Here is a 226,444-nt window from a genome sequence, read left to right as displayed (position 1 = left end):
CAGTGCGGTGTGGACGGTGATCTCCTGCGTGCCGTGCAGAACGCGGGCCAGGTCGATGTCGACGCCGGGGAACGACACGGCGGGCGGCGCGGTCTCGTGGAACCGGGGCGCGACGACACCGAACGTCGGCAGCACCTCAAGGCCCTGTTCGTAGACGTATCGGAGTTCGGTGGCCCCCAGCGCCAGGTGGTAGAGCAGCACGTCCGAGTGCGTCCACGAGAACTTGATCTCGGGCAGCTCCGCCCCCACCGCCACAGCCGGATCGATCGGCATGAAAGCCCCTCACTCGTAGGTGATCTTCACCGTGTCGGTGACCGGAACCGACTGGCACGCCAGCACGATGCCGTCGGCGATGTCCTCGGAGTCGAGCACGTCGTTGTTGAGCATCTTGACCTCGCCCTCGACCAGCCGGCACGCGCACGCGCTGCACGCACCCTCGCGGCACGAGTAGGGCGCGTCGAGTCCCTTCTCCAGCAACAGGTCGAGCAGCTTCTGCCGCGCGGGCCACGGAAACCTGTGGTCGACACCGTCCAAAGAGACCTCGACCACGGCGTCGGGACGGTCGTCGGCGATGGGCTCAACGGAGGAAAACGGATCGCTGGACAAGGACACGAACTTCTCGATGTGCACGACGGAAGTATCGCTGAGCGCCTTCCGGGCGGCTTCCATGAAGGGCCCCGGCCCGCACACGAAGGCCTCGTCGCACTCCCGCACGAACGCCCGCAAGGCCCCCAAGTGCGGCAACCCCTGCACCGACTCCAACCAGTGGACGACAGTCAGCCGATCGGGATGTGCCCGCGACAACGCGTCCAGCTCGCGGGCGAAGATCACCGAGCCCTCGTCCCGGTTGGCGTAGAAGAGGAACACCCGGCCGGACCCTTGGGTCAACACGGACCTGATGATCGACATGACCGGCGTGATCCCGCTGCCCGCCGCGAACGCCAGCAGCGAGCCGTCCAGCGACTTGGGCGTGAACACTCCAGCCGGTGCCAGCACGTCGAGCTCGCACCCGACGCTGAGCTGCGAGCACATCCAGACCGAGCCGTACCCGTCCGGCGTGCGCTTGACCGTGATCTTCAACGGCTCACCCGGCGCGCTGGACAGGGAGTAGCAGCGCGCCACGTCACCCGCTCGCACGGTCAGGAACTGGCCTGGCTTCACCGAGAACGAGACCCCGGACAGCACGAACGAACGCGAGTCCGCTGTTTCCTCGATCACCGCGTCGACTCGCAGCCGGTGCACCTCAGCCATCCGCGACCTCCAGCGTCCCGTCCCGCACGGCCTTCTCGATGCTGTCCCGCAACCGCAGGCACGTCCTCATGAACGCCGACCGCGGCCCGCACAGCTCGGGACAGGTGCTGGTGTCCGACAACCACTGCACGGACGTGTGCTGTGGGCTGTTCTTCTTCACCAGCACCCGGTTCCCGCAGTCGCAACCCACGGGAACCATGCCACCGACGAGGAACTCATCGCGCTCGCTCATGACTGCTGACGAGCCAGGTTCTCGGCGACTTCCTTCTCCCACACCTCGACCGCGCGGCTGGTGTCGACCTCGAACTCGAAGCGCCGCACCATGTCGTCGGTGACGTCCTCCACGTCGACGTAGAACTGCTCGTACCACCGCCGCAGCTGGTAGACCGGCCCGTCCTCCTCGCACAGCAACGGGTTGTCGATCCGCGTCTTGTTCTGCCAGATCTCCACGTCCTGCAGGAACCCGACGCCGATGCCGCGCGCGAACTTGTGCGCGATCTTGTCGGCGTGCTCGTCGGACACACCCGGCAGCTTCTTCACGATCGCGCCCCACTGCAACCGGAACGACGTCGGCGAGATCGGGTAGTGGCAGTTGATCAGCACGGTCTCGATCTCGATGCCCTTGTAGTCGTTCCACAGGTAGTCGATCATGTACGACGGCCCGTAGTACGAGGCTTCGGAACGAACTTCCACGTCACCGGTGTAGTTCGAGCCCATCGCGACGTCCGGCCGTCCGCGCGTGGTCAGGTACTGCGAGGCGACGTGGCCCTCCATCACGTTCTTGAAGTAGGTCGGGAACGCGAAGTGGATGTAGAAGAAGTGGGCCATGTCGACGACGTTGTCGATGATCTCGCGGCAGTTCGCGTTGTCGATCACGACCGAGTCCCACGTCCAGTTGCTCCACTCGTCGGAGAACGCGGCGTCGATGCGCGGGATCGTGACGTGCTCGGGCGGCGGGTTGCCCTGCGGGTCGTTCCACACGAAGAGCTGCTTGTTCTCCTCCAGCGTGATCCACGACCGGGTGCGTGCTCGCAACGGAACCCGCTTGGCGTAAGGGATCTCGACGCACTTGCCGTTCCCGCCCCAGCGCCAGTCGTGGAACGGGCAGGCGATGGCGTTGCCCTTGACCGTGCCCTGGGTGAGGTCGCCGCCCATGTGCCGGCAGTACCCGTCGAGCACGTTGAGCTTGCCGTCCTCCGTCGCGAACACCACGAGCTTGGTGCCGAACGCCTCCACGGCGTGGGGTTTGCCGTCCCGGAAGTCGGAGGCGAGGCCGAGGCAGTGCCAGCCGCGCGCGAACCGAGCGGGAGGCGCGCCGGTGTCGATCGTCCGCACAGCGTCCTGCGTCATCGCATTCCTCCAGTGATGTCGAGAGCGGCGAGATAACCGAACGTCATCGCCGGTCCGAGAGTGGCGCCCGCGCCCGCGTAGGTGTGTCCCATCACGGATGCCATGGTGTTGCCCGCCGCGTACAGGCCGTCGATCACGGAACCGTCCTCGCGCAGCACGCGAGCGCGGGTGTCGGTTTTGAGGCCGCCCTTGGTGCCGAGGTCGCCGGGCACGATCTTGACCGCGTAGAACGGGCCGGTGGTCAGCGGTGCGAGGTTGGGGTTGGGGTGGTTGCGCGGATCGCCGTAGTAGCGGTCGTACGCGCTGTCACCGCGGTGGAAGTCGGTGTCTTTGCCCTCGACGGCCAGGGTGTTGAACCGGCGGACCGTGTCGACGAGGGCGGGCAGGTCTGCTTGCTGGGCGAGTTCCTCCAGAGAACCGGCCGTGAGCACAGAGTCTTTCCAGCGCCGGGGCAACGGCCTGCGCGGCGGGATTCCGCAGAACGGGTACCGGCTGCGGTAGGCGTGGTCGAACACCAGCCACGTCTTGCCGTTCATCGCCTTGACCACGTCGATGTAGGGCGCTGCCTCGTTGACGAACCGCTGCCCGGTGCTGTTGACCAGCACACATCCGGGCAGCGAGCGTTCGGCGAGCAGGAAGAACGGGCCGCGCGGCAACGGAACCGAAGGGCCCCACCAGGCTTCGTCCATCAGGCCGACGGCCGCGCCGGCACGGACTCCGGCTTCGATGCCGTCGCCGGTGTTGGCCTTCGCGCCGACCGTCCACTCCGTACCGATGTCCTGGTGCTGTTTGCGCAGCTGTTCGTTGTGCTCGAACCCGCCGGCCGCGAGCACGACGTGCTTCGCCAGGATCAGCTTCTCGCCGACGAGGATTCCGGCGATCCGGCCGTTCTCGTAGTGCAGGTCGGTCATCGCGGTGTCGAGCCGGACCTCGACGTTCAGCGACTTCAAACCCGCCCGCAGGCCTGCTGCCAGCGCCTGGCCCATCGTGAGTCGCCGGCCCGGCAGGAAGCGGCGGGCGAAGACCTTCACTGCGGTGAGCAGCCCGCGCGGATGCCTGCCGATCAGCGTCAGCCACTTGTAGTCGGACTGGGTGATCACAATGCCGGCCGGAGTCGGCACGTACGGCGGTTCGAGGTCCTTGATCTCCTCGCCGAGCAGCTTCGTGTTGAACGGCAGCGGCTCGACCGAACGCCCGCGCGGCTGTCCGCCGGGCGCTTCGGGGTAGTAGTCGGCGTAGTCGCGGACCCAGCGGAACTTCAGCGGGGTGTGCGCGACGACGAACGCGATCATGGCGGGTCCGGCGTCCAGGAACGCCTCCCGCAGGTCGGCGGGCACGTCCCCGGCGATGTGCTCCAGGTAGGTGGCGGCCTGCTCGGGCGAGTCGGGTCGTCCGGCCGCGGCGACGACGTGGTTGTTCGGCACCCAGATGCCGCCGCCCGACCGCGCGGTCGAGCCGCCGAAGTGGGCGGCCTTCTCGACGACGAGGGTGCGCAGGCCGTGCTGAGCGGTGCAGAGGGCGGCTGTCATGCCTGCCGCGCCGCTGCCGACGACGATCACGTCGTACATCGCACCTCCCCGGTGACTCAGACTAGAACAGGTTATAGTTCTGGGGCGGTTTGGCGCTATGGTGTAGGAGTTCCAGGCAGGTCGACTCGCTGAGAACACGTTCTGGGAACTTGTTTCTGGAGGGTTGCGTGGAAGTCACCGCTGACGTGGTCGTCATCGGCTTCGGTGCGGCCGGCGCGTGCGCCGCCATCGAGGCCGCGGCGGCCGGTGCGTCCGTGGTGGTCCTGGACCGGTTCGCGGGCGGTGGCGCGACGGCGTTGTCCGGCGGTGTCGTCTACGCGGGTGGCGGGACGCGGCAGCAGGTCGAGGCTCAGGTCGCCGACTCACCCGAGGCGATGTACGAGTACCTGAAGCACGAGGTCCGGGACGCGGTGTCCGAGGCGACGCTGCGGCGGTTCTGCGAGGACAGCGCCAAGATGCTGGCCTGGCTCGAAGACCAGGGTGTGCCGTTCTCCTCCGCCCTCTGCCCGTTCAAGACCTCGTACCCGACGGACGACTACTACCTCTACCAGTCCGGTAGCGAGGACGCGTGGCCCGATCCGGCCCCGCGCGGCCACCGGACCAGGGCGAAAGGGACGTCCGGCAAGGCTTTCTTCGCCCGGTTGGCCGAGGCGACCCGACGGGCGGGCGCGCGGATCCTGCCGCAGACCCGTGCAGTCGATCTGATCACCGACGACGGCCGGGTGAAGGGCGTGCGGTGCCGGACTCTCACCGGGTTGCCGCGATCGATGCACAGCGCGTTGACCAGGGCGGGTGCGAAGCCGTGGCTCTACTACCCGCCGCTCGGCAGGAGGCTGTTCGGGCTGGCGGGGTGGCTGGAGCGCCGCTTCGGCCGTCCGCTGGTGGTCACCGCTCGCCAGGGCGTCGTGATCTCGGCGGGCGGGTTCATCGCCGACCGGTCGATGGTGCACGAGAACGCTCCGGCTCATCGCGGAGGTCTTGCGCTGGGCACGCCCGGCGACGACGGCACGGGTATCCGGCTCGGCATCGCCGCTGGTGGGAAGGCCGCGCGACTCGACAAGGTCTCGGTGTGGCGGTTCGTGACGCCGCCCAGCGCCTTGCAACGCGGGGTGCTGGTGGACGCCAACGGGCAGCGGTTCGGTGACCCGACCCGGTACGGCGCGGCGATCGGCAGCGAGATCGTCGAGCGCGGCGGCAAGGCGTGGCTGCTGATCGACGACGACATCCTGCGCGTGGCACGGGCCCAGGTGAAGACACAGACCGCGCCGTTCCAGAAGTGGCAGGTCCGGTACTTCCTCAACCGCGGCCTGGTCACCGCGCCCACGATCGACGAAGTGGCGGCGAAGGCGGGGATCGGCACGCCCGAACCGTTCGGCACCGCGCCCTATTCGTTGATCAACGTGAGTGTGCGGGCCGGGTTCGGTTACCCGTGCCCGATGTTGACGCTGGGCGGACTCGTGGTGGACGAGGAAACCGGTCAGGTGCAAGGCGTTCCCGGCCTGTACGCCGCGGGCCGATCAGCGGTCGGGGTGTGCTCGGAGTCGTACGTCAGCGGGCTCGCGCTCGCCGACTGCGTCTTCTCGGGCCGCCGCGCTGGACAACACGTGGTGAAGGAGGCCCAGTGCTGACGATCCAGAAACGGGAGGCGGCCGCCGAGCTGTTGCGCGTGGCGGAACGGGATCGCGTGCCGATCAAGCCGCTGGTCGAGCTGTACCCGGAGATCGACGTGGTCGACGCGTACGAGATCCAGCTGCTCAACGTCCGGCACCGCAACCGCGACGTCATCGGCCACAAGGTCGGGCTGTCGTCGTTGGCGATGCAGCAGATGATGGGTGTCGACGAACCGGACTACGGCCACCTGCTCGACGACATGCAGCTGGCCGGAACCGCGGACGCCTCGGCGTACCTGTATCCGCGGGTCGAAGTCGAGATCGCGTTCGTGCTCGCGGCGGATCTACCGGGTGAGGGCTGCACGGTGGAGGACGTCCTCGCTGCCACGGAGTTCGTGGCGCCGGCCATCGAGCTGATCGACAGCCGGATCATCGACTGGAAGATCGGCCTGCAGGACACGATCGCGGACAACGCGTCGTCAGCGGGTTTCATGCTGGGCTCCGAGCGTGTCCATCCGTCCTCACTGGACATCGGCGCTGTGGCGGCGACGTTGCGGCGCAACGGAGAAGTCGTCGCTGAAGGACGTGGTGACGCGGTGCTGGGTGATCCGGCGATCGCGGTGGCGTGGCTCGCGGAGAAGGTGGCTTCGTTCGGTGTGCGGTTGCTGGCCGGTGACATCGTGCTGCCCGGATCGTGCACGCGGGCGATCGACGCGCGGCCGGGCGACGAGTTCCACGCCGAGTTCGCCGGACTTGGTTCTGTAGACCTGAAGTTCGAATGAGGTGACTGGTTGACTTCTCACCGACCTGAAGGACGGCGACTCCCACCCGCCTTGCGGCAGGTAGCTCTCACGAACTGCGTCTCACGGCGCGGGGTTCCTGTTTCACAGCCGATCGCGGAAGGGTGGTCCCTTGCCGACTGACATCAGCTCCGCAGGCATCGCCCGAGTCGCCTCGGGCTACGGCTCGACCAGCCGCAAGGATGTTCTTCGCCGCGTTGAGGTCCCGGTCGTGCCGGGTGCGGCAGCCCGGACACGTCCAGTGCCGGGTGGAAAGCTTCAGCTCGGCGAGCAGGTGCCCGCAGACCGAACAGGTCTTGCTGGACGGGAACCAGCGGTTGATCACGACCAGCACCCGACTCGCGCGGGCGCACTTGTACTCCAGCTGTCGCCGGAACTCGCCCCAGCCCGCATCGGAGATGGCGCGGGCAAGGTGACGGTTGCGGACCATGGCCGCAACGTTGAGGTCCTCGATGGCGATCACGTCGGCCGAACGCACCAGCCGGGTTGTGGTGCGGTGGAGGAAGTCCTGCCGAGCGTTGCGGATCTTGCGATGCGTGCGAGCGACCTTCGTCTTCGCTTTGCGGTGGTTGCTGCTCCCCCGCTTGCAGCGAGCCAGCCTGCGCTGGTAGCGGGCGAGGTTGCGAGCCTTCCGGACGTGGCACCGCGGGTTGGCGACCCGATCACCATCGCTTGTCACCAAGAAATCGGTCAGGCCGAGGTCGACTCCGATCGCGTGCCCGGTGGGCTCAGCCGAGACGGAGGGTTCTGCGTCGACGGCGAACGTCACGTGCCAGCGGCCGTCCGGCTCGCGAGAGAGCACGACCATGGTCGGTTCGAGTGCCGCCAAGTCCACGTCACCGAAGGACCAGGTGAACTGCAGCGGCGCGCCGGTCTTGGCCAGCGTCAGCACACCGTCGCGCATCCGGAACGCCGAGCGGGTGAAATGCGCGCTCTGGCGCCCTGTGCGGGACTTGAACCTGGGGTGGCGGGCGCGCAAGGCGAAGAAGTTCGCAAACGCGGCGTGCTGGTGGCGCAGCGTCTGCTGCAACGGCACAGAGGACACCTCCGACAGGAACGCAAGTTCGTCGGTGCGTTTCCACGCGGTCAACGCGGCATCGGTCTCCCGGTACGAGGTCCGCGCACCCTCGACGCGATAGCGACTCATCCGTTCGCTCAATGTCTTGTTCCACACCAGACGCACACACCCGAACGTGCGGTTCAGCACCGCAGCCTGATCCGGGGTCGGGTATGCCCGACACTTGTACGCCGTTCGCACGACACGCAACCTATCGGGAACACCATGACGCGCGAGACGCGGGACTGTTCTCCCGCACAACACATGGCTGGACTGCCTCGACTTCACCGGGAAAATCCTGACGAGGTCCGGCCTTCACCCCAGTCTGAAGTCACGTGCATCCATTGGAGGTCTTGGTGAAGGCGGCCATCGTCGGGTCCGGCAACATCGGCACCGACCTGCTCTACAAGCTCCTGCGTTCCGACGTGCTGGAACCGCGCTGGATGGTGGGCATCGACCCGGCCAGCGAGGGGCTGAAGCGCGCGGCGTCGCTGGGCCTGGAGGTGTCGGTCGACGGCGCGGAGTGGTTGCTGCGTCAGGACGAGCTGCCGGACGTCGTGTTCGAGGCGACGTCCGCGGCGGTGCACCGGGCGAACGCGCCGAAGTACGCGGAGGCGGGAATCCGGGCGATCGACCTGACACCGGCCGCGGTCGGGCCGTACGTGGTGCCGCCGGTGAACCTCGGTGAGCACCAGGACGCGCCGAACATCAACCTGATCACGTGCGGCGGCCAGGCCACGATTCCCATGGTGCACGCGGTGTCCCGGGTGGTGCCGGTGGAGTACGCGGAGATCGTCGCGAGCGTGGCGTCGGTGTCGGCCGGACCTGGCACACGGGCCAACATCGACGAGTTCACCCGCACGACCAAGCACGGCATCGAGGCGATCGGGGGAGCCGCGCGGGGCAAGGCGATCATCGTGCTGAACCCCGCGGATCCGCCGATGATCATGCGGGACACGATCTTCTGCGCGGTTCCAGAGGACGCCGATCCGGATCCGATCACCGACTCGATCGCGCGGATGGAGACCGACATCCGTTCGTACGTGCCGGGATTCCGGTTGCTGCGCGAGCCGCAGTACGACCCCGGCCGGGTGGCGATCTTCGTCGAGGTCGCCGGAGCCGGCGACTTCCTCCCCGAGTACGCGGGGAACCTCGACATCATGACGGCCGCCGCGACCAAGGTGGGGGAGGAGATCGCCCGTGCAGCTCAGGCTCACCGACACGTCACTGCGTGACGGCTCGCATCACAAGCGACACCAGTTCACGGCCGAGGACGTGCGCTCGATCGTCGCCGCGCTCGACGGCGCCGGAGTTCCGGTGATCGAGGTGACGCATGGAGACGGGCTGGGCGGGTCGTCGTTCAACTACGGCTTCAGCCACACGCCCGAGCAGGAGCTGATCAAGGTCGCGGTCGAGACGGCTCAGCAGGCCAAGATCGCGGTCCTGATGCTGCCGGGCGTGGGCGTGAAGGACGACATTCTCGTTTCCCAGGACAACGGCGCGTCGATCGTCCGGATCGCCACGCACTGCACCGAAGCCGACGTGTCCGTGCAGCACTTCCAGCTCGCCCGTGAGCGAGGCCTGGAGACGGTCGGGTTCCTGATGATGGCGCATTCCCAGCCACCGGAGGCACTCGCCAAGCAGGCGCGGATCATGGCCGACGCGGGCTGCCAGTGCGTGTACGTGGTCGACTCTGCTGGAGCCCTGGTGCTGGAACAGGTTTCGGACCGGGTCTCGGCGTTGGTCGCGGAACTCGGTGACGACGCGCAGGTCGGGTTCCACGGGCACGAGAACCTCGGACTCAGCGTCGCGAACTCCGTTGCCGCGGCACGAGCCGGTGCGAAGCAGATCGACGGCAGCGTGCGCGGGTTCGGTGCTGGAGCGGGAAATACGCCACTCGAAGCCTTTGTCGGCGTGTGCGACAAGCTCGGGTTCGAGACCGGCGTCGACTTCTTCAAGATCGTGGACGCGGCCGAGGACGTCGTCCGGCCCGTGATGCCCGAGGAGTGCCTGCTCGACCGGATGGCGCTGATGATGGGGTACGCGGGTGTCTACTCCAGCTTCCTCAAACACGCGTACACGCAGGCACAACGCTATGGCGTGTCCGGCGCGCAGATCCTCGTCCGCGCGGGCGAACGCAAGCTCGTGGGCGGGCAAGAGGACCAGCTGATCGACATCGCACTGGAGCTGAGCAGGGAGAAAGTCCGATGAGCGAGGAAATCCTCGGCAAGGTGCGGGAGCTGCTGCCGGCCCTACGCGAACGCGCGGCAGAAGCGGAGGAGCTGCGGAAGGTCCCGCCGGAGTCGATCAAAGCGTTGCAGGAGACCGGTTTCTTCCGGATGCTGCAGCCCGTGCGGTACGGCGGCTTCGAGTCGCATCCGCTCGACTTCTACACCGCGGTCAAGCTGATCGCGAGCGCCTGTGGTTCGACCGGCTGGGTCGCGTCCGTGCTGGGCGTGCACCCGTGGCACGTCGGGCTGTTCGACGACCAGGCGCAGCAGGAGGTGTTCGGCGAGGACCAGGACACCCGGATCTCGTCGTCCTACGCGCCGACGGGCCGTGCGACGCCGGTCGAGGGCGGGTTCCGGTTCAGCGGCAAGTGGAGCTTCTCGTCCGGCTGCGACCACGCGACGTGGGTGCTGCTCGGCGGTCTCGTCATGAACGACGAGGGCAAGCCGATCGACTTCCGCACGTTCCTGCTGCCGATCGCCGACTACACGATCAACGACGTCTGGGACACGGTCGGGCTGCGCGGCACGGGCAGCAACGACATCGTGGTCGAGGACGTGTTCGTGCCGGAGCACCGTGCGTTGAGCATGATGCACACCGCGCGCTGCATCTGCCCTGGCCAGGACGTGAACCCCGGGCCGTTGTTCCGCATGCCGTACGGGACGATCCACCCGTACGCGATCACCGCGCCGATGATCGGCATGGCGGCCGGCGCCTACGACATTCACGTCGGCGCGACCCGCGAACGCGTCCGAGCCGCCTACCTGGGCGAGAAGTCGGTCGAGGACCCGTTCGCGCAGGTCCGGATCGCGACGGCGGCCAACGACATCGACACCGCGTGGTGGCAGCTGGAGAAGGACATCAACGACGAGTGGGAACACGCCGTCGCGTCGACCAAGATCCCGATCGACCTGCGGCTGCGGGCGCGCCGGGACCAGGTGCTGGGCAGTGCGCGGGCGATCTCCGCGATCGACCGGCTCTTCGAGAGCGCGGGCGGCAAGGCGATCAACCAGGGCTTGCCGTTGCCTCGGTTCTGGCGGGACGCGCACGCCGCACGGGTGCACGCGGCCAACGACCCGGAGCGCGTCCTTGTGCTGTACGGCAAGAACGAGCTCGGCATCCAGGTCCGCGACGGGCTGTTCTGAGGGGGCTGTGATGACGCGGTTGCACTACCACGAAGCGGGAACGGACAACGCTGAAACGCTGGTCATGCTGCACGGCGGTGGACCAGGAGCGTCTTCGTTGAGCAACTTCCGCGCGAACATCCCGGTGTTCGCGAAGTCGTTCCGCGTGCTGGCCGTCGACATGCCCGGTTACGGCCAGTCGGAGAAGCCTGCTGAGCACGACCAGTACTTCTCCTTCGCTTCCAGGGCTTTGAAGGATCTGCTCGACGACCTGGGCGTGGAGCAGGCGCACATCCTGGGCAACTCGCTCGGAGGCGGCACCGCGGTCCGGTTCGCGCTGGACCACGGCAAACGAGCGGGCAGGCTCGTGCTGATGGGGCCGGGCGGGTTGTCCCTCAACGTGTTCTCGCCGGATCCGACGGAGGGCGTGCGCAAGCTCAGTGCGTTCGCCAGGACGCCCACGCGCGAGAAGATCGAGGAGTTCCTGCGGATCATGGTGTTCGACCAGTCGTTGATCACCGAGGAGCTGATCGACGAACGGTTCGAGGCGGCTCGGCAACCGGAGTCGTTGCGGGCGATGGCGGCGCTGGGCAAGTCGTTCTCCGGGCCGGACTTCGAGCAGGGCATGCTCTGGCGTGAGGCTTACAAGCTGCGCCAACGGGTTCTGCTCGTGTGGGGCCGCGAGGACCGGGTCAACCCGTTGGACGGCGCGTTGCTCGCGACGAAGCTGATCCCGCGCGCGCAGCTGCACGTGTTCGGCGGGTGCGGGCACTGGGCGCAGCTGGAGAAGTTCGACGAGTTCAACCGGCTCGCTCTCGACTTTCTTTCGGAGGCGTGATGGGTATCCGTTCTCTTGGGTATCTCCGGATCGAGGCCACCGACATGGACCGGTGGCGCGAGTTCGGGTTGAAGGTCCTCGGCATGGTCGAGGGCAAGGGCTCGACGCCGGGCGCGTTGTACCTGCGGATGGACGACTTCCCGGCCCGTCTGGTGATCGTGCCGGGGGAGAAGGACCAGCTGCAGACCTCGGGTTGGGAGGCCGCGACCGAGGCGGAGCTGGAGGAAGTGGCGAAACGGCTGGCTTCAGCGGGCGTGTCCTACGTCGAGGGCACCGCTGAGGACCTGGCCGAGCGGCGGGTGAACGGGCTGATCAGGTTCTCCGACCCGTCCGGCAACACGCTCGAGGTGTTCCACGGGGCAGCGTTGGAACACCGGCGGGTGGTCTCTCCATATGGCCACCGCTTCGTGACCGAGGAGCAGGGCCTCGGTCACGTGGTGCTGTCCACTTCGGACGATGAAGCCGCACTGCACTTCTACCGGGACGTGCTGGGCTTCCGGCTGCGCGACTCGATGCGGCTGCCCCCGCAGTTCGTCGGCCGCCCGGCGGACGGGCCACCGGCGTGGCTGTGGTTCTTCGGCTGCAACCCGCGCCACCACAGCCTCGCGTTCCTGCCGATGCCGACGCCGAGCGGGATCGTGCACCTGATGGTCGAGGTCGAGAACACCGACGACGTGGGTCTGACGCTGGACCGGGCGATGCGCAAGAAGGTGCCGATGTCCGCGACTTTGGGCCGGCACGTCAACGACCTGATGCTGTCGTTCTACATGAAGACACCCGGCGGGTTCGACGTCGAGTTCGGCTGCGAGGGACGGCAGGTGTCCGATGAGGACTGGATCGCACGCGAGAGCACGGCGGTGAGCCTGTGGGGACACGACTTCAGCGTGGGCTACCAGAAGTAACGGCCCGCTACCGTTCCGTTCTCGGTCACTTCTGCACCGGGGTGACCGTGGTGACCGGCATGTCCGCGGAAGGCCCGGTGGGGTTCGCCTGCCAGGCTTTTGCGGCGTTGTCGCTCGACCCGCCGCTGGTGCTCTTCTGTCCACAACGGACTTCGCGCAGCTGGGCCGCGATGTCCTCCGCCGGTTCGTTCTGCGTGAACGTCCTGGCGGAGGACCAAAGAGACGTGTCGACGGTGTTCGGCAAGGCGGGCGCGGACAAGTTCGCCGGCATCTCGTGGACGCCGTCCGCCACCGGTGCTCCGGTGCTCGACGGCGCTCTGACGTGGGTCGACTGCCAGGTGTCCGTGGTGCACGACGCCGGTGACCACCACATGGTCATCGGCTCGGTGGTCGAGCTCGGTCCTGTGCGCGACGCCCAGCCGCTGCTGTTCTACCGCGGCCGCTATGCCGCGCATGCCGAGCTCGACACGCGCGGCTGGTCCGGCGAGGTGCTGGACAACCTTCTCACCTGGCAGCGCCAGTCAGAGTGGAGCTGAGGCGGTGATCTGCCAGCAGGCCGCGGGAACCCGCACCTCGTCGCCGTGCACGAACTCGTCGAACGCGCCCCGGACGTCGTCGATGATCCGCGGCCGTTCGTCGACGTCCGCCGCCTTGATCGCGCGGGCGATCGGTCCGAGGTTGCTGAGGTACGGCACCAGGAGCTTCTCGGGCATCGTGCAGACGCGGTCCACCGGCTGGATGACGACTCCGTCCCAGCCGCCTTGTTCGAAGAGCTTCTTGGTGTTGTCGGCGTCGGCGAGCGAGAACGGCCCCGGTCCGTTGGGGTCGAGCGGTGGCGCATCGGGCAGCAGCGGCGCGGCGGCCTTCTGCGCGGTGGTCATGAAGGAGTTCTCTTCGGGCGTCCGCCACGTGATGAAGCACAGCTCACCGCCGGGCGTGGTGGCTCGCAGCAGATTCCGGAAAGCCGCCGTGGGGTCCTCGAAGAACATCACCCCGAACCGCGACACGACCAGGTCGAACGTCTCGTCGAAGGTGTGTGTCTGCGCGTCGGCGACCACGAACCGCACGTTGCCCTCGCGTGCCGCCCCGGCGATCATCGTCTGCGAGATGTCGAGCCCGACGCATTCCGGGGCGTCCCCGAGGGCCTTCGCGATCGCCCTGGTCACCGCGCCCGTGCCGCATCCGACGTCGAGGACGCGGTGGCGTGGCCGTTCCAACGCTTTCTGTGCGAGCAGCTCCTCCAACGGCCGGAGCACCAGATCCACGATGTCCTGCGCGTTCGCCCAGCCCTCGCCCGCGGCGTTCCACCACTTGGCCTGTTCGCTGTTGACCTCAGATGTCATGCTCCTACCGTCCTACTTCAAGTCGGCTTGAGGTCAAGTGTCGTGGACGCCGTCGAAATCGGCATCGGAGAGGTGGTGCGCCGCTCGGGCGTGCCGGCCTCGACCCTGCGCTACTACGAGGAACGCGGCCTGATCAGCTGCGTTCGCCGCCGCGGGCTCGCGCGTGTCTTCGAGATCTCCGTGCTGGAGCAGCTGGCGTTGATCGCCGTGTGTCGCTCGGCGGGGTTCTCGCTGGACGAGATTCTGCTGATGTTCGCCCCGGACGGTCGTCCCAGTCCGAACCGCGCGATGCTGGCGGCGAAGGCGGACGAGCTGGACGCGACGATCCGCCGGCTCGCGTCCATGCGGGACGACCTGAGGCACGCGGCGGCCTGCCCGGCACCGTCCCACCTGGAGTGTCCGTCGTTCCGGCGAGTTCTAAACGCTCCAGATCTGCGGCGCGATGGTGACGAGCGCGGCCTGGTAGGGCGGTAGCGGCTTGCCCTCGACCACGACCTCGATCGGTGACTTGTCCTGGATGGTCACCCACAACCGGCCGGAGAGGGCCGCGAACGCGCTGAGCAGGTCGGTGCCCTCGGACACCTGCAGCACGTACACCCACTTCGCCCCGTCAGGAGCACCGGGCAACGGCTCCCGCCAGGCGCGGCGCAGTCTCCGCCCGCCGACCACCGCGGCATGCGCTGCCAGCACCGCGTCCACCTCGTGCGGCTCGGGCGCGTTCGCGGGACCTCGGCCGCTGAAGCGGTAGCGCAACGGCACGTCGTCGACGATCGGCACCGCTGCGAGGTCCGCGTGGTTGCGCTCGTCCACAGTGGACTCCACGAGGTCGTGTTCCTCCCTGGTCATGCCGATCTTCTCGTATCCCGTGGTGAGCAACAGGGTCGCTTCGGCCTGGTAGGACTCGCCCGCCGAGTAGTCCTCGCGGATCGCCCGGAGCGTGTCGTCGGTCAGGCGGCCCGCGAGCCGCGCGCACAGGTCGGTGATCGCCGCGTAGGTCTTGACGTCCATGAGAGTCACTGTTTCGGAGTGGGGATGAACTTGTTGCCCTGCCAGGTGCCCAGAATCTCGTCCTGATGCACGCGCACGCCGTTCGGGTCGGTCGTGACCCGGACGAGCTGGTCGCCCCGCCTTCCTTCCCAGACCCAGGTGTTGTCGCCACCGACGTCAGCGCGGCCGAAACGGGGGCTGGTGCTCGGTGGCAGGTTGGACACCGTCGGGGAAGCGTCGTTCTTGACCACGCCGGTGCCGCCCTGGGGATACGCGGAGTAGATCTCGCCGTCCGCGTAGACGTGCACCTTGATCTGGACGCCATCGACCGTGCCCACGTAGTCGTAGGCATACCTTTCGGTGTTGGTGGCCGGGTCCTTGACGAGTTTCGGTCCGTTGACGGGCTGGGTGTTCTGCGTGACCTGATGTGTCGCGTCGAGGATCTTGATCCGGCCCCAGCCGTACGGGAACTCCATCTTCTTGGGGACGCCGAAACCGGCTTGGTGGCCGCCCTTGCTGTTGCCTTCGCCGTCGAGGATGTGCTTCACCGACCTGGGGGTGTGATGCATGTCGTCGACGCGCGGCGGCGCTGTCGGTTTCGGTGGTAGGTGTGGTGTGGCTACCTGCTGCGGGGTGGTGGTCTGGGCGTTCGCCTGGGGTGCCGGCTGTGTGCCGGTGGGCCGTCCCTTCGTCAGGACCGTCTGCACGCTGGCCTGGAACGACTGCAGGCTCGTGGCCGCCGGAATCTTGGCGTGTGGTGTGTTCGGCGTCGTCGGGTGCGGGTGCGGCGTGGTGGGGCCGCTGCCGTGTGGATGCGTCTTGACCTTGGGCTTCGGTGTCATCGCCTCAGCCGTTCAGGAGCTTCGAGAGGTTCGTGAGGCTGGTGATCAGCGCCGTCACGTACGTGTAGATGCGGGCGGCCCATTTGACGACCGCGGCGGCGATCTGCGCGGCGACCACGGGAATCGTGACGGCGAGCAGTGCCTCCAGCGCCCACACGACGACCCGGCCCACACAGTCGGCGATGAAGTCGCGGACGAACTCCCTGGTCATCTCGACCAGTCCGCCCGCACCCTCGGTCGCCAGCGCCATCGCCGTGCAGATGGCGGACAACCCGGCGAGGCCGTCGACGTTGTTGACCATCAGGCCGCGGTAGGAGTTCTTGGCGTCGCCGAGCCAGCCCGGCGTGTCACCGTCCAGGTTGGACTGGAGCTGCGAGCACATGCGGGACAGCTCCTGCGCCATGTTCTGCCAGGTCGCGGCCTGGGCCTTGACGACGTCGGGCATGCCGGTGAGCTCGTCGAGAATCCCGCGCAGCGGCTCGAAGTACTCCATCGCCCAGCCGAGGCCGTTGGACAGCAGCGCGCCGAACGGGTCGAGGTAGGTCGCGCCGGCCTCGATGGCCAGCCCGAAGCCGGCCAGCGCCCCGTCGACCCAGCTGCGCGAGTCGATCGCCTTGATGAGCCCTTCGAGGCCGTCGGCCATGCTCGACCCGGTCCAGGCGTGCTGCGACGAGACGACCGGGGCCACCAGATCCGTCATCGCGACGACCCTCCTGACCTGTCGACGCAGACCGCCTGCTCGGAGTCGACGCCCTCGTAGTGGTCGGCGGTGGCACGCAGTTCGTAGGCGGAGACGTCGAGGTTCTCCTGCGCGTAGGCGATGAGGTTGTCCGTGGTGGTGTGACGGGCGTCGAGGACGAAGGTCATCCACGCGCACATCAGTCCGAACGCCTGGTCGTTGCGCTGGATGTGGGCGCTCGCCGACTTCACGGCGGCGAAGCGGTTCTTGACGGCTTCGACGTTGGCGGCGTGCTTGCGCAGCTCTTCCGGGGTGACGTGGAACGCCTGGGACACGCGTCAGCCCTCCTCGGTGACGGAGACCGAGTAGTCGTCGTCATCGTCCGGTGGCCTTGGGCGCCTCGGTTGGACGGCGGGTGGTCGCCCCGGCGCGGAGGGGTGGCTCTGGTCGGTCGCGGAACCATGGCTCGTCGGCCCACCCTGGCCTGCGGCGGCGCTGTAGGTCGCTTCGATCGCCTGACCGGTCGCCGAGTTCGGGCCAACCGTGCCGTTGATGATCTCGCTGGTCCGGGACGCCAGCTGGCCCTGCGCGGTGCGGAGGGTGGCCATGATCGTGCGCGCCACGACGTCGGGCGCGGCGCGGTGGATCTCCTCGGTGAGGCGCAGCTCGACGAGCTTGCCCGCGGAGTCGACCGTCACCTCGGCCATGCGGTCGCGGGCGGTGATCCGCAGCTCCTGCAGGCGTGCGCTCATGGCCGCGGTGGTGGCGGCGACCTGGTCTATCCGGTCCTTCCACGCGGCGAGGTGTTCGTGCGCGGCTGCCGGGTCGAGGATGTCCACAGCAGACGACTTTAGGAAGATCACCTGCCGTGGACGGGTGCATCACCGCGAACTGTTCCACTTTCGGAGGCGCTCGAGGTGGTGGGCGGGGCTGCCGAACAGCTGGGCGCTGCCGTGCGCGCGTTTGAAGTACAGGTGGGCGTCGTGCTCCCAGGTGATCGCGATGCCGCCGTGCAGCTGGACCATCTCGGCCGCGACCTTGGTGAGGGCTTCCGAGCAGTAGACCTTGGCGACCGCCGCGGACACCTCGTCCGTTGCGGCTCGTGCGGCTGACCTGGCGGTCTCGACCAGCACGTGCATGTCGGACATGCGGTGCTTCAACGCCTGGAACGACGCGAGCGGCCGTCCGAACTGGACGCGCGTCTTGGTGTACTCGACGGTGAGCTCCAGTGCCCTCTGCGCGGCGCCGACCTGCTCGGCCGCGAGCGCCGCCAGTGCCGCGTCCTCGATCTCGGGCTTCCAGCGTCCCAGGCGGGTGGCGGGGGCGTCGGCGAAGTGGATCGTGGCGAGGCGGCGGGTCTGGTCGACGGTCGGGGTGTGTTCCACGGTCACTGTGCGCGGGTCGACCTCGTAGAGGTGGGTGCCGTCGCTGACCAGGAGAATCTCGGCTAGGTCGCCGTCGAGGACGTAGCGGGCGGTGCCGTCGAGGTAGTCGCTGGCGCCGTTGACCTCCGGGTAGTCGAACGCCTCGGTTGTGCTGATCTCGGTGTGGTCCCACGCGATCGTGGCGATCGCTCCGTCGGCGATCCGGCGCAGCAACGGGCCGTTGCCGGCGAGCGCCTGGACGGCGATGGTGCAGGCGAGCAGTGGCGACGGCGTGAGCGTGCGCCCGAGCTCTTCCAGCGCGATGTGGGTTTCGGCTCGGGTCGCGCCGGATCCGCCGTGCTCCTCCGGGATCGGGAGCACGCCGATGTCGCAGAGCCTGGCCCACAACGCCTTGTCGTAGCCGTGCGGGGTCTCGATGGCGGCGCGGACGTCCGAGTGCTTGTCGAGCAGGCTGCGGACGGCGTCGCGGAGTGCCTCTTGTTCCGGTGTCACAACGCCTCCAGCACGCGCGCTCGGTGCATCGACGGGCTGCCCCACGCGGTGCGCAGGGCTCGGGTCTGCAACAGGAACCGGCTCAGCTCGTGCTCGGCGGTGTAGCCGATCGCGCCGTGGACCTGCAGGGCGGTGCGGGCGGCTTGCCAGGCGGCCTCGGAGGTGGCGACCTTGGCCGCCGAGACGTCGCGTTCTGTCATGGTGACGGCCGCGCCGAACACCAGGGGCCGGGCGAGCTCCAGTCCGATGAGGACGTTCGCGAGGTGGTGCTTCACCGCCTGGAACTGGCCGATGGGCTTGCCGAACTGGGTCCGAGTCAGCACATGTGCCGTGGTCATTTCCAGCATGGCGCGGCCGAGGCCGAGGAGCTGGGCTGAGCAGGTGAGGACGCCGAGGTTGAAGGCTCGGGCTGCGGGGACGTCGGTGGCGATGACCGGGCCGGCGGTGAGCTCGACGAGAGTGCGGGCCGGGTCCACGGAGGACAGCTCGGTGCCAGGGGTGGCGTGGTGGAGGGCGTCGGCCTGGACCAGGAGGTAGTGGTCGGCTATGACGGCATGGGGGAGAAGTGGTGGAAAGGCAACGGACCAGGTCCCAGCGCCAAGTCCGCCTCCGCCTCTGCTCCCAGCCCCGGCCCCGCCCCGAGCCGAGTGTCCAGCCAGCGCCGGGACCACCGCCAGCGATTCCACCAGCGGCCCTTCCACCGCGTGATGCCCCAACTCCTCGAACACCACGACCAAATCCACCGGGTCGGTGACCTCGTCCACCCCGAGCGACGCCAGGTCCCGCTTCCCCGCGCCGAGAAACCCGTGCAGCACCGCGGCGAAGTCCGTCTGCTCCGGAGACAACGTGAACATCATCGCGGCAGCCCCAGGATCCGTTCGGCGATCACGTTGCGCTGGATCTCGTTCGTACCCGCGTAGATCGGCCCGGCCAGCGAGAACAGCCACCCGTCCCGCCACCCCGGCGCGACCTCGCCCAGCAGATCGAGTGCGGTCTCGTGCACCGACACGTCCAGCTCGGACCAGAACACCTTCGTCACGCTGGCCGCCGGACCGGTGGGCGGGTTCCCCAACGCTCCGAACGTGTGCAGCCGGTACGCCTGCGCCCCGATCCACGCGTCCACGACCCGATCGCGCAAGGCCGGGTCGGGGTTCTTGCGGTACAGCTCCACCAGCCGTCCGGCGGCGGCGACGAACCGGCCTGGGCTGCGCAGGGAGAGGCCGCGTTCGTTGCCCGCGGTGCTCATCGCCACCCGCCAGCCGTCGCCGACGGCACCGATCACGTCGCGGTCCGGCACGAACACGTCGTCCAGGAAGATCTCCGCGAAGCCGGGCTCGCCGTCGAGCTGGGCGATCGGCCGGACCGTGACACCGGGAGCCCGCAGGTCGAACATCAGGTAGGTCAGGCCGCGGTGACGTCCTTCAGCGGACGTCCGGAACAGCCCGAACGCACGGTCCGCGAAAGCCGCCCGCGAGCTCCACGTCTTCTGCCCGCGCAACAGCCAGCCGCCGTCGGCCCGAACCGCCGTGCTGCGCAACGAAGCCAGGTCGGACCCGGCCTCGGGCTCGGACCACGCCTGCGCCCACACCTCGTCGCCGCGGGCCATCGGCGGCAGGATCCGAGACTGCTGCTCAGGAGTGCCGTGGGAGAACAAAGTCGGCGCCAGCAGGAAGATGCCGTTCTGCGACACCCGGCCGGGAGCGCCGGCAGCGTGGTACTCCTCCTCGAAGATCAGCCACTGCAGGAGCCCGAGTGACCGCCCGCCGAACTCCTCAGGCCACGACACGACCGACAGCCGCGAAGAAGCCAGCAGCCGTTCCCACGAACGGTGCTCCTCGAAGCCCGCAGCGGTGTCCATCGAGGACAGTGGCCGGACGTGCGCGGCCAGCCACGACCGCACCTCGGCCCGGAACTCCAGCGAAGCGGCGTCGAGAGACAGGTCCATCAGCTGGAGGCCTTCTTCATCGAACGGGCGTCCATGCCCGCCAACGCGTCGGGGCTCACCTCGGCGTTGTGCGCGTGCGCGAGGTGGTGCAGCCCGAACACCGAGTCCATGCCGGACCGCATGCCCATCAGGTCCTCGGACTGGTTGACTGCCTTCTTCGCCAGCGCCAGCCCGAACTGCGGCATCGCGGAGATCCGCCCGGCCAGCTCGAAAGCCGCAGTCTCCAACGAGGAGCGAGGCACGACGCGCGAGACCATGCCCCACTCGTAGGCGCGCTGGGCGGAGAAGCGGTCGCCGGTGAAGAGCACCTCCTTCGCGGCGCGCGGACCGAGCACCCACGGGTGGGCGAAGTACTCGACGCCCGGGATTCCCATGCGCACCACGGGATCCGCGAAGAACGCGTCCTCGGCCGCCACGATCAGGTCGCACACCCAGGCGAGCATCAGGCCGCCCGCCACGCACGCGCCCTGCACCATCGCGATCATCGGCTTCGGGATCTCGCGCCACCGCCGGCACATCCCGAGGTAGACCTCCATCTCGCGGGCGAACCGGAGATCACCGCCCTCACGCCCGACGTGGTCCCACCACAGCACGGCTTTGCGCTCGAACGACTGGTCGACGTCACGGCCTGGCGAGCCGATGTCGTGGCCTGCCGAGAAATGGTCGCCGGCACCGGCCAGCACGATCACCTTGACCTCGGCGTCGTTGACCGCGCGGGTGAAAGCCTCGTCCAACGCGTAGGTCATCGCCGAGTTCTGCGCGTTGCGGTACTCGGGGCGGTTCATGGTCACGACGGCGACCGCGTCCCGCCGCTCATACGAGACTGTCACGCGTTCTCCTTGCGCAGTTGGGTCTTGAGGACCTTGCCCATGGCGTTGCGGGGGAGTGCCGGCACGAACTCGACCACCCGCGGCACCTTGTAGTTCGCGAGGCGTTCCCGGCAGAACGCGATCACCTCGTCCGCGGTCAGCGACGAACCGGCGGACACCACGACGTGCGCGACGCCCACCTCGCCGAGCCGCGCGTCGGCCATCCCGACCACGGCGGACTCGGCCACGCCGGGCAGCCGGGCCAGGGCCTGTTCGATCTCGGCCGGGTACACGTTGAACCCACCGCAGATGTACATGTCCTTGAGCCGGTCCGTGATCGACAGGTAGCCCCGCGAGTCGACGCGACCGACATCCCCGGTGTGCAGCCACCCGTCAGCATCCACAGCCAAAGCCGTCGCTTCGGGATCGTCGAGATAGCCGAGCATCACGTTGGGGCCGCGCAGCAACACCTCGTCCTGCTCGCCCAGCCGCAACTCGAACCCCGCCATCGGCCGCCCGCACGTGTGCGCGACGGTCTCAGGTGAGTCGCCGGGACGGCACATGGTGGCGACGACGGCCTCAGTCAGCCCGTACGCGGTGAGCACGGTCAGCGACAGCTCGGCCCGCAGCCGTTCGATCAGCACCACGGGCACGACAGCGGCACCGGTGACCGCCAGCCGCAGACTCGAGAGGTCGAACGAGTCGCGCTCAGGGTGGTCCAGCAGCGACTGGAAGATCGTCGGCGGCCCAGGCAGCACGGTGATCCGTTCCCGTTCGATCAGCCGCATCGTCTCGACCACGTCGAACACCGGCTGCGGCACCATCGTCGCGCCGGTGAGCAGACAGGCCAGAATCCCGGCCTTGTAACCGAAGGTGTGGAAGAACGGGTTGACGATCAAATACCGGTCCGAAGAAGACAACTCGCCACAGTCCGCCCACGCCTGCGCCACCCCGAGCGACTGCCGGTGCGCGCTCATCGCGCCCTTGCTGCGCCCGGTCGTCCCAGAGGTGTACATGACGTCGCAGAGCTGATCTTCGGACACCAGCGGAAGATCCACATCTGGACCGGACCACGCGATCGGCAACCGCACCAGCACCTCGGGCAGATCCGAGGACAACGCCCGCAACTCCGCCAGCCGATCCCGCCCCAGGAACTCACCTTCCACGATCAAGGCCCGCGCGGCACTGCGCCGCAGGATGTCCACCGTCTCCGTGGCCGTGTAGCGGGTGTTGATCGGCACGAGCGCGGCCCCGGCGCACAACGCCCCGAGCGCCGCGATCACCCATTGCGCGGAGTTGGGCGCGCACAAAGCCACCCGATCACCCGGCCGCACGCCCATCCCGATGAGAGCACGCGCCGACGAGTGCACGGACGCGCGCAGCGCGGGGTAGGTGAGCCTGACTTCCCCGTCCACCAACGCTTCCGCGTCGATGTACGAAGCAGCGGCCCGGTCGAGCACAGCTGAAACCGTTTGCCTGCTTGGATCGCTCACAGTGACGTCCTCCAAAGCAAGTGCTTGGTAGGTTAGAGTATGGCCCATGGAGTCCTTCCGGCGCGAGGTGCGGGAATGGTTGTCCGCCAACCTCGTCGGTGAGTTCGCTGAGCTGCGCGGCCTGGGTGGACCCGGCCGCGAGCACGAGGCGTTCGAGGGACGGCTGCGCTGGCACCGGCACCTGGCGGCGAACGGGTGGACGTGCCTCGGCTGGCCCGGCGAGCGCAGCGTGGAGGAACAGGTCGTCTTCCACGAGGAGTACGCGGAGGCCGACGCGCCCGCGAAGGTCGACATCGTCGGCGAAGGGTTGCTCGGCCCGACGCTCATCGCGTTCGGCACTCAGGCCCAGAAAGAACGCTTCCTGCCGAAGATCAAGAACCTCGACGAGCTGTGGTGCCAGGGCTACTCCGAACCGAACGCGGGCTCGGACCTGGCGAACGTGCAGACCAAAGCGCGCCTCGACGGCGACCGGTGGGTGATCGACGGCCAGAAGATCTGGACGTCGAACGCGCACTACTCGGACTGGATCTTCGTCCTGTGCCGCACCGAACCGGGCTCGCAACGCCACCACGGCTTGTCCTACCTGCTCGTGCCCATGGATCAGCCGGGCATCGAGGTCCGGCCGATCCGCCAGCTCACCGGCACGTCCGAGTTCAACGAGGTCTTCTTCGACGGCGCTGTCACCGCGAAGGACAACATCGTGGGCCAGCCGGGCGAGGGTTGGAAGATCGCCATGGCCACGCTCGGCTTCGAACGCGGCACCGCGATGCTCGGCCACCAGGTCAGCTTCCGCCGCCAGCTCGACGCGATCAGGGCGCAGGCACCGGACCACATGCAGGACAAGCTAACCAGAGCGTGGATGGAACTGCACGTCATGCGCTCGCACACGCTCAGGACGATGAACGACGACCCCGGCCCGGAGGCGTCCGTGCTGAAGCTGTTCTGGGGTAGCTGGCACCGCCGGCTCGGTGAGCTCGCGATGGAGTCGCTCGGGCCCGAGTCGATGCTCGACGGCAACGAGTGGCAGAGCATGTTCCTGTTCAGCCGCGCGGAGACGATCTACGGCGGCTCGGACGAGATCCAGCGCGAGATCATCGCGCACCGAATCCTGGGGTTGCCGCGATGATGAACAACCTGCTCAAGGACAAAGTCGTGGTGGTGACGGCCGCGGCGGGCACCGGCATCGGCTCGGCGACCGCGAAGCGCTGCCTCGAAGAAGGCGCGACCGTGATCATCTCCGACTGGCACGAGCGCCGCCTCAAGGAAACCCACGAGGCACTCGGCACAGCGCACGCCATCCCGTGCGACGTGACCAACGAGGAGCAGGTCCAAGCGCTGATCGACGGCACCGTAGAACGGTTCGGGCGCATCGACGTCATGGTCAACAACGCGGGCCTCGGCGGTGAGAAGTCGGTGCTGGACATGGCCGACGACGAGTGGTCACGAGTGCTGGACGTGACGCTCAACGGCACCTTCCGCTGCACCAGGGCCGCACTACGCCAAATGGTCGCCCAACGAAGCGGTGTCGTCGTTAACAACTCCAGTGTGATCGGCTGGCGCGCCCAGAAGGGTCAAGCCCATTACGCGGCAGCGAAAGCGGGAGTCATGGCGTTGACGCGGTGCGCCGCGATGGACGTCGCCGAGCACGGCATCCGGGTGAACGCGGTCGCGCCGAGCTTGGCGGCGCACCCGTTCCTCGCCAAGGTCACCAGTGAGGAGCTGCTGACCGAACTGGCGTCCCGGGAGGCTTTCGGGCGCGCCGCCGAGCCCTGGGAGGTCGCGAATGTGATCGTGTTCCTCGCCAGCGACTACTCGTCCTACCTCACTGGCGAGGTCGTCTCGGTGAGCAGTCAGCACCCATGAGGAAGGACCGACCGGTGAGCGGGAGAAGGGCCGAGCTGCTGGAGCTCGCGGCCAGGATGTTCGCGGAACGTGGCTACGGGCAGACCACGGTCAGGGACATCGCGGACGCGGCGGGCATCCTGTCCGGCAGCCTCTACCACCACTTCGACTCGAAGGAGTCGATGGTGGACGAGATCCTGCGGACGTTCCTGGACGAGCTGTTCGCGTCGTACCGGGAGATCGTCGACGCCGGCCTCGAGCCGAAGCAGACGTTGAAGGCCATGGTCGTGGCGTCGTTCGAGGCGATCGACACCCGGCACGCCGAGGTCGCGATCTACCAGAACGAGTCCAAGCACCTCATGCCGCTGGAACGGTTCTCCTACCTCGAGGACCGCAACGTGGAGTTCCGCAAGCTGTGGACGGTGCTGCTGGAGGACGGCATGCGCGCGGGCGTGTTCCGCGCCGATCTCGACGTCGATCTGGCCTACCGGTTCATCCGCGACACGGTGTGGGTCGCGGTCAGGTGGTACCGGCCTTCGGGCGGACTGTCAGCGGAGACGGTCGCCGACCAGTACCTCGCGATTTTGCTCGACGGCATCGCCACTGGCCGTCGGAGGAACAAGAACTAAGGGAGGGCCCTCGTGGCCGAGGCGTACATCATCGAGGCTGTGCGGACCCCGGCTGGACGGCGTGGCGGCGAGCTGAGCCACGTGCATCCGGCCGATCTCGGTGCGCACGTGATCACCGCGCTGCTCAACCGGGTGGACGTCGACCCGACCGACGTGGACGACGTGATCTTCGGGTGCGTGGACACGGTCGGGCCGCAGGCGGGCGACATCGCACGGACGTCCTGGCTGGCGGCGGGGTTCCCGGAGCAGGTGCCGGGGGTGACGGTCGACCGGCAGTGCGGGTCGAGCCAGCAGGCGCTGCACTTCGCGGCGCAGGCGGTGATGAGCGGCACGGCGGACGTGATCGTCGCCGGTGGCGTGCAGAACATGTCGCAGGTGCCGATCTCCTCCGCGATGACGGTGAGCCCGTTCGAGGGCTGCGAGGGCTGGCAGCACCGGTACGGCGACGAGGAGGTCAACCAGTTCCGTGCCGCTGACCTGATCGCGGTGCGGTGGGACCTGTCTCGGCGCGAGATGGAGGAGTACGCGCTGCAGAGCCATCTCCGGGCGATCACCGCGATCAAGGAGGGCCGGTTCGACCGGGAGATCGCGCCGGTCGACGGGGTCGTGCACGACGAGTGCCCGCGGCCGGACACCAGCGCCGAGAAGATGGCGGCGCTGCACCCGTTGCGTCCGGGTGGGCGGACGACGGCCGCGTTGTCGTCGCAGATCTCGGATGGTGCTTCGGCGGTGCTGGTGGTGTCGGAACAGGCTGTGCGCGAACACAAGTTGACGCCCAGGGCTCGGGTGCACCACATCTCGGCGCGTGGATCCGACCCGATCTACATGCTGACGGCGCCGATCCGGGCGACCCGGTACGCGTTGGACCGGGCCGGGATGTCCATTTCGGACATCGACCTGTTCGAGATCAACGAGGCGTTCGCGTCTGTGCCGATGGCGTGGGCGAAGGAGCTCAAGGTCGATCTCGCGCGCGTCAACGTCAACGGGGGAGCGCTGGCTCTCGGGCACCCGATCGGCGCCACCGGGACGAAGTTGTTCACGACGTTGCTGCACGAGCTGGAGCGGTCCGGCGGCCGGTACGGGTTGCAGACGATGTGCGAGGGCGGCGGCCAGGCGAACGTGACGATCATCGAACGTCTCTGAGCTTGTCGATGATCCGCTCGGCGTCCTCGACGATGGTGTTGATCAGTTCGGCGCACGTGGGCAGGTCGCTGAGCATCCCGGCGACCTGACCCGACGCGAGCACGCCCGCGTCGGTCCTGCCTTCCACCAGGCCGGCGCGCAGCAGCATCGGCGTGTTCGCGGCCATGATCACCTGGGACCAGGTGAGGTCCTTGCCGTGTTTCATGGCCAGGCCTTCTTTGATCATGTTCCGCCACGACAGACCGGTGTGCTTGCGGAACTTGGCCGCGTTTGTCACTGCTCTGGTGAGGCTGCTGAGTTTGCCAGACTGTTCGAGGTGGTTGACGAGGTCGGTGCGTAGAACTCGGTGCGGCAGGCCGTCGACGCGGGTGGTGACGACCGTGCCGTTGAGATCCCGTTGCAGGTAGGCCTCTTTGACCGCTGATGGCACAGTGCTTTCCTGGGTGAGCAGGAACCTCGTGCCCATCGCGATGCCGGCCGCACCGTACGCGAGTGCCGCGGCGAGACCTCGGCCGTCGAAGAAGCCGCCGGCCGCGATCACCGGGATGTCGACGGCATCCAGCACGCTCGGGAGCAGCAGGGTCGTGGCGACCCCGCCGGTGTGGCCGCCGCCTTCGCCGCCCTGCACGATCACCGCGTGGGCGCCCCACTTGGCGACCTTCTCGGCGTGCCTCGCTGCCCCGATCGACGGGATGACCACGACTCCGGCGTCGTTGAGCTTGGCGATCATGTCCGGTTTCGGGGCGAGCGCGAACGATGCGACCTTGACCTGCTCGCGGATGATCAGGTCGACGCGGTCCGGTGCGTCCGCGGCATCGGCTCGGAGGTTCACGCCGAACGGGTTGGACGTGCGGGAGCGGGTTTCCTTGATGGCGGCTTCGAGCTCGGCGTAGGTCATGGTGGCCGAGGCGAGAATGCCCAGCCCGCCAGCCTCGGCGGTCGCGGAGACCAGTCGTGGCCCCGCGACCCAGCCCATGCCGGTCTGCACGATCGGGTGCCGGACGCCGACGAGCTCGGTCAGTGCGGTTCTCATGACGGAACTTCCTTGTCCCGCTTGGCATCCGGATCGAGCACCGTGCGGATGAGCTTGATCTCCTCGTCGGTCGGGAGCCGCGTTTCGGTGACGTCGTCGGCAACCAGTTCGAACGCTGTCTGCTTCTGGACTTCGTCCACGGACACACCGGGATGCGTGGAGACCAGCCGCATCGAGTGGTCCGGAGTGGTGAAATCAAGCACCGCGAGGTTCGTGACGACCCGGTGGATGTCGTGGAACGGGCCGACAGCACGGTCGTAGCCGACACCGGAGACCACGTCGACCGCGTCGACCAGCACGCGAGGGCTGTGCCGCGGGACCCAGTAGCTGGTGCGGTGGTTGATCGTGTTGCCGGGAGCGCCGCGGAACCCGAGCAGTTGGCGGGTCGGCCGCGCGTGGTCGCCGATCGCGGAGATGTTCTGGTTGCCGAACCTGTCCACCTGGTTCGCGCCCATGACAACGTGCCGGCGGCCGTGCGCGACGACGTCGAACACCTTCCGGTACGGCAGCCAACCCTCCACAGTGGACTCCGGTGTGAGCAGGAACGCCTCGCCGTCGCTGAGCAGCAGATCGGGCTCGGTGGTGAGGCGGGCCAGCTTGGCGCCCAGCGACGGGATGAGGCCCATCGGGCTGGCGAGCGTCTCGCCGGCGCCCGCGAACAGGTCCGCGCACGCCGCCACGCAGATCTCGGCCCTGGTGATGTCGCTCATGCGAGGAGCCTTCCTTCCGCGGCGGCCGCGGCGTACTCGCGCTGCCGGGCCTCGTCGCGCGGGTAGTCGGGGACGCAGCTCGTGAACCCGGCCCCACCTGGTGCTTCCACGACGCCGTCGACCATCATCCGGTTGAGCAGCAACGTTTGTGGCGGCCCGTCGAACTGCTCCACGATCTGCTCGCACGAGACGTAACGCCGGTCCGCGGCCAGACAGAACAGGTCGTCGAAGTACGGGTCCGGGCCGAGGTACTGGGCGTTGCCGTGCTTGTCCGCGCGGTTGAGGTGCACCAGCGCGACGTCGAGCTTCAGCGCGGGCATCGCGACCAGCTCTTCGCCGTCGTCGTAAGGGGAGCGGATGGTCTTGAGCTCCGGGGCGTACTTGAGCACGTCCGAACCCAGTCCGGCCCTGATCGGCAGGAACGGAAGCCGATGTCCCGCTGCCCGCAGCCCGGTCTGGAACATGCCCTCGTCGAGCTCCAGCACCTCGATCGCACCGGTTTCCCTGGCCCGTTTGAAGTGCGGGTCGTACGGGATGGTGTCGAGCGAGACGAAGCCGTAGACCAGCTTGCGAACCTTCCCCGCCGCGCACAGCATCCCGACGTCCGGGCCGCCGTAGCTGACCACGGTGAGGTCCTTGAGATCGGTCCTGAGGATGGCTTCGACCAGTGCCATCGGCTTGCGCCGCGAGCCCCAGCCGCCGATGCCGACGGTCATGCCGTCCTTGATCGTGCCGACGACCTCGTCAGCTGTCATTCGCTTGTCGCGCATGGTTTCCGTCCACGAAGGCCTGCCGGGCCTGGTCCGACACGCCGGTGAGGTTGAGCTCGAAGGTGAAGCCCTGCTCGAAGCGGTAGCTCTGGTGCACGCGCTGCGGGTCGATGCCGTTGATCGCCTCCTTGGCCGCGCGGATCACCGTCGGGTCCTTCTTGGCGATCTCCCTGGCGATCTCGCGCGCCGCGTCGTCGAGCTCGTCGCGCGTGGTGATCTCGATGACGCTGCCGTGGTGGTGCAGGGTTTGCGCGCTGACGTTGCGGGCCGTGTAGTACAGGGTCCGCATCAGGTGCTGCGGGACGAGCCTGGCCAGGTGCGTCGCCGCGCCGAGCGCACCCCGGTCGACCTCGGGGAGGCCGAACGTGGCGTCGTCGGACGCGACGATGATGTCCGCGTTGCCGACGAGCCCGACGCCGCCGCCGAGGCAGAACCCGTTGACCGCGGCGATGACCGGCACCTCGCAGTCGTACACGGCCGCGAAAGCCTTGGCACAACCGCGGTTCGCCGCGATCAGTGCCGCGTGACCGGGCGTGCGCTGCATCTCCTTGAGGTCGACGCCCGCGCAGAAGCCGCGGTTCTCGGCTCTGAGGATCACGACCCGTGCTTCCGGGTCCTCGCCGGCCTGCGTGATCGCCTTGGCCAGCTCGAACCAGCCCTGGGACGGGATGGCGTTGACCGGGGGATAGTCGACCGTGACCTCGATGATGCCGTTTTCGGTGTGGCTGCTGGAGATTCCCATCGCGCCGCCTTCCGAACCAAGCGATTGCTTGGTAATTTAGCAGCGCCGGAGCGACCGGGGTAGGTGCATCGTGGAACTGTCCCTCGACGGAAGCGTTGTCCTGGTGACGGGCGGCGTGCGGGGTGTCGGTCTCGGGATCACCCGCGCGTTCCTCTCGGCCGGTTCGACTGTTGTTGTTTGCGCCCGTCGTCCCGCTGACGTGCCTGGCGCCACCTTCTTCCCGTGTGATGTCCGGGACGCCGAGCAGGTCTCGTCGCTGATGTCTTCGGTGGTTTCCCGGTTCGGGCGGCTCGACGTCGTGGTCAACAACGCCGGTGGCGCGCCGTTCGCGTTGGCGGACAAGGCTTCGCCGCGGTTCCACCAGAAGATCGTGGAGCTGAACCTGCTGGCACCTCTGCTCGTGTCGCAGGCCGCTTACTCCGTGATGCGCGAGTCCGGCGGGTCGATCGTGATGGTGAGCAGCGTGTCCGGCCGCCGTCCGTCGCCGGGGACCGCTGCTTACGGCGCCGCGAAGGCCGGGCTGGACAACCTGACTGCCTCTTTGGCTGTCGAGTGGGCGCCTCGGGTGCGGGTGAACTCCCTGGCCGTCGGGATGGTGCGGACCGAGCAGTCGCACCTGCACTACGGGTCTGAAGCCGGGATCGAGGCGGTGTCTCGCACTGTGCCGTTGGGGCGGCTGGCCACGCCGGACGAGGTTGGCGCGTGCGCGGTGTTCCTGGCCTCGCCGCTGGCTTCTTACGTGACCGGTGCGACTTTGGTTGTGCATGGCGGGGGAGAGGTACCCGCGTTCCTGGGTGCCGCCGACACTGATGGGGGTTCGTCATGAGCTTGTGCGAGGACCGGGTCGTCATCGTCACGGGAGCGGGCCGAGGCATCGGACGTGCGCACGCCCTGGCGTTCGCCGCTGCGGGCGCACGAGTCGTGGTGAACGACCTGTCGGTGGGACCTGCTGCCGAGGTGGCATCGCTGATCGGGCCTCGTGCGGTGGTGAACACCGACGACATCGGCACCTGGGCCGGCGCCGCACGGGTGGTCGACGCGGCGGTGTCGACGTTCGGCGGACTCGACGTGCTCGTGAACAACGCCGGAATCGTGCGCGACCGCATGATCGTGAGCTGTGGCGAGGACGAGTTCGACGAGGTCGTGCGGGTGCATTTGAAGGGCCACTTCGCGTTGCTGCGGCACGCCGGCGCCCACTGGCGAGCGGTGCACAAGGCGGGCGGCTCGGTGTCGGGGCGCGTGATCAACACGTCGTCCGGCGCGGGCCTGTTCGGGAGCGTCGGGCAGGCGAACTACTCGGCGGCCAAGGCGGGGATCTCGGCTCTGACGCTGGTGGCGGCCGCTGAACTGGCTCGCTACGGGGTGACGGTGAACGCGATCGCGCCCGCTGCCCGGACCCGGATGACCGAGGCGACGTTCGCGGAGACGATGGCGGCGCCGGAGGACGGGTTCGACGCGATGGCGCCCGAGAACGTCTCGCCGCTGGTGGTCTGGCTCGGGTCCGAGGAGGCCGGGGACGTCACCGGGCGGATGTTCGAGGTCGACGGCGGGCGGATCTGCGTGGCGCACGGGTGGCAGCGCGGTCCCGAGGTGGACAAGGGCGATCGGTGGGAGCCGGAGGAGCTGGGCGGGGTGGTCCGCAAACTGGTCGCGGACGATCACCCCGTTCCCGTTTACGGAGCTTGAGCGCGGCGTCTACCTCGACCGCAACTCGACGTCGGGTGGTCATGGTCGGTCGTTCACGACGTTGACCGTCTTGTAGTTGGAAGCATCGGAACTGGCGGGGCAACTGGCAGGCAGCGGCTTGAACTTCACGGTGCCCCCGTCGTCGGGCTTCATGTTGGCCAATGCCTCACCGCACTGTTGCGATGCACGAAGGACGACAACAGGGTAGACGGTGCCCTGTTCGTCCCCATCGTTACCGATAGGGGCGTTGTGGAACGACCACTTCCCGCTTGTTGATATCGCCAGCTGGTTCTCGTTGGTCTGGTAGAAGAACCCGTCGGTGGGATCGAAATCCAGTATCCAGATCCGGTCCTCACGACATGCCGATCCGGCGAACAGCGCCCCTTCGGTCGCTGAGATCCTGGTCATCTCGGCTGGTTGCGACACGGCAAAAATCGTGTCGCAGCCGGTGGTGACCATCGTCGGAGCTTTTTGCTGTGGCGTGAGCGTGGACGCTGTCGGCGATGGCACGGGCCGTGAGGCAGTGTGCGCTGGTGTGACTGTCACAGTTGTTGACGAAGCCGACTTGGCCGCCGCCGTAGTTGTCGCGTTTGTTGTGGGTGTCGTGGTGGAAGGCGTAGTGGTTGATACACCCTGTGTTGGTAGAACTTGCTCAACCGGACCCTTGGACAGAGGGAGCGTCAAGAGCAGAGCCAGTGCCATCGCTGCGCAGACCGCGACTGCGGTGAGTGCGACCTGACGACGTTTCCAGAAGTCACGCAACATTGCCTCACGCCGACATTCAAGGTCCGTCGTTGACCAGCCGCACTTCTGTGCGGTGAGCCTTGTCGCCAGGTGCAGGACAGGTGGTCGGCAGTGGTGTGAACTTCACGGTGCCTTCGCCGTCAGCCTTCATGTTCTTCAACGCTTCGCTACAGGATGTGGTGGCCCGGAGAACGACCACCGGGTAAACCGTCCCCCTGCGGTCGCCTGGGTTGCCAATGGGTGCGTTCACGAAACGCCAGGCGCCTGCCGCGATGACAAGTGGTTCTGCGTTGACCTGGTAGTAGTACCCATCAGTCGGATCATGGTCCAGCAGCCAGATCTGCTCACCGTCGCAGGCTGTTCCGGCGAACTCGGCTCCGCCGCTGGCGGAGATCTTCGTCATGTCCGCGGGCCTGGTGATGCCGAACTTGCCATCGCACTCGGCGGGGATCGCGAATGTTGAGGCCGGCGTGGCTGACACTGATGGAGACGTGGGTGACGAAACCGGTGTGGACGCAGACGTAGCCGGCTTGTTGATGTAGGCGACCACGATCGCGCTGACCGCTGCGAGCACGGCGGCAACGACCGCTCCCACCGCTGCAATGATCGCCGCCCTGTGGGCGTCATTCTTGCCGCGGTCCTCGGTCATCAGACGCTCACTGCTCTCGAGTGACTACCTGCTCTCTTGATGTCTCACTTCGTGCCGGCATGCGAGCCCATTACCAGTGGACAACGAATTCACTCGTTCGGCTCACGTCAAGACGGTCCTGAAGGATTGCTGGAGCGGCCAGCGAATGGACAACGTCCAGTTCAGCGCGGTATTCCGGATGCCGTGTTATAGAGGGGCAGGCACGGCTATCCCGAACAAACCAACATGAGCACCACTTAGATCCGTTCGATGATCGTGCCGGTGGCCATCGCCCCACCCGCGCACATCGTGATCAACGCCGTCGAAGCGTCCCGCCGCTCCAACTCGTGCAACGCCGTCGTGATGAGCCGCGTGCCCGTGCTGCCCACCGGGTGACCGATCGCGATCGCGCCACCGTTCACGTTGACCCGGTCCAGGTTCGGCCGGTGCACCGAAGCCCACGAGAGCACGACGGACGCGAACGCCTCGTTGACCTCGAACAGGTCGATGTCCGCCATCTTCATCCCACTGCGTTCGAGCAGCCGCGTGGTCGCGTCGACCGGGCCGTCGAGCAGGTAGTACGGGTCGGAACCGACCAGGCACTGCGTGACGATCCGCGCGCGCGGCGTCAGTCCGTGGGCCCGTGCGAAGTCCTCGTCGACGACCATGACGGCCGACGCGCCGTCCGAGATCTGCGACGACGTGCCCGCGGTGTGGACGCCGTCGGGCAGCACCGGCTTCAACGCGGCCAGGGCTTCCAGACTGGTCTCCCGCAGGCCCTGATCGGTTTCCACGAGCTCCTCGCCCACCTTCACCGGGATGACCTCGGCGGTGAACCGTCCCTCGGCCCAGGCGCGCTGAGCCCGCGTCTGCGACTGGACGCCGAACCGGTCAACCTCCTCGCGCCCGATGCCGCGCCGTTCCGCGATTCGTTCCGCCCCGACGAACTGGTTCGGCGCGTCGATGGACCACGAGTCGGGACGGGGTGAGCCTGCGTCGCCGATGTTGCTGCGCAAGGGGACGCGGCTCATCGCCTCGACGCCACACGCGATGCCGCACGAGATGGCGCCCGCGTGGATCAGGCCTGCGATGAGGTGCGTGGACTGCTGGGCTGAGCCGCACTGGGCGTCGACCGTGGTGGCGCCGGTGGTGTGGGGCAGGCCCGTGTGCAGCCAGGCGGTGCGGGCGATGTTGTTGGACTGCTCGCCTGCCTGGGTGACGGTGCCGCCGATGACTTGTTCGACAGTGGACGGATCGACACCGGTCCTGTCAAGAAGACCTCGTTGTGCCGCACCGAGGAGCTCGGCCGCGTGCAGACCGGACAACCAGCCGTTGCGCCTGCCGATGGGCGTGCGCACCGCTCCCACGATCACCGGACTGCCCACGCGAGCCTCCTAGGAATTAGAACACGTTCTTATCATGCTCCAGATTGGCCGCCTGAGGGCTTCAACACAAGGCGCAAGCGTGTTTGAATCGGATAGAACGCGTTCCACCTAGGAGGTTCCTGTGGGCAAGCCGCGCATCCCGGAAGGCTTCGACTTCACCGACCCCGACATGTACGCGAGTCGCCTGCCCGTCGACGAGCTCGCCGAACTGCGCCGCACCGCGCCGATCTGGTGGAACTCCAAACCCGAGGGGCAGGGCGGGTTTCCCGACGACGGCTACTGGGTGGTGACGCGGCACCACGACGTCAAGGAGGTCTCGCGCAACAGCGAGGTCTTCTCCAGTCGGGAGAACACCGCGATCATCCGGTTCAAGGACGACATGCCGCGCGACAACATCGAGATGCAGCGGCTGCTCCTGCTGAACATGGACCCGCCGACGCACACCAAGCAACGCGGCATCGTCTCGCGCGGCTTCACACCGAAGGCCGTCAACGCTCTGCGTGACGCGCTCACCGAACGCGCCGAGCGGATCGTGGCGGAGGCCGTGGCGAAGGGCAGCGGCGACTTCGTGACGGACGTGGCGTGCGAGTTGCCCCTGCAGGCGATCGCCGAGCTGATCGGCATCCCGCAGGAGGACCGCCGCAAGATCTTCGACTGGTCGAACCAGATGATCTCCTACGACGACCCCGAGTTCGAGATCGAACCGCTCGCCGCCGCCGCCGAGCTCCTCGGCTACTCGTGGACGATGGCGGAAGATCGCCGCAAGTGCCCGCGTTCGGACATCGTGACGAAGCTCGTGCAGGCTGATGCGGACGGTGCGTTCCTCGCGTCGGAGGAGTTCGGGTTCTTCGTGCTGTTGCTCGCGGTGGCGGGCAACGAGACCACGCGCAACGCGATCACGCACGGCATGAAGGCGTTCTTCGACCACCCCGAGCAGTGGGAGCTGTTCAAGGCGGAGCGGCCGAAGACGTCCGGCGACGAGATCGTCCGGTGGGCGACGCCGGTGGTGTCGTTCCAGCGCACCGCGATGTCCGACACCGTGCTCGGCGGCGTGGAGATCAAGCAGGGGCAACGGGTCGGGATGTTCTACTCGTCGGCGAACTTCGACGAGGAGGTGTTCGAGGAGCCGACGAAGTTCGACATCCTGCGCGACCCGAACCCGCACCTCGGGTTCGGCGGCAGTGGTGCGCACTTCTGCATCGGTGCGAACCTGGCCCGGCTGGAGATCGACCTGATCTTCAACGCGATCGCCGACGCCATGCCGAACATCAAGCAGACAGCCGAACCGCGGCGGTTGCGGTCCGGCTGGCTCAACGGCATCAAGGAGTTCCGAGTCCAGTATTCCTAGCGGCCAAGCACGCGACGCGCCCCCATCTCACCGATCATGATGGCGGGCGCGTTCGTGTTGCCACCGGTGATCGACGGCATGATCGAGGCGTCGCACACGCGCAACCCCTCGACACCGCGGACCTTGAGATCGGGATCGACGACCGCGAGCTCGTCGACACCCATCCGGCACGTGCCGACGCCGTGGTAGACCGACGTCGCGCGGTTGGGAATCGCGTCCCGCAGGTCCTGGCCCCGCACCTGAGCGCCGGGGTGGATCTCGGATTTGACCGAGCCGTTGAAGGCCTTCGACGCGAAGATCTCGCGGACCATCTCCGAACCCTCGGCGAGCACCTCGAGGTCGGCCGGGTCGGAGAGGTACTGGGGGTCGATGAGCGGTGCCGCCGCCGGGTCCGCCGAAGCGAGCCGGAGCGTGCCGCGGCTCTTCGGGTAGATCAACGTCGTCAGCACGGTGAGCGCCGGCCGCTGGTCGACGTCGTGCCGGATCGGCGCGTCCTGGTTGGGAGACACGTAGGCCCACGGCAGCAGGTGCAGCTGGAGGTCCGGGATCTGCCCGGCCTGGGAGGTCTTCAGGAACGCGACGGCCTCGAACACCGAGTTCGCGAGGAACGAGGTGCCCGGCCGGAGCAGCTCCGCGGTCAGCCCGCGGGCGAAGTACAACGGCGAACCCTTGTGCCGGCTCGACGACACGTGGAACGTCAGCGCGTGGAACATGTGGTCGTGCAGGTTGTCGCCGACGGGTAGGTCCGCGACGACGTCGATGCCGTGCTCGCGAAGGTGCTCGGCGTGCCCGACCCCGGACAGCATGAGCAGCTGCGCGGATCCGACGAACCCGGCCGACAGGATGACTTCTTTGCCTGCGCGGACAGTGCGCTGCGTGCCGTCGGGGTCGGTCACCGAGACGCCCACGGCACGGCCGTTCTCGATCAGCACCTTCCGGACGAGCACGCCGGACTGCAGCTCCAGTGTCCGGGGCGCGAGGTGGTGGAGGTAGCCGCGTGAGGCGCTGTAGCGGAGGCCGTGCGCGGCGTTCTGCTGCATCCGGCTGACGCCCTCCTGCGACTCGGCGTTGTAGTCGTCGAGGATCTTGCAGCCCACCGCGTCGGCGGTCGCCTGGAGGAACTGGAGGGAGCCCTCCTCGGGGTTCCTGATCCGGGTGACCTTGATCGGACCACCCTTGCCTCGGAACGTGTTCTCGCCGTCCTCGAAGTCCTCCATCCGCTTGTACGCGGCGTTGACGCTGTCGGCGTCCCAGCCCTCGTTGCCCTCCGCGGCCCAGGAGTCGAAGTTGGCGCGGTTGCCGCGGACGTAGACCATGCCGTTGATCGAACTGGACCCGCCGACCACCTTGCCGCGCGGCACCGGCATCTCGCGGTCGAGGGCGTGCTTCTGCGGCACTGTGTAGTAGCCCCAGTCGAAAGGCTTCTTGAGCTGGGGAACCGCGTGCATCGGGCCGACGAGACCCGGCTTGCGGACCATCAGCTTCTCGTCGGTCTTCCCGGCCTCGAGAACGATCACGCTCGCGCCCGACTCCGCCAGCCTGCCCGCGATCGCCGCCCCCGAACTGCCCGACCCGACGACCACGTAGTCGGCTTCGTCGCCCCGCGACGCCCTCTTCGCCATGTCCACTCCTCGGTCGGCCCGGCACCGAAAACTGAAACCTGTTCTAGTGAAACGTAGAGTGCGTCGGCCTGCTTTCGCAACGGCCCGCCGCCGATGCTGTGGATTCCGTTGTGAGTGATCGCGTGGCAAGACGTCCTCTCGGATTCCCGGCGATCTGGGGGTAGGTTCTGGTCCGCAAGAAGTGGACGTGACATTGCAAAAACCGAACTACGTCCCGGTAATTCGGGACAGATTCCCACGTGAGGTGGTCCCCATGGCCCGGAACCGGCCCCGTTCGAGACTCGTGGCAGTGTCGCTGGCGGCGGCCCTGCTCGGGACGCCACTGCTGACGGCAGGTGGGCCCGGCACCGCCCTCGCCGCGCCTGGCGAGGAGAACCTGGCCACCGGCAAGCAGATCACCGCGTCCTCGACGATCGGGAACTTCACCGCGGGCAAGGCGATCGACGACGACCCCGCCTCCTACTGGGAGGCCGCGGGTGACACGTTCCCGAACCTCCTCACCGTCGCTCTCGGTGCCAACGCCGACATCAGCTCGATCGTGCTGCGGGTGAACCCCGCGCCGGAGTGGGGGCCGCGCACGCAGACCGTGGAGGTGCTCGGACGGGAGCAGTCCTCGACCGAGTTCACCAGCCTCGTCGCCGCGACGCCGTACGGGTTCGACCCGGCCACCGGCAACAAGGTGACGATCCCGCTCACCGCCAAGGTCGCGGACGTGCGACTGCGGATCACCGCGAACACCGGATCCGGCGGCGGCCAGATCTCCGACTTCCAGATCATCGGCGTGCCCGCCCCCAACCCGGACCTCGTCGTGAGCACGATCTCGACCTCGAACCCGGTGGCGGGCAACGAGATCACCGCGAACGCGACGATCGTGAACAAGGGCACGCTGGCGACGGCGGCCACCACGAACGTCAGCTTCTACGCCGACGGCCGGAAGGTCGCCACCGCCCAGGTCGGCCCGCTCGGCGCGGCCGCGTCCCGGCAGGTGTCGGCGAAGATCGGCAAGCTCGCCGCGGGGACGCACCGGGTAGTCGCGAAGGTCGACGAAGCAGGGGCGATCTTCGAGACGAACGAGCAGAACAACGCGCTGACGAGCCAGATCACCGTCGGCCCCGCAGCTGGTGCGGATCTCGTCGCGGCACCGGTGTCCTGGACGCCGAGCAGCCCGGCCGCGGGGGACCGGGTGCGGTTCTCCGTCGCCGTCAGGAACGAGGGCTCGCGGGCGACGACGGGGTACGTGCACCTCATCGAGTCGACCGTGTCGGACGCGCACACCGGAGCGGTGCTCGCCAGGTTCTACGGCGTGCAGACCGGCCGGATCCCCGCCGGTGGCACGGCCAAGCCGGTCGACCTCGGCTCCTGGCCCGCTCGAGACGGCAAGTACGTCGTCCGCACGGTGATCACACCGGATCCGGCCGAGGCGAAGTCCAACCGGGACAACAACACGAGCTCGTCCGACCTGTACGTCGGCCGCGGCGCGCGCCTGCCGTACCAGACGATCGAGGCCGAGGACGGCAAGCTCGCCGGCGGTGCCGCGGTCGTCGGCCCGAACCGCACGATCGGTGACCTCGCGGGTGAGGCGTCCGGTCGCAAGGCGGTCACGCTGAACACCACCGGCAGCTCCGTCGAGTTCACGACCGACCGGCCGGCGAACTCGCTCGTCACCCGGTTCTCGATGCCCGACGGCGTCGAGTCCACTTTGGACATCTTCGTCAACGGCCGCTACCTCAAGGCGATCGACCTCACGTCGAAGTACGCGTGGCTCTACGGCCCGGAGTGGGGTCCGATCAACGACCCCGCAGCAGGTCCGGCAAGGCACATCTACGACGAGGCCAACGTCCTGCTCGGCACGACCGTGCCCGCCGGCAGCAAGATCAAGCTGCAGAAGACCGCCAGGAACACGTCGACGTACGCCATCGACTTCGTCAGTTTCGAGCAGGTGAGCCCGCGAGCGAACCCCGACCCGGCCCGCTACGTGATCCCCGACGGCCGTAGCCACGCCGCCGTGCAGGCCGCGCTGGACAAGGTGCGCAAGGACGTCACCGGCAAGCTGATCGGCGTCTACCTGCCACCTGGTGACTACGAGAACACGGGCAAGTTCACGGTCGCCGGCACCGCGATCAACGTCGTCGGCGCAGGGCCGTGGTTCACCAGGTTCCACGCGGTCGGGGCGGGTAACACCGACGCGGGCTTCACGGTCGACAGCTCCGCGAGCGGCTCGACGTTCCGCGGCTTCGGCTACTTCGGCGACTACACGACGCGGATCGACGGCCCCGGCAAGGTGTTCAACGTCGAGAACGTGTCGGATCTGACGTTCGACGACCTCTGGGTCGAGCACACCGTGGTTGCCATCTGGGGCACGAACGTGCACAACCTCGTTGTGCGCGACTCCCGGTTCCGCAACCTGTTCGCCGACGCGGTGAACTTCACCAACGGCAGCACGAACAACCACGTCGTCAACAACGAGGCACGCTCCACGGGTGACGACAGCTTCGCGCTGTGGGCGGCCACCGACATCCACAACGGAGACCAGCGGGACAACGTCTTCGAGCACCTCTCGGCGCTGACGCCGTGGCGTGCGGCGGGCATCGCGGTGTACGGCGGCCAGAACAACACGTTCCGCGACATCCACATCGCCGACGTGCTGGCAGGCTCCGGCGCGACCATCAGCTCGCTGAGCTTCGGCGTGCCGATGAAGGACTTCGGGCCTGCGCCGACCACCCTGAAGGGCATCACGATCGACCGGTCCGGCGGCCACTTCTGGGGCGCGCAGACGTTCCCGGCGCTGTGGCTGTTCTCGGCGACGAACAGGTTCCAGGCGATCCGGGTCAGCGATCTGGACATCGTCGACCCGACCTACAGCGGGATCATGTTCCAGACCAACTACGTGAACGGCCAGCCGGCCAACACCATCACCGACACGAAGTTCACCAACGTGTCCATCACCGGCGCCCGGCGCAGCGGTGACCAGTTCGAAGCCAAGTCCGGCTTCGGTCTGTGGGCCAACGAGCTGCCCGAACCCGGTCAGGGGCCCGCGATCGGCGCGGTGACGTTCGAAGGACTGCGCCTGAAGAACAACGAGGTGGACGTCAGGAACTCGACGTCCACCTTCACGATCGGCTGCTAGATCAAGGAGTTTTGAGGGTCGCGAGCGCGCGTTCTGTCTCCCAGAACGCGCGCAGCGACTTGATCAGCCCGTCCTCGCCGACGTTGTAGACGAACACGCCCTCGGTGTCGATCCGCGCCCCACCAGGCAGATGCGCCGTGATCGTGCCGACGTTGGCGCACTCGGACCCGGCCGCGAACGAGTCGTGCATCGCGAACTCGAAGCGTTCGACGTTGGCGATCGTCATGTCCCAGAACGCGGAGATAGCCTCCTTGCCGTGGTGGCCCTTGCCTTCGGCGTCGAACATCGAAGGGCCGACCGGGTCCTCGACCACCGCGTCCTCGGCGAACAACGCCAGCCAGGCGTCCTTGGCACCGGTCGTCACGGCCTCCATCGAACGCCAGGAGGCGACGCGGGCCGGGGTCTCGGTCTTCGAGGCCGTCCAGTTGATGGCGGTCACGCGAACTCTCCGATCACTTCGTCGGCGAAGCGCCGAAGTCCGTCCTTCTTGGCCTGCAGCGTGCCGTCGAAACCGACGCCGTAGAACAGCCACGGCACCACGATGATGTCGGTGACCCCGATCTCGCCGAGCTGCCGGTACCCGTCGAGGCCGTACCTGTCGATGCATACGGCCTGGATCTCGAACGGCCGCTCGAACGCCCCGAGATCGGTCAGCTGGGCGATCACCGACCTGAGGTCCTCGAACTTGATCATCGCCGACGTCCAGCCGTCACCGACGCGAGCGGCGCGCTTGAGAGCAGCCTCGGTGTGGCCGCCCACGTAGAACGGCACGGGCGAGGTCGGCGCGGGCGACATCTGCAGGCGGTCGAAGTCGAAGTAGTCGCCGTGGTACTCGACCATGCCACCGCCGAGCACGAGCTTCAGGATGTCGATCATCTCGTCGACCCGCGGCCCGCGGTTCTTGAACGGGGCGCCGCACCACTCGAACTCCTCGGGCGACCAGCCGAGCCCGACGCCGAGCCCGAAGCGGTTGCCGGTCAGGTGCGCGACCGAGCCGACCTGACGCGCGAGCAGCAACGGGTTGCGAGAACCCAGTTTCAGCACCTGCGTGTAGAAGTGGATGCGCGAGGTCACCGCGCCCATCGCGGCGGCGGCGACGAACGGGTCCACCCACGGGGTGTCGGCGTTCCACATGCGGGAGCCGTCGGGCGTGTACGGGTAGTCGGCGGAGACCTTCTCCGAGAAGAAGAGCGAGTCTGGCAGGGCGATGGAGGAGTAGCCGCATTCCTCGGCGCACTGGGCGAGCTCGGTGAGCTGGTCGAGTGGGCTCATGGCGATGCCGACGGTGAACTTCATGGCTTCTCCGATCCGACGACCCACATGGCGAAGAACTGCGAGCCGCCGCCGTACGCGTGGCCCAGTGCGATTCGGGCGCCGTCCACCTGGTGGTCGCCGGCGGTGCCCATGACCTGCATGGCCGCCTCGGCGAACCGCAGCAACCCGGACGCGCCGATCGGGTTGGACGACAGGACGCCCCCGCTCGGGTTGACCGGGAGCCGGCCGCCGATCTCGGTCTCGCCCGCCTCGGTGAGCTTCCAGCCCTGGCCGAGGTCGGTGAAGCCGAGGTTCTCGAGCCACATCGGTTCGAACCAGGAGAACGGGACGTAGATCTCGGCGGCGTCCACTTCGGACAGCGGATCGGTGATCCCGGCCTGTTTCCACAACGCACGTGCGGCGTCGCGGCCTGCCTGCGGGTTGACCTGGTCGCGTCCGGCGAACGTGGTGGGCTCGGTGCGCAGGGCGGTCGCCCGGATCCACGCGGCCCTTCCTGAGGTCGGCTCGGCGGAGATCACGACCGCGCACGCGCCGTCCGAGGACGGGCAGGTTTCGTCGTAGCGAATCGGGTCCCAGAGCATCGTGGACGCCTGTACCGACTCGACGGTGATGTCCGGCTGTTTGAGGTGCGCGTACGGGTTCTTGGCGCCGTTGCGCCGGTCCTTGGCGGCCACCATCGCGCCGACGTGTTCGGGTGCGCCCGCGCGGCGGATGTAGGCGCGGACGTGCGGGGCGAAGTAGCCGCCGGCGCCCGCGTGGACCGGCATGGTGAAGGGGGTCGGCACTGACAGCGCCCACATCGCGTTCGACTCGGACTGCTTTTCGAACGCCACGGCCAGCACTCGGTTGTGCACGCCGGACTGGACGAGTGAGGCGGCGACGTTGCCGGTGCTGCCGCCGACCGAACCCGCGGTGTGGACGCGTAGGAGTGGTTTGCCGACCGCGCCCAAGGCGTCCGCGAGGAAGAGTTCGGGCATCATGACGCCCTCGAACAGGTCCGGGGCCTTGCCGAGGACGACGGCGTCGATGTCGGACCAGTCGACGCCCGCGTCGGCCATCGCGCGGTCGATCGCTTCGCGGCAGAGACCGGCCATGGAGACGTCGAGGCGCTTTGCCGCGTGGTGGGTTTGGCCGGTGCCGACTACGGCTGCGGGGCGCATCAGGCTCGCCTTTCCACGATGGGGACGAGGTTCGGTTGGAGGGCGGGCCGCATCTCCGCTCCCCGCCCTTCCTCCACGCGGCTGAGGCTCCGCATCTACTCCCGCCCTTCCATGACGCAGACCAGGTTCTGCTGGAGCAGGGGCCCGCTCGTCGCGTGGCCCAACACCTTCGCGGCGGAGCCGTCGTGCACCCGCCTGGCCGCCTCACCGATCCGCGCCAGCCCGGCCGCGAACATCGGGTTGCCCGCCAGCACTCCACCCGACGGATTGACCACCACGTCATCCCCGAGCCCAAGTGCCTGGCGCAGCAGGATCTCCTGGTGGGTGAACGGCGCGTGCAGCTCAGCCACCTCGACACCCTCAGCCCCGGCCGCCTTGCCCGCGGCCACCGTCGAAGGCGAAGTCAACAGGTCACGTGCGCCGAAGGACGGCGAGTCCACCCGATGCTCGAAGCCCGTGATCCACGCCGGACGTTCGCACAACTCCCGCGCGCGATCACCCGCCGCCAGCACGATCGTCGCCGCGCCATCGGTGATCGGCGCACAGTCGTGCCGTCGCAACGGATCCGCAAGGTACTCGGACGCCAGCAGCTCGTCGACGTCGACGTTCCCGGACAGTTGCGCGAGTGGGTTGGAAAGCGCGTTGGCACGGCTTTGCGCGGCGACGGAAGCCATCGCGCGCTCGTCCCACAGTCCGGCCTCGATGCCCATCCGAGCCTGAATCCCGGCCAGGCCAACAGAGTCAGGCCACAACGGAGTCACCACGTAGGGATCCAGCTGCATCGCCATGACTCGTCGGAGCTGACCAGCGGACGACTTGCCGAAGCCGTAGACGAGAGCCGTGTCGATCTCGCCGCACAGCAGCTTCACCCAGGCCTCGTAGAGCGCCCAGGCCGCGTCCATCTCGACGTGCGACTCCATGATCGGCGGGAAGGCGCCGATCGCGTCCACCGCGGACACGAACGAGAACGCTCGCCCGGCCAGGTAGTCGGAGGAGCCCGAGCACCAGAAGCCGATGTCGGACTTGGTCAGGCCGAGCGAGCCCAGCACCTCGTGGAAGATCGGCACCAGCATCTCGACGCCGTTGGTGGTGCCGTCGGTCTCGCGCACGCACGGCGTCTGTGCGAACCCGACCACTGCGATATCGCGCATCAGGGCCTCACAGGTGCTGGGAGTAGGAGTCGAACGGCGCGTCGGGCTCGCCGGAAGGCTTGAAGTGGTCGATGTTCTGCATCGTCGGGCCCCACTCGTCGCGCGGCTTCCACACCGCCTCCACACGCATGCCCATCCGCACGTCCTCGGGCGCGATGCCGAGCAGCAGGTGCAGGAACGGGATGTCCGCGCCGTCGAGCAGCACGTAGGCCGAGACGTACGGGGGTGGGATGCGCTGGCCCAGGAACGGCACGTTGACCACGCAGAACGTCGTGATCGTGCCGCGGTCGGACAGCTCGACCTGGTCCGTCGTCGGTACGCCGTCGGTCGGGCACGCGGGGCGCGGCGGGAAGTAGACCTTCGAGCACGCAGGGCAGCGCTGGGCGATCAGCCGGCCTTCCATGAGGCCGCGCAGGAACGGGTCCTCGGTCGGCGACGCGGAATGCGTGTAATGGAGGTTCACGGGCGTGATCACCATCGAGACTTCCTCGGCCTCGACCGGGTCATCCCCAGGAGCATCCGAGAGTTCGAAACACTCGATGTCGGTGATCGCGCCAACGCGTTCGTCGCGCCATCGCACCCGTACGCGCGCACCGGTCGACATCGCGTCAGCAGTTCCGGCGTCGACTGCGTGCAACATCGTTGTGTCCGCGCCGTCGAGCTGGATCAGCGCCCACGCGAAGGGTCGGTCGAGAGGCTGGCCTTCGAGCGGCTCGGGAATCCACGACCACCCGCGCACGACACCGGTCGACGCCACGTCGACGAAGTCCGTCAGCCGGGTCGCGGTCACCGGGTCGTACTCGAGCGGCGGCACGTGGACGCGGCCGTCGGAACCGCGGATCCCCGTCACCTTCCGGCGGCGCAGATCCGAGAGGAACCGGCCCAGCGTGGGGCCGGTGGAGCGCGTGTAGTCGAAGCCCACGTCGAGCGGAGCACTCAGTGGCCGAGTCACAGATCAAAGTGAAACAGGTTCTCGAAATGGTGGCAAGATGGGTGCCATGAAGCTCGGTCTGCAGCTCGGCTACTGGGGTGCGGCGCCACCCTCGAACGCCCCCGAACTGGTGGCGGCGGCGGAAGAGTTCGGCTTCGACGCGGTGTTCGCGGCCGAGGCGTGGGGCTCGGACGCCTTCACCCCGTTGGCGTGGTGGGGATCCGACACGCAACGGGTCCGGCTCGGCACGTCGGTCGTGCAGATGTCCGCACGAACGCCGGCCGCTTGTGCCATGCACGCACTGACCCTCGACCATCTGTCAGGTGGCAGGTTCGTGCTCGGGCTGGGCGTGTCCGGACCTCAGGTCGTGGAGGGCTGGTACGGCCGCCCGTTCGCCAAACCCCTTGCCAGGACCAGGGAATACGTCGACATCCTGCGCCAGGTCATGGCCCGCGAGGCGCCGGTCACCAACGCCGGTCCGCACTACCCGTTGCCGTATCAGGGGCCGGGTGCGATCGGGCTGGGCAAGCCGCTCAAGCCCATCACCCACCCGCTGCGCGCTGACCTGCCCATCTGGCTCGGCGCGGAGGGTCCGAAGAACGTCGCGCTGACGTCCGAGATCGCCGACGGCTGGCTCGCGATCTACTACGCGCCCCGGCTCTCCGGGATGTACAACGAATGGCTGGACGAGGGGTTCGCGAAATCGGGTCGTAGCAGGGAGAACTTCGAGGTCGCGGCCACCTGTCAGGTCGTCGTGACGGACGATCCGGTGTCGGTCAGGGCCATGCTCAAGCCGTTCGTCGCTTTGTACATCGGCGGAATGGGCGCGCCCGGCATGAACTTCCACGCCGAGGTCTTCACCCGCATGGGATACGGCGAGGCGGTGCAGGACATCGGCAAGCTGTTCCTCTCCGGGCGCAAAGACGAGGCGGCACAGGTGGTTCCGGACGAACTGGTCGCCGAGATCAGCATCGTCGGCACGGCCGAGCACGTCCGCGACGAGATCGGGCGGTGGGAGAAGGCCGGCGTCACGATGCTCATCGTCGGGTGTCGTGACGTTGCCTCGATCAAGGCCGTCGCTGAGGCTTGTCAGTAGGTGAAACGCGTTCTACTTTGAGGGTGTGGTCACTGGACTCTGGAACATCGCTGCCGACCAGCCGGACCTGACCGCGCTGGTCGATCCGAGCGGTCGCGAGATCACCTACCGGGAGCTGGCGGCGGAGGCCGACCGCTACGGGCGCGGGTTCCAGGCCCTGGGGCTGGAACCCGGCGACAGCATCGTGCTGATGCTGCCGAACAGCGCCGAGCTGGTGGCGGTGTACTTCGCCGCCTACCAGACCGGCCTCTACGTCGTGATGGCCAACTGGCACCTGACCGGGGCCGAGGTCGCGTACCTCGTGCAGGACAGCGGCGCCAAGGCGTTCGTGGTCCACGAACGGTTCGCCGCGGCGGCAACGGAAGCGTCGGAGAGTCTCCCTGCCGACGCGAAGTACTCCGTCGGCGACATCGACGGCTTCACACCGCTCGCCAAGCTCGGCGAACAGGAGTCGGGCCGTCCGGACGTCCGCACGGCCGGCTCGCCGATGCTCTACACCTCGGGCACGACCGGTAGGCCCAAGGGCGTGCGCAGGCCGTTGACCGGCGCGGATCCTGACGTGATTCCGCCGAGCGCGCCGTGGTTCTTCGGCATCTTCGGCATCAAGCCGCACGACGGGCACGTGCACCTGTGCGGATCACCGCTGTACCACACGGCGGTGCTCAACTTCGTCGTCATCTCGATCCAGCTCGGCCACACCGCGGTGCTGATGGACCACTGGGCGCCCGAGGACATGCTGCGCCTGATCGAGCGGCACAAGGTCACCCACAGCCACATGGTGCCGACCCAGTTCCACCGCCTGCTGGCGCTGCCGGACGACATCAAGGCCAAGTACGACCTCGGCTCACTGCGCTCGATGATCCACGGCGCCGCGCCGTGCCCGCTCGAGGTCAAGCGTCGCATGCTCGACTGGTGGGGACCGGTCGTGATCGAGTACTACGCCGCGACCGAGGGCGGCGGCACCGCGATCTCCGCTCAGGAATGGCTGCGCAAACCGGGATCCGTCGGTCTGCCGTGGCCCACGTCGGAGATCAAGATCCTCGACGAGAGCGGCAACGACCTGCCGGTGGGGGAACGCGGCCTGGTCTACATGCGGATGGGCGACGCGACGTTCGAGTACCACAAGGACGCGGAGAAGACGAGGGCTGCTCGGGTCGGCAAGCTGTTCACGTTGCAGGACATCGGCTATTTGGATGAAGACGGCTACCTGTTCTTGTGCGACCGCAAGAACGACATGATCATCTCTGGTGGTGTGAACATCTACCCGGCGGAGATCGAGGGCGAGCTCGTGTGCCATCCCAAGGTCGCCGACGTGGCGGTGTTCGGCGTGCCGCACCCGGACTGGGGCGAGGAGATCAAGGCGGTCGTCCAGCCCGCGGACGGTGTCGTCGCGAACGATGAGCTGACCGAGGAGATCCTGGAGTTCGCGCGCACGAGGCTCGCGAAGTTCAAGCTGCCGCGCACGATCTCGTACCTGGCGGAACTGCCCCGCGACCCGAACGGCAAGCTGTACAAGCGAAAGCTCCGCGACCGTGCGTGACCTCATCAAGATGACGGACGCCGAGATCTCGGCGTTCCTGGACGGCCAGAAGACGTTGATCGTTGCCACCATCGGCCGCAACGGGCTGCCGCACCTCGCGCCGATGTGGTTCGCGGTGCTGGACGGCGAGATCGTGTTCTGCACGGACCGCAAGTCGCAGAAGATCGTGAACCTGCAACGAGATCCGCGCTGCAGCGTGCTCGCCGAGGCGGGGGAGACCTACGACCAGCTGCGCGGCGTGCACATGGAAGGTGTCACCGAGTTCCTCCCGGACCTCGGCCGAGTCGTGGACGCCGTGGTGGCGCGCAACTTCGGCGAGGTCGGCGACGGCGAGCAGGAGCGGGAAGCCCTGCGCAAGGCCATGTCGAGGCGCGTCGCCGTCGTCTTCCGTCCCACCAGGACGGCCAGCTGGGACCACCGGAAGCTGATGTCTGGAGTGACCCCATGACCCTGAACCGCCGTCAGGTGCTCGCCGGAGCCGGTCTCGCGCTGGCCTCCGGACTGGTCAGAACCTCGCCGGCCTCGGCCGACCTGGGTGAGTTCGACGTGGTGGTGGTCGGCGCCGGTGCGGCCGGCATGACCGCCGCGCTCACCGCGGCCAAACGAGGCCTGAGTTGTGTGGTGGTGGAGAAGGCGCCGACCTTCGGTGGTTCCGCCGCCAGGTCGGGTGCCGGTATCTGGATCCCCAACAACGAGATCATCCTCGCGGCCGGCATCCCGGACACGCCGGAGAAAGCGCGCCAGTACATGGCGGCCGTCGTCGGCGACATCCCTGCGGTCCGGCAACAGGCCTATCTGGCTCATGGGCCGCAGATGATCTCGTTCGTCATGCGCAACAGCCCGCTGCGGTTCCGGCACATGGACGGCTACAGCGACTACTACCCCGAGTACCCCGGCGGCATCGCGAAGGGCCGGTCGATCGAGCCGGAGATGATCGACGGCCGCATCCTCGGCGCCGAGCTTGCGAACCTCAACGCGCCCTACCTCGCCACTCCGGCCGGCATGGTGATCTACGGTGCCGACTACAAGTGGCTCGCTCTGGCTTTGGTCAACGCCAAGGGAGCCGCAACCGCCGCCGCTGCTCTGGCACGCGGAACGGCAGCCGCGTTGGCCGGTCAGAAGCCGTTGACGATGGGGCAGGCGTTGGCGGGCGGTCTGCGTGCCGGCCTGATGCAGGCGAACGTCCCGGTCTGGCTGAACACGGGCCTCGAAGATCTCGTCGTGGAGAACGGCGCGGTCCGTGGCGTGCTGACCTCGCGCGGGCTGGTTCGCGCACGTCGTGGCGTGATCATGGGATCCGGCGGCTTCGAGCACAACGCGTCGATGCGCGCGCAGTACCAACGGCAACCGATCGGTACTCAGTGGACGGTCGGCGCCAAGGAGAACACCGGCGACGGTCACCGCGCGGGCCTGCGCGCCGGTGCCGCGCTCGACCTGATGGACGACTCCTGGTGGGGCCCGGTGATCCCGACGCCCGGCTCGCCCTACTTCTGCCTCGCCGAACGCACCCTGCCCGGCGGCCTGATCATCAACGCGGCCGGCCGGCGGTTCGTCAACGAGGCAGCGCCGTACAGCGACGTCGTGCACACCATGTACGACAAGAACCCCACCGATCCGTGCATCCCGGCGTGGCTCGTCGTGGACCAGAACTATCGCAACAGGTACCTGTTCGCCGACGTCGCGCCCACCCTGCCGCTGCCGGATGCCTGGTACCAGGGCGGTGCGGTCGTGAAGAACTGGTCTCTGGACGGGCTGGCTTCGGCGATCGGTGTGCCCGGCAGTGCGTTGAAGGCGACCGTCAGCCGGTTCAACAACCAGGCTTTCACCGGCCGCGACACCGACTTCAAGCGCGGCGACAGCGCCTACGACCACTACTACACCGATCCGGCCGTGTTCCCGAACTCGTGCCTCGCGCCGCTGTGGGCGCCGCCGTACTACGCGTTCAAGATCGTGCCCGGCGATCTCGGCACCAAGGGTGGCATGGTCACGGATGCCCGTGCGCGCGTGCTGCGCCCAGATGGCTCGGTAATCCCCGGGCTGTATGCGGCGGGCAACGTGAGCTCGGCCGTGATGGGGCGGAGCTATGCCGGTGCGGGCTCGACTATCGGACCGGCGATGACGTTCGGATACATCGCGGCCAACGACATCTAGCCGCCAGTAGGGTCTTAGGGGAGCGCTCCCATAGACCCGAAACTGGAGGCACTGTGCGGTTGACGAGACGAGCACCGGCCACGCTCGCCGCTGTGGTGATGTTGGTGGGGTGGGCGGGGTCGGCGCAGGCAGCACCCTCGATGCTGATGGGCAGGGAAGGCGCTGCTGCTGGCCTCGCGAGCTCGGCGGAACTGGTCGGCCCCGAATCCACCCCGCCTGTCACCTGGGTACCGTGCCCGGACAACCCCGCCGGCGAGTGCGGCACCCTGAGCGTGCCCCTCGACTGGGCCAAGCCACGCGGCCCGCGCATCGACCTCGCGATCGCGCGCCACAAGGCAACAGACCCGGCCCGGCGCATCGGCGTGCTCATGGTCGACCCCGGCGGTCCGGGTGGCTCAGCGGCGGCGTTCGCGCTCTCCGGCCTGTTCAGCCCAGAGCTCCGCGCGCGGTTCGACATCGTCGGCATCGACTCGCGCGGCACCGGCGACAGCCTGGCCATCCGCTGCGCCGACCTGATGACCGACCGCCCGTCGATCTACCCGGCCGACGAGGCGGCGTTCACGACGTTGTTGCGCTTCAACCAGGGCGTGCTCGAGAAGTGCCGCGAGCGCAGCCCGATCTTCGACCACGCCGACAGCGCCCTGGTCGCCCAGGACATGGACGCGGCCCGGCGAGCCCTGGGCGAACAGAAGATCAGCTACTTCGGCCTGTCCTACGGCACGGTGTTCGGCCAGCTGTACGCGGAGAAGTTCGGCAACAGGGTCCGCGCGATGGTCTTGGACAGCGTCGTCGACCACAGTGCGGACGCGAAGCGGTTCGTGGGCGACCGGGCCGCGGCTGCCGACGACTCGTTCGCCGAGTTCGCGAAGTGGTGTGACCGCACGGAGTCCTGCGCCCTGCACGGACAGGACGTCTACCAAGCGTGGGAAGCCGCCCTCGTCCGCGCGGGCGATGACCGGCAGCGGCTGCTCGACTCGATGTACTTCGCGCTCAGGGATCCGGACTGGCAGTGGGCCGCGGAGCTGATCACCGGCGGGCAGAGGCTGGCGTTCGAGCCCAACTACGAGTCCGTGCGGCTGGCCACGGTCTGCCAGGACTTCACCCTGCGCATCAGGAACTTCGGCGAGTACCAGCGGCTGCGCGCAGAAGAGCTGCGCCGTTCGCCGGTCATGCGCGGCAGTTTCCTCGGCCACGACGAAGCCACCGCGTGCATCGGCGTATCTGGTCGGCCCACCAACTCGCCTCACCGCCTGGACATCCGCAACGCGCCCAAGATCCTCGTGCTCAGCGCGCGGCACGACCCCACGACCCCGTACGACTGGGCGGTCAACGTCCACCGCCAGGCGCGCAACACCGCGTTGCTGACCTACGAGGGTTGGGGCCACGTCGCCTACCCGCGCACCGCCTGCACCCGCGGTGGCGTCGACGCCTATCTCCTCGACCTCACGGTTCCGGCGAACAGCTGTCCGGCACCGAGGTAGGGTCCCCCGCGAGCACATTTCCTGGGGGAAGAGAGTTCATGCGTCGAATCGTGCTGTCCTTCTTCACATCACTCGTCCTGGTCGCCGCCACGCTGACCGCCGCGCAGGCGGCGACCACGACGACCGTCTCGTTCGTCGCGCATCAGGACGACGATCTGCTGTTCATGAACCCGGACATCGCATCGGACATCGAGGCCGGCTTCAACGTCTGGGTCGTCTACCTGACAGCGGGCGAGGTGCACACCAGGCCCGCCATGCCGTACGCGAACCAGCGCGTCGAAGGCGAGCGCGCCGCGTACGCCAAGGCCGCGCGCGTGGCGAACAACTGGACGTTCGAGGAGATGTGGTTCAACGGCCATCCGGTCGCGACCAACCGTCTCAACGGGACGAACGTGCGGCTGGTCTTCACCTACATCCACGCGGCGTCCGGTGGGTGCGACGGCGGTGGTGACCCGCAGGGCGACCTGTACAAGATGCTGCACTTCAGCCCGTACGTCGCCCGCCCGATCGACGGCAGGCCCGCGTACTCGGGGCCTACGTTCATCGGCATGCTGCACGCGATCCTGGAGCACGCGAAGCCGAACTACATCCGGTCCGGCAGCACGATCGGCCACCGCGACCGGCCCAACGGCGACCACGTCGACCACATCTCCGGGGCGCTCCTGACCGCCGAGGCGGACGTGGACGGTGCGCGCCGGACGTGGATCCGCCGCGACGAGTACACCGGCTACAACAGCAGGAACTTCCCGGAGAACGTGTTCGGCTACTGGCGGGACCGCAAGATCGAGATCTGGGACCAGTACTGGCCGCACGACCCCGAGGTGCAGCGGCTCTCGCACGAGTACGCGTTCAGCCGCCAGATCCGGCCGGAAGGACGGATCTTCCACCCCGGCACGGCGTGGGTGCCGCCGGGCGATTTCACCGTCCCGGGCTGCTAACGACCGTTGAACTCCGGCTTGCGTTTCGCGGCGAAGGCGCGAGGGCCCTCCTTCGCGTCCTCGCTGCGGAACACCTCCATGCCGAGCCGGGCGTCCACTTTGAACGCCTCGTTCTCGTGCATGGCCTCGGTTTCCCGCATGGTCTTCAGGATCGCCCGCACCGCCAGCGGTCCGTTCGCGGTGATCAGCTCGGCGAGTTCCATGGCCTTGTTCAAAGCCTCACCGTCCGGCACGACGTGACCGATCAGGCCGATCTCCTTGGCTTCGGGGGCTTTGATGTGCCGCCCGGTCAGCAGCAGGTCCGCCGCCACGGTGTACGGGATCTGGCGCGGTAGCCGCACCGCCGATCCGCCGAGCGGGAACAGGCCCCAGCGCGCCTCCGAGACGCCGAACCGCGCGCTCTCGCCGGCCACGCGGATGTCGGTCGCCTGAAGGATTTCCGTGCCGCCCGCGACCGCCGGGCCCTCCACCGCGGCGATGAGCGGTTTCGTCAATCGACGACCTTTGAGCAGCGGTTCGATGACCGAGAAGTCGAACTTCCCGTCGGACTCGCTGGGGTGGTTGGTGGTCATCGCTTTCAGATCCGCGCCCGCGCAGAACGAGCCGCCGGCGCCCGTGAGGATGCAGACGCGCACGTCGGGGTCGTTGTCCACGCGGTCCCAGGCCTCGCGCATGATCGCCATCATCGGACCCGACAGGGCGTTGCGGACCTCGGGCCGGTTCATCGTGACGACCAGAACGTTGCCGACCAAGTCCACCAACGCGTGGGGTTGGGTCGTAGTCGTCATTCGGGCGCCTCCTGGATCGAGTCTGACCGCACGGGGGATTGTCCAGAACAGTAACACGTTCTACTTTGCACAGCATGGCCCTCAACGTCGCAGACCTCGTTGAACACGCCGCTGACACCGTGCCCGACCGGACCGCGCTCGTGTGCGGGTCCAAGCGGGTCACCTATGCCGAACTCGAGACACGAGCCAACAAGCTGGCTCACCACCTGGCAAAGAACGGCGTGGAACAGGGATCGCACGTAGGGCTCTACGCACGCAACTCGATCGAGCTCGTCGAGGCGATGCTCGCCGTCTACAAGTTGCGCGCCGTAGCCATCAACGTGAACTACCGCTACACCAAGAACGAGTTGCAGTACTTGTTCGGGGAAGCGGACCTGGTCGCGCTCGTGCACGAACGGCGGTACGCGCCGTTGGTCGCGGAGGTCGGCGCTCCCGGCCACACCGTGGTGATCGACGACGAGACCGACGAGGACTTCGCCGGCGCCGACTACGAGACCGCGCTGGCAGACGAGACGGGCGATCGCGACTTCGCGCCGCGCAGCCCCGACGACCTCTACATCCTGTTCACCGGCGGCACGACCGGCATGCCCAAGGGCGTGATGTGGCGGCACGAGGACGTGTGGCGCACGCTCGGCGGCGGCATCGACTTCGTGACCGGCGAACGGCTCACCGACGAGTGGCACCAGGCCAAGTCGGGCAAGGACTACGGCCTCGTCCGGCTGTGTCTCCCGCCGCTGATCCACGGTGCCGCGCAGTGGGCCGTGCTGGGCGCCCTGTTCTGCGGCAGCACCGTGGTGCTGGTGCCGAAGTTCGACCCCGCGGAGATCTGGCGGGTGATCGAGCGGGAGAAGGTCCAGGTCGCGGCGATGACCGGCGACGCGATGGGCCGTCCGCTGATCGAGGAGTTCCAGCGCGGCTCGTACGACGGTTCGTCGTTGTTCATCCTCAACAGCAGCGCGGCGCTGTTCTCCTACCCGGTGAAGAAGCTGTACCAGGAGCTCCTGCCGCACACGACGTTGCTGGAGTCGATCGGGTCGAGCGAGACCGGGTCGACCGGCATCGGCGCGGTGCCCAAGGAGATCGTGAAGACCGACGGCACCAAGGTGAAGCTCAACGAGGACACCATCGTCATCGACGACGACGGCAAGAAGCTGGAACCGGTGCCGGGCGTCATCGGCAAGCTCGCGCGCGGCGGGCACATCCCGCTGGGCTACTACAAGGATCCCGAGAAGACCGCGCGGATGTTCGTGGAGGTCGACGGCAAGCGGTTCACGGTGCCCGGCGACTACGCGCGGTTCGAGGAGGACGGCGACATCACGCTGCTCGGCCGCGGGAACACCTGCGTGAACACCGGTGGCGAGAAGGTGTTCCCCGAAGAGGTCGAGGGTGTCCTGAAGTCGCACCCGGACGTGTTCGACGCGCTAGTGATCGGCATTCCCGACGAGCTGCTCGGCGAACGCATCGGCGCGATCGTGCACCCGCGTGAGGGTGCGTCGCCGACACTGTCCGAACTGGACGCTCACGTGCGGGAGACGCTCGCGGGCTACAAGGTGCCGCGGTCACTCTGGCTGGTCGACGAGATCGGCAGGACGCCCAGCGGGAAGCCGGACTACACCTGGGCGAAGCAGCACGTGGAAGAGCACGCACAGGAGGGCCAAGCCCGCGAGCGTGTGTGACCGGCTCGGCGTCGAACACTGCGGAGCAGCAATCAAACACAGCGGAGGACCATGCGCACCAGCCTGTGTGACCGGCTCGGCATCGAGCACCCGATCTTCGGCTTCACGCCGTCCGAGCATGTGGCGGCGGCGATCAGCCGGGCGGGCGGCCTCGGGGTGCTCGGGTGCGTGCGGTTCAACGACGCGGAAGACCTCGACCGCGCGTTGACGTGGATGGACGCCAACACCGACGGAAAACCGTACGGCGTCGACATCGTGATGCCCGCCAAGGTGCCGACCGAGGGCACCCAGGTCGACCTGTCGCAGCTCATCCCGCAGGGGCACCGCGACTTCGTGCAGCAGACGTTGCTGAAGCTCGGCGTGCCACCACTGCCCGAGGGCGAGGACAGCGAGGGCGTCCTCGGCTGGCTGCACTCGGTCGCGCGCTCCCACGTCGACGTGGCGTTGGAGCACCCGATCCGGCTGATCGCCAACGCGCTGGGCTCACCACCGGTCGACGTCATCGAGCGCGTGCACGCGGCCGGGGTGCCGGTGGCTGCCCTCGCGGGCAAAGCCGAGCACGCCCGCCGGCACGTCGAGAACGGCGTCGACATCGTGGTGGCACAGGGCTACGAGGCCGGTGGCCACACGGGTGAGATCGCGACGATGGTGCTCGTGCCGGAGATCGTCGACGCCGTGGACGTCCCGGTGCTCGCGGCGGGCGGGATCGGGTCGGGACGCCAGGCCGCGGCCGCGATGGCGTTGGGCGCGTCCGGTGTGTGGATGGGCTCGTACTGGCTGACGACCGCGGAGTACCAGCTGGGCAACTCCAGCACGCAGGAGGCGTTGCTCGCTGCCAGTTCCAGCGACACCGTGCGCACCCGCATCTACACCGGCAAACCCGCGCGGTTGCTGAAGACGCGGTGGACGGAGGCGTGGGGCAGCACCGACGCTCCGGAGCCGTTGCCCATGCCGTTGCAGAACCTGCTGGTCAGCGAGGCGCACCTGCGCATCGCCCGGTCCGACGACCCGTCCGTGGTGTCGATGCCGGTCGGACAGGTCGTCGGGCGGATGAACGAGGTCCGGCCGGTCGCCGAGGTGATGGCCGGACTGCTTCAGGAGTTCGACGAAACCCTCGAGCGACTCACCAAGCTGCGCTGAGCTTCAGGAGCTGGGCGGTCGCACCGCCCAGCTCGAACTCGGCCCGCTTCGCCGCGGTGAAGTACTTGTGCACCTCGTGGCTCATGTCGATGCCCGTGCCGCCGTGGACGTGGACGGCCGTGTGCGCCACCCGATGTCCGGCGTCGGCGGCCCAGAACTTCGCCGTCGCCACCTCGGCTTCCGCGTCCAGGCCCTCGGAGAGCCGCCAAGCCGCCTGCCAGAGCGTCAAACGGATCGCTGCGACGTCGATGTACGCATCAGCGAGGCGTTGCGCCACTGCCTGGAAGCTGCCGATCGGGCGGTCGAACTGCACACGGGTGCGCGCGTACTCGGCGGTGAGCTCCAACGCGCGTTCGGTGACGCCGAGCTGGAACGCGCACAGCCCCACCGTGTACCGCGTGATCAGCCACTCCGGGGTGAGCCCCTCGATCAACCGGCCGCCGGTGAACTCGAACGTGCCCGCCTCGGTTCCGTCGACCAGCTCTTGGACGCTGATGTCGAGGTCATCGGCTTCGACGAGAAAGACCTGGCCGTCATGGGCGACGAGGAAGGCCGAGGCGGTGGTGGCGAACGGGACCGTCGTCTTCGCGCCGTTCTCGTCCTCAGCGAGCGCCATCGACAGCACGGCGCCAGGATGTGGGGTGTCGTACTGCGCGAGCGCCTGTTGTGCCAGGACAGTCGGCAGGTAGGGGACATCAGCGACGGCACGGCCGAGCTCGACCAGGACCGCGCACTGCTCCAGGACGCCGAACTCGGTCGGGTCTTCCGGCACCACGCCCGACTTGACCAGGTCGAGCCAGGGGGTGTCCGACGTGTCGAGGATCTTGCGGGTCAGCGCGGCCAGTTCCCGTTGCGCCTCGGTCAGCGTGAAGTCCATGGCAGTCTCCCGTTATCGAGGCACGGCGGGCAGACCGAGACCGGCCCGCGCGATGATGTCCCGCTGGATCTCGTTGGTGCCGCCGCCGAACGTCAGGATCAGCGACGACCGGTGCATGCGCTCGACCCGGCCCTGCAGCAGAGCGCCGGGGGAGCCGCCGCGCACGATTCCGTTGGCGCCCAGCACTTCCATCAGCAGCCGGTAGCCCTCGGTCGCGAACTCGGTGCCGAACACCTTGGTCGCCGACGCTTCCGCGGGCGACGGCGCTTCGTCACCACCGGAGGCGATCCGCCAGTTGATGAGCTTCAGGAACTCGGTCTTGGCGTGCACGCGAGCGAGGTGCAGCCGGACCCATTCCTGTTTCACCGCACCGGTTTCGTCCGCCCATTGACGAACTTCCCGCAGCGCGGTCTGCAGGGGAGCGGCCGAGCAGAGGGCGACGCGTTCGTGGTTGAGCTGGTTGGTGATGAGCTTCCAGCCCTTGTGCTCCTCGCCGATCAGGTTCGACGCGGGCACGCGCACGTTGTCGTAGAAGGTGGCGCTGGTGGTGGGCCCGGACATGGTCGGCACGGGCGTCCACGAGAAGCCGGGATCGGTGGTCGGCACGATGATGATGCTCAAACCCCTGTGCCGCTGCGACTCCTGGTCGGTGCGGCAGGCGAGCCACACGTAGTCCGCGTACTGGATGAGGCTCGTCCACATCTTCTGGCCGTTGATGACGTAGTCGTCGCCGTCCCGGACCGCGCGCGTCTTCAGCCCGGCCAGGTCGGTGCCGGCTTCGGGCTCCGAGTAGCCGATCGCGAAGTGGATCTCCCCGGACGCGATCCGAGGCAGGTAGAACGCCTTCTGCTCCGGTGTTCCGTACGCCATGATCGTCGGCCCGATCGAGTTCAGCGTCAGGAACGGCACGGGCGCGCCGGCGGCGGAGGCCTCGTCCAGGAAGATCAGCTGCTCGATCATCGGCCGGTCCCGGCCGCCGTACTCGAGGGGCCAGCCGATGGTGAGCCAGCCGTCGAGCCCCATCTGGCGGACGGTGTCCTTGTAGACCTCGGCATCGCCGTAGTCGCTGCTGCCGGCGAGTCCTGCCCGGCGTTCCGGCGTCATGAGCGCGGCGAAGTACGCCCGCAACTCCTGGCGCAACTGCTCCTGTTCGGGCGTGAAACCGATGCGCATGACCGCTACTCTAGAACAAGTTCTACTTGCTGTCAGGAGGCTGCGATGAAGGTCGAAGTCGACCCGGCGCTGTGCGAGGCGCACGGCGAGTGCATGGCGATCCTGCCCGAGGTGTTCGACCTCGACGATGACGAGATTTTGCAGATCCGGGACGGTGAGCTCGCCAACGGCGAAGTGGGGCAGGCCGAACGCGCGGTCGCGTCGTGCCCGATGGGCGCGCTGCGGCTCTCACGCTGATGGACCTTGTCATGAACAGGAACAGATTCTAGTGTGCGACGGGTACTCAGTGCCGATGAGGAGTCTCTTGTGGACCTTGCGGGGAAGGTCGCGGTAGTCACGGGCGCGGGCGCCGGACTCGGTCGAGCCGAAGCACTGGAGCTGGCGAGAGCCGGTGCGTCGCTCGTCCTCAACGACCTGCCGGGCTCGGCCGACGCCGCTGCGGCCGAGATCGAGGAGCTGGGCGCCAAGTGCGTGGTGGTCGAGGGTGACGTGGGCGAACGCAGCACCGCGGACGCGCTCGTCTCCGCCGCGATCGAACACTTCGGTGGCCTGCACGTGCTCGTGAACAACGCCGGTGTGCTGCGCGACCGCATGCTCTTCAACATGACCGACGAGGAGTGGGACCTGGTGGTCAAGGTCCACCTGCGCGGCCACTTCCTGTTGTCGCGCAACGCGGTCTCGTTGTGGAAGCAGCAGTCCAAGGCGGCGGGCGAACCTGTCTACGCGCGGATCGTCAACACGTCGTCGGAAGCGTTCCTGCTGGGCAGCGAAGGCCAGGCCAACTACGCCGCGGCCAAAGCGGGCATCGCCGCGCTGACGGTCGCGACCGCACGAGGCAGCTCTCGCTACGGCGTCAAAGCCAACGCGATCTGCCCCAGGGCACGTACCCAGATGACCGCGCATGTGTTCGGGGACGCGCCAGAGGGCGACGACTCGTTGGCACCCGAGCACGTCGCGAAGTTCGTCAAGCACTTGGCAGGCCCGTCCGGCGACAAGATCACTGGTCAGGTGTTCGTCGTGCACGGTGGCATGGTCGCGCTGATGGCGCCGCCCACGGTGGAGCGGAAGTTCGACGCCTTCACCGATCTCGACGGCTACTTCGCCGACCGCGATCCGCAGAAGTCTTTCGCCTGTACTGAAACGATGTCCTTGTAGGAGGAGCTGTGACGCTCACCGTCCAACCGCATCGCGAGACGCTGGGTCTGAAGGACGGGCGGCTCCTGATCGGCGGCGAGTTCAGGGAAGCCGACGAGACCTGGACCCACCACCACCCGGCGACCGGCGAGGAGATCGGCAGCTTCGCCGTCGCGTCGGCCAAGGACGTCGACGCCGCGGTGATGGCCGCGCGCAAGGCGTTCGACGAGGGCTCGTGGGGGAGGTCGAAGGCCGGCGAGCGCATCAAGATCCTCCGCAGGTACGGCGACCTGCTGCGGGAACACGCGGACGAGCTGCGCGGCCTGCAGGCGTTGGACAACGGCGTCCCGCTGTCGTTCGGCCAGATCTACGCGACCTCGGTCGGCATCGCGGCGGACATCTTCGACCACCACGCCGGCTGGATCGACAAGGTCGGTGGCCAGACGCTGCCGCCGTACCAGGGCGGCGACCACCTGGCGATGACGTTCCGCGAACCGGTCGGCGTCGTCGCGGCGGTCCTGCCGTGGAACGCGCCGTTCGTGCTGTTCGCCCAGAAACTCGCGCCCGCGCTGGCAGCCGGCTGCACGGTCGTGGTGAAGCCGTCGGAGTACGCGAGTTTCTGCGTGATCCGCATGGTGGAGCTGCTGATCGAGGCAGGACTGCCGGAAGGCGTGGTGAACCTCGTCACCGGCCCCGGCAACCCGACCGGTGAAGCGCTGATCACCCACCCCGGCGTCGACAAGATCAGCTTCACGGGCAGCCGCGCGGTCGGCCGCAGGATCGTCGAAGCGTCGGCAGGCACGATGAAGCGCGTTTCCCTGGAGCTGGGCGGGAAGTCGCCCGCACTCGTGTTCGCGGACGCGCCGAACGTAGGCCTCGCCGCGATGACCTGCATGGGCATGGTCACGATGGGCCTGTCCGGTCAGGCGTGCGTCGCGCACACCCGCGCACTCGTGGCGCGCGAGGTCCAGGACGAGTTCGTGAACATGGCCCAGATGCTCGCGACCGCGGTGACGTTCGGCGACCCGTTCGACCCCGCTGTGCTCGCGGCGCCGCTGATCAACGCCAAGCAACTGGACCGCGTTCTCGGCTACATCGAGAAGGGCCAGGAGGACGGCGCTCGACTGGTCACCGGCGGCACAAGGCTCGACGGCGACTACGCGTCCGGAAACTTCGTCGCCCCAACGATTTTCGCCGACGCGAGCAACGACATGACGATCGCCCGCGACGAGATCTTCGGTCCGGTGCTCACCGTCGTGCCGTTCGACGACGAAGAGGAAGCCATCCGTATCGCCAACGACACCGAGTACGGCCTGGGCGCCGGTATCTACACGAACGACGTGCGCAGGGCGTTCCGCGTCTCGAAGCGGCTGCGGGTCGGCATGGTCGGCATCAACGGGTTCCAGCTCGAACCGCACGTGCCGTTCGGCGGCTACAAGCAGTCCGGGCTGGGCCGCGAGGGCGGGCAGAGCGCCTACGAGGCCTACACCGAGCTCAAGACCGTGATGATGCCGCTGACCGACGAGCTGATGTAGATGAGGCTCGCAGGCAAAACCGCGCTGATCACCGGCGCGGCCCGAGGTCAGGGCGCAGCCGCGGCCAGGAGGTTCGCGGCAGAAGGCGCGCGGGTGATGATCACCGACGTCCTCGACGACCAAGGCAAGGAGCTCGCGGCAGAACTGGGCTCAGAGTCTGACACTGCGTATTGCCACCTCGACGTGTCGAACGAGGACGAGTGGGCCGAGGCCATCGCGTTCACGATCAGCACGTTCGGCGACATCTCGGTTCTCGTGAACAACGCGGGCATTCTGCACTTCTCGGCGCTCGCGGACACGACGCTCGCGGACTACCAACGCGTGATCGGCATCAACCAGGTCGGCACGTTCCTCGGCATGCGCGCGGTCGTCGAGTCGATGACGCGCGCCGGTGGTGGATCCATTGTGAACGTATCGAGTGTCGAGGGTCTCGGCGGCATGCCGTACCTGGTTGCTTACACCGCAAGCAAGTTCGCGATCCGCGGGATGACCAAAGTGGCCGCGATGGAGCTCGGCCAGCACGGCATCCGGGTCAACTCGGTGCATCCGGGCGCGATCAACACCCCGATGGTCGGGGAGGCGCTCGGACGGCCGGTCGACATCTCGCCGATCGGCAAGAAGGTCGCGCTGCGCAGGGTCGGCCAGCCGGACGACGTCGCGAACGTGGTGCTGTTCCTGGCGAGCGATGACAGCGCCTACTGCACCGGCGCCGAGTTCGCTGTGGACGGAGGGGCGACCGCCACTCACGCTCTCAGCTGAAACCGGTATCACGGGGGGCGGCTGCGCGATCCTCTGGATAGGGAACTATCTGGGGGATTTATGGCAAGGCGTGAACGTCCGTTGGTGTCGGGCGACGAGATCCTGCTGCGGTTCGCGGCGGACCTGCGCAAACTGCGCGAGAAGGCGGGCAACCCGACCTACCGGGAGCTGTCCGGGCTCGCGCACTACTCGGCGGCGAGCCTGTCGCAGGCCGCCGCGGGCCACAAGCTGCCGAGCCTCGCGGTGCTGGTCGCGTATGTCCGGGTGTGCGACGGCGACGAGGCCGAGTGGACGGAGCGCTGGCACGAGGTGTCGGCCGCGCTGGCCCGGCCGCCGGAGCCCGACGAGGACGCGCCGTACGTGGGGCTGGCGGCGTTCCAGGCGGAGGACGCCGACCGGTTCTTCGGCCGCGAACGCCTGGTCGACGAACTGGTCGCGCGGGTCGCCGAACATCGCCTGGTGACGGTCATCGGCGCGTCCGGAGCGGGCAAGTCGTCGTTGCTGCGGGCCGGGCTGATCCCGAGGTTCGACGGTCCGGCGGTCGTGATCACCCCTGGCACAGCTGTTCCGGACGGCGACGGTCTGGTCGTGGTCGATCAGTTCGAGGAGATCTTCACGCTGTGCCCCGACGAGGCCGAGCGTGCCGAGTACATCTCCGCGCTGCTCACCACCCGTCGTCGCGTGGTGCTCGGGCTGCGGGCGGACTTCTACCAGCACTGCCTCGCGCATCCGGAGCTGCTCGCGGTGCAGGTGCCCGTCGGCCCGATGACGGCGGAGGAGCTGCGGCAGGCGGTCACGCGTCCCGCCACGTCCGCCGGACTGGCCATCGAGACCGCGCTGATGGCCCAGGTGGCTGTTGATGCGGCAGGTCAAGCCAGCGCGTTGCCGTTGGTGTCGCACGCGTTGCTGGAGACCTGGCGCCGACGTCGTGGCAACACCCTGACGTTGCTCGGCTACGAGGCCGCGGGCGGGATCCGGGGCGCGGTGGCCAAGACCGCCGAGGACGCGTACCAGGCGCTCGACGACCGGCAGCGGGTGCTCGCGCGCCAAGTCTTCCTGCGGTTGACCGCACCAGGTGAGGGCACCGAGGACACCAAGCGACGGGTTTCCCGCGACGAGTTGGATTCCGACACGAACGACGTGCTCGACGGACTCGCTGCCGCCCGTCTGGTCACAGTCGACGAGGCGGGTGTCGAGATCTCGCACGAGGCGTTGATCCGCACCTGGCCGCGGCTGCGGGAGTGGATCTCCGAGGATCGCGAGGGTCTGCGCGTGCACCGGCAGCTCACCACGGCCGCGCAGGCCTGGGAAGCGGTGGGCGAGGACGACGGCTCGGTGTACCGGGGGACCAGGCTGGCGTTGGCCAAGGACTGGGCCGAGCGCAACCCGCAGGCGCTGAACGCCACCGAACGCCGCTTCCTCGCCGCCGGTGTTGTTGCCGCGGAACGAGAACGCACCGCCGAACGGCTTCGTGCCCGCACGTTGCGCCGGCTTGTCGCTCTGCTGTCGGTGCTGTTGTTGGTGGCGGTAGGCGCTTCCGTGTACGCCGTGCGGTCGGAGAGCAACGCGACCGAGCAACGGAACTCCGCTCTGTCCCGTGACGTCGCGACCCAGGCGGCCGCGTTGAGGTCGGTCAACCCGTCGCTCGCCGCCCAGCTGAGCCTGGCCGCGTACCGGTTGAGCCCGACGGTGGAAGCGCGCGGCAGTCTGCTCAGCGCCTTCTCGTCGCCGTATCGCGTGCCGCTCACCGGCCACAGCGGCTGGGTTTTGACCACGACGTTCAGCCCGGACGGCCAGTTGCTCGCCACCGCGGGCATGGACCGGTCGATCCGGTTGTGGGACACCAAGACGCTGACCGAGCTCACGACGTTGAACGACGTCGGCGGTGCGGTGAGCGGTCTCGCGTTCAGCAGTGACGGACAACGGATGGCGGCCGGGCTGTCGTCCGGTGAGGTTCGCTTGTGGGACATGACAGATCGCCGTTCGCCGCAGCCGCTCGCCACCGTGAAGGCGCACGCGGACGGCGTCTACAAGGTCGTGTTCAGCCCGGACGTGCGCACGCTCGTCTCCGTCGGCGCGGACGGCCTGGCTCGGTTGTGGGACTTGGCCGAACCAACGTCTCCGTCGCAACTGTCCGAGGCGCGTGGTCACTCCGGGCCGATCGGGGCGTTGGCGATGAGTCCGGACGGCCGCATGATCGCGACGGGCGGAGACGACGACACGGCACGCGTGTGGGACATCTCCGACCGGCACAACCCGCGCCAGGTCGGCATGATCACCGCACACACCGACTCGGTCGAGTCCGTGGCGTTCAGCCCTGACGGCAAGATGCTGGCCACCGCCGGTTTCGACCACAGCGCGAGGTTGTGGGACCTCAACGGTTTGACGCCGCTGTCGACGTTGCAGGGGCACGGCGAACCCGTGCAGGGCATCGCGTTCAGCCCGGACGGCCGGATGCTCGCGTCGGTCGGCTGGGACCACCTCGGCGTGGTCTGGGACATCACGGATCCGCGCAAGGTCGTCAAGGTCAGCCAGGTCACCGGGCACACGAACGTGGTGTGGGGCGTGGCTTTCAGCCCGGACAGCCGCAGCCTGGCCACCGCGAGCGCCGACCGCACGGTGCTCGTCTCGGACCTGCCGGGACCGGTGCTGGCCGGGCACGCCGGCGGGGTGTGGACGGCCCCGTTCAGCCCGGACGGCAAGACGGTCGCGACCGGCAGCGAGGATCGCACCGCACGTCGCTGGGACGTCAGCGATCCGTTCCACCCGGTGTTGCGCGAAACCCTGTCGGGACACCAGCACGAGGTGAAGATGGCGGCGTTCAACGGTTCGACGCTCGCCACTGCCAGCATCGACGGGACCATCCGGCTGTCGAACGGCGCTGTGTTCACCCACCCGGATCCGTTGCGCGCGGTGGCGCTGACTCCCGATGGGAAGATCGTGGCGGGCGCGGGTACCGAACACGCGGTGCGGTTGTGGGACGTGTCGTCGGGCGAACCGGTCTCGGTGATCGACGACTTCACCGACGCGATCCCGATGATCAGGTTCAGCCCCGGCGGCCGGGTGCTCGCGGTGGCGATGACCGATCTGGTGCGGCTCTACGACGTCACGGATCCGGCGCATCCGCGCAGGCTCGGCGAGGCACGCGGCCACACCGACCGCGTCTACTCGATGTCGTTCGCTCCGGACGGCCGGACGCTCGCCACCGCGGGAATCGACCGCACCGCGCAGTTGTGGGACATCAGCGATCCCGGCTCACCACGCCACCTCTCCACCGCCTCCGGTCACCTCGACGCGATCTGGTCGGTGACGTTCAGCCCAGACGGCCGCACCCTGGCGACCGCAAGTTTCGACCGCACAGCACGGTTGTGGGACGTCTCCTCAGTTGGTTCACCGACGCTTTCGGCTGTGCTGAGCGGACACGAGGACCGCGTGTACTCCGTCGCGTTCAGTCCGGACGGCCGGGTGCTCAGCACCGGCAGCGAGGACGACACCGCACGGCTGTGGGAGGTGGACCCTGAGCGGGTGGCCGAACGGATCTGTGCGAAGCCTCATCCGACGATCACACCTCAGGAGTGGCAGAAGTACTTCCCCGGTCTCGATTTCAGCCCGCCCTGTCGGTGAGCTGAGTGCAACCTCGGAGATCCTCTCGGCGTCTGAGTGATCGAGAGGTTCGAACTGGGGAGCAACATTTGAAATCGATACTGGTCACGGCTGCGCTGCTGATCGGTTTGGCACCGGCTGCCGTCGCGGCGGAGGAAGCGGCGACACCGGTGCTGTCCTGGCAGGACTGTCAGGACGGGTTCCAGTGCGCGACCGCGAAGGTGCCGCTGGACTACGACCAGCCGTTCGGCACCAAGATCGACCTCGCGGTCATCCGCCTGCCCGCGACGGATCCTTCGAAGCGCATCGGCTCGTTGTTCGTGAACTTCGGCGGTCCGGGCGCGTCCGGCGTGGACCGGCTGCGGGGGCGCGGCAAGTGGGAGTGGCTGTTCTCGCCGGAGCTGCGGGCGCGGTTCGACGTGGTGTCGTGGGATCCGCGCGGCATCGGGCGTTCCGCGACGGTGCGGTGCTTCGACAGCGTCGAGGAGCAGCAGAGCTTCCTCAACTCCATTCCGGTCTACCCGGACACCGCGGCTCAGGAGCCGGCGTTCTACGAGGGCTATCGGGAGTTCGTGCGGCGCTGCGAGGCGAAGTCCGGTGATCTGCTGGACCACGTCTCGTCCGCCAACACGGCGCGCGACCTGGATCTGCTGCGCAAGGCGGTCGGCGACAAGAAGCTGACGTACCACGGCATTTCCTACGGTACGCATCTCGGCGCGATCTACGCGAACATGTTCCCGGACAAGGTTCGCGCGTTCGCGTTCGACGGCTCGCTCGACTTCATCGGCAACGCGACCGGGCACGGCAACCAGGGCACCACGGTGCCGCTGGACACGCGTCAGGACGTGCCGCGCGGGGTCGCCGAGACGTTCGACCAGTTCTTGTCGTTGTGTGCGGCGCCTGGTGCGAAGTGCGCGTTCGCGGGTGGCGACCTGAAGCAGAAGTGGGCTTCTCTGGTGGCCAAGGTGACGGCTTCCCCGGTCTCCACTCCGGACGGCCGGTTCGACCGCGTCACGTTGATCAGCACCGTCTGGGACGCGTTGGCGCAGCCCGAGACCTGGCAGGACACTGCCAGGATCCTGCAGGGCATCTGGGACGCTCCGGCAACGCTCCGAGCGGCCGGCGAGCCGTACATCACCAACCGGTTCGAGGGGTTCAACGCGGTTCAGTGCTCCGACAGCGACTTCCCGCGTGACACCGCCGCGTACACGGCGTACGGCAGCAGCGAGGACCAGCGCGTGCCGTACTGGGGCCGTGCGGTCGTCTACGACATGATGGCCTGCGCGTTCTGGCAGGGTCGCGACGACGACCGCTTCACCGGTCCGTGGAACCGCTGGACTTCGGCGCCGATCCTGTTCATCAACAGCAGGTTCGACCCGTCGACGCCGCTGCACGGTGCTCGTGACGGTGCTGCCGAGATGTCTCGCACCGGGTTCCTGACGGTCGAGGGCTACGGGCACACGTCGATGTACGTGCGCAGTGCGTGTGCGGAGAAGGTCAAGCGGGAATACCTGTTCACCGGGGTTTTGCCCGCGCAGAAGACCTGTGGCATCGACAAGGGCCCGTTCGCGTAGCTGTTCGGTCTGCTCGAGAGGGACTCCGCCTGGTTCAGGTCGGGGTCCCTCTTGCTTTGGTCGCCCGCCCGTGACTACGGTAAGGAAATTGAACCGGTAAGAAATCTGAACCAGGAGGCGCCCGTGCTGGCTGCCGCGCAGACCGTGGCCGATCTGGCCCGTTCGGTCGCACCGAAGACGGAGGCCGGCCGGGCGCTGGCTCCTGAGCTGCTGGATCTGCTGCACTCGGAGCGGATCTTCGGACTCGGTGTGCCGCGGTCACTCGGTGGGATCGAGCGTCCGCCGGGCGAGACGCTGGCCGTTGCCGAGACGATCGCCCGAGGTGACGCTTCTGCCGGGTGGTGCGTGTCGATCGCGGCGACGAGCGGTTTGCTCGGCGCCTATCTGCCTGCCGACGGTGCTGCTGAGGTGTTCGGGGATCCCCGAACGGTTGCTGCCGGCGTGTGGGCGCCGCGCGGCCGTGGTGTCGACGCCGATGGTGGCGTGGTCGTCTCCGGCCAGTGGTCGTTCTGCTCGGGAATCGGGCACGCGTCCTGGTTGTTCGCCGGTTTCATCGACTCTTCCGGTGCGATGAAGGTGGCGGCGCTGCCGAAGTCGTCCTTGGAGGTCCTGGACACCTGGCACACGACCGGCTTGCGCGGAACCGGCAGTCACGACGCGGTGGCACGCGAGGTGTTCGTGCCTTCTTCCCGCGTTCTGTCCGTTTTGGACGGTCCGGGCGCCGACGCTCCCGCGCTCTACCGGTTCCCGATCTTCGGGTTCTTCGCGCTGTCGGTCGCGGCGGCGGCTTTGGGCAACGCTTTCGGTGCGCTGGACGACTTCGTGGCGCTCGCGGTCGATCGGTCGCCGATGGGATCCAGTCGCACTCTGGCCGAACGCCCGTCGACTCAGGCCGCGGTGGCCGAGGCGTCGGCTTCTTTGCGGGCTGCTCGGGCGTTCTTCTACTCGGCGGTGGACGAGGCCTGGGAGGCGGCGCAGGCAGGTTCGGTCTCCGTGCCGGCTCGAACAGCATTGCGTTTGGCCGCAACGCATGCGACCCGAACCGCGCGATCCGTCGTGTCGAGCCTTTACGACCTCTCGGGGGGTGGCGCGATCTACGACGGTGCGGCGGTGCAGCGGCGGTTCCGTGACGCGCACACCGCGACCGCGCATTTCCAGGTGAACCTCGCGTCCTACGAGTTGCCGGGCAAGGTGCTGCTGGGCTTGCCCGCGCAGACGGGGCAGTTGTGAACTCTGTCGGTGTAGTCACCCCGTTCTGGCTCGACCGGCCGCCGCTCGAAGCCCTGTCGGTCGCCTCGGCGGCTGACGAGGCCGGGTTCGGCATGCTCTGGATCGGTGAGATGGCGACGTTCGACGCGTTCGCGCTGGCCACCGCGGTCGGGCTGCGGACGTCGAGCATCTCGCTGGCGATCGGTCCGCTGGCCGCCGGTGTGCGGAGTCCTGTCGCTCTGGCGCTGGGACTGTCCACAGTGGTCGCGACCACCGGCCGCCGGGCTCGCTTGGCGTTGGGTGCTTCGAGTCCGCGGATCGTGTCGTCGTGGCACGGACGGCCCTTCACTCCGGTGGCTTCGGTGCGTGCTGCTGTGCGTGACACGCGGGCGTTGCTCAACGGGAACCGGATCGATGGTTTCCGGCTGCAGCAACCGGTTCCGGGTACTTCGATCTCGGTGGCGGCGTTCGGTCCGGCACTGATGCGCGTGGCTGCTTCCGAAGGCGATGAGGTGGTGCTCAACCTGGTCAGCGCCGCACACGTCGCTTCCGTTGCCCAGACGCTCCCCTCGTTGACACCCATGGCGCCACCGATCGCGGTGTGGGTTCCCGCTGCTCTCGATCCGGGGCCTGCGACTCTGACTCAGCTGCGCTCGCAGCTCGCGGTCTACCTCGGGGCGCCGGGGTATGGCGAGATGTTCATCGAACTTGGACACGATGCGCTCGTGTCGCGGGCTCGCGCCGGTGAGCCTCGTGCGTCGCTGGCGCCGGACATCCCGCTGTCGTTGCTGGAGTCTGTCGGCGCGATCGGGTCGGCTTCTTCGATCACGGCTCGTGTCGACGCCTACTTCGCGGCCGGTGCCGCACACGTCGGCTTGGTGCCCGCGACGGCCGAGGACCCAGGCGGCGAGCGGCTGCTGACTACGCTCTCCCCACTGCTGACGAAGGGGCACCGATGACCGACTCTCTGGACCGCCGGTTTCGTGGCGAGTCCGTTGGGCGAGCGCTCGACGTGGTGGGGGAGCGGTGGACGCTGCTGATCTTGCGCGAGGCCTTCTTCGGGGTGAAGCGGTACGGGCAGTTCGTGCGGAACCTGTCGATTCCGCGGCCCACGTTGTCCGCTCGGTTGAAGTCGCTGGTCGAGTTCGGACTGTTGCAGCGGGTGCCCTATGCGGAGGATCGGGAGGAGTATCGGCTCACTCCTGCCGGACTGGAGTTGTTCCCGGCGATCGTGGTCCTGATGAAGTGGGGCGATCGGTACGTTCCTGATCCCGATGGCCCGCCGGTCGTGTTGGAGCACAGCGTTTGTGGGCAGGTCGGCGATGCGTACGTGGCGTGCCGGTGTTGCGGTGAGGAGATCACCGCGCACAACGTGTCCGCTCGTTCCGGGGATTCCTCGACTCAGAAGGGCGGCAGGTCGCCCAAGACCGGTTCCGGTTCGCGGGTGTAGGTCTTCCCTGCCGGGCTGCGGAAGGTGAACCTTCCGGGCTTGCGTTGGGCTACTTCCCAGGTGGAGCGGTGTTTCACGCGGTGGTGGTAGCGGCAGAACGCACCGAGATTCGCTTCCGAGGTCGGGCCCTTGGGGAACGGGACAGTGTGGTCCAGATCCGACTCGTGCGACGGCCGCATGCAGCCTGGGAAGCGGCAGGTCCGGTCGCGCGTCCAGATGAACCTGCGCAACGCCGCCGGTGGCCGGTAGGTGCTGGTGCCGAACTCCAAGGGCTCACCTGACGTCGGCTCGGTCAGGAGCCGCCGCCAGGTCGCGTCGGCAGCAAGCTCTCGGGCCATCTCGGCGGAAATCGGCCCGTAGCCAGCCAGTTCGCCGGGCTGTTCGGACAGACCCATCAGCGTGGCGGCGGAGATGGTCACGTAGACCTCGGTCTTGACCGCGCTGGCACCGTCACGGGTCGCCAGGATCAGGTCGACCACCACGTCCGCGCGGATCTGGTCGAGCGTGCGCGGGTCCTTGGGGTTGCGGACGGCGCGGGCGATCGTGTCGACACGCTCGAAGCACTTGTGCGCCACATCCGCCGGAAGGTAGGCGAACAGCCGGGCCATGTCGTCTTCCTGCTTGTCGATCCCCGTACAACGCTCAGCCTTGCGCCGCTCCGCCCGGTCCCTGTGGCCTTCCGGATCCACACGCATCACGACACGGTTGGTGAGCTGCCGCATCTGCGCGCCGGTCTGGTTCGGCGCCTTCACCAACACCCGAGCCTCCACCTCAGCCGCGTGATCCGCCGACAGGGGCATGGTCTTGTCGTGCAGCACCCGCGCCTTGTAGAAGTCGATCTCACCCTTCTCCAGCGCGTCCACCGTCTGCGGCAACTTGGTGACCATCTCCAACGCCATGATGATCTGATCGCTGGCCCACCGCGAAGTCCACTGCATCGCGGCCGCGATCTCAGCCTCGAAGAACTCATCACCCTCACACGCAATCGCGTGGTCGGCGAGAACGTGCAGAAACTGCGCCTGATGATAGGCAATCTGCTTCTGGTGGTAAGTGAGAGCATCGATGGTCTCGACTGCTTCCATGTCCACAATTCTATTCGAGATCATTTCCGCAAATGACCAAAAGGTGTCACCCGATCAAGTGAACCAGCAGGTCAAACCCAAAACCATATGCACCGTGCGCGTCTTTCTCTCTAGACGCAACGCAACCACTAGCAACCACCTACGCAACCGGCAGAAATCGCCCGCAAATAGACCACGCCCCGCAACCACCTACGCAACCGGACCACAGAAATCCGGTCCAGCACACGCCCGACGAAGGAGGGCATGTGCTGGCTCGCCGAAGGCGCGCCTTAAAACAGGAACCCGCCCGCCAAAACGCAACCACAGACCCCAAAAGAGCGCTGCCAGCCGCTGACAGCGGTCTGTGCGCACCCTGACAGCGCCCCAGAGCACAGTCAGCCGACAGAAACACAGGGAGGAAAGAACGATGTCGCTGGCGATCAGGGCAGAGGGCCTGGTCAAGCACTACGGGACGACCAAAGCGCTGGACGGGGTCGACCTGGAGGTGCCGGAGGGGAAGGTAGTGGGCGTGCTGGGCCCGAACGGGGCAGGCAAGACCACTGCGGTGCGGGTGCTGGCGACGTTGCTGCGCCCGGACGCGGGACATGCCACGGTCGGGGGACATGACGTGGTGAAGGACCCGCGAGCAGTCCGGAAGCTGATCGGCCTGACCGGCCAGTACGCGAGCGTGGACGAGGACCTCTCCGGCACGGAGAACCTCGTCCTACTCGCCCGGTTGCTCGACTTCAGCCGTGCGGGGGCGCGGGCCAGGGCGGCCGAACTCCTGGAGCAGTTCGAGCTGACCGACGCAGCGGGGCGAGCCGCGAAGACTTACTCGGGAGGTATGCGGCGACGGCTCGACCTCGCGGCGAGCCTGGTGGGCAACCCGTCCGTGCTCTACCTGGACGAGCCCACCACCGGCTTGGACCCGCACGCGCGCAACGAAGTCTGGGCCGTGGTCCGCAAGCTCGTCGCGAACGGCGTCACCGTGCTGCTCACCACGCAGTACCTGGAGGAGGCCGACCAACTCGCGGACACGATCACGGTGTTCGACCACGGCCGGGTCGTGGCCGAGGGCAGGGCCGACGAGCTGAAGCGGCGCGTCGGCGGGCAGACGTTGCAGGTGCGACCCACATCTGCACGTGATCTCGACGTGGTGCAACGGATTCTCGGTGACCTCACCGGAACGAGGCCGACGAGGGACGACGACACCAACCTGCTCACGGCGCCGGTCAACGACCCGGTGCTGCTCTCGACGCTCGTCCGCAAGCTCGACGAAGCCGGGATCACCGCGGACGAACTGGCGCTGCGACTGCCCTCGCTCGACGAGGTGTTCTTGGCGCTGACCGGAAAGCGCGAGCCTGAAAGGAGCCTGGCATGAGCGCGATCTCGTTGGACAGGGGCGTGAGCCACGGCCTTTCGCTGGCGTGGCGCGGCATCCTGAAGATCCGCAAGAACCCCGAACAACTGGCCGACGTGACGATCGCACCGATCGTCTTCCTGGTGATGTTCACCTACCTGTTCGGCGGCGCACTGGCCGGCAACACGGACGCGTACCTGCAGATGCTGGTACCGGGCGTGCTGGTGATGAACATCCTGCAGGCCAGCATGACCGCGGGCGTGCAGCTGAACACGGACGTCTCCAAGGGCGTGTTCGACAGGTTCCGCGCCATGCCGATCGCGAGGTCGGCACCACTGATCGGCGCTGTGCTGGCGGACATCGTGCGGTACGTGGTGTGCATCGCGGTGCTGCTGGTCGTCGCGACGGTCATGGGCTTCCGAGTCCAAACCGGACCGGTCGAGCTGCTGATCGCGGTCGGCCTGGCGTTGCTGTTCGGGTTGTGCTTCTGCTGGGCGTCGGTCTTCGTGGGCATGCTGCTCAAGACGCCGGGTGCGGTGCAGGGCATGATGTTCGTGCTGATCATGCCGTTGACGTTCGGCAGCAACGTGTTCGTCGGCACCTCGACGATGCCGGGCTGGCTGAAGGCGTGGGCGGACATCAGCCCGGTCAGCCTGATGGCGGACGCGTTGCGCGGACTGCTCAACGGCGGCCCGATCGCGGGACCGCTGGCCGGTTCGCTGGTGTGGATGGTCGGCGCGGTCGTGGTGTTCTTCCCGCTGGCCACCTGGGCCTACCGCAAGCGGGTCTGACACGAGGCGGGCGTCAGGAGAGACTGACGCCCGCTTCCGCGTGGATCGCCTGCAACGCCTCGGCTTTCGTGAGCTCGAGGCGTTCCGGCGTACCGATGGCAGCTACCAGCCGTCGTACATCCGGGTCACCCAGGTCGAGCCGTCCGCGAATCAACTGGGCGAGCCCCAGCAATCGGAAAGCCGCGTCGTCCCGGCCCTGTGCGTGCCGGACGAGCGCGAGCAACTCCGTCACCGCCGCCACATCCGGCATGTCACCGCGCTCAGCGGTCGTCTTGATCGCCACCGCGATGTGCGGCTCGGCGTCCGACGGCCTGCCCTCGACGATCGCGATGCGCCCGTCGAGCATCGCGCCCCATTCGGTGACGAAGGCGCTCAGCATGGTCGACTCCGTGGCCAGCTCCTTGAAGCGAGCGCTGAACGCACGTGCCTCGGCGGCCTGCCCGGACCGCAGCACGACCTCCGCCCGCGCGTAACCGACCATGATGGCCATCTGGTCGTTCCCGATGCTCTGCACGAACTTCTCGGCCTCGGCGACCTCGCGCGCGGCCGACTCGTGGTCGCCCATCCGCGCGTACTCGACCGCGAGCCGCCACCGCTGCTGCACCGCGTCGTCCTGCGACCGCAGCTCCAGCGCGACCTCAAGACCCCTTTGATACAGCGCGATCGCGGCCTCGTTGTCGCCGGTGTGCGAGACGAACGCGGCCTTCATGCCGAGCGTCATCGCCGAACCCCACCGGTCGCCCACCGCCATGAACTGCTCGTACGCGCGATCACGAGCCACCTCGGCGGCATCGAGATCACCCTCGTCGACCAGCAGGAAGCTCAACGCCCAGTCCGCCGCCGCCCGCGACCACGCGTCCTCGCTCGCCGCCGCCCGCGCGACCTCCTGGCGTGCGAGATCCGGGTTCTGGCTGAGGAACGCGAGCATCGGCAACGCGATGGCGAGCGACGGGTACTTCTGCGTGGCACCGGTGCGCACGCAGTCCTGGATCACCCGCGCGGCCTCGGCGCTGTCCGGCAGACCGGGGATCGCGGCCATGATCAGCTGCATCGCCCTGAACGTCGCGAACAGGTCCTCCGGCAACGCGTCCCCGAGCGCCAGCACGTCGCGCACCGACAGCTCCGCGCGTTCGTTGTCGCCCTTGACCAGCCAGTACCAGAAGGTGCCGCCGAGCAGGTCCGCCGCCAGCCCGATCTCGCGGTCGTCGATCGCGCCGCGCAACGCCGCCACGATGTTGTCCTGCTCCACCTCGTACATGGAGATCGCCTCGATCTGGCGCGCCGTGCGCGTCAGCGGTTCCCACGTCTCCGTCAGATCCCGGTAGTACCGGCGGAACCGGTCGAGGATCTCGCGCTTCTCCCCGGACGCGTCGAGCTGTTCGTCCGCGTACACCCGGATCGTCTCCAGCATCCGGTACCGCGGCTCACCCTCCAGTTCGAACACGTCCACAATGGACTTCTCGACCAACGACGTGAGCACGTACAGCGCGTCCTCGTGGCACACCCTCTCGATCGCCGCGAGATCCGCACCCGACGGGAACACCGACAGCCGCCGTGCCAACTGAAGCTCTTCCGGGGTCAGCAGGTCCCAGCTCCACTCCACGACCGCGCGCAGAGTGCGCTGGCGAGGGAGTGCCGTGCGACTGCCGGAGGTCAGCAACCGGAACCTGTCGTCGAGCCGTTGCGTGATCTGCCGGACCGTCATCGACCGCAACCGCGCCGCTGCCAGCTCCAGCGCGAGCGGCATGCCGTCGAGCCTGCGGCAGATCTGGTGCACGTCGTCCGCGGTGGACTCGTCGAGCCGGAACCCGGGCTTCACGGCGTTGGCCCGGTCGAGGAACAGCCTCACCGCGCCGGATCCGGCGAGCGGGCCGACCGGGCACAACGACTCGCCGTCGATCGCGAGCGGCTCCCGGCTGGTCGCGAGCACGCGCAGGTTCGGCACGCGTCGCAGCAGATCGCCGGCGAACTCGGCGGCCGCGCTGATCAGGTGCTCGCAGTTGTCCAGCACCAGCAACGACTCGCCCGCGCCGAGCACCTCGACGATCCGCTCCATGCCCTCCGACCGCCGCCGCAACGGATCCCCGCCGAACGTCAGGTCGAACGCGCCGAGCACCGCACCCGCCAGGTCCTCAGCCGCCCGCACGCCTGCCAGCGCCGCGAACCACACGCGTCCCTTGGCGTGCAACGGATGCCGTGCCGCCGTCTCGGTCGCGAGCCGAGTCTTGCCCGCGCCACCCGGCCCGACCAGCGTCACCAGCCGAGCGCCGTCGAGCTGGTCGGTGATCTGCGCGAGCTCCTCGTCCCTGCCGACGAAACTGGTGAGCCGCACCGGCAACCGGTCGACGGCCATCTTTGGCTTGAGCTCCCCGCGCAACGCCGCGAGGTGCACGTCCTGCAGCTCCTGCGACGGATCGACGCCCAAGTCGTCGGCCAGCCTGGCCCGCACGTCCTCGTAGACCCGCAGCGCGTCGGACTGCCTTCCCTGCGCGCACAACGCCCGCATCAGCAGGCCCGCGAGCCGTTCCCGCAACGGGTGCTTCTCGTGCATCGCGGTCAGCGCGGCGACGTCGAGATCGCCGGTCTGGAAGCGCTCTTCCTCGGCCGCCAGCCGTGCTTCGTCCAGACGCGCCGCCGCCGGTGAGGCGAACGGCGCTTCCCGCACGTCGACCAGCGCGTCGCCACGCCACAGAGCGAGCGCTTCGTCGAACCGTCCGGCCGCACGCAGTCGTTCGAACCGGAAGACGTCGACGTCGTCCTGAGCGATCGCCAGCCGATACCCGCCCGGCTCCAGCGTCACGTCCGGACAGACCTTGCGCAGCCGCGACACCAGCGACTGCAGGGCGTTCGACGCGTCGGCGGGCGGCTGCTCGCCCCACAGGTCGTCGATCAGCGTCGTGGTCGCGACGGGACGGCCGGGGTCGAGCGCGAGGCGCGCCAGGAGCATGCGGACACGGGCACCACCGATGTCGACCGGTGTGCCGTCGTCGGTCTCGACCGTTGTCGGACCCAGCAATGCCACGCGCACACGTCCAGCTTTCCAGATCACGAGCGGCGATCAGGGGAGAACGTCGAGTGCACGCCTCAACGCGTCGGTGACGAGGCGCTCCATCGCGGGATCGGAGCTGCCGCGGGGAACCCGTTCGACCAGCATGATCGAGTACAGGTAGGCCTGGTAGGAGGCGAGCCTGATGCGCGCGGAATCCGTGAACTCGAAGCCGTAGCTCCCCAGGAAATCGCCGTCGTCCTCGATGGAGCCGAACAGCGCCAGCGACACGAACTCGGCCACCGGGTCGCCCCAGAACGCGCGCTCCCCGTCCACGAGACCGGTCAGGCCCGTGTCGGTGAGGACGTTGCCGTCCCAGAGGTCGAAGTGCACCAGCGAAGGACGCTTCACCTCGTCGAACACCCGCGGATCCAGCGAAATGTCCGGTAGGTCCACCCCGAACCGCACGGCGTCCGCCCTCACCGCGTCGACCATCGCGAAGAACGCCGAGGTCCACGACGTGTGCAGGCCGAGCTGCGGGTAGCCGAACCCCGGCCCGGTGACCTCGTGCAACCCCGCCACCGCCTTGCCCAGCTGCCTGCGGACCGACGCCCTGTCGACGTCGGTGCGTCCGAAGAGCGGTTGACCGGGCAGGCACGTGGTCAGGAGGGCGTCACCGGGGACCAGCGTGCGGGAGAAGTCCGTGTGCACGACCTCCGGCACCGGCGCGACCTCGTGGCCCAGGCGGCAGAACAGCGCCTCGGTGCGCATCAGATTGCGTTCGTAGGTGAGACCCGGCTGGTCGGACGGCGAGACCTTGAGCACGAAGTCGCCCTCGGGTGATGTCACCCGGTACACCGCGTTGTACGTGCCGCCGCCCAGCGGGCGCACGGTGAACTCGGTCAGGTCGGCCTCGGCCAGAATCAGCTCCACCGTCACACCGGCAATGTAATGATCGTCCGATGGAAACGTACTGGGGGACCGCCGAGAAGGCCTGGCGGTGGGTGCTCGACCAGGTCTGTTACGACGACGCGCTGTGGATACCGTCGGCCGTCGGCAGCGAACTGGAGCCCGAGTACCGCGACAGCATGTACGACGGCATCGGCGGGCTGGCGCACGTGCTGGCCGAGATCCGGTGCGTCCGGGACTGGACGCCCGAGGAGCAGAATCTCGCGGAGATCATCGCCGCGCAGGTTCGCGCGGGCATCGAGACGACCGTCGACTACTCGTTCTTCAGCGGCCTCGCCTGCACGATCGGTGTGCTGAGCGCGCTGGACGCCCCCGGTGCCGAGGCCGCGGTCGCCCGGCTGCTCGAACTGTCCACACCGGACGGATGGCCGGACGACTACTACAGCCCACCGCGCTTTCTCGACGGTGCTCGCAGCCACGACCTCACGTCGGGAACGGCGGGAGTGCTGCTGGCGGCGGTGTGGGCGCACCGTCGAGGGGTCGCTGGTGCGGACGAGCTCGCCGAGGTGGCGGCCGGGATCCTGCTGGCCGAGCGCGAAGAGACGCCGGCCGGGCTCAACTGGATCCAGGTGCCGGAGCGTTGGTGCGTGACGCAACGGCAGATGCCCAACTTCTCGCACGGCCTCTCGGGCATCGCCGCCCCGCTGGCCCTCGCCGGCGCCGAGTTCGGACGTCCTGACCTCGTCAAAGCGGCGGCCTCGGGTGCTGAACACCTCGTGGCGCTCGGTGACGTGAGCGACGGCGGCTTCCGGGCGCCGCTGCGCATCCCGTTGCTGGAGGACATGGAACCGTTCAGCTACGGCTGGTGTCACGGGCCGACCGGAACCTCGTTGCTGTGGCGGGCGCTGGAGCACGCCGGCGTCGCCGAGGTGGCCGGATCGCCGGTGGCCGAGTGGCACCGCCGGAGCCTGCACAGCATCCGCGTCTCCGGTCTGCCCGAACGCCGGTATCCGGGCTTCTGGGACAACGACGGCCGTTGCTGCGGCACGGCGGGCGTCGGTGACCGGTTGCTCGACGCCGGTGAGCACACCGACTTCGCGCTGCACCTCGCCGATGTCGTCGTCGACCGCGCGATTCCGGACGGAGCGGGGGTGTGCTGGCGGTTCGTCGAGCACAGGAACGCCGAGCCGCTGCTGCCCGCCGGCCTCGGCTGGATGCAGGGCGCGGCGGGCATCGCGGGGTTCCTGTTCCACGCAGGCCGCGTCGCTCAGGGCGACACGACCGCCGTGCCGCGCATGGACACCTGGTGGGCGCTCTAAGAAGCTTGCCAACCCAGTTCTGGGCCGAGCTTCGTCGCGATGTCGGTGAGAATCTGCACGTAGTCCTCGTGCTCGAAGCTGAACGGCAGCGCGAACGCCACCTCGTCGACCTCCTGAAACGCGAGGTGCGCGTACAGCTGCTCGGCGATCTGGGCGGACGTGCCGATCAGGTCGGGCGCGAACATGAACCGGCGCGGCCCGAACGGGGTGCGGGTGCGTTCCGTGCGCTGGTCCACGTAGTCCTGGTACTTGGCGCGCTGCTCGGGCGTCGCCGAGTCGGTCGGGATCACCACGAGACCCTGCGAGACGCGGCCGCCGCCGTTCTCGCGGAAGGTCTTGATGTGCGACAGCTGGATCTCGGCGAAGTCCTCAGACTCCTCGGCCTGCACCACGTTGCTGCACAACAGGTTCAGGCCGTTCGTGCCTGCCCACTTCGCCGACCGCAGACTGCCGCCGCCGTACCACATCCGTGAGCGCAACCCGGCCGCATGCGGTTGCACGCGGTCCGAGAACTGCTCGATGCCCCTGGTGCCGCTGAACTCCGTGACCTTCTCACCGGCGATGAAGTCGAGCAGCCGCTGCACCCGGTCGTAGCTGAAGTTCTCGACGTCGGCGGTCTCCGGGTACAGCGCGTGCTTGACGTCCTCGTAGTACATCGGCGGCCCGACGCTCACCCCGGGATTGAGCCGGCCGCCCGACAGCACGTCGACGGTCGCGAGGTCCTCGGCGAGTCGCAGCGGGTTCTCCCAGCCCAGCGGGATCACGGCGGTGCCGAGGCTGATCCTGCTGGTGCGCTGGGAGGCCGCGGCGAGGATCGCGACCGGCGACGAGATGCCGAACTGCAGGTGCCGGTGCCGCACCCACGCGCTGTCGAACCCGAGCTGTTCGCCCAGCTCGATGATCTCCAGCGTGCTGTTGTGACCGGCGCCGGGGTTGTGCTCGTCGAACAGCCCGATGGTGAGAAAACCCAGCTTCCGCAACGGCTCTGACTTCCGCGGCACGGGACGCCCTCCTCGATCAAGTCTCCTTCCGAGTTTAGGTGACGTCTCAACTAGGTCCACATGCTGGAATCAGAGCGTCTGGAACGTGACCGCGAAGCTCGCCTTCTGGGCGTGCAGGCGGTACTGCGGCAGCACGCCCGGCCCGCACGACGCCGTGCCCAGGCCGTTCTGGGCCAGGTCGAGGTTCAGGTAGACCTGGTCGCGAGGCTGGAGATCGGTGGTGTGCCGAGCGGCGTCCAGGTCCTCCGTGGTCCAGCGGCGCGCGGTGAAGTCGAACACCGGCTCGCCGCTGATCTGGACGTCGCCCAGCCGCAGCCAGCGCGCGTCGGCCCTGTTGCCGTTCTCCTGCGGGAAGACGTACGGCGTCTGGAGTGCGTCCACAGTGGACTTGAACCTGCCGATGCGCGCCGCCTGGCGGCTGTCCGCGTACACCTCACCAGGGCCCGCGCCGAACCATTCGACGGTGTCCAGGCTTCCCGGCAGTGCCAGGCGCAGGCCCAGGCGGGGGAGCGTGCACGGCCAGTCGCCGTCCGGGGTGAGGTCGACCTGGAGCCTGAGCAGGGTGTCGTCGGAGGTCCACGTGTAGTCGGCGAACATGCCGAAGCTCCAGCTCGGAGGCGCCACACGGGTGCGGACGACCAACGCCGTCTCCTGGACGTCGACCTCGATGACGCGGTGTTGCAGGCGATGCAGGCCCGCGGAGCGCCACGCTCGTTCCTCGGGGTTGTCCGAGCCGCGGTCGTTGTCGGTGGGAGCGCGCCAGAGGTCCAGGCGAGGACCTTCGACCGGGTGGTCGCCGAGCCGGATCAGACGGCCGGTGGCCGGGTCGAACTCGCCGGGACCGAGCCACAGGACGTCGCCCACGCCGACGAGCTCGACGCCGCTGATGGGGGAGACGGGCGCGGGTGAGGTGACAGCGAGCTGGCCCCAGCCGATCACGTGGCCGGCGGCGGCCCAGGAGGTCTCGTCGGCGAGAGAAGCGCGGACGGTCAGCCAGCCTTCACCGGACTGTCGAGCCGGCTCGGCAACGGGCAGAAGGGGATCGGGGTTGGTCGCGGGCAGGGTGGGGATCGGGAGGTCGGCGTGCCCTCCGGCGGACACCGCGGGCACCTCCAGCGAACCCGTCGCCACCTCGATCCCGTCGATCTCGTAGACCCAGTCGAACCGCAGGTGCTCCAGCGACACGTGGTCGTAGAAGTTCGAGATCCGGATTCCGTCGGCGGTTCCCGTGATCCGCACCGGTTCGAAGACCTTGGCGAACTCCAGCAGGCCGGGCGACGGCGTGCGGTCCGGGAACACCAGGCCGTCGATCACGAAGTTGCCGTCGTGGATCGTCTCGCCGAAGTCACCGCCGTAGGCGTAGTGATCGCCGACCTCCAGCCCGTGGTCGATCCACTCCCAGATGAACCCGCCCTGCACGGTCCGGTACCGCTCGAACAGCTCGCGGTACTCCAGCATCCCACCCGGCCCGTTGCCCATCGCGTGCGCGAACTCGCACAGCACGAACGGGATCCCGTGCCTGCGTTCGCGGCCGATGTCCTCGACCTCGGCGTGCGAGGCGTACATGCGGCTGTAGACGTCGACGTACTCGCAGTCGAAGTCGCCCTCGTAGTGCACCGGGCGCGACGGGTCGCGGTCGCGGGTCCACGCGGCCATCGCGGCGAGGTTGCGGCCGGTGTGGGACTCGTTGCCGAGCGACCACATCACGATCGACGGGTGGTTCTTGTCCCGTTCGACCATCCTTCGCATCCGGTCCAAATAGGACGATTCCCAGCGCGGGTCGTCACTCGGGTTGTTCACCCAGTCCAGCTCGCCGAAGCCGTGGGTCTCCAGGTCGCACTCGTCGATCACCCACAGGCCGTACTCGTCGCACAACTTGAGGAAGTGCGGATCGGGCGGGTAGTGGCTGGTGCGGACGGCGTTCACGTTGTGCTGCTTCATCAGGAGCACGTCGGCGAGAGCGAACTCGCGTGGCACCGCGCGACCGAACTCCGGGTGGTGCTCGTGCCGGTTCACACCGCGGAACACCACGCGCGAGCCGTTGATCGTGAGCACCCCGTCGGTGATCGCGACCGTCCGGAACCCGATCCGCACGGGCACCCACTCGACGGCGGTGTGCACGAAACCGTCGTAGAGCCTTGGACTTTCCGCACTCCACGGTTCGACCGGAACGGAGATCTCCTGACCGGGTGGGAGATCCGTGATGCCCAGGTCCGGCACCGTGACCATCGCGCCGTCGACCGACAGCGTGCCGAGGCCGGTCACGTGGTCGTAGGAGGCGTGCACCTGGTAGTCCGCGACACCGCCGCGCGGCCGAGACAACAGCCTCACCGAGCGGAAGATCCCGGACATCCACCACATGTCCTGGTCTTCGAGGTAGCTGCCGGCCGACCATTGGTGCACGCGCACCGAAAGCACGTTCCCCGTCGGTCGCACCAGGTGGCCGACCTCGAACTCCGACGGCAACCTGCTGCCGCGAGTCACGCCGAGCTCGGCGCCGTTGAGCCAGACCCGTCCGCACGAGTCGATGCCGTCGAACCGCAGCACGGCCGGTTCGTCCGAGGGCCACTCGGCGGGCAGGTCGAACGACAGCCGGTAGTCACCGGTCGGGTTCTCCGACGGCACGAACGGCGGCTCGACCGGGAACGGGTAGACCACGTTGGTGTAGGCGGGTTTGCCGTGACCCTGCAGCTGCCAGTGCCCCGGCACGGTGATCGTGCCCCAGTCGCCCTCCAGGTTGTCGGCGGCCGCGGCGGACGGCGACAGCCGGAACTCCCAGGTCCCGTCCAGCGACAGCGACGCCGCGTCCGAGGTGAAGAAGGCACGTGGCGGCAACGTCCCGGTACCGGGACCCATGTCTTCGATGTACAACTGTCAGCCCTTCAAAGCGCCGGCGGCGATGTTGCGGATGAAATGGCGTGCACCGAACAGGAACACGATGACGAGAGGCACGATCGCGACGAGCGTTCCCGCCATCACGACCGCGTAGTTCTTCAGGTACAACCCGTTGAGCTGGGACAACGCCACCTGCAGCGTCACGTTGTTCGAGTCGATCAGCACGACGAGCGGCCACAGGTAGTCGTTCCACGCGTTGATGAACGTGAAGATGCCGAGGAACGCCAAGGCCGGCCGCAACACCGGCAGGCCGATGGACCAGTAGGTGCGGAAGAAGCCCGCGCCATCAGCCCGTGCGGCCTCCAAGAGCTCGTCTGGGATCGCGCCACGGGCGTACTGGCGCATCCAGAAGATGCCGAACGCGTTGGCCGCCGCCGGGATGATCAGCGCCTTCAGGTCGCCGACCCAGCCGAGCGCGGCCATCAGGTTGAACTGCGGGATCGCCGCGAGCTGCGTCGGCACCACGAACGTCGCCAGCAGCAGTCCGAAGAGGACGTTGCTGCCGGGGAAGTCGTACTTGGCGAACGTGAAAGCGGCGAGCGAGTCGAAGAACAGCACCAGCAGCGTCGTCGCGACGGCCACGATCAACGTGTTCAGCACGGAGCCGAAGAAGTCGACCTTCGCGAACACCTCGCCGATGTTCTCGAACAGGTGCCCGCCGAACCAGAACGTCGGCGGCGACGAGTAGATGTCCGCGGTGGTGTTCGAGGCCATCACGGCGAGCTGGTAGTAGGGGAAGATCGTGATCAGCGCGCCGATCGCCAGCGCCAGCGAGGTGAGGACGCGGTTCACTCACTCGCTCCCTTCAAGCGGGGCGGGCGCTGCACGAGCCGCCAGTTGAGGATCGAGAAGAGGACGACGACCACGAAGATGCCCCACGCGATGGCGGCGCCGTAGCCGAAGTCGTTGTCCGCGAACGCGGTGTTGTAGAAGTAGAGGACCATCGTCATGCCCGCGCCCTCGGGGCCGCCGCGGTTGCCGAGCAGGATCTGCGACTCGGTGAAGATCTGCAGGCCCCCGATCGCCGACATCACGACCGAGAACAGCAACACCGGGCGCAGCAACGGAAGCGTGACGCGGAAGAACGTCTGCACGGGCCCGGCGCCGTCGAGCTTGGCGGCCTCGAACACGTCGTTCGGCAAGGACTGCAGGCCGGCCAGCAGGATGATCGCGTTGTAGCCCGTCCAGCGCCAGATGATCATCAACGAGATCGCGGTGCGGATCGCCCACGGATCGCTCAGCCACTGCACCGGATCCACGCCGACGAGACCCAGGAACCAGTTCAGGACACCGAACTCGTTGGAGAAGAACGATCCGAACACCAGCGACATCGCCACGATCGACGTGACGTTCGGCAGGAAGTACGCGATCCGCAGCGCGCCCTTGTAGCGCACCGCGGAGTTCAGGCCGAGTGCGACGAGCATCGACAGGATCAGCATCGGCACCGTCGACATCACCCAGATGAGGAACGTGTTGCCGATCGCGTCCCAGAACGCCGTGTCGGTGAGCAGGAACCGGAAGTTCTCCAGTCCCACGAACTTCATCTCGCTGACGCCGTTCCACCGCTGCAACGACAACCACAGCGAGTACAGCACCGGGTAGACGCCGAAGATCGCGAACAGCACGAAGAACGGCGCGATCGCCAGGTATTGGGGCCAGTGGCGCCTCACGCGAGCACCCCCTGCCGGCGCAGCAGCCGCTCGACAGCCGTCTCAGCGTCTTCCCAGGCCTGATCGGGATCCTTGCCCGCGCTCTCGACGTTGGTCAGCTCGTCGGTGTAGATGTCGCTGATCGAGATGTCGTAGGGCGAGAAGTAGACGGGCTGCACCTTCTCGGCGATCTTGCCGAACACCTCCATCGTCACCTGCCCGCCGAAGAACTCCTCCGGCGCGAGCGCCTGCGGGTCGTCGAACGCGGCCGGGCTCGACGGGAACAGTCCGAGCTCCTGATAGGCGGCCGCCTGATTCTCCGGCGACAGCAACCACTTCACGATCTCGTACGCGCCGTGCGGATCCGGGCAGTACTTGGTGATGGCGAGGAACGACCCGCCCTGGTTGCCGGGGCCGCCCGGCGGGCTGCACACCCGCCACTTCCCGGACGTGCCCGGCGCGGAGAGCTTGAGGTTGCCGGTGATCCAGGAGGCGTTGACGAAGCTGACCTCCTTGCCGTTGTTCCAGGCAGCGAGCCGGTCGACGCCCTCACCGGTGGCCGAGCCCGCGTAGCCGGCGGTGAGGCCCATCCGGAACGCCTGGACCGCCCGGTCCCACGCGCGTCTGACCTGTGACTGGTCGGCGAGGTAGCGGTTCTGCCGGTCGAGGTACTTCTGCTTCTCCTGCGCCAGCGAGTACGTGAACACCATCTTGGTGTCGGTGACGAGATAGCGGCCGGGGAGCTTGTCCTTGACCCGCTTGGCGAACTCGAAGTAGTCGTCCCAACTGGACAGTGCGGCGGCCACCGCCTCGGGTTCGGTCGGCAGCCCGGCCTCGCCGAAGAGGTCGTGCCGGTAGTAGAGCGCGGCCGGGCCGATGTCGATCGGGAAACCGATCTGCACCCCGTCCGGGCTGCGGCCCGCCTGCCACTTCCACGGCAGGTAGCGCGGCTCGTCCTCGCGCGCACCGAGGGCGTTGAGGTCGGCGAACCGGTCGGCGGCCGAGAAGTAGGTAGAGATGCCGTCGCCGAGCAGGGTGATGTCCGGGAGGTAGGCCTCGCCGGACAGCGCGGCGAGCAACCGCTGGTTCAGCTCGCCGCTGACCTTGGACGGCGTGAGCTTCTGCGCCGGGAAGCGCCGCACGGCGTCCGCCAGCAGCTTCTCCGACACCGAGTTCGTGCTGTACCAGAGCGTGAGGCGGCCGGGGTTGGCCGTGGTGGGGCTGCTACATGCTCCTGCACCGAGCGCGGTCGCGGCGAGTGCCGCGGTCCCGGTCAGGAACCTGCGTCGAGTCAACGTCATCGGGGACCCTCCGAGGAGCCCGTGAACGCTCCCGTGAACGTTCACGGCGTGGCGCGAAGCATGAGCCGAACGAGTGAGAGGTGTCAACCCCCGGTTACTGAATTAGCAGGTCAGGCGGATTCGCGCACGAGCAGAACCGCCTGCACGACCATCTCGTCACCCGACAGTGGCTCATCGCCGGCCATCAGCCTCGCCGCCTGCTCGACGGCGAGTGCGCCGATCCTGCGGGTGTCGAGCGCGACGGTCGTGAGAGCGGGATCGACCACCGTGCCGAGCTGGAGCCCGTCGAACCCGATCACGGCCAGGTCCCGGCCCTGTCTGCGCGTCGCACGCAGGGCACCGATCGCGATGATGTCGTTGAACGTGAAGATCGCGGTCAGGTCCGGATGGTTCGTGAGCAGCTCGGTGAGTGCCCCGGCACCTCCGTCGACCGACTGGACGGCGCCCGCGACCGCGTTGGTCGGGAGTCCGTGGGCGGCCATCGCGTCGCGGAACCACCGGTGCTTGTCGCTGGGCTCGGCGTGCGCGTGGTCGATCATGCCGATGCGCCGGTGACCCGCGGCGACGAGGTGGTCGACGGCCGCGCGGATGCCCTGCGCGCCCTCGATGCGGATCGAGCTGAACCTCGGGGCGTGGTGCTCGCGGCCGATCAGCACCACCGGAATGCCCTGGGTGTGCTGGTCGAGCTGCGTCTCCGAGAGGTTGAAGTAGCCGACCACCGCGTCGACCTGCGAGCCGATGACCCGCAGCGTGCTGAGCTCCTCGTCGACGCTGTCGGCCGTGTCGTAGATGACGACGTGCCAGCCCTTCGCGCGCGCGGCCTCCAGCGCGGCGGCGGCGACCTCGGTGAAGAACGGGTTCAGCAGATCGGGGACGACCAGGCCGATCGAGGTGGTGTCCGGACGCACCAGGCCTCTCGCGAACCGGCTCGGCCGATAGCCCAGCTCGCGCGCGGCGTCGAGCACGCGCTGCTTGGTGTCGCCGTCGATCTCGCCCTTGTCGTTGAGCGCGCGCGACACCGTCTGCCGCGATACACCGGCCGCGCTCGCGACGTCGTTGATCGTGATCCTGTGTGCCATCACGACGAAGTATGCAGCGCTTCGAGCACCGTGGTGATCGCGGCGCGCGAGTCCCGCCGCACCGCCGCCGTGATCTTCCTGGTCACCGGCAGCTCCTTGGTGACCACGTCGAACCTCGGGTCGACGGCCAGCGCGGGCAGCACCGCGACTCCCAGACCTGCCTCGACGTGCTTGAGCGTGAGCATGTAGTTGCTGAACCGGCCGGCGACCTTCGGCTCGAACCCGGCCTGGCGGCACAGGCGGGTCGCCAGGGCGGCCATGTACGAGCCGGGGACGTCGAACGCCCATGGTTCGTCCTTGCAGGCCTTGATGTCGGACTTCGGCTGGCCGGGCGGGGAGAGCAGCATGACCGGTTCCTCCGCGAGGGGCACGACGTCGATGTCCGCGGGCACCGGCAGCTCCACGAAGTCGGTCGTCGTGATGATCACGTCGACCTCGCCGGAGAGCAGCGCGGGCATGCTGGCGTGGGGTTCGAGCTCGACCAGCTCGACCTCGAGGTTCGGATGGTTCAAGCGTTGGATCGCGGGCACGGCCAGGGTGTGGATCGAGCTCTGGAATCCGCCGAGCCGGACTCGTCCGGACGGCTCTTCGTTGAGGCCGCGGAGTTCCGCCTCGACGGCGTCCATCTGGTCGAGGATCGAGCGGGCTCTCCTGGCCAGGATCAGCCCGGCCGACGTCAGCCTGACCCGTCGCCCGGTGCGTTCGAGGAGTTGGGTGTGCGTCTCGTGTTCGAGCACCGCGAGCTGCTGCGACACGCTCGACGCGCTCAGGTTCGCGGCCTGCGCGACCGCGCGAACCGTGCCCAGTGCGTCCAGCTGGCTGAGCAGTTTGAGCCGCCACGGGTTGAGCGTCATGCTGTTAAGTATTACCGAACAGCGGGCGTGGAATCGTGAGATGGACCTGATGCTCGGCGGCACTTAGTTTCGGGTGCATGGACACCTTCTGGGACGACGTCGACCGCCACCTCGTCCGCTACGGCGGCACGTTCACGCGCGAGATCATCGACAGCGCGGCGGGGAGCTTCCTGTTCACCGAGGACGGCCGCCGCGTCCTGGACTTCACGTCCGGCCAGATGAGCGCGATCCTCGGCCACTCGCACCCGCGCATCGTCGAGACCGTGCAGCGGCAGATCGCGAACCTCGACCACCTGTTCAGCGGCATGCTCTCGCGGCCCGTCGTCGACCTGGCGCGTCGTCTGGCCGAGACGTTGCCTCCGTCGCTGTCGAAGGTGCAGCTGCTGACGACCGGTGCCGAGTCGAACGAAGCGGCGTTGCGGATGGCGAAGCTCGTGACCGGCAAGCACGAGGTGGTCGCCTTCGCTCGCTCGTGGCACGGCATGACCGCCGCGGCGGCATCCGCGACCTACTCCGCCGGCCGCAAGGGGTACGGGCCCGCGACGCCGGGCAACTTCGCGATTCCCGCGCCGTCCGGTGACTGGCAGGCGCAGCTCGACCTGGCATTCGAGATGGTCGACGCGCAGTCGGTGGGCTCGCTGGCCGCGTGCATCGTCGAGCCGATCCTCAGCTCCGGCGGGATTCTCGAGCCGCCACTGGGCTACTTCGCCGCGCTGCAGCAGAAGTGTCGTGAGCGCGGGATGCTGCTGATCTTCGACGAGGCGCAGACCGGCTTGTGCCGCACCGGGACCTGGTACGCGTTCGAGCGCGACGGTGTGGTGCCGGACATCCTGACGTTGTCCAAGACCCTGGGGGCCGGGTTGCCGTTGGCCGCGGTGATCACCTCGGCCGAGATCGAGGAAGAGGCGTTTGCGCGGAACTACCTGTTCTTCACTACGCACGTGTCGGATCCGCTCGTGGCCGCGGTCGGCAACACGGTGCTGGACGTGCTCGTCGAGGAACGGCTGGACGAGCGGGCGGCGAAGCTCGGGGCGTTCCTGCGCAGCGGGCTCGACGACATCGCCGCGCGGCACTCGCTGGTGTCAGACGTGCGCGGGCGTGGGTTGCTGGTCGGGCTGGAGATCGCGGACGAGTCGCTGAGCGCGCCGATCACGCAGAAGTGCCTGGAGCTGGGGCTGCACATGAACATCGTGCAGATCCCCGGGATGGGTGGGGTGTTTCGGATCGCGCCGCCGCTCACCGCTTCGGAGGAGGAGTTGGCGCTGGGGCTGGGCATTCTCGATGAAGCGATTGGGGCTGCTGGCTGACGGCTTCGGCGGCGGAGTCGGTGTTGGGCTGGGCATTCTCGGTGAGGCGATCGGGGCTGCCGGCTGACGGCCTCGGCGCGGCCTGACCAGTCGGCCACCCGGCTCGGTCGGAAGGTGGAGGCCGGTCAGCCACCCCACCTCCTACGATCACCGCCGTGGGGCAACGTCGCGCGTGGACACAGGTCGATCTGCTGCTCGTCGCCTCGGCGGTGGCGTGCGTGGAGGTCTTCGTCTTCACCGGCCTGGTCAACGGGTTCGACCGGGCCTTCCGGCTGGGCGGCGGCATCGGCGTGACCCCACCCGCGCTGCTCCAGACCCACCTGGTGCGGGTCATCGAGGGCTTGGCGCTGATGCTGCTGGCCGTCCTGGTCACGAGGAAGATTCCACGGCTGCGTGCGGCGGCGGCTGTCACGGCGTTGACGCTGGTCAGCGTGCACGCGGCGATCCTGCGGCCGGGCTTCTACCTCGAACGCCGGGACGCGGTTCTGTTCGTGTCGCTGCTCGCCGTCATCGCGGTCGGCATCGGGGTGGTGCTGCGGATGCGGGACGCCTCGAAGGCGGCGTTGGCGGCCGCGGCTGAGGACCGGGCTCGGCGGGATGAGCGGCTCGACATGGCCCGCGAGCTGCACGACGTCGTCGCCCACCACGTCACGGGCATGCTCGTGCAGGCTCAGGCCGCGCTCGTGGTGGGGGAGCAGGACCGGGCGCGGGCGTACGAGATGTTGCCGGGCATCGTCGACGGCGGCACCGACGCGTTGGGTGCCATGCGGGCGATGGTCAGGACGTTGCGCGACAACGGGACTTCGACCGCGACCAGTGACCTGACCGCTGATCTGCAACAGCTGGTGGAGAGGTCGGGGTTGCCGGTGCGGTCGAGCATCGAGCTGACGACCGACGTGCGGCCGGAGCTGGGGCGGTCGGTGCTGCGGCTGGTGCAGGAAGCGCTGACGAACACGCGCAAGCACGCCGCGAACGCCACGAGCGTCGAGGTCGAGGTGCGGCTGACGGCTTCGGCGGTGCTGCTGTCCGTTGTGGACAACGGGACTGCGCGGCCTGCGCATTCCGGTGGGTTCGGGCTGGTCGGCATGCAGGAACGGGTGCACGAGCTGGGCGGCCGGTTCTTCGCGGGTGCCACCGGGGACGGCTGGCTGGTGACGGCCGAGCTGCCGCTGGAGGTGCGGGCGTGATGGCCGGCTGACCCCAGCCGAACGGCCGACCTCGGCAGCGCCCGGTAGCTGCCTGGCCATGATCTTCCGGCCCTCGGGCCGATTCGCCGGCACCCTCCCCGGCAGCAGGCTCGTCCACATCGGACTTCCGTGTGGACGAAGGGTTTTCCCGTGCTGGAAAAGGTTTTGCGGACACCGCTGAGCGCCGTGCTCACGCGCGTCGATCTGCGCAAGGTCTGGGCCGTGGTCGCGGTCGGCGTCCTGGTCTGGGTCTGCCTGCGCGGCTTCCAGAACGGCCTCATCGACCTGGGCGTCTACCTGGCCGGCGGCGACGCGTGGCGATCCGGGATCGACCTCTACGGCGCGGACTTCCACGCGCCGTCCGGCCTCCCGTTCACCTACCCGCCGTTCGCGGCGATGCTGTTCAGCGGCATCAGCCCGTTGCCGCTGCCGGTGGTCGCGGTGTTCTTCACCGCGGCCGGGATCGGACTCTTCACGGCCGCCTGCCATCTCGCCGCGCGGCAGAGGAAGACCGTGCCGTGGGCGGGTTTCGGGCTGGCCGCGGGCGCGTTGCTGCTCGAACCGTTCCGCAGCGGCCTCGACCTCGGCCAGATCAACATGATCCTGATCGGCCTGGTCGCCGCCGACTGCCTGCTGCCGCGCACGCCGTGGCCCAGGGGGATGCTCGTCGGGCTGGCTGCCGCGATCAAGCTGACCCCGGCGATCTTCGTGCTGTACTTCCTGTCCCGCAAGCAGTTTCGGCCCGCGTTGACGGCCGTCGCGACCTTCTCCGGTGCCGGGCTGATCGGCTGGGTCGGAGCGCCGTCGGACTCGAAGGCGTTCTGGTTCCACGCGATGCTCGACCCGTCACGCGTCGGCGGCCTCCCGTACAGCGCGCACCAGTCGTTGCACGGCCTGCTGATCCGGCTCGGCGCGCCCGACACGGTGTGGATCGTGGTCAGCCTGGCGGTGCTGGCGTTGACCGTGGTCCTGCTCAAGCGACTCGACGACCTCACCGCGCTCCTGGCCGTGGCCGCGACGGGTCTGCTGATCTCACCGGTCTCGTGGTCGCACCACTGGGTGTGGGTCGCGCCCGCCCTGCTCCTGACGACGGGCTGGGTGCGGATCGCGGTCGTGGCCGTGTTCGCCGTCGGCCCGCACTGGCTGCTGCCGACCACGGGCGACAAGGAGCTCGCGTGGACGTGGTGGCAGCACCTCGTCGGCAACAGCTACGTGTGGCTGGCGCTCGCGTTCCTCGGCTGGTGCGCGGTTGCGGCCAGGCGTCATCGCTCGCCGGACCCCGGCGAGGTGAGCACCGCTTCCGGCTACTTGGTGGCCGGTGCGGGCAGCTTGCCGAGCAACGCGCGTGCCTTCCTCAGGATGTCGGCCTCCTCGTGGCCGAAGTCCGAGAGGTAGTGGCGCAGCGCGTGCCGGAGGAGCACGAGCTCCTCGTCGGTGAGTTCCAGTGTGGCACCCATGGGTCCATGTTATGCCTGCTCACGGGGTTTCACTGGATACCGTACTGGCGGATCTTCCGGTAGATCGTGGCCCGTGACATCCCGATCGCCTGCGCCGCCTTGGTCGGGTTCTCGTCGTTGTCCGCCAACGCCGTGATGATCGCGTCTCGTTCCAGTGCCTCCAGCGGCGTCAACCGGCGGTGGGTGACGGATCGGCACTCCGGCGGCAGGTCGTCGACCTCGATCACTCCGCGCGGACGGCGGCGGATCGTCGTGGCCAGCACCCGGCGGAGCTGTGAGATGTTGCCGGGCCAGTCGAGCCGGGCGAGATGAGCCAAAGTGGACGGTGAGCAGGTGACCTCGTCACCCTTGGTCAGCTGGCGCAGCAGATGCGAGACGAGATCGGGCAGGTCGTCGATGTGGTGGCGCAGCGCGGGAACCTCGACCGCGCGCGGGAACAAGGATCGCAGCATCGGCGCAGGCGTTCCGGTCACGACGACCCGGGACGCCGCGCCCACCAAAGCCAGGTCCGAAGGGAGTTCGTGCGCACGAGTCAGCACGACGGTCCCTTCGGGCACGGCCAAGCAAGCCGCCAGCTCGGCACGCCACGCCGCCTCGTCGCCCGCAGGCGGCTCCACCACTCGGAAGTGGCGGCCAGGGGAGCGGTGCTGGTGCACGGCCCGTAGCAGGCTCAGCTTGCCTGTGCCGGGCTCGCCTTCCACGATGAACCAGTCACGGCTCACGAAGTACGTCATGCACTGCTCGACGGCCTTCGACCACGCGGGACCCGAGCCTGCCAAGCCCGGCAGCAGCAACGTGGAGCGTTGGGGGAGCAGCAATCGAAGTGGCGTTGGTGCGGAACGTTCGATCCGGATCCGGAACACGCCGCCGGCCAGCGCCGAACCCATCGAGGCCGGGGAGTAGCGCAGGTGGGCGGTGCGGCCGCTGGGCAGCTCGACGGTGCGCTGCATCTGCCGGGTGTCGACGCGCATCATGTCGATCGAGTAGCCGATGAGGATCTGCTGCTCGGCCGGGTCGACCTGGTGCCGCAAAGCGTCGTTCATCATCACGACGTCGTTGTTGAGAGCCAGCACCGGGCCGGACGTGCGTTGGCAGATCCGCATGTACTCGTGCACCAGCGCCAACTCGCGCTGGCCGGTCTGGTTGCGCAGCTCGGCCTCGATCTGGCGCGCGGTCGACGACGCCAGCGCCGTCACCATCGGGCCCGGCGTCTGCGACCACGTCGTGATGTCGAGGACACCCATCACCGTGCCGCGGACGGGATGCCGGATCGGAGTGCCCGCGCAGGCGAACTTGCCCAGTTCGCCCGTGTAGTGCTCGCGGCCGTCCACGAACGCGGGGAGGCCGCTGGAGATCGCCGTGCCGATGCCGTTGGTGCCGACGAACCGCTCGGCGTAGCTGAAGCCCGGCATCAGCTGCACGTCGTCGAGCGCCTGGGTCATCTGGTTCGTGGAACCGCGGCGGTCGAGCACGAGACCGGTGTGGTCGGTGAGGATGATGCTGACCGCCTCACCCCGGAGCTGTTCGTGCAAACCGTCCAAAACGGGCGCGGCGCTGCGGACGAGAGGCGTTTCCAGGTCGGGGTCGCGGATGAACGGCGCCAGGATGCGGTCCGCGTCGACACCGGACTCTCTGGATCGTTCCCACGAGGCGAGAATCGTCTGGCGGACGTCGGTGCCGGGCTCGTCGGCGCCGCTGAGGAACCGGTCGCGCGCACGACTGACATCGGTCTCCATCGCGAGCCTCCCTGGGGTGGGCTTCCGTTCAGAGTAGGGGCATTGGGCTCCTATGGAGTCTCAGAATGAGACGCCAGTCGGCGGCGCCCCACCACGAACACAACGGCAACCAGCACGACAGCACCGATGCCGATTCCGAGGGCGGTGGTCAGCAGGTCGAAGTCGCCTGGCGCGCCGCCGGGTCTGGGCACCGGCGTCTGCAGCACGGGGAAGCCACTCGGCGTCGGCCCCAGGACGAGTTCCTGCTCCGACGCACCAGGACCAGGCCAGCTCGCCTGCACGAGCACTCGCCATGTCCCGGTGAGTCCTGGTGGAAGCTCGGCGGTGTAGAACGATCGGCCGATCGACGACGGCCGCAGCGGAATCGGGCCCACGTGCCGCCGGTCCGCGGAGTACGCCTCGACGGCGCCCTGCACGGTTTCGTCGACTGGCAGGTTGTCGTCGGTCCAGGACGCGTAGGCCAGGATGCCGGTCCCGCCGTCTCCGGCGATCGTGAACTGCATCGTGGTGTGGGCGAACGCCACCCCGCTGTCCACGAGGAACAAAGCGACGACGACCGCGATGAGCCAGCGCATGGAGTCACCCCGAGAACAGGAGGTAGAGGCCGGTGAACGTGTAGCCGACCATGAGCAAGGTCAACGGCAGCTGCCCGATGACGGCGGCCGCGTGCCCGAACAGTCCGATCGCGCGGTCGTGGGCGGCGACCACACCCAGCACGTGCCCGATCACCACTCCGGTGACCTGCACGATCGCGATCAACGCCGGCGCGAGGAGCGTGTAGTCGACCGAGCCGCCGGAGTTCGCGGCCAGCGCGATCGTGTGTCCGCCCTCGAAGACGAACAGCGAGAAGTAGTGCGCCCCAACGTATCCCACCGCGATGGGCACGATCGAGTGCGCGAACCGTTGCGGCAAAGCGGGAACATCGCCGAGCATTCCGCACAGTCGCGTGGCCACCGTGTAGCTCAGCCCGACCGCCGCGATCGTGCCGACCAACCCGCCAGTGCCCGTCACGATCCCTGACAGCCCAGTGGCTTTCTGGGCGCTGACCCAGAACTGGGCGTGCGAGAACGAGTCGTAGACCGTGGCTCCGAACATCGTGCTCACCAACGCGACCAGCCCCGGCGCGGACTCCAGCCCCGCCAGACCGTTGAACGGGTTTCGCACCACCAGCCGCCCATCAGGCCGGCGGCCGACGGGAGCGAGCGAGCCGACCACGGTCGAATAGGCTTCGAAGCCATCGCAACGATCGAACCACCGCACGCCGAACACCAGCGCACCGATCAGCTGCGCGGCCCCGTAGCAGGCGAAGAACACCACGATCGTGTGGGTGCTGGCCCTGGTCGGCGACACCAGCTCCAGCCACGTGAACGCCAGCAGCCCGGCCACCGCGGGCCAATAGCCGACCCACGCGGGCAAGGTCGCGAACCCGCGCCAGCCGCGAACCATGGTGCGCAACGGGTTGAGCTGCCGCCACACCGGCCCGAACACCAACGACGCGGGCACGATCCCGACCCAGAACAACACGTACACGAAGCCGGGCGCGGGGTTCGAGGTGTCGTCCGGCCCGAAGATCGCGATGATCGCCACCGACGCCGTGAGCACCAGCCCGATCAGCTGCAGCGCGTACCGGAAGCCGCGTGCGTCGAGAAACCGTTGCAGCACAAGAGGAAGCGGACGGCCTCCGAACCGGTCGAACCGAGGTTGCCGCCACAGCACGCCCAGCGCCACGAACGACACGGCGACGACGAGCACCCCGGCGACGAGGGTCAAGGAGAACGGGATGGGCAGGTCACGACGACCGCCCACCCCGTGCGCCAGCACGAGCATCAGCTCACCTGCAGCTGCAGCAGAAGCAGGTCCTGGTGGTGCAGCTCGACCTCGAACACACCGGGCTGGTCGGCGGTGAACTCCAGCGTCGCCTGCTGCCCTGCCTTCAACGTGGCCTTCTTGTCGTAGCCGTGGACGTGCACCTCGTCGTCCTCGTCGCTGACGATCGTGATGCGGACGGGTTTGCCGAGCTGGACAGGCCTGACACTGGACGCGGGTACGACCGACCCGCCCTGCACCGTCACGTCGAAAGCGGTGGTCGCTGGAGCGGACGACGTGGTCTCGGCGGCAACCGGTGCGTGCTGCTGGTGCATGGTCGTCGTTGCTGTTTCGCCGGAACCGCAAGCGGCGAGGGCGAAACAGGCGGCAACGGCGAGGATGCGACGGTGCATCGGAGCTCCTTCTAGGGGTTCTGCCCGGCGGCGATCGCGGTGACCACGTCCCGCAACGGATCGAGGTCGGTGAACAGCGCGGAGGTCGTGCGAGCGGTCTCCCGCACGTAACGGATCAGGGAGGCGACGTCCCGGCGGTAGCGCTTCTCGCCCACGGACACGGCGATCGCGGCGAGCGGCCGCCCCGAACCGTCGAGCACCGGCGCGGCGACACAGCACACGTCCGGCGCGAACTCCTCGACGTCGACCGCGTAACCCTTGGCCCGCACGTCGGCCAGCTCCTCGTAGAGCCGTCCGGGACTGGTGATCGTCGTCGGCGTGTACTCGGGAAAGCGCGGCTGCCTCAGGTAGGAGGGCCACCGCAAAGGCGGACGAGTCGCGAGCAGCACCTTGCCGATCGCCAGTGCGTGGGCGGCACCGCGGAACCCCGGCGACACGTCCTGCAGCTCGCTCGCCCCGCGTCGGCCACGCACCCAGGTGATCTCCAGGTCGTCCGCCGCCCACATGCCGGCATAGGCACGAGCCGCCGCACGATCGCGGAGCTCCAGCAACGCGGGTTCCAGTCGTTGCGGCAACGTCCAGGAGGCCACATAACCCCGGAACAGCTCGGCGATCTTCGGCCCGAGCGTGAACAGACCGCGTGACACAGGGGACTGTTCGACGAATCCCAAGTGGGACAAAGACTGCAACAAATGGTAGGCGGAGGAGAGACTCTGCCCGAGGTGGCGGGCGATCGCCTTGGCGGGTACTCCCCGCGGTTCCGCGGCGAGGGCTTCCAGTACTCGCATGACCTGCGTCGCGGTGCCGGTGGAGGGGCGCTGAAGTAGTGGATCACTGTGCATTCCGGCCTCCTGGTGCCACGGCGCTGTGTCGTGAACCAGGGGAGCAGCTACGCGCAGTGGTGGGTGTCTCACCTTGAGACGCGGTCTTCCACGGGCTGCGGCACCGATTCAGTGCGCGGCTGAGGGATCTCCACCGGCTTTTTGGAGCGTGGTTCCGCCATGAGGTGGACGGCGAGGCGCAGCACGACGAACGCCACGACCGCCACGACGAACATGATCACGGTCACCCCGGCTTCGGACACGGGACTCACCTCCTGATGTCGTGGGGCGACTGTGGGCGTGACCGGCCGGTACGCGAAGCGAGGACCTGCGATAAGCGGGTGGCTTCTGCGCTGGGCTGGAAGATCCGCCCGATTCGGCGCCGACGGTCTTGGCCAATCAGGCGAGCAGCGGGTCACTTGTCGCCACCACCACATCGGCGACCGAGGAGCTTGCATGTACGAGAAGGACGGACGGCGGTTCTACGTCGTCGACGGCCACATCCACCTCTGGGACGGTTCGCCCGCCAACCAGCGCAACCAGTACGGCGCCGGGTGGATCCAGTGCTTCTACGACTACCACTCCGCGTTGAGCCCCAAGGAATGGCTGTGGGCCAAGGAGAAGTTCGACCGGTACACGTCCGAAGACCTGATGCACGACATCTTCGAGAAGGCAGGCGTCGACGTCGCGATCTTCCAGCCCACCATCCTGTCGGAGTTCTACCTCGACGGCTTCTACCGCCGCCGCGAAACCGCGGAACTCGCCGCAGAGCACCCGGACAAGCTGATCGTCAACGGCGTCTGGGACCCGCGCGACGGTGAGGCCGGTCTGGAGGCGTTCGAGGACGAGGCCACGAAGTTCCAGTACCAGGGCGTGAAGCTCTACACCGCCGAGTGGCGCGGTGACTCCAAGGGCTACTCGCTCACGGATCCAATGGCTTACCGGTACCTGGAGAAGTCCGCCGAGCTCGGCATCAAGAACATCCACATCCACAAGGGCCCGACGGTCTGGCCGCTCAACCGCGACGCGTTCGACGTGCACGACGTGGACGACGTCGCCACCGCGTTCCCGCAGCTGAACTTCGTCGTCGAGCACATCGGCCTGCCGCGGCTGGAGGACTTCTGCTGGATCGCCACGCAGGAGTCGAACGTGTACGCGGGCATGGCGGTCGCGATGCCGTTCATCCACACCAGGCCCCGCTACTTCGCGCAGATCATGGGCGAGTTGCTGTACTGGGTCGGCGAGGACAAGATCCTCTTCGGCAGCGACTACGCGATCTGGGAACCGAAGTGGCTGATCGACGCGTTCGTCGACTTCCAGATCCCGCAGGACATGCAGTCGGAGTACGGCGAGATAAGCGACGTGGCCCGCGCCAAGGTGCTCGGTCTCAACGCGGCACGGCTCTACGACCTCAAGGTTCCCTCCGGAGTCATTGGAGCGCCTGAGCTGGCGGTCGTGTCGTGACCCGGCTGGAAGACGTCTGGGCGGCGCTGGCGACAGTCCGCGACCCCGAGGTCGATCGGCCGATCACGGAGTTGGGATTCGTCGCCTCCGTCACCGAACACGACGACGGCGTGCACATCCAGATGCGGCTGCCCACTTACTTCTGCGCGCCCAACTTCACCTATCTGATGATGGACGACGCCCGCGCGGCGGCTTCCAGGGTTGCCGGTGCCGTCCACGTCGAGCTGGCCGACCACTTCGAGTCCCGGCGCCTAGGCAACGGCGTCGGCACCGGGTTCGCGGCCACGTTCGGTGCACAGGCCGACGGTGAGCTCGACGCGATGCGGGATCGCTTCCGCCGCAAGACCTTTCTGATCCGGCAGGAACTTCTCTGCCGGGAGCTGGAGGTCGCCGACGACCGGTTGCCGAGTCTTGTCGTCGGCGATCTCCCTCGCTCCGAGGCCAACCGCGACTACCTGCGCATCCGGGACGAGCTCGGCTTCAGCTGCGCCTACTCGGCACCGTTCCTGCTCGCCGCCGACGGCAGACCGGTTCTGCCCGAAGCCGTTGACCGGCACCGGAAAGCCGCTCGCGTGATGGCCCTGTCCTACGAAACGAACGGCGCGATGTGCACCGCCCTGCTCGAAGCCCGTTACCCCACAACCGAAGGAGCCGCCTGATGAAGGCCGCGAGACTGCACGACTACGCCGACGGCGTGCTCCGGCTGGACGACGTACCCACACCGGAGATCACCGGACCGCACGACGTCATCGTGCGCATCGGCGGCGCCGGGGTGTGCCGCACCGACCTGCACGTCATCGAGACGGTGTGGCGCGACACGCTCAACCCCGTCCTGCCGTACACGCTCGGCCACGAGAACGCGGGTTGGGTGGAAGAAGTCGGCTCCGCTGTGTCGTCGGTCCGTCCCGGCGACGCGGTGATCGTCCACCCGCTGATCACCTGCGGGGTGTGCGCGGGCTGCCGTCGCGGTGAGGACATGTACTGCACGAACTCGCAGTTCCCCGGCCTGAACGCCGACGGAGGGTTCGCGGAGTACCTCAAGACCTCGGAAAGGTCAGTGGTCAGGCTCGCCGAGGGGCTGGCGCCGGCGGACGTGGCGCCGTTCGCCGACGCCGGCATCACGGCGTACCGGGCGGTGAAGAAGGCCGCTGGTTCGCTGCCCGCGGGCACTCGCACGGCGATCGTCGGCGCGGGCGGGCTCGGACACATCGCTATCCAGGCGCTGAAAGCCCTGTCTCCCACCGAGGTGATCGTGGTCGACACGTCCGAGTCGGCACTCGGTCTCGCGAAGGAACTGGGCGCCGAACACGTGGTGAACGCCAACGACGATCCGGTCGAACAGGTGCTGGATCTGAGCGGCGGCACCGGCATCGAGGCGGTCATCGACTTCGTGGGCGAGCACGGCACCACCGAACAAGGCCCGGCGATGTTGGCGCAGGGCGGTTCCTACTACGTCGTCGGCTACGGCGGCCGCGTGGACCTCCCGGCGTTGAAGATCATCTTCAGCGAGATCAACGTCGTGGGCAACCTCGTCGGCAACTACACCGAGCTCTCCGAGCTGATGGCGCTCGCCGCCGTCGGGAAAGTCCAGCTGCACAGCCAGGTCTACGGCCTGGACCAGGTCAACGACGCGTTGGCGGACCTCGCCGCCGGTCGTGTTCAGGGCCGAGCGGTCCTCGTCCCGTAAGGAGGGATTTTCGATGACCCACACCATCTCCCCACCGTCGAAAACCGAGTCCGAGCCGCCCGAAATCCACGAACGTCCAGGCAGGGGCCCGATCGACTGGCTCGGCGGCTGGAAGACCCTCTTCATCGCCTCCGCGCTGCTGGCGGCGTCGTTCATCGGCCTGCGGATCTACCAGGGCTACTTCGCCTGGTGGAACGAGGCGGGCCTCAACTCGAAGAGCCCGGCGTTCACCAAGTACTGGTTCAGCCTGTTCATCATCGAGGTGCTCCTCGCCGGCGCGATCACGCTGAGCTGGTGGGGCTGGCTCGCCAAGAAGGGCAAGCAGCTCGTCGACAAACCCATCACGCACCGGGAAGAAGTACGCAGGATCGCGGTGTTCTGGGGCCTGGTCGGCGCCACCTGCGTGGTCCTGTACTTCATGGCGAGCTTCTTCCCGAACCAGGACGGCGTCTGGCACCAGACCGCGGTTCGCGACACGGCGCTCACCCCGAGCCACATCGTCATGTTCTTCTGGGCGTTCCCGCTCGGCATCACCATGACCGTGGGCACGTACCTGTACGGCCGGTTCTGGCTGCCGAAGGTCTACGGCGCGCAGAAGGGCTTCCCCTGGTCGTTCTTCCTGCTCATCGCCGCGTCGGTGACCGAGATGATGCAGGTCGCGATGAACGAGTGGGGCCACAGCCTGTGGATCACCGAGGAGATCTTCGCGGCACCGTTCCACTGGCCGTTCGTCACCTACGGCTGGCTCGCGTCGGGCATCTTCGCCTGCTGGGCCGAGACGTTGGGCCGCTTGTTGCAGATCGAGGACGAGCTGCCACCCGAAACGCGCACGGAGACCGTCGCTGAGGCACCTGCGAGGACGGCGTCATGACCACTGCTGCTCCCGAGCGGTCACTGGAACCGCTGCTGAACCGGAAGTACAAGTACATCGACCGCAAGTGGGACATCGTTTTCTGGGTGACCGCTGTGTTCGTGGTGGCCGCGGCCGCTGACATCACGAAGCTGCTCTTCGCCGGCGACTGGGACTTCTGGACGGACTGGAAGGACCGCCAGTGGTGGCCGATCGTCACGCCGTTCGCGGTGGTGATCATCCCGTCGGCCCTGCAGTACATCCAGTGGCTCGCGTGGAGGATGCCGACCGGCGCCACCTACACGGCGCTCTGCCTCGCGGCGGCGTCGTGGGTCGGCCGGATCTTCAACTGGAACTGGTTCGGAGGGTTCCCGACGAACTTCGTCTGGCCGATCTCGATCATCGCGGGCGCGATCTGGCTCGACTGGGTTCTGTTGAAGACCAAGAGCTTCGTGATGACCTCGCTCGTGGGAGGGCTCGGCTTCTCGCTGATCATCTGGATAGCGAACTACACGACGCTCGCGCCGTTCCTGCAGCCGCTCAAGTGGATGGGCCTGCCGATCACGGTGGCGGACGCGCAGGGCATCGAGTACGTGCGGTCGCAGACACCCGAGTACCTGCGCATGATCGAGTCCGGGTCGCTGCGCACGTTCCTCGGTGAAACCCAGTACGTGGCACTGGTCTTCGGCGCGACACTCGCCGTCGCCGGGTACTGGCTCGGTCAGTTCATCGCCCGCAAGCTCGCCATCTGGCCGATCGGCCGCTTCCTGACGAAGGTGTGAGATGATCAAGAAACTAGTCGGCCTCGTGCTGGCCATCTTCTGCCTCGCCCCGGCGCCGATGGCCTTCGCTCACGGCGAGGACGCGCAGGAGTCGTTCCTGCGCATGGGAACCATCGCGTTCTGGGACGTGAAGTTCAGCGTCCCCGACGGCGGCGACCTCGGGCAGAACGAGGCGTTGAAGCTCACCGGCACGGCCAAGATCCTGGAGACCTGGCCACAGCAGCTCGCCACGCCGGAGCTCGGGTTCATCAGCATCGTCGCGCCCGGCCCGGTCGTGACCATCCAGGAGCGCACGATCAACGGGAAGCCCGCGCCGGACGCCATCGAGGTGCACAAGGGCGGCGTCTACGACTTCTCCATGACGCTGGTGGGCCGTCGCGTCGGCAAGTGGCACATCCACCCGATCTTCGGTGTGCACGGCGCGGGGTCGCTGCTCGGACCTGGCTCGTACGTCAACGTCACCGAATCGCCCGGCGGCTACGTGAACACCGCGCAGCTGTCGAACGGCGAGACGATCGACATGGAGTCGGTCGGGTTGGGCGGACTGACGTTCTGGGCGATCGTGTGGGGCATCGTCGGGCTCGCCTGGCTGCTCTACTGGATCGTGCCGAAGCCGACGGTCACGCGGCTCGCGGTCACGTCGCAGATCCCGCTCAACACCGACGGCGGCGCGCACGGCCTGATCACGAAGAAGGACCACCGGGCGATGAACCTGGTGATGGCCGTGACGGTCCTGCTGCTCGCCGGCGGGTGGATCTACCAGACCGTGGCGTACCCGGACAAGATGCCGCAGCAGGTGCTGCGCTTCGACCCCGGCCAGCCGGAGGCCGTTCCCGCGTTCGTGACGGCCAAGGCGAACTCCGCGGTCTACGACCAGTCGACGGACACCGTGCGGATGAAGGTGAGCGTGCACAACACCGGTTCGACGCCGGCCACCGTGCAGGCGTTCACGACGTCCACGCTGACGTTCCCGACGAAGGGCGTCGCCTCACCGGTCAACGGCCGGATCGCCGAGGTCGACAACCCCGTCGTGGCACCCGGCGAGACCAAGGTGCTGACGATCGACATGCGGGATCCGGTGTGGAGCCAGGAAAGGCTGATGCCGGTCAACCAGTCCCGTCTGGAGATCACCGGGGTGCTGCGGCTCAAGGAAGCCGGTGGTGACGAGAACGAGCTGACGGTCCAGTCGTTCGTCACGCCGGAGAAGATCAGCACATGACCAGCCGGGGCGGTGCCGTTGTACTGGCACCGCCCCGGTTTCCCACAGAGAGGACTTCGCACCGTGACGGTGATCGTTCTTGCGCACGGCGCCGGTGGCCCGGTGGAGACGCTGGTCGGGATCGCTCCGGTCGTGCTGGGGCTGCTCATGCTGTCCGGCTTGGTGCTGCTGCTGGCCGGGGACAGGCGCCGCGAGTACGACCTGCACGAGGGCGTCCGCGACGAGACGCCGAGCCCCGGCAGGCAGATGTTCGACGGCGAGTACGACTGGAGCCACCTGCTCCTGGTCGCGGATGTCGAGGCTGTGTTTGACGCTGCGGAGGAGGAGAGGGCTCGCGATGTCGCGCACACGTGACGTTCGGAGCCTCGCGCCCGAGGCTTTGAACGAGGAGGAGGCTGAACGCGATGTTGCGCACACGTAGTCGTTGGGCCACCGGCACTCTGGAGCACGCGGTCACCCGTGGCGCGACCGTCGGGATCGCGGCCGCGCTGCCCACGGTGGCGTTGCTGATGATCGCCGGCGGCACGTACCGCGGCATCGGGTTCGCTACACCGATGTACAGCGTGATCAGCGTGCTGGACCCGACGCCGATGTTCGCGGCTCTGGAAGCCGTGGGACGTGGTGCCGCGGCGCCGTTCCAGCACCAGGCGTTCGTCGCGGGACTGGCGACGTGCCTGATGCTGGGCGCGGTCTCCGGGGTGGTGTTCACGGTCGGTGTCACGAGGCATCAGGTGCGGAACTGGCGTGCATTGGCGATCATCGGGCCGATGCACGGGATCCTGATGATGGCGTTGTTCTACCTCGGCGTGCTGTTCGTGCTCAGCAAGTTCCTCAACGCGGATCTCGTCGCGTTCAGTCTGAGCGGGCTGGTCGGCTGGCCGACGTTGATCGCCGCACACGTGTTGTACGGCGTGGTGCTGGCGGTGTGGGCGGCGCGGCGCGGTCCTGACACCGCGCCGCCCGTACCGAAATGGCAGCAGCGTTAGTACTTGAGCAAGTACTTCATCGACCTCGCCATCACGCTGTTGCGGATGGCAGGGTCGGTGATGCCCTCGAAGCCGAACCCGAAGTACAGCGTGTCCGGCGTCTTCACGATGGCGCCCTCCGGGAACCCGGCGGCGGTCGTGCGGGTGAAGTTGTTGCTGTTCGGCGCACTGCCCTCCGGCGGACCGGTGACGGCCCAACCGTCCAAAGCGGACTCGAACGACGTCGAACCCTCACCGGTCGTCACGACGATGTCGTCCAGGAACACGCCGAGACCCTGCGTGGCCCAGTCGCTCGCGTAGGCGATGGACACCTCGACCTGGCTGCCCGCGTAGGCGGTCAGGTCGACGTTCCACTGCTGCCAGCCACCCGACCCGCCGGACGCCGCGTTCCACGAACCCGTTGTGCCGGTGGGCGTACAGGTGCCGTCGGGGTTGAGCGTCTGGTAGTGGTCGAGCTGCGGGTGCAGATCCCGCCAGCCGGCCGCGCAGCTGTCGCCGGTCTCGGTCGTCGTGTGGCCGTTGAGATCCGGCAGCGTCGTCCAGTTCGTGCCGCCCGCGGTCCGGGCTTCGACGAACACGTGGTCCCACGCGGGTTCCGTGTCGTGCGAGGTCCAGAACGACATCTGCGCGCCACCCGCCGGAACCGTGATCGTGCGCGTGAGCCGCTTGTACGACACGTCACTGATCTGCGAGTACATGTAGTACTCACCGGTGTGCGGCGAGAACGGGCCGCCTGGGCGGTCCCAGGCCGCCGCGACCTCGCTGCGGAACTGCGGGTACTGGTTCACCGGCAGCAGACCGCTCGTCGTCAGGAACGACGCCGTGTGGTCCTGGTTCGCCGCGCTGCCGAGCCCGTTGAGGGTGAGCGAGACACCGGTGAACGGGCTCGCGACGCCCTTGACGCCGAACGCGTCGCCGTTGTCGTCCTGGCCCGTGCCCTCGTTGACGATCGCCGCGCCGAACCAGTACTCGAGGACGTCGTTCACGTTGTCGCCGGAACCGGACAGCGGACGGCACCGCGTCGCCGCGTCGGGTAGCGTGCTGCACTGCTTGTTCTCGAACGGGTCGTAGAGCTGCGTGCCGTGACCCGTGGCGTACTGGTGCCCGGCGTACTTGCCGGTGTAGAGCACCTTGCCACCCTCGTTGAGGTAGTCGCGGATCTCGAACAGCTCGGTCTGCGCGAGACTCGAGGCGTTGCCAGGGGCCCACCCCGCCTCGCGCGTCACGACGTCGTCACCCGTGTACCAGATGACGGCCTTGTAGTGGCTCAGCACACCGAGCGCGTCCGGTGCCTTGCGGCCGTTGGCATCCACGTCGTACACGTCGTAGCTGATGCCGTTGGCGGTCAACGCGTCCGTGTAGTAGCTCAGGTACTTCGGCGCGGTAACGCCCTGAACCGGTGATGCGCCCGTGTAGTCCTCCGCGGCCATGACGAGGACCTTGTCGTGCGTCTCGGACACGGCGCGGTACGTGAACGACTTGCTCTTCTTGCCGCCGCCCTCGAACCAGACCTTGACCTCGTCACCGGGCCTGGTGCCGGTGACCGTACCGCGCATGACGTGGAAGTAGTTGGCGTTGCCGATGCCGTACTTCTCGCCGCCCTCCCACTCCGACGTCGGCGCGCTGCGCACCGGCCCGTTGCCGATCTGCCACTTCGCGGTGACGCGGCCGAGCGACTTCTTGGCCAGCACCCGGACTTCCTGCGGGTCGCCGTACGAGACGTCGAACGTGAAGTCCAACATGGACAGCGGCGCGTTCTCCGGGTCGATGTCGGCCTGGTCGAGGTAGAACGGCTCGACCGTGATGCCGACCGACGACTTCGGGTTCGACGGGTCCTGTGCTGACATCGCCTGCGACAGCGCGAACGGCAGCGTCTTCTGGAACTCGGCCTCCACGAGCGCCTCGTCGTCGGGGAAGACGAAACCACACCCCTCGCAGCCTTCACCCAGCTCGGGCGTGAAGGCCACGGTCCCGGCGTGAGAGTCGGCGTAATCGGTGGTTTCGCCGTTCGTGACGTAGAGCTCGTCGGAGCTGATTCCCGGGTCGAAGCCGGGAATCGCGGGCTTGGCGTCGGTACCGGCCATCGCGACGTAGATCGGGTTGTCGGCCTCGGGCGATCCGGTCTGCCAGCCCTGCGGGTACAGGATCTGGTTTGCGGCGGAGTGCCAGTTGGTCTGGAACTTCGGCCTGATCCGGGTCAGCAGGCGCTGCATCGCCTTCGTCTCCGGCTCCGACGCCGCGCTCAAACCCCGGAAGGTGTCGCTCGCGGTCGCCGTCGACGAGCCCTCGTTGTCGTAGTTCCAGTGCTCGTCGAAGTTGCGGTTCGGGTCCACGCCGTCGCCGACGGTGATCACGCCGTTGCCGTCGTTGTCGCGCAGGTTCTTGCGCCACAGGCGTTCGGCGTCGAACGTGTACTGGTAGCCGTCCGGGTTCGCGACGAGCACGAACCACAGCTCGGTCTGCTTCAGGAGGTTCTTGATCTCCTGGTCGCCCGCCTTGAACTTGGTGACGTAGTGGTTGAGCAGCCTGCGGTTGACCTCGGTGCTGATCCACTCCCGCGCGTGCTGCGTCGACGAGTACAGCACCGCCGGCCTGCTGCCGTCGCGCGAGCCGTTGGCGCCCTGCGTGACCTTGAGCGCGATGATCTCGCGACCCTGCCCGGTCTTTCCGAGCACCTCGAGCTTGACGAGGTTGGGGTTGTTGCGCGCCAACGCGTACAGCTGGTCGCGGATGCCGCCCTTCTCGTCGTAGGAACGCCAGACGGTGAACCCGGCCGCTGCCTGTTCGACGGCGAGCTGGCGGGTGGTCTTGCCGTCCTTGTTCTTCTTGACCTTCGCGTCGACGCCGCGCTTCGCGAGGTCCTTCTGCTGGTCGGCGTCGAGGACGAGCTCGACCTCGACCTTGTCGCCAGCGGTTCTGGCGCCGGCGATGTCCAGCCCTTGTCTGGACAGATCTCCGGCTTGTTCGGGAGTCACCTCGGCGACGTAGACGTCGAGGGGTTCGCTGGGCTGTGGGGCGGCTTGGGCGGGTGACGCCGCGATGCCGCCGACGACGAGTGCCAGTGCGGACAGGAGAGACGTGGACCGCTTCATGCGTTCCTCCGGGGCGTGCGTGGTCAACGCAAGACCCGCCGACGCTACGCCGACCAGGCGTTACTTTGACGAGCCTTTAGGCCCTACACGATCGGCCCAACGGTGGCAGGTCGTGTTTGGACGGTCACTTCTTGTACGTCCAGCTGTACTTCTCGATGTCCGGCCGCTGTTCGAGAGCCTCCAACGCGGCTGTCGCGTCGAGTCCGGTCGCCATCCGCGCGGCGAGGGCACCACCGAGCTGGGCGGCGGCGCAGGACGTTCCGCGCCACGACGCGAAGCCCGAGCTGAGGTCCACCTTGGAGCCGCTGAGCATCTCCACCTCGGCCGAGGCGGGGTAGGAGCTGACGAACTCCCCGGTCGCTCCAGGGTTCACGGTGCACGTCACCCACGGGAGGTCGGGGCTGTAGTCGAGGTTCCGCTCGTCGCTGAGGTTCGCCTCGGGGAACGGGGTGGGCACGCCGGCCGCGACGACGCCGGGCAGCGCGGCCGGCCACGTGGGGGAGTCGCGAGTGATCTGGAGGTCCGGCGTCATCCCGGCCACCGCGCCGTGGTTGCCCGCCGCGGCCACGACCGTCATGCGGCGGTTGAGCCGTTCGATCGCACGCTCCAGGATCAGCGGCGCCTTGCCGTCGTGGGTGCGGCAGCCGCTGGCGAGCACGAGCACGTGCACCCGCCTGTCCGGCTCGTCGGTGAAGAACTCCTCGAGTTTCTTGACCACGTCCCACGCCGAGGCCTTGCCCTTGTCGTCGAGTGCGGCGCGCGCGATGAGCTTGGCCTTGGGCGCCTCCTGGAGGACGAGACCCGCCATGAACAGGCCGTGCCCCTCTTCGAAGTAGACGGCCGCGTCGCTCGTCGCCTTGGTGAAGCCGACCGCCTCGATGGAGTCGTCGGGGACGTTGTCGTGGTGGGGGATGGCGGTGTCGAGCAAGCCGACGCGGATGCCGTTGCCCTCGTCGCCCTCAAGCCATCCTTCGGGCACGTCCAGGACGGGGATCGGGTCCCACAGCGCGTGACTCTTGGTCTGCGGGTACGCCCCGAACTGGCTGGTCATCTGCCTGTTCTTGCCGAGGGGCGGCACCCAGCCGCCACAGCGTCGTGCGAGCCTCAGCCGCAGTTCGGTGAGCACGGGATCGAGGTCGGCGACCTTCGGGCGCACGAGCTCCTTGGTGACCGGGTCGGGCCGCGGCTCGACGTGGACGAGGTCGAGGAGGGTCAGGTCGAACGCAGGAGCGTCGGCGTGCTGCTTGCCTTCGATGCCGAGCTCGTCGAGCACCTGCCGCACGGCGTCGAGGTACCTGCTGTCGACGACGAGCTGCCCGGCGCCCTCGTCAGTGGTGGTCATGTCAGCCTCCGGAGTGAGTTCTCGCAGAACCGATGCCGCCGTGCCTCGCGTTGATACCTTGGTCATCATGGTGCCGGGATCGGCGTTACACGCGGCGCGCGAGGCGATGCGGCTCGCCGACGCCGATCCGGTCAAGGCGATCCCGGTGGCGGCGGACGTCGTCGCGCGTGCTCAGGGCGATGTGGCGGCGCGCGCGTTGGCCGAGCAGGCGTGGGGCCACGCGCTGTCGCAGACCGGGCAGGTCGATCTCGCTGTCACCCATTTGCGCCGCGCGGTGCGACTCGGGGTGGGCAAGGCGGCCGCGGAGAGCCGGATGAAGCTCGCGTTCGCTCTCGTGCACCAGGGTCGTGCCGCGTCCGCCTTGCGCGAGGTGGATCTGGCGGTGCCGTTGCTCGGCGCGCGTGCTCGCGGGCAGCGCGCGGTGATCCTCTACCACCTGGGCAGGCTCGACGAGGCGTTCGCGGACTATCAGGTGGCGGGGCGCGCGTTCCGGCGCGGCGGGGACAAGCTGGGACTGCAGCGGCACCTCGTCAACACGGGGATTCTGCAGGCCGAACGGCAGAACTTCGCGGCCGCGGTGAAGGACCTGCTCGAAGCCGACCGCCTGGCTCGCGAGCTCGACCGGCCGCTCGTGGTCGGGATCATCGCGGAGAACCTCGGGTGGGTGGAGAGCCGTCGAGGGGACGTGCCGGCCGCTCTGGCGCACCTGGACCGGGCCGAGGAGATCATCGCGCGGCACGGCGGTCAGCTCGCGCCCGTGCTGCAGGACAGGGCTGAACTGTTGCTGTCCGTCGGATTGTTCAGCGAGGCCCGCGACCACGCCTCGCAGGCGCTTTCCGCTTTCCGTGCGGACGGTCGTCAGCTCAAGGTGCCGGAGATGGGGCTGCTGCTCGCCGACGCCGCGCTGCTGGCGTCGGACTGGGAGGCCGCGGCTCAGCACGCCCGTGCCGCACTGGCGCAGTTCACTCGCCAGGGCCGTTCTCACCACGCCGCGCTGGCCCGATCGACCGTGCTGCGGGCCGCGTTGAGCGCGGGAAAGCCGAGCCGGGTCACCGACCTCGACGCCATGATCACGGCGTTGGACGGCAATCCGGCTGCCGTGGTGGAGGCGCACATCGACGTTGCTCGTCTGTGTGAACGACGAAGACAGCCGGGGCGTGCGGCCGAGCACCTGATGGTCGCCCGCGCCGCACGGGTTCGCGGCCCTGCGGCGTTGCGGGCTCGCGGCTGGTACGCGGAAGCCTTGCTGCGCACCACTCCTCGTTCCGCGATGGCTGCGGCACGACGAGGACTTCGCGTGCTCGACGAGAACCACGCCGCCCTGGGCGCGAGCGATCTGCGGGCCCACTCGGCCATGCACCGCGCCGACCTGGCCGCGCTGGGGTTGCGAGTGGCGTTGACCTCCGGCACACCCGCGGACATCTTCGAGTGGGCAGAGCGCGGCCGTGCTTCCCGCTTCCTGCAACGCTCCGTTCGTCCGCCTGACGACCCTGAGCTCGCGTCTCTGCTGCCCCTGTTGCGCGCCACGGCCCTGGAACTGGAAGGCAATCCCACTCCACGGCTGCGGCACCGCCAGGTCGAGCTGGAACGGCAGATCAAGAACCGCAGCCGCCTGCTCCGCGCCGATGCCGGTGGGCCCGCCGACCCGGTTCGACCGTCCTCATTGGACCTCGGTGACCGCGTGCTGATCCAGTTCATCGAGATCTCCGGCACTCTGCTGGCGTTGCGTCTCGCGAACGGACGGCTGGACCTGCGGACCGTGGGTTCCGTGGCTGAGGTCTGTGCTCTGCTCGAACGCGTGCCGTTCGCGTTGCGGCACCTGGCACATCGGCCGCGTCCCGAGATCGCCAAGCTGCTCCGGACGACCACCGCGAAACTCGACGCGTTGTTGTTGCCCACCTGCGATCGGCCGCTGGTCGTCGTCCCGACCGGGGTGCTGCACGACGTCCCGTGGTCGTGTCTGCCTTCGTGCCAAGGGAAACCGGTCGTGGTCTCACCGTCCGCGACCCTGTGGCACACCGCGGCGACCAGGCCCGCGCGTGCTCGAACGTTCGCCGTGGCAAGCGGTCCGGGCCTGCCGGGTGCGGGAGAGGAAGCCACCGCCGTCGCCGAGATCCACCAGGTCGCCGCTGCAGGGCACGCCACGGTCGACGACGTCCTGAAAGCCTTGAACACGGCCGGCACCGTGCACCTCGCGGCGCATGGCCGGCTCAACCCGGACAACCCGCTGTTCTCGGCCCTGTCCCTGCACGACGGCCCGCTCGTGGTCTACGACGTGCAGCGCCTCGACCAGGTCCCGGAAACCGTGATCATGGCCGCCTGCGACGTCGGCCGGTCCGTGGTGGTGTCCGGCAACGAACTGCTCGGGCTCGCGGCGACGTTCCTGGAACGCGGTACCTCGCAGCTGATCGCCTCGGTCGTGCCGGTGCCGGACGCGGAGACCAAGGACCTGATGATCGCGGTGCACCGGCGGTTGCGGGACGGACGCACACCCGCGGAGGCGCTCGCCGCGGCACAGGAAGAGCTGGATCGTCCGAACGGCTTCGTGTGCGTGGGCGCCTAGAAGACAGCCCACGCACACGAAACCTGTCATCAGCGGGCGAACTGGAACCAGTTCACGTTCGCCAGGTCACCACCCGTGCCACCGGTCGCCACCAGGTAGAGCCGGTGCACCCCGGTCGCCCCGGAAGCAGCCGCGGTACGACTGGTCCACGTCTGCCAGCCACCCGTGCTCGCCGCGGACACCGTGGCCACGAGCGGGCCGGTCGGGCTGTCCAGCCGGTACTGCAGCGTGCCGTTGGCGGTCGAACCGGACGCGATCCGCGTGGTCACCGACGTCGGCGGCGTGGCACCGAAGTCGACGTCCGCGTAGGCGACGTAGTCGCCCGGCGTCAGGTAGCCGACGTTCTGGCCGCAGCCCGAGTCGGTGCACCGCTCGACCTGGGTGCCGCGCTGCTCGTCGTAGTATGAGGCACCGATCAGCGCGTAGGCGTTCTGCGTGGCCGGGAACTGCGCGCCGAACCCGTAGGGGAACAGGGGTGCTTTGCCGTCACCGACGTTGATCGGCTGCTGCGAGGCGCTCTGCATCCACGTGAACGGCAGCGTGCCGGTCGGCTTGTAGTCGCCGAACAGGACGTCCGCCACGCCGTTGCCCTCGGTGCCCGGCAGCCAGGCCGCGACCAGGGCGGTCCACTGCGGCAGCTGCGCCGCGATGTCCAGCGGGCGGCCCGACACGAGCACCACGACGACCGGAACACCGGTGGCGCGCAACGTGTTCAGCGTTGCCAGGTCCTCGGAGTCCAGGCCCATCGCGCCCGGCTTGTCGCCCGCGCCCTCGGTGTACGGCGTCTCACCGACCACGGCGATCGCGGCCTGGTACGTGCCGTCGATGCCGGTGCCGTTGCGGTTGTAGGTCACAGTGGTGCCAGACGACACCGCCGAGCGAATGCCTTGCAGCACAGTGGTTCCCGGCGTCACCGGACCGCTGCCGCCCTGCCAGGAGATCGTCCAGCCACCGCTCTGGTAGCCGATGTTGTCCGCGCTCTTGCCCGCGACGAAGATCTTCGACGAGGTCTTCGAGAGCGGCAGCACGCCGTTCTGGTTCTTCAGCAGCACCTGCGACTTGCGCACGGCCTCGCGGGCCAGCGCGCGGTGTGCCGCGTTGCCGACGGTCGGCGTGTACGAGCGGTCGGTCAGCGGCTTCTCGAACAGGCCCAGCTCGAACTTCTTGGTGAGAATCCGGCGGTTGGCGTCGTCGATGCGCGACATCGGCACGCGACCCGCCTGCACCTCGGCCTTGAGCAGCGTGATGAACGAGCGCCACTCGGTCGGCACCATGATCATGTCGAGGCCGGCGTTGATCGACGTGCGGACCTCGGCCGCGGTGAAGCCGGGCTGGCCGTCGATCTGGTCGATGGCGTTCCAGTCCGACACGACGAGGCCGCTGAAGCCGAGCTCGCCCTTCAGCAGGTCGGTGATCAGGTACTTGTGGCCGTGCGTCTTCACGCCGTTCCAGCTGCTGTACGTGATCATCACCGAACCGACGCCGCGCGCGATCGCCTCGCGGAACGGCGGCAGGTGAACAGAACGCAGCTCGGCCTCGCTGATCTGCGTGTTGCCCTGGTCGTCGCCGTCGGTCGTGCCGCCGTCACCGATGTAGTGCTTGGCAGTGGCGAGAACCGAGCCCGAGTCGGACAACCGAGTGCCCTGCAGACCGGTGATCATCGTGGTCATCGACGTGGCGTTCTCGGGCGTCTCGCCGAACGACTCGTAGGTGCGGCCCCAGCGGTCGTTGCGCGCGACGCACAGGCACGGCGCGAAGTCCCAGTCGATGCCGGTGCCCGACACCTCCTCGGCGGTCGCGCGGCCGATCCGCTGCACCAGGCCGGGGTCGCGGGTCGCGCCGAGGCCGATGTTGTGCGGGAAGATCGTGGCGCCCACGACGTTGTTGTGGCCGTGCACCGCGTCCACGCCGTAGATCAGCGGGATCTTCAACGGCGTGGCCCTGGCCGCGTTCTGGAAGCTGTCGTACATGTTCGCCCACGACGTGGCGTTGTTGGGCGACGGCGCGGAACCGCCACCGGACAGCAGCGAGCCGATCCGGAAGTTCGTCAGGTCGGCGTTCGACACGGCGTTGCGTTCCGCCTGCGTCATCTGCCCGACCTTCTCGTCGAGTGACATCCGGCCGAGCAGGTCGGCGACGCGCGCCGGGATCGGCTGGGTCGGGTCCAGGTAGATCGGGTCAGCCGCGGCGGCCGTACCGGTGGGGACCGCGGCGGCCGTCAGCAGCAGCACGGCCGCGAGGATCTTTCTCATGGGGGCAGACCTCAGGGGGACGAGGTCCTGTTTACCTTGCGGCACAACAGGGTGGCCGGAGCGTAACCTGGCGTTGACAAGGTGGTATAGACCATCAGGGAACCGGAACTGCGACCGGTTCCCCGCGGTCGGCGTTCAGCGGCACCAGGATTCGACGGTTCGGTTGAACGACGGGAACTCCTCGCGTGCGGCGGCCAGCACCTCGGCGGGCGTGCGGGGCTCTATACCGCTGTACTTCCGTGCCACGGCAAGCAGTTCGTCGTGCGGCACCCCGCTGTCGGACCCGAACTCGACGGCCTCCTGCGGCCCCACTCCGCCCGCGAGCAGCCACAGGAACTCGCCCAGGCTGCGCGCCACGATCCCGATCTCGCCCTCGGAACCGAAGAACGCCACCGGCTGCTCGACGAGCGGCTGCCCGGGCCGCACGAGCCAAAGGGTCGCGATCCCGCCCGTGCCGTCCTGCCCGAACATCCGGAACGCGTCGCCGTCGAGCTCCTTGTTGCCGGTCCACGACCTGATCCAGTCGGTGGTCTCCTCGGCGGAGTCGAACTCGTCGTACGGCTCGTAGTCGATGTTGCTCGGCGCCGGTTCCTCGGTCTTCTCGTTGTAGTCCCAGGGGAACTCGATGCCGCTCAACGCGACCAGCGCGGCGGGGAAGGTTCTGTCAGTGATCTCCACGCGCGCACGCTACAGACCGCCGGGCCTCCAGCGCGTCGAGGATCAGGCCGAGCCCGAAAGCGAAGTCGTCCGCGGGGGAGTAGCCGGACCGCGCGGTGTGCGCGGCGACCTCCTTCAGGTGCGGCAACTCGTCCGCCTGCTCCACGATCTCGCCGGCGACCTGCTCCACGTCGTCGGACGGCAGGCTCGCCTCCTGGATCACGAACCCGTAGACGTAGCTGTCGAGCAGCGAGACCGCGTGCACCGCCAACGCGACGGAGAACCCGGCCTGCCTCAGCACGCCGAGGACCGCGTTGTGGTGCGTCAGCGTCGGCGATCCGGGGTTGCGCCGGGAGTCGAGGAGCCCGAGAGCCCAGCTGTGTTGCGACAGCACGTCCCTCGCCGACGAAGACCGCGCCCGGAGCGCGTCACGCCAGTCCGGGGCGTCCGGTGGCAGGTCGATCAACGTGAACACCGCGTCGACCACGCCGTCGAGGAGCGCTTCCTTGTTCGGCACGTGGTGGTAGAGCGACATCGCCTCGACGTCCAGCTCCTGCGCCACCTTGCGCATGGAGATCGCCGAGACGCCGCCCTGGTCCGCGACCCGGATCGCGGCCGCGAGCACGCGGTCCCTGGTGAGTGCCTGCCGAGCCATGTTGACGAACCTTACACTCGTAAGGCAGCCTTACGGGTGTAAGGGAGGAGATCGAGATGCCCATGCCCAGATGGTGGGGACACATCAACAAGCGGGTGTTCAACCCGATCGCGCTCAAAGGCTCGAAATACCCGGTGCTCACGCACGTCGGCCGGTCGTCCGGCACGACCTACCGGACCCCGATGGACGCTCATCCGGTCGACGGCGGCTACCTGTTCGTGCTGGTCTACGGGTCGGGTTCGGACTGGGTCCGCAACGTGCTGGCAGCCGGCAAAGCAACGCTGCACGTCAACGGCGAGGAGATCGAGCTGGCCGCGCCCCGCGTCGTCGACGAGGCCGAGGCGTTCTCGGCGCTCGCCGACGACGTGAAGCGGCCACCGAAGTGGATCAGGATCAGCGAGTTCCTGCGGATGGACCTGGCACCGGCGTAGGGCCTTACGCCGCGATCCTCGCCGTGGTCGTCACGGCCGGGCTGCGCATCGCGACACCGAGCAGCAGCAGGCACAGCCCGTAGACGCCGACGCCGACCGCGAGCGACGTGGTGGCCGCCAGCCCGACCAGCAGCGTCGTCCACACGCCGGTCGCCAGCGGCACGTACCGGCGCCACCCCTGCCACACGCCGGCCTTGAGCGTGGTCACGCCGGTCATCAGGAACCCGACTCCGGTGAGGAGCGTGCCGAGCCCGAACAGCGCTCCCACCACCGCAGGTCCGCCTGCGTCCAACGTTTCCGAGCGGAACGGGATCGACGCCAGCTCGGCGACGAGGAGCGCTGCCGTGCCCGCCACGGCCAGCGCCCCACCACTGCGAGCGGCTCGGCTGGTGCCGGGGACGTCGCTGCGGGCGAACCCGAGCACGCCGACGAGCACCAGGGCGTGGAACACCGCGTACACCAGGCAGACGAGCACGAAGGTGTCGCCGGCCCACGGATAGCTCCACATCGTGTCCGGCACCGACGGCGTGACGACGAACTGGACCAGCGCGCCGGACAGAGCGGTCGCGGCGCCTCCGACGATGGCACTCAACGCGTACATGGTGACCTCCTGGAATCGGTTGCCAGGAAGCGTGCGGGCCGACGAGGGGTGCGGGCATCGGCGCGGACACCGAACCCGATGCAGTGCTAGCACTGTGGTCGACCCCTTCTCGAGCTGCGACGATGTTCCGGTGACGCTGCTGTTGCTCGCGCTGACCGTGATCGCGGAACTCGCCGCGGTCACCCTCGGATGGGGTCTCGAACCCCACTGGGACACGGTCATGTACGCGCTCTACGCGGTCGTGATGGCCGGCGCGGGCGCGTTGATCGCGCGGCGGAGCGTCATCGGCCGGCTGTTCCTGTGGTTCGCGTTGCTCAACGCCGTGACGGCCGACCTGTTCCAGGCGTGGGCACTGCGCGACCTGCCGGGCGGGCCGTACCTGGAGTGGGTCAGCTGGATCAGCTGGCTGCCCAGCGGCTTCGGCTGGATCCTCGTCTTCGTGTTGTTCCCGGACGGCCGCGCGGGCCGGTGGCGTCCGGTGCTGTGGGCGGGCGCCGCGGGAACGGTGCTCGGCATGGCGGGCTGGGGCCTCAGCCCTGGTCTGAGCCGCGACTTCTCCGACGGCCGCAACCCGCTGGCCGTCGAGGGTCCGCTGCCGGACGTGCTGATGTGGATCGGGATACCGCTCTTCCTGGGCGCGTTGTGCGCCTCGGTGCTGTCGCTGGTGATGCGGTTCAGGCAGTCCGAGGGCTTGCTGCGCCTGCAGATGAAGTGGTTCGTGTTCGCGGCCGCGCTCGCCGGGATCGTGCTGCCGATGGTGTTCGTGCTCTGGTACGTGACACCCCTCGCCGGGATGCTGGCCGCGGTGGTGCTGACTGGGCTCGTGCTCGGTGCGGCGGTGGCGATTCTGCGGTACCGGCTGTTCGACGTCGACGTCGTGATCAGCAGAACGATCAGCTATGGCCTGCTGACCGTGTTTCTGGCCGGGGTTTACGCGGTCACGGTCGTCGTGGTGGGTACTGCTGTGGGGAGAGGCTCGCAGTGGGCCACCGCGGCCGCCACTCTCGTGGCGGCGCTGGCGTTCCGGCCGTTGCGAGATCGCACACAAGATCTTGTCGACCGGCGGTTCAACCGCGCCCGCTACGACGCTCGCCGACGTATGACGGACTTCCTCGAAGCGTTGCGCGCGGGGAGAGCCGAGCCGGAGGACGTGGTGCCCACGTTGCGCTCAGTGCTGGGTGATCCGGAGCTCGACCTGTTCGTCTACCTGCCCGAGAGCCGTGAGCACGTCGACCTCGACGGCGTGGCGCGCGAGGTCACAAGCTCGAAAGTGGTGGTGGAGCGGGATGGCAGGCCCGTCGGCGTGGTCGTCCACTCGACACCGCACGCCGCTCTCGTCCGCGAGGTCGTGGAAACCGGCGGGCTGGCCGTCGAGATCGCCCGGTTGCGCGTGGAACTGCGTCGGCAGCTGGCCGAGGTGCGGGCGTCGAGGGCCCGGATCGTGGCGGCCGGTGACGCCGAACGCCGTCGCGTGCAACGGGATCTGCACGACGGTGCCCAGCAACGGCTCGTCGCGATCGGGCTGGCGTTGCGGCACGCCCAGCACCAGCTCACCACCAGCACTCCCGAGCAGGCCGGGCACACGATCGACGACGCCGTCGCGGAAGTCGCCGTCGCCATCCAGGAACTGCGCGACCTCGCCCACGGCCTGCAGCTCGACGGCGGACTCCGGCCCGCGTTCGACTCACTGGCCCGCCGCACGCCGCTGCACGTCGAGGTGCACGCGCCCGAGCAGCGGTTCGCCGAGAACGTCGAAGCCGCCGCCTACTTCGTGGGCTGCGAGGCTCTGACCAACGCGGTCAAGCACTCGCGCGCCACCACAGTCGCGCTGACGGTGACGCATCGGGGGAGAAACCTCGTGGTGACCGTGACCGACGACGGAATCGGGGGAGCGGCGCCGTCGGCGGGCAGTGGGCTGACGGGTCTGGCCGACCGGGTCGCCGCACTGGGCGGAACTCTGCGCGTCGACAGCGAACCAGGTGCCGGAACCACAGTCACCGCGGAGGTGCCGTGCGAGTCGTGATCGCCGAGGACCAGCGGTGTGGCTGGGCGGCGGGTGTGCCTGATGGTGGTGTGGCGGTTGTCCGGGAGGTGCCGTGCGAGTCGTGATCGCCGAAGACCAGGCGTTGCTGCGCGACGGCCTCGCCCGTCTGTTCGCGGACAGCGGCCACGAGGTCGTCGCCACCTTCGCCGATGCGACGGGGCTAGCGTCGGCGGTCTCTGCGCTCGCCCCGGACCTCGTGGTCGTGGACATCAGGATGCCACCGACGTTCACCGACGAAGGAGCCCGCGCGGCCCGATCCCTGAAGCAGTCCCACCCCGGTCTCGGCGTGCTCGTGCTGTCGCAGCACGTCGAGGGAACACACGTGGCCGAGCTGATCACCGAGCCCGGCTTCGGTTACCTGCTCAAGGATCGCGTGCTGGACGTGGCGGACTTCCTCGCCGCCGCGGACCGCGTCGCGCGTGGCGGGTCGGCGCTGGATCCGCACGTGGTCGCCGGACTGCTCGGCCGCGGCTCGCTCGCGATGCTGTCCGAACGCGAACGGACCGTGCTCGAACTGATGGCGCAGGGCCTCACGAACACCGGTGTCGCGAAACGGTTGCAGCTCAGCGAACGCACGGTCGAGGCGCACGTCCGGCACCTGCTGGTCAAGCTCGACCTGCCGTCCGATGAGGACGGTCATCGCCGCGTGCTCGCCGTGCTCGCCCACCTCAACGCGAAGCGCTGATCAGTCCGCCGTGGTCGCGAGCTTGCCCAGCGCGAGCCGGTTCGTGAGCCCGGTCTTGGTCAACAGGCTCGACACGTGCTTCTCCACCGTGCGCGGGGAAACGTGCAGCTGCGCGGCGATCTCGTTGTTCGCCAGCCGCGCGCCGAGCAGCCGCAGCACCTCGTACTCGCGCACGGTCACGCCGGACAGCCGCAGCTCATCCGGTACCTCGCCCGCACCGGTGCGGCGCTGCGTGACCCGCACACCCATCTGCCGCAGCTGAGCGCGGCACGCACCCGCCACCGCGGCGACTCCGTTGTCGTGGAAGTAGGCCTCGGCCGTGCGCAGCCAGGTTTCCGGGTCGCCCCAGCCATCTCGTGCGGCAGCCTCGCCGACCAGTCGCAGCCCCAGATGGCGTGCCATCGGGTAGAGCAGACCGACGTCAGCGCTTTCGGTGACTTCGTCGGCGTTCCTGGACAGAACCGCGGACGCCAGCAGCGCGAAGTGGTGGTCCCAGCGCAGTCCGGCTGCCGGGCTCGCGACGATCTCGTCGTACTCGGCCTGGGTGAGCGAGCCGTCCACCGCGCGCAGCAACAGATCCAGGCCGAGCCTGCCGGTCAGGTGATACGTCGTCGGGGTGGCGCGTTCGGCGGCCAGGGCGAGGTCCAGGTCCGCGCGCGCCCGCGGTCTGTCCTCCTCCAGCAACGAGCAGAACGTCGCCGCGAGCCCGTGCAGACGAGCCGTGTGCTGCTCGCCGCCCGGTTCACCCAACACGGACCAGGCTTCCGTCAACGTTGTCCGGTCGCCGCGATGCCCGGCCAGCACTGCGCGCAGCACGGCCATGAACTGGCCGATCTCCTGCAGTCCCAGTCGTTTCGCGGCCGATGACACCTCTTCGACCAGTGCGGAGGCCGCCGCGAAGTCGCCGCGCAGCACCAGTTGCAGGCCGATGTTGACCTCGGACTGGTAGCGCGCGATCACCGCGCCGATCCGCGAGGCGAGATCGCGGGCCTGCTCCAGCCTGGCGATCTCGCCGTCGCGCAGCGCGTCGTTCAAACCGAGACGCACCAACGCGTGGATCTCCCAGATGGGCAGGTCGTGCGCGATGGCGAAAGCCCTGCTGCGTTCCAGGTACGCGGTCGCCTGCGCCGGATCACGCCTGCGCGTCAACGCTCCGAGCAGCTGCCACGCCTGGCACGCGACGACGGGCAGCGGCACCCGTTCGGCCACGTTCGCCGCTCTCAACGCGACCGACTCCGCACGCTCCAGGCTGCCCGGCTCGGCGCGGTCCAGTTCCAGGTGCGCGGCCACGACGTCGATCGGTGCCGAAACCTCGGCGCAGGCGTCGTCTCCGAGCAAAGCGCGCGCGATCTCCACCTGTGCCAGGCCGTCTGACGTACGGCCGGCCAAGTTCGCCGCCCACGCCAGCTGGGTGTGCAGGCGGGCGCGGTGCGGGCGGTCGAGCCCCGAGCTGTCGAAGCTCATGGCGAGCGCCCGGTCCACCTGCCCCGCCTCAGTCAGTGCCAGCAGCTGGGCTTCGAGCGCCTCGAACCGTTGCACTGGGTCGTGGACGAGCTCCAACGACCGGTCCAGCAACGTCACGGCCGACTGCGCGGCACCCTGCGCCAGCGCCCGCCGACCGGCTTCCGCGTACTGGGAACCGGCTTCCGCGGTCTGCCCGGCCGCTTCGCGCAGTGTCGCGCACAGGTGACACCAGTCGCCGGGCACGCCGGGATAGCGCTTCTCCACCGCGTCCGCCGCCCGTCGCGCGAGATCCGCTTGAACCTCTTCTGGGATCAGCGTGAGCACCGCGTCCGCCACCAGCGCGTGCGTGAACAGGTACCAGTCGGGCGTGTGGTCGTCCGGCCCGATCAGGTGCGCCACCGGCTCGCTCTGCAGGTACCGCAGCAGGGTCCGGTAGTCGAGCCCGGTCACCTCGCGCACGACCGTCAGCGGGAACCTGAGGCCGATCACCGCAGCCACCGAGACGAACTCGCGGGCCTGGTCGTTCAGCCTGCCGAACCGCCCGGCGACGCTGTGCACCAAGGCCGACGGCGGCACCCCGGCGTCCGCCATTCGCCACACGTCGTCGGTGCGGACGAGCCGGCCGTCCGAGACGATCTCGTCGAGCAGCTCCTCGACGAACAGGGGGAGTCCACCACTGCCCGCCCACAGGAGATCCAGCGCCGGTGCCGGGAGAGCGCCTTCCAGACACGCGCCGGCGAGCGCGGAAACCTGTTGCTGCTTCAAGCGTCTGAGTTCGATGAGGCTGGCGGAGTCGCGTTTGCTGGTGGCGCGGGCGAACTCCAGCGCCGCGCTGTCCTCGTCGCGCATCGTCGCGATGAGCAGGGTCGGCTGGTGCGCGATGTTGTCGATGACGTACTCGAGCACCGCCAGCGTGTCCGGGTCCGCGTACTGCAGGTCGTCGATCACGACGGCGCATCCGCCTTTGCGCCCAACGAGTTCCGTCAACCGGAGCACACCCTCGGCGAGCACGATCAGCGAGCTGCTCGACGCGTCGTCCGTCGTGGTGCCCCAGTCCGGGTTGAGGCGTGCGAGCGCCGGCCGGTACGGGCCCAGCTCGTCGATGTCCACCGTGGTGCCCAGGCGTTGCAACGACAGCAACGCCTCGCTCAGGCACCGGAACGGGATCGTGCGGCTCATCGCGCTGCCACGGCCGCGCATGACGCTCATCCCGCTCTGGTAGGCGAGATCCGTCGCGGCGGAGGCGAGCCGGGACTTGCCGATCCCGGCCTCGCCGGTCAGGAACACCACCTGACCCCGCCCCGTAGCGACTTTCGCCAACGTCGTTCTGATCAGTTCCAGCTCATGCTCACGACCGACGACGACTGGTGCACGCAATGCCACCCGCACATGAGATCACGACACGCCACCTAAAGGTGATAAACGATCCGATAACGGGCGCGTCAGTTTTCCGGCCGACAGCACGTGGAACCGCTCCCACCGCCGTTCACGGACACGACGCTGTCGAGCACGACGTCGGCGTTCGCGGCAGTGCTAACCGCTGGAGCTGCGGCGATGGCGCTCGCGGAGAGGACGACACCGGTCAGCGCGGCGATCCGCAGCCCGATCTTCTTGGTGGTGGCGCGAACCGAGGCGGACTGGTCGTTGGTCTCCGGCAATCTCATTGCTTCTCCTGTTGATCGGTAACGGTTTCATCGGTGTTCCGGCAATTGCCGGAAGATCAAGGGGCCGGTTCGTGCCGCAGCACGGACGGCGTTTGTTCGGGAAATCCGAGGCGCAGCAGGCCGATCCCGATTCCGGCGAGTCCGGTCAGCAGACCCGGTGTCGGTACGCGGTCCGGCGTGACGCAGCGCGGCCCGTCGCGGCGCAGTGCCGCCAGCACTTCGCCCGTCCGGCGGTGCCTCGTGGCGGCGGACCAGCCGTGCACCGACACGTCCGCATGGCCGAGTTCCCCGTGGCACAAGGACAAGTCGTCGTCCGTCCATTCGGAAGCGTCGTGCTGGCACCACTGGACCGGGCTCGCCGGTTCGTCCTGGTAGCGGTCGGCCAGGTCTCGTGCGTCGGAGCAGCCGATCTCCTGGTCGAGCGCGCGCATGGCCGCCACGAGGCCGTGTTCCGGTTCGAACTCCGCTGCCGCTTCGGTGAGCGGCACGGTGGCACGGGCCCAGCGGGCGACCTCGTCGTCGTTGAGGAGCTTGGCGATGCGGGCGAGCGCATACCCGATGCCGGCGAACCCCGTGAGCCCGCCCGAGCCGACCGCGGCGATGAGGTCGTCGTTGCCTTTGAGTCCGTTGAGCAGATCTGGAACGGCATTCAACGCCTTGCGGGCGACGTCGGTGTAGCGGCAGACGTCGCTGATCCGGCCCAGTTGAGCGAGGAACAGCGCGACGCCGGTGTAGCCGTGGGCGAGTCCGGCGCCCATCGGCAGCACGAGCCAGCGGGTGTCGCCGACGGGTTCGAGGCCGATCCAGTTGATCCGGTCCGTGCCGAAGCTGGTCGTGACGATGCGGTCGGCCACGGAACACGCGGCGGACAGCACCTCGTCCGTGCCGACGAGGTGCTGGTGCACCCGTCCGTGACCCGCGCCCGTCACAGCGACGCGGCGGCTGGCCAGTGACGCGGCGATCACCCATTCCTGGTCTTCGCGGTCGAACTCGTCGAACCGGTCGAGGCAGGCGAGTGCGTCCTCCAGCCCCGAGTTCGTCACCGCGTTGCCGAGTTTTCCCTGCGCTGACTGGAGATCGTGGCCGTCCGCCCGTGCGGTGAAGAGCGGGATGTCGCCGGTGTCCAGCTCGCCGGCTTCGAGCTCGGCCAGACCGGGCAGGAAGTCGGTGGCACAGGCGGTTTTGAGCGCGTTGAGCCTGGTTTCGGCGTTCTGCAGGAACTCCGGCGCTCGGACGGCCGTGATGAGGTCGGCGTACTGGCGGGTGGGTCGCGGGACCACACGCACCTCAATGGACGCGTATCTCGTGAGGACTGCGGTGAACTCCTTGCGGTGGAGGGAGATCGCGTCGTAGGTGGTGCGGAACCCGGCGAGGAACGCGTCGGCGTGGTCGGCTGGTTCGACCGGTCGGCCCTGCCACGTCGGCCGGTTGGCGGCGCCTTCGGTGATCTCGTCGCTCGCGGTTTCCTGTCCCGCGTCGCCGCCGGCCGCGGAGATGTCGGTGAGGCCGTGCCGTCCCGCGATCGCCGGAAGGATGCCGGTGCGGGCGACCGAACGGCCCAGCGCGACGGTCGCCGGATCCGGCCGTTCGCCGGGAAGCTGGGACTGGAACAGGGTTTCCACGTCGATCAGCAGCGGCTGGTCGGCGCGGGTGATCATGTTCTGGTGGTGCATGTCGGTCGCGCGGACCAGGTGCAGCACGGCGAGCAGCCCGCCGAGCCGGTGGTAGTACGTGGTGGCATCGGGGCTGGGCAGCGGTGCCGGTTCGACGTGCTCGGTCCAGCCGTGGCCGCCGGAGTCTTCGCACTTGACGGTGGCGAGGCCGAGGTCGACGAGGTCGTTGACCAGCTCGATCACCCGCGACAGCGCCAGGTGCGCCTGGACGCCACGTGGCTTGTAGACCACGCGTTGCCCGTCGGCCAGTTCCAGGATCGCGGTGGCCCGTCCGCCCTGATGGCGGTCACCTGCCGGTCGGATGGCCTGAACCCTCGCCTTGGTCTTGAGCAACGTGACGGTGAGGCGGTCCTGGTCGGCCGCGTATCGCGTGGCGATCTCCGTGATGGTGTCGACCGCGGTGTCGCGTTCCCTGTCCAGTTCCCGGATCAGCACGGGGTAGTCGGTGATCGGCTGGTGTGTGGCGAGCACGGGCGTCGCGAGCCGGACGAGCCGCGTCGTGAGGTGTCGCGCGGTCTCGGCCACTAATGCTTTCGGATCAACGGCTTCCCGGGGCAGCGCGGCCAGGTTGCGGTGCAGACGGGCGCTCGCCGCATCCACCCACGGGGCCACGACGTGCGCGAACACGTCCGTGGGAGCGGGTGTGACGCGGCAGGCGATCTCCATGACACGAAGCGTGCCAGTGGATCACCGCCGGGTCATGGGTGGAGAACACCACCATTGGCGTCGGCGTACGTAGTGGTCCCTACGCATCGGGTCGTGTGCCGCTCGCGCCTCGGTTGAGTCTTTGCCGTTCTTGTTGCGGGTTGTACCGGGTTTGATCTGCGGCTTCCGAATGGTGGTGGCCGCCACGGATGAGATTCGCGGCCCCAGACGGGAGATTTCTCTCGGGCCGCAACGAGGTCCGAAACACCAACAACACGGAGGTGCATTCACATGGAGAAGATCGTGGACGCGAACGACCTGCTGACCATGGGCTTCGAGGACGACGCGCTGCTGATGGAGGACAACTCCCTCTGCACGCTGTGCTCCTGGACCCAGAGCCAGAACTGACCGGATCCCCGGTGATGCGGTGGGCCGCCGTCGCGCGGCCCACCGCAAGTCCCTTCTCAGGCAGGTGATTCTCATGCGACGACGCGTGGCCGCCGACCCGATCCGGCGCGGGGTGGGAGACCTGGCGAGCTCCAGCGCCGACACCTACACCGTGCGCGGCGAGCCCTACTGGTGGCACTTCGACCCGGTGTCCTCTCTGCCTCTGCTCCGGCAGGGCTGGAAGATCCACGTGAGCGCCTCCGTCTCGGATGCTCCCGAGGTCCTGCGCCGCGTCGCCGCGATCGTCCTGCCCCTGGGCCTGCGCTGGAAGGTCGCGCGCTCGCTGGAAAAGCTGATGGACCTGAGCTCGCCGCCGTCGCCGCTGACGCAGTCCGGCAAGTTCATCACCATCTACCCGGACTCCTCCGTCCTGGAGCTCGCGTCCTCTTTGGACACGGCGACCCGCGAGTTCTCCGCGCCCGTCGTGCCGTCCGACCGGCGGTTCGGCCCTCACAGCAACGTCTACCTGCGCTACGGCGCCTTCTCGGCCTCGAGTGTCTTCGATCCGGTCGAGCAAAGCCTTCGGCACGTGCTGGTCTCACCGGCCGGCCGTCGCGTCGAGGACAAGCGCGCTCCCGGTGTCGCCGCGCCCGACTGGGTGGACGACCTGGTGCCGGTCGCGCCGCGGCCGTTCCTCGAACGACCCGGGACCGGCCTGTTCGGACGCGAGATCGTCGTCGACGGTGTGTTGCGCCAGTCGGTGAAGGGCGGGGTGTTCCGGGTTCGGTACCGGGGCGCGCCGGCTGTTTTGAAGGAAGCCCGGATCGGGACCACGCCAGATCGTCTCGGGCGCGACTCGCGGACCGCTCTGCGCAACGAGTGGGATCTGTTGCGTTCGTTGAGCGGAACCGGTCTGGCGCCTGAGCCGTTGGCGTTCTTCCACCAGGAGGACAACGCGTACCTGGTGCAGGAGTTCCTGCCCGGCCGGACGCTGCGTGCCGAGGTGGAGCGCCTGAACTACCGGTCAGTCGTGTCCCCGACTCGGCTGGTGGAGTTGCTGTTCCGTGTTCACCAGCTGGTCGGCTCGGTGGAGTCGTACGGGGTTCGGTTGCTCGACCTGACGCCGAACAACATCATGGTCGACGGGTCGCGGCTCGCCGTGATCGACCTGGAGCACGCAGGGCTGGTCGACTCGCCCGAGCCGCCTTTCGTCGCGCACACGCCCGGCTATGTGCCGCCGTCGGCGCCTTGGGCTGCTTCCACGGAGTACGCGCTGGCGGCTATCGACCACTACGTGCTGACGGGCATCGACCCGTTCCTGGGCAGGGACGTCCGGTACGCCGACCACCTGCCCGCGGTGTTGCGCGCTTTCGCGCCCATCGATCTCGAGCCGACCGTGCTCGATGACATCTGGCGGAATCTGGGCACTGCGACACCATCAATGCCATCTGGCGCCGACCGCGTCGTCGAGGAGGCCGTCGAAGCAGGCGAGGAACTGGTCAAGCTCACCGAGTGGGACCGCCACCCCTGGCCATGGCCCCAACGCTGGGCACCGGGCTCCATGCACCCCGCGAGCTTCATGGCGGGCACGACCGGCATCGCCCGCTACTACCTCGACCTCTGGGAAGCCACCGGCGACCGCGCCTGGCTGCACCACACCGACGAACTCCTGACCTGGACCGTCGAGAACAACCCGGTCGTTCCCGGCCAGACCCCGCCAGGTCTGTACTTCGGCCTCGGCGCGCTCCCGTGGCTGATGACCGACCTCGCGCAAGCCGGCCACGAACCCGAGCTGTGGCTCAAAGAGGCCCGCAGGCGAAGCGACGAGATGAACACCATCGAGGTCCACGGCCACGACATCACCCACGGCTGGGCGGGCATCGGTCTCACCAAGATCGCACTGCACCAAGCCACCAATGAAGGCGACGAAGAGATCAGGGCGATCATCGCCAAGATCCTCAGCGGAGTGCAGACGCAGGACGGCCTGCCCGCCTGGCCGAACAACTTCCACGGCTTCGCCCACGGCAGCGCGGGCATCGCGTACTTCCTGCTGCACGCGGGCAGAGCGGTCGACGACCCCGTGGCCATCGACCTGGCCATCGCCACCGGCAAAGCCCTGCTCAGCCAAGCGATCCCCGCCGGCGAAGGCCTGTCGTGGCAGCACAAGCCGGGCCAGGACACGGTGTGGTCCCACTGGTGCAACGGCGCGGCCGGCGTCGGCATCCTGCTCAACGCCCTCGCCACCCACACCGGAGACGAGGAACTGAAGCAAGGCGCGCGGCAAGCCGGCAGGGCGATCACGACCGCGAGGCCGTTCGGGAGTACGTGCCGGTGCCACGGACTGGCCGGTGATGGCGACTTCCTGCTCGACCTCGACGAGCCCGAGTTCCACGACGGCGCTGTCCACATCGGACGGAAGCTGGACGCGTTGCGGTTCCGGCAGGGGTTCGCCGTCAAGTGGGCGCCGGAAGGGCTCGGGGCGCCGCGGCCCGACTACATGCGCGGGTACACGGGCGTGCACGCGTTCCGGCTCAGGCTCGCGGGGTACGTCGCCCGTTCGCCGCTGACCTTGCGACTGGAGGAGAAGTGACCCTCACCGACCTCCTGGTCCACGAGATGGTCGTGGACTGGGGCCTGAACCGTCGGCTCGTGACGACCCGGCGAGGCGAGACCGTGTTCGAGTGCGTGGTGCGACCGGCGCAGGGAATCCACTACGTGACGGAGTGCCTGCCACAACGCCAGAACAGCGCGGAACATCTCGCCAGGGCGCTCAACTACCTGGGGCAACAGGGGATCACGGACGTCATCGTCGTCCACCCCGAGACGTGGGACGTCGCAGGAACCGACTGCGGCCGGATCGTGCCCATGTGGTTGCGGCTCGACCCCGAGATGATCGCCTCGTTCGAACGCGTGCTGCCCATCGGGTACCAGGTGGAGCCCTACAGCGACGACGTGCCGCAGGACCGGAGCGTGTTCGAGGAGATCGGCCGAGGCCAGTACGGGCCGCTGATCCCCGAAGCGAGCCTGCGGATCGTCGCGGACGGCCGAACCAGAGGCGCGATCGCGGTCACCGAGGACCGGGGTGTGCCGCTCATCGGGCACCTCGTGGTCGAAGAAGCGAAAAGAGGAGCAGGGCTCGGCAGGACGTTGCTGGTGCGCGGCCTGCTCGGGCTCGCGGACGCCGGGTACGTCGACTGCCGCCTCAACGTCATGGCCGGCAACTTCGCCGCCCGCAGGCTGTACCGGTCGATCGGCTTCGTGCAGGACCGCGCGACGCTCAAGGCGAGCCGGGTGACGTCATGAGCGTGACGGTGCTGTCGGTCGAGTCCGCGTGGATTCCCGGCGTGCTCGCGGACCTGCGCGCGCGGTACGGCCACGTCCGGTACTACCTGTCGGCCGGACGTCCCGTCTGGTTGCACGGACCTGAGACACCCCAAGATCTCACCACCGCGATCCTGCGCTGCCACGACGAACGCGAGGCACGGTTCCGGGCCGAGGTCCGGGCCGTGCGCGAGTGGTTGGCGGAGGGCGGAAAACGGGCTGTGGTCGTCGAACTGTTCGACGCCCCGACCCACGACGACGTGCGCTTCCTCCAAGAGTGCCGCATGCGACTGGTGCGCGGCGAAGCACAGTCGATCACGGTGCTGCGCCACATCCGCGCCACTCTCCCCACCGAGGGCGACGAGATCCTGGCGATGCTGAAACTCGCCGGCGGATCGGTGCTGGAAGCGGAACTCCGCCGCTGGCAAGCAGACCACGGCTGGGACGACGAGCTCGTCCGCACCGTTACGTCCACAAGGGACGGTCGACGCACGTACGCCACCCCGGTCCGACGCCCGCTGCCGTTCTCGCCCGAACTGGCGGCGGAGATCGAGGCGCCACCGCTGTCGACGGCCGCCCTGCTAACCGACCCGGTCCGAGCACTGAACGCCTTCACCGCCGGTGCCGCAGCGGAAGCCGCTGGTCAGGGACGCGTGCTGTCCAGGTACGCGGGCAACCTGTTCCGGCTCTCACCGAACAGGGAGACCGCCAGCGCTTACCTGGCCGCACTGGTCGCCGACCGCCGCAGGGTTTCCGGCACGCTCGCCGATCTCGTCCTCGCCCAAGCCGGGAAGTGGGACGTCGAGCCGAGCAACAGGGCCCTGCTCGCCTACAGCCTCGGCCAGCTCCTCGCCAAGGACCAGGACCCGGCAGTGCGCGCCTCGGCCGCTAGGTGCTTCGAACACGCCCGCGATCTCGACGTGCCGACAGCCCAGGTAGCCGCGTCGTTCAACGGTGCCGCTCTCGCGTTGTACCGGGATCGGGACCTCGACGGCGCGGTGACGAGCATGCGGACCGCACTGGAACTCCTGCAAGAAACCCCGGCCGACCAACAGGTTCAGCTCCTCACCAACCTCGCCAAGCTCCGCCGCGGCACCCCCGAGGCCACCGATCTGTACCGCAAGGCGTGGGCGGCCGCGGCAGACCTCACCACCGCCACCTACGTCGCATCCGACCTCGTCCGCGCGCTGCTCGACGCCGACGAGGACGCCGAGGCGGAAGCCGTCGCGACCCGCCTGCTGGACCTGTTCGACCAGGCCGCGGACACCGGCCAGGCGAGCGAGAAGGCCGTGTCCGCGGTGTGCTTCCGGTTGGCGGACAAGCGACTCGCGGCCGGCGTCACGGCGGAAGCCGCCCGCTGGTACCTCGCGGCGGTGAGCCGGATGCGCCGCGGCGCACCGGAGCTCGTCGACACCATCCTGGGCAACCTCGGCGAACAGCCACCCGCACTGGTCGAGCAACGCGACGCACACGCGGTGATCCAAGCCGACCTGCGCGCGTTGAAGGGCCTGCTGGCCGGTGCCGCATGATCGCGGAGTTCTCCCTCAAGGGTGACCGCCTGGCCGTCACGCGCCCAGGCGAGGTCGGCGTCGGCACCCTGACCGAGATCGACTGGCTGCCGGTCGGCGACTGGCACCTCGTCGGCTGGGCGACGCCGGACCTGGTCGCGTTGCGCCGCAGGGGCGAGCTCGGCCTCCTGGACACCGGCCGCCGGATGCTGGCCTCGACGCATCCGGTGGTCGGCCGCACCCTCCGCTTCAACGGAGAGGAAGCCCTCGTCGCCGTCGTGCGCAACGGCCGCCCGGTGCTGTGCGTGCACAGGCCGTCGACCGGCACCTATCAGGTTCTCGACGCCACCGAAGGCGTGACGTCGGCAGCCGCCTGGAACGACAACACGATCGTCCTCACCAAGGACCGCAAGGTCGTGCTGGTGCGGTACGACGACACCGCGAGCGAGCAGGTCACCGCGATCGAGGCCGTGTCGGCGACCGGTGACGGGACGCTGGTTGCATTGACGGCCGAAGGCGAAGTACCTGGCGTTCTGGATCTGAACAGCAACGACGTGCGCTGGTTCGCGCCAGGCAGCTCCGGCGTCGCGGTTTCCCCGTCCGGCCTGCTCCTCACGATGTCCTGGACCGACCACCGCTACCGCTACCAGGTGCTCAACCGCGACGGCGAAGTCGTCGGCACCCCCGTCCCCGACCACGGCATCGCCACCGAGCTGACGTTCACCGCCGACGAACGCCACCTCCTCGGCCGCCACCAGTCCCCGGCGGCCTCGCCCGTGCTGGCCCGCTGGGACATCCACAGTGGACAGATGCAGGAACTGCCCGGCCAGCGACGCAAGCAGGTCGCCGTCCGCTGGCAGCACTCACCGCATTCCCCGGAATGGCTCTACGAACCGGAAACCGGCGGCCACGGCGGTACCGTCCTGCACCTGCACGGCGGCCCGCGCAGCCAGCTCCGGCAGATCCACGAACCGATGATCGCCGCGCTGGTCGAGGCCGGCTGGACCGTCATCGGCATGAACTACCCCGGCAGCTCCGGCTACGGCGACGAGTTCCGGGACGTCGTGGTCGGCGACTGGGGCGGTGCCGACGTGGCCGCGGTGACCGAACGCCTGCACGAACTGCGGCGCGACCACCCGGTCTGTCTGTACGGACAGAGCTACGGCGCCTACCTGGCACTCCTCGCCGCCGCAGCGGAACTGGTCGACGCCGTCGCGGTGTGGGCCCCGGTCACGGACCTGCCGCAGTTGCTGGAGTCGGCCACGGGACTGCACCGGCAATGGCTGCGCACCGAACTCGCCGGGCTCGCCGGCGACCAGCGCGAACTCGAGGCCCGCAGCCCGATCAACCGGCCGTTCACCGCGCATCACCTGCTGATCGGGCACAGCAAGGGCGACGAGCGGGTGCCGGTCGAGCAGTCACGGCGGTTCGTGGAACGGCAAGGGGCCGACCGGTACCTGGAACAGCCTGGCAACGGACACGAGCCCGCCGACATGGACACGTGGAGTTCGGCCGTGGTGGAACACTTCAGAGAGGTGCTGGCGTGATCACACTCCTCTGGCGATCGTCCCGCTGGCGGTTCGCACTGTTCTGCGTCCTTGCGGCACTCCAAGGTCTCGCACCCGCCGCTGCGATCGCCGCGTCCGGCGTCCTGGTCTCCGGCTTGCCGGGCAACCCGAGCCAAGCTCTCCAAGGACTCGCCCTGTTCGGCGCAGCACTGCTCACCGGCACCGTGCTCTCTGCCGTCCTGGACCACGAATCCGCCGTTCTCGACGGCAGGTTCGCCAAGGCCATCCACGAAACCGTGGCCAGAGCGACTCTGCGCACGGACGTAGAACGCCTGGTAGAACCGAAAACTACCGGCGAACTGGGCGCACTGGCCGAGTTCGAGCGAGTCGACGGATTTGTGGGCACCGCGACAGCGTTGCGAGAGCTTCTTCGCCAACGCGCGACGGGCATCGGCGCGGCGGTGGTGCTCGCGACGTTCGCGTGGTGGGCGCCGTTGGTCATGTTCCTCGGCTGGCGCGGCCTCAGCGCGGGCGTCCGCAAGTGGCTCGACCACGGCATGAACCTCGGCGCCCAGCAAGGCGAACAGGCCATGCGTCGCGCCCGTTACCTGCGCGGACTGGCGGTCGACAGCCCGGCGGCCAAGGAGATCCGCGTGTTCGGGCTGGCTGGCTGGCTCGTCCCGCTCTACCGCGACGCCTACCGGGCAGCGCTGGAAGTCGTCTGGGCAGGCAGGAAGCTCGGAATGCGCACGGTCCTCGCCGCTACGGCCGGGGTGCTCACAGCTCACCTCATCGTCCTCACCACGATCGCCCAAACCACGACCACACCAGCGGAAATCGTCGTGTACGCCCAAGCCGTGCTGTCCACCAGCGCGCTCGGCTACGTCTTCGGCGCGGAGATCCCGCTGGCCCGCGCCCGCAAGGTCGCCGACCTGGCCCGGAACCTCGCAGACCGCCTGGCCACGACCCCGAAGATCCTCAACCGAGCCCAGGCCATCGAACTGAAGAACGTCCATTTCAGCTACCCCGGCAAGAAGGTTCTCGACGGCCTCACCCTGACCGTCCCCAAAGGACAGTCGCTCGCGATCGTCGGCGAGAACGGCGCCGGCAAGAGCACACTGGTCAACCTCCTCTGCGGCATCTACCAGCCCCAGCAGGGCGAGATCGCGATGCCGGGCGAGGTCAGCGCGATCGTCCAGCGCTTCACCAGGTTCGAGCTCTCGCTGCGGGACAACATCGGTTTCGGAGAAGGCGACACCGCGAAGGCGCTCGACAAAGCAGGCGGCTCAGGGCTGCTCGACGACCTCCCGCACGGCTGGGACACGGTGCTGTCGTCGGCCCATCCGAACGGCCGCGACCTCTCCGGCGGTCAGTGGCAGAAGGTCGCGCTGGCCAGGGCGCTGCTCGCGGTGGAGAAAGGCGCCGAGGTGCTGATCATGGACGAACCCAGCGCCAACCTCGACGTGCTCGCGGAGGAAGAACTGTTCGCCAAGTTCAGCGAACTGACGGCGGACATGACGACGATCCTCGTGTCGCACCGGCTCGCGTCCGTCCGCCACGCCGACCGAATCGTGGTCATCGCCGGCGGCAGGATCGCCGAGGACGGCACGCACGTCGAGCTGATGGCGGAAAACGGTCGCTACGCCGCGATGTACTCGTTGCAGGCAGAAAGGTTCGCGAGCCATGCGTGAGATCCGCGTCCTCGTCGCGACCGCTTGGAGAACAGACCGCCGCCTGACCGCGGCCATGATCGCCGAACCTCTCGGCAACACCCTCGTGCTCATGTCCGGTCTGTGGCTGGCCATGCTCACCAACGGCGTGATCCAGAACGACCCGCGCCAGGTGATCATCGGCATCGGTGCGTTGGTGCTGGGCGCCGGACTCGGCTGGCAGCTCGACCTCTCGGCCAGCCAGTGGCGCATGGTGCTGGGGGAGAAGGTCGCGCACGCCTTCGACACCGAGATCGCCAGGCTCAACGCCGAACTTCCCACCCTCGACCACTTCGAACGCGCCGAGCACCAGGACCAGCTGGAGCTGCTGCGGCAACGGCAGGGCCAGCTCGGCAACTCGATGAGCGCCCTCGCCGTCACGGTGAAGGCGATCTGCGCCGGCCTCACCGTGCTGATCCTGCTGGCGGTGGCGCACCCGGCGATGCTCGGGCTGGTGCTGCTCGCCCTGCCCGCGCTGCTGATCACCAAGACCCAGCAGCGCTGGCGCAAACAGGCGGAGGACGAGTCCGCGCTACCCGGCCGTACCGCCCGCCACCTCCGCGCGGTCGCCCAGGACCGGGACGCGGCAGTGGAAATCCGCCTGTTCGGGCTGGCCACCAACCTCGAACGCCGCATCGACACCCTGTGGCGGCAACAGCGCCAACCGATCGAGGACGCCGAACGCAAGGTCGCGCTCACGTCCCTCGCCCAGCAGCTCCTGTACGTGACGGGCGTGATCACCGCCGTCGGTTTCGTGCTGTACCAAGCAATCGAGGACAAGGCAGCACCAGGCGACGTCGTGCTCGCGCTCTACCTCAGCCAGCAGGTCCAGACCGCTGTCCTGTGGCCGATCCAGGCCGTCACGGGCTTCGGCCGCACCCTCCAGACGGTCAGCCGCTACCTGTGGCTCGTCGACCGCGCAGCCACAGCGACCCCGACCGGCCGACTCGAAGCACCAGAGGAGATCAAGGACGGCATCCGGCTGGAGAACCTCTCGTTCCGCTACCCAGGCACCGAGAGGTGGGTGCTGCGCAACGTGAACCTGACCATCCCGGCTGGAAGAACCTTGGCTGTCGTGGGGGAGAACGGCGCTGGCAAGACCACCCTCGTCAAGCTTCTGACCAGGATGTACGAGCCCACCGAAGGCCGGATCACGGTGGACGGCGTCGACCTCGCTGAGCTCGACCTCGACCAGTGGCGCAACCGACTCGCGGCAGCCTTCCAGGACTTCGCCCGCTTCGAGCTCACCGTCCAGCACGCGGTCGGCGTCGGCGATCTGCCCAACCTCGACGACACCGCCCATGTCCGCAACGCCATCACCAGGGCCAATGCCGACGTCCTCCCGCAGGACGCCCAGCTCGGCACGTCGTGGGGCGGCACAGACCTCTCCACCGGCCAATGGCAACGACTCGCGCTCGCCCGCGGCCTGGCCAGAACCCCGCTGGTGCGGTTCTTCGACGAACCGACCGCGAGCCTGGACGCGTTCACCGAGGACGGCTTGTTCCGCGCCATGGCCAACGCGTCGGACGCTGTGATCACGATCCTCGTCACGCACCGGTTCTCCACGGTCAGGTCAGCTGACCTCATCGTCGTGCTCGCCGACGGGGGAGTAGCGGAACACGGTTCACACGAGGCACTCCTCGCCCAGAACGGCCGGTACGCGCGGCTCTACCGGTCGCAGGCGGACGCGTTTGCCGATTAACTTGCCGGAATGGACATCCGGCAGCTGCGCTACTTCCTCGCCGTCGTGGACCACGGCAGCGTGAACAAGGCCGCCGCAGCCCTGTACGTGGCGCAACCGTCGTTGTCCCAGGCGATTCGCGCGCTCGAACGCGACCTCGGCCTCGACCTGTTCCGCCGCGTGGGCCGCAAACTCGTGCTCACCGACGCGGGGGAGGCGTTGATCGCCCCGGCGAGGCAGGTCGTGCGCGTCCTCGCCACCGCGCGGGCGAGCGTCGACGAGGTAGCGGGCCTGCAGAAAGGTCGGGTCGAGATCGCGGCCATGCCCTCGCAGTCCGTCGAGCCGCTCGCGCGCATGATCAAGGCGGTCACCGAGAAGCATCCGGGTCTGTCGATCTCGGTCCGTTCGGCGTTCACCGCGGAGGACGTCGTCGAGGAAGTCCGAAGTGGACGAACAGAGCTCGGCCTGCTGGGCGCCAGCGAGCCACTCGCCGACTCGCGTGTGATGGTGCGCCCGATGGGGAAACAACGGTTCGTGCTGGTCTCCCCAGCCGACGGACCGTTCGCGCCCAATACGACGGTGCACCACGAGGACCTGAACGGGCAGCGGATGATCGTCGGCCAGCACGGCACCGGCATGCGGCGCGTGGTCGACGAGATCCGCGCGGGCGGCGTCGACCTGACCGAGGTCGTCGAGACCGAGCACCGCGAGGCGATCCTGCCGCTCGTGCTGGGCGGTGTCGGCGTGGCGGTGCTCGCCGAGTCGTGGGCGCCGCTCGCCAGGCAGGCGGGTGCGCTCGTGCTGGACCTCGAACCGGCCAGGTATCTGCACCTGGCGCTGGTAGCAGGGTTGGGGGAGCAGACTCCGGCGGCCACCGCGTTCTTGGACGTCGCCGCCGGCCTCGCTCCGTAGGTTCCATATAGCCTCAGCCTCTAACCCTGCGTGAACACCTGTCTTGGACGCTGGCCCGGTCGCGGTGGTGTCATCGGAACCATGGTCACTCACCGCATCGCGCTCATCCCGGGAGACGGCATCGGCCAGGAGGTCACGCCCGCCGCCTGCCGCGTGCTCGACACCGTCGGCACGCGTCACGGCATCACCTTCGCCTACGACGAGTTCGACTGGTCCTGCGCCCGCTACACCGAGCAGGGCGCGATGATGCCGGCCGACGGCCTCGACCAGATCCGGAACCACGACGCGATCCTGCTCGGCGCGGTCGGCAATCCCTCCGTGCCGGACCACGTCTCGTTGTGGGGCCTGCTGATCCCGATCCGGCGGAGCTTCCGCCAGTACGTGAACCTGCGCCCGGTCAAGGTGTTCGAGGGCGTCGAGAGCCCGGTCCGCGGCGCCGGGACGATGGACCTCGTGGTGGTGCGGGAGAACGTCGAGGGCGAGTACAGCGAGGTCGGCGGCAGGTTCGGACGCGGCTTCCCGGAAGAGATGGCCGTGCAGGAATCGGTCTTCACCCGTGCCGGGGTGTCCCGCATCGCCGAGTACGCCTTCCGCCTCGCGGGACAGCGGCGCGGGCACGTCACCTCGGCCACGAAGTCCAACGGCATCGTGCACACCATGCCGTTCTGGGACGAGGTCGTCACCGAAACCGCACTGTCCTTTCCGGACGTCGAGTGGCGCGCCGAGCACATCGACGCCTTGTGCGCCAAGGTGGTCCTCGACCCGGCGCGGTTCGACGTCATCGTCGGCTCCAACCTCTTCGGCGACATCCTCAGCGACCTCACCGCCGCCGTCGCGGGCAGCATCGGCATCGCCCCGTCGGCGAACATCAACCCGGAACACGACTTCCCGTCGATGTTCGAACCCGTGCACGGCTCCGCACCGGACATCGCGGGCCAGGGCATCGCGAACCCGCTCGGCGCCATCTGGACCGCCGCGCTGATGCTCGACCATCTCGGCCACGCGGAGGCCGCCGCCGAGGTCGAACGTGCGATCGCGGACGTGCTGGCGAAGACCCCGATCCGCACGCCGGACCTCGGCGGCACGGCCACGACGGACACGTTCGCGCAGGCAGTGCTCGACCATGTCTGACCGACGCGGGCCGCTGCCTTTCACCTACCGCACGATCGACGCGGACGGCATCGACATCAACTGCGCGACGGCCGGCGACGGGCCACCGGTCCTGCTCCTGCACGGCTACCCGCAGACCCACGTGATCTGGCACCACGTCGCCCCGAAGCTCGCCGAGAACCACACCGTCGTCGTCACCGACCTGCGCGGCTACGGCGACAGCGCCAAACCCCGCCCCACGGCAGGTGATCACGAGTACTCGAAGCGGGCGATGGCCCGCGACCAGCTGCTCGTGATGAACGAACTCGGCTTCGACCGGTTCGCGGTGGCGGGCCACGACCGCGGCGGCAGGGTGGGTCACCGGCTGGCGCTCGACGCACCCGAAGCCGTGAGTGCGTTGGCAGTGCTGGACATCGTGCCGACCAAGCACACGTTCGACCACGCCGACAAGGACTTCGGGCTCGGCTACTACCACTGGTTCTTCCTCGCCGCGGGCAACGGCATCCCGGAACACCTGATCGGCGCCGACCCGCGGTTCTGGATCACGTCCCGCATGCGGGCCCGCCACCACGGCGGCACGGCGTTCGACCCGGCCGCCGTCGAGGAGTACGTCCGCTGCTTCGACGAGGCGTCGATCGCCGCGTCCTGCTCGGACTACCGCGCCGCGGCGAGCATCGACCTGGAGCACGACAGCGTGCCTGCACAGATCGAAGCGCCGGTCCTCGCGCTGTGGGGAGAACACAGCTTCGTCGGCCGCCACTACGACGTGCTCGACGTCTGGCGGGGCTACGCGAAGGACGTGCGCGGTCAGGCGTTCGACTGCGACCACTACCTGCCCGAGGAACGTCCGGACGAGGTAGCGGCCGCGCTGAGCGAGTTCTTCTAGACCACGATCTTCTGGTACTGCTCGCGGTCCATGTCGTGCACCTCGAGCGTGAGCTGCGTCGGCAGCCCCTCGACCGGCTTGAGGTGCTCCCGCACGAGCCCGATGCTCACCCGGCCCACCTCCTGCTTCAGCTCGACCGGCCGTCCGGACAGCAGCCCGACCCGCACGTGGATCATCGCGGCGGGCGAGCCGTCGCCGATCACGGACTCCTCGATCTGCTTGAACCGCGTCTTGAACGCGGCCACGTCCGAGCTGACCAGCGGCGAGAGCGTCTGGTGCAGCGCGAGGGCGAACGCGCGGCGGTCGAACGCCTCGCTCAGCTCGGCGGAGTACTCGACGGTGATCTGTGGCATGAGATCAGTATGCCGACAGCACGAGCACCTCCGTGTCGCGTCGCAGCCGGAACCCGAGGTTCTCGTAGAGCCGGACGGCGTTGGTGTTGGACGCGAGCACGTGCAGGAACGGCGACTCGCCGCGCTGCTGGATGCCGTGCGCGACGGCCAGCAGCAGCCGCGTGCCCAGCCCCTGGCCCTGCGCGTCCGGGTGGGTGCAGACCGCGCTGATCTCGGTCCAGCCGGGCAGGCGCAGCCGTTCCCCGGCCATCGCGACCAGCCGCCCGCCCTGGCGGACACCCAGGTAGGTGCCCATCTCGATGGTGCGAGGCAGGAACGGGCCCGGCTTGGTGAGGTCGGTCAGCTCCAGCATCTCCGGCACGTCCTCGGCGGTCAGCCGGACCGCCTCGGCGTCGGGTGCGGCGGCGATCCCGTCACCCACGTACTGCCGCACCTGCATGCGCGTCTCGACCAGCCAGCCGTCCGGCGGCTCGATCCCGGGACGGTTGAGCGCGGTCCTCGGACTCAGCGCGGCGAGGTCCTTCCAGTCCGCTTCGGACGGGTCGTCCGGCAGTGCCGTGAACGGCGAGACGTCCGGCTGGTAGCGCAGGGCGTTGCCCTGGCGTTCGGCGAGGTGCGCGTGCGGCCCGGTCAACGCCGCGTGGACCGCGTTGTCGAGGCTCACCACAGCGGTGCCAGCAGTCGGCGCGGCTGGTTGAGCCGAGCGGACACCGGATCGGGCGTGGTGTCGCCGGCGACGTACCCCGGCCCCGGCTCGATCCGGATGTCCGCCACGGGAACGACGCCGCCGCACTCGCCGCACCGGTTGTCGCGGTCGAGCAGGCCGCCGTCGGCGTCGTGGCGGAACGTCCGCTTGTCGCCGGCAGGGGAGTAGTGCGTGTCGCCCCACGCCATCATCGCGCGCAGGATCGGCCACAGCTCGAGGCCCTTGGCGGTGAGCTGGTAGTCGCCGTTGTCGTTGTGCTCCAACACTTCTTCGCGTACGAGGAGCTTGAGGCGGTTGGTCAGGACGGCGCGCGGGAGGCCGAGCTGGGTGGCGAAGTCGCCGAACTTGCGGACCCCGAAGAAGGCGTCGCGCACGATCAGCAACGTCCACCGCTCGCCCACGACCTCGAGTGCCCGGGCGAGCGAGCAGTTGCGGTCGGCGTAGGTGCTGGGCAGTGCCATGGATCTCATCGTAGTTCATTCACTGAACTGACGCGTGCTACGGTTCGGCTAGTTCAGTGAATGAACTGTCCACTCGGGAGGTCCGCATGTACCAGTTCGTCGTCTCGTTCACCGTCCGGCCGGAGCACCGCGACGACTTCGTCCGCGTCGCCCGCAAGACCGCCCAGGACTCGCTCGCGAACGAGCCCGGCTCGCTGCGGTTCGAGGTCATCGCGGACGAGGAGAACCCCGATCTCTACTACCTCAACGAGGTCTACCGCGACCTGGACGCCTTCAACGCCCACGCCACCGGTCCGCACTTCGGCGCGTTCTTCGCCGAGGCCACCGCGTACGCCGAGGGGCCGACGTGGCTGATGAAGGGCAACCTCGTGAGCGAGCAGGCATGAGCCGGACTCGCACGGTGACCTGGAGCGATCCGGCGGAGATCGCCGCGGCGGGACGGGAGAGCGAGGGCCTGGAGTTCCTTCGGGCCCTCGTGGCCGGCGAAGTGCCGCCACCGCCCGTGATGGCGCTGATCGGCGCGCGGATCGTGGCCGCGGAGAAGGGATTCGTCGTGTTCGAGCTCGACCCGGCCGAGTTCCACTACAACCCTCTCGGCTCGGTGCACGGCGGCGTCTACGCGACCCTGCTCGACTCGGCGGCGGGCTGCGCGGTCCACTCGGTGCTCCCGGCAGGAACCGGATATGTGAGCCTCGACCTGGCCGTGCGGTTCCTCCGTCCGATGAGGACCGAAACCGGCACCGTCACGTGCACCGGCACGATCACCCACCTCGGCCGGCGCACCGCGCTCGCCGAAGCGAAGCTGCAGGACGGCGACGGCCGCCTGCTGGCCACCGCCACGAGCAACTGCCTGATCCACGGAGGACTCTAGAGTGCCTGGTACGAAACCGATCCTCGTCACCGGAGCCACGGGCAGGCACGGCGGAACCGGTGCCCATCTCGTGGCGCGGCTGACCGAGCAAGGCCGCGACGTGCGCGTGCTCGCCCGTTCCCGCAGCGACCGCACCGCCGCGCTCGAAGCGCTGGGCGCCGAGATCGTCATCGGTGACCTGCAGGACCGGCGCAGCACCGTGCCCGCGCTGGACGGCGTCGGCCTGGCCTACTTCACGTACCCGATCGACGCCGGCGTGGTGTCGGCGGCGGCGAACTTCGCTGCCGCGGTGCGGGAAGCCGGTGTCTCGCCGCGGACCGTCGTGATGTCCATGGGGCCTGCGCACCCGAAGCATCCCAGCGAACGCGGGCGGGACCAGTGGCTCGCCGAGGAGATCCTGCAGTGGGCAGGCCTCGACGTGTTGCTGCTGCGCGTCGCGGCGGCGTTCCACGAGAACATCGAGACGCTGCACGGGAAGTCCATCGAGGACGGAGTGATCCGCAACTGCTTCGGCCGCGGCCCGGTCTCGTGGATCAACGGCAGGGACGCCGCTGAGCTCGCCGTGGCCGCGCTCCTGCACCCCGAGCGGTTCGACTCCTCGATCTGCTACCCGAGCGGGGCGGAGGCGCTGAGCCACGACGAGATCGCGGCCATCCTCACCGAGGAACTGGGCAAGCCGGTCCGCTACGAACCCGTGACACCGGAGGAGTGGCGGCGAGAGCTGGTCGAACTGTCCACAACGGACCAGGTGGTGAACCCGGTCATGGCCGGTCACATCACCGCGGTCGCTCAACGAGTGGCCGAGCACGGGTCGACCATGGCCTCCGACACCGAGGCGCTCCAACGACTCATCGGCCGCCCGCCGCTGACGTTCCGCGAGCACCTTCGTCAACGCATCGGTTGACGGATACGGCGTCAACGGATACGTTGACGAGCGTGGGAGAACCGAACGAGGCGTTCTTCGCGCTGCGGATGATGCCGTGGGCGCGGGAGTCCGTGGAGCAGGCGGAACGAGTCCTGATCGAGGCCGTCATCGACAGCGGCTGGACGTGGGAACAGCTCGGCGCGGAGTACGGCGAACGCTCCAAGCAGGCCATGCAGCAGCACTACAAGCGGCGCGGCGGGCAACGGACCTGGTCCCGCCGGACCGCCGAACCTGTGGACGTGGAGTCCGTGCGGGAGGCGATCACGTTGCTGTTGCTGAACTTCCGCGCCACGGATGAAGCGCTGACCCGCACGATGCGGGATGCGTCCTGGAACGAGAAGGACCCGGACGAGGAGGCTCTGCGGCGCCGGTCGTGGGTGGAGCGGCTCAACGACAGCATGGACTCGTTGCACGACTTCATCAACAACCGCATGGGCAAGGTCCCGCGCTGGGAAGCGCCGGAGGTGCCCGCCGACATCGCGGACGAGGTCGAGGCGGACACCGCTCAAGCCCTGGAACGGCTGCTGCAGCACCGCGAGGAGCTCGACGCCACCATCGCGGAGCTGCGGCGGCACTAGTCCCCGTGCGGGTCGGTGGCGTTGAGGATGGCGACGACCTTGTCGTAGTCGCCGCGAGCCTCCGCGTAGCGCAGGAACTTCACCCGCTCGTCCTGGATCTCGCGCACGTCGGGCTGCGTCTCGATGATGTTCACGATGTCGGCGATGTACTCGGCGAGCGGCCTGGCGTGCTCGTTCTCCGCGTGGCCCGGCAGGAGGTCCGTCTGCACCGACGGCGGCTCCAGCTCCACGATCTTCACGCTGGTGTCGGCGAGCTGCAGGCGCAGCGACTCGCTGAGCATGTGGATCGCGGCCTTCGAGGCGTTGTAGCTCGGCGTCACCTTCAGCGGCGCGAAAGCCAGACCGGACGAGACCGTCATGATCGTGGCGTCCGGCAGCGTCTGGAAGTGCTCGACGAACCCCGCGATCAACCGGATCGGGCCCAGGACGTTGGTGTTGATGATGCCCTCGGCGGACTCCAGGAACGTGGACGGCTGATGCCAGTCCTCGACCCGCATGATGCCCGCCATGGCGATCAGCACGTTGACCGACGGGAAGCGCGCGATCACGTCCTTGGCCGCGGCCTGAACGCTGTCGGCGTCCGCGGTGTCGATTCGGACGGTCTCCAGACCGTCGGCCGCGAGCTTCTCGAGCAGCTCGGTGCGCCGGCCGCCGACGATCACCGTGTTGCCGCGGTCCTTGAGCGCGTGGGCGAGCGCCAGGCCGATGCCGCTGGTGGCGCCGGGGATGAAGATGGTGTTTCCGGTGATGTCCATGCACCGAGCTTCGAGCAGCGCGGTAGGGCGGCGGCAGAGAGCGCTTATCGGGGGATCGGCGATCCCTGGTTAGTCGCCTGATGGCCTCCATACTGGACTTATGGATCGTGCGGAGCTCGCGGCCTTCCTGCGCCGCCGCCGGGAAGAACTGAGGCCGGAAGACGTCGGCCTGCCGGTCGGCGCACGCAGGCGCGCTCACGGACTTCGGCGCGAAGAGGTGGCATCGCTCGCGATGATGTCCACCGACTACTACACCCGCCTCGAACAGCAACGCGGCCCGCAGCCGAGTGAGCAGATGCTGGCCTCGCTGGCCCGCGCACTGCGGCTGACGGGCTCCGAGCGCGACTACCTCTTCTTGGTCGCCGGTCGGAACGCCCCGTCGCCGCAGGTCACCGTCACCCACGTGGCACCCGCGCTGCAACGGGTCCTCGACAGGATCACCGACACGCCCGCGCTCATTTTGAGCAACCTCGGCGAGGTCCTCGTGCAGAACCGGTTCGCCGAGGCGCTGTACGGCGACTCGTCCCAGTTCACCGGTCTGGCTCGGAGCGGGATCTACCGGTGGTTCGTCAATCAGGACGAACGCCTGATCTACCCCGAGCACGACCGCGACCGGCAGAGCCGCGCCCAGGTCGCGAACCTGCGCGCCGCCTACGCCGCGATGGGCCCGAAGTCGCGCGCCGGCGAGCTCGTTCGCGTGCTGCAACGGGAAAGCGCCGAGTTCGCCGAGATCTGGGACCGCCACGAGGTCGCCAAACGCTTCGAGGACCACAAGGTGCTCGTCCACCCGCAGCTCGGCGAGATCGAGGTCGACTGCCAGGCGCTGTTCACCGAGGACCAGTCGCAGGCACTGCTCGTGCTCACGGCGCCGCCGCGCACCGAGGCGTTCGACAAGCTGCAGCTGCTCGGCGTGCTGGGCACGGAGAAGTTCGTGGGTTGAGTTGCAGGTTGCGACCTCGGGTGGCGAGGCGAGTTCGCCGACTGAGCGCCGCACACTGGCCTCCCGCAGGCGGGAGCCTCGTCAGTGGAGGCGCAGCGTCGTTGCCGTCGGGTGCGATCTGCTGGAACTGTTCGCGGTGCCGCCCGGCCGGTGAGCCGTGCCGCCCCGCCGGCAAGCCCGTCAGTTCAGGCGCAGGATCGTCTCCTCGATCTCCTCCTTCCTGGCCGGCGCGTAGCCGACGTCCGTGCCCACCTTCTCGAAGCCCGCCTTGGTCAGCACCCGGATCGAGCCCGCGTTGTCACTCGCCGCGCGGCCGTACAACGGCCGGACGGTGACCTCCTCGAGGATCAACGCCACCGCGCGGCCTGCCACTCCCTGGCCCCACACGGCGCGGTCGATCCAGTACGTGATCTCGGTGTCGCCCTCCATCACGAAGCACGCGACGGTGCCGACGACGCGGCCGTCGCCGACGACCACGCGGTTGGTGACGTCCTCGCGTGCCCGGATCTTGCTCCAGTGGGCGTCGAACGCCTCGCGGTCGTCCGGGTCCTTCGCGGTGAACGCGGCCATCCACACCGACTCCGGATCACGCGAGAACTCGAAGATCGTGTCGAGGTCGCCGTCCTCGATCGGTCGCAGCGTCACATCGCTGATCATCGCGCCAGCCTTTCCGCCAACCACCCCAGTGAGAGCGGGTAACGGTAGTCGATGCCGCCGTGACCTGCGTCGAAAAGCTCGAAGTGCACGCGCTCGTCCGGCACGCCGGCGCGCGCCAGCTCCGCGCGGTAGGCCTCGGCGCCGAGGTCGAGGAAGTACTCGTCGCTGCGGCCCGCGTCGATCCACACCGCGCGCAACGACCGGACTGCCTCGGCATACCTCGGGACCATCCGCACCGGATCCCAGTCGAGCCAGCGCTGCCACACGTCCGGCCGCAGCACACCGGTCACGGGGTCGAACGGCAGCTCCGGCGTGCCGTCCTCCAACGCAGAGAAGCACGCCGCGACACCGAGAGTGCCGATCAGGTCCATGTCCTCCGGCCGGGTGAAGGCGGGGCGCGATTGGAAGTCCGCCCACCACGTCCGGATGTCGTGGTCGTAGGAACGAAGAGCACGCACGGCTTTGCCGAAGTCCGGGACGTAGCAGAGCTCGTAGAACGAGTCGCCCGCGTGCGTCGCCAGCGCGCCGAACAGGTCCGGGCGCAGCATCGGCGTGATCATCGCGCCGAACCCGCCCGACGACTTGCCCGAGATCGCCCGCGAGTCGCGTGAGGGGATCGTGCGGTAGTGCGCGTCGACCCACGGCACGATCTCGTCGCACAGGTACGAGTGGTAGCGGCCGGTACCGGGGGAGTCGACGAACTGCGAGCCGCCGTACGTCGTCCACGCGTCGACGTACACGACGATGCACCCCGGCGCGCCCGCGGCGAACACCGCGTCGGCCGTCTCGACGAACGGCTGGCGGAACGGCGTCCGGTTGGCCCACATGGACAGGTGGCCCGTGTACCCCTGAATGACGTACACGGCCGGATAGCGCTCATCGCCCGACGAGTAGCCCGGCGGCACGTACACCCACAACGGGCGCTCGAACGGATCTCCGAGCACGTTGTCGCGCAACAACGACGACTCGACCGTGTGCTTGTCGAGCCTTCCTGCCAACGAGCCTTCCCAGGGGAGCATGATCCCAGTCAACCACAGTGGACCGGGCGGTCCAGAAAACCTAGACTGAGCAGGTGGCACTGACGGCGAAGGGGCGCGCGACCAGGCAGCGCATCATCGAGGGCGCGGCCGCGTACCTGCGCAGCGACGACCCGGCGGGCGTGACCCTGGACGACATCCGCGCGATCACGGGCACCAGCAAGGGGCAGATCTTCCACTACTTCCCGGACGGCAAAGAGGAGCTGTTCCTCGCCGTCGCGCGCTACGAGGCCGGCCGGGTGCTCGACGACCAGCAGCCGCACCTCGGCGCGCTGACGACCTGGTCGGCCTGGGAGCGCTGGCGTGACGCCGTGATCGCCCGCTACCACGCCCAGGGCCGGAACTGCCCGCTCGGCGCGTTGATGAGCCAGGTCGGCAGCACGCCGGGAGCGGCGGAGGTCGTCACCTCGCTGCTCAACCGCTGGCAGTTCCACGTCAAAGAAGGCATCGAGGAGATGCAGGACACCGGGCTCGTCAGGCCGGACGTGAACGCCGACCGGGTCGCCGCGGCGTTCATCGCCGGCATCCAGGGCGGCGTCCAGGTGCTCAGGTCGACGGGGAGCATCGCGCACCTGGAAGCCTCGCTGGACACCCTCATCGACCATCTCCGCAGCTGAACTTCTGGACTTGCCGGTCCAAAATTGCATGCCTAACTTCGAAGGCATGGCACAACGGCTCAAGGGCAGGACCGCCCTCATCACCGGCTCCACCAGCAACATCGGCAAGGCGATCGCCCTCGCGTTCGCGGCAGAGGGCGCGCACGTCGTCGTCTCCGGGCGCGACGACACTCGCGGCACAGCGGTCGTCGACCAGATCCGCGAACAAGGAGGCCAGGCCGACTTCGCCCGCGCCGACCTCGACGGCACCGCCGCCGCCAGCCACGCACTCGCGGAAGAGGCGACGAAACTGGTGGGCCGCATCGACATCCTCGTGAACAACGCCGGCATCTACCCGCCGTCGACCACCGCGACGACAGAAGAAGACACCTTCGACCGCGTCTACGGCGTCAACGTGAAGGCCCCGTTCTTCCTCACCCAGGCAGTCGTCCCGCAGATGATCGGCAAAGGTGGCGTGATCATCAACCTCGGCTCGTGGATCGCGCGGCTCGGCATCGGGGTCAGCTCCCTGTACAGCTCCACCAAGGGCGCGATGGAGACGCTGACCCGCGCGTGGGCGGCGGAGTTCGGACCGCAGGGCATCAGGGTCAACGCGATCTCGCCCGGCGTCATCGTCTCGCCCGATCACGTGGGCGACCACCCCGGCGAGGTGATGATGCAGGGCACCCCGGCGGGCAGGTCAGGGCATCCAGACGCCATCGCCAACGCCGCTGTGTACCTGGCGAGCGACGACGCGGAGTTCGTGCACGGCACCGTGATCGACGTCGACGGCGGCCGCACCGGAGTGGCCGTGATCGCGGTGTGACCTGGCTCACTTCCCGGTCCGATTTCTGTGACCTGAGGTGAGACTGCCCGGTCTCCCATGGCGTACGGAAATCGTCTGCGACAGTGAGGGTGTTGGACGTGACGGAGTGGCTGGGCCAGTTAGACGCGGAGCAGGTGATCGCCGCGCGCGCCGGTGATCGTGCGGCGCTCGACGCGGTCGTCGCGGCCTCTCTACCCCTGGTCTACAACATCGCCGGGAGAGCCCTGTCCGACGAGGCCGACGTCGACGACGTCGTGCAGGACACGATGTTTCGCGTCATCCGGGGCATCGACTCGCTGCGGGAGCCGGAGCGGTTCCGGTCGTGGCTGGTCGCGGTGACGATCAACCAGATCCGCGAGCACTACCGCCGCCGGGACCTCGCTCCCGCGCCGCTGGAGGAGTACGACCGCGCGGATCCGGGCGCCGAGTTCGTCGAGGTCGCGTTGTCCCGCCTGCACTTCGCCCAGCAGCGCAGGGAGGTCGACGAGGCCGCGCGCTGGCTCGACCCGGCGGACCGCGAGCTGCTGGCGTTGTGGACGCTCGAACGCGTCGGCCAGCTGACCCGCGCCGAGGTGACCGACGCGCTCGACCTCGGCGCGCACGCTGTCACCGTGCGACTCAGCAGGTTGAAGGGCCGCCTGGAGACGGTCCGGCACCTGGTCAGGGCGTTGTCGGCCGAGCCGCGGTGCCCGGCGCTCGCGCAGGCGGCACAGGGCTGGTCCGGCCAGCCCAGTCCGTTGTGGCGCAAGCGGCTTCTGCGGCACGTCGACGAGTGCGGCAGGTGCCGGCGCGGGGTGGACGACGCGATGCCGGTCGAGCGCATCCTGACCGGCGCCGCGCTGCTCACGGTGCCCGCCGCCTACCTTCCGCGACTGCTGGAGAACCTCCACGACCCGGCCCTCGTCGCCCATGCCACCGATCTCGGCGACACCGGGCCACACACGACCGACTTCGGCGACTTCGGACCCGATGTGGAGCACGCCGCCCACCTCGCCGACGCCTCCGGCCCGTTCGCGCGGATCGCCGGATTCGCCTCGGGCAAGCCGGTTCTCGCGGTCGCGGGCGCGGCGGCCGTGTGTGCGCTGGTCGGTGTCGTGGGCACGATGGTGCTGTTCCCGCACGATCCGCCCGCGGCCGTGGCGATCCCGAACACGCCTCCTCCCACCGCGGTCACCACGTCGGTCGCGGACACCTCGACGTCTTCTTCCAGCGCGCCGACCACGACCACGACGACCACCACCACTACGACGACCACGACAACCACCCCGAGCCCGGAGCCCGTTCGCGTGGCCACACCTGAAGAACGCGTCCTCGCGCTGATCAACGAGACCAGGGCCGCGAACGGCCTGCCCGCGCTGAAGGTCGACCCGACGCTGGTCACCGCGGCCGAGCGGCACACCAGGGCGATGATGAGCAACGGCTGCGGGCTGTCGCACCAGTGCGCGGGGGAGAGCGGGCTGGGGGAGCGCGCCTCGGACGCGGGCGTGAAGTGGAGCTCCGTCGGCGAGAACGTCGGCATGGGCGGTCCGGTGAAGGACGCCGTCGACCCGATCTCCAAGATGGCGCTCAACCTGACCCAGGGCATGATCGACGAGAAGCCGCCGAACGACGGTCACCGCAAGAACATCCTCAGCAAATCCTTCACCCGCGTCGGCATCGTCGTGATCCGGGACGCCAAGGGAACTGTGTGGATGACGCACGACTTCGCGGGTTGACCGACTCTGGTCTAGAAAAGTTCATCCTGTAGTCGTACGCCCGGACGCGACCTCAGTCGGACGCGTGACGATCTGTCCGGAAAGCACTGTCTCTTCCGTGCAGACGCTGACCTACCGCGAGCCCGCCACCGGAACGTCCGAACTGCTGCGCTGGACGGGTTTCGGTGGCGCGGCGCTGCTCACGGCGGGGGCGTGGGCGACGAGAGCGGTGCCGTTGGCGCTCGCGGCGGCCATCGCGGGCGCCGGACTCGTGGTCCTGTCGTGGGGTCTGCTCGGTCGCGTCAGCCCGGACGCGCAGTGGTTGCGGCGGACGCTGGCCTGGTGGTGCGCGCCGCTGGTGCTCGCACCACCGTTGTTCAGCGCGGACGTGTTCAGCTACCTCGCCCAGGGGGAGGTAGCGGCACGCGGGCTCGATCCCAACGTCGTGAGCCCGGCGGTCGGTGCGAGCGCGGAGGCCGTGGCGCGGGTCGGCGTGTACTGGCGGGAGACGCCGTCGCCGTACGGGCCGCTGTTCACGACGGTCGAACGGACGATCGCCCAGGTCACCGGCGGGGATCCGGTCGTGGGGATCGTGCTGTACCGGCTGGTCGCGGTGCTCGGCCTGCTGCTCGTGGTGTGGGCCGTGCCTCGGCTGGCCGCGCTCGCCGGGACGTCCGGCCGGAAGGCGTTGTGGCTGGGCGTGCTGAACCCGTTGGTGCTGTGGCACCTCATCGGCGGCGTGCACAACGACGCGTTGATGCTCGGCCTCATGCTGTCCGGCACCGTCGTCGCGTTGCACGCATTGCCGGAGTTGCGGTGGTGGCAGTTCACGGCCGGTGTGGTGCTCATCGGACTCGGTGCGCAGGTCAAACTGCCCGCGCTGGTGGCGCTCGCGGTGGTCGGGACCGCGTTGGCCCGGCGGCTGGGCGGCGGTTGGCTCCGGTTCGTCGTCGCGGGCTCGGGCATGGTCGTGGCCACCGTCGTCGTGTCGGTGGTGACGTCGGCCAGCGGGTCCGGTTTCGGCTGGGTGCAGGCGCTCGGCACGCCGTCCAAGGTCAACTCGTGGATGGCGCCGACGAACTGGCCGGGCTATCTGGCGGGTGCGGTGTTCGGCCCGGAAAGCGGGCAGGCGATGATTTCCTCGGCACGAATCGCGGGGCTCGTGCTGATCCTGTGCGGGATCGCGGTGGTGCTGCGGCGCCAGCTGCGGGGCGGGATCTCCGAGGTGACGGGGCTGGGGTTGATGATGAGCGTGATCGTGGTGCTGGGGCCGGTGATCCAGCCCTGGTATCTGCTGTGGGCGGTGCTGCCGCTGGCCGCCTGCCTGCCGGAGGGTGCCTGGCGCACCCGCGTGGCGTGGGTCGCCGGGGTGTTCGCGCTGCTGGTGCCGCCGCTCGCGGGCAACTTCGCGGGCCGCGTGCCCGAACTGATCACGGCTTACGTTCTCGGCATCGCTGCTGTTGGTGGCGCCTTCTTCTTGCTGCGCCGGGTGCCCGTTGCTGTCCAGAACTGAGCTCGTCCGCTACGGCGCGGCCGCTCTGGCCGGTGGCGCGCTGGCGTTGAGCTTCCCGCCCCGCACGCTCTGGTGGCTCGCGGTTCCGGCGTTCCTGGTGCTGTGGCTGACGATGCGCGATGTGCGTGCACGCCGGGCCGCGGGTCTGGGTTTCGTGTTCGGGATGGCGTTCTTCCTGCCGCACCTGCTGTGGATCGAGCACTTCCTGGGCAACGACTTCGGCCCGTGGCCGTGGCTCGTCCTCTCCGCGATCATGGCGTTGTTCGTCTGCGGCGCCTGCGCGTTGATGCCTCTGGTGTCGCGGCTGCCCGCTGCTCCGGTGTGGGCGGCGATGCTGTTCGTGCTGCAGGAGACCGCGCGCGGCCTGATCCCGTTCAACGGCTTCCCGTGGGGCCGCGTCGCGTTCGGCCAGCCCGACGGTCCGTTCGGGCAGCTCGCGGTGGTCGGCGGCGCCCCGCTGGTGAGCTTCGCCGTGGTGTTCACCGGCTTCGGCCTGGCCCACTGGCTCCCGCGCGTGAAGGCCGCCTGGGCGGTGCTGCCGTTCGCCGCCGCGCTCGCCGTCGGCCCGCTGATCAGCCTCGAAGCCCAGAACGGCCAGCGCACCATCGCGGTCGTCCAGGGCAACGCGCCGAACATCGGCCTGGGCCTGCTCGACGCCGCGGACACGTTGCGCGCCAACCACCTGCGCAAAACCGCCGAGCTGAAGGCGTTGATCGACGGCGGCTCCGTGCCCAAGCCCGACCTGGTGGTGTGGCCGGAAAGCGCGACCCGCACTCAGGACCACGACCCCGTGATCGATCGCGCGGTCGACTCGCTGGGCGTGCCGGTGCTGGTCAGCGCCCTGCGCAACGGCGAGAACGCCGTCATCGCCTGGCAGCCCGGCACCGGCCCAGGCCAGTCGTACGCGAAGCAGGAGCTCGTCCCGTTCGCCGAGCACATCCCGCTGCGCCCGCTGGCCCGCCTGTTCACCCCGTTCGCGGACACCCCGGACATGAACGCCGGCACCGAACCGGGCGACATCGACATCGCCGGGACCCGCGTCGGCCTCGGCATCTGCTACGAGGTCGCCTACGACTACGTGCTGCGCGAGAGCACCGCCGCGGGCGCCCAGGTCCTGGTCGTGCCGACGAACAACGCCTGGTACGGCCGCGGCGAGATGACCTACCAGCAGCTCGCCATGGCCCGCCTGCGCGCCATCGAACACGGCCGCGCGGTCGTCGTCGCGGCGATCAGCGGCGTGAGTGCCGTGGTCCGCCCGGACGGCAGCGTCGTGCAGTCCACCGGCATGTACACCGACGCGCTGATGACGGACTCCGTGCCGTTGCGGACGGACATCACGTTCGCGACGAGGTTCGGCGGCGCGATCCACGTGCTGCTCACCGCGGGCGCGTTCGGTGCGTGCCTGTGCGCGATCTGGCTGCGACGGCGAGCACGACCGGAACCGGAGTCCCTCCCTCGCTGAACCGCTCCGGCGCGAGACCGGCGCTGATCACCGCGTTCAGCAGATCGGGCAACGGCCAGTGCGAGGCGCCGACCTTGTCCCGCAGCCCCTGGTCGGTCCACGACTCCTTCGTCCAGTACCCGTCGAGGTAGCCGGGCCTGATCACGACGGCGGCGGGGTCCGTGCGGTCGGCGAACCCGCCGCAGAAACACGGATGCACCCCGACGTGCACGAACACGCCGCCAGGTTCCAGCACTCTGGCCACCTCGTGCAGCACGGCCGGGTAGCCGGGCATGTCGGTGTGGACCATCACCGACACGACCGCCGGGACACTGTTGTCCCGCAGGGGAAGCCGCCCCGCATCCGCCCGCGCGACCGGCAACCGGCCGCGGGCGTGCCGCAGCATCCCGGCGGACAGATCGACACCGACGGGGGTCCACCCCAGCTCCCGCACCAGCGCGGCGTGCACCCCGGTCCCGCAGCCGATCTCCAGGCACACGCCGCTGCCCTCGCCGAGCAGTTCCCGCAGCGCGAGGTCGATCCCGAGCGGATCGTCCCGCTGCGTTGCCAGGAACCGCTCCTCGTACCAGTCCGCGATCTCGTCGTAAGCCGCCATCCCGCCAGTGCACAGCCGTGGCAGCCGGGGCCGCCACGGATTCCGCGCCGGGCGAACCTCAGTTCCCGAGCAACGCCGACCCCAGCACCGTCCGCTGGTGCAGCACCGACAACCCCTGCCTCTCGGTCGTCAGCAACCCCGCCTCCCGCAGCACGGTCGTGTGCCGGCTGACTGCGGAAGCTGACGCACCAAGCCGTTCCGCCAGTTCGGTAGTAGTGGCCCCGGTCCCCACAGCGGCCAGCACGGCCGACCGCGTAGTTCCCAGCAACGCGGCCAAAGCACCGGCCTGCCGCCGTCCGGAAGCCAGCTGCCGTTGCCACGTCCAGTCGTGGTGCACCGGATAGACGACGGTCGGCGGCAACCCCGGATCCGCGAACGCCACGGGCGTGTGGCGGCAGAAGTACGACGGCACCAGCCGCAGCCCGCGCCCGTTGAGGTGCAGGTCCCTGTTGTACGCGTACTGCACCTCGAGCACCGGCGGCCGCCAGTTCATCAACGGCCACATCCCGTGCAGCAGCCCGTCGACCGAACCCGACCCGGTCCGATGCAGACGGTCCGTCTCGACCGCTTCGTCGATCAGCTCGCTGTACGGCTCGATGGCAGCGGCGTGGTAGCCCGCCAGCGCCTCGGTCAGCTCACCCAGAGCGCCACGACAGCCCTCCGCCAGCGGACGAGTCCACGACGGAACGGAGCTGACCCCGGCGAGCTGCTTCAGCTCGTCGCGCAGCCGGGCACGCGGCGTCGCCCTGATCGCGTCGAGGGCGGCACCCAGCCCGTCCGCGCCTTCCGGCGGCGTCAGGAAGTCCGGGAAGTACGGGCCGAGCGGTGAGAGCACCGCGAGCAGCCGCACACCCGAGCGGATCACCTGTCTGTCGCCGTGGCGCCGGACGTCACGCAGCCAGGGTTCGAGCAGAACCCCGCTGTCCCCTTCGGTCAGCCGCAGCCGGCTGAACACCATCTCCCAGAGCGGATCGACCCTTTCTGCTATCTGCGTACGCTCCAGATCGCCAGCGGAAAAATGGATGCGCAACACAGCAACCTCCCCAGGCCCAGGTCACCGTGGAGAACATTACCCGCCGTGTCACTCCGCCGAATTCCGCAACGAAAACTGGTCGCGCGGAGAGTTCCCGCGCGACCAGTTCCGTGTTATGCGAGGATCAGCCGCAGCGGCCGTTCGTCCACTGGTGCGACCTCACCTGGTAGGTGCCAGCCAGGTCGCCCTTCTGCCCCTGACGGGTGCAGCCGATGCGGTTGTTGTAGCCGGTGTTGCGGTAGAACACGACGCCCGTCAACGAGGAGGACGTGCCGCGGTTGTAGACGGACTTGACCTCCGAGGTCGTCGCCCACGAGCACTTGACGTTGCCCGCGGTCCAGTCCGGGTCCGCCACGTCCCACATGCAGCGGCCGCCGGTGCCGCCGAAGCCGTTCCAGAAGCAGACGTTGCCGGTGTTGCAGTCCCAGGCGGCCAGGGCCTGACCGGTCTCGGTGTCGTAGGCCGCGCCCACCGCGGCGGTCTGCGCGACCGGAGCCGCCGCCTGCGCACTCGGAGCCGCGACGCCGACGACCATCAGCAAAGCGACGGGAACCAACGCGAGAAAAACACGCCGAACGAACTTCAAGGAGGCCTCCCACCCCAGGCAATGAATTCAGCCGCCGTAACCCTAAGCAGGAGGAATAGTCGAGGAAAAGCTTTTGCTTCGTGGTGCAAAAGCTCATTTCAGGATCGTCGCGTGTACCTGTGTTTCACGCCGACCGGGAAGTAGTCCGGGTCGCCCGCGTCACGCAGCACGACGTCGGGCAGCTGTCGTTCGGCGGGGACGTAGTGCGCGTACTCGCTGTTGAGCCGGATCAGCTGGTCGCGGATCGACACCGCGATGGCGTGCGCGTCGGCCGTTCGTCCTGGCGCGGTCTCGACGGTGATCCGCAGCGTGCGGTCGCGGTCGGCGTCCTCGACCGACTCGATCACGAACTTCCCGGTCACCGTCTCGCTGATCCCCGGCTGCTCCAACCCGACCGTCACGTTCTCCGGATACACGTTGGCGCCGAAGAACGACACGGTGAACAGCGACCGCCCGAACAGGTAGACGAACGGCAGCGCCGGTCCGGGCGGGGGAGTGAATCCGTGCTGAGCGCAGAACGCCAGCAGCTCCTCGTGCCCGAAAATCCCGCCCTCGTCGGCGATCCTGTAGCGGATCAGCGGAATCCCGCCGTCCGCCGTGAACACCAGCGTCCCGTCGTGCACCTCGAAGAACCGGCTCGCCGGGTCGTACTGCACGAGCGTCGGCAGCCGCGAGTCGCCGAACACCTCGCGGGCGAGATCAGGCCTGAGCGCGAAGAACCGGCGAATGCCCACGGACAGTGCGGTCTCGTTGCCCAGCACGCCGGAATCCGCTGTGCCGTAGAGAGAAGCGACGTCCCTGAGTGGATCCGCGATGGCCGCCCGTTGCGACACCAGATCACGCCACTGCTCGCTGAACACCTCGCCCGCCAGCACGAGCTTGATCGAGTACGCGGGCCAGTCGACACCGGGCGTGTCGATGACGTCCTTGAGGAACGGGGGATAGCCCAGCAGCACGACCTGCTCGAAGTGCGGCGCGAGCTCCGGCAGCACCCGCAGGATCTCGGCCTTGTTGTTGCCCGGCGCCACCACGGTGATCGGGCATCCCTTGGCCGCCAGATGCCGCACGCACGCCTGCGTGAACAGCCCGCCGACCCAGGTGCCGAGCGGAAAGCACACCACGGCCAGCGTGGTGCGCTGATCCGCGGCGAACCCGTCGACCATCACCTGCTCGAACCGCCGCGCCACGTGCAGCTCGTCCTCGAGGGTCCGCGGCCAGATCGTCGGCCGCCCGCTCGACCCGGACGACACCGCGATCATGTCGCAGCCCGCCAGCGACCCGTCCCGGCACAGCTCCGGCAACGGATACCGCTCGTGGTAGCTCGGCTTGTCCAGCAGCGGCAGCCGTTGGAAGTCCTCGAACGTCGTGATCGTCCCGGCTTCGATCCCGTTCTCCCGCAACAGCTTCTGGTACGCGGGCACGGTCGCGGCGGTGTGCTGGAACAGGTCGAGGACCCAGCTCTCCGACCGCTCGGGGGTCGCTGCGAAGAAGTCGTCGAAGGCCTGGCGCACGCGGGTCTGCCGACTGCTGTCCATCCGGCGAGCCTATTGGGTTTTCAGTCGGAAACCCGCTGCACCAGCGTTTCGACGACGTCAGCGGGCGTGGGCATGGCCGCGATCTCGTCGGCCAGCCGGGCGGCGGAGGCTCTGATCGCCGGATCCTCCAGGCACCGCCGAACCGTGTCCGGCACTCCAGCGACGTCGGTCGTGACCCCGGCTCCCACCGCCGACACCCGCTCGGCCTGGCGTGGCTGGTCAGCCCCCTGCGGCACGATCACCAGCGGAACTCCCCGCGCCAGCGCGGCCAGCGTCGTCCCCGCACCGCCGTGCGTCACGATCACGTCGACGTCCCGGAGCAGGTCGTCCAGCGGCACGAACGACACGAACGTGACCCGCTCCCGGACGTCCGCGTCGAAGTCGGTGGCCTGCGCGCCGCTCAGCGTCGCGACGATCTCGGCGTCGAGCGGATCGAGCGCGCGCAGCAGTGGTGACAGGGTCGAGGCACTGCCGAACACGGTGCCGAACGTGACCACGATCCGCGGCCGGGTGCCCTTCGGTGGCACCACCACGTCCGACTCGGCACGATGGGCTTCCGGTCGCACGAACAACCGCTCGACCGGCGGTGCCCAGCCCGGGTAGTTCAACGTCGGCGGGCACGTGTCGAGGTAGGCCAGGGGAGGAGCCGGGACCAGGCCGCGGGGTCCGTAGTGGGTGGCGGCGCGTTCGTTGAGCTGCGAGGTCTTCTCGTCAGGCCGCCGCGTCCCGTACGCCAGCATCGCCCACGGCGCGCCGACCGCGGCGGCGACCAGTGGTGCGAGGAAGTCGGCGATGTCGCAGACGACGAGATCCGGTTTCCACGTCCTCGCCACCTCGATCGCGTCGTCCGCGGCCATGTCCAGTCGCGTGCCGGCGAAGTAGTCGAGCTCGCCCTCGAAGGTGACGCCCGCCAGCAGGTCGACCCCCGTCCGCCGCCGGATCTCCTCAATGACGTCCATTTCGGACGGTACCGCCACGAACAGCTCGACGTCCTCGCTCTCGACGAGGTGCCGCGTCGACTCGGCGGTCAGCACGGCGACGTCGTGGCCCGCCTGCCGGAACGCGCGGGCGAGGGGCATCAGCGGCAGCAGGTGGCCGTGACCGCCGGCGGACGAGAACAAGATCCTCATGCCCGCGACGCTACTGACGTTGCGGGTGGGTTGCCCGGGATCTGGGGATGCCCCTCATGAACGATAGCCTCTATAGCTTCAGTGCAGACTAATGTCAGACCTCCGCGCCAGAATGGGTTTCGTGCTCCAGGTGGTCCGGCAAGAAAGCGCAAGGGATCGGCATCGCGGCGGCTGTGGTGACGATCGCGACCATCTCCGACATCACCAGCCGTGGGCGAGACCGGTGTCGCGGAGGTGACGCGGCCGCCCAGCAGCTCACCGAACCGGTGCGGGCGACCTGACGTCGGCCTGCGCCTCCAGATGGTCTGGCAGCGAAGCGCGGTAGATCGGCATCGCCGCCGCCGTAGTCACGATCGCGACCGCGACCAGAATGGCGAACATCTCGGAGGTCACCAGCCCGTACGCGAGACCGATGTTGATGAAGATCAGGATCATCAGGCCGCGCGCGTTCATCAGGCCGCCGACGGCTGAGGCGTAGCGCCACGAGTAGCCCTGCGCCTTCACCACCAGGCCGCAGCCGAGGTACTTGCCGGCGAACGCGGCCAGCATGATCACGGCGAGCGGGAACCACAGCGTGCCGCCCGCGCCGAAGCCGGAGACCTGGGTGTTGAGGCCGCTGAAGGCGAAGAACACCGGCAGCAGCAGGATCGAGTTCAGGTCGGTTAGCTTGGTTTCCAGCTCGTGCCGCACGACCTTCGACTGAGGCATCGCGAGGCCGGTGATGAAGCCGCCGAACACCGAGAACACGCCGATGTAGTCGGTGTACCAGCCGGCCAGCAGCACGACGAGCAGGATGATCGCCATCATGTCGCGGCTGAGCTTGCCGTCGCGTTCCGCGCGTTCGCCGAGCTTGGCGAGCCACTTGCGGCCGACGGTGAGCATGAGCACCGCGAAGATCGACGCGCCGAGGATCGTGCGGAGTGCGCCGGACGGGCTGCCGGACGCGCCGACGGCGATGATCAGGGCGAGGAAGGCCCACGCCACGGCGTCGTCGATCGCTGCGGCCACCAGGGTCAGGCCGCCGATGGGGGTGTTGGCGATGCCGCGTTCCTGCAGGATCCGGGCGAGCATCGGGAACGCGGTGATCGACAGGGCGCCGCCGACGAACAGCATGAACACCCACAGGCGCGAGCCTGCAGGGCTGAGCGAGTCGAAGAAGATCACCGCCGTGCCCGCGCCGAGCAGGAACGTCGGCACGATGCCGGACACCGCGAGCACGCCGGCCTTGCGCGCGTTGGCACCGGTGGTCAGCTTGTGGTCCAAAGAGGACCCTACGAGGAACATGTAGAACGTGAGGCCGATCGTGCTGAGCACGTACAGGGTGCTCTTGACGTCGGCGGGGAAGAGCTGCGCCTGCACGCCAGGGGCGACGGCGCCGAACAACGCGGGTCCGAGCAGGACGCCGGCGACCATCTCGCCGACGACCCTGGGTTGCCTGACCAGCATGGCTAGCCGCCCGCACACGGTGGTCGCGACGAGCACCACCGCCAGCGCGGCGAAGACCTGCAACGCGAAGTGGATCTGGTTCACCGGGATCTCCTTAGTGCCGGACCGGGCAACCCTGCGTGTCGTGCGTGTCGAAGTACCTCGTCGCCGGCCGCAGCCGGTGGGCGTGCAGCACCATCGCGGTGCCGAGCACGAGCTGGACGACGCTGCGCCCCGCGTCCTCCCAGCGGTCGCGCACGCGCATCCAGCGCAGGCTTGGCACCGAGCCGTCGCGGACGAGCAGGCACGGGCCTCGGCTCGGCAACGACCGGGTGTGGGTGACCGAGGAGTGCGGCGTGACTCGGCGCAGCGTTTCCCGAGTGGCGGCGCGCATGATGATCGGGGCGAGCCGCCACGCCGGGCAGGGGCGGTTGGCGGCGATGCCGAACGGGATGTGGTGCTCGTTGCGCGCGGCGGTGTGCTCCCAGCGGCTCGGGTCGAACTCGTGCGGGTTCGCGTACCCGGTCGCGTGGTAGGCCGGGTAGTTGAAGCACAGCACCGAACCCGCGGGGAACTTCGTCCCCTCGTCCAGCTCGATGTCCGCGGTGGTGATGCGGTGCGCGATGCCGAACAACGGGTACAGCCGGAACGTCTCGTCGAGCACGTGCGCGAAGTACCGGTCGTCGTCGACCCGTTGCGCCACATGGGGATGCTGGGCGAGCGCGAGCAGCAGGTGTGCCATCGCCTCGGACATCTGCACGACGGCGGTGTTGAAGTAAGTGCCCTGCAGGTAGTGGACCTGCTCGACAGCCGAGAGGGTCGAAGGCAACGGATGCCGCACGTCCGGGAGCCGGTGCGCGAGGTAGCGGGTCAACCGGGCGCGTCGGGACGGATGACGCAAACCCGTGCACTTCAACGAGGTCACGACGTCGTCGGCGTGCTCGACGATCAGGTCACGGGCGAAGCGCGGGCACGGCTCGCCGAACACCAGCTCGTAGAAGAACTCCGCCCACACCGGCATCATCAGGTCGCGCAGCCGGACGTGCGTGACCGGCTTGGTGATCACCTCGTCCAGCACCTTCGCCGTGCAGCGGGCTGCCGCGGCTGACAGTTCGTCGCTGGACCCGGCGAGGAAGGTCCGCGTCGCCCGCGCCACGTCGTCGTAGCGCGGCCCCGCCTCCAAGTGCTCCTGGTGCACCTCGGGGCCGGGGGAGAGCCAGTACCAGAACAGGTCCGACAGCCCCGCGCCCTTGCTGCGGCCGTTCGCGGCGGGATGCGCGTAGAGCTCCTCGAAGCGGTCCGGGCCGACCTGCGAGTTCGGGAACGTGATCGCGTTGTCCCCGTTGACCTTCTCGAACACCTTGGCGCGCAACGACACCACGAACTGGCTCAGCATCGCACCACCACCATGTCGCGCGTCAGGTCGCCTCCACACATCGCCAGCACGTGCTCGAACTCGTCCCGCAGCACGTCCAGCACCGTCCGCACCCCGGCCGAGCCGTCCGCCGCGAGGCCCCACAACACCGGTCTGCCGATCCCGACCGCCGACGCTCCCAACGCCAGCGCCAGAGCGACGTCGCCGCCACTGCGGACACCGCCGTCCAGCACCACCGGAATCCGTCCGGCAACGGCCTCGACCACCGCGGGCAACGCGTCCAGTGCCGCCGGGACCAGGTCGAGCTGACGTCCGCCGTGGTTGGACACGAAGATCCCCAGCCCGCGCTCGGCGGCGAGCCTGGCGTCGGAGGGGTGCAGCACTCCCTTGAGCCACAACGGAAGTGAGGTCAACGAGCAGATCCGTTCGACGTCGTCCCACGAGAACGCCGCCATCTCGATCTTCCGCAAGCCCGGCGTGCCCAGATCACGCATGTTCTCGGCCGCGAGACCAGAGGGCAGGTCGTGGAAGCCGTGCGCGATGTCGCGCCGGTGCCGGCCGAAGACGGGGGAGTCGACCGTGATCACCAACGCCGCGCAGCCCGCCTGTTCCGCGCGCCGCACCAGCGCTTCGGTGACCTCGGCGTCCGGCTGCACGTACAACTGGAACCACACCGGCCCGGTCGCGGCCGCCACGACATCGGCGATCGGCACGGTCGACGCCATGCTCGACACGAGCACGGTGCCGTTCAACGCCCGAGCCGTCGCGATCTCGCCCTCGGGGTGGGCGAGCCTGTGGAACGCGGTCGGCGAGATCAGCACCGGAAACCCGAAATCCCGCACGTCCCCGCGCAACACCCGTGGCAGCAGGGCAAGGCGCCGGAACGCGGCCTCGTTCTCGGCGAGCACGACCTCGTCCCCGACCCCGCCCGCGAAGAAGTCGTAGTGGACGGGGTCGAGCACCGCGCGTGCCTTCTCGTGGAGATCCGCGAGCAACGGGTTCACCTCAGGTACGCCCGCAACGGCGCGATGTGGACGGCCTCGCTGTCCCACTCGTTCTCGAGGTTCTCGGTCAGGTGGTGCTCGTCGACCAACGAGCCACCGCGGAACCGCCGCACGACCGGATGCAGGTAGCGTCCGTCGAGCCCGCTGGTGTCCTCTTGGGACGTTCGCCCCGCGGTGATGTCGAACGGGTTGACCTTGTCGTGGTCCGCGCCGTACTCCAACGTCACCGCGAGATACTCGGAGACCTCCCCGAAGTCGCCGCGCGCAACGGCTTCGTGCAGGTGTGCGACCGGCACCTCCTCCACGTACCGCACGCCGTCGGGCCCGAAGAGCACCGCGTCCGCCATGAACGCGAACAGCTGCCACAGCGCGGAAGTCCGGTTGACCCGCTCGATGATCGCCTCGGTGACGCCGCCGGGCTCGACCGCACGGCTCGGCCAGTCCACGCCGTGATACCGCTGCTCGTGGATCCGGTGCAGCGCGCGAACCCCGTACCGGAACCCGTGGATGAACCCGCTCGTCGACTTCCTGAAGTCGCGCGCCTGCGTGATCGTGCCCGCGAAGAACAGGTCCGGCACGTTCGCCGACTCCCACGCCGCCGTCTGGTCCGGGAACCGCGAGTTGATCGTGAGCTGCGGCCGGCACTCGGGCGCGAAGATCGAGGCGTCGAACCGGAACCCGGTCGCGAGGATCACCCGGTCGTACCGGATCTCCTTGATCACCTCGTTCACCCGCTGGAAGCTGACCTTCACCAGGTAGTCGTCGCCGTCGCGCCGGATGCCGACGATGTGCCCGTCCAGCACCGCGTTCTGCGACTTGAGCTGGTAGGTGTCGAGGAAGTTGTTGTTCACCGCCCGCAGATGCCCGACGAAGTGCGTCTGCCAGGCCAGTTTCAACGAGCCCGGCCCGGCGACGTGGATCACCGACGCCGTCTCGACCAGAGCGTCCGCGGTCTCGAACGCCGAGTTGCCGCGCCCGATGATCAGCACCTTCTGGTTCACGAAGTCCTGCGGGTCGACCGAAACGTCGTAGTACAGGTCGGCGTGCTCGACCCCGTCGATGTCCGGCACGTTCGGCTTCGACACCCCGGTCGCCGCGATGACCCGCTTCGCCCGGTACGTCACGCCGTGCTGGTCGCGCACCACGAAGTCGTCCGGCCTGGTCACCGACACGACCCGCGTGTCGTACCGGATCGGCAGGTCGTTCTTCACCGCGAAGTCGCCCAGGTACCGGACCATGTCGTCGGCCTGCGGGAAGTAGCGCGGCGTGTAGCCGGTGAAGAGCAGTTCGGGATCGTCGCTCAGCAACGAGTTCCAGTCGACGCGCAGGTTCAGCTCCGGGTCGTCCCAGCCCGTGTACACCTTGTTGATGGAGATCAGCTGGCGGTGCCGGGGGAAGCGGGTGAAGAACGTCCCCGCCGCCGCACCGGACTCCAGCACCAGATGATCCCGCCCGGCCCGTTTCATCAGGTAGGACGCCTGCAACCCCGCCGGACCGGCGCCGATCACGAGACACTCGGTCGAAACCTCGCTGGACACTGGGCTCTCCTTCACGCTGTGAGCTGGCGCTTGTCGGGTTTGCCGCTGGGCGCGACCGGGGGTTCGGCGATGGCGGTGACCTGCACCGGAGCACAGGCCGCGCCGAGCCGTTCGGTCACGAGCTTCTGCAGCTCTTCGAGCTCAGGCACCCGATCGGCTCTGGGCACGACGAACGCGTGCACCGCCTCGCCCGTCTCGTCGTCCGGCACCGCGACCACGTAGGCCTCGGCGACGTCCGGGTGCTCCGCGATCACGTGCTCGATCGGGCCGATGTAGTGGAGGTTGGCGTTGACGATCACGACGTCGCGCGCCCGCCCGGTCAGGTGCAGGTAGCCGTCGTCGTCGAAGTGGCCGAGGTCGCGGGTGCGAACCCAGCCGTCCACGAACACTTCCGCTGACTCGTCGGGATTCGCCCAGTACGCGCCGGCCTGGCCTGGCGTGCGGACGAACAGCTCGCCATCGCGGATCTCCACATCAACTGGCGGTTTCCCGACCGTGCCGGGCGGATCGGACGGCCTGGCCATCGAGATCATGCCGGTCTCGGTCTGGCCGTAGCCGTGGAACAGCACCGGTCCCAGCACTTCCAGGGCCTCGCGGTGGCGTTCGGTCGTCAGTGGCGAACCCGAGACCAGCAGCGCGCGCAACGACGACAGGTCGGCGGGGGAGCGACGTTGGCTCGCGACGAGCTTCGCCAAGCCGGGCACGGTGATCACGCGTGCGGTCGCGCGGAGGCGGGTGATCGCGTCGGCGGGGTTGTCCGCGACGACGATCGTGCCGCCCGCGGTCAACGTCAGCACCGCGTACTCGAACATCACCTGACTCGACAGCGACCCGAACACGAGATAGCGCTGCAGCCGAGACGCGAGCTCCCGGATCGCGGGCGGCCAGGCGTCGGGGTGGGCGGCCCAGGCGTTGGTCATGGAGGCGTAGGTCTGCGCACAGGCCTTGGGAGCGCCTGTGCTTCCGCTGGTGTGGATCAAGCGTGCGAAGTCGTCCGGCCTGCCGTCGCAACGAGGTTCTGTCGCTTCACCGAACGGAATGTCGTCGTCACGTACGACGAGTTTGATGTCCAGCCCCAACAGGTGCTGCACCTGGGCCTCCGTGAGCCCCGGCCGCACACCCACGACCCGCGCTCCCACCACATGTCCCGCGAGGATCGTCGCGAAGGCCTCCGGGTTCACGCCTTGCCGCAGCGCGAGGCCGTCGCCGGGCCCAACCCCGTTGGCGCGCAACCCGGACGCGATCCGCGCGACCAGGTCGAGCAGCTCCGACCCCGTCACCACGCGGGTGCCGTGCTCGAACACCGGTCGGTCCGCGGCGGCGCCGAGCACGTCGAGCACCGCCCGCGGGAACGGCTCACGCGCCGGCAAGGCATTCCTTCACGAAGACGACCAGCGGCTGCTGGTGCACGTCCGGGAAGTCCCAGTGGTTCTCCAGGTTCTCGGCGAGGTGGTGGGTCGCGGTGAGCTCGCCGTGCCGGTAGTAGCGCACCACCGGGTGCAGGTAGCTGGCCTGCGCCGCGTTGGCCGCGTCGTTCTCGGCGACACGGGGGATGTCGATGTCGAACGGGTCGACGGTGTCGTGGTCCGGCCCGTACTCCAGCGTCGTGATGAACCGGTGCTCCGCCGCGCCGAGCCCGCCGTCCGCGACGTACGAGACCGGCACCTCCTCCTCGTACCGGGCCTCGCCGCCGGAGACCGTCACGACGTCGCCGATGACCGCGAACTGCTGCCACAGGCACGAAGACGTGTTGACCCGCGCGATGAACGCGTCGCTGATCGCGTCCGGTGACACCTCCAGCGGCGTCGAAGGCCACGAAACCGAGTGGTTGCGGGCGGACAGGACGCGGTGCAGCGCGCGGGCGCCGTAGCGGAAGCCGTGGATGAAGCCGCTGGTCGACTTCTTGAAGTCACGGGACTGCGTGATCGTGCCCGCGAAGTACAGGCCGGGCACGTTCACCGACTCGAACGCCGAGGTGAGCTCCGGGAACCGGTCTTTGATCACGAGCGACGGCCGGCAGCCGTCGGAGAAGATCGAGGCGTCGAACCGGAACCCGGTGCACGCGATGATTCGGTCGTACTCCAGCTCGCGCAGCTTCTCGACCGTGCGCGCGTACCGGAACTGGATCCGGAACCCGCCTTCCGGCCGAGGCTCGATGCGTTCGATCGTGCCGTCGATGACCGCGTTCTCGGACTTGAGCTGGTAGGTGTCGAGGAAGTTGTTGTTGACCGCGCGCAGATGCCCGACGTAGTGCGTCTGCCACGCCAGCCTCACCGAGTGCGGCCCGGCGACGTGGATGACGGCCGCGTGCTCGACCAGCGCGTCGGCGGTCTCGAAACCCGAGTTGCCCTTGCCGATCACCAGCACGCGCTGGTCGGTGAACGACTCCGGGTTCGTGTCGAACGTGTCGTAGCGCTCGACGTGCTCGATGCCCGGGATGGACGGCACGTAGAGCTGCGAGACACCGGTGGCCATGACCAGGTTCCGAGCCTGCCACGTCCGTCCATTGTGGTCGGTGACGACGAACCCGTCGGAGTCACGCGAGACGCGCGTGACATCGATGTCGTAGTGCACCTTGAGACTGGCCGCGCAGTCCTGCAAGTACCGGACGATGTCGTCGGCGTCCGGGAAGTACCTGGGGCTGTAGCGGGTGAACAGCAGGTCCGGGTCGTCGAGCAGCAGCGAGTTCCAGTCCATCCGCATGCGCTGCTCCGGGTCCGTGAACCCGGTGTGGACCTTGTTGATGGAGATGAGCCTGCGATGCCGGGGAAAGCGGGTGAAGAACGTGCCGGCCCCGCTGCCGCGTTCGAGGACGGCGTAGTCGCGACCGTCTCGCGCGAGCAGTGCGGCGAGCTGCAAACCGGCCGGTCCCGCGCCGATGATCAGGTAGTCGTGGGCCATGCACGGGGAAGCTACCCACGCGATCTCAGAACTTTCTGAGATCGACTGCCTACCGTCCGTGCCGTGACTGTGGACCTCGGTTCGCCCCTGACCGCCGCGCACCTTCTCAGCGCCGCGGATCTGCTGCCCGTGCACCTCGGATCCGCTGTGCGGGAACGGGTTCAGCGAGGCCGCGACCACCTGCGCACCGTGCTGGCCGACGACGAACGCCCGGTGTACGGCGCCAAGACCGGTTTCGGTGCCCTGGTGGGCTTCGCCGGCCGGGCCTCGGAGGCTGACCAGTGCGACAACACCCTCGCACACCTCGGCGCGGGCCAAGGACCCGACCTGCCGCTCGACGTCGCCCGTGCCTCGCTGCTGGTCCGCACCTGGTCGCTCGCCCAGGGCCTGTCCGGCGTGTCCGCGCACGTCGTCGAGGGGCTCGCCGAGATGTTCGCGACCACGTTCGTCCCGGCGATCCCGCGCTACGGATCCGTTGGGGCGAGCGGAGACCTGATCCCGCTCGCCTACGCGGCCCAAGCCCTGCGCGGCCGCGGGCACGCCTACTTCGACGGCGTTCGGATGCCCGCAGCGGACGCGCTCGTCGCCGCCGGGCTGAAGCCGTTGGAGCTGGACGGCCGAGACGCACTCGCCCTCGTCAACGGCACATCGGTCACGACAGCGGCTACTTCCCTTGCGCTGTCGTCCATTCGCGCGTCGCACCACGCCGTCGCGGACCTGACCTGCCTGCTGGCGGACGTTCTCGGTTGCGATCCCGGTTTTCTGGACCCGCGCCTGATCACCGCGTTCGGCCACGCGGGCGCCACCTCTGTGGCCGCGCGGATGCGGGGGATGCTCGAAGGCGTCGAGCCGAGCGGTGACCGGCCTTTGCAGGAGCCGTACAGCCTCCGGTGCTCGCCGCAGCTGCTCGGAGCGGCCGAGGACGCGTTGCGCTACGTGGACGGCGTCGTCACCGCGGACCTCGGGGGAGTGAGCGACAACCCGTTGTTCTTCCCCGACGACGACCTGGTCGCCCACGGCGGCAACTTCTTCGGCCAACCCGCCGCGTACGCCGCCGACGTGCTCGCCATGATCACCGCGTCCGTCGGCAACCTGGCCGAACGCCAGCTCGACCTCCTGGTCGACCCCTCGCGCAACACCGGCCTGCCGCCCATGCTCGCCGCCGGACCCGGTCAGCAGCACGGCTTGCAGGGCGTCCAACTCGCCACCACCGCGTTCGTCGCGGAGATCCGCCGCAACGTCCTGCCCGCCAGCACCCAGAGCCTGTCGACCAACCTGCGCAACCAGGACGTGGTGCCGTTCGGGACGCAAACCGCCCTGCGCGCCTACGACCTGGCCGAACTCCTCCACCTCCTGGTCGGCTCGCTCGCGTTGGGACTCCGCCAAGCAGCGCACGTAGGAGCCAGGCGCCCAACCGCAGCGAAATGCGCGGAGTTGCTGGCCGCGCTGGAGAAGGCCATCGACCCGATCGACCCCGACCGGCCCTTGGACGAGGACGTCCGCGCCGCCGCAGACGTGACGATCATCTGGTCCGCCCGCTCTTGACGAGGGGAGCTTTCATCAACGCGAGGGTGGTGAAAGCTCCCCTCATCAATGTCACGGGCACGCCGAAGCGATCTTCTCCCGCAGCGCCGAAGGAGTCTGCCCCGCCGTGGGCAGCCGCAAGGTGAACCGCGCCCCTCGCCCCGGATGCCCGACCGCCTCCACGGTCCCGCCGTGCCCCGTCACGATCTCCCGTACCAACGCGAGCCCCAGCCCGAACCGCTTCTCACCCTGCCCGTGCTGGAACCGCTCGAACAGCCGCTCGGCATCCCGCGGCTCGAACCCTTCACCGGTGTCGGCCACCGTCAGCTCCACCTGCCCCGCCACCGACCGGACGCGAACAGAGATCCGCCCGCCCTCGGGCGTGTGGCGAACCGCGTTGGCCAGCAGCTCGTCCACCGCACGCCGCAACGCCGTCTCGATCCCGTTGACCACCAACGGAACTCGGGCACGCTCAACCGCCAGCACGATCCCGCGCTCAGCCGCCCGCTCGCTCTCGCCGCGCACCGCCGCGTCCGCGACCGCCACGAGATCCACCGCCTGCCCGGCAGACCGCCCGCTCAACTGCGCCGACAGCAGCAGATCGTCCACGACGTCCCCGAGCCCGCGAATCGACCGGGCCAACGCGTCCAGGTTGTCCCGGTGCCCGTCCGGCAGATCGGTCGCCGCCTGCAACAACTGCGCCCGCAGGTACGCCCGCGCGATCGGCGTCCGCAGCTCGTGGCTCGCATCGGCCACGAACCGCTGCTGCCGCGCCAACGCCTCCGCCAACGGTCGAACGGTCCGCCGCCCCACGCTCAACCCGATGAACGCAGCCACGAGCAGCCCCGCCACCAGCGCGATTCCCAACGCCTGCACCAAGTGCGTGCGGTCGGCCAGCAGATACCGCATGTCGAACACTGACTGCACGACGGTGCCGTTCGAACCGGGCGCGGTGAGCACCATGTACTTCGTGCCGTTCGCGGACACGTCCCGCGAGATCGGACCACCCGCGTTCAGGTCGTCCCGCAACGGAAAGCCGGCCGGCACCTCCAGCGGACCGAGGTCGACCACCCCGTCCTCCAGCACGAACACCCACGCGCACTTGGGAGCGATCCCAGGAACGCCGAACCGGGCGTTGTACTGGAGCTCGCGCGTCACCTGCGACTCCTGCGCGTGCACCATCACCACGTACGCGATAGCGCCGACGAACGTCACCATCACCGTGATCGCGAGGCCCACCAGCACGCTGACCCGCAGCCGCGCCCGCCGGACCTCCGCGCGCTCAGCGTCCCCCCACGAACTCACAAAGCCCCCAACCGGTAACCGACCCCCTGAACCGTGTGGACCACGGTTCTGCCAACCTTGGACCGCAGGTAGTGCACATAGGTGTCCACAATGGACGGCGATGGTGCGTCGTGGAACACCGTCCGCCGCAGCGACGCCCGCGTGTGCACCGTCTCCGGATGCGTCGCCAGCACCCGCAGCAACGCGAACTCGCGCGCCGTCAACGGCACCAGCTCGCCGTCGGGCAGCACGACCCGGTGTTGTTCCAGCTCCAGCTGACCAGCGCCGATCCGCAGCACCGCAGCCAGTTCCGCGGCACGACGGGACAACGCCCGCAGCCGCGCGGTCAGCTCGCCCAGGTCGAACGGCTTCGCCAGGTAGTCGTCAGCTCCCGCGTCGAGCCCGTCGATCCGGTCCCGCACCGATCCCATCGCCGTCAGCAGCAACGCCTGCGTGCGCACCGCCCGCGACCGCAGCCGCGCCAGCAGGTCGAGCCCGTCGAGCACGGGAAGACCGCGGTCGATGACCACCACGTCGTACGGCCGGGTGAGCGCGAGATGCAGTCCGCGCTGGCCGTCCAGCGCGATGTCCACGGAATACCCCTCACCGCGCAACACTGCGGCGAGCAACTCCACGAGCTCTCTGTCGTCCTCCACGAGCAGTAGCCGCACAAGACGAAGAATCGCACGCTCCCACGGCGTCCGACCAGGTCATCGAGGCAGTGCAACAGCCAATGGACAGCCGCCGATTCTGTTCACGAATGTGATACCGACAGCTCAGTGCGTCTTTCGCCGGGAGAACCGAGTGGCGATTCGGCGATAAACATGTGAATCACGCGCACGGCACGACCTGCGCAAGCGCGAAAGGTGTGAACAGGTCAGGCGCGCACGACCGCCGGCGCGGTGAACCGGCCGCCGACCCAGCCCGCCGTGGCGATGGCCCGCAACCCGTGGTCGCCTTCCTCCAACTGGCCGTGCGGACCCAGCACGTCAGCGGACGTACTGCCGTCGTGCCACCGCACCGGCAGCCTGCCGTGCCGCTCCAGGACCCCGGCGAGCTTGGACGTCAGCTTGGCGCTGCCGATGTGCACCCACCGGCTCGGGAACAGGTCCAGCAGGTCGAGCGTCGCCGGGCTGATCTCCGGCACGACCGTGATCCCGTTGTCCCGCCCGTACTCGACCAGGTCGCGCAACGCGTCCGGATCGCCCTCGGGGAACACGTGCATCACGTTGAGCTTGTAGGCGGCCATCTTGTCGATCGCCTTGCGCATCTCGGCGGGCGCCAGCAGCGCGCTCGACACGCCACGCCACGAGAACGCGGGGGAGTCCCGCACATCAGCCGCGCGCACCGTGCCGTCCGCGGTCATCAGCTGCCGGAACGACTGCACGCCGTACCGCAACCCGGCCTGCGTGCTGGCACGGAGCATCACCGCGGTGTTGCTGACCAGCAGCGCGTACCCCTCAGGACCGAGGCCGCGCATCGCCGGGTCGTGCGACACCATCAGCATGCCGTCCGCGGACTCCGCGAGCAGGTAGCCGGTCTGCCGGAAGACGAGTTCGCGCATCATCGCGGCCGCCGTGCGCGCCTGCCCGGTCACCCGGACGGCGACGTCCTCGGTCAACGTGAACGCACCCGTGCGACGGGGCGCGCTCGACGGCATCGGAATAATCACCGGTTTCCTCCCAGCGGACTAACGCAGGAGGTATCACGGGAGTTCCGGCAACCGCACGCTGAACGTGGTTCCCCGGCCTGTCGTGCTGATCACACCCACCGATCCGCCGTGCGCCTCGACGAGCTTGCGCACGATCGCGAGCCCCAGCCCGCTGCCGCCCGTGCTGCGCGCCCGTGACTTGTCCGCACGCCAGAACCGGTCGAACACGTGCGGCAGGTCTTCCGCCGAGATGCCCGAACCGGTGTCCGCCACGGAGATCACCACGTCGGAGCCTTCCACAGTGGCGCTGACCGACACCGAGCCACCGGTGGGCACGTAGCGGAGGGCGTTCGCGACGAGGTTGTCCAAGATCTGGCGCAACCGCAGGGCGTCCGCGACGACTACCAGCTCGCCCGGCGCTCCTGACAGCGCGTCCCCCGCCTGCGCCGACAGCGTGATCCCTGCCTGCGCCGCCCGTGCCTCGTACGCCGCCGCGACCTGCTCCAGCACCCCGCGCACCGGCACCGGTTCCAGGTGCAGCCGCAACGACCCCGCATCGGCCACCGCGAGGTCCTGCAGGTCGTCCACCACGTGCTGCAACACGAGCGCTTCCTTCAGCAGCAACGTCACCAGCGCCGGATCGAGGTCGCTCACCCCGTCCTCCGCGGCCTCCAGCCAGCCCCGGATGTTGCTCAACGGCGTCCGCAGCTCGTGCGCCACGTCGCTGACCATCGCCTTGCGCGCCTGCTCCAACTGCGCCCTGTTCGCCGCCATCGTGTTGAACGCCCTGGTCAGGCCCGCGATCTCGTCCTGGCCGCGCACCGGCACCGGCGGGATGTCTCCGCCACCCGACATGTGCTGTGCGGCGGCCGTCAACGCCCGCAGAGGCCGCGTGATCCGCGCGCCCGCGAACGCCGCCACCCCCACCGCGACCAGCAGCACCGCCGCGGCCGCCCCCACGACCTGCCAGCCGTTGCCCGACAACGAGATCGCGGCCGTCGGCGTGCCCGTGGGGTTCGTCAGGTAGAGCAGGACCGGCGGCGCCACGTACTGGGCGAGCTGCTCTTTGCGCGACGCGGCGACACAGGCCGCGACGGCGGGCTCGTCCGGAGGTGGCACGCCGCTCGACTGCTTCTGCGCCGGCGTGTAGTCGGGATCGAGGTCCACCGGTGGCAGCGACCTGCGCGCCAGACATGCGTTGACCAGGTCTTCGAGGTCGAGCAGCGCGTAGAAGTCGGCCCTCGTGTCGAACTGCAGCTCGTTGTCCCGGCAGTCGAGATCGGCCTCGCCCTTCTTGACCATCCTCAGGCAGAACAACGTGCCGGTGCGGTCCTCGCGCTCGCGGAAGTCGATCGGCGTGCGGAACGGCCCCAGCACCCGCTTGTCGATCCGGTCCGCGGGCGCGTCCGGCACCAGCACCGGGTCGACGGCCAGCGCGTCCACCACCGCCGCGGCCGTCGCGGGCAGCTGACCGCCGTCGCCACCCTTGTCCGCGACCGTTTTGCCGTCCTTGGTGACCAGCACGATCCGCCGGTTCGGGTGCTGCTCGGTGATCGAGGAGATCACGTAGTCCACTTCGGACCAGTCACGGTGCGCCGTGGCGTACTGCAGCAGCTCCGCGTAGATCCGGTTGTCCGACGCCAGCTCCCGGCCCTGCTCGCGCGCGATCGACGCCTGGGTCAGCTGCGTCGCGAGCCACGCCGTCGCCGCGATCGAGCACACCGCGATCAGCACCACGACGACGAGCAGGCGGGTGAAGACGCTACGGCGCATCGACGCGCCCGGCCGTGAGCTTGTAACCGATCCCGTAGACCGTCACCAGGTGCTCCGGCGTGCGCGAGTCGGTCTCGATCTTGCGGCGCAGGTTCTTCACGTGCGTGTCGATCGTGCGGGCGGTCAGGAAGCTGTCCCCGTGCAGGCGGTCCAGCAGCTGCTCCCGCGTGAACACCCTGTCCACTTCGGACGCCAGCACCTCCAGCAGCCCGAACTCTCCTGGCGTGCACTCGACCCGAGCCCCGCGCACGGTCACCTCGTGCCGGACGGGGTCCACCACGATCGGTCCGACCTTGAGCATCGGCGCGGGCCGGATGGTGCGTCTGCGCAGCAACGTCCGCACGCGCGCCACCAGCTCGCGCGGGCTGAACGGCTTGGTCATGTAGTCGTCCGCGCCGATGCCGAGCCCGTGGAGCAGGTCGTCCTCAGTGGACCGCGCGGTGAGCATCAGCACCAACACGTCCGAGTCCGCCCTGAGCGCCCGACACACGTCCAACCCACCCAGTCCCGGCAGCATCAGGTCGAGCACCACCAACTCGGGTTGCTGTGCGCGAACCACGTCGAGCGCGTCCCGTCCGTCGTGGACGACCAGGACCCGATGATGGTCCTGCTCCAGGTAACGGCGGACGAGTTCGGCCTGGTTCTCGTCGTCCTCCGCGACCAGGATGAGAGCGCTCACGGCCAGAGGATACGGACGCCCTCGGGGCGATCACCGGTTCGACACAGGATCCTCACAAGTGCCGAACAAGATCCACGGCATGCGCAACACCGTCATCGCGGCCACGTTGCTCGTCGTGGTCGTCACCGCCGCCGTGCTGCTGGTGCGCGCCCGGCCCGACGAACCCGCCGCCGCGCCACCACCGGCGACGAAGACCACGACCGTGCGGAAAGGAGACCTCACGAACACCCGCGTCCTGCAGGGCGACCTCGGCTTCGGCACGGCCCGGCCGGTCAAAGGAGCCACGGGCATCGTCACGAAGCTGCCGGCGGTGGGGCAGGTCACCGAGCTGGGCAAGGAGCTGTACCGCGTCGACGACCAGCCGGTAGTGGTGTTCATCGGCGCGACCCCGCTGTTCCGCGCCCTGGACACACCCGGCCTCAAGGGATCCGACGTCGCTGTGCTGATCGAGAACCTCGCCGCCCTCGGCTACCAGGTCGGGGTTCGCCCGAAGGACGCCGCGAAGGCCGAGCTCACGCCCGCTGTTGTCGATGCCGTCAAGAAGTGGCAGAAGGCGCTGGGCGTCGAGCAGACCGGCGTGCTGCAGCCCGGCCGCGTGCTCGTGCTGGACCGCCCGATGCGCGTCGCCGCGGTGAAGGCCCAACTCGGCGCGGCAGCGTCGGAGGAGCTCTTCGAGATCACCCCGACCACCCGCCTGATCACCCTGGAGGTGCCGGTCTCGGAGGCGGGCGCGGTCAAGGCCACGATGCCGGTGACGATCGTGCGCCCGGACTCGCGCGAGGTACCCGGCAAGGTCGCCTCGGTGTCGAGCGCGCCCCCTGCGCAGAACGGCGGCGGCCCGAAGACCGACATCACCGTCACACCCGACAACCCGGCCGACGTCGCCGACCTCGACACCGCCCCGGTCCGCCTCAAGTTCACGACCGAGAGCCGTACTGGCGTCCTGACCGTGCCTTTGGCCGCCTTGATTGCTTTGAAGGAGGGCGGTTATGCCGTCCAACTGCCTTCCGGCGCGTTGAAGGCCGTCAAGACCGGCCTGTACTCGCAGGACAAGGTCGAGATCTCCGGCGACGGCATCACCGACGGCCTCGAAGTGGTGACGGCCCAATGACCCCGGTGCTGGCCTTGCGCTCGGTCTCGAAGCACTACCCCGGCGGTGTGACGGCTCTCGACGACGTCTCGTTGCAGGTCGGCGCGGGCGAGCTGCTCGCGATCGTGGGCCCGTCCGGCTCGGGCAAGTCGACGTTGCTGCACCTCGTCGGCACTCTGGATCTACCTTCGTCCGGCACGGTGGAGATCGACGGCCAAGACGTGTCCACGCTGTCGGACCGGCGGCTGTCGGCGCTGCGGGGGAGCCGGCTGGGGTTCGTGTTCCAGCAGTTCCACCTGTCCGACGGCCTGACCGCCGCGGAGAACGTCGCCACCGGGCTCCTGTACGCCGGTGTGCGACGCAAGGACCGGCCCGCGCTCGCTGTCGCGGCGTTGGAACGGGTCGGCCTCGGGCACCGCGTCTCGCACCGGCCGCAGGAGCTGTCGGGCGGGGAACGTCAGCGCGTCGCCATCGCCCGTGCCGTGGTCAACAGCCCGTCGCTGGTGCTCGCCGACGAACCGACCGGCGCGCTCGACACCGCGAACGGTCAGGCGGTGCTGGAGTTGCTGGGGGAGCTGAACAGGCAGGGCACGACCATCGCGCTGATCACGCACGACAGGGACATCGCGGCGGCAATGCCACGTCGAGTGGAATTACGAGATGGGCGCATTGTCGCGGACACAGGTGCTGCTACCGGCCAGGTCGCCGATGCGAGTGCTGCCGGCTTCGGCGCGGGTCGGCTCGCAGAGGCCGCGACAGTTCAGTTTCCCCGGCCCCGGAGGAGCCTGTGATGAGCCGTCTCCTCTTCACGTCCTTCGCCGCGCTCGGCCTGGTCGTCGGCCGCCTCCTCACCAAGCTCACGAGGCGAGGCCGCCGATGACCCGCCTCTCCCCAGCCGACCTGCTCTCCCTGGGCTCCCTCGGCATCCGCACCCGCAGACTCCGAGCCGCCCTCTCCGCCCTGGGCATCGCCCTCGGCATAGCCACCGTCGTAGTCGTCACCGGCATCCCGGCGTCCAGCCAGCAAGCCCTCCTCGACGAGCTCACCGCCCTGGGCACCAACCTGCTCCGAGCCCAACCCGCCCAACGCCAGGAAGACCCGGTCCTCCTCCCCGAATCCTCCGTGGCGATGGTCCAGCGCATCGCCCCGGTGACCGCCGCGGCCGCCGTCGCCAACACCCACACCCGAGTCCGCCGCAACGACCTCCTCGACCCCGGCCACAGCTCGGACATCACCGTCCTGGCGACAACTCCAACGCTCCTCGACACCGTCAACGGCCACGTCGCGACGGGTGAGTTCCTGCCCCGCCCCGACTTCCCCTCGGTGGTGCTGGGCAGCGTCGCCGCGACCAGGCTCGGCATCCAGGACATCGCCGAGAAGCCCGCGATCTTCGTCGGCGACAAGTGGTTCACCGTCGTGGGCATACTCGCGCCCATGCCCCTGGCCCCGGACATCGAACGCTCGGTGCTCGTCGGCTGGGACGCCGCCCGCACCCAGCTCGGCTTCGACGGCCACCCCACGGTCGTCTACGTCAAGGCGCGCGAAGAGTCCATTGAGGACGTCCGTGCGGTCCTGCCGGCCACGCTGTACGGCGAAATCCCCGGCCTCGTCCAGGTGAGCCGCCCGTCCGACGCGCTGAAGGCCAAGCGCGCCACCCAGAACTCCTACAGCGCCCTGTTCCTCGGCCTGGCCGGCGTGGCACTGCTGGTCGGCGGTGTCGGCGTCGCGAACACCATGGTGATCTCCGTGCTCGAACGCCGCAGCGAGATCGGCCTCAGACGCGCTCTCGGTGCCACCAGAGGCCACATCCGTTCCCAGTTCCTCACCGAAGCGGTACTTCTCTCCACCCTCGGTGGCCTGGCGGGCACCGCGCTGGGTGCCCTCGGCGTCACCGGTTACGCCACCCTGCACCGCTGGCCGACCGTCATCCCGTTGCCAGTGCTGGCTTCCGGCGTGCTCGCGGCGTTCGTCGTGGGCGCCGCCGCAGGCCTCTACCCCTCCATCCGCGCCGCACGGCTCACCCCGACCCAGGCGCTCTCCGCGTAAAGGACATCCCGGAATGAAGAAGGCTTCCCTGGCCCTGCTGCTCCTCCTCGCAGCGTGCGGCACCACTCCCGCCAAGCCCGAGGTCGCATCCCTCTCCACACCGAGCAGCGGCGCCGCCCCGACGTCCGTGTCGCAGGAACAACGGCCCCGCGAACGCCTCGACATGACCCCGGAGGACGACGAAGCCCTCCGCGCCCCGTACGACCAGTGCCTCGCGAGCCATGGCCTGGACAAGAAGGGCCGCTCCACCGAAGGCCGCCCGCAGCCGACCAAGGAGGAGCAGGACAAGGCGCTCAAGGCCTGCGAGTCGAAGCTCCCGCTGCCGCCGTGGGAGAAGGACGTCAACAACCCCGAGGCGCTCGACTTCGCCAACCGAGTCGTGCAATGCCTGCGTGACAAGGGAGTCCGCTACGTCGAGGTCTACAACGAGCCTGGCGCCGACGCGGTCTCCTACGCGTTCGGCGGTCCGAACAACGATGCCGCGTCGATCACGCTCGGCCTCGAACACGCGAAGGAGTGCGAGATCGCGTCCTCCAAGAAGTAAGCTGGGCCGAAGGATCCGCTGGGGGGCGATCTCATGGACTTCGAACGCGAACTCGCCGACATCCGGTACTACGCGATCTTCGACGAGGGCGTCGGCAGCGTGGACCAGGCCTTCATGCTCGTGCGCAGACCGGACCGCGTGGGCGAGCAGAAGTACCTCGGCGTCGGCGCCTGGGTGCCGACGGACAAGCTCTACCGCCTCGGCAGCGGCAGGGACTGGACCGAGGACGCCGTCGAGATCAGCGAGGCCGAGGCACTCCAGCTCCGGCACGTGCTCGGCGTGCGCTGGGCGGCCACCCGCCACCACCACGTGATCTCCGCCGGCGGGACGCCGTTCGCTGTGGTCGTGTCCCCGAAGGAACCTCTGTCGTTCTGTCCGCAGCAGATCGACCTGCGCCTGCTCGGCGGGCTGACCGCGACGCGTCTGCTCGACGACGCCGCGCGGGAACCGACGTGGAGCGTCGAGACAGTGGACCTGGCCACCGCCACCGAGGTCCTGGCACGGCTGGAACAGCGGCGGCGGGAGGAGGGGCCGGACACCGGCAGGTACGCCGTGTTCCGGCATCTCACCGACATGCTCGACATGCACTCGGCCTCGGAGATCGTGCGGTGGCGGGGGCCCTGGCACAGGTACACGATCCAGCTGGGCGACTTCGAGGCGGATCACCTGATCACGCTGTTCGCGCTGAGGAAGGCGCGACGGCAGGCCGAGCCGGTCGGTGGCCATCAGCACTTCGCGGTCTTCAACCGGACCGAGGACGCGATGGACCTGCGCAACGCCCACTCGGTGATCCGCTCCACAGTGGACTCGCCGGAGCGGTGGGAGGTCTTCTTCCAGCCAGAACGATGGTTGCCCGCGATGAGACCGTCGGACCGGGCGATGACGGTGCCGCTCGGAGCCGAGGAGCTCGCGGCCGTGACCGCGAGGCTCGCGGCAGGCGACCCCCGTCACCTGCGAATCCGGTGTCGCATCAGGGGGCCCGTCGCGTTGCTGCGGCTGACCGGCACCACCGAGGAACAGTCGAACGACCTCGGCTGGGAGCCCTCGGACCTCCTCTCCCGGCTGCCGGGAGAGGAGTCGTGGTACGTCTTCGAAGAGGACGAGAAGACCCTGGACGGGCACCGTTTCGCGGCGGCGCAGCTGAACCGGTCCGTGCGGTTCCGCCAGGACGAGCGTCAGTACTTCGCGGTCTTCCCCACCCTCGAACCCGGCTTCGATCTCTCCCGCGCCGTGCTGGTGGCACGGCGGGAGGGGGAGGTCGAGGAGACGTACACCAGGTCCGGTGGCGGCTGGGTGCGGATGGACGAGGGGGACACTATCGACAGGTCGTTCCTCATCCGGTCCCTGCCCATCAGCCGCGAGGAGATGGAAAGACTGATCAGCTGAGCAGGTCCCGCACCCGAGGCACGACCTCGGTCCCGTACAGCTCGATCGTCCGCATCAGCGACTCGTGCGACAGCCCGCCGATCCCGTACTTCAGATCGAACCTGCTGGCACCCAGCGTCTTCATCGTCCGCGCCATCTTCTCCGCGACCGTCGAGGGCGACCCCACGAACAACGCCCCGTGCGGTCCCACCTCGTGCGCGTACGACTCAGGTGTAGGCGTGGAGAACCCGCGCGTCCTGCCGAGCCGCGAGATCACGTCGAGGTAGTGCGGCCAGAACTCCTCCCGGGCCTGCTCGTCGGTCGGCGCCACGTGGCCGGGGGAGTGGATCCCGATCGGCAACGGGTCACGGCCGAACTTCTCCAGCGCGTGCTTGTACAGCTCGGAGAACGGCGCGAACCGGCCAGGGTGACCGCCGATGATCGCCAGCATCAGCGAGAACCCGTAGGAGGCCGCGCGCACCACCGACTGCGGGCTGCCGCCCACGCCGATCCACGCCGGGAACGGCTCGGTGTACGGCACGACGTCCTGCTCGTGCAGCGACGCGCGGGTCTTGCCCTGCCACGTCACCGGCCCGCCCTTGAGGATCTCCGCGAAGAGATGGGTCTTCTCCTCGAACAGGTCCTCGTAGTCGGCGAGGTCGTAGCCGAACAGCGGGAACGAGTCCACACTGGACCCGCGCCCCAGGATGATCTCCGCACGCCCGCCCGACACCGCGTTCAGTGTGGAAAAGCGTTGGAACACGCGCACCGGGTCATCCGAGCTGAGCACCGTCACGGCGGAACCCAGGTGGATGTCGGTGGTACGGGCGGCGATCGCGGCCAGCACCACGTCGGCCGCCGACAACGGCATGTCCGGCGTGTGGTGCTCGCCGATGCCGAAGAAGTCGAGGCCCACCTGGTCGGCGAGCACTCCTTCCTCGACGAGGTTGCGGATGGTCTGGGCGTGCGTCAGCGGCTTCCCGTCGGCGTCGAACGTGACGTCGCCGAACGTGTCGAGTCCGAACGTGGTCATGACAGCTCCTTCACGAACTTGCCGAACAGCGGGCTGCCGGGTTCCAGCAGCCGTCCGTCGAACAGGGAACCCACCGGCACCGGCTCGAAACCGATGCGGGACAAGAACTCCGACACCACGCGCAGCGCGTCCGGCGAGTCGCCGGCGAGCCCGACCGCGTGTCCGGCCGGTGGTTCCATGTCCTGGTAGGCGATGTGGTTGAGGGTTTTGACGACCTGCGCGCCGACGAGCCGCTGAGCGACTTCCTCGCTCGTGCCCTGCGGTTGGTCGGCAGGCGGCCAGTGGTTCATCGCGTCGATGACGACCTTGCCCGCGAACATCGCCGGTTCGAGTGACGGGAACCGGTGCCACGGGATCGCCAGCACCACCAGATCGGCGTCCGCGACCGCGTCGGCCGCGGACAGCGGCACCGCGCCCGGCGCGAGAAACTCGATGATCATCTCGATCCGCGACGGGTCGCCGGAGCCCGCGATGGTCACCGGGTAGCCCGCTGCCAGAGCGAGGCGCGCGATGACGGGACCGACGTGGCCCGCACCGAGAACAGCGATCTTCACAGCACACCCGACCCAGCTAGTTGACGTGTCATCGAAGCATAACCGGACTAGCCCCCGTTTATTCCGCCGGGGTGACGTACCAGACCGCCGTCACTCGACGCTCGCGAGCGGTGACCGGGCGCTCCTACGGTCGGGAACGTGTTCAACGAGCCGTCTCGCCGCAGCTTCCTGTCCGCCTCCGCCGCCGCGGCCCTCACGTTCGGGCTGCTCAAGGCCGGTCCTGCGCAGGCTGCGGGGGAGATCCGGCCGTTCCGCGTGCGGATCCCCGAGCGCGAGGTGGCCGAGATGCGTCGCCGGATCCTGCAGACCCGGTGGCCCGACGTGGAGACCGTCATCGACCTGTCGCAGGGCGCTCCGCAACGGACTGTGAAAGCCCTCGCCCGCTACTGGGCGCACGAGTACGACTGGCGCACGACGGAACGCAAGCTCAACGCACTGCCGCAGTTCATGACCGAGATCGACGGCCTGGACATCCACTTCCTGCACGTCCGCTCGAAGCACGAGAACGCGCTGCCGCTGCTCGTCTCGCACGGCTGGCCCGGGTCGGTGATCGAACAGCTGAAGATCATCGGCCCGCTCACCGACCCGACCGCGCACGGCGGCAAGGCCGAGGACGCCTTCCACCTCGTGATCCCGTCGATGCCGGGCTACGGCTTCTCCGGCAAACCCACGACGACCGGCTGGGGACCCGACCGCATCGCCGGCACGTGGATCGAGCTGATGAAGCGCCTCGGCTACGACCGCTACGTCGCGCAGGGCGGCGACTGGGGCGCGCTGATCGTCGACCTGATGGCGTTGCGCAAGCCCTCCGGACTCCTCGGCGTCCACACGAACCTGCCCGGCGCCGTGCCGGTCGAGATCGACAACGCCGCCCGCGCCGGCGGCCCGCAGCCGCCCGGACTCGCCGGCGACGAGCTCAAGGCGTGGCAGGACGTGCTCTTCCGGTACAGCAAGGGCCAGAACTACGCGCGGATCATGGCGACCCGCGCCCAGACGCTGACCGGCTTCGCGGACTCCCCGGTCGGGCTGGCGTCGTTCATGATCGACCACAACCTGGCGAGCCTCGCGTTGATCGCGCGCGCGTTCGACGGGCAGCGGGAGTCGTTGTCGCGCCAGGACGTCGTCGAGAACATCTCGCTGTACTGGCTGACGGACACCGCGATCTCCGCGGCCCGGCTGTACTGGGAGAGCAAGTACTCGGTGATCGCCGCGAAGGGCGTCACGCTGCCGGTCGCCGTCAGCGTGTTCCCCGAGGAGGTCTACCAGGCGCCGCGCAGCTGGGCCGAACGCGCGTACCCGAACCTGATCCACTACAACCGCGTCGCGGCCGGTGGGCACTTCGCCGCGTGGGAGCAGCCGCAGATCCTCGCCGCCGAAGTCCGGGCGGGATTCCGGCCGCTGCGTTAGCTTTCAGGGCATGTGGGACGGCGGTGACGCGTACGAACGGTACGTCGGCCGGTGGAGTCGCCCGGTCGCGGTGGAGTTCCTGCGGTGGCTGGCCGTGCCACCGGGCCGGACGTGGCTCGACGTGGGGTGCGGCACCGGCGCGCTGACCGAGACGGTGCTGGCGCACTGCGACCCCGCCTCCGTCGTCGGCGTCGACCCGTCCGCGGCGTTCCTGGAGCTGGCCCGGCAACGGGTCGCCGGTGCTTCCTTCGAGGTCGGCAGCGCGGTCGACCTGGGGGAGCGGCAGGCCGACGTCGTGGTGAGCGGACTCGTGCTCACCTTCGTGCCCGACGTCGCGCAGGCCGTGGCGGAGTTCGCCCGCGTCGGCTCGTACGTCGGCTCCTACCTGTGGGACTACGCGAGCGGCATGCAGATGATGCGGCTGTTCTGGGACGCCGCCCGCGACGTCGACCCCGCCGCTTCCGCTCAGGACGAGGGGCTGCGGTTCGGGGACGTGAGCGACCCGGACCCGTTGCGGACGTTCTGGACCGGCGCCGGGCTGCGCGACGTCGAGGTGACCGGCATCGTCGTGCCCACGGTGTTCCGCGACTTCGCCGACTTCTGGGAACCCTTCGAGGGCGGCACCGGCGCGGCGCCCGCCTACGCCGCGACGCTGCCGGTGGAGCAGCGCGACGCCATCCGCGACCTGCTCCGCTCCCGGCTGCCGGCGGTTGGCCCGATCTCGCTGACGGCCAGGGCGTGGGCCGTCAGAGGTGCGCGCTGAGGAACCGTTGCAGGTGCGGGTTCACGTCGTCGGCGTGCGTGAGGCTGAGGAAGTGCGCGCCGCCCTCGACGGTGACCAGCGGCTCGGCTTTCGGCAGGGCTTCGACGAGCGCTTCGGCCTTCGCGACGGGGTAGGCGAGGTCCGCCGTGCCGTGCAGCACCAGCGCGGGCACGGTGATCTCCTGCGCGCGATCGAGGATGCCCTCGCGGCCGACCAGGGCGTTCATGATCAGCCGCAGCCGCTCCGGTTCGACCGCGGACCACTTCGGCGTCCACTCCGACGGGTCGTAGTCGCCCAGGCAGATCTTGGCGACGGCCTCGATCACCGTCTCCGGTCCCTGCGCGATCCACACCTCGGCGAGCTGCTGGTAGGCGGCCGAGATCTGCTCGTCCTCGGTCTCGCCGGACGTGCCCAGCAGCACGAGCGCCGTGACCCGTTCCGGTGCCAGCAACGCCATCCGGAGCGCGACGAACCCGCCCTGGCTCGTGCCCACGACGGCCGCCTTGCCGATCTTGAGCTCATCGAGGACCGCGAGAGCGTCCCTGGCCACGTCCCAGTGGTCGAACGGCTCTTGTGCGGGCGTTTCGCCGTGGCCGCGCTCGTCGATCGCGATCAGCCGGTAGGAGTCTCCGAACGCGGCGACCTGCGGCGCCCACATCGAGGCGTCCATCAGGAAGCTGTGCAGCAGCACCACCGCGGGCCCGTCACCGCCGTGGTCCACGTAGGACACCAGCTGCCCGTCGCCCGTCGTCACCGTCGCCATGCCGTCGCACCTCATCTCGCGTTTCCCGCATAGTGGATCATCAGCGGCACCCGCCCCGTTCGTTCTACCCTGCCCGAATGCGACAAGTGATCAGGGGCGCGGTGCTGCTCCTGCTGCTGTTGATCGTCGTCCCCGCACCGGCGATGGCGCAACAACAGCAGACTGTGGTGAAGATCGGCACCGAGGGCACCTACCCTCCGTTCTCGTTCCACGACCCCCAGACCGCCGAACTGACCGGCTACGACATCGAGGTCGTCAAGGCGATCGCCGCGAAGGCGAACTGGCGGCTGGAGTTCGTCGAGACGCAGTGGGACGCGATCTTCCCCGCCCTGGACTCCGGCCGCATCGACCTGATCGCCAACCAGGTGTCGCTGAACCCCGAACGCGCGGCCAAGTACGGACTCTCCAACCCGTACACGTACTCGCGCGGCGTGATCGTCCGCCGGACCGGTGACACGCGGATCAAGTCCTTGTCCGACCTGAGCGGCAAGACCACCGCGCAGTCCAGCACGTCGAACTGGGCCAAGGTCGCACGCGACGCGGGCGCTCGTGTCGAGGCGGTCGAAGGTTTCGCCCAGGCCGCCGCTCTGTTGCAGCAGGGCCGGGTCGACGCGATCGTCAACGACAACATCGCCGTCCTCGACTACCTCGCCACCACCGGCTCGAAGGACGTCGAGATCGCGGGCGACGCGGGTGCTTCCGGCAGCCAGCAGGTCCTGGCACTGCGCAAGGCCGACGCTTCGTTGCTCTCGCAGGCGAACCAGGCGATCGACGCCCTGAAGGCCGACGGCACTCTGCGCGGCATCTCGGAGAAGTACTTCAAGGCCGACGTGTCCGTTGAGGACGGTGGCTCGGCGGACCTGTCCCAGGGGCGTGGGGCGCGCAGCACGTGGGACGTTCTGGCGTCCACCGCGTGGCCGATGTTCGTGGGCTTGGTCAAGGTGACTGTTCCCTTGACGGCCCTGTCGTTCGCGATCGGTCTGGTGCTGGCGCTTCTCGTTGCCCTGGCCCGTATCTCCTCGTATCGCGTGCTGTCGGGTCTGGCGCGCGGATTCATCTCGATCATCCGCGGCACCCCCTTGCTGCTGCAGCTGTTCATCGTCTTCTACGGCCTGCCGCAGATCGGCCTGAAGTTCCCACCCTTCACCGCCGCCGTCGTCGCCTTCTCCCTGAACGTGGCGGGTTACGCCGCCGAGGTCGTCCGCTCGGCGATCCTGTCCGTGCCACGCGGCCAGTTCGAGGCGGCGTCGACCATCGGCCTGAACTACGCGCAGACCCTGCGGCGCATCGTCCTGCCCCAAGCCGCCCGCACCGCCGTGCCACCGCTGTCCAACACGTTGCTGTCGCTGCTGAAGGACACCTCGCTCGGTTCGGTCGTGCTGCTGACCGAGCTCTTCCGCGAGTCCCAGCTCGCCGCCGCCGAGAGCAACGAGTTCCTCGCCCTGTACTCCTTCGCGGGGCTCTACTACTGGCTGATCTGCGTCGCGCTCTCCGCGGGCCAGAAACGACTGGAGACCAGGCTGAACAGGTACGTGATCGCATGACCGACCTCCGCATCGAGGTCTCGGACCTCCACAAGTCCTTCGGCTCCCTCGACGTCCTGCGCGGCATCGACTTCTCGGTCCCGCGCGGCACCTCCACCGCGCTGCTGGGCCCGTCCGGCTCCGGCAAGACCACCCTGCTGCGCTCGCTGAACGTCCTGGACACCCCCGATTCCGGTGTCGTCAGGATCGACGACGTCACGGTGGACTTCGCGTCGTTGCCTCCGGGCAAGGCCGGGCGGGTCGTGTCTCAGCGGCTGCGCGGGCAGAGCGGCATGGTCTTCCAGTCGCACAACCTGTTCCCGCACCGCACGGTCCTGCAGAACCTGACCGAGGGCCCGGTCGTGGCCCAAGGCCGGCCGCTCGACGAGGTGGTGGGGGAGGCGCGCGTCCTGCTGGACCAGGTGGGGCTGGCGGACAAGGCGGATTCGTACCCGTACCAGCTCTCCGGCGGTCAGCAGCAACGCGTCGGCATCGCCCGAGCCCTGGCCCTGAAGCCGCGCGTGGTCCTGTTCGACGAGCCCACGTCGGCGTTGGACCCGGAGCTGGTGGGGGAGGTGCTGGCGGTGATCAAGGACCTCGCCTCCGAGGGCTGGACCACGGTCATCGTCACCCACGAGATCCAGTTCGCCTCGCACGTGGCGGACCAGGTGCTGTTCCTGGACGGCGGCGTGATCGTGGAGAGCGGCCCGCCCGCGCAGGTGATCGGCGACCCGCGGGAGGAACGCACGCAACGGTTCCTGCGCCGCATCCTCGACCACGGGTGACCCTCACCGAGCTGCCGTGGGACCCGCTGAGCCCGGCTGAGGTGGCCGGGCTGTTCGGCGACGTCCGGTGGTGGATCGCGGGTGGCCACGCGATCGAGATGTTCGTCGGCCGCCCGTTGCGCCCCCACTCCGACATCGACGTGTTGCTGTTACGCCGCGACCAACTCGCGGCGCAACGCGCGCTGGCCGGCTGGGAGTGGTGGGCAGCCGACCCGCCGGGAACGCTGCGCCCGTGGAGGCCCGGCGAAATCCTGCCCACCGGCGTCCACGACATCTGGTGCCGCCCCGCCGGATCCGACCACTGGCGAGTCCAGGTGATGCTCGACGAGTCCGACGGCGACGACTGGGTCTCGCGCCGCCATCCACGCGTGCGCAGAAGCATCTCCTCGATCGGAAACGCGACCGCATCCGGAATCCCGTACCTGGTTCCCGAGATCCAGCTCTTCTACAAGTCGACAGCACCGCGCCCAAAGGACCAGATCGACTTCGACGCGGCGTTACCGCTGCTCAGCGCCGTGCAACGACAGTGGCTGGCCGACACTCTCGCCATTCTTGAGGATAGGCTCCCCTAATTTCCTCCCGAATTGCGGCCTTTCTGCCGTGGTGGCATCGTCCGAATCACCGAACCTTTCCCACCACGGCAGGAGCGGACATGACCACCCTCGAGAACCCGGCGATGCCCGCCGTCCACGACTGCAGCGTCAGCGAGTGCTCGTACAACCACGACGGCTGCCACGCCTTCGCGATCACCGTGCGCGGCGACAACGGCGCTGCCGACTGCGGCACCTTCATCCCGTTGAGCACGAAGGGTGGCTTGGAGAAGGTCGTCGCGCAGGTGGGTGCCTGTCTGCGCACCGACTGCACGCACAACGCCTCGCTGGAGTGCACGGCGCAGAGCGTGCGAATCGGTGCGGGCCCCGGCGACCACCACGCGAACTGCCTGACCTACCAGCCGCGCTAGTCCTCCTCTTTGCGGTCCACCGCGCGGCCGAGCTCCCGCAGGCCGACGTTGACCGCGATGATCGCCACCGTGCCCGCGGCCGCCACGACGTGCAGCCCGGCACCCGCCAGCGACCCCACCGCGGCCGCGCACCACAGCGTGGCCGCGGTGTTCAGTCCGCGCACCGACAACCCGTCGCGCAGAATCACGCCCGCGCCCAGGAAACCGATGCCGGACACCACCTGAGCGGCCACCCGCGTCGGGTCGCCCTGGCCGTCGAAACCTTGTGCCGAAAGCAGAACGAACAGCGCCGCCCCCACCGCCACGAGGGCGTTGGTGCGCAGGCCCGCCATGCGCGAGCGGTACTGCCGCTCGAAACCGATCAACGCGCCGAGGCCCATGCTCTCGGCAATGCGCAGCGTCATGTCGAAGATGTGCATCGTGTGACTCCCCTTGTGTGCAGGGGTGTGCGTCACACGCCAGAACTCAAGCGTGCGAGGTGAAGTGACCTGCGCGGGCTACTGTCGCCTGGCATGTGTCGCTCACCTCGCTTCCTCGTGTCTGGTTGGCAAGACCGGTTCACACTACTGAACCCGGCGTGAGGCCGGAGTGAGAGTGGGACGGACGTCTCACTACAGCATCTCCAGCGGGCCGGGTCCTGACGGGGGAGGGAACGCGCCGTCCAGCTCCGCCAAGTCCTCTGTGGACAGTCGCAGCTCCAGCGCCCGAGCGTTCTCCCGCACGTGCTCGACCGTGCCCGCCTTGGGGATCGCGTTCACGTGCGGCAGCCGCAGCACCCACGCCAGCGCCACCTGGGCGGGCGTCGCGTCGTGCCGGGCGGCGACCGACGCGAGCACCGGCGACCGGAGCAGCCGTCCCTGTTCGACGGGGGAGTAGGCCATGATCGGCATGCCGGCGGACGCGTGCCACGGCAGCAGATCGTGCTCCGGGCCGCGCCGCGACAGGTTGTAGAGGATCTGGTTGGTCTGGCAGAAGCCGGGCAACGCGACGAGCTCGCGCATGTCCGCCAGATCGAAGTTGCTGACACCCCAATGCCGGATCTTGCCGGCAGACACCAGGCCCGCGAACGCTTCGACCGTGGCAGACAACGGCACGCCGCCACGCCAGTGCAGCAGGTACAGATCGAGCCGGTCGGTGCCGAGGCGGCGCAGGCTGGCCTCGCACGCGCGCACGGTGCCCGCGACCGAAGCGTTGGAGGGCAACACCTTCGACACCAGGAACACCTCGTCCCTGCGTCCGCCCAGCGCCTCGCCCACGAGCGACTCCGCGGCGCCCGAGCCGTACATCTCGGCGGTGTCGATCAGCGTGAGGCCGAGGTCGAGGCCCTCTCGCAGCGCGGCGATCTCGGTGGCGCGCGACGAACGAGCCTCGGCCATCATCCACGTGCCCATGCCGAGCGCGGGAACGGACTCTCCTGACGGCAGCGTCACGGTCATGCCGCCCAGCATGCCTCAACGGCGGTGAAGCTCCTTGACGGCGCTGCACCTCTCTCGGGTCTTACCGACCGGCACACACACCTGCGCCGTGACGCGGTCGACCAAGTCGGGATCGCCGAGCTCTGCCGAGAACCGCTCCGGCCGGTCGAGCACGCCCTGCGTCCACGCGCCGACCTGAACATCACCTGAGTACGCCAGGATGAAAGCGGTCGTCCACCTGTCCTGCCGGTGGCCGGTGAGCACCGCGTCCACGGTTGCGGTCCGCGGGTTCCAGACGATCGAACCGGCCACGGTGCCGCCCGGGATGCTCACCGCGAACGGCGTCCGCGAGGCAGCCTCCGCGGGTGCGACCGAGCCCAATGCGAGTGCCGCAGCGATGACGGCACAGCCCTTCATCAGTTTCATGATCTTGAGCGTGGCAGGAGCAAGGGTCAGGACGCGCGGTCTGTTCCACTTTGGTCGGTACAGTTGGCCGGATGCGACGTGCGGGCCTTGTGTTGTTGGTGCTGCTCGTAGTCGCGTTGGCCGTCGCGGCTCAGTTCGTCGACATCCCCGACGCCGCACAACTGCGCGAGCGGGTCGGGGGAGCGGGGCCGGTGGCGTTCCTGGCGGTCTGCGCGCTCGGCACGGCGGTGTTCTTCCCGAAGCCGGTGCTCGCCACGGCGGCAGGGCTGCTGTTCGGCATCGGGTGGGGGAGTGCGCTCGCCATCGCCGGCTTCACGGCGGGCGCGATGATCGCGTTCGGCATCGCCCGCACGCTCGGCCGCGACGCGGTCAAAGGATGGCTGGGGGAGCGGATGCGCACGATCGAGGAGGTGTTCGCCCGCGACGGCGTCGAGGCGACCCTCGTCGTGAGGCTGCTGCCGATCGTGCCGTTCACGCTGGCGAACTACGGGGCGGGTGTCACGTCGGTCAGGCCGCGGCACTTCGCGCTCGGCACCGCGCTCGGACTCGTCCCGTCGACGGTGCTCGCCGCGGTGCTGGGGGACGCGCTGAGCGACCTGGGCTCGCCGAGGTCGATCGTGGCGCTGTCGATCTGGACGGTGCTCGCCGTGACCGGGGTCTGGTGGGGCCGCACCCTCGTGGCGCGCAAAAAGCCGTCCCGGCGGGAGACCGGGACGGCTTGAAGCGTCTGCGAGAGATCAGGCCGTGCGGGTGCGGCGTCCGCGCAGCTCTTCGAGGCGCTCGTCGAGCAGCTCCTCGAGCTCGGGGATCGACCGGCGCTCCAGGAGCATGTCCCAGTGCGTGCGCGGCGGCTTGACCTTCTTCACCTCCGGCTCGACACCGTCGATGATCTTCGACTCGGTGCCGTGGAGGCGGCATTCCCAGGTCGGCGGCAACTCGGCGTCGTCGGAGAACGGGACCTCGAAGTCGTGTCCCTTGGGGCACGCGTACCGCGCTGCCCGGCGCGGAGCGAGGTCGTGGTTGCGGTCCGTCTCGTAGCTGACTGCTCCGAGCCGGCTTCCACGCAAAACGCGGTCGGCCATGGCGGTGTCCTTTCGCTCGGCTCAGGGCCGGGGCCCAGGCTTCTTGCTCACCGTGTGCAACGCCCGGATTGCTCCGTTTGTTTCCGGCTCGCTCTCATGGTCGCCCACAGTGACGTCGTTCACTCGTCAACGAAGGCTTCCTACTAATGGATGCGATCGCCACAGGATCGTGACGCGTTATCAAGCTACTGCGCTCATGCGTCACTCTAATGGCCTAGCCAACCCTGTGTGTAACCGCCTAGGCCAAGCGCAGTTGGCCACTTTGTGCGACGTCAGGGCCTAGGTCACCCAACCGGAAGTGACGCCGGCAGAGCACTTGGTAACGGATAGTAGTTTCCGTGGTATCGGTTACACCGTTGCTCTCTGTACCCGATCGGTGCTGTTCCGTATCCGAAACCGTGTCCGCGACCAGAACTGTGTCTCCAGCACGAATCACCCGTCCGGCCCGCACCCGCGCGTTGAACCGTCCCGGCACCCCGCACCAGCACAGCACCTCGACCTGGATGGCCTTCAGTTCGTCGGCCAGTTCGAAGAGCCGCTGCGACCCCGGGAACATCTCGCCGCGGAAGTCCGTGGCGAGCCCGAAGCAGTACACGTCGACCTGGACGTCGTCCGCGAGCTCTGCCAGCTGCTCGACCTGAGCGGGGGAGAGGAACTGCGCCTCGTCCACGATCAAGTAGTCCACGCGCTGGCCCAACGCCCACTCCGCGCGCACCAGCTGGCGGAGATCGTCGTCGCGGATCTCCGCGGCCTCCCGCGTGATGCCGATGCGGCTCGAGATCTGCGGGCGGCCCGACCGGTCGTGCCGCACCAGCAGCAGCCCGCGGCGACCCTGCCGCGAGTTGTTGTGGTCGATCTGCAACGCGAGCGTCGACTTGCCGCAGTCCATGGGGCCGAAGAAGAACTTGAGGTGCCCCACCACCGGCGTCGACCGTCGGGAACCCGCGACAGGTACAGCGGACAGGGCATCTGTCGGATCGGGGAGGGCGTCCACGGCGGGTCACCCTAGTGCCTAGGTAGTGATCTTGAGGAATCCCCACGGCGTATCCCTGTCCATCGCGTGACCCTTCCGGTCGGTCGCGGAACCGATGAGCAGACATAGCCGCTGCGCAAGCCGCCGAAACATCGACCTGTAACGGCCACTCGCCGGCCCCGATGACGGGGTGGGTTCCCGGCGGCGTCAAGGAGCGAGCAGTGAACATCTTCGGCCTGACCATCACCCGCACCCGGCGCGGCCCGTCGCGGGCCGAGCGGAACGCGTCGGCCGCGGGCGCCCGCTCGGCCGAGGACACCGGTGGCCCGGAGGGGGTTCGCATTCATCGCGACGAGCTGGTGCTGGTCGAGCGGCTCATCCGGACGGCCGGTTGGGTGAACGTGAGTGGGAGGTGGAAGGGCCCGGTGGACGAGTTCGTGGCGTCCCTGCACGTTCGGCTGGGTGCTGCGAGCGCGGTGGAGGCGGACCCGCAGTTCGTTCCGTTTCTGCTCGACGAGATCGCCATCGTGGAGCGTGCTGTCCTGCATCTGGACGGGTCTCCCGACTACCGCCGCCTGGTGGGGAACGGTCGCCAACTGCTCGAGGACCTGAGGCTGCGCCTCGGCCACGCGGAAGCGGTCCGCCAACTGGGGGAGATCGCGGTGTTCGCCCAGAACCCGTTCCCGATCGACCCGTTGAATCCCTGATCACAATAGCTTCAGTGCTGACTGAAACCGGACCACGTCCGGTCATTACGCTTCCCGATATAGCTCGCCCCGCGATATATTCAACGACATGAGTGGTCGGGTCATGTCCGAGCAGACGTTCCTCGTGCTCACCGCGCTCGCGGAGGAGCCGTTGCACGGGTACGCGATCGTGCAGGCGGTGGAGCAGTTGTCCGAGGGGCGGATGGTGCTGAGGGTGGGCACGCTGTACGGGGTGCTGGACCGGTTGGTGGCGGACGGGCTCGCCGAGCGCGACCGTGAAGAGGTGCACCAGGGGCGACTGCGGCGCTACTACAAGCTCACCGACTCCGGTGTGCGGGCGTTGCAGGCGGAGGTCGCGCGGCTGAGCGCGAACGTGCGGGCGGCGTCCGCGGTGCTGAGGGGGAGGGGCGTCCAGCCATGGATGAGCAAGGCGTGAGCAACCTGGAGCGGCGGTACCGGCGGCTGCTGAGGGTGCTGCCCAAGTGGTACCGGCAGGACCGGGAAGACGAGATGGTCGGGATCTTCCTGGCCGACCGGACCGATGACGTCGATCTGGAGCACGGCTGGCCTGGGTGGGGTGAGACGTGGTCGCTCCTCGGCCTCGCGGTGCGGACGCATCTGGCGGCCGGGGCGGCGTTCACGAGCGTGCCGGCGAAGGTGGTGTGGCGCGGCGAGGTCGTGCGGGCGCTGGGGATGTTCGGGCTGCTGCTCGGGATCTTCTTCGCGGGGGCGGCGGTCACGAGCCTGTCCGTGGCCTACGGCAACCCGCAGTGGGCTCCAGAGATCACCTGGTGGCGGGTCCTGGAGCTGGGGCCGGTGGTGGCGTTCGCCGCGCTGCTGAGCGGGCGCAGGACGCTCGCGAAGGTCGCGGCGCTCGCCCCGGTGCTGCTGGCGGTGGCCTCGGTGGGGGAGCACGCCCTGATGTGGGGCCTGTTCCAGTTGCCGTCGTTGGTGACGTTCGTGTGTCTGTGCCTGGGTTTCCACCGGGAGGCGCCGATCCCGCCCGCACGCAGGCTCGTCTGGTGGGGTGGGGGAGCGCTGTTGCTCGGCGTCGTCGGCGGGTTCGCGTCGGGGCTGGGGTTGATCGTGGTCGCGCTGATCACGCTGATCACCCGCGTGGTGGCGTTCGTGCGCGGTGACTTCGTGCTGGGGCGGGCGTTGTCGCTGTTCGCCGTGCTGCAGCTGGCGCCGCTGGCGTTCCTGCTGGTCGGGGGAGAGGTGCTGATCCTCGCGTTGCCGCTGGCGGTGTTGCTGGTGCTCAGTGCGCTGGCGCCGATCCGGAAAGCGCGGGTGTCGTGACGAGCAACCTGGAGCGCCGGTACCGGTTGCTGCTCAGGGTTCTGCCGGAGTGGTACCGGGAGGACCGCGAGGAGGAGATGGTCGGGCTGTTCCTGATCGAACGCACCGACGAGCTCGACCTGGAGCACAGCTGGCCGGGGTGGGGCGAGACGGGGGCGATGCTCGGTCTGGCCGTGCGGACGCGGTTGGCGGCCACCAGCGCGCCCGTGCAGGCGGTGCGGCTGGGCGGGGTGGTGCGGTGGTTGGGTGTGCTCGGGTTGCTGCTGAGCTTCACGTACCTCGCGGTGGCGGTGCGCAGCGAGATCCTCGTGCGGAACATGCCGGAGTTCCTGCCACAGCCGCCGTGGGTGTTCCTGAGTCACTTCGTGCCGGTGGTGGCGTTCGTGTTGCTGCTGCGAGGGCAGCGGACGGCCGCGAAGGTGACGTACGGGCTGACGCTCGTGGTCTGGCTGACCCAGTTCTTCCAGATCGAGCCGAGTGCCTTGTCGTTGCTGTGGCACGTGCCGTCGATGCTCACGCTGGTGTGCCTGTGCCTGGGTTTCCACAAGGACGCGCCGACGCCGCGGGCGAGGCCGTTGGTGTGGTGGGCCGGGGGAGCGGTGGTGCTCGGCTGCGCGGACCTGGTGGTGCTCGGCAGCGGTGTGCTCGTGTTGGCAGCCGCGGTGCTGGGTCTGCGGGTCTACGCCTACGTGGGCGGGGACGCGGTGCTGGGGCGGGCGCTGTCGGTGTTCGCCGTGCTGTTCGGGGGATCGTCGGCGATCACGTACCTGCCCGCGCCGGCGGAGTACCAGCGGTACCTCGTGGTGGCGGCGGCGCTGCTGGTGGTCAGCGCCGCCGCACCGGTCAGACGAGGGTCGGTTCTGGGTTCCCGACTGCCTTGATGGCCTTGCGGACCGGGACGAAGTAGAGCAGCACGAACCCGATCGCGAAGAAGGCGATCAGCGACAGGATCGCCGGCCTCATGCTGCCGGTGACCTGGCTGACGATGCCGAACAGCGCCGGCCCGAGCCAGCTCGTGGCCCGCTCGCCGACCTCGTAGACGGAGAAGTACTGCGCCTCGCGGCCGGGCGGCACCATCTGGCTGAACAGGCTGCGGGACAAGGCGTTCGTGCCGCCGAGCACGATGCCGATGCCGGCGGCGACGATGAAGAACTGCACCTGGTCGCCTGCCTGGACGAAGAACGCGAAGGTGATGACCACGATCCACAGGGTCAGCGAGGCCATGATGGTCTTCTTGGCGCCGATCCGCCGGGCGGCGAGGCCGTGCAGCACGCCTCCGAAGAACGCGACGAACTGGACGATGAGGATCGTGCTGATGAGCGTCTGCTCGTCGAGCTTGAGCTCCTGTTCGCCGTAGACGCCGGCGATGTTGGCGACGGTGGCGATGCCGTCGGTGTAGAAGAGGTAGGTGCCCAGGAACGCGAGCGTGAGCGGGAACGCCTTGGCGGCCTTGATGGTCGCGCCGAGCTCCTTGAACCCGGCGGTGATCACGGAGGCGCCGTGTTCGCCACCGTGCGGCGCCTGGTGGGAGCGCAGGCGGGTGAGCGGGATGAGCGTGAACAGCGCCCACCAGATGCCGGAGATGACGAACGCGATGCGCGCGGCGTCTCCTGCTGTGATGCCGAGGTCCTCGGAGAAGATCGTGATGGCGAGCTGGACGAGCAGGCAGACGCCGCCGCCGAGGTAGCCGTAGGCCCAGCCGCGGCTGGACAGTCCGTCTCGTTCGTCGGCCGCGGCGATCTCGGGGAGGAACGCGTAGTAGACGACCACGCTGGCGCCGTAGCCGATGTTGGCGAGGATGAAGAGCCCGAGGCCGAGCGAGAAGTTGGTGCCCTCGACGAAGGCGAGCGCGATGGTGGCGGCGGATCCGGTGTAGGCGAAGAGGGCGAGCATGCGCTTCTTGTTCTGCGTGCGGTCGGCGATGGCGCCCATGACGGGCAGCACGATCACCTGGATGACCGTCGCGAACGACAGCAGGTAGGCCCAGAGCGAGCCTGCCGGGAACGCCAGTCCGAACACCGAGATGTCGCAGTTCGACAACGAGTTGCCGTCGGGACACGGGTTTGCGCCGTTGCGCGCGGTGTCGGCCTTGGCCGCGTTGACGGCGATGCTCGTGAGATAGCGCGAGAAGAACACTGTGATCACGGAGGTGGGGAACACGGAGTTCGCCACGTCGTACCAGACCCAGCCGCGCTGCTCGCGGCGGCGGTTCACCCTGCTGGCGTCGGCGGCGTCGTCGCCCTTGACCTTCATGTCGGCGGACTGTACTTGTCCGCCGACACAGCCGATGATCGACTGTCCAACCTGTTACCAGGTACCGCGCGACCGGAGTACTTCGCGCAGGACATCAGGCCTGTCGGTCACGAGTCCGTCGACTCCGAGGTCGAGCAGGGCGCGCATGTCGTCGGCGTCGTCGATGGTCCACACGTGGACTTCGAGGGCCCTGCGGTGGGCGGCCTGGACGAACTTCTTGTCCACGACGGTGAGCCGTCCTTGGCTCACCGGTACCTGTGCGACCTGTCCGCGCACGGCGAGTCCGGCGAACGGAATCCGGCCGGCGGCCCAGAGCGCGCCCGCGGATCGCGGTCCCATCGACGTGAGCAGCCCAGGTCCGCCGCGCTTGCGCAGGCGCGCCAGCCGGCTGTCGGAGAAGCTCGCCAGGCAGACCCGTTGCAGCGCCTTGGCTTTGCGGAGGAGGTTCAGGATCGGCTCGACCGCGCCTTCGCTCTTCACGTCGATGTTGAAGAACGTGTCGGGCAGCTCCTCCAGCACGTCCGCCAGCCGTGCGATCGGCTCGCGTCCGCCCACGCGCGCCATCCGCACCTCGGTCCACGGCAGCTCCGCGACCCTGCCCTGCCCGTCCGTGGTCCGGTCCAGCGTGTGGTCGTGGTGCACGACGACCTCTCCGTCGCTCGTGGCGTGGACGTCGGTCTCGATGTAGCGGTAGCCCTCCGCCACGGCGCGGCGGAACGAGCTCAGCGAGTTCTCCATGCCGCTGAGGTCGCCGACGTGCCAGCCGCGGTGGGCGAAGGCTCGGGGACGCGGTCCTGCGAGGTACGGGTGGGTCACGAGCCCGAGTCTGCCTGCTCGCAGTGGCTCCGGGGTGGACAGTGGGTGGCGGGACACTTTCTTCTTGTTCTCTATTTCTTCAGTGCTGCCTGAAACCAGACCTCTCGGCCAATCTGTCCCAGCGCAGCCTCGGTCCCAGATCGCGCACAAGACACCGAAACCCCTCCCGAAACCAACATCAATCGCCGAACCGGTACTGTCCGGTTCCCTACGAAGGTCGTGCTTTCTGGCGCGTCGCTGGAGACCACCCACCGGCATTCGCTACCGTCGCGCGCCATGGAGCGCTCCATGGAGGCGGATGAGCCCAAGCACTGTGCGTGGTGCGGGCGGCGGTTGCCGGGGAGTGGGCGGATCGGCCGGCCACGCAGGTACTGCGCTCAGCCGTGCCGTCAGCGCGCGTACGAGCGGCGGGCCGCGTTGCAGCGGGGAGGGCTTCCCGAGGACGCCGTAGTACTGTCCACCGCTGAGCTGGCTGATCTGCAGGACAGGTTGTTCCAGCTGCGGTGTGCGGCCGAGGACGTGGTGACGGCGGCGCAGGACGGTGCGGAGAACGAGGAGCTGCGGAAGCTGGCTGCGGAGCTGGTGGAGTCGGCTAAGGGTTTGGAGCGGCTCCGCTGAGAGCCGTTCGCAAAATAGCGAACTGACCGGCGTAGCGGGTTGCTTACGTCCGGTGATCGGACGATCATGACGCGCGTGACCTCCTACTGCCGCACGGTGCTGGACCGGGCGGGTGTCGGCTATGCCGTGACGGACTCGCGCGGGAACCTGTTGTGGTGCAACCGCGCGCTGGGGGCTGTGCTCGGGGTTCCGGTTGAGCAGGCCTACGGGCGGTCGTTGCCCGCGTTGCTGCCCGGGGTGCCGGAAGTGCCCGCGCCGACCAGGGAGGTGCTGGCTCCCGGTCCGAAGTGGCTGGAGGTCCGGTGCTCGAAGCTGGGCGACGACCTGATGTACGAGGTCGTCGACGTGTCGGCGTGGCGGGACCGCGAGCTGACTGTCACCCAAGAGGCTGATGCTCTGCGACGGGCTCAGGCGCTCGGGCGGATGGGCACGTGGGAGTGGTCCATCTCGGACGACCGCGTGACCTGGTCGGACACTCTGCTGGAGATGTTCGGGTTCGAGCCGGGTACGGCGTTCGACTTCGAGCTGTACGCGCAGCTGGTGCACCCGGACGACCTGCCGATGATCGAGGAAACGCTCGACACGGCGCTCAAGACCGGCAGCGTCTTCACCTACACGCACCGGATGCTGCGGCCCGATGGCGCGGAACGCGTCTTCGAGTGCTTCGGCGAGGTCGTGGTCGGTGACGACGGTGCTCCGCTGCGGGCGCTGGGCACGGCGCACGACGTCACGCAGTCGTCCCGAGTGCACGACGAGCTCGTGAGGATGGCCGAGCAGGACCCGTTGACGGGGCTGCCGAATCGCCGCGCTCTCACGCGGGCTCTGGAGAAGGAGCTCGCGAACAACGGGTCGGGTGCGTTGCTCGTGCTGGACCTGGACAACTTCAAGGACGTCAACGACCTTCGCGGCCACGCGGTGGGCGACCGGGTGATGCGGATGCTGGCGAGTGCGCTGCAGTCGCGCCTCGCCGACCGCCTGATCGCGCGTCTGGGCGGTGACGAGTTCGCGGTGGTGCTGCCGGGAGCGTCGCTGAAGGACGCCTCCGATGTGGCGGACAACCTGAAGGAAGCCGTCGCGGGCTTCCCTCTCGCGGGTATCGGCACTCCGGCGCGGATCACGGTCAGCACGGGTCTGGCGGAGTTCGGTCCCGGCGACTCGTGGGAGCTGGTGCTGGCGAACGCCGATCTCGCGCTCTACGCGTCGAAGGCGGCGGGTCGTGACCGGGTCACGGTGTACGAGCCGAACCACTACGCGGACACGGTGAAGCGCGTCAGCGTCCTGGACCGGCTGCGGGCGGCGTTGGCCGGCAACGGTCTCGCGCTCTACGGCATGCCGATGGTCGAGCTGCACTCCGGCAAGACGCTCGGCCACGAACTGCTGCTGCGGCTCGAGGACCAGCAGGAGCCCTACCTCGGCCCGGCGGACTTCCTGCCGGTCGCCGAGCGGTCGAACCTGATCCTCGAGGTGGACCGGTGGGTGTTGTCCACGGCGATCGACGCGCTGGTGGCGGAGCCGGACTCGCGGTTGCGGTTCAACGTCAACGTGTCGGGTCGCACGCTGGAGGATCCGGACTTCGGTGACTTCGTGCTCGACAAGCTGGGCAAGGCGGGTGTCGCGCCGGGCCGGTTGGGTCTGGAGATCACGGAGACGGCGGCGGTGACCAATTTGGACGCCGCGGTCGCGCTGTCGACGCAGCTGCGCAGCTTCGGGTGCCGGATCACGCTGGACGACTTCGGGTCGGGTTTCGGGTCGTTCGTGCACCTGAAGCACCTGCCGATCACGGGCATCAAGATCGACGGCGAGTTCGTGAAGGGCATCGAGACCAACGACGCCGACGCCGTGCTCGTGTCCGGGATCGTGCAGATCGCCAACGGGCTGGGGCTTTCCGCGGTGGCGGAGTGGGTGGAGCGACCGTCCCAGGTGGAGGCTCTCAAGCAGCTCGGCGTGCGGGTGGGGCAGGGTTTCCACCTCGGCAAGCCGGTGCCGTTGCGTGACGTGGTGAACGCGGAGCGCATGCCGCCGAATGGCGCATTGTCGTCTCGGGTGGTCGGAGCAGAGGATGGTGCGCGCTCCTGATCACCGCCTGATGGGATGCTCGTGTCTTCTTGTGGTCTTCGTCGTCTTGAGTTGAGCGTTGCCGAGCCTGAGAAAACGGTGGACTTCTTCGCCGGGGTTCTCGGTTGGGCGGTGATAGCGGAGCCGGGCGGGTCTTTCTCGGGTTGGGTCGGTGACAGACTCGCGGCGCAGATCGTTGCGGGGCAAGAGGGTTGGCACGTCTTCTTCGGCGGTGACGAGCCGCGGGAGCTGAAGGCGAACTCCTCTGTGGACAGTGGCCGGGTCCTGCACGGGCCGTGGGCGCCGGCGCCGCGGCACGGTGAGCCGTGCTGGGTCGAGCTGCTCACCAGCACGCCGGACGAGGACGACGCGTACTGGAAGCGCGAGCTCGGGTGGGAGACGGCGGAGGGTGACCGGGCCCTGGGCCTCTACACCTCCGCGCGCCACGGTGATCCGCGTCCGGTCGCGGGCACCATGCAGTCGTGTGCGGGCGCGGAGTCGCATTGGGGCGTCTACTTCGCGGTCGACGACCTCGAAGCCGCGTGTGCGCGTGTGTCCGAGTTGGACGGTCGGGTGACCGTGGGGCCCTCGCGACTGCAGATCGGTGAGTTCGCGTCGATCGAGGGCCCGCACGGCGGTCATTGCGCCCTGCTGGAGAACCCCAAGGGCTGGGGCGGGAACTGGGCTAGCTGACCGGGTCGCGGTCGAACCACGCGACGGCGAGCAGGATCAGTCCGGTGGCGATGCTGACGCCGGAGTTGATCAGCAGGTCCGAGGTGGCCATGCCGATCTCGCGTCCCCAGTACGCGAGCTGTGAGGTCGCGTCCCAGAAGAGGTACATCAGCGCGTTGATGACGATGAGCTTGCGGCGGTCGGCTGCCCGCCGCAGGCCCATCGCGACGATCGTGACGGCGATGATGAGCACGTGGTAGCCGGCGACGGCGTACCACTGGAACGCGCGCGTCGGGGTCATCTCGCCGCCGAGGTAGGCGCGGTCGGTGAGTTCCGGGGAGAACGTGAGCACGACGGCCTGGAGCAGGTTGAACGCGATGTAGACCCAGAGGACGATCTTCATCCAGAGTTTCATCAGGCGTCGAGCTCCGGAGGGAAGCCGCCGGTGGCGATCGGGCCCCAGCTCTCGATCGTGATGCGGATGAGCGACTTGCCCTGGCGCAGCATGGCGGCGCGGTACTCGTCCCAGTCGGGGTGCTCGCCCGCGATGCAGCGGTAGTACTCGACGAAGTCCTCCAGCGCCTCGGGCAGGTCGAGGACCTCGGCGGTGCCGTCGATCTGCACGTACGCGCCGTCCCAGTCGTCGGAGAGCACGCACATCGTGACCGAGGGGTTGCGGCGGGCGTTGCGGACCTTCGCGCGCTGCGGGTACGTCGAGACGACGATGCGGCCCTCGGAGTCGACTCCGCAGGAGACGGGGGAGACCTGCACTCCGTCGGTGGTGGAGCGGCGGGTGATCAGGACGCCGTGGTGGCGGGTGCGGAGGAACTCGAGCAGCTGCGGCCGGTCGACGGAGTCGGCCGTGGCGATCTTCGGCATGATGTGCAGCATGGCACGGTTCACCTCGTTCGACGGCACCGAACTCGCCTACCGGGAAACCGGTCAGGGCGCCCCGCTCATCGTCCTCGCGGGTGGCCCCGGCAGGGCGTCGGAGTACCTGGAGACCCTCGGTGGGCTGGACGCGCACCGCCGGTTGGTGATCCTGGACAACCGGGGTACGGGTGAGTCCGACGAGCCGGTGGATCCGTTCACGTACCGGCGGGACATGCTGGTGCGGGACGTGGAGATGCTGCGCCGTCACCTCGGCCTGGACGTGGTGGACGTGCTGGGTCACTCCGCGGGTGCCGGTATCGCGATGGGCTACGCGGCGGACTTCCCGGACCACGTCGGCAAGCTGCTGCTGCTCACGCCGGCGTTGCGCAGCGTCGGTCTGTCGCCGGAGCAGAGCGACTGGGACACGTTCCTCGCCGCTCGCGTGACCGAGCCTTGGTACGAGTCGGCCACGACGGCGCTGGAACGCAACGCCGAGGGTGACGACTCGGTGGAGAACCGCGTCGCCGCCTCCCCGCTGCTCTACGCGCGCTGGGACGCCCACAGCCAGGCGCACGCGAACGCCGAGTTGGGTCAGTGGAAGTACCACGTGGCGCTGGGCTACAACGCCGAGGGCGCGTTCGTGCCTGGGATTCTGCGGCGGGCGATGACGGACTTCGACCACGCGGTGCTGGTGTACGCGTGCACGGAGGACCCGATCTCGCCGGTGCGCCGTTGTGCGGAGCTGGCGGAGTTGTTCCCGCACGCGACGATGTACGTGCACGAGGGCGTCGGGCATTACCCGTGGGTGGAGGACCCGGACACGGTGTCCAAGCAGCTGGCGACGTTCCTGGACGCCTAGCCGACCTGGGCGGCTTCGACGCGGTCGCGGCCGTTGCTCTTGGCCTGGTAGAGCGCCTCGTCGGCGGCCAGCAGCAGCGGGCTGAGCTCGGTCGCGGTGTCGGGGAAGACGGCCGCGCCGACGGAGGCGGTGAGGCCGTTGACGACCTGGTCCTGGCCGAGGCGGTCGACGACGACGATGTGCAGGCCCGCGATCTCCTCGCGGATGCGTTCGGCGGTGGCGCGGACCTCGTCGGTGCTGACGCCGGGCAGCAGGACGGCGAACTCCTCACCACCGAATCTGCCCACGAGGTCGTAGGAGCGCACGGAGTGCTTGAGCGCGTCCGCGACCGCGCGCAACACCCGGTCGCCGGCGAGGTGGCCGTAGGTGTCGTTGATGAGCTTGAAGTGGTCGAGGTCGAGGATCAGCACGCCGACCGTGGACACCAGCCGCCGGGCGCGGGCGAGTTCGCGTTCGGCCACGTCGTGCCAGAACGTCGCGTCGACCAGGCCGGTCTTGGAGTCGGTGCGGGCCGCGACCCGGAACTGGGGCAGCAGCAGGCCCATGTGCAGGGCGAGGACGGTCAGCAGCAGCATCGGCGTGAGCCACGGGCGCATCGTCATGATGATCGCGACGCCGGAGCCCAATCCGACCGAGGCCTGGACGATCAGGACGTCGGAGGCGTTGCCGAGCGCGGTTTTGACGGGGTTCTGCCGGTTCGTCACGAAGATCGCCGTGACCACGAGCGCATAGTTTATGAACCAGTACAAGAAGCCGGCCGTAACCAATGCCAACAGGCCAAGCGGGCCGTCAACGTCAACAGCACGGTCCGGAAACAGTCCTAGAACGAGTTGCGCCGTGGCACTGCCGAGTACGACAGTGGCCGCGGAGAACACCTTGCGGAACAGGACCGCCCGCCGCTTGTAGACCCGGAACCACGAGTGCGTGTAGCTGATGACGATCAGCGCCACGAGCAGTGGCATCGGTAGTACGAGCACGCCCGCGAACAGCCACACCGACTGCATGTGGGCGTGCGGTGACCCTTCGGCGCCGATCTCGCGGATCCGTTCGATGCCCCGTGCCGCTTCCAGGTGCAGAACCGCACCGCCGGACAGCAGCAGGAACCAGGGCCAGGTCAAGGCCTCGGCAGGGGTACGCCATGCGGTGGCGAGCGTGACGAGGGACGCCGAAACGACCACCGTCACGACATAGGCCAGCACCACAGGAGGAAGCGACCATAACTTCCACCGGCGCGGGTCAAGCCAAGGCACGCGTTCACCCCCACACCACTGTCCAGGAACCAACCACTGTAGCTACCGGGTAACACAAAGTCGTGGCTCCATGTGGGGGACCTCACCGTGAGTAGTCCTCACAGAATGCACCCCTCAAATCGCGCGAATTCCGGCGCAACGAACACCCGTAGGAGCAGTCATGATCAACCGTACCTCCGCCACCGGCCGTCCCGTTCGTCCGACCGACTGGCTGCGTCCGACGGACTGGCGCCGGCCGACCGACTGGCGGCGTTGAGCCACCAGAGGATCGCCGCACCGCCCGCCGCGAGCACGCCCAGTGCTCCGGCGGCGGCGACGACCTGGTGCACCGCGAGGGTTTCCGCGGCCAGACCGGCCAGGGCGACGCCGACGCCCTGCGAGACCCGCAACGCGGTGACGGCCAAGCCGTACGCCTGCCCGCGCGACGAGTCCGGTACCGCGCGCACGAACGTCGTGTTCGCGACCAGGTGATAGGCACTGGCCGCACCGGACAGCGCGAACAACCCCACACTGACGGCGAGACCCGGCCGCAGGGCGGCCGGGACAAGAACAGCGCACGCGGCGATGGCCAGCCACGGCATGACCCGCAGCTGCGTCCGTGCGTTCAGATGTGCCACGAGCAGCATGCCGACCGCCGTTCCCGCGGCGTAGGCGGCGAAGATCGACCCCACCCCGGCCGGCCCGGCGCCCACTCCGGCGGCGTACGGCACGGCCAGCGCCTCACCCACGATGTAGAAGCCGGACACGCAGGCGAGCGCGACGAGCGCCCGCAGCCGGCGGTCGCCCCACACCAACCGGGCCCCGCCGACGAGATCAGCAGGCCACGCCGACACGTGCGGACGCCGCGGCGACGGCCGGTCCAGCAGGAACACGCCCACCAGGAACGCTGACACCCCGAAGGTCACCGCGTCCGCCACCAGCACCAGGCCCGGTCCCCACCAGGCCACCAGCGCACCGCCGGTCAGGAACCCGGCCACCTGCGCCATCTGCGTCACCGTGCTCAGCACCGCCTGACCCAGCGGATACCGCTCGTCGGGCAGGATCTGCGGCAGCAGTGCCGCCCGCGCCGCCCCGTGCGGCGCGCCCGCGAACTGCACCAGAACCAGCAGTGCCGCCAACGCCCACAGGGGCATCAGCGGCACGGCCATCACCATCAGCAGGGCCGCCCGCACGAGATCGGCGGCCACCATCACTTCTTTGCGGGCGAACCGGTCGGCGAGCCCTGACAGCAGCGGCCCGCCGACCAGGTCCGGAAGGAACGTCAACGCGTAGGTCAGCGCGGTCAGGCCCGCGCTGGCGGTGCGGGAGTAGACGTGCACCGTCAGCGCGACCCTGGCGAACTGGTCCCCGGCCACCGACACCACGTGCGCCACGAACAGGGCGCGGAACTCACCGTCTCGGGCGAGCTCGCGGTAGCCGGGCATGCGCTACAGGATGGACGACCAGAACCCGCACTGGTGATCACGGGCGAAATCGGTGCCCTTGATTGCTCCAGGTGCCAGCGACTGGACCTCCGAACGCCATCCCGGATCGCCGGTGCGCGCGAACCGTCCCCACGCGGCGATCATGTAGTCCGACAGCTCCCGCTGTTTCGCGTCGAGCGGGGCGTTCATGTCGAACAGGAACATCAGTTCGGACGCGTGGAACGCCTTGTAGTCCGGGAACGGCGGCAACGGGAAGATCACCGGCGCGTCCTGGTCGGCGAACTCGTAGCCGGACACCCGCTGATGCCGTCCCAGCTCCTTGCGCGCGACCTGCGTCGCGCAGGCCCACGTCTTGTCGGTCAGCGACGCTGCCATCTCGTCGCGCGCGTCGTAGTTGCCGTTGACCGGGTACCGGGCGAGTACCTTGTCCGCGTTGCGTTCCCCGTAGAGCTGCGCCAGCACGTCGCGGTAGCCGGACTCGGGGATCGGCTGCGGGTAGAGCAACGGCACGAACAACGTCGCCTCGTCGTGCGTCGAGCCCACCATCGTCGGTACGTGGTGCATCCGTCCGGTCTTCTGCGCGACCACGGGGTTGATCGGCAGCACCGCTGTGTCGTAGGCGGGCCAGTTGAACTGGTCGTGCACCGTCAGCAGCTTGTCCACCGGCTGGGCCCGCAGGCACGCGAGGTCCGCGCACCCGAGCGTGCCGGCACCCTGCTTCTCGACGTCCGCCCGTGCCCGCCACACGCCGCTGAACTCACCGGGCGCGCCGGAGGGGAACGTCAGCCCGCACGGACCCGACTGGATGATCGCCTTCGCGAACAGCCCCGCGGCCTTCGGTGACGCCAGCTGCGCGCAGACACTCAGCCCGCCGGCCGACTCGCCGAACACCGTGACGTTGCGGGCGTCGCCGCCGAACGCGCGGGCGTTGCGCTGCACCCACTTCATCGCCGCCTGCTGGTCCGCGAGGCCGAACGCGCCCGAACCCGCGAGTCCGGGATAGCCGAAGAACCCGAACACACCCAGCCGGTAGTTCACCGTGACGACCACGGCGTCGTTCTTCGTCGCCAGCCACCGCGCGTCGTACGCCGTCGCCGATCCCGCGGTGAACCCGCCGCCGTGGATCCACACCATCACCGGCCGCGGCTTGTGCGGGTTCTTCGCCGGCGTGACCACGTTCAGGTAGAGGCAGTCCTCGGTCTGCGACGGCGGCTGCCCGAGCTGCGGGGTCTGCGCGCAGATCGGCGCTGGCTTCGTCGCGTCCCGCACCCCCTGCCACGCCGGCGCCGGCTGCGGGTCGCGCCACCGGTTCTCGCCGACCGGCGCGGCGGCGAACGGGATGTTCCCGAACGACCGGTACGTGCCGGTCACCGTTCCTGACACCAGGCCGTTGTCGGTGCGCACCACAGATCCGTTGTCGTCCGCGGCTGCTACACCGACGACCGAGAACGTCATCGCCGCCGCGATCACGGCGGTCAGCATCTTTCTCACAGTTGCTCCCAAAGGTCGCAGTTGTGGTCCTTCGCGAAGTCCGTCTTGCGCACGTCACCCGCGGCCAGCCACTGCACCCCGGCGCCCCAGCCCGGGTCGCCGGTGCGCGCGAACCTGCCCCACGCGGCGATCATGTAGTCGGACAGCTTCTGCTGGCCCGGCGTCAGCGGAACGCCGAGGTCGAACAGCAGCGGCAGCTCCGCGGCGTGATACGCCTGGTAGCCACCGGGGAACGCCGGCATGTCCGGGAAGATCATCGGAACGTCCGCGTCCGAGAAGTCGTAGCCCGACACCCTGGTCACGCGGTCGAGCTCCTGCCGCGTGACGTGCGTGCCGCACGCGAACGAGCTGTCGGTGAAGGCGGCCGCGATCTCGTCGCGCGCGTCGGCGTTGCCGTTGACCGGGTAGCGCGCCACGATCCTGTCCGCGGCGGCCTCGCCGTAGAGCTGGGCGATCTGCGCCCGGTACCCGGACTCGGGAACCGGAGCGGGGTAGAACAGCCCGACGAACAGCGTCCCCTCGTCGTGCGTCGAGCCCACCATCGTCGGCACCCGGTGCACGCGCCCGGTCCGTTGCGCCACCGCCGGGTCGATCGGCAGCACCCTCGTGTCGTACGCGGGCGTGCCGAACAGGGCGTGCACCTCGAGCAGCTTCGTCACCGGCAGGTTCCGCAGACACGCGACGTCGGTGCAGCCCAGCGGCTGCGCGGCACCGAGCTTCTCCACGTCCTGCCGCGAGTTCCACCCGCTCGGCACGCCTGGCAGCTTCACCGCGCACGGGCCTGACTGGATGATCGCCTTCGCGAACAAGCCCGCCGCGCGCGGTGACGCCAGCTGCGCGCACACGCTCAGGCCGCCGGCCGACTCGCCGAAGATCGTGACGTTCGCGGGGTTGCCGCCGAACGCGCGGGCGTTGCGCTGCACCCATTTCAACGCGGCCTGCTGGTCGGCGATCCCGAACCCGCCGGACTCGGGCAGGCCCGGATAGCCGAAGAATCCGAACACACCCAGCCGGTAGTTGATCGTGACGACCACGGCGTCGTTCTTGGTCGCGAGCCACCGAGCGTCGTAGGAGCTCGCGCTGCCGCTGGTGAACCCGCCGCCGTGGATCCACACCATCACCGGCCGCGGCTTGTGCGGGTTCTTCGCGGGCGTGGTGACGTTCAGATAGAGACAGTCCTCTGTTTCCGAGGCGGGCTCGCCGAGCCCCGCGGACTGCGCGCACCTCGGGCTCGGTTTCGTCGCGTCCCGCACGCCCCGCCACGCCTGCGCGGGCTGCGGGTCCCTCCAGCGGTTCTCACCGACCGGGGGAGCGGCGAACGGGATGGTGCCGAACGTGCGGTACGTGCTGGTCACCGTGCCGGACACAGCACCTTTGTCGGTCTGGACGACCCGGCCGCCGCCTTGCGCCCCAGCGGCCGGTACCTGGACGACGGCGAGCGCCATCGCGGCGGCCGCGGCCACCGTCAGGATCCTTGACATCGTGTTTTGACCCCCTTCGGACTCGAACGTATCGAGGTCCGGGAAGGCCGGAAACCGCTTTTAGGCACATGTACCGGTCAACGAAAGTCGATGTTCGCCGTCCCCTGTTGCCGACATACCGACCGGTCGGTACCCTCCGACTCGTGGGTGACACTTCTCTTCCGGAACAGCCGCTCGTCGACGCGTTGGTGTTCGACTGGGGCGGGGTCCTGACGGTCTCCGTGCCCGAGTTCGTCGGCCAGTGGTTGCACACCGAGGCCATCGACCGCGAGGTCTACGGTCGCATCATGCGCGACTGGCTGGGCCGCGACGCGCTGCCGGACAACCCCGTCTTCCGCCTGGAGACCGGCGAGCTGACCGTGCCCGAGTTCGAACGCCTCCTCGCCGCCGAGCTGATCACCACGTCAGGTGCGGCGATCGAGGAGGACGGCCTGCTCAAGCGCATGTTCGGTGGCGCCACCCCGGACCCGGCGATGGTCGAGCTCGTCCGCAAGGCCCGCGCCTCGGGCCTGCACACCGCGCTGCTGTCCAACAGCTGGGGCGAGGGCTACCCGAAGGACCTGCTGATCGAGCTTTTCGACACCGTCGTGATCAGCGGCCGCGTCGGCATGCGCAAGCCCGACCAGGCGATCTACCTCCACACCCTCGAGCGGATCGGCCTGCCCGCCGGTCGCGCCGTGTTCTTCGACGACGCCCCGCTCAACGTCGAAGCCGCCCAGGCCGTGGGCATGCACGCGTTCCGCCACACCACCGCCGACGACACCCGCACGAACCTCGCCACCCTCGGAGTGAACCTGTGACCGACCTTCCCGGCCTCGACCTCGGGGCACTCGCCACACATCTGGGCACAGGACCGCTGACCGGCGAGCTGTTCCCCGGCGGCCGCTCCAACCTCACCTACCGCGTCACCGACGGCACCCAGCGCTGGGTCCTGCGCCGCCCGCCGCTCGGTCACGTGCTGGCGACCGCGCACGACATGGCCCGCGAGTTCCGCGTGATCTCCGCGCTGGAGTCCACGTCGGTGCCCGTGCCGCACGCGCACCAGCTCGTCGAGGACACCTCGGTCATCGGCGCGCCGTTCTACCTGATGTCGGAGATGCCCGGCGTCGCGCTGCGCGAACGCCGGCAGGCCCCGTGGCTCAACTCCGAGAAGGCCACCGTCCTGTCGCGCAAGCTCGTCGACGTGCTCGCCGACCTGCACTCGGTCGACCCGGCGTCCGTCGGCCTGGAGGACTTCGGCCGGCCGGAGGGGTTCCTCGCGCGGCAGGTGAAGCGGTGGGGCAAGCAGCTCGACGCCTCCCGCAGCCGCGACCTGCCCGGCATCGACGAACTGCGCGCCAAGCTCGCCGACACCGTCCCGGACTCGGCGAAGGTCGCGATCATCCACGGCGACTACCGCCTCGACAACGCACTCGTCACCGAGTCACCGCTGCGAATCAGCGCCGTCCTCGACTGGGAGATGGCCACCCTGGGCGACCCGCTCACCGACCTCGGCCTGCTCTACGTCTACTGGCAGGGCCTGGGCGTCGACAACGACCCCATCACCGGCAGCGTCCCCTCGATGCCCGGCTTCCTCTCCGCCGACGAGCTCGTCGCCCGCTACACCGCCCGCACCGGCACCGACACCTCCGGCCTCGGCTGGTACATCGCCTTCGGCTACTTCAAGCTCGCCGTCATCGTCGAAGGCATCCACTTCCGCTTCGCCAGCGGCAAAACCGTCGGCGCCGGCTTCGAGAAGCTCGGCGCGTTCACCGTCCCGCTCGTGCGGCAGGGACTCGCCGCCGCCCACAAGGAGCTCTGAGTCATGGACTTCGCCTACGACGCCAAGACCGAGGAACTGCGCACCCGCCTCCTCGCTTTCATGGACTCCCACGTCTACCCGGCCGAGGCCGTGCTGGAGCAGCAGCTGCACGACGCCGCCGACCCGTGGGAACGCCAGCCCGTCCTCGAAGGGCTGAAGGCCGAGGCCCGCAAGCAGGGCCTGTGGAACCTCTTCCACCCCGAGCACAGCGACGGCCTCACGAACCTGCAGTACGCGCCGCTCGCCGAGATCACCGGCCGCAGCCCCCACCTCGCCCCCGAGGCGCTGAACTGCGCCGCGCCGGACACCGGCAACATGGAGGTGCTGACGATGTTCGGCACCGACGAGCAGAAGAAGCAGTGGCTGCAGCCGTTGCTCGACGGTGAGATCCGCTCGGCGTTCTGCATGACCGAACCCGACGTCGCCTCCTCCGACGCCACGAACATCGCCACCCGCATCGAACGCGACGGCGACGACTACGTCATCAACGGCCGCAAGTGGTGGTCGTCCGGCGCGATGAACCCCAACTGCGCCATCTTCATCGTGATGGGCAAGACCGACCCCGACGCCGACCGGCACCGCCAGCAGTCGCAGATCCTCGTCCCGCGCGACACCCCCGGCATCACCGTCAAGCGCGCCATGAGCGTCTTCGGCTACCAGGACTACGCCCACGGCGGCCACGCCGAGATCGTCTTCGAGAACGTCCGCGTCCCCGCGTCGAACCTGATCGCCGGCGAGGGAGAGGGCTTCGCGATCGCCCAGGCCCGCCTCGGCCCCGGCCGCATCCACCACTGCATGCGCCTGATCGGCATGGCCGAACGCGCCCTCGAGCTCATGTGCCGCCGCGTCTCCTCGCGCGTCGCGTTCGGCAAGCCCATCGCCGCCCAGGGCGTCGTGCACGAGTGGATCGCCGAGTCCCGCGTCCGCATCGAACAGGCCCGTCTCCTGGTCCTCAAGACCGCGTGGCTGATGGACACCGTCGGCAACAAGGGCGCCCACACCGAGATCCAGGCCATCAAGATCGGCACCCCGCTGATGACCGAATGGGTCCTCGACAAGGCCATCCAGGCCCACGGCGGCGGAGGCGTCAGCCAGGACTTCCCGCTCGCCGAGCTCTGGGCCGCCACCCGCACCCTGCGCATCGCCGACGGACCCGACGAGGTCCACCGCATGTCGCTGGCCAAGCGCGAGCTCAAGAAGTACCTGTAACCGCGCTGTTCAGGGGTGGCGAGCCCGGCCCGCCACCCCTGAACCACGCAAGACTCACCCCGCCGGTCGGCAGCCGACCGGGTGACGCCAGGTAGGCTTCCCGCCGCCATGAGACCCCAGCCTCAGTGGGCGGCGTTAGACGTCTACGCGTCCAACTCCGACCTCTACGCCGATCCCCGACTGGTGGAACGGGTGGACTACCGGCGTCGCTTCAAGCGGCACCGCCCCCGCACGCCCTCCGTCGTCCTCGCCCCGCACGGCGGCGGCATCGAGGTCGGCACGTCGGAACTCTGCCTCGCCATCGCGGGCTACCACCCCGGAACGCGCGTGCCGATCGGCCAGACCCACGACTACTGGATGTTCGAGGGCCTGCGGTCGGTCGCCAACGACGAACTGCACGTCACCTCGTCCAACTGCGACGACCGCGTGGCCCGCACCCTCGTCACCGGCGCGCACCACGCGCTCGGCCTGCACGGCTGCACCGCCGCCGCGGCGGGCCTGGAGGACCACGACCGGGCCGTGCTCGTCGGCGGCCGCGACGCGCTGCTGCGGCTGGAGCTGCTCACGAGGCTGCGCCGCGCCGGGTTCCACACCGTCGACGCCGTCGACCACCCGATACTCGGCGGCTACGACCGGTCCAACATCGCCAACCGCACCCGTTCCAGACAGGGCGGTCAGCTGGAGCTCACGACGCCCCTGCGCAACGCGATGTTCGCCGAGAACTCCCGCAACGACCGCCGGCACACCACCACCGAGGTCTTCTGGGACTTCGTGCACGCCTGCCGCGCCGCGCTGGCCGCCCGCGAAGCCCTGAACAACTGAAAGTGTTCATCAACTGAGCACTTTCCGGCCGCACCCGCCACGGCGACCCCCTACCGTTCGGGCATGGGGACTTCCAGACGTGTGTTTCTCGGGTTGATGGCTGCGACTCCGCTGCTCAGCGCCACCACGGCGCACGCAGCTGGGTACGCCACCTACAGCGACCTCTACCGCGACCCGGCCCTGCGCGAAGGCGTGGACTGGGGACGCCGGATCCAGCGGCACACCCAGTTCGGGCGGACCGCGGTGTTCGCCCCGCACGGCGGCGGCATCGAACCCGGGACCTCAGAGCTGTGCCTCGCGATCGCCGGCTACCACCCCGCCACGCTTCAGCCGTCCGGCGCGGTCCACGACTACTGGATGTTCGAAGGCCTGCGCTCGTCCGGCAACACCGCACTGCACGTCACCTCGACCGGCTGCGACGACCACTACGCCCGCTCCCTCGCCGCCGGAGCGCTCAACGCCGTCGCGCTGCACGGCTGCACCGTCACCGAAGCCGAACGCGACTGGCGCCCGCTGCCCGACCAGGCCTGCGCCCTCGTCGGCGGCGCCAACACCGACCTGCGCACCCGCGTGATCGACGCGCTCTCCAGTGCGGGCATCGCGGCGGTCGACGCCTCCTCGCACCCGGACCTCGACGGCGGCGACTCCACGAACATCGTCAACCGCACCCTGCTCGCGGCCGGTGTGCAGGTCGAGACGACGACCCCGCTGCGCGCCGGCATGTTCACCACGAACACCGCCGCGCAGCGCAAGAACACCACCACTCAGCTGTTCTGGGACTTCACCGACGCGGTGCGCGAGGCGATCGCCGGGCTCGAAACGACCCAGCGGATCCTCTAGACCAGTCGCAGCGACCGGGTGGAGGTGTCCAGCACCGCCTCCACCCCGAGCTGCAGCGACCACTGGCCGGCGCAGTGCCCGAACCCGAAGTCACCCAGGATCGGCACGCCCAGCCCGGACAGCCGGTCGTGCAGCACCGGCGACACGTCACCGCAGTCCGTCCACGACCCCAGCACGATCCCCGACACCGGCTCGAACCAGCCCGACCGCAGCAGCTGCGTCAGGATCCGGTCCAGCCGGTAGGGCTCCTCACCGATGTCCTCCAGCAACGCGATCGCACCGTCGACCGGCGGCGCCCAGCGCCACCCGCCCACCGCCGCCGCGAGCAACGCCGCGTTCCCGCCCGTGAGCACCCCACGCGCGGTTCCCGGCACCACGGGTGTTCCGGCCGTCCACGACGACACGCCCTCGAACAACACCGCCCGAAGCCGTTCCTGCGCCAGCGGGTCGTCGACGAAATCGGACGTCCCGGGCATCGGCCCGAACACCGTGGGGAAACCGACGGCGTTGAGCTCGGTGTGCAGCACCGTCACGTCCGACGAGCCGACGAACACCTTCCGGGGCAGGTTCTTCCACGGCACCCGGTCCGCCATCCGCAGACACCCGTACCCGCCCCGCACGCAGATCACCGCGGCCACGTCGGAGCACCACGCCTCGGTGAACTCGACAGCCCTGGCGTCGTCCGATCCCGCCAGGTAGGGCAGGGACCACGGCTCCACCACAGGTGTGGTGACCTGAAGGCCCCACGAGCGCAGCACCTCGACACCCGCGGCGACCTTCGACGCGGCGGCCGGGCCGGCCGGTGACACCAGCGCGACCCGGTCCCCGGGAACCAGCAAACTCACTGGGACAGTTCCAGCACCGGCACACCCGGCGGCACGAACCCGAACACCTGCCCGTAGAACGACAGCTCCGCCTCCAGAGCCGTCTTGATGTTCTCGGCCTTGCGGAACCCGTGCTGCTCACCCTCGAACGTGATGTACGCGTGCCGGATCCCCGAGCCCGCCAGATCCGCCGCGAACCGGTCCGCCTGCTCCGGCGGGCAGATCTCGTCCTCCAGGCCCTGCAGCAACAGCACCGGACCCGACACCGACCGCGCCTTCGTCGACGGAGACCGCTCGGAGTAGCGGTGCTCGGCCTCGGGCAGCGTGCCGACCAGGCCCTCGACGTAGCGGGACTCGAAGTCGTGCGTCTCGCCGCCCTCCGACGTCCAGCCCTTCAGGTCCAGGATCGGGAACGCCACCATCCCGCACTGGTACACGTCCGTCGACGTCAGCGACGCGGCCGAGGTCCAGCCACCCGCCGAACCACCGCGGATGCCCAGGCGCTGCGGATCCGCCGTGCCCTCCTTCGCGAGCTCCTGGGCCACGAACGCGCAGTCCTCCACGTCCACGACACCCCACTGCTCGCGCAGCCGCTCGCGGAACTCCCGCCCGTAGCCGGTGGAACCGCCGTAGTTCACCGCCACGACGCCGATCCCGCGGCTGGTGAAGTACGCGATGTCGGAGTCGAGCTTCGGCAACGCCCGCCCGGTCGGGCCGCCGTGCACGTGCACCACGTACGGCGGCAGCTCACCCTCGGGCGCCGCGAAGTCCGGGTTGGACGGCGGGTACACGTACGCCGGGATCTCCCCGAACGACCGCTCCACCGGCACCGGCAGATACGCGTCCTCCGGCGACGAGTCCCCGCCGGTGAGGTAGGTGAGCTCGCCGTTGGACAGGTCCAGGCGCACCACGGCGTACTCCGACGTCGGGCCCGCCGCGCCGCAGATCACCACGCCGTCGCGCACCGACAGCTCCGACGCCCACGTCGGCAGGTCGGTCTGCACGTCGGTCACCGTGGCGCTGCGCTCGTCGAGCACCGCGAGGTGACCCGACCGGATCACCAGGTACCGGCCCGGCGAGAGCGTCGCGAACCAGCGGTTGCCCAGCCGCCACATCGGCCCGCCCAGCTCCTCCTCGCACGGCGCGAGGTTCGTGCGGGAGCCGTCGGGGCCGATCCGGAAGAGGTTCCACCAGCCGTCCGGGTCTGTCAGCGCCAGCAGGGAGTCGCCCTCCCACTCGAACTGGCACACCGCCTCGGTCTGCGAACCCGACACGACGCGGTGGTCGGACGACCCGATCTCGGCGACGCACAGTTCGGTGCCGTCCCACGGCATCTGCGGGTGGTTCCAGCCGATCCACGCGAACTTCGTGCCATCAGGACTGATCTTCGGGCCGGTCATGAAGTGGTGCGACGAGCCCAGCACCCGCACCTCACCCGACGGCGTGATCGCCACCAGGTCGCGCCGCACGTCGGTGCGCGCGTCACCGGTGATCGTCTCCCGCACGCACCACACCTCGCCGTCCGGGCCCGCGGACAGGTCGGCGTAGCGCACCCCGTGGTGGCGCTCCGGTTCCGGCGTCAACGGAGTCGGCTCGGGCGAGTCCGGGTCGAACACGTAGACGCGCTGGTCGTCCCAATGCGTGAACGCCACCCTGTCCTCGGCGAGCACCACGAACGGCCTGCCGCCGTACTCGTGCACCCGGTTGCGGGCGTTCCACGGCGCGGGCAGCACCTCGGCACCGTCGCGCACCAGCGCCACTCTGCCGCCCTCGGCAGGCCGGCTCTCCGCCCACCACACCCGCTCACCGTGCAGGTCGGCCCACTGGAACCCACCACCCGGCTTCGAGGTGTCGCCGGCCGTGATCGGCGAGGTCCAGGTTCCGTACGAAGCGATCTTCACCACAACCCGACCCTATACGCGGAGTGTTTGGTGGGGGAGGACCTGCCGACGATCTCCGCGTGGCCTAGGGTCGTAAGGGCCATGGCTCGTGTCATCCACGTATTCCGCGCACCCGACCGGTTCGTCGCAGGAACCGTCGGGCAGCCCGGCGACCGCACCTTCTACCTGCAGGCTTCCGAGCAGAGCAGGCTGATCAGCGTCGCCTTGGAAAAGCAGCAGGTCCAGGTCCTCGCCGAGCGCATCGGCTCGCTGCTCGAGGAGGTGCACCGCCGCTTCGGCACCGACGTGCCCGACGACCCGCCACCGGACGACCTCGACACCGAACCGCTCGACGTGCCCGTCGAGGAGGAGTTCCGCGTCGGCACCATGGGACTCGGCTGGGACGCCGAGTCCAAGGCCGTCGTCATAGAGCTCCTCGCGGTCTCCGAGGAGGAGGTCGACGAGGCCGTCGTGCTCGACGACACCGAGGAAGGCCCCGACGCCGTGCGCGTCTTCCTGTCCCCGGGAGCGGCCCGCGCGTTCGCCGAACGCGCCGACCGCGTCGTCAACGCCGGCCGCAAACCCTGCCCGCTGTGCGCGGAACCCCTCGACCCGGACGGCCACATCTGCCCGCGGCAGAACGGCTACCGCCGCACCGAAGAAGACTGACCATGGACACCGCCGCGGCCCTGGAACTGCTCAACCACGGCCGCATCGAGGTCGAGGGCCGCCTCGTCGACGCCTCCAACGCCACCTTGTTCTGCAAGATCTCGTTGGACGGCGTCGACGCCCAGTGCGTCTACAAGCCCGTGCGCGGCGAACGCCCGCTGTGGGACTTCCCGGACGGCACGCTCGCGGGCCGCGAGGTGGCCACCTACCTGATCTCCGCCGCCTCCGGCCTGGACCTGGTGCCGCCGACCGTGCTGCGGCCCGGCCCGTTCGGCTCCGGCATGGTCCAGCTCTGGGTCGACACCCGCGAAGAGGACGAGCTCGTCGACATCGTCGGCGTCGACGACGTCAAACCGGGCTGGATCCCCGTCTTCCACGCCCACGACCGCTTCGGCGACCCGGCCGTGCTGGTGCACGCCGACCACCCGCGCATCGCCCTGATGTCCGCCTTCGACGTCGTGGTCAACAACGCCGACCGCAAAGGCGGCCACGTCCTGCACGCCGTCGACGGCGGCGTGTACGGGGTCGACCACGGCATCTGCCTGCACACCGAACCCAAACTCCGCACCGTCCTGTGGGGCTGGGCCCGCGAACCCCTCGGCGCCCCCGTCGTGGAGTCGCTGCGCCGTCTGAGATCCGCGCTCGACGGCGAGCTGGGGGAGTCGCTGCACGACCACCTCACCCGCGCCGAGGTCCGCGCCGTCGGGGAACGCACCGACAAGCTCCTGGCCGCCGGGGTGTACCCCGAGCCTTCCGGAGACTGGCCCGCCATCCCCTGGCCCGCCTTCTGATCTCGTCGGCGGCTTCGAGCCGGTGAGCGACGTCGGCGCAACGCAGGTGGTGTGGTGAAGCCAATGCTTCCGCTCGTTGGCGGCTGAGCCGTCCGCGTTCCGTTTACGCTCGGCAACCATGTCGTTGATCAACCCTGCCAAACCCCAGCCCGGAGACCGCGTCGCGATCGTCTCCCCGGCCGCCGGCCTGCCGGGCCTGTACCCGCTGCCCTACGAGCTGGGCCTGCACCGCCTCAAAGCGGACTTCGGCCTGCACCCCGTCGAGTACCCGGCCACCCGCAAGATGGGCGCCACCCCGCAGGAACGGGCAGCGGACCTGCACGCCGCGTTCGCCGACCCCACGATCAAAGCGGTGATCGCGACCATCGGCGGTGACGACCAGATCACCGTGCTGCCGCACCTCGACGCCGAGCTGATCACGGCGAACCCCAAGCCGTTCTTCGGGCACAGCGACAACACGAACATGCTGCTGTGGCTGCACAACCGCGGCATCATCGGGTTCTCCGGCGGCAGCGTCATGGTCCAGTTCGGCAGGCCCGGCGCCATGCACCCCACCAGCGAGGGCTCGCTCAAGGCCGCGCTGTTCACGCCCGGCGAGTACCGGCTGACCGAGAGCCTCGCCTACGGCGACAAGGACAGCCCGTGGGAGGACGCCGCCACCTTCGACACCGAACCGGCGCTCGAACCCAGCGGTGGCTGGATCTGGCACCAGCCCGACCGGGTCGCCGAGGGCCGGTCGTGGGGCGGCAACCTGGAGATCCTGTCGTGGCTGATGATGGCCGGCAAGGAGATCAACGACCCCGAGCACTACGACGGCCGCGTGCTGTTCTTCGAGACCTCCGAGGAGATGCCGACCGACGTCGAGGTCTACCGGATCCTGCGCAACATGGGCGAACGCGGCCTGCTGCAGAGGTTCGCCGCGGTGATGGTCGGGCGCGCCAAGTCGTGGTTCTTCACCGACCAGGACACCGACCGCGCCGCCTACACCGCGGCCCAGCGCGCGGCGGTCGTCAAGGCGTTCAGCGAGTACGCGCCCGAGACGATGATCGTGTTCGACGTCGACCTCGGCCACACCGACCCGCAGGTCGTCATCCCCGTCGGCGGCACCATCCGCGTCGACGGACCCGCGCGGACGATCACCGTCACCTACTGAGGCCCCTACCTGCCGGCGGTCCTGACGGCGGCGAGCAACGACACCAGGCTCGGGATCGGCTGCGGGCTGCGGCGCGGCGGCACCGCCCACACCACCGGGCCCTCGGGAGCCTGGCTCGGCGGCAGCATCACCTCGACCAGGGGCCACGGCGCCGCGGCCAGACCACGCGGCACCGCGAGGAACACGATCGACTCCGGCCGGTGGGGCAGCCGCACCGCCGGATACGACACGCGGTGCCCGGCCAGGTGCTCGGCCAGCGTGATGGCCTCGTCGCACGGCACCGCCAGCCCGATCACGTGCGAGGCCTGGGAGAACACCAGCCGGGTGCCGCTGACCTCGGTCGTCCAGCCGTAGTCGATCGCGTACTGCAGCGACGCGCGCGCCAGCCGCAGGTCGAACCGTTCCATCGTGGAGGTCATGAGATTTCCTCGAACAGGGGGTTGATGCAGCACAACACGACGCCCAACGCCGAGAGGTTCACCACGTCTCAACGGGGATATTCCGTGCGCATTGTTATATCCCAATTGAGATGGGTCGCGATTGACGTGCGGATCATCGTGCCCCTATCTTCTTCAAGGCGTTCTGACCTGCAAAAACATTTGAATTGTGAATGCGGGAAACGGTTGACATGGCCTATTTCGAACGGATCGTCGTGGTCGGTGCCGCCGATCTCGGCGCAACGGCAGCCGCCGGTTTGGCCCGAAGATTCGGGCCGGTTCACCTGATCGGACCAGGAGCCGACGCGCTCGCCGAGATCGGGGTCCGGCGCTACCCGCTCGCCACCGTCCGCGACTTCGACCTCGACACCCCCGCGGTGATCGTCGACAACGACGGCGGCCGCCTGCAACGCCTCGTGTGCGACCGGCTCGTCGTGGTCGGCTGGCCCGTCCCGCTGCTGCCCGCCAACAGGTGGGTGATCGACGGCAAGGTCGCCGTCGCCGGGGACGGCGCGGACCTCCAACTGCTCGCGACCTGCTTCGACGCCAACGGACTCTGGCGCCCGGCACTGGCCGATTACCAGTTCCGGCGCCAAGCGGGAGCGGACTCGCTAGCCTGAGTTGGGTGATCGATGAGGACGCCAGATCCAGGCTGATCAGACGTTTCGGCGACGACGTGACCGGGTGGATCGACGCACTGCCTGATCTGGTCGCCACGCTCACCGCACGCTGGGGCCTCACCGTTGAGAAGCACATGCCCGGCGGCACCGGCACCACCTTCCTGTGCGCGAACGCGGTGCTGAAGGTGACCCCGGACCACGACATCGCCGCGCTCGAAGCCCGCGCGCTCACCGCCTGGGCCGACACGCCCGCGATGGTCGACCTCCTCGACGCCGACCTCGCCCGCGGCGCCCTGCTGCTGCACCGGCTCGACCCCGGCACCCCCGCGACCGACCCCGCGCTCGTCGTGCCCGCGCTGCACGCCGCGAACCCGGCCGGCTTCCCGCCGTTGAAGGCCCGCGTCGACTTCCTCTTCGAGACGGTGCTGACCCGCCGCACCGGCAGCTACTACGCCACCGAGCACCACCGCGCCCGCAAGCTCGCCGACGACACCGTCACACCCGTCCTGCTGCACGGCGACATGCACCTCGGCAACGTCCTGCATGGCCCCGCGGGCCCGGTCGCGATCGACCCGCGCGCGTGCGTCGGCGACCCGGCGTTCGACTGGATGGACTTCGTGCACGACGGCCACGACCTGCACGGCGCCGACGTCGACCTGGACCGCGTGCACGACTGGCTGAGCGCCTTCAAACCCTTCTACGGCTAGAAACGGAACGATCGATGCTCAGCGCGCGTCAGCCCGATAGCGTCGGCTGAGTGCTCACCGACGCGGACCGCACCTGGCTGATCAGACGCTTCGGCGACGGCGTCACCGAGTGGATCGACGCGCTGCCTGGCGTGACCGACGCGCTGGCCGCCAGGTGGGGCCTCACGATCGAAAAGCTCCTGCCTGGAGGCAACGGCGCTGTGTTCCTGTGCGGGGTGGATGGCCGGCATCACGTGGGTGGCGGCACCGGCGCTCTCCACCTCGGTGACCCGGCGCACGGGCACGCGGTCCTCAAACTGACCCCGGACCTCGAGGTCGCCGCCCGCGAAGCCCGCGCCCTCACCACCTGGGCCCTCACGCCCGCGATGGTCGGCCTGCTCGACGCGGACCCGGCCTCCGGCGCCCTGCTGCTCGAAGCGATCACACCCGGCACTCGTGCCACCGACCCCGCCCGAGTGCTGCCCGAACTGCACACCGCGGACCCGTCCGGCTTCCCACCGCTGATCATGCACGTGAACTTCATGTTCGAGGTCGTGATCACCAACCTCACCGGCACCTACCCCGCGGCCGAACACGCCCGCGCCCGCGAACTCGCTTCGCACGACGTCAAGCAGGTGCTCCTGCACGGCGACATGCACGAGGGCAACGTCCTGCAGGGCCCGCACGGCCCGGTTGCCATCGATCCCCAGGCCTGCGCGGGCGATCCGGCGTTCGACTTCATGGACCTGGTGCACGACGGCCACGACCTGCACGGCGCCGAGGTCGACCTCGACCGCGTCCACGACTGGATCGCTGCCTTCAAACCCCTCTACGACTTCTGGGGCTAGGGTCTCGGGTCGTGCGATCTCACGACTACGGCCGCGACATCCTCTCGACGCCCAAGCGCAAGAAGGTCCCGGAGGTCCCGGCCGAACCCGGCCTCGTCGTCGAGGACCCGGCGAGCGGCTTCTGCGGCGCCGTCGTGAAGTTCGAGTACGGCCAGGTCGTGCTGGAAGACCGCCACGGCCGCCACCGGCTCTTCCCGCTCAACCCGGCCGGGTTCCTGCTCGACGGCCAGCCGGTCACGCTCGTCAAACCCGCGCCCCAGCCGCAGAAGCCGAAGATCAGCGCGTCCGGTTCGGTGCGCGTCGAGGGTCTGCGCGCGCAGACCGCCAAGGCCAGCCGCATCTGGGTCGAGGGCAAGCACGACGCCGAGCTCGTCGAACGCGTCTGGGGCCACGACCTGCGCGTCGAGGGCATCGTCGTCGAGCCGCTCGACGGCGTGGACGAGCTGCCCGCCCGCATCGCCGAGTTCGGCACCGCCTCCCACCGGCGCCTCGGCGTGCTGGTCGACCACCTCGTCGCGAACTCCAAGGAACAGCGCATCGTCGACCGGATCCACGACGACAACGTCCTCGTCACCGGGCACCCGTACGTCGACATCTGGCAGGCCGTGAAGCCCCAGGCCGTCAAGATCAAGGCCTGGCCCGTCGTCCCGCGCGGGGTGCCGTGGAAGGAAGGCGTCTGCGCGGCGCTCGGGTGGGGCGAGACGTGGGAAGGCTGGCAGCGCGTCCTCGGGTCGGTCAGCAGCTACCGCGACATCGAGTCCGACCTGCTCGGCGCTGTCGAGCGGCTCATCGACTTCGTCACCGTCCCGCAGGACTGACCGCCGGTTCGACCCGCGAGTAGTGCGCGACGATCACACCCTTCGTCGTCGTGACACTGCTCGTGAGCTCGAACTCCGTCAGCGGAGCGGGATCCCCGAACAGGCGCGTACCGGTGCCCAGGGTCAGCGGGTGGATCACCAGCGTGTAGTGGTCGACCAGCCCCGCCGCGTGCAACGAGCGGACCAGCGCCGTGCTACCGACGATCGCCAGGTCACCGTCCAGCGCGGCCACCTCGTCGACCCCGCGCAGCAGCACCGAGTTCTCCCACTCCGACGCGTCGTCGAGACTGCGGGACACGACGTACTTCGTCGTGGCGTTCATGTGCGCGGTGAACGGGTTGCCGTCGGTCGCCGACGCCCACACCGTGATGAAGTCCTGCCAGGTCCGCCGCCCGAACACCATCGCGCCGGTGTGCGCCATGCCCTTGCCCATCTCGGCGGCCAGCACCTCGTCGCCGTAGGGAGCGGCCCACCCGCCGTGCTCGCACCCGTCCTCACCGGCCCGTCCTGGCGCCTGCACCACGCCGTCGAGCGTCATCATCATCGTCGCGGAGATCGATCGCATCGCCACACCTCATCCGTCCGTCGTGCCGTTGTCACCGGTTACACGAACGGCCGAACCGCGTTTCGACACGCCATCAGACATAGCTCGTTGATCGATTTCGTTACGGTCAGGGGCCCAGCACGGTGAATCTTGGAGCCGGGTCGTCCCCGTTGGTGTATGTATGGGCCCATGGCCGCGCTGATCTGGCTGATCGTCGGGATACTCCTCGTCATCGCCGAGGTTCTCTCCGGTGACTTCGTGCTGGTCATGCTCGGCGCCGCGGCACTGGCCGCGGCGGGCGTGACCGCACTGGGTGCCGGTGACCTGGTGAGCGTGCTCGTCTTCGCGGCGTCGTCGGTCGGCCTGATCCTCGGGGCCCGGCCGTTCGTCAAGAAGCGGCTGCAGCTCGGCTCCGGCATCAAGATGCACCACGAGGCGCTGCTCGGCGCCAAGGCCACCGCGGTGTCGCAGGTGGACGAGCACGGCGGGCAGATCAAGATCGGCGGCGACACCTGGAGCGCGCGCACCCTCGACGGGTCCGTGGTCGAAGCAGGCGAAGCCGTCACCGTTGTCGAGATCTCGGGAGCGACCGCCGTGGTCATCGCGGCTGTGTGAACCCAGAAGGATGTGAACCGAGTTGGACCCGATCACCGCTGTGGTCGTGGCCGTCATTGCGATCTTCGTGCTGACCATCGCCGTCAAGTCGGTGCTGGTCATCCCGCAGGCGCAGGCCGCCGTCATCGAACGTCTCGGCCGCTTCCGCACCACCGCGGCGCCCGGCCTGAACATCATCGTGCCGTTCATCGACAAGGTGCGGGCCCGCATCGACCTGCGCGAGCAGGTCGTGTCGTTCCCGCCGCAGCCGGTGATCACCCAGGACAACCTGACGGTGTCCATCGACACGGTCGTGTACTTCCAGGTCACCGAACCGCGCAGTGCGGTGTACGAGATCTCCAACTACATCGTCGGTGTCGAGCAGCTCACGATCACGACGCTGCGCAACCTCGTCGGTGGCATGAGCCTCGAGGAGACGCTGACCTCGCGCGACCACATCAACGGCCAGCTGCGCGGCGTGCTCGACGAGGCGACCGGCCGGTGGGGCCTGCGCGTGGCCCGCGTGGAGCTGAAGTCCATCGACCCTCCACCGTCCATTCAGGACTCGATGGAGAAGCAGATGCGCGCCGACCGCGAGAAGCGCGCGATGATCCTGACCGCCGAGGGCCAGCGCGAGTCGTCCATCAAGACCGCCGAGGGCCAGAAGCAGTCGCAGATCCTCGCCGCCGAGGGCGCCAAGCAGGCCGCGATCCTGTCCGCCGAGGGTGAGCGGCAGTCGCAGATCCTGCGCGCGCAGGGTGAACGCGCGGCCCGCTACCTGCAGGCCCAGGGTCAGGCCAAGGCCATCGAGAAGGTCTTCGGCGCGATCAAGGACGGCAAGCCGACGCCGGAGGTGCTGGCCTACCAGTACCTGCAGACGCTGCCGCAGATGGCGCAGGGCGACGCGAACAAGGTCTGGATGATCCCGTCCGACTACGGCAAGGCCCTCGAAGGGTTCGCCCGCATGCTCGGCGCGCCCGGCGACGACGGCGTCTTCCGCTACGAGGCGCCGGCGGACAACGACACGCGTCCCAGGCCGGAGGACGACGACGAGTCGGTCGCCGCGTGGTTCGACACCGCGTCGGACCCCAGGGTCGCCGAGGCCGTCGCCGCCGCGGAGGCCGTGGCGCGCAAGGAGGTGCCCGGCCCGCTCTCGACGACGCCGCGTTCGGTCAGCGCGTCGTCGACGTTGCCGGAGCTCGAGGCGGAGGCGCCTCGGTCGCTGCACCAGCCCGACGAACAGGCCTGATCCAGGCACCTGAGCGGCCCGTCCCGATCACCGGGGCGGGCCGCTCGACTTTTTCCGGGGCTCGTGTCGATCGAACGGCATGCCTGTTCGACCTGAGCGTGAAAGGGTCCACAACGGACCCGCACGAACCACTGGGAGAGACAGACATGAAGTTCATGCTGATCTGGCGCGTGACCTCCGACGAGGCCTGGGGCAACCTCGGCGAGATCGACTTCGACCAGATGCTCGAGACCGTCGGCCGGTTCAACGAGGAGCTGATCGAGGCCGGTGTGCTGATCGCCGCCGAAGGCCTCGCACCCGCCGAGGAAGGCGTGGTCGTCGACTTCGGAAGCGAGCCGCCGGTCGTCACCGATGGCCCGTACGGCGAGACCAAGGAGCTGTTCAACGGCTTCTACCTGATCAACGTCCCCACCATCCAGGACGCGGTCGAGTGGGCCAAGCGCACCCCGATGACCGCCGCGGGCTTCAAGACCGAGATCCGCCGCGTCCCCACGATCGACGAGTTCCCGCAGGACAACGAGTGGATCAAGAAGGAACGGGCCTGGCGCGAGTCGACGGGCCAGCTCTGATCTCATTAGCCGCATGAGCGACCCCACGGGACGCAAGGCTGTGGCGGCGGTGTGGCGCATCGACTCCGCGAGGATCATCGGTGCGCTCACCCGCTACACCGGCGACTTCGCGCTGGCCGAGGACCTCGCCCAGGAAGCCCTGGCCGAGGCTCTGGTCACCTGGCCGCGCGAGGGCGTGCCGAACAACCCGGCCGGCTGGCTGCTCACCGTCGGGCGGCGGCGCGCGATCGACGCGTTCCGCCGCCGCAGCAACCAGGACGCCAAGTACGCCGCGATGGCCCACCACCTGTCCGAGGGCGGCGCGCTCACCGGCGCCGACCCCGCTCCGGCACCGGACGACGTGCTGTGGGACCCGGACCAGATCGACGACGACACCCTCGCCCTGATCTTCACCTCGTGCCACCCGGTGCTCTCGCGCGAAGCCGGGGTCGCGTTGACGTTGCGCGTGATCGGCGGTCTGACCAGCGACGAGATCGCGCGGTCGTTCCTGGTGCCGACCGCGACCGTGCAGGCCCGCATCACCCGCGCCAAGAAAACCCTCGGCGCGGCGAACGTGCCGTTCGAGGTACCCCCGGTCGCCGAACGCCCCGCCCGGCTGGCCCAGGTGCTCAGCGTCCTCTATTTGATCTTCACCGAGGGCTCGTCGGCGAGCTCCGGCGACGAGGTGATGCGCCTGGACCTCGCGGGCGAGGCGCAACGGCTGGCGCGGATCCTGTCGCGGCTGATGCCCGAGGAACACGAGGCCCACAGCCTGCTCGCCCTGCTGGAACTGACCGCCGCCCGTTTCCCGGCCCGGCGTGGCCCGGACGGCGAGACCGTGCTGCTGGAGGACCAGGACCGCCGCCGCTGGGACCGCTCCGCGATCGCCCGGGGACGTGCGGCGCTGGCGAAAGCCGCCGACATCGGCCGCGGCTACGGCTACTACGGCCTCCAAGCGGCCATCGCCGAGTGCCACGCTCTGGCCCCATCGGTCGACGAGACCAACTGGAACCGCATCGTCGTCCTCTACGAAGCGCTGGGCCGCCTCGCCCCGTCGCCGGTCGTGGAGCTCAACCGCGCGGTCGCCGTCTCCATGGCCCAGGGCCCCGCCGCCGCGCTGCCGATCGTCGACTCGCTGAGCGACGCCGACGCGTTCAAGGACTCCCACCAGCTACCCGGCGTGCGCGGAGAGTTACTACGCCGATTGGGAAGGCTCGACGAGGCCCGCACCGAGCTGGAACAGGCAATTCGCTTGTGCGGCAACGAACGCGAGCGCGCCGTGCTGTCCCGCAAACTCGCCGAACTGTAGGCGAGTGACCACGTGGGGTGAACCTTAAATCCGTTAGGGCGACATCTGTTCCACTCGACCGGGTGACGCGGGAATGATGTTGTAATGGACTCGCTGCCCGCTACCGTCGCCTCCGCCCTCGTGGAGGCCGACAGCGAGAACCCAGAGAGCGATTCGGGCTGGCCAGGTCGCTGGCAGGCGCTGACCGCCGTGTCCGTCGAGCTCCAGTCGCTGCTGGTCACCGACCCCGGCCCGGAGCTGGTGGCGCTGATCGAGCAGATCGTCACCCAGCTGGCCGACGGGGTCGCCGGCACCCGGAGACACCGCGTCGAACTGGCCGAGCTCGCCCACCGCGTGCTCGCCATCCACGCCCGCGCGTGCGCCCAGACCGAGCCCGACCCGATCCGCCTGGCCGACTGGCTCCTGGACCTGCAGCTGCAACACCCGGAAGCCCCCGACGTGAGCCTGTCGGGCTACGCCGACGCGCTGGACGACGAAGGGCTGCAGCACTACCGGGCGCGGGCGGTGGAGCTGTTCGAGCCGCTGCCGGTGATCGGGTTCGGCGAGACCGGCCGCTACGACCGCGCCCGGTGGGCCCGGCTGAGGGTGATGGAGGAGCTCGCCGAGTACACCGAGGACGTCGACCTGCAGCTGCTGGTGCTGTCGAAGGACCTGTCGTCGGGCTGGCACTACCTGCAGGTCGCGACCGTGCTGCGCGACAACGGCCGTTCCGACGAGGCGCTGGAGTGGGTGGAACGCGGGCTGCGCGCGGTCGGTGGGCGGGGTGCGGCGCTGCGGTTGATCGACCTGGCCGTCGAGGAACACCTCAGACGGGGTGCGCCGGAGCGGGCGGTCGCGGTGTGCCGGGAGGCGTTCTTCGCCCGGCCCAACCTCGACATCTACCTCAAGATCCGCGCGCTGGTCGTGCACACCGACGAGTGGCCACCGCTCAGGGCGCAGCTGGTGAACCACCTCGTGCAGGACGGCAGCCGGCTCGCCGTCGAGGTGTACCGGCGGATCGTGGAGGTCGAGCTGGCGCGGCGCGGGGTGGAGGAGCAGGACCTGGTCGTCGAATGGCTCGAACAACTACGCGGCCTGCAGCCTGACGCGTTCGCGGACTACCTGGACCACATCAAGTCGCGGCACGTCGCCGACCGTCAACTGCTCGACGAGTTGTCCAAGCGCGGACTGTAGGCGTTTCCATTTCGGATAGTCCGTACTCGTAATATCCTACTTCGCATGACCGAGGCCGGAGGGGGTTCGGTCCGCCCACGGCCGAGCGCGCTCCAGCTGGGCGGACACCGAGAGCAGCGTGCACTCGTCGTGACGGCGGCCCACGAGCTGCACCGCGAGCGGCAGACCGGACGAGGTGCGGCCGGCGGGAACGGCGGCGGCCGGGTTGCCGACGACGTTCCACATCTGCAGGAACGACGTGTAGTGCGACGCCGCGAGCAGCGCCGAGACGACGTTGCGGCCGTCCCACTCGCCCACGCGGATCGGCGGCCGGGTCAGCGCCGGGGTGAGCAGCACGTCGACCGAGGTGAAGATCCGGTTCGCGTACGCGGTGAGCGACGCGTCGTCCTTGAGAGCCCACCGCACCAGGCCGCGCGGCAGACGGCGGCCCAGCGCGCCGACCGCGCGGGTGCGGGGCTCGACGAGGTCCGGGAACTCCATCTCCTGCCGCGCCAGCTCCGCGTTGTGCAGGTACCGCACGGCGAACTGGGTCGAGGCGACGACGTCGCGCATCGGCGGGTCGAGGCGCACGACGTCGTGGCCGAGGTCGGTGAGCAGCGCGGCGGTGTCCTGCACGGCGTCGCGGACCTCGTCGGCGATCGCGATGCCCGGACCCCACGGCCGCAGCGACACCCCGATCCGCAGCGTGCCCGGATCGGTGGTCGCGGCCTCCACGAAACTCGTGCGCGGCGGATGGGCCACGTGCACGTCACCGGGGGCGGCGCCGTGGATCTGGTCGGCGATCAGCGCCCAGTCGAGCACCGTGCGGGTGAGCGGCCCGGCGACGACGAGCCCGCCCCACACCTCCCGCTCGGGGGACAACGACACGCGGCCGCGCTGGGGCTTGAGCCCGAACAGACCCGTGACGGCCGAGGGGATGCGGATCGAGCCGGCGCCGTCCGTGCCGATCGCCGCGGCCGCGAGACCCGCCGCGACCGCCGCCGCCGAGCCGCCGCTGGACCCGCCTGGGGAGTGCGTGAGCGACCACGGGTTGCGCGTCGGCCCGGCCCAGCCGCTCTCGGTGTAGGGCCAGAGTCCCAGTTCGGGCATGCGGGTGCGGCCGATGATCACCGCTCCGGCGTCGCGCAGCCGTCGCACGATCGCGGAGTCCGCGGGCTCGGGGGTGCGGGCGGCGTTCGTGCCCTTCGTCGTGGGCAGGCCCTCGACCGCGATGTCCTCCTTGACCGCGATCGGCACGCCCAGCAACGGCAGGTCCTCGCCTCGGCGTTCGTCTGCCCGCGCGGCCTCTGCCAGGGCTTTCTCGGCGAACACCGCGCGGAAGGCGTTGAGCTGCGGGTCGAGCCGGGCGATGCGGTCCAGGTAGCCGGCGACCAGCTCACGGGCGGTCACCTCGCCGGACCGCACGGCCTGCGCCTGCCTGGCGACCCCGGCGAACCACAGCTCTGTGAGTTCCATGAAACGACCCTAAGCGCCAATCGGTGATCTACGGAATGGGAGTGGCAAGCATGAGAGTCCCCGCGATGGTCGTCGCCGTCCTCATCGCACTGAGCACGCTGGTGGCACCGGCACAGGCCGCGACCATCAGCCGCGCCGACATGATCGCCCGCGCCAAGACGTGGCTCACGGCGAACAACGGCGGGCCCGTGCCCTACAGCCAGACCAGCTACTGGGGGTCGGAGGGCTACCGGCAGGACTGCTCCGGATACGTGTCGATGGCCGCGAAGATCGGCGCGCCCGGTCAGCGCACGGTCGAGCTGTACGACACCTACTCGACCAGGATCGCGGCGGCCGACCTGCGGTGGGGCGACATCGTGGTCGACCCGAACGGCACCGGCACCACGCGGCACGTCGTGATCTTCGACAAGTGGGCCGACCCCTACAAGACCGCGTACTGGGCCTACGAGCAGCGCGACGTCTACGGCACCTCGCACCGTGTCGTGAAGTACGGCTTGAGCGGCACCGACGGGTACTTCCCGCGCAAACTCAACAACGTGACCGGTTGAGACGGGCAGGGCCCAGCGGCTGTGACGGCCGATGGGCCTTCCGTTGAACACCGCGCTGAACTCCACCACTGTCCGATGCAATGACCCCGGTCACATCATCGAGTCATGTCCTCTCTCTCGCGCTGGCTCACAGCGACCTCCTCTGTTCTGGCCGTGGCGGCGGCGACGCTGGGAAGGCGCCGTCTGTCGTTGCACCACGACGTCGAGGTCGTCGCACCGAGAACAGAGCAGACACCGCTGGAGGGCATCCGCGAGCGGTTGACGGCCCTCGAAGCCGACGCGCGGCTGAGCGGGCTGCGGGACTGGGTCGAGTACGGCGCGCGGTGCGTGGAGAACCGGCAGCCGGCGCTCGACGTGCTGTGCGAGGCGCTGCGGAACCTGCCGTGGCCCGGTACGGAGGTCGACCAGCGGTGGCGGATGGTGCTGCAGGCCTCGCTGCTGGCGCACCTGCGTCCCGGGCCGGGGTTCTGGCTGGGCAGCGACGTCGATCTGAGCGGGACGACGCTGGTGGACTTCGACCTGTCGGAGTGCCGGGTCGGCGGAGCGCGGTTCGACGGGACGCGGTTCCTCGGGGACACGCGCTTCGACCAGGCGACGTTCCTGGGCGAGTTCTCGGCCCAGCGCGCGTTCTTCGGGCGGCACGCGCTGTTCACGCAGTCGGTGTTCGCGCGCGGGGTGTGCCTGCGGAACGTGATCGTGTGCGGCAACGGCGAGTTCTCCGGGATGCACGCCGCCGGGGTCGTGACGGTGCACGGGGCGCGGTTCTCCGGCCGCGCGGACTTCACCTGCGCCCGGTTCGGCTCCGATCTGGACTGCTCAGGCGTGCGGTTCGGCGGACGGGCCTTGTTCCGGCGGGCCTGGTTCGCGGGCGCCTCGACGTTCGCGCAGACGTGGTTCCGCGGCCGGGAGGACTTCGTGGACGCCGCGTTCGGGGGCGAGTCGTCGTTCGAGAACACCCGCTTCGGACACCGGATTCACGCCGACTGACGGCTCCTGTGGTTGGCCACCGCGACCCGGTTCGCGCACTTCGTCGAGCAGAAGCGGCGCTTGCCGTTGCGGCTGGTGTCGACGAAGACCGTGTCGCAGCCGTCGCGGTCGCACCAGCCGATGCGCCCGGCGTCCTCGCAGAACAACGCCGCCATGCCCGCCGCCGTGTAGGCCTTGAGCCGTACGTCCGTGGGGGCGTCCTCGCGCGCGTAGTGCAGGTGGGGCGCGCGGCCGTCGTGTGTGGAGATGTAGTGCGTGGTCGACGAGCGGGCCAGCAGGTCGTTGAGCAGGTCGACACCCGGTGCGCGGAAGACCTCGCGCAGCCGCTCGACCCAGTCTCTTACGTCACGTTCCTGGCGTGCGTCGAGTGAGCCCAGGGGCTTGTAGTCCGACGATTTCAGCACGTCGATGACCGGTGTCGCGCGGTCGGCGTTGACCAGCTTCGCGGCGAGCTCGGCTGCCGTCCCGCCGTAAGGGTTGAAATGCACTAGACCATGACACCAGGCTGGGGTGCATGATCGCCACCTGCCCCGCGTGTTCCTGGCCCTGCTCGTCGTCCGTCTCGTCCCACGGCTCGGTTTCCTACGTCAGATGCGTCTGCGGCCTGTTCTTGGTGCTCGAGCGCGGGGTGATCACCGCGACCGCCGGGACCAGCACGTTCGCCCCGGCTCACCACACCCGTGGTGATCTTGCTAGTGTCCCGGACCGTGAGCCGTCGTGATCTTCTGTGCGACACCGCGATCCAGATCCTCGCGGTGGAGGGCGGCCGGGGACTGACCCACCGCGCGATCGACCGCGAGGCCGGTGTCCCGATCGGCACGACCAAGAACTACTTCCCGACGCGCGAGAAGATCCTCGAGGCCTGCGCGGCCCGCATGACCTCGCTGCACCGCGCCGCCGTCGACCGCCTGCGCGAGACCACCCCGGTCGACATCAGCCCGTCCGACGTGGCCGAGCTGTATCCGGCGTTGCTGCGCCGCGCGGTGGCCGATGACCCGACGCAGATGCTCGCGATGGTCGAGCTCTACCTGGAGGCCGTGCGCCGGCCGGGTGTGCGGGCGGCCCTGTCGGGCATGGTGCTGGCCAACGCCGAAGCGGGTGCCGCGCTGCAGCAGGCGGCGGGGCTGCCCGCGACGGTGCGGGACACGGGGCTGCTCGACGCGTACTTCCTGGGGGTGGCGATCTCGCTGCTGGCGTTGCCGGTGGAGACGCTCGAGACCGTCGGCCTGGACGACCCGTACGCGCTGGGCATCGGCGTGTTCTCCGCGACCGTGCCTAACGCCGGGAGTGCCACAGAATGGAGATCAGCAGAATCAGGCTGATGATCGCCGGCACCACGCACGCCACGGCGAGCATGGCCAGCCCGAACTGATCACCGCCTTCGGGGATCCGCGGAACCGTGAGCACGGCCCAGGTCGCGACGCCCGCGCCGACGACCGTGATCCCGCCCAGCACCGCGACCAGCCTGCCGACTCGTTGCGGCCGGACGGGCGTGCGCGCCGCCTCGGCGCAGTGGTCGCCCAGCGCCCCGGCTATCTCACCGGCGTTCTCGGTGAACCCGTCGAAGCGCACGACCTCGCCGTCGGTGAAGCCGATGGTGCAGTCGATGCCCGCCCCGCTGCGCGAGATCGGCCCGTTCTGCAGCACGCTGATCGCGCGGACCTGCTGCCAGGTCCAGGCGCGCCGGTGCCCGCCGCGGATGTGCGCCAGGCCGCCTTCGTACAGCTCGAACGTCTCCGGGACGCGCGGCCGCAGCATCGTCACCGCGATCGGCGTGAAGATCAGCAGCGGGTACGCGGCGAACACCAGGACGTACTGGAATCCGTTCACGTCGAAGTCGACGACGAACATCAGGACCAGCAACAGCGCGCTGACCAGCGCCACGACCGCGGCCACCACGCCGAGGGGACGTCTTCGGTCCAGGCCGACCGGATGTGTGCTCACGAGGGGACCCATTCGATCAACCTACCCAGCGGGTCCGACAGTTCAGGCCCGCGCGCTCAGGGCTCCCATCAGGGTTTTGTATGTCTGGTCGACGTCACCGCCGGCGTCGATCACCACGGTCCGCGGCGTCAGGTAGCCGGTGATCCTCTCGTGGCTGCGCCGGATCACCTCCGCCCCGCCGAGCGCCTCCACGACGTGGTCGATGTGGTGATCACGCCCCTCGTAGCGGGCGACCGCGACCTCCGCCGGGGCGAGCAGCACGAACTCCCGGTAGTCCGCGCCCGCCGACTCTGCGGCGTCGGCGAACAGGGCGCGCTGGTCGGTCCGCATGATCAGCTGCGGCATCACCACGTCGTGCCCGGTCGCCAGGTGGTGCCGGGCCATGGTGATCGCGAGCGGGCGGACCAGGTCGACAGTGCCGTAGAAGTCCTCGCGCCAGCCGCCGATCATGCGGACGAGCTCGTCGGCGTCGAGGTTGAGCGTCTTGGGGTGCTCGGCGGCGTAGCGGGCGGCGAGGGTCGACTTGCCGACCCCGGTGGGGCCGTTGAGGTGGATCAGCGTGGGCACGGGACGACGGTAGCCAGCTCGTCGATCGCCGTGGCGACCAGCGCGATGGCGATGTCCGGGGACTTCCCGCAGCTCGCGGGCCGCGGCGGCACCGGCTGTTCGGTCAGCGCCACCCGCCACTCCCGGCCGTCGGCGTGTCGCACGGTCGCGGAGTCGTGCGTCTCGCCGACGACGGTGAGCACGTCGCGGGTCTCGCCGATCTGCGCGCGCACGGCGACCTCGGCGACCTGGCCCCTCGGGGTGAAGCAGGAGCGGCCTCGGCACCGGTCGGCGACGATGCCCTCGGTGACGACGCGCTGGGCCAACTGGTGGTCGAGTCGTCCGTACAGGTGACCGGTCGGCAGCAGCACTCCGGTGGGCGCGAAGCGGTGCCCGCCGGTGTGGGTGCACTCCCACAGGTTCAGCGCGGTGGCGATCGGGCGCCCGTACAGCGCGCAGCACACGTCTCGTTTGCTGTTCGTGCAGACCAGCAGCAGCGGATCTTCGACCGGTGTGCCGAACGCCGTCGAGCGCCCCTGCCCGAGGGCCTCGAAGTCGAGCTCGAGGGCTTCCTCTGGCGCGGCGAGATCGGCCTGCTCCAGCCACGACGCGCCGGGCTTCGTCGAGGCCAGGTACACGCGGCGGCTGCCACCGACGTGCGTGTCGGCGTGCTTGCCGGGGCGGCGGATGAGCAGGATGCGGACACCGGTGCCGGCGGCGCGGCGTTGCAGCTCGGCGCCGAGCACGGGGTCGAGGTGGCTCTCCACGATCGCGTCGCGGCCCCACGGGCCCGGCTGTTCCAGGCACAGCCAGGCCGTCGCGGTCGCGGCCGTGCCGGCCAGCGGCTCACCCGCGAAGTCGGAGAGTATCGAGCACCTCATTTGCACACTCTATACGGCCGTTCGGGTGAGGAATAAGGGCACCCTTACCTAAACGCCTCCGTCTCGAACATCGGTGGTGAGCAGCTCGGCGAGCCGCAGTGGGGTGCGGTCCTCGAACATCGGCCCGATCAGCTGCACACCCACCGGCAGACCCTCAGGTGAGAGGCCCGTCGGGACGGCGGTGGCGGGCAGGCCGGGCATGGTGGCGAGGCCCGCCCAGACGAACTGGTCGAAGTACGGGTACCCCACGCCGTCGATGTCGACCCGGCGGTTCAGCAGATCCCTGTCGTGGTCGTGCGGGAACGCGGGCGTCGGCGTGATCGGGCAGACCACGGCGTCGAACTCGGCGAAGAACCGCCGCCAGCCGCTCCGGTACAGCTCACGCCGGTGGTTCACGTCGAGCCAATCGCCGTGGCTGAGCGTCAAACCGCGCAACCGTGCCGCGTCGAGAGCCCGGTCTGCGCTCAGCGCTGCCACGTCGACGGGAAAACGTGCCGCGGAGCCGGAGAACTGCAGCTGCGTGTAGAGGATCGCGGCTTCGGTCAGGTCGGGCAGCAGCGGGCTGTGCCGCTCGACGTGGGCACCGCCGCCGGTCAGCGCGTCGGCCACCTTCCGCACGCCGTCCCGCACAGCGGCTCCGGTCGGGATGAACGGGTGGTCGTCGAGCACCAGGACCCGGAAGTCGCAGAGCCGGTCGTGGCGTGGTGGCGGCAGGGTCAGGTTGAGCGCTTTGCCGTGCGTCAGCGGGTCCGGTCCGGCCATGACGTCGAGCAGCAGCGTGAGGTCACGGGCGGTGCGCGCCATCGGTCCGACGACGGCCATGTCGAACTCGGCCGGCAACGCGGGTTCGTCCGGCGCGACCATGCCGCGGCCGGCGACCAGCCCGAGCGTCGGTTTGTGCGCGTAGA

The 226,444-nt window shown here is 68.9% G+C and carries 217 protein-coding genes and 3 pseudogenes (2 of these 220 cut by a window edge); 112 read left to right on the top strand and 108 right to left on the bottom strand.

Annotation, left to right across the window (positions count from 1 at the left end):
• The 5 genes in view from AB0M24_RS05455 to AB0M24_RS05435 are tightly spaced (at most 9 nt apart) and all read right to left on the bottom strand, a layout consistent with a single transcriptional unit that may run on beyond the window.
• Positions 1–273: the 5' portion of a MaoC/PaaZ C-terminal domain-containing protein gene (locus AB0M24_RS05455; protein WP_363761342.1), read on the bottom strand. It extends 555 nt beyond the left edge of the window; the window shows 273 of its 828 coding nt (coding positions 1–273); the start codon lies at positions 271–273; its stop codon lies beyond the left edge, outside the window.
• A 9-nt stretch (positions 274–282) separates the two neighbouring features.
• Positions 283–1,251, bottom strand: a complete 969-nt coding sequence (locus tag AB0M24_RS05450) for a ferredoxin--NADP reductase (RefSeq protein ID WP_363761340.1) — start codon at positions 1,249–1,251, stop codon at positions 283–285.
• Positions 1,244–1,483 carry a hypothetical protein gene (locus tag AB0M24_RS05445; protein ID WP_363761338.1) on the bottom strand — a complete coding sequence of 80 codons (240 nt, stop codon included), beginning with the start codon at positions 1,481–1,483 and terminating at the stop codon, positions 1,244–1,246. The genes AB0M24_RS05450 and AB0M24_RS05445 overlap by 8 nt, the downstream gene beginning before the upstream one ends.
• Positions 1,480–2,601, bottom strand: a complete 1,122-nt coding sequence (locus AB0M24_RS05440) for a Rieske 2Fe-2S domain-containing protein (RefSeq protein WP_363761336.1) — start codon at positions 2,599–2,601, stop codon at positions 1,480–1,482. Before AB0M24_RS05440 ends, AB0M24_RS05445 begins: the two co-directional genes overlap by 4 nt.
• Entirely contained in the window at positions 2,598–4,169 is a 1,572-nt protein-coding gene (locus AB0M24_RS05435) for an FAD-dependent oxidoreductase (protein ID WP_363761334.1), read from the bottom strand. Before AB0M24_RS05435 ends, AB0M24_RS05440 begins: the two co-directional genes overlap by 4 nt.
• A 128-nt stretch (positions 4,170–4,297) precedes the next feature.
• Here AB0M24_RS05435 and AB0M24_RS05430 point away from each other — a divergent pair, with 128 nt between their 5' ends.
• Positions 4,298–5,758 carry an FAD-binding protein gene (locus AB0M24_RS05430; protein WP_363761332.1) on the top strand — a complete coding sequence of 487 codons (1,461 nt, stop codon included), beginning with the start codon at positions 4,298–4,300 and terminating at the stop codon, positions 5,756–5,758.
• Positions 5,752–6,522, top strand: a complete 771-nt coding sequence (locus tag AB0M24_RS05425; protein ID WP_363761330.1) for a 2-keto-4-pentenoate hydratase — start codon at positions 5,752–5,754, stop codon at positions 6,520–6,522. Before AB0M24_RS05430 ends, AB0M24_RS05425 begins: the two co-directional genes overlap by 7 nt.
• A 67-nt stretch (positions 6,523–6,589) precedes the next feature.
• On the opposite strand, the gene AB0M24_RS05420 is transcribed toward AB0M24_RS05425, so the two are convergent.
• Positions 6,590–7,798, bottom strand: a complete 1,209-nt coding sequence (locus AB0M24_RS05420) for an RNA-guided endonuclease TnpB family protein (protein ID WP_363761328.1) — start codon at positions 7,796–7,798, stop codon at positions 6,590–6,592.
• Positions 7,799–7,941: 143 nt separating this feature from the next.
• On the opposite strand from AB0M24_RS05420, the gene AB0M24_RS05415 reads away from it, so the two are divergent.
• The 6 genes from AB0M24_RS05415 to hsaB are packed head-to-tail and all read left to right on the top strand — an operon-like array spanning position 7,942 to position 13,226.
• The gene (locus AB0M24_RS05415; RefSeq protein ID WP_363761580.1) at positions 7,942–8,832 is read left to right on the top strand and encodes an acetaldehyde dehydrogenase (acetylating); all 891 of its coding nucleotides are present in this window, start codon (positions 7,942–7,944) and stop codon (positions 8,830–8,832) included.
• Positions 8,798–9,808: a 4-hydroxy-2-oxovalerate aldolase gene (gene dmpG / locus AB0M24_RS05410; protein WP_363761326.1), complete on the top strand. Its 1,011-nt coding sequence runs from the start codon at positions 8,798–8,800 to the stop codon at positions 9,806–9,808. The genes AB0M24_RS05415 and dmpG overlap by 35 nt, the downstream gene beginning before the upstream one ends.
• Positions 9,805–10,971 (top strand): 3-hydroxy-9,10-secoandrosta-1,3,5(10)-triene-9,17-dione monooxygenase oxygenase subunit, encoded by a 1,167-nt coding sequence (gene hsaA / locus AB0M24_RS05405; protein ID WP_363761324.1) that lies wholly within the window; start codon positions 9,805–9,807, stop codon positions 10,969–10,971. Before dmpG ends, hsaA begins: the two co-directional genes overlap by 4 nt.
• A gap of 10 nt (positions 10,972–10,981) precedes the next feature.
• A complete protein-coding gene (gene hsaD / locus AB0M24_RS05400; protein ID WP_363761322.1) occupies positions 10,982–11,788 on the top strand; it encodes a 4,5:9,10-diseco-3-hydroxy-5,9,17-trioxoandrosta-1(10),2-diene-4-oate hydrolase in 807 nt (268 codons plus the stop codon).
• Positions 11,788–12,690: an iron-dependent extradiol dioxygenase HsaC gene (gene hsaC, locus AB0M24_RS05395; protein ID WP_363761320.1), complete on the top strand. Its 903-nt coding sequence runs from the start codon at positions 11,788–11,790 to the stop codon at positions 12,688–12,690. Before hsaD ends, hsaC begins: the two co-directional genes overlap by 1 nt.
• A complete protein-coding gene (gene hsaB / locus AB0M24_RS05390; protein ID WP_363761318.1) occupies positions 12,654–13,226 on the top strand; it encodes a 3-hydroxy-9,10-secoandrosta-1,3,5(10)-triene-9,17-dione monooxygenase reductase subunit in 573 nt (190 codons plus the stop codon). The genes hsaC and hsaB overlap by 37 nt, the downstream gene beginning before the upstream one ends.
• On the opposite strand, the gene AB0M24_RS05385 is transcribed toward hsaB, so the two are convergent.
• On the bottom strand, positions 13,212–14,033 hold the full coding sequence (locus tag AB0M24_RS05385) for a class I SAM-dependent methyltransferase (RefSeq protein WP_363761316.1): 822 nt from the start codon (positions 14,031–14,033) through the stop codon (positions 13,212–13,214). The genes hsaB and AB0M24_RS05385 overlap by 15 nt on opposite strands.
• Before the next feature lie 42 nt (positions 14,034–14,075).
• Between AB0M24_RS05385 and AB0M24_RS05380 the strand changes: the two genes are divergently transcribed.
• The gene (locus AB0M24_RS05380) at positions 14,076–14,507 is read left to right on the top strand and encodes a helix-turn-helix domain-containing protein (protein ID WP_363761314.1); all 432 of its coding nucleotides are present in this window, start codon (positions 14,076–14,078) and stop codon (positions 14,505–14,507) included.
• Here the strand turns inward: AB0M24_RS05380 and AB0M24_RS05375 are convergent.
• From AB0M24_RS05375 to AB0M24_RS05330, 10 genes are read right to left on the bottom strand one after another with little or no spacing between them, the layout of a single operon-like run.
• Entirely contained in the window at positions 14,451–15,041 is a 591-nt protein-coding gene (locus tag AB0M24_RS05375; protein WP_363761312.1) for a hypothetical protein, read from the bottom strand. The genes AB0M24_RS05380 and AB0M24_RS05375 overlap by 57 nt on opposite strands.
• A 5-nt stretch (positions 15,042–15,046) precedes the next feature.
• On the bottom strand, positions 15,047–15,862 hold the full coding sequence (locus AB0M24_RS05370; protein WP_363761310.1) for a hypothetical protein: 816 nt from the start codon (positions 15,860–15,862) through the stop codon (positions 15,047–15,049).
• Between the two features lie 4 nt (positions 15,863–15,866).
• Positions 15,867–16,562 carry a hypothetical protein gene (locus AB0M24_RS05365; RefSeq protein WP_363761308.1) on the bottom strand — a complete coding sequence of 232 codons (696 nt, stop codon included), beginning with the start codon at positions 16,560–16,562 and terminating at the stop codon, positions 15,867–15,869.
• Positions 16,559–16,876 carry a type VII secretion target gene (locus AB0M24_RS05360; protein ID WP_363761306.1) on the bottom strand — a complete coding sequence of 106 codons (318 nt, stop codon included), beginning with the start codon at positions 16,874–16,876 and terminating at the stop codon, positions 16,559–16,561. Before AB0M24_RS05360 ends, AB0M24_RS05365 begins: the two co-directional genes overlap by 4 nt.
• 3 nt (positions 16,877–16,879) lie before the next feature.
• On the bottom strand, positions 16,880–17,380 hold the full coding sequence (locus AB0M24_RS05355) for a YbaB/EbfC family nucleoid-associated protein (RefSeq protein WP_363761304.1): 501 nt from the start codon (positions 17,378–17,380) through the stop codon (positions 16,880–16,882).
• A 42-nt stretch (positions 17,381–17,422) separates the two neighbouring features.
• Entirely contained in the window at positions 17,423–18,418 is a 996-nt protein-coding gene (locus AB0M24_RS05350) for an acyl-CoA dehydrogenase family protein (protein WP_363761302.1), read from the bottom strand.
• Positions 18,415–19,275 carry an acyl-CoA dehydrogenase family protein gene (locus AB0M24_RS05345; protein ID WP_363761300.1) on the bottom strand — a complete coding sequence of 287 codons (861 nt, stop codon included), beginning with the start codon at positions 19,273–19,275 and terminating at the stop codon, positions 18,415–18,417. The genes AB0M24_RS05350 and AB0M24_RS05345 overlap by 4 nt, the downstream gene beginning before the upstream one ends.
• Complete coding sequence (locus AB0M24_RS05340; protein WP_363761298.1) at positions 19,272–20,363, bottom strand: acyl-CoA dehydrogenase family protein; 1,092 nt, start codon at positions 20,361–20,363, stop codon at positions 19,272–19,274. Before AB0M24_RS05340 ends, AB0M24_RS05345 begins: the two co-directional genes overlap by 4 nt.
• A complete protein-coding gene (locus AB0M24_RS05335) occupies positions 20,363–21,193 on the bottom strand; it encodes an enoyl-CoA hydratase (RefSeq protein WP_363761296.1) in 831 nt (276 codons plus the stop codon). Before AB0M24_RS05335 ends, AB0M24_RS05340 begins: the two co-directional genes overlap by 1 nt.
• A complete protein-coding gene (locus AB0M24_RS05330) occupies positions 21,190–22,665 on the bottom strand; it encodes a FadD3 family acyl-CoA ligase (RefSeq protein ID WP_363761294.1) in 1,476 nt (491 codons plus the stop codon). Before AB0M24_RS05330 ends, AB0M24_RS05335 begins: the two co-directional genes overlap by 4 nt.
• Positions 22,666–22,711: 46 nt before the next feature.
• On the opposite strand from AB0M24_RS05330, the gene AB0M24_RS05325 reads away from it, so the two are divergent.
• The 4 genes from AB0M24_RS05325 to AB0M24_RS05310 are packed head-to-tail and all read left to right on the top strand — an operon-like array spanning position 22,712 to position 26,279.
• The gene (locus tag AB0M24_RS05325) at positions 22,712–23,791 is read left to right on the top strand and encodes an acyl-CoA dehydrogenase family protein (RefSeq protein ID WP_363761292.1); all 1,080 of its coding nucleotides are present in this window, start codon (positions 22,712–22,714) and stop codon (positions 23,789–23,791) included.
• The gene (locus tag AB0M24_RS05320) at positions 23,791–24,528 is read left to right on the top strand and encodes an SDR family oxidoreductase (protein WP_363761578.1); all 738 of its coding nucleotides are present in this window, start codon (positions 23,791–23,793) and stop codon (positions 24,526–24,528) included. Before AB0M24_RS05325 ends, AB0M24_RS05320 begins: the two co-directional genes overlap by 1 nt.
• A gap of 14 nt (positions 24,529–24,542) precedes the next feature.
• Positions 24,543–25,136 (top strand): TetR/AcrR family transcriptional regulator, encoded by a 594-nt coding sequence (locus AB0M24_RS05315; RefSeq protein WP_363761291.1) that lies wholly within the window; start codon positions 24,543–24,545, stop codon positions 25,134–25,136.
• A gap of 12 nt (positions 25,137–25,148) precedes the next feature.
• Positions 25,149–26,279: an acetyl-CoA C-acetyltransferase gene (locus AB0M24_RS05310; protein WP_363761289.1), complete on the top strand. Its 1,131-nt coding sequence runs from the start codon at positions 25,149–25,151 to the stop codon at positions 26,277–26,279.
• On the opposite strand, the gene AB0M24_RS05305 is transcribed toward AB0M24_RS05310, so the two are convergent.
• From AB0M24_RS05305 to AB0M24_RS05290, 4 genes are read right to left on the bottom strand one after another with little or no spacing between them, the layout of a single operon-like run.
• Entirely contained in the window at positions 26,263–27,312 is a 1,050-nt protein-coding gene (locus tag AB0M24_RS05305) for a nitronate monooxygenase (protein WP_363761287.1), read from the bottom strand. The two genes, AB0M24_RS05310 and AB0M24_RS05305, sit on opposite strands and share 17 nt — an antisense overlap.
• Positions 27,309–28,022 carry a CoA-transferase gene (locus AB0M24_RS05300; RefSeq protein WP_363761285.1) on the bottom strand — a complete coding sequence of 238 codons (714 nt, stop codon included), beginning with the start codon at positions 28,020–28,022 and terminating at the stop codon, positions 27,309–27,311. Before AB0M24_RS05300 ends, AB0M24_RS05305 begins: the two co-directional genes overlap by 4 nt.
• Entirely contained in the window at positions 28,019–28,792 is a 774-nt protein-coding gene (locus AB0M24_RS05295) for a CoA-transferase (protein WP_363761283.1), read from the bottom strand. Before AB0M24_RS05295 ends, AB0M24_RS05300 begins: the two co-directional genes overlap by 4 nt.
• The gene (locus AB0M24_RS05290) at positions 28,767–29,534 is read right to left on the bottom strand and encodes an enoyl-CoA hydratase family protein (RefSeq protein ID WP_363761281.1); all 768 of its coding nucleotides are present in this window, start codon (positions 29,532–29,534) and stop codon (positions 28,767–28,769) included. Before AB0M24_RS05290 ends, AB0M24_RS05295 begins: the two co-directional genes overlap by 26 nt.
• A gap of 70 nt (positions 29,535–29,604) precedes the next feature.
• Here AB0M24_RS05290 and AB0M24_RS05285 point away from each other — a divergent pair, with 70 nt between their 5' ends.
• The gene (locus AB0M24_RS05285; protein WP_363761279.1) at positions 29,605–30,360 is read left to right on the top strand and encodes an SDR family oxidoreductase; all 756 of its coding nucleotides are present in this window, start codon (positions 29,605–29,607) and stop codon (positions 30,358–30,360) included.
• Positions 30,357–31,220, top strand: coding sequence for an SDR family oxidoreductase (locus AB0M24_RS05280; RefSeq protein ID WP_363761277.1), 864 nt, complete (start codon positions 30,357–30,359; stop codon positions 31,218–31,220). Before AB0M24_RS05285 ends, AB0M24_RS05280 begins: the two co-directional genes overlap by 4 nt.
• A 39-nt stretch (positions 31,221–31,259) precedes the next feature.
• On the opposite strand, the gene AB0M24_RS05275 is transcribed toward AB0M24_RS05280, so the two are convergent.
• The 3 genes from AB0M24_RS05275 to AB0M24_RS05265 all read right to left on the bottom strand — a co-directional run bounded on the left by AB0M24_RS05275 (position 31,260) and on the right by AB0M24_RS05265 (position 33,977).
• On the bottom strand, positions 31,260–31,679 hold the full coding sequence (locus AB0M24_RS05275; protein ID WP_363761275.1) for a hypothetical protein: 420 nt from the start codon (positions 31,677–31,679) through the stop codon (positions 31,260–31,262).
• Positions 31,680–32,001: 322 nt separating this feature from the next.
• Positions 32,002–32,613 carry a hypothetical protein gene (locus tag AB0M24_RS05270; RefSeq protein WP_363761273.1) on the bottom strand — a complete coding sequence of 204 codons (612 nt, stop codon included), beginning with the start codon at positions 32,611–32,613 and terminating at the stop codon, positions 32,002–32,004.
• A 236-nt stretch (positions 32,614–32,849) separates the two neighbouring features.
• The gene (locus AB0M24_RS05265) at positions 32,850–33,977 is read right to left on the bottom strand and encodes a steroid 3-ketoacyl-CoA thiolase (protein WP_363761271.1); all 1,128 of its coding nucleotides are present in this window, start codon (positions 33,975–33,977) and stop codon (positions 32,850–32,852) included.
• A gap of 121 nt (positions 33,978–34,098) precedes the next feature.
• Between AB0M24_RS05265 and AB0M24_RS05260 the strand changes: the two genes are divergently transcribed.
• Entirely contained in the window at positions 34,099–35,325 is a 1,227-nt protein-coding gene (locus tag AB0M24_RS05260; RefSeq protein ID WP_363761269.1) for a cytochrome P450, read from the top strand.
• Here the strand turns inward: AB0M24_RS05260 and AB0M24_RS05255 are convergent.
• Positions 35,322–36,947: a GMC family oxidoreductase N-terminal domain-containing protein gene (locus AB0M24_RS05255; protein WP_363761267.1), complete on the bottom strand. Its 1,626-nt coding sequence runs from the start codon at positions 36,945–36,947 to the stop codon at positions 35,322–35,324. The genes AB0M24_RS05260 and AB0M24_RS05255 overlap by 4 nt on opposite strands.
• A gap of 253 nt (positions 36,948–37,200) precedes the next feature.
• Here AB0M24_RS05255 and AB0M24_RS05250 point away from each other — a divergent pair, with 253 nt between their 5' ends.
• The gene (locus AB0M24_RS05250; RefSeq protein WP_363761265.1) at positions 37,201–40,074 is read left to right on the top strand and encodes a CARDB domain-containing protein; all 2,874 of its coding nucleotides are present in this window, start codon (positions 37,201–37,203) and stop codon (positions 40,072–40,074) included.
• 1 nt (position 40,075) lies between these two features.
• On the opposite strand, the gene AB0M24_RS05245 is transcribed toward AB0M24_RS05250, so the two are convergent.
• From AB0M24_RS05245 to AB0M24_RS05225, 5 genes are all read right to left on the bottom strand, one after another.
• The gene (locus AB0M24_RS05245; RefSeq protein ID WP_363761263.1) at positions 40,076–40,513 is read right to left on the bottom strand and encodes a nuclear transport factor 2 family protein; all 438 of its coding nucleotides are present in this window, start codon (positions 40,511–40,513) and stop codon (positions 40,076–40,078) included.
• Complete coding sequence (locus tag AB0M24_RS05240) at positions 40,510–41,370, bottom strand: TIGR03619 family F420-dependent LLM class oxidoreductase (protein ID WP_363761261.1); 861 nt, start codon at positions 41,368–41,370, stop codon at positions 40,510–40,512. Before AB0M24_RS05240 ends, AB0M24_RS05245 begins: the two co-directional genes overlap by 4 nt.
• A complete protein-coding gene (locus AB0M24_RS05235; protein ID WP_363761259.1) occupies positions 41,367–42,509 on the bottom strand; it encodes a thiolase domain-containing protein in 1,143 nt (380 codons plus the stop codon). The genes AB0M24_RS05240 and AB0M24_RS05235 overlap by 4 nt, the downstream gene beginning before the upstream one ends.
• Positions 42,510–42,604: 95 nt before the next feature.
• Complete coding sequence (locus AB0M24_RS05230) at positions 42,605–43,660, bottom strand: thiolase domain-containing protein (protein WP_363761257.1); 1,056 nt, start codon at positions 43,658–43,660, stop codon at positions 42,605–42,607.
• A gap of 7 nt (positions 43,661–43,667) precedes the next feature.
• Positions 43,668–44,612 carry an OB-fold domain-containing protein gene (locus tag AB0M24_RS05225; RefSeq protein WP_363761255.1) on the bottom strand — a complete coding sequence of 315 codons (945 nt, stop codon included), beginning with the start codon at positions 44,610–44,612 and terminating at the stop codon, positions 43,668–43,670.
• Positions 44,613–44,658: 46 nt separating this feature from the next.
• Between AB0M24_RS05225 and AB0M24_RS05220 the strand changes: the two genes are divergently transcribed.
• The 6 genes from AB0M24_RS05220 to AB0M24_RS05195 all read left to right on the top strand — a co-directional run bounded on the left by AB0M24_RS05220 (position 44,659) and on the right by AB0M24_RS05195 (position 51,797).
• The gene (locus AB0M24_RS05220; protein ID WP_363761253.1) at positions 44,659–45,687 is read left to right on the top strand and encodes an LLM class F420-dependent oxidoreductase; all 1,029 of its coding nucleotides are present in this window, start codon (positions 44,659–44,661) and stop codon (positions 45,685–45,687) included.
• Positions 45,688–45,712: 25 nt separating this feature from the next.
• On the top strand, positions 45,713–47,227 hold the full coding sequence (locus tag AB0M24_RS05215) for an acyl-CoA synthetase (protein ID WP_363761251.1): 1,515 nt from the start codon (positions 45,713–45,715) through the stop codon (positions 47,225–47,227).
• Positions 47,220–47,675 (top strand): pyridoxamine 5'-phosphate oxidase family protein, encoded by a 456-nt coding sequence (locus AB0M24_RS05210; protein WP_363761249.1) that lies wholly within the window; start codon positions 47,220–47,222, stop codon positions 47,673–47,675. Before AB0M24_RS05215 ends, AB0M24_RS05210 begins: the two co-directional genes overlap by 8 nt.
• On the top strand, positions 47,672–49,378 hold the full coding sequence (kstD, locus tag AB0M24_RS05205) for a 3-oxosteroid 1-dehydrogenase (RefSeq protein WP_363761247.1): 1,707 nt from the start codon (positions 47,672–47,674) through the stop codon (positions 49,376–49,378). The genes AB0M24_RS05210 and kstD overlap by 4 nt, the downstream gene beginning before the upstream one ends.
• 98 nt (positions 49,379–49,476) lie before the next feature.
• Entirely contained in the window at positions 49,477–50,859 is a 1,383-nt protein-coding gene (locus AB0M24_RS05200) for an alpha/beta hydrolase (RefSeq protein WP_363761576.1), read from the top strand.
• A 38-nt stretch (positions 50,860–50,897) separates the two neighbouring features.
• Positions 50,898–51,797, top strand: a complete 900-nt coding sequence (locus AB0M24_RS05195) for a PIG-L family deacetylase (RefSeq protein WP_363761245.1) — start codon at positions 50,898–50,900, stop codon at positions 51,795–51,797.
• On the opposite strand, the gene AB0M24_RS05190 is transcribed toward AB0M24_RS05195, so the two are convergent.
• Positions 51,794–52,585 carry a crotonase/enoyl-CoA hydratase family protein gene (locus AB0M24_RS05190; RefSeq protein WP_363761243.1) on the bottom strand — a complete coding sequence of 264 codons (792 nt, stop codon included), beginning with the start codon at positions 52,583–52,585 and terminating at the stop codon, positions 51,794–51,796. The two genes, AB0M24_RS05195 and AB0M24_RS05190, sit on opposite strands and share 4 nt — an antisense overlap.
• Positions 52,586–52,659: 74 nt before the next feature.
• On the opposite strand from AB0M24_RS05190, the gene AB0M24_RS05185 reads away from it, so the two are divergent.
• Together AB0M24_RS05185 and AB0M24_RS05180 are read left to right on the top strand one after the other, a co-directional pair.
• Positions 52,660–54,261, top strand: a complete 1,602-nt coding sequence (locus AB0M24_RS05185; protein ID WP_363761241.1) for an acyl-CoA synthetase — start codon at positions 52,660–52,662, stop codon at positions 54,259–54,261.
• A gap of 51 nt (positions 54,262–54,312) precedes the next feature.
• On the top strand, positions 54,313–55,401 hold the full coding sequence (locus AB0M24_RS05180) for a nitronate monooxygenase family protein (RefSeq protein WP_363761240.1): 1,089 nt from the start codon (positions 54,313–54,315) through the stop codon (positions 55,399–55,401).
• On the opposite strand, the gene AB0M24_RS05175 is transcribed toward AB0M24_RS05180, so the two are convergent.
• Positions 55,385–56,278, bottom strand: coding sequence for an acyl-CoA dehydrogenase (locus tag AB0M24_RS05175; RefSeq protein ID WP_363761238.1), 894 nt, complete (start codon positions 56,276–56,278; stop codon positions 55,385–55,387). The two genes, AB0M24_RS05180 and AB0M24_RS05175, sit on opposite strands and share 17 nt — an antisense overlap.
• 12 nt (positions 56,279–56,290) lie before the next feature.
• Positions 56,291–57,451 carry an acyl-CoA dehydrogenase family protein gene (locus tag AB0M24_RS05170; protein WP_363761236.1) on the bottom strand — a complete coding sequence of 387 codons (1,161 nt, stop codon included), beginning with the start codon at positions 57,449–57,451 and terminating at the stop codon, positions 56,291–56,293.
• Positions 57,452–57,496: 45 nt separating this feature from the next.
• Between AB0M24_RS05170 and AB0M24_RS05165 the strand changes: the two genes are divergently transcribed.
• The 9 genes from AB0M24_RS05165 (at position 57,497) to AB0M24_RS05125 (ending at position 68,715) form a co-directional block, all read left to right on the top strand.
• On the top strand, positions 57,497–57,688 hold the full coding sequence (locus tag AB0M24_RS05165; RefSeq protein ID WP_363761234.1) for a ferredoxin: 192 nt from the start codon (positions 57,497–57,499) through the stop codon (positions 57,686–57,688).
• A 69-nt stretch (positions 57,689–57,757) separates the two neighbouring features.
• Positions 57,758–58,606, top strand: coding sequence for an SDR family NAD(P)-dependent oxidoreductase (locus AB0M24_RS05160; protein WP_363761232.1), 849 nt, complete (start codon positions 57,758–57,760; stop codon positions 58,604–58,606).
• A gap of 8 nt (positions 58,607–58,614) precedes the next feature.
• Complete coding sequence (locus AB0M24_RS05155; RefSeq protein WP_363761230.1) at positions 58,615–60,120, top strand: aldehyde dehydrogenase family protein; 1,506 nt, start codon at positions 58,615–58,617, stop codon at positions 60,118–60,120.
• Complete coding sequence (locus AB0M24_RS05150; protein ID WP_363761228.1) at positions 60,121–60,879, top strand: glucose 1-dehydrogenase; 759 nt, start codon at positions 60,121–60,123, stop codon at positions 60,877–60,879.
• 60 nt (positions 60,880–60,939) lie between these two features.
• Positions 60,940–64,503: a hypothetical protein gene (locus tag AB0M24_RS05145; RefSeq protein ID WP_363761226.1), complete on the top strand. Its 3,564-nt coding sequence runs from the start codon at positions 60,940–60,942 to the stop codon at positions 64,501–64,503.
• A gap of 68 nt (positions 64,504–64,571) precedes the next feature.
• Positions 64,572–66,056, top strand: coding sequence for an alpha/beta hydrolase (locus AB0M24_RS05140; RefSeq protein WP_363761224.1), 1,485 nt, complete (start codon positions 64,572–64,574; stop codon positions 66,054–66,056).
• Positions 66,057–66,179: 123 nt separating this feature from the next.
• Positions 66,180–67,286 carry an acyl-CoA dehydrogenase family protein gene (locus AB0M24_RS05135; RefSeq protein WP_363761222.1) on the top strand — a complete coding sequence of 369 codons (1,107 nt, stop codon included), beginning with the start codon at positions 66,180–66,182 and terminating at the stop codon, positions 67,284–67,286.
• Entirely contained in the window at positions 67,283–68,224 is a 942-nt protein-coding gene (locus tag AB0M24_RS05130) for an LLM class F420-dependent oxidoreductase (protein ID WP_363761220.1), read from the top strand. The genes AB0M24_RS05135 and AB0M24_RS05130 overlap by 4 nt, the downstream gene beginning before the upstream one ends.
• A complete protein-coding gene (locus AB0M24_RS05125) occupies positions 68,221–68,715 on the top strand; it encodes a helix-turn-helix domain-containing protein (RefSeq protein ID WP_363761218.1) in 495 nt (164 codons plus the stop codon). The genes AB0M24_RS05130 and AB0M24_RS05125 overlap by 4 nt, the downstream gene beginning before the upstream one ends.
• Here the strand turns inward: AB0M24_RS05125 and AB0M24_RS05120 are convergent.
• Complete coding sequence (locus AB0M24_RS05120; protein ID WP_363761216.1) at positions 68,667–69,797, bottom strand: DUF222 domain-containing protein; 1,131 nt, start codon at positions 69,795–69,797, stop codon at positions 68,667–68,669. The genes AB0M24_RS05125 and AB0M24_RS05120 overlap by 49 nt on opposite strands.
• Before the next feature lie 406 nt (positions 69,798–70,203).
• Between AB0M24_RS05120 and AB0M24_RS05115 the strand changes: the two genes are divergently transcribed.
• A complete protein-coding gene (locus AB0M24_RS05115; RefSeq protein ID WP_363761214.1) occupies positions 70,204–71,157 on the top strand; it encodes an ATP-binding cassette domain-containing protein in 954 nt (317 codons plus the stop codon).
• Positions 71,154–71,927, top strand: coding sequence for an ABC transporter permease (locus AB0M24_RS05110; RefSeq protein WP_363761212.1), 774 nt, complete (start codon positions 71,154–71,156; stop codon positions 71,925–71,927). Before AB0M24_RS05115 ends, AB0M24_RS05110 begins: the two co-directional genes overlap by 4 nt.
• A 13-nt stretch (positions 71,928–71,940) precedes the next feature.
• Here the strand turns inward: AB0M24_RS05110 and AB0M24_RS05105 are convergent, their stop codons facing one another.
• On the bottom strand, positions 71,941–74,949 hold the full coding sequence (locus AB0M24_RS05105) for a BTAD domain-containing putative transcriptional regulator (protein ID WP_363761210.1): 3,009 nt from the start codon (positions 74,947–74,949) through the stop codon (positions 71,941–71,943).
• 36 nt (positions 74,950–74,985) lie between these two features.
• Positions 74,986–75,852, bottom strand: coding sequence for an aminoglycoside phosphotransferase family protein (locus AB0M24_RS05100; protein WP_363761208.1), 867 nt, complete (start codon positions 75,850–75,852; stop codon positions 74,986–74,988).
• A 23-nt stretch (positions 75,853–75,875) separates the two neighbouring features.
• Between AB0M24_RS05100 and AB0M24_RS05095 the strand changes: the two genes are divergently transcribed.
• Complete coding sequence (locus tag AB0M24_RS05095) at positions 75,876–77,141, top strand: lanthionine synthetase LanC family protein (RefSeq protein WP_363761207.1); 1,266 nt, start codon at positions 75,876–75,878, stop codon at positions 77,139–77,141.
• On the opposite strand, the gene AB0M24_RS05090 is transcribed toward AB0M24_RS05095, so the two are convergent.
• The 7 genes from AB0M24_RS05090 to AB0M24_RS05060 all read right to left on the bottom strand — a co-directional run bounded on the left by AB0M24_RS05090 (position 77,138) and on the right by AB0M24_RS05060 (position 85,920).
• Entirely contained in the window at positions 77,138–78,142 is a 1,005-nt protein-coding gene (locus AB0M24_RS05090) for an LLM class flavin-dependent oxidoreductase (RefSeq protein ID WP_363761205.1), read from the bottom strand. The genes AB0M24_RS05095 and AB0M24_RS05090 overlap by 4 nt on opposite strands.
• Positions 78,143–78,211: 69 nt before the next feature.
• Positions 78,212–81,013 (bottom strand): glycoside hydrolase family 2 TIM barrel-domain containing protein, encoded by a 2,802-nt coding sequence (locus tag AB0M24_RS05085; protein WP_363761203.1) that lies wholly within the window; start codon positions 81,011–81,013, stop codon positions 78,212–78,214.
• 3 nt (positions 81,014–81,016) lie between these two features.
• Positions 81,017–81,829 (bottom strand): carbohydrate ABC transporter permease, encoded by an 813-nt coding sequence (locus AB0M24_RS05080; protein WP_363761201.1) that lies wholly within the window; start codon positions 81,827–81,829, stop codon positions 81,017–81,019.
• Positions 81,826–82,707, bottom strand: a complete 882-nt coding sequence (locus AB0M24_RS05075; protein ID WP_363761199.1) for a sugar ABC transporter permease — start codon at positions 82,705–82,707, stop codon at positions 81,826–81,828. The genes AB0M24_RS05080 and AB0M24_RS05075 overlap by 4 nt, the downstream gene beginning before the upstream one ends.
• The gene (locus AB0M24_RS05070; RefSeq protein ID WP_363761197.1) at positions 82,704–83,987 is read right to left on the bottom strand and encodes an extracellular solute-binding protein; all 1,284 of its coding nucleotides are present in this window, start codon (positions 83,985–83,987) and stop codon (positions 82,704–82,706) included. Before AB0M24_RS05070 ends, AB0M24_RS05075 begins: the two co-directional genes overlap by 4 nt.
• A 110-nt stretch (positions 83,988–84,097) precedes the next feature.
• On the bottom strand, positions 84,098–85,066 hold the full coding sequence (locus AB0M24_RS05065) for a LacI family DNA-binding transcriptional regulator (protein ID WP_363761195.1): 969 nt from the start codon (positions 85,064–85,066) through the stop codon (positions 84,098–84,100).
• Positions 85,066–85,920 carry a LysR substrate-binding domain-containing protein gene (locus AB0M24_RS05060; RefSeq protein ID WP_363761193.1) on the bottom strand — a complete coding sequence of 285 codons (855 nt, stop codon included), beginning with the start codon at positions 85,918–85,920 and terminating at the stop codon, positions 85,066–85,068. The genes AB0M24_RS05065 and AB0M24_RS05060 overlap by 1 nt, the downstream gene beginning before the upstream one ends.
• A 77-nt stretch (positions 85,921–85,997) precedes the next feature.
• Between AB0M24_RS05060 and AB0M24_RS05055 the strand changes: the two genes are divergently transcribed.
• The 3 genes from AB0M24_RS05055 to AB0M24_RS05045 all read left to right on the top strand — a co-directional run bounded on the left by AB0M24_RS05055 (position 85,998) and on the right by AB0M24_RS05045 (position 89,809).
• A complete protein-coding gene (locus tag AB0M24_RS05055; protein ID WP_363761191.1) occupies positions 85,998–87,227 on the top strand; it encodes an aspartate aminotransferase family protein in 1,230 nt (409 codons plus the stop codon).
• A gap of 155 nt (positions 87,228–87,382) precedes the next feature.
• A complete protein-coding gene (locus AB0M24_RS05050; RefSeq protein ID WP_363761189.1) occupies positions 87,383–88,414 on the top strand; it encodes a histidine kinase in 1,032 nt (343 codons plus the stop codon).
• A gap of 150 nt (positions 88,415–88,564) precedes the next feature.
• Positions 88,565–89,809 carry a glycosyltransferase 87 family protein gene (locus AB0M24_RS05045; protein WP_363761187.1) on the top strand — a complete coding sequence of 415 codons (1,245 nt, stop codon included), beginning with the start codon at positions 88,565–88,567 and terminating at the stop codon, positions 89,807–89,809.
• A 91-nt stretch (positions 89,810–89,900) separates the two neighbouring features.
• Here the strand turns inward: AB0M24_RS05045 and AB0M24_RS05040 are convergent, their stop codons facing one another.
• The 7 genes and pseudogenes from AB0M24_RS05040 to AB0M24_RS05010 form a co-directional block, all read right to left on the bottom strand.
• Entirely contained in the window at positions 89,901–91,607 is a 1,707-nt protein-coding gene (locus AB0M24_RS05040) for a helix-turn-helix domain-containing protein (RefSeq protein ID WP_363761184.1), read from the bottom strand.
• A 50-nt stretch (positions 91,608–91,657) separates the two neighbouring features.
• The gene (locus tag AB0M24_RS05035) at positions 91,658–92,182 is read right to left on the bottom strand and encodes a hypothetical protein (RefSeq protein WP_363761182.1); all 525 of its coding nucleotides are present in this window, start codon (positions 92,180–92,182) and stop codon (positions 91,658–91,660) included.
• 4 nt (positions 92,183–92,186) lie between these two features.
• Positions 92,187–93,434 carry a hypothetical protein gene (locus AB0M24_RS05030; RefSeq protein ID WP_363761180.1) on the bottom strand — a complete coding sequence of 416 codons (1,248 nt, stop codon included), beginning with the start codon at positions 93,432–93,434 and terminating at the stop codon, positions 92,187–92,189.
• Entirely contained in the window at positions 93,434–93,826 is a 393-nt protein-coding gene (locus AB0M24_RS05025; protein ID WP_363761178.1) for a hypothetical protein, read from the bottom strand. Before AB0M24_RS05025 ends, AB0M24_RS05030 begins: the two co-directional genes overlap by 1 nt.
• An 11-nt stretch (positions 93,827–93,837) precedes the next feature.
• Positions 93,838–94,473 carry an IclR family transcriptional regulator C-terminal domain-containing protein gene (locus AB0M24_RS05020; protein ID WP_363761574.1) on the bottom strand — a complete coding sequence of 212 codons (636 nt, stop codon included), beginning with the start codon at positions 94,471–94,473 and terminating at the stop codon, positions 93,838–93,840.
• Positions 94,474–94,485: 12 nt separating this feature from the next.
• Positions 94,486–94,614, bottom strand: a pseudogene (locus tag AB0M24_RS05015) (helix-turn-helix domain-containing protein); the annotation flags it as partial.
• Positions 94,615–94,736: 122 nt separating this feature from the next.
• Positions 94,737–94,910 (bottom strand): hypothetical protein, encoded by a 174-nt coding sequence (locus AB0M24_RS05010; RefSeq protein ID WP_363761176.1) that lies wholly within the window; start codon positions 94,908–94,910, stop codon positions 94,737–94,739.
• Positions 94,911–95,103: 193 nt separating this feature from the next.
• On the opposite strand from AB0M24_RS05010, the gene AB0M24_RS05005 reads away from it, so the two are divergent.
• The 8 genes from AB0M24_RS05005 (at position 95,104) to AB0M24_RS04970 (ending at position 101,635) form a co-directional block, all read left to right on the top strand.
• Positions 95,104–96,111: an amidohydrolase family protein gene (locus tag AB0M24_RS05005; protein ID WP_363761174.1), complete on the top strand. Its 1,008-nt coding sequence runs from the start codon at positions 95,104–95,106 to the stop codon at positions 96,109–96,111.
• Positions 96,108–96,770, top strand: coding sequence for an iron-sulfur cluster assembly protein (locus AB0M24_RS05000; RefSeq protein WP_363761172.1), 663 nt, complete (start codon positions 96,108–96,110; stop codon positions 96,768–96,770). The genes AB0M24_RS05005 and AB0M24_RS05000 overlap by 4 nt, the downstream gene beginning before the upstream one ends.
• Positions 96,770–97,798, top strand: a complete 1,029-nt coding sequence (locus AB0M24_RS04995) for an NAD(P)-dependent alcohol dehydrogenase (protein WP_363761170.1) — start codon at positions 96,770–96,772, stop codon at positions 97,796–97,798. Before AB0M24_RS05000 ends, AB0M24_RS04995 begins: the two co-directional genes overlap by 1 nt.
• A 13-nt stretch (positions 97,799–97,811) precedes the next feature.
• Positions 97,812–98,669 carry a methane monooxygenase/ammonia monooxygenase subunit C gene (locus AB0M24_RS04990; RefSeq protein WP_363761168.1) on the top strand — a complete coding sequence of 286 codons (858 nt, stop codon included), beginning with the start codon at positions 97,812–97,814 and terminating at the stop codon, positions 98,667–98,669.
• Positions 98,666–99,430, top strand: a complete 765-nt coding sequence (locus AB0M24_RS04985; protein ID WP_363761166.1) for a methane monooxygenase/ammonia monooxygenase subunit A — start codon at positions 98,666–98,668, stop codon at positions 99,428–99,430. Before AB0M24_RS04990 ends, AB0M24_RS04985 begins: the two co-directional genes overlap by 4 nt.
• A 1-nt stretch (position 99,431) precedes the next feature.
• Positions 99,432–100,649: a methane monooxygenase/ammonia monooxygenase subunit B gene (locus AB0M24_RS04980; RefSeq protein WP_363761164.1), complete on the top strand. Its 1,218-nt coding sequence runs from the start codon at positions 99,432–99,434 to the stop codon at positions 100,647–100,649.
• Between the two features lie 63 nt (positions 100,650–100,712).
• On the top strand, positions 100,713–101,003 hold the full coding sequence (locus AB0M24_RS04975; RefSeq protein ID WP_363761162.1) for a hypothetical protein: 291 nt from the start codon (positions 100,713–100,715) through the stop codon (positions 101,001–101,003).
• A 50-nt stretch (positions 101,004–101,053) separates the two neighbouring features.
• Positions 101,054–101,635: a hypothetical protein gene (locus AB0M24_RS04970; RefSeq protein WP_363761160.1), complete on the top strand. Its 582-nt coding sequence runs from the start codon at positions 101,054–101,056 to the stop codon at positions 101,633–101,635.
• On the opposite strand, the gene AB0M24_RS04965 is transcribed toward AB0M24_RS04970, so the two are convergent.
• Complete coding sequence (locus AB0M24_RS04965) at positions 101,632–104,727, bottom strand: M14 family zinc carboxypeptidase (RefSeq protein WP_363761158.1); 3,096 nt, start codon at positions 104,725–104,727, stop codon at positions 101,632–101,634. The two genes, AB0M24_RS04970 and AB0M24_RS04965, sit on opposite strands and share 4 nt — an antisense overlap.
• 124 nt (positions 104,728–104,851) lie before the next feature.
• Complete coding sequence (locus tag AB0M24_RS04960; RefSeq protein WP_363761156.1) at positions 104,852–106,069, bottom strand: S8/S53 family peptidase; 1,218 nt, start codon at positions 106,067–106,069, stop codon at positions 104,852–104,854.
• Positions 106,070–106,136: 67 nt separating this feature from the next.
• Between AB0M24_RS04960 and AB0M24_RS04955 the strand changes: the two genes are divergently transcribed.
• On the top strand, positions 106,137–108,632 hold the full coding sequence (locus tag AB0M24_RS04955) for a CHAT domain-containing tetratricopeptide repeat protein (RefSeq protein WP_363761154.1): 2,496 nt from the start codon (positions 106,137–106,139) through the stop codon (positions 108,630–108,632).
• Positions 108,633–108,661: 29 nt separating this feature from the next.
• Here AB0M24_RS04955 and AB0M24_RS04950 read toward each other — a convergent pair whose 3' ends face one another.
• From AB0M24_RS04950 to AB0M24_RS04935, 4 genes and pseudogenes are all read right to left on the bottom strand, one after another.
• Positions 108,662–109,048 (bottom strand): carbohydrate-binding protein, encoded by a 387-nt coding sequence (locus AB0M24_RS04950; RefSeq protein WP_245821832.1) that lies wholly within the window; start codon positions 109,046–109,048, stop codon positions 108,662–108,664.
• Between the two features lie 27 nt (positions 109,049–109,075).
• Positions 109,076–110,884, bottom strand: a pseudogene (locus AB0M24_RS04945) (glycoside hydrolase family 3 protein); the annotation flags it as partial.
• A 135-nt stretch (positions 110,885–111,019) separates the two neighbouring features.
• Positions 111,020–111,562 (bottom strand): SMI1/KNR4 family protein, encoded by a 543-nt coding sequence (locus AB0M24_RS04940; RefSeq protein WP_363761152.1) that lies wholly within the window; start codon positions 111,560–111,562, stop codon positions 111,020–111,022.
• Positions 111,549–112,196, bottom strand: coding sequence for a TetR/AcrR family transcriptional regulator (locus AB0M24_RS04935; protein WP_363761150.1), 648 nt, complete (start codon positions 112,194–112,196; stop codon positions 111,549–111,551). Before AB0M24_RS04935 ends, AB0M24_RS04940 begins: the two co-directional genes overlap by 14 nt.
• 56 nt (positions 112,197–112,252) lie before the next feature.
• Here AB0M24_RS04935 and AB0M24_RS04930 point away from each other — a divergent pair, with 56 nt between their 5' ends.
• Complete coding sequence (locus AB0M24_RS04930; RefSeq protein WP_363761148.1) at positions 112,253–112,627, top strand: nitroreductase family deazaflavin-dependent oxidoreductase; 375 nt, start codon at positions 112,253–112,255, stop codon at positions 112,625–112,627.
• Positions 112,628–112,631: 4 nt separating this feature from the next.
• Here the strand turns inward: AB0M24_RS04930 and AB0M24_RS04925 are convergent, their stop codons facing one another.
• Positions 112,632–113,228 (bottom strand): hypothetical protein, encoded by a 597-nt coding sequence (locus AB0M24_RS04925; protein ID WP_363761146.1) that lies wholly within the window; start codon positions 113,226–113,228, stop codon positions 112,632–112,634.
• A 130-nt stretch (positions 113,229–113,358) separates the two neighbouring features.
• Between AB0M24_RS04925 and AB0M24_RS04920 the strand changes: the two genes are divergently transcribed.
• The gene (locus AB0M24_RS04920; protein WP_363761144.1) at positions 113,359–115,251 is read left to right on the top strand and encodes an ATP-binding protein; all 1,893 of its coding nucleotides are present in this window, start codon (positions 113,359–113,361) and stop codon (positions 115,249–115,251) included.
• 73 nt (positions 115,252–115,324) lie between these two features.
• Entirely contained in the window at positions 115,325–115,957 is a 633-nt protein-coding gene (locus AB0M24_RS04915) for a response regulator transcription factor (protein ID WP_363761142.1), read from the top strand.
• Here the strand turns inward: AB0M24_RS04915 and AB0M24_RS04910 are convergent, their stop codons facing one another.
• Genes AB0M24_RS04910 through AB0M24_RS04900 form a run of 3 tightly spaced genes read right to left on the bottom strand, consistent with a single transcriptional unit; the run spans position 115,958 to position 121,424 of the window.
• Positions 115,958–118,804 carry an AAA family ATPase gene (locus AB0M24_RS04910; RefSeq protein WP_363761140.1) on the bottom strand — a complete coding sequence of 949 codons (2,847 nt, stop codon included), beginning with the start codon at positions 118,802–118,804 and terminating at the stop codon, positions 115,958–115,960.
• Positions 118,805–118,863: 59 nt separating this feature from the next.
• Complete coding sequence (locus tag AB0M24_RS04905; protein WP_363761138.1) at positions 118,864–119,085, bottom strand: hypothetical protein; 222 nt, start codon at positions 119,083–119,085, stop codon at positions 118,864–118,866.
• Positions 119,086–119,141: 56 nt separating this feature from the next.
• On the bottom strand, positions 119,142–121,424 hold the full coding sequence (locus AB0M24_RS04900; protein ID WP_363761136.1) for a type 2 lanthipeptide synthetase LanM family protein: 2,283 nt from the start codon (positions 121,422–121,424) through the stop codon (positions 119,142–119,144).
• Positions 121,425–121,884: 460 nt separating this feature from the next.
• On the opposite strand from AB0M24_RS04900, the gene AB0M24_RS04895 reads away from it, so the two are divergent.
• The 9 genes from AB0M24_RS04895 (at position 121,885) to AB0M24_RS04855 (ending at position 134,425) form a co-directional block, all read left to right on the top strand.
• The gene (locus AB0M24_RS04895; protein WP_363761134.1) at positions 121,885–124,380 is read left to right on the top strand and encodes a lanthionine synthetase LanC family protein; all 2,496 of its coding nucleotides are present in this window, start codon (positions 121,885–121,887) and stop codon (positions 124,378–124,380) included.
• The gene (locus AB0M24_RS04890; protein WP_363761132.1) at positions 124,377–125,093 is read left to right on the top strand and encodes a GNAT family N-acetyltransferase; all 717 of its coding nucleotides are present in this window, start codon (positions 124,377–124,379) and stop codon (positions 125,091–125,093) included. The genes AB0M24_RS04895 and AB0M24_RS04890 overlap by 4 nt, the downstream gene beginning before the upstream one ends.
• Entirely contained in the window at positions 125,090–126,640 is a 1,551-nt protein-coding gene (locus AB0M24_RS04885; protein ID WP_363761130.1) for a hypothetical protein, read from the top strand. Before AB0M24_RS04890 ends, AB0M24_RS04885 begins: the two co-directional genes overlap by 4 nt.
• The gene (locus AB0M24_RS04880) at positions 126,637–128,166 is read left to right on the top strand and encodes an alpha/beta fold hydrolase (RefSeq protein WP_363761129.1); all 1,530 of its coding nucleotides are present in this window, start codon (positions 126,637–126,639) and stop codon (positions 128,164–128,166) included. Before AB0M24_RS04885 ends, AB0M24_RS04880 begins: the two co-directional genes overlap by 4 nt.
• Entirely contained in the window at positions 128,163–129,818 is a 1,656-nt protein-coding gene (locus AB0M24_RS04875) for an ABC transporter ATP-binding protein (RefSeq protein WP_363761127.1), read from the top strand. Before AB0M24_RS04880 ends, AB0M24_RS04875 begins: the two co-directional genes overlap by 4 nt.
• Complete coding sequence (locus tag AB0M24_RS04870; protein ID WP_363761125.1) at positions 129,811–131,538, top strand: ABC transporter ATP-binding protein; 1,728 nt, start codon at positions 129,811–129,813, stop codon at positions 131,536–131,538. The genes AB0M24_RS04875 and AB0M24_RS04870 overlap by 8 nt, the downstream gene beginning before the upstream one ends.
• 9 nt (positions 131,539–131,547) lie before the next feature.
• Positions 131,548–132,429 (top strand): LysR family transcriptional regulator, encoded by an 882-nt coding sequence (locus AB0M24_RS04865; protein ID WP_363761123.1) that lies wholly within the window; start codon positions 131,548–131,550, stop codon positions 132,427–132,429.
• An 81-nt stretch (positions 132,430–132,510) separates the two neighbouring features.
• Positions 132,511–133,560 (top strand): tartrate dehydrogenase, encoded by a 1,050-nt coding sequence (locus AB0M24_RS04860; protein ID WP_363761121.1) that lies wholly within the window; start codon positions 132,511–132,513, stop codon positions 133,558–133,560.
• Positions 133,553–134,425: an alpha/beta hydrolase gene (locus tag AB0M24_RS04855; RefSeq protein ID WP_363761119.1), complete on the top strand. Its 873-nt coding sequence runs from the start codon at positions 133,553–133,555 to the stop codon at positions 134,423–134,425. Before AB0M24_RS04860 ends, AB0M24_RS04855 begins: the two co-directional genes overlap by 8 nt.
• On the opposite strand, the gene AB0M24_RS04850 is transcribed toward AB0M24_RS04855, so the two are convergent.
• The 3 genes from AB0M24_RS04850 to AB0M24_RS04840 are packed head-to-tail and all read right to left on the bottom strand — an operon-like array spanning position 134,422 to position 135,945.
• Positions 134,422–134,778, bottom strand: coding sequence for a hypothetical protein (locus AB0M24_RS04850; RefSeq protein ID WP_363761117.1), 357 nt, complete (start codon positions 134,776–134,778; stop codon positions 134,422–134,424). The genes AB0M24_RS04855 and AB0M24_RS04850 overlap by 4 nt on opposite strands.
• Positions 134,779–134,782: 4 nt before the next feature.
• The gene (locus tag AB0M24_RS04845; protein ID WP_363761115.1) at positions 134,783–135,442 is read right to left on the bottom strand and encodes a GNAT family N-acetyltransferase; all 660 of its coding nucleotides are present in this window, start codon (positions 135,440–135,442) and stop codon (positions 134,783–134,785) included.
• Positions 135,439–135,945, bottom strand: a complete 507-nt coding sequence (locus AB0M24_RS04840) for a helix-turn-helix domain-containing protein (RefSeq protein WP_363761113.1) — start codon at positions 135,943–135,945, stop codon at positions 135,439–135,441. The genes AB0M24_RS04845 and AB0M24_RS04840 overlap by 4 nt, the downstream gene beginning before the upstream one ends.
• Before the next feature lie 86 nt (positions 135,946–136,031).
• On the opposite strand from AB0M24_RS04840, the gene AB0M24_RS04835 reads away from it, so the two are divergent.
• The 4 genes from AB0M24_RS04835 to AB0M24_RS04820 are packed head-to-tail and all read left to right on the top strand — an operon-like array spanning position 136,032 to position 138,319.
• A complete protein-coding gene (locus AB0M24_RS04835; RefSeq protein WP_363761111.1) occupies positions 136,032–136,331 on the top strand; it encodes a putative quinol monooxygenase in 300 nt (99 codons plus the stop codon).
• A complete protein-coding gene (locus AB0M24_RS04830) occupies positions 136,328–136,816 on the top strand; it encodes a PaaI family thioesterase (RefSeq protein ID WP_363761109.1) in 489 nt (162 codons plus the stop codon). Before AB0M24_RS04835 ends, AB0M24_RS04830 begins: the two co-directional genes overlap by 4 nt.
• 1 nt (position 136,817) lies before the next feature.
• The gene (locus tag AB0M24_RS04825; protein WP_363761107.1) at positions 136,818–137,720 is read left to right on the top strand and encodes an NmrA family NAD(P)-binding protein; all 903 of its coding nucleotides are present in this window, start codon (positions 136,818–136,820) and stop codon (positions 137,718–137,720) included.
• Between the two features lie 32 nt (positions 137,721–137,752).
• Positions 137,753–138,319, top strand: coding sequence for a hypothetical protein (locus AB0M24_RS04820; protein WP_363761105.1), 567 nt, complete (start codon positions 137,753–137,755; stop codon positions 138,317–138,319).
• Here the strand turns inward: AB0M24_RS04820 and AB0M24_RS04815 are convergent.
• Positions 138,316–139,074, bottom strand: coding sequence for an SDR family NAD(P)-dependent oxidoreductase (locus AB0M24_RS04815; RefSeq protein ID WP_363761103.1), 759 nt, complete (start codon positions 139,072–139,074; stop codon positions 138,316–138,318). The two genes, AB0M24_RS04820 and AB0M24_RS04815, sit on opposite strands and share 4 nt — an antisense overlap.
• A 100-nt stretch (positions 139,075–139,174) precedes the next feature.
• On the opposite strand from AB0M24_RS04815, the gene AB0M24_RS04810 reads away from it, so the two are divergent.
• Positions 139,175–140,014 carry a helix-turn-helix transcriptional regulator gene (locus AB0M24_RS04810; protein WP_363761101.1) on the top strand — a complete coding sequence of 280 codons (840 nt, stop codon included), beginning with the start codon at positions 139,175–139,177 and terminating at the stop codon, positions 140,012–140,014.
• A gap of 180 nt (positions 140,015–140,194) precedes the next feature.
• Here the strand turns inward: AB0M24_RS04810 and AB0M24_RS04805 are convergent, their stop codons facing one another.
• Both AB0M24_RS04805 and AB0M24_RS04800 read right to left on the bottom strand, forming a co-directional pair.
• A complete protein-coding gene (locus AB0M24_RS04805; RefSeq protein WP_363761099.1) occupies positions 140,195–140,671 on the bottom strand; it encodes a GNAT family N-acetyltransferase in 477 nt (158 codons plus the stop codon).
• Positions 140,668–141,690 (bottom strand): alpha/beta hydrolase-fold protein, encoded by a 1,023-nt coding sequence (locus AB0M24_RS04800; RefSeq protein WP_363761097.1) that lies wholly within the window; start codon positions 141,688–141,690, stop codon positions 140,668–140,670. Before AB0M24_RS04800 ends, AB0M24_RS04805 begins: the two co-directional genes overlap by 4 nt.
• Before the next feature lie 53 nt (positions 141,691–141,743).
• On the opposite strand from AB0M24_RS04800, the gene AB0M24_RS04795 reads away from it, so the two are divergent.
• From AB0M24_RS04795 to lnt, 5 genes are all read left to right on the top strand, one after another.
• A complete protein-coding gene (locus AB0M24_RS04795) occupies positions 141,744–142,325 on the top strand; it encodes a TetR/AcrR family transcriptional regulator (protein WP_363761095.1) in 582 nt (193 codons plus the stop codon).
• 46 nt (positions 142,326–142,371) lie between these two features.
• Entirely contained in the window at positions 142,372–143,130 is a 759-nt protein-coding gene (locus tag AB0M24_RS04790) for an SDR family oxidoreductase (protein WP_363761093.1), read from the top strand.
• Between the two features lie 98 nt (positions 143,131–143,228).
• The gene (locus AB0M24_RS04785; protein WP_363761091.1) at positions 143,229–144,845 is read left to right on the top strand and encodes a sigma-70 family RNA polymerase sigma factor; all 1,617 of its coding nucleotides are present in this window, start codon (positions 143,229–143,231) and stop codon (positions 144,843–144,845) included.
• Between the two features lie 97 nt (positions 144,846–144,942).
• On the top strand, positions 144,943–146,337 hold the full coding sequence (mptB, locus tag AB0M24_RS04780; RefSeq protein ID WP_363761089.1) for a polyprenol phosphomannose-dependent alpha 1,6 mannosyltransferase MptB: 1,395 nt from the start codon (positions 144,943–144,945) through the stop codon (positions 146,335–146,337).
• Positions 146,321–147,799 carry an apolipoprotein N-acyltransferase gene (gene lnt, locus AB0M24_RS04775; protein WP_363761087.1) on the top strand — a complete coding sequence of 493 codons (1,479 nt, stop codon included), beginning with the start codon at positions 146,321–146,323 and terminating at the stop codon, positions 147,797–147,799. The genes mptB and lnt overlap by 17 nt, the downstream gene beginning before the upstream one ends.
• On the opposite strand, the gene AB0M24_RS04770 is transcribed toward lnt, so the two are convergent.
• The 11 genes from AB0M24_RS04770 to AB0M24_RS04720 all read right to left on the bottom strand — a co-directional run bounded on the left by AB0M24_RS04770 (position 147,714) and on the right by AB0M24_RS04720 (position 160,921).
• Complete coding sequence (locus tag AB0M24_RS04770) at positions 147,714–148,394, bottom strand: class I SAM-dependent methyltransferase (RefSeq protein ID WP_363761085.1); 681 nt, start codon at positions 148,392–148,394, stop codon at positions 147,714–147,716. The two genes, lnt and AB0M24_RS04770, sit on opposite strands and share 86 nt — an antisense overlap.
• A gap of 58 nt (positions 148,395–148,452) precedes the next feature.
• Positions 148,453–149,352 carry a helix-turn-helix domain-containing protein gene (locus AB0M24_RS04765; protein WP_363761083.1) on the bottom strand — a complete coding sequence of 300 codons (900 nt, stop codon included), beginning with the start codon at positions 149,350–149,352 and terminating at the stop codon, positions 148,453–148,455.
• Positions 149,353–149,551: 199 nt separating this feature from the next.
• Positions 149,552–150,013, bottom strand: a complete 462-nt coding sequence (locus AB0M24_RS04760; protein ID WP_363761081.1) for a peptidase inhibitor family I36 protein — start codon at positions 150,011–150,013, stop codon at positions 149,552–149,554.
• A 98-nt stretch (positions 150,014–150,111) separates the two neighbouring features.
• Positions 150,112–151,548 carry a phenylacetate--CoA ligase family protein gene (locus AB0M24_RS04755; RefSeq protein WP_363761079.1) on the bottom strand — a complete coding sequence of 479 codons (1,437 nt, stop codon included), beginning with the start codon at positions 151,546–151,548 and terminating at the stop codon, positions 150,112–150,114.
• Between the two features lie 20 nt (positions 151,549–151,568).
• Positions 151,569–152,678 (bottom strand): glycosyltransferase, encoded by a 1,110-nt coding sequence (locus AB0M24_RS04750; protein WP_363761077.1) that lies wholly within the window; start codon positions 152,676–152,678, stop codon positions 151,569–151,571.
• Between the two features lie 255 nt (positions 152,679–152,933).
• Complete coding sequence (locus AB0M24_RS04745; protein WP_363761075.1) at positions 152,934–154,208, bottom strand: cation:proton antiporter; 1,275 nt, start codon at positions 154,206–154,208, stop codon at positions 152,934–152,936.
• Positions 154,209–154,218: 10 nt separating this feature from the next.
• On the bottom strand, positions 154,219–155,499 hold the full coding sequence (locus AB0M24_RS04740; RefSeq protein ID WP_363761073.1) for a cytochrome P450: 1,281 nt from the start codon (positions 155,497–155,499) through the stop codon (positions 154,219–154,221).
• Positions 155,493–156,482 carry an alpha-hydroxy acid oxidase gene (locus AB0M24_RS04735; protein ID WP_363761071.1) on the bottom strand — a complete coding sequence of 330 codons (990 nt, stop codon included), beginning with the start codon at positions 156,480–156,482 and terminating at the stop codon, positions 155,493–155,495. Before AB0M24_RS04735 ends, AB0M24_RS04740 begins: the two co-directional genes overlap by 7 nt.
• Entirely contained in the window at positions 156,479–158,020 is a 1,542-nt protein-coding gene (locus AB0M24_RS04730; RefSeq protein ID WP_363761069.1) for an NAD(P)-binding domain-containing protein, read from the bottom strand. Before AB0M24_RS04730 ends, AB0M24_RS04735 begins: the two co-directional genes overlap by 4 nt.
• 11 nt (positions 158,021–158,031) lie before the next feature.
• The gene (locus AB0M24_RS04725; protein ID WP_363761067.1) at positions 158,032–159,390 is read right to left on the bottom strand and encodes a fatty acid--CoA ligase family protein; all 1,359 of its coding nucleotides are present in this window, start codon (positions 159,388–159,390) and stop codon (positions 158,032–158,034) included.
• Complete coding sequence (locus AB0M24_RS04720) at positions 159,377–160,921, bottom strand: NAD(P)-binding domain-containing protein (protein WP_363761065.1); 1,545 nt, start codon at positions 160,919–160,921, stop codon at positions 159,377–159,379. Before AB0M24_RS04720 ends, AB0M24_RS04725 begins: the two co-directional genes overlap by 14 nt.
• Before the next feature lie 63 nt (positions 160,922–160,984).
• Here AB0M24_RS04720 and AB0M24_RS04715 point away from each other — a divergent pair, with 63 nt between their 5' ends.
• Positions 160,985–162,466: an aromatic amino acid ammonia-lyase gene (locus tag AB0M24_RS04715; RefSeq protein ID WP_363761063.1), complete on the top strand. Its 1,482-nt coding sequence runs from the start codon at positions 160,985–160,987 to the stop codon at positions 162,464–162,466.
• A 51-nt stretch (positions 162,467–162,517) separates the two neighbouring features.
• Here AB0M24_RS04715 and AB0M24_RS04710 read toward each other — a convergent pair whose 3' ends face one another.
• From AB0M24_RS04710 to AB0M24_RS04690, 5 genes are all read right to left on the bottom strand, one after another.
• On the bottom strand, positions 162,518–163,750 hold the full coding sequence (locus AB0M24_RS04710; RefSeq protein ID WP_363761061.1) for a HAMP domain-containing sensor histidine kinase: 1,233 nt from the start codon (positions 163,748–163,750) through the stop codon (positions 162,518–162,520).
• Positions 163,747–164,400 carry a response regulator transcription factor gene (locus AB0M24_RS04705; protein WP_363761059.1) on the bottom strand — a complete coding sequence of 218 codons (654 nt, stop codon included), beginning with the start codon at positions 164,398–164,400 and terminating at the stop codon, positions 163,747–163,749. Before AB0M24_RS04705 ends, AB0M24_RS04710 begins: the two co-directional genes overlap by 4 nt.
• Positions 164,401–164,606: 206 nt before the next feature.
• Positions 164,607–165,401 (bottom strand): glycoside hydrolase family 20 zincin-like fold domain-containing protein, encoded by a 795-nt coding sequence (locus AB0M24_RS04700; RefSeq protein ID WP_363761057.1) that lies wholly within the window; start codon positions 165,399–165,401, stop codon positions 164,607–164,609.
• A 33-nt stretch (positions 165,402–165,434) separates the two neighbouring features.
• Positions 165,435–167,153, bottom strand: a complete 1,719-nt coding sequence (locus tag AB0M24_RS04695; RefSeq protein ID WP_363761055.1) for a HAMP domain-containing sensor histidine kinase — start codon at positions 167,151–167,153, stop codon at positions 165,435–165,437.
• Complete coding sequence (locus AB0M24_RS04690; protein ID WP_363761053.1) at positions 167,143–167,832, bottom strand: response regulator transcription factor; 690 nt, start codon at positions 167,830–167,832, stop codon at positions 167,143–167,145. The genes AB0M24_RS04695 and AB0M24_RS04690 overlap by 11 nt, the downstream gene beginning before the upstream one ends.
• A gap of 58 nt (positions 167,833–167,890) precedes the next feature.
• On the opposite strand from AB0M24_RS04690, the gene AB0M24_RS04685 reads away from it, so the two are divergent.
• The 5 genes from AB0M24_RS04685 (at position 167,891) to AB0M24_RS04665 (ending at position 172,898) form a co-directional block, all read left to right on the top strand.
• Positions 167,891–168,943: a peptidoglycan-binding protein gene (locus AB0M24_RS04685; protein WP_363761051.1), complete on the top strand. Its 1,053-nt coding sequence runs from the start codon at positions 167,891–167,893 to the stop codon at positions 168,941–168,943.
• A complete protein-coding gene (locus AB0M24_RS04680; RefSeq protein WP_363761049.1) occupies positions 168,940–169,713 on the top strand; it encodes an ABC transporter ATP-binding protein in 774 nt (257 codons plus the stop codon). Before AB0M24_RS04685 ends, AB0M24_RS04680 begins: the two co-directional genes overlap by 4 nt.
• A gap of 85 nt (positions 169,714–169,798) precedes the next feature.
• Positions 169,799–170,968, top strand: a complete 1,170-nt coding sequence (locus tag AB0M24_RS04675) for an ABC transporter permease (RefSeq protein ID WP_363761047.1) — start codon at positions 169,799–169,801, stop codon at positions 170,966–170,968.
• 13 nt (positions 170,969–170,981) lie between these two features.
• The gene (locus AB0M24_RS04670; protein ID WP_363761045.1) at positions 170,982–171,512 is read left to right on the top strand and encodes a hypothetical protein; all 531 of its coding nucleotides are present in this window, start codon (positions 170,982–170,984) and stop codon (positions 171,510–171,512) included.
• 33 nt (positions 171,513–171,545) lie between these two features.
• Entirely contained in the window at positions 171,546–172,898 is a 1,353-nt protein-coding gene (locus AB0M24_RS04665) for a hypothetical protein (protein WP_363761043.1), read from the top strand.
• Here AB0M24_RS04665 and AB0M24_RS04660 read toward each other — a convergent pair.
• On the bottom strand, positions 172,891–173,910 hold the full coding sequence (locus AB0M24_RS04660; protein ID WP_363761041.1) for an LLM class flavin-dependent oxidoreductase: 1,020 nt from the start codon (positions 173,908–173,910) through the stop codon (positions 172,891–172,893). The genes AB0M24_RS04665 and AB0M24_RS04660 overlap by 8 nt on opposite strands.
• Entirely contained in the window at positions 173,907–174,464 is a 558-nt protein-coding gene (locus tag AB0M24_RS04655; RefSeq protein ID WP_363761039.1) for an NAD(P)-binding domain-containing protein, read from the bottom strand. The genes AB0M24_RS04660 and AB0M24_RS04655 overlap by 4 nt, the downstream gene beginning before the upstream one ends.
• A 138-nt stretch (positions 174,465–174,602) precedes the next feature.
• Between AB0M24_RS04655 and AB0M24_RS04650 the strand changes: the two genes are divergently transcribed.
• Positions 174,603–175,871, top strand: coding sequence for an epoxide hydrolase family protein (locus AB0M24_RS04650; RefSeq protein ID WP_363761037.1), 1,269 nt, complete (start codon positions 174,603–174,605; stop codon positions 175,869–175,871).
• Positions 175,872–175,881: 10 nt separating this feature from the next.
• Entirely contained in the window at positions 175,882–176,634 is a 753-nt protein-coding gene (locus AB0M24_RS04645) for a class I SAM-dependent methyltransferase (RefSeq protein WP_363761035.1), read from the top strand.
• Here AB0M24_RS04645 and AB0M24_RS04640 read toward each other — a convergent pair.
• Positions 176,618–177,397 carry an alpha/beta fold hydrolase gene (locus AB0M24_RS04640; protein WP_363761033.1) on the bottom strand — a complete coding sequence of 260 codons (780 nt, stop codon included), beginning with the start codon at positions 177,395–177,397 and terminating at the stop codon, positions 176,618–176,620. The two genes, AB0M24_RS04645 and AB0M24_RS04640, sit on opposite strands and share 17 nt — an antisense overlap.
• A 77-nt stretch (positions 177,398–177,474) precedes the next feature.
• Between AB0M24_RS04640 and AB0M24_RS04635 the strand changes: the two genes are divergently transcribed.
• The 4 genes from AB0M24_RS04635 (at position 177,475) to AB0M24_RS04620 (ending at position 180,666) form a co-directional block, all read left to right on the top strand.
• Positions 177,475–178,941 carry an ABC transporter substrate-binding protein/permease gene (locus AB0M24_RS04635; protein WP_363761031.1) on the top strand — a complete coding sequence of 489 codons (1,467 nt, stop codon included), beginning with the start codon at positions 177,475–177,477 and terminating at the stop codon, positions 178,939–178,941.
• Entirely contained in the window at positions 178,938–179,705 is a 768-nt protein-coding gene (locus AB0M24_RS04630) for an amino acid ABC transporter ATP-binding protein (RefSeq protein WP_363761029.1), read from the top strand. Before AB0M24_RS04635 ends, AB0M24_RS04630 begins: the two co-directional genes overlap by 4 nt.
• The gene (locus AB0M24_RS04625; RefSeq protein WP_363761027.1) at positions 179,702–180,277 is read left to right on the top strand and encodes an amino acid transporter; all 576 of its coding nucleotides are present in this window, start codon (positions 179,702–179,704) and stop codon (positions 180,275–180,277) included. Before AB0M24_RS04630 ends, AB0M24_RS04625 begins: the two co-directional genes overlap by 4 nt.
• 80 nt (positions 180,278–180,357) lie before the next feature.
• On the top strand, positions 180,358–180,666 hold the full coding sequence (locus AB0M24_RS04620; RefSeq protein WP_363761025.1) for a DUF1540 domain-containing protein: 309 nt from the start codon (positions 180,358–180,360) through the stop codon (positions 180,664–180,666).
• An 8-nt stretch (positions 180,667–180,674) separates the two neighbouring features.
• Here the strand turns inward: AB0M24_RS04620 and AB0M24_RS04615 are convergent.
• The 3 genes and pseudogenes from AB0M24_RS04615 to AB0M24_RS04605 form a co-directional block, all read right to left on the bottom strand.
• Positions 180,675–181,085 (bottom strand): annotated as a pseudogene (locus tag AB0M24_RS04615) (MgtC/SapB family protein); the annotation flags it as partial.
• Between the two features lie 192 nt (positions 181,086–181,277).
• Positions 181,278–182,102, bottom strand: coding sequence for an aldo/keto reductase (locus AB0M24_RS04610; protein WP_363761023.1), 825 nt, complete (start codon positions 182,100–182,102; stop codon positions 181,278–181,280).
• Positions 182,103–182,117: 15 nt separating this feature from the next.
• The gene (locus AB0M24_RS04605; RefSeq protein WP_363761021.1) at positions 182,118–182,507 is read right to left on the bottom strand and encodes a hypothetical protein; all 390 of its coding nucleotides are present in this window, start codon (positions 182,505–182,507) and stop codon (positions 182,118–182,120) included.
• A gap of 71 nt (positions 182,508–182,578) precedes the next feature.
• On the opposite strand from AB0M24_RS04605, the gene AB0M24_RS04600 reads away from it, so the two are divergent.
• Positions 182,579–183,229 carry a TVP38/TMEM64 family protein gene (locus AB0M24_RS04600; RefSeq protein WP_363761019.1) on the top strand — a complete coding sequence of 217 codons (651 nt, stop codon included), beginning with the start codon at positions 182,579–182,581 and terminating at the stop codon, positions 183,227–183,229.
• A 15-nt stretch (positions 183,230–183,244) separates the two neighbouring features.
• On the opposite strand, the gene AB0M24_RS04595 is transcribed toward AB0M24_RS04600, so the two are convergent.
• Both AB0M24_RS04595 and AB0M24_RS04590 read right to left on the bottom strand, forming a co-directional pair.
• A complete protein-coding gene (locus AB0M24_RS04595; RefSeq protein WP_030466135.1) occupies positions 183,245–183,589 on the bottom strand; it encodes an RNA polymerase-binding protein RbpA in 345 nt (114 codons plus the stop codon).
• Positions 183,590–183,827: 238 nt separating this feature from the next.
• Positions 183,828–184,583 (bottom strand): thymidine kinase, encoded by a 756-nt coding sequence (locus AB0M24_RS04590; protein ID WP_363761017.1) that lies wholly within the window; start codon positions 184,581–184,583, stop codon positions 183,828–183,830.
• A 200-nt stretch (positions 184,584–184,783) separates the two neighbouring features.
• Here AB0M24_RS04590 and AB0M24_RS04585 point away from each other — a divergent pair, with 200 nt between their 5' ends.
• From AB0M24_RS04585 to AB0M24_RS04570, 4 genes are all read left to right on the top strand, one after another.
• Complete coding sequence (locus tag AB0M24_RS04585) at positions 184,784–185,269, top strand: hypothetical protein (RefSeq protein ID WP_363761015.1); 486 nt, start codon at positions 184,784–184,786, stop codon at positions 185,267–185,269.
• A gap of 88 nt (positions 185,270–185,357) precedes the next feature.
• Positions 185,358–185,705: a PadR family transcriptional regulator gene (locus tag AB0M24_RS04580; protein WP_363761013.1), complete on the top strand. Its 348-nt coding sequence runs from the start codon at positions 185,358–185,360 to the stop codon at positions 185,703–185,705.
• Positions 185,702–186,568: a hypothetical protein gene (locus AB0M24_RS04575; RefSeq protein ID WP_363761011.1), complete on the top strand. Its 867-nt coding sequence runs from the start codon at positions 185,702–185,704 to the stop codon at positions 186,566–186,568. Before AB0M24_RS04580 ends, AB0M24_RS04575 begins: the two co-directional genes overlap by 4 nt.
• Complete coding sequence (locus AB0M24_RS04570) at positions 186,565–187,449, top strand: hypothetical protein (protein WP_363761009.1); 885 nt, start codon at positions 186,565–186,567, stop codon at positions 187,447–187,449. The genes AB0M24_RS04575 and AB0M24_RS04570 overlap by 4 nt, the downstream gene beginning before the upstream one ends.
• Here the strand turns inward: AB0M24_RS04570 and AB0M24_RS04565 are convergent.
• Both AB0M24_RS04565 and AB0M24_RS04560 read right to left on the bottom strand, forming a co-directional pair.
• Positions 187,412–188,821 (bottom strand): MFS transporter, encoded by a 1,410-nt coding sequence (locus AB0M24_RS04565; protein WP_363761007.1) that lies wholly within the window; start codon positions 188,819–188,821, stop codon positions 187,412–187,414. The genes AB0M24_RS04570 and AB0M24_RS04565 overlap by 38 nt on opposite strands.
• Positions 188,822–188,875: 54 nt before the next feature.
• Positions 188,876–189,637 carry a glycerophosphodiester phosphodiesterase gene (locus AB0M24_RS04560; RefSeq protein ID WP_363761005.1) on the bottom strand — a complete coding sequence of 254 codons (762 nt, stop codon included), beginning with the start codon at positions 189,635–189,637 and terminating at the stop codon, positions 188,876–188,878.
• A gap of 276 nt (positions 189,638–189,913) precedes the next feature.
• Here AB0M24_RS04560 and AB0M24_RS04555 point away from each other — a divergent pair, with 276 nt between their 5' ends.
• From AB0M24_RS04555 to AB0M24_RS04545, 3 genes are all read left to right on the top strand, one after another.
• Positions 189,914–190,255 (top strand): hypothetical protein, encoded by a 342-nt coding sequence (locus AB0M24_RS04555; RefSeq protein WP_045316915.1) that lies wholly within the window; start codon positions 189,914–189,916, stop codon positions 190,253–190,255.
• Positions 190,256–190,330: 75 nt separating this feature from the next.
• Positions 190,331–192,331, top strand: coding sequence for an EAL domain-containing protein (locus AB0M24_RS04550; protein WP_363761003.1), 2,001 nt, complete (start codon positions 190,331–190,333; stop codon positions 192,329–192,331).
• Between the two features lie 15 nt (positions 192,332–192,346).
• On the top strand, positions 192,347–193,003 hold the full coding sequence (locus AB0M24_RS04545) for a VOC family protein (RefSeq protein WP_363761001.1): 657 nt from the start codon (positions 192,347–192,349) through the stop codon (positions 193,001–193,003).
• On the opposite strand, the gene AB0M24_RS04540 is transcribed toward AB0M24_RS04545, so the two are convergent.
• Positions 192,996–193,397 carry a hypothetical protein gene (locus AB0M24_RS04540; protein WP_363760999.1) on the bottom strand — a complete coding sequence of 134 codons (402 nt, stop codon included), beginning with the start codon at positions 193,395–193,397 and terminating at the stop codon, positions 192,996–192,998. The two genes, AB0M24_RS04545 and AB0M24_RS04540, sit on opposite strands and share 8 nt — an antisense overlap.
• Entirely contained in the window at positions 193,397–193,861 is a 465-nt protein-coding gene (locus AB0M24_RS04535; RefSeq protein ID WP_363760997.1) for a PPOX class F420-dependent oxidoreductase, read from the bottom strand. Before AB0M24_RS04535 ends, AB0M24_RS04540 begins: the two co-directional genes overlap by 1 nt.
• A gap of 10 nt (positions 193,862–193,871) precedes the next feature.
• Here AB0M24_RS04535 and AB0M24_RS04530 point away from each other — a divergent pair, with 10 nt between their 5' ends.
• Positions 193,872–194,714, top strand: coding sequence for an alpha/beta hydrolase (locus AB0M24_RS04530; protein ID WP_363760995.1), 843 nt, complete (start codon positions 193,872–193,874; stop codon positions 194,712–194,714).
• Here AB0M24_RS04530 and AB0M24_RS04525 read toward each other — a convergent pair.
• The 4 genes from AB0M24_RS04525 to AB0M24_RS04510 form a co-directional block, all read right to left on the bottom strand.
• Positions 194,711–195,913 (bottom strand): GGDEF domain-containing protein, encoded by a 1,203-nt coding sequence (locus tag AB0M24_RS04525; protein ID WP_363760993.1) that lies wholly within the window; start codon positions 195,911–195,913, stop codon positions 194,711–194,713. The genes AB0M24_RS04530 and AB0M24_RS04525 overlap by 4 nt on opposite strands.
• Positions 195,914–196,128: 215 nt before the next feature.
• The gene (locus tag AB0M24_RS04520; RefSeq protein WP_363760992.1) at positions 196,129–197,388 is read right to left on the bottom strand and encodes an MFS transporter; all 1,260 of its coding nucleotides are present in this window, start codon (positions 197,386–197,388) and stop codon (positions 196,129–196,131) included.
• Positions 197,389–197,391: 3 nt separating this feature from the next.
• Positions 197,392–198,870 carry a carboxylesterase family protein gene (locus tag AB0M24_RS04515; protein ID WP_363761572.1) on the bottom strand — a complete coding sequence of 493 codons (1,479 nt, stop codon included), beginning with the start codon at positions 198,868–198,870 and terminating at the stop codon, positions 197,392–197,394.
• 5 nt (positions 198,871–198,875) lie between these two features.
• Positions 198,876–200,360 (bottom strand): carboxylesterase family protein, encoded by a 1,485-nt coding sequence (locus AB0M24_RS04510; protein WP_363760990.1) that lies wholly within the window; start codon positions 200,358–200,360, stop codon positions 198,876–198,878.
• A gap of 143 nt (positions 200,361–200,503) precedes the next feature.
• Here AB0M24_RS04510 and AB0M24_RS04505 point away from each other — a divergent pair, with 143 nt between their 5' ends.
• From AB0M24_RS04505 to AB0M24_RS04485, 5 genes are all read left to right on the top strand, one after another.
• Positions 200,504–201,160, top strand: a complete 657-nt coding sequence (locus AB0M24_RS04505; RefSeq protein WP_363760988.1) for an HAD family phosphatase — start codon at positions 200,504–200,506, stop codon at positions 201,158–201,160.
• Entirely contained in the window at positions 201,157–202,161 is a 1,005-nt protein-coding gene (locus tag AB0M24_RS04500; RefSeq protein ID WP_363760986.1) for a phosphotransferase family protein, read from the top strand. The genes AB0M24_RS04505 and AB0M24_RS04500 overlap by 4 nt, the downstream gene beginning before the upstream one ends.
• 3 nt (positions 202,162–202,164) lie before the next feature.
• Positions 202,165–203,370, top strand: a complete 1,206-nt coding sequence (locus AB0M24_RS04495; RefSeq protein ID WP_363760984.1) for an acyl-CoA dehydrogenase family protein — start codon at positions 202,165–202,167, stop codon at positions 203,368–203,370.
• 108 nt (positions 203,371–203,478) lie between these two features.
• Positions 203,479–204,192 carry a poly-gamma-glutamate hydrolase family protein gene (locus AB0M24_RS04490; protein WP_363760982.1) on the top strand — a complete coding sequence of 238 codons (714 nt, stop codon included), beginning with the start codon at positions 203,479–203,481 and terminating at the stop codon, positions 204,190–204,192.
• A 63-nt stretch (positions 204,193–204,255) separates the two neighbouring features.
• Positions 204,256–205,032, top strand: a complete 777-nt coding sequence (locus tag AB0M24_RS04485; protein WP_363760980.1) for a poly-gamma-glutamate hydrolase family protein — start codon at positions 204,256–204,258, stop codon at positions 205,030–205,032.
• Here AB0M24_RS04485 and AB0M24_RS04480 read toward each other — a convergent pair.
• Together AB0M24_RS04480 and AB0M24_RS04475 are read right to left on the bottom strand one after the other, a co-directional pair.
• Entirely contained in the window at positions 205,029–205,877 is an 849-nt protein-coding gene (locus AB0M24_RS04480) for an LD-carboxypeptidase (protein WP_363760978.1), read from the bottom strand. The genes AB0M24_RS04485 and AB0M24_RS04480 overlap by 4 nt on opposite strands.
• Positions 205,874–207,760, bottom strand: a complete 1,887-nt coding sequence (locus tag AB0M24_RS04475; RefSeq protein WP_363760975.1) for a prolyl oligopeptidase family serine peptidase — start codon at positions 207,758–207,760, stop codon at positions 205,874–205,876. Before AB0M24_RS04475 ends, AB0M24_RS04480 begins: the two co-directional genes overlap by 4 nt.
• A gap of 78 nt (positions 207,761–207,838) precedes the next feature.
• On the opposite strand from AB0M24_RS04475, the gene AB0M24_RS04470 reads away from it, so the two are divergent.
• The 3 genes from AB0M24_RS04470 to AB0M24_RS04460 all read left to right on the top strand — a co-directional run bounded on the left by AB0M24_RS04470 (position 207,839) and on the right by AB0M24_RS04460 (position 210,349).
• Positions 207,839–208,405 carry a DUF3090 domain-containing protein gene (locus AB0M24_RS04470; RefSeq protein WP_363760974.1) on the top strand — a complete coding sequence of 189 codons (567 nt, stop codon included), beginning with the start codon at positions 207,839–207,841 and terminating at the stop codon, positions 208,403–208,405.
• A 2-nt stretch (positions 208,406–208,407) separates the two neighbouring features.
• A complete protein-coding gene (locus tag AB0M24_RS04465) occupies positions 208,408–209,196 on the top strand; it encodes an SCO1664 family protein (protein ID WP_363760971.1) in 789 nt (262 codons plus the stop codon).
• A 118-nt stretch (positions 209,197–209,314) separates the two neighbouring features.
• Positions 209,315–210,349 (top strand): S66 peptidase family protein, encoded by a 1,035-nt coding sequence (locus AB0M24_RS04460; RefSeq protein ID WP_363760968.1) that lies wholly within the window; start codon positions 209,315–209,317, stop codon positions 210,347–210,349.
• Positions 210,350–210,354: 5 nt separating this feature from the next.
• On the opposite strand, the gene AB0M24_RS04455 is transcribed toward AB0M24_RS04460, so the two are convergent.
• Positions 210,355–210,768 carry a hypothetical protein gene (locus AB0M24_RS04455; RefSeq protein WP_363760965.1) on the bottom strand — a complete coding sequence of 138 codons (414 nt, stop codon included), beginning with the start codon at positions 210,766–210,768 and terminating at the stop codon, positions 210,355–210,357.
• Positions 210,769–210,959: 191 nt separating this feature from the next.
• Between AB0M24_RS04455 and AB0M24_RS04450 the strand changes: the two genes are divergently transcribed.
• The 4 genes from AB0M24_RS04450 to AB0M24_RS04435 are packed head-to-tail and all read left to right on the top strand — an operon-like array spanning position 210,960 to position 213,758.
• Entirely contained in the window at positions 210,960–211,406 is a 447-nt protein-coding gene (locus AB0M24_RS04450) for a hypothetical protein (RefSeq protein WP_363760963.1), read from the top strand.
• A 5-nt stretch (positions 211,407–211,411) separates the two neighbouring features.
• Complete coding sequence (locus AB0M24_RS04445) at positions 211,412–212,113, top strand: aminoglycoside phosphotransferase family protein (protein ID WP_363760960.1); 702 nt, start codon at positions 211,412–211,414, stop codon at positions 212,111–212,113.
• 50 nt (positions 212,114–212,163) lie between these two features.
• Positions 212,164–212,940: an aminoglycoside phosphotransferase family protein gene (locus AB0M24_RS04440; protein WP_363760957.1), complete on the top strand. Its 777-nt coding sequence runs from the start codon at positions 212,164–212,166 to the stop codon at positions 212,938–212,940.
• 11 nt (positions 212,941–212,951) lie between these two features.
• Positions 212,952–213,758 carry a DUF3097 domain-containing protein gene (locus tag AB0M24_RS04435; RefSeq protein WP_363760954.1) on the top strand — a complete coding sequence of 269 codons (807 nt, stop codon included), beginning with the start codon at positions 212,952–212,954 and terminating at the stop codon, positions 213,756–213,758.
• Here the strand turns inward: AB0M24_RS04435 and AB0M24_RS04430 are convergent.
• A complete protein-coding gene (locus tag AB0M24_RS04430; protein WP_363760951.1) occupies positions 213,739–214,323 on the bottom strand; it encodes a dihydrofolate reductase family protein in 585 nt (194 codons plus the stop codon). The two genes, AB0M24_RS04435 and AB0M24_RS04430, sit on opposite strands and share 20 nt — an antisense overlap.
• A gap of 168 nt (positions 214,324–214,491) precedes the next feature.
• Between AB0M24_RS04430 and AB0M24_RS04425 the strand changes: the two genes are divergently transcribed.
• The 5 genes from AB0M24_RS04425 to AB0M24_RS04405 all read left to right on the top strand — a co-directional run bounded on the left by AB0M24_RS04425 (position 214,492) and on the right by AB0M24_RS04405 (position 219,175).
• A complete protein-coding gene (locus AB0M24_RS04425; RefSeq protein WP_363760948.1) occupies positions 214,492–214,917 on the top strand; it encodes an NfeD family protein in 426 nt (141 codons plus the stop codon).
• A gap of 31 nt (positions 214,918–214,948) precedes the next feature.
• On the top strand, positions 214,949–216,145 hold the full coding sequence (locus AB0M24_RS04420; RefSeq protein ID WP_363761570.1) for an SPFH domain-containing protein: 1,197 nt from the start codon (positions 214,949–214,951) through the stop codon (positions 216,143–216,145).
• 146 nt (positions 216,146–216,291) lie between these two features.
• On the top strand, positions 216,292–216,714 hold the full coding sequence (locus AB0M24_RS04415) for a YciI family protein (RefSeq protein WP_363760945.1): 423 nt from the start codon (positions 216,292–216,294) through the stop codon (positions 216,712–216,714).
• Between the two features lie 13 nt (positions 216,715–216,727).
• Positions 216,728–218,002 (top strand): DUF6596 domain-containing protein, encoded by a 1,275-nt coding sequence (locus AB0M24_RS04410; protein ID WP_363760942.1) that lies wholly within the window; start codon positions 216,728–216,730, stop codon positions 218,000–218,002.
• 84 nt (positions 218,003–218,086) lie between these two features.
• A complete protein-coding gene (locus AB0M24_RS04405; RefSeq protein ID WP_363760939.1) occupies positions 218,087–219,175 on the top strand; it encodes a hypothetical protein in 1,089 nt (362 codons plus the stop codon).
• Between the two features lie 36 nt (positions 219,176–219,211).
• Here AB0M24_RS04405 and AB0M24_RS04400 read toward each other — a convergent pair whose 3' ends face one another.
• The gene (locus tag AB0M24_RS04400; RefSeq protein WP_363760936.1) at positions 219,212–220,630 is read right to left on the bottom strand and encodes an amidase; all 1,419 of its coding nucleotides are present in this window, start codon (positions 220,628–220,630) and stop codon (positions 219,212–219,214) included.
• A 50-nt stretch (positions 220,631–220,680) separates the two neighbouring features.
• Between AB0M24_RS04400 and AB0M24_RS04395 the strand changes: the two genes are divergently transcribed.
• Entirely contained in the window at positions 220,681–221,178 is a 498-nt protein-coding gene (locus tag AB0M24_RS04395) for a hypothetical protein (RefSeq protein ID WP_363760933.1), read from the top strand.
• A 105-nt stretch (positions 221,179–221,283) separates the two neighbouring features.
• Entirely contained in the window at positions 221,284–222,165 is an 882-nt protein-coding gene (locus AB0M24_RS04390) for a hypothetical protein (RefSeq protein ID WP_363760930.1), read from the top strand.
• On the opposite strand, the gene AB0M24_RS04385 is transcribed toward AB0M24_RS04390, so the two are convergent.
• A complete protein-coding gene (locus tag AB0M24_RS04385) occupies positions 222,153–222,653 on the bottom strand; it encodes a CGNR zinc finger domain-containing protein (protein ID WP_363760927.1) in 501 nt (166 codons plus the stop codon). The two genes, AB0M24_RS04390 and AB0M24_RS04385, sit on opposite strands and share 13 nt — an antisense overlap.
• 219 nt (positions 222,654–222,872) lie before the next feature.
• On the opposite strand from AB0M24_RS04385, the gene AB0M24_RS04380 reads away from it, so the two are divergent.
• Positions 222,873–223,487, top strand: coding sequence for a TetR/AcrR family transcriptional regulator (locus AB0M24_RS04380; protein WP_363760924.1), 615 nt, complete (start codon positions 222,873–222,875; stop codon positions 223,485–223,487).
• Here AB0M24_RS04380 and AB0M24_RS04375 read toward each other — a convergent pair.
• The 4 genes in view from AB0M24_RS04375 to AB0M24_RS04360 are tightly spaced (at most 48 nt apart) and all read right to left on the bottom strand, a layout consistent with a single transcriptional unit that may run on beyond the window.
• Positions 223,441–224,121, bottom strand: a complete 681-nt coding sequence (locus tag AB0M24_RS04375; protein ID WP_363760921.1) for a hypothetical protein — start codon at positions 224,119–224,121, stop codon at positions 223,441–223,443. The two genes, AB0M24_RS04380 and AB0M24_RS04375, sit on opposite strands and share 47 nt — an antisense overlap.
• Before the next feature lie 30 nt (positions 224,122–224,151).
• On the bottom strand, positions 224,152–224,676 hold the full coding sequence (locus AB0M24_RS04370) for an AAA family ATPase (RefSeq protein ID WP_363760918.1): 525 nt from the start codon (positions 224,674–224,676) through the stop codon (positions 224,152–224,154).
• Entirely contained in the window at positions 224,664–225,536 is an 873-nt protein-coding gene (locus AB0M24_RS04365; protein ID WP_363760915.1) for a sucrase ferredoxin, read from the bottom strand. Before AB0M24_RS04365 ends, AB0M24_RS04370 begins: the two co-directional genes overlap by 13 nt.
• A gap of 48 nt (positions 225,537–225,584) precedes the next feature.
• Positions 225,585–226,444 carry the 3' portion of an amidase gene (locus AB0M24_RS04360; protein WP_363760912.1) on the bottom strand. 559 nt of this gene lie beyond the right edge of the window, so the window shows 860 of its 1,419 coding nt (coding positions 560–1,419); its start codon lies beyond the right edge, outside the window — the gene reads right to left on this strand; its stop codon occupies positions 225,585–225,587.

Source organism: Lentzea sp. NPDC051838, assembly GCF_040681245.1.
Classification (GTDB): Bacteria; Actinomycetota; Actinomycetes; order Mycobacteriales; family Pseudonocardiaceae; genus Lentzea.
This window is presented reverse-complemented; position numbering and strand designations above follow the sequence as displayed.

Bases quoted from the DNA above. Each gene is read 5' to 3' on its own strand.
- AB0M24_RS05450 (WP_363761340.1), bottom strand. From the start codon at position 1,251: ATGGCTGAGGTGCACCGGCTGCGAGTCGACGCGGTGATCGAGGAAACA.
- AB0M24_RS05445 (WP_363761338.1), bottom strand. From the start codon at position 1,483: ATGAGCGAGCGCGATGAGTTCCTCGTCGGTGGCATGGTTCCCGTGGGT.
- AB0M24_RS05440 (WP_363761336.1), bottom strand. From the start codon at position 2,601: ATGACGCAGGACGCTGTGCGGACGATCGACACCGGCGCGCCTCCCGCT.
- AB0M24_RS05435 (WP_363761334.1), bottom strand. From the start codon at position 4,169: ATGTACGACGTGATCGTCGTCGGCAGCGGCGCGGCAGGCATGACAGCC.
- hsaA (WP_363761324.1), top strand. From the start codon at position 9,805: ATGAGCGAGGAAATCCTCGGCAAGGTGCGGGAGCTGCTGCCGGCCCTA.
- hsaD (WP_363761322.1), top strand. From the start codon at position 10,982: ATGACGCGGTTGCACTACCACGAAGCGGGAACGGACAACGCTGAAACG.
- hsaC (WP_363761320.1), top strand. From the start codon at position 11,788: ATGGGTATCCGTTCTCTTGGGTATCTCCGGATCGAGGCCACCGACATG.
- AB0M24_RS05385 (WP_363761316.1), bottom strand. From the start codon at position 14,033: ATGACATCTGAGGTCAACAGCGAACAGGCCAAGTGGTGGAACGCCGCG.
- AB0M24_RS05375 (WP_363761312.1), bottom strand. From the start codon at position 15,041: ATGGACGTCAAGACCTACGCGGCGATCACCGACCTGTGCGCGCGGCTC.
- AB0M24_RS05370 (WP_363761310.1), bottom strand. From the start codon at position 15,862: ATGACACCGAAGCCCAAGGTCAAGACGCATCCACACGGCAGCGGCCCC.
- AB0M24_RS05365 (WP_363761308.1), bottom strand. From the start codon at position 16,562: ATGACGGATCTGGTGGCCCCGGTCGTCTCGTCGCAGCACGCCTGGACC.
- AB0M24_RS05345 (WP_363761300.1), bottom strand. From the start codon at position 19,275: ATGATGTTCACGTTGTCTCCGGAGCAGACGGACTTCGCCGCGGTGCTG.
- AB0M24_RS05340 (WP_363761298.1), bottom strand. From the start codon at position 20,363: ATGGACCTGTCTCTCGACGCCGCTTCGCTGGAGTTCCGGGCCGAGGTG.
- AB0M24_RS05325 (WP_363761292.1), top strand. From the start codon at position 22,712: ATGGAGTCCTTCCGGCGCGAGGTGCGGGAATGGTTGTCCGCCAACCTC.
- AB0M24_RS05320 (WP_363761578.1), top strand. From the start codon at position 23,791: ATGAACAACCTGCTCAAGGACAAAGTCGTGGTGGTGACGGCCGCGGCG.
- AB0M24_RS05305 (WP_363761287.1), bottom strand. From the start codon at position 27,312: ATGAGAACCGCACTGACCGAGCTCGTCGGCGTCCGGCACCCGATCGTG.
- AB0M24_RS05300 (WP_363761285.1), bottom strand. From the start codon at position 28,022: ATGAGCGACATCACCAGGGCCGAGATCTGCGTGGCGGCGTGCGCGGAC.
- AB0M24_RS05295 (WP_363761283.1), bottom strand. From the start codon at position 28,792: ATGCGCGACAAGCGAATGACAGCTGACGAGGTCGTCGGCACGATCAAG.
- AB0M24_RS05290 (WP_363761281.1), bottom strand. From the start codon at position 29,534: ATGGGAATCTCCAGCAGCCACACCGAAAACGGCATCATCGAGGTCACG.
- AB0M24_RS05280 (WP_363761277.1), top strand. From the start codon at position 30,357: ATGAGCTTGTGCGAGGACCGGGTCGTCATCGTCACGGGAGCGGGCCGA.
- AB0M24_RS05275 (WP_363761275.1), bottom strand. From the start codon at position 31,679: ATGGTCACCACCGGCTGCGACACGATTTTTGCCGTGTCGCAACCAGCC.
- AB0M24_RS05270 (WP_363761273.1), bottom strand. From the start codon at position 32,613: ATGACCGAGGACCGCGGCAAGAATGACGCCCACAGGGCGGCGATCATT.
- AB0M24_RS05255 (WP_363761267.1), bottom strand. From the start codon at position 36,947: ATGGCGAAGAGGGCGTCGCGGGGCGACGAAGCCGACTACGTGGTCGTC.
- AB0M24_RS05250 (WP_363761265.1), top strand. From the start codon at position 37,201: ATGGCCCGGAACCGGCCCCGTTCGAGACTCGTGGCAGTGTCGCTGGCG.
- AB0M24_RS05240 (WP_363761261.1), bottom strand. From the start codon at position 41,370: ATGAAGTTCACCGTCGGCATCGCCATGAGCCCACTCGACCAGCTCACC.
- AB0M24_RS05235 (WP_363761259.1), bottom strand. From the start codon at position 42,509: ATGCGCCCCGCAGCCGTAGTCGGCACCGGCCAAACCCACCACGCGGCA.
- AB0M24_RS05230 (WP_363761257.1), bottom strand. From the start codon at position 43,660: ATGCGCGATATCGCAGTGGTCGGGTTCGCACAGACGCCGTGCGTGCGC.
- AB0M24_RS05220 (WP_363761253.1), top strand. From the start codon at position 44,659: ATGAAGCTCGGTCTGCAGCTCGGCTACTGGGGTGCGGCGCCACCCTCG.
- kstD (WP_363761247.1), top strand. From the start codon at position 47,672: ATGACCCTGAACCGCCGTCAGGTGCTCGCCGGAGCCGGTCTCGCGCTG.
- AB0M24_RS05200 (WP_363761576.1), top strand. From the start codon at position 49,477: ATGTTGGTGGGGTGGGCGGGGTCGGCGCAGGCAGCACCCTCGATGCTG.
- AB0M24_RS05195 (WP_363761245.1), top strand. From the start codon at position 50,898: ATGCGTCGAATCGTGCTGTCCTTCTTCACATCACTCGTCCTGGTCGCC.
- AB0M24_RS05190 (WP_363761243.1), bottom strand. From the start codon at position 52,585: ATGACGACTACGACCCAACCCCACGCGTTGGTGGACTTGGTCGGCAAC.
- AB0M24_RS05185 (WP_363761241.1), top strand. From the start codon at position 52,660: ATGGCCCTCAACGTCGCAGACCTCGTTGAACACGCCGCTGACACCGTG.
- AB0M24_RS05180 (WP_363761240.1), top strand. From the start codon at position 54,313: ATGCGCACCAGCCTGTGTGACCGGCTCGGCATCGAGCACCCGATCTTC.
- AB0M24_RS05175 (WP_363761238.1), bottom strand. From the start codon at position 56,278: ATGGACTTCACGCTGACCGAGGCGCAACGGGAACTGGCCGCGCTGACC.
- AB0M24_RS05170 (WP_363761236.1), bottom strand. From the start codon at position 57,451: ATGCGCATCGGTTTCACGCCCGAACAGGAGCAGTTGCGCCAGGAGTTG.
- AB0M24_RS05165 (WP_363761234.1), top strand. From the start codon at position 57,497: ATGAAGGTCGAAGTCGACCCGGCGCTGTGCGAGGCGCACGGCGAGTGC.
- AB0M24_RS05150 (WP_363761228.1), top strand. From the start codon at position 60,121: ATGAGGCTCGCAGGCAAAACCGCGCTGATCACCGGCGCGGCCCGAGGT.
- AB0M24_RS05145 (WP_363761226.1), top strand. From the start codon at position 60,940: ATGGCAAGGCGTGAACGTCCGTTGGTGTCGGGCGACGAGATCCTGCTG.
- AB0M24_RS05125 (WP_363761218.1), top strand. From the start codon at position 68,221: ATGACCGACTCTCTGGACCGCCGGTTTCGTGGCGAGTCCGTTGGGCGA.
- AB0M24_RS05120 (WP_363761216.1), bottom strand. From the start codon at position 69,797: ATGGAAGCAGTCGAGACCATCGATGCTCTCACTTACCACCAGAAGCAG.
- AB0M24_RS05115 (WP_363761214.1), top strand. From the start codon at position 70,204: ATGTCGCTGGCGATCAGGGCAGAGGGCCTGGTCAAGCACTACGGGACG.
- AB0M24_RS05110 (WP_363761212.1), top strand. From the start codon at position 71,154: ATGAGCGCGATCTCGTTGGACAGGGGCGTGAGCCACGGCCTTTCGCTG.
- AB0M24_RS05095 (WP_363761207.1), top strand. From the start codon at position 75,876: ATGGAAACGTACTGGGGGACCGCCGAGAAGGCCTGGCGGTGGGTGCTC.
- AB0M24_RS05070 (WP_363761197.1), bottom strand. From the start codon at position 83,987: ATGACGTTGACTCGACGCAGGTTCCTGACCGGGACCGCGGCACTCGCC.
- AB0M24_RS05065 (WP_363761195.1), bottom strand. From the start codon at position 85,066: ATGGCACACAGGATCACGATCAACGACGTCGCGAGCGCGGCCGGTGTA.
- AB0M24_RS05060 (WP_363761193.1), bottom strand. From the start codon at position 85,920: ATGACGCTCAACCCGTGGCGGCTCAAACTGCTCAGCCAGCTGGACGCA.
- AB0M24_RS05055 (WP_363761191.1), top strand. From the start codon at position 85,998: ATGGACACCTTCTGGGACGACGTCGACCGCCACCTCGTCCGCTACGGC.
- AB0M24_RS05040 (WP_363761184.1), bottom strand. From the start codon at position 91,607: ATGGAGACCGATGTCAGTCGTGCGCGCGACCGGTTCCTCAGCGGCGCC.
- AB0M24_RS05035 (WP_363761182.1), bottom strand. From the start codon at position 92,182: ATGCGCTGGCTCATCGCGGTCGTCGTCGCTTTGTTCCTCGTGGACAGC.
- AB0M24_RS05030 (WP_363761180.1), bottom strand. From the start codon at position 93,434: ATGCTCGTGCTGGCGCACGGGGTGGGCGGTCGTCGTGACCTGCCCATC.
- AB0M24_RS05025 (WP_363761178.1), bottom strand. From the start codon at position 93,826: ATGCACCGTCGCATCCTCGCCGTTGCCGCCTGTTTCGCCCTCGCCGCT.
- AB0M24_RS05005 (WP_363761174.1), top strand. From the start codon at position 95,104: ATGTACGAGAAGGACGGACGGCGGTTCTACGTCGTCGACGGCCACATC.
- AB0M24_RS04995 (WP_363761170.1), top strand. From the start codon at position 96,770: ATGAAGGCCGCGAGACTGCACGACTACGCCGACGGCGTGCTCCGGCTG.
- AB0M24_RS04990 (WP_363761168.1), top strand. From the start codon at position 97,812: ATGACCCACACCATCTCCCCACCGTCGAAAACCGAGTCCGAGCCGCCC.
- AB0M24_RS04985 (WP_363761166.1), top strand. From the start codon at position 98,666: ATGACCACTGCTGCTCCCGAGCGGTCACTGGAACCGCTGCTGAACCGG.
- AB0M24_RS04980 (WP_363761164.1), top strand. From the start codon at position 99,432: ATGATCAAGAAACTAGTCGGCCTCGTGCTGGCCATCTTCTGCCTCGCC.
- AB0M24_RS04970 (WP_363761160.1), top strand. From the start codon at position 101,054: ATGTTGCGCACACGTAGTCGTTGGGCCACCGGCACTCTGGAGCACGCG.
- AB0M24_RS04965 (WP_363761158.1), bottom strand. From the start codon at position 104,727: ATGAAGCGGTCCACGTCTCTCCTGTCCGCACTGGCACTCGTCGTCGGC.
- AB0M24_RS04960 (WP_363761156.1), bottom strand. From the start codon at position 106,069: ATGACCACCACTGACGAGGGCGCCGGGCAGCTCGTCGTCGACAGCAGG.
- AB0M24_RS04955 (WP_363761154.1), top strand. From the start codon at position 106,137: ATGGTGCCGGGATCGGCGTTACACGCGGCGCGCGAGGCGATGCGGCTC.
- AB0M24_RS04935 (WP_363761150.1), bottom strand. From the start codon at position 112,196: ATGGCTCGGCAGGCACTCACCAGGGACCGCGTGCTCGCGGCCGCGATC.
- AB0M24_RS04930 (WP_363761148.1), top strand. From the start codon at position 112,253: ATGCCCATGCCCAGATGGTGGGGACACATCAACAAGCGGGTGTTCAAC.
- AB0M24_RS04925 (WP_363761146.1), bottom strand. From the start codon at position 113,228: ATGTACGCGTTGAGTGCCATCGTCGGAGGCGCCGCGACCGCTCTGTCC.
- AB0M24_RS04905 (WP_363761138.1), bottom strand. From the start codon at position 119,085: ATGAGATTGCCGGAGACCAACGACCAGTCCGCCTCGGTTCGCGCCACC.
- AB0M24_RS04900 (WP_363761136.1), bottom strand. From the start codon at position 121,424: ATGGAGATCGCCTGCCGCGTCACACCCGCTCCCACGGACGTGTTCGCG.
- AB0M24_RS04895 (WP_363761134.1), top strand. From the start codon at position 121,885: ATGCGACGACGCGTGGCCGCCGACCCGATCCGGCGCGGGGTGGGAGAC.
- AB0M24_RS04885 (WP_363761130.1), top strand. From the start codon at position 125,090: ATGAGCGTGACGGTGCTGTCGGTCGAGTCCGCGTGGATTCCCGGCGTG.
- AB0M24_RS04880 (WP_363761129.1), top strand. From the start codon at position 126,637: ATGATCGCGGAGTTCTCCCTCAAGGGTGACCGCCTGGCCGTCACGCGC.
- AB0M24_RS04870 (WP_363761125.1), top strand. From the start codon at position 129,811: ATGCGTGAGATCCGCGTCCTCGTCGCGACCGCTTGGAGAACAGACCGC.
- AB0M24_RS04865 (WP_363761123.1), top strand. From the start codon at position 131,548: ATGGACATCCGGCAGCTGCGCTACTTCCTCGCCGTCGTGGACCACGGC.
- AB0M24_RS04860 (WP_363761121.1), top strand. From the start codon at position 132,511: ATGGTCACTCACCGCATCGCGCTCATCCCGGGAGACGGCATCGGCCAG.
- AB0M24_RS04855 (WP_363761119.1), top strand. From the start codon at position 133,553: ATGTCTGACCGACGCGGGCCGCTGCCTTTCACCTACCGCACGATCGAC.
- AB0M24_RS04850 (WP_363761117.1), bottom strand. From the start codon at position 134,778: ATGCCACAGATCACCGTCGAGTACTCCGCCGAGCTGAGCGAGGCGTTC.
- AB0M24_RS04840 (WP_363761113.1), bottom strand. From the start codon at position 135,945: ATGGCACTGCCCAGCACCTACGCCGACCGCAACTGCTCGCTCGCCCGG.
- AB0M24_RS04835 (WP_363761111.1), top strand. From the start codon at position 136,032: ATGTACCAGTTCGTCGTCTCGTTCACCGTCCGGCCGGAGCACCGCGAC.
- AB0M24_RS04830 (WP_363761109.1), top strand. From the start codon at position 136,328: ATGAGCCGGACTCGCACGGTGACCTGGAGCGATCCGGCGGAGATCGCC.
- AB0M24_RS04815 (WP_363761103.1), bottom strand. From the start codon at position 139,074: ATGGACATCACCGGAAACACCATCTTCATCCCCGGCGCCACCAGCGGC.
- AB0M24_RS04810 (WP_363761101.1), top strand. From the start codon at position 139,175: ATGGATCGTGCGGAGCTCGCGGCCTTCCTGCGCCGCCGCCGGGAAGAA.
- AB0M24_RS04805 (WP_363761099.1), bottom strand. From the start codon at position 140,671: ATGATCAGCGATGTGACGCTGCGACCGATCGAGGACGGCGACCTCGAC.
- AB0M24_RS04800 (WP_363761097.1), bottom strand. From the start codon at position 141,690: ATGCTCCCCTGGGAAGGCTCGTTGGCAGGAAGGCTCGACAAGCACACG.
- AB0M24_RS04790 (WP_363761093.1), top strand. From the start codon at position 142,372: ATGGCACAACGGCTCAAGGGCAGGACCGCCCTCATCACCGGCTCCACC.
- AB0M24_RS04770 (WP_363761085.1), bottom strand. From the start codon at position 148,394: ATGGCGGCTTACGACGAGATCGCGGACTGGTACGAGGAGCGGTTCCTG.
- AB0M24_RS04765 (WP_363761083.1), bottom strand. From the start codon at position 149,352: ATGGTGTTCAGCCGGCTGCGGCTGACCGAAGGGGACAGCGGGGTTCTG.
- AB0M24_RS04755 (WP_363761079.1), bottom strand. From the start codon at position 151,548: ATGGACAGCAGTCGGCAGACCCGCGTGCGCCAGGCCTTCGACGACTTC.
- AB0M24_RS04750 (WP_363761077.1), bottom strand. From the start codon at position 152,678: ATGAGGATCTTGTTCTCGTCCGCCGGCGGTCACGGCCACCTGCTGCCG.
- AB0M24_RS04740 (WP_363761073.1), bottom strand. From the start codon at position 155,499: ATGCTGAGCCAGTTCGTGGTGTCGTTGCGCGCCAAGGTGTTCGAGAAG.
- AB0M24_RS04720 (WP_363761065.1), bottom strand. From the start codon at position 160,921: ATGGCCCACGACTACCTGATCATCGGCGCGGGACCGGCCGGTTTGCAG.
- AB0M24_RS04695 (WP_363761055.1), bottom strand. From the start codon at position 167,153: ATGCGCCGTAGCGTCTTCACCCGCCTGCTCGTCGTCGTGGTGCTGATC.
- AB0M24_RS04680 (WP_363761049.1), top strand. From the start codon at position 168,940: ATGACCCCGGTGCTGGCCTTGCGCTCGGTCTCGAAGCACTACCCCGGC.
- AB0M24_RS04675 (WP_363761047.1), top strand. From the start codon at position 169,799: ATGACCCGCCTCTCCCCAGCCGACCTGCTCTCCCTGGGCTCCCTCGGC.
- AB0M24_RS04670 (WP_363761045.1), top strand. From the start codon at position 170,982: ATGAAGAAGGCTTCCCTGGCCCTGCTGCTCCTCCTCGCAGCGTGCGGC.
- AB0M24_RS04665 (WP_363761043.1), top strand. From the start codon at position 171,546: ATGGACTTCGAACGCGAACTCGCCGACATCCGGTACTACGCGATCTTC.
- AB0M24_RS04660 (WP_363761041.1), bottom strand. From the start codon at position 173,910: ATGACCACGTTCGGACTCGACACGTTCGGCGACGTCACGTTCGACGCC.
- AB0M24_RS04645 (WP_363761035.1), top strand. From the start codon at position 175,882: ATGTGGGACGGCGGTGACGCGTACGAACGGTACGTCGGCCGGTGGAGT.
- AB0M24_RS04640 (WP_363761033.1), bottom strand. From the start codon at position 177,397: ATGGCGACGGTGACGACGGGCGACGGGCAGCTGGTGTCCTACGTGGAC.
- AB0M24_RS04635 (WP_363761031.1), top strand. From the start codon at position 177,475: ATGCGACAAGTGATCAGGGGCGCGGTGCTGCTCCTGCTGCTGTTGATC.
- AB0M24_RS04630 (WP_363761029.1), top strand. From the start codon at position 178,938: ATGACCGACCTCCGCATCGAGGTCTCGGACCTCCACAAGTCCTTCGGC.
- AB0M24_RS04620 (WP_363761025.1), top strand. From the start codon at position 180,358: ATGACCACCCTCGAGAACCCGGCGATGCCCGCCGTCCACGACTGCAGC.
- AB0M24_RS04610 (WP_363761023.1), bottom strand. From the start codon at position 182,102: ATGACCGTGACGCTGCCGTCAGGAGAGTCCGTTCCCGCGCTCGGCATG.
- AB0M24_RS04605 (WP_363761021.1), bottom strand. From the start codon at position 182,507: ATGAAACTGATGAAGGGCTGTGCCGTCATCGCTGCGGCACTCGCATTG.
- AB0M24_RS04600 (WP_363761019.1), top strand. From the start codon at position 182,579: ATGCGACGTGCGGGCCTTGTGTTGTTGGTGCTGCTCGTAGTCGCGTTG.
- AB0M24_RS04595 (WP_030466135.1), bottom strand. From the start codon at position 183,589: ATGGCCGACCGCGTTTTGCGTGGAAGCCGGCTCGGAGCAGTCAGCTAC.
- AB0M24_RS04580 (WP_363761013.1), top strand. From the start codon at position 185,358: ATGAGTGGTCGGGTCATGTCCGAGCAGACGTTCCTCGTGCTCACCGCG.
- AB0M24_RS04565 (WP_363761007.1), bottom strand. From the start codon at position 188,821: ATGAAGGTCAAGGGCGACGACGCCGCCGACGCCAGCAGGGTGAACCGC.
- AB0M24_RS04555 (WP_045316915.1), top strand. From the start codon at position 189,914: ATGGAGCGCTCCATGGAGGCGGATGAGCCCAAGCACTGTGCGTGGTGC.
- AB0M24_RS04545 (WP_363761001.1), top strand. From the start codon at position 192,347: ATGCTCGTGTCTTCTTGTGGTCTTCGTCGTCTTGAGTTGAGCGTTGCC.
- AB0M24_RS04540 (WP_363760999.1), bottom strand. From the start codon at position 193,397: ATGAAACTCTGGATGAAGATCGTCCTCTGGGTCTACATCGCGTTCAAC.
- AB0M24_RS04535 (WP_363760997.1), bottom strand. From the start codon at position 193,861: ATGCCGAAGATCGCCACGGCCGACTCCGTCGACCGGCCGCAGCTGCTC.
- AB0M24_RS04530 (WP_363760995.1), top strand. From the start codon at position 193,872: ATGGCACGGTTCACCTCGTTCGACGGCACCGAACTCGCCTACCGGGAA.
- AB0M24_RS04520 (WP_363760992.1), bottom strand. From the start codon at position 197,388: ATGCCCGGCTACCGCGAGCTCGCCCGAGACGGTGAGTTCCGCGCCCTG.
- AB0M24_RS04515 (WP_363761572.1), bottom strand. From the start codon at position 198,870: ATGCTGACCGCCGTGATCGCGGCGGCGATGACGTTCTCGGTCGTCGGT.
- AB0M24_RS04510 (WP_363760990.1), bottom strand. From the start codon at position 200,360: ATGTCAAGGATCCTGACGGTGGCCGCGGCCGCCGCGATGGCGCTCGCC.
- AB0M24_RS04495 (WP_363760984.1), top strand. From the start codon at position 202,165: ATGGACTTCGCCTACGACGCCAAGACCGAGGAACTGCGCACCCGCCTC.
- AB0M24_RS04490 (WP_363760982.1), top strand. From the start codon at position 203,479: ATGAGACCCCAGCCTCAGTGGGCGGCGTTAGACGTCTACGCGTCCAAC.
- AB0M24_RS04485 (WP_363760980.1), top strand. From the start codon at position 204,256: ATGGGGACTTCCAGACGTGTGTTTCTCGGGTTGATGGCTGCGACTCCG.
- AB0M24_RS04470 (WP_363760974.1), top strand. From the start codon at position 207,839: ATGGCTCGTGTCATCCACGTATTCCGCGCACCCGACCGGTTCGTCGCA.
- AB0M24_RS04465 (WP_363760971.1), top strand. From the start codon at position 208,408: ATGGACACCGCCGCGGCCCTGGAACTGCTCAACCACGGCCGCATCGAG.
- AB0M24_RS04460 (WP_363760968.1), top strand. From the start codon at position 209,315: ATGTCGTTGATCAACCCTGCCAAACCCCAGCCCGGAGACCGCGTCGCG.
- AB0M24_RS04455 (WP_363760965.1), bottom strand. From the start codon at position 210,768: ATGACCTCCACGATGGAACGGTTCGACCTGCGGCTGGCGCGCGCGTCG.
- AB0M24_RS04450 (WP_363760963.1), top strand. From the start codon at position 210,960: ATGCGGGAAACGGTTGACATGGCCTATTTCGAACGGATCGTCGTGGTC.
- AB0M24_RS04430 (WP_363760951.1), bottom strand. From the start codon at position 214,323: ATGCGATCGATCTCCGCGACGATGATGATGACGCTCGACGGCGTGGTG.
- AB0M24_RS04425 (WP_363760948.1), top strand. From the start codon at position 214,492: ATGGCCGCGCTGATCTGGCTGATCGTCGGGATACTCCTCGTCATCGCC.
- AB0M24_RS04415 (WP_363760945.1), top strand. From the start codon at position 216,292: ATGAAGTTCATGCTGATCTGGCGCGTGACCTCCGACGAGGCCTGGGGC.
- AB0M24_RS04410 (WP_363760942.1), top strand. From the start codon at position 216,728: ATGAGCGACCCCACGGGACGCAAGGCTGTGGCGGCGGTGTGGCGCATC.
- AB0M24_RS04405 (WP_363760939.1), top strand. From the start codon at position 218,087: ATGGACTCGCTGCCCGCTACCGTCGCCTCCGCCCTCGTGGAGGCCGAC.
- AB0M24_RS04400 (WP_363760936.1), bottom strand. From the start codon at position 220,630: ATGGAACTCACAGAGCTGTGGTTCGCCGGGGTCGCCAGGCAGGCGCAG.
- AB0M24_RS04395 (WP_363760933.1), top strand. From the start codon at position 220,681: ATGAGAGTCCCCGCGATGGTCGTCGCCGTCCTCATCGCACTGAGCACG.
- AB0M24_RS04390 (WP_363760930.1), top strand. From the start codon at position 221,284: ATGTCCTCTCTCTCGCGCTGGCTCACAGCGACCTCCTCTGTTCTGGCC.
- AB0M24_RS04375 (WP_363760921.1), bottom strand. From the start codon at position 224,121: ATGGGTCCCCTCGTGAGCACACATCCGGTCGGCCTGGACCGAAGACGT.
- AB0M24_RS04365 (WP_363760915.1), bottom strand. From the start codon at position 225,536: ATGAGGTGCTCGATACTCTCCGACTTCGCGGGTGAGCCGCTGGCCGGC.